This window comes from Burkholderia sp. Leaf177 (genome assembly GCF_001424345.1).
Classification (GTDB): domain Bacteria; phylum Pseudomonadota; class Gammaproteobacteria; order Burkholderiales; family Burkholderiaceae; genus Caballeronia.
Window position 1 is genome coordinate 401,847 of the sequence record NZ_LMPF01000025.1, and the last position, 162,290, is coordinate 564,136.

The window sequence follows — 162,290 nt, forward strand, 5'->3', positions numbered from 1 at the left end:
TAGGCGCGCCGGTTGCCGTGTCTATCGGTGAAACGGCCGCTCCAGACGCGCATGACCATTGCGCCGAGCTGGAGGGCGACCATCGTGGCGGTGATGCCGGGCAAGCCGACGTGCGCGAAGTCGTGCAGGAAAACCGTGGCGAACGTGAGCACGGCGAATTGCGGGATGCAAAGAATGCCGATACCAAGCACCACGCGCCAGATCATCGTGTCGCGCAACGGACTGACGGCAGACGCGGCCGGGACGCGCGATGCAGCCGCTGCATGCAAGAGCGCTTCGGACGCGTCGGACATTTCCGGCGGTTCGCGAAGCCAGCGCCAGGCAAGACAGCCCGCCGCTGCGCACATAAACGCGAGTGCGCCGTAGACGAGCCGGAAGCCGCCCGTGGACGCAAGCCACGGCAGAATCAGCGCGCCAAGGCCGCCGCCGAGCGGCACGGCCGTCTGGCGGATGCTCATTGCAAGGCCGCGTTCGCCTTCCTGGAACCAGCGCATGATCGCGCGTCCGCTCGATCCGTTGACGCTGCCGCCGAGCAGTCCGACACCGCACATCGATACAACCAGCCATGACAACGAAGGCACCGACGCTGCCGATGGCACCACGAACAGCATCATGGCCAGGAACGCGAGAGCGACGGTCGCCAAGCCGGTCAGCAGGATCGGCCGATCGCCCCATCGGTCAGTGGCAACGCCCCACGGCAATTCGGATATCGCAACGCCCAGGCCCATTGCGCCGAGCGCCAGCCCGAGCGCCGCGTTGCCGAGGTGATAATCCGCGCGCAGCCAGACGGCCGTGGTCGGAATGCCCGCGATCGCTGCCGAAAAGCTGACATTCGCTGCAACACCCACGCCGAGGACTTTCCAGCGGTGAGAAGCGCCGAGACGGCGTCCGGTCGATTCAACCAGAGGGATTGCGCATTGAGTTTGCATCGCTTTATGGCGTCCGTTCAGGATTCAATGCCCCAAGTCTGACGCATCCCGACGATCCTGAATATCAAGTAATATCGCATCGATACTTCGATAAAACGGGATCATCGCCTTGTCACACACCAATTTCGATATCGCGTCGCTGCGCACCTTCGTGGTCGGCATGGAGCTCGGAAGTTTTGCGAAGGCGGCGGACCGGGTCGGGCGTTCGACATCGGCCGTAAGCGCACAGATCAAGAAGCTCGAAGAGCAGGCAGGCGTGCCGTTGTTCAAGAAGGCCGGCCGGAGTCTCGCGTTGACCGATGCCGGCGAAACCATGCTGCGTTTCGCGCGCCGTCTCATCGATCTCAACGACGAAACCGCCGTCGCCGTTCGCGGCCCGGATCTCGAGGGCTGGATCAGGCTTGGTTTGCAGGAGGATTTCGGCGAAATCATGTTGCCCGACGTGCTCGGCCGGTTTTCGCGCGCACATCCGAAGGTGCGCATCGAGGCGCGCGTGGCGCGCAACACCGAGCTGTTCGAGCGTATCGATTCGAACGAACTCGATCTCGCGCTGGTGTGGGGCGACCCGGCGCTGGCGGCGCGGGAAGTCCGGGCCGGCGTGCAGCATGAACTCATCGCCGAACCGCGGATGTGCTGGATCGGCTCGTCCACCCTGCCCTGGAATCCTGACGCCAACGAACCCCTGCCGCTCGTTGCGTTCGATCGTGCGTGCCTTTTCTTCAGCGCGGCAACCGCGGAACTGGATCGCGCGAACATCCGCTGGCGCGTCGCGTTCACGAGTCCGAGCTTGTCCGGATTGTGGGCCGCAGCCGCTGCCGGGCTCGGGCTGACAGTGCGCACGCAATACGGCTTGCCGAGGTCGGTGTGCGCGCTCGATGAACGCGCCGCCGGTCTGCCGGAATTGCCATCGTTGCCGTTGTCGCTCGTGCGGGCATCGGCGAAATCCGCGCCGCCTGTGGAGCGGCTCTCATCGATCATTCTCGACTCCGTGCGCGGTGGCTCGGCATCGTTCGAACGCATGGCGGCCTGAAGCGCTCTCGCGCTTTCTGCCGACGGCCCGCTTTTTGCTGAATCCGTCGTGAACACGAGACGGGAGCGCGACATGGCAGGACAGATGCAGCACGCAGCGAAGCTGGACGATATTCCCGCGGACCGCGGCATACGGGTAACGTTGTCCGAAACACCCATTCTCCTCGTGCGGCAAGGCGACAGCGTTCACGCTTTTTCGGCGGATTGCCCGCACGCTGGCGCGCCGCTCGAGGAAGGCGCTGTTTGCAACGGCCGGATCGTGTGTCCGTGGCACAAGGGCACCTTTGCGATAGCAGATGGAAGCGTGGTCGAACCGCCGGCGCTCTTCGGCTTGCAGCGGTATCCGGTATCCGTCGAAAACGGCAACGTGCTGGTCTCGCCCGAGGCCGATGAACCACCGGCGCACATCCCAAGCGCGGACACCCGCACGATGGCGATCATCGGCGCGGGCGCGGCGGGCGCTGCAGCGTGCACCGCGCTGCGTGAAGCGGGTTTCGACGGACGTATCGTAATGATCGGGCCGGAGTCTGGCGAGCCATACGACCGCACGGCGTTGAGCAAATTCGTGCCTGCAGGCGATATGCCGCCCGATGAAGTCCCGCCGCTGCTGCCGGAAGGTTTTGCCACGAAGCAGTGCATCGAGCGCATCGAAGCGCACGTAATCAAGCTCGATTCCGCCGATAAACGCATCGACTTGCCGAACGATCTCACGCTGCATTACGACGCGGCGTTGATCTGCACGGGCGGCATTCCGAAACCGATGGACGTACCCGGCGCAAACTTGCGTCGCGTGCACTTGCTGCGCTCGCGCGACGACGCTGCCATGTTCGTCGCTTCACTCGAAGGCGCAAAAAAAGCGGTGATCGTGGGCGCGAGTTTTATCGGGCTGGAGGTTGCGTCAGCGCTTAAGAAACGCGGTCTGGACGTGACCGTGATCGCGCCGGGAAAGATCGCGCTCGCGGCGCAATTCGGCGATGAACTCGGGCTGATGTTCCAGCGGCTGCACGAGCAGAACGGCGTCGTGTTTCGCATGGAATCGAAGGTGAAAGCGTTCACCGGCAGTGACGCAGTCGACCATGTCGAACTCGACAACGGCGAGAAGATTCCAGCGGACGTCGTGCTGATTGGAACCGGCATCAAACCCGCGACGGATTTCCTGCAAGGCATCACGCTCGCCGAAGACGGCGGCATCCCGGTCGATACCGCCATGCGCGCAGCGCCTTCGCTCTATGCGGCCGGCGACGTCGCGCAGTTCCCGCTTCCGCGCGCCAATATGGACTTGCGCATCGAACATTGGCGCGTCGCGCAACAACACGCGCGCGTTGCGGCGCTGAACATGGCCGGTGGCGACGAACACTACTCGGGCGTGCCCTATTTCTGGACCTATCATTTCAGCAAACGCTTCGAATACTTAGGCCATGCAATCGAGCATGACGACGCGGTGATCGACGGCGATCTCGGCTCGCAAGTTTTCATCGCTTATCTGATGAAGGATGGCACGGTCGCGGCGGTCGTCGCATGCGATCGCGAGGCATCGACGGCGAAGCTTGCCGAAGCAATGCGTTCGACGCTGACGCTCGATGAAGCGCGCCGCGCCGCAGGCAACGCAGGCTGATTCGGCCATGGCAACGAAACCCATCGGCATGTCGCCCGATCAGCAGCCTGAGCATCTCGACCAGTGCCGCCGATGCATATTGTGGGAAGCGGCAACGCAAGCAGTGCCGGGCATCGGTCCGCATCGCGCACCTTTGATGATGGTCGGCGAGCAACCGGGAGATCAGGAGGATTTGCAGGGCAAGCCGTTCGTCGGCCCGGCCGGCGCGCTCCTTGATGACGCGCTCCAGGAAGCCGGTGTAGACCGCTCGCAAGTCTATGTAACGAACGCGGTGAAGCATTTCAAATGGGAACCGCGAGGCAAGCGCCGGCTGCATAAAACGCCTGCTCAACGCGAGATCGATGCATGCCATTACTGGATCGAACGCGAACTTGCGGAGCACGATCCGAAGGTTATCGTTGCCTTGGGCGTCACCGCGTTGAAGTCGGTTCTACAGAGATCGACTGTGAAACTTCAGGCGTCGATGGGCGAAGCAATCGAGCATGACGGACGTCTCGTCATCGCGACATTTCATCCGTCGTATGCACTTCGAGCGCCCGACGCACAGGCGCGCGATGCCGCATTTCGCGCGATCGTGGATGCGTTGAAACTTGCTCGTCGATTGATCAGCGAACGCAGCACATAACGGAGGACACGGCATGGCAACCGCATCGAAAACCACGGGCAAACGCAACACGACGCGGCAAAAACACGCGCGCGCCAAACCAAAGACAGCGAAGACCACAAAAACATCGGATTCAAAACGCTGGTCGCATCACGTGATGGAAACCAGCGATGCAATGGACATTCAGACGGACATTTTCAAGGAAGGCACCGCGCAGGAGATCGCGGACTCCTTGAAGAAGTCGTCGACGCGCAGCAACCGTCGCAAGGGCACGCCGTTCCAGTCGGCCATGTCGATGCTGAACTTCTACATCAATCGCGCAGGGCGCAATTTGCCCAAGTCGCGGCGCACGATCCTTGATAACGCGAAAAAGCGGCTACGCGAAGCGTTTGGCCGCAAGCCCTGAGGAACGCAACTTGCTGCAACGCTTGTCTGCGATCGCGAACCGCCGGTCACGGCCGTGCGACTTGCATAAGGAGAAGTGATGCCTGAGAACACCGATCTCAATCCCGGCGATGAAGCTGCGCCCGGCACCCCGGGCACCGGCGAGAACCTCTGCCCGGACTGCAACGGTTCAGGCAAAAAAGAAGGCCAGAAATGCCCGACTTGCGACGGCTTGGGCAAGGTCATCGAAGGAATCGGCGGTGCGTGATTACATGTTTCGCACGTCGATTTGCAGCGTAGCGATACTCGCAAGCATGCTGAATGGTTGCGCGGGCACCGCGTCCGATGGGTCGATCGGTTTTGGTCCCTCGCCTACATTGCCTCCGCCTCACTCGACTATCGTTCCAACGCTCAACGTAGCGCCCGCCAAACCCTGGCCCGAAGGCACGATGCCGACCGCCGCAAAGGGATTCGCGGTAAACGCATTTGCGAAGGGACTCGATCATCCGCGCTGGCTCACGACTTTGCCCAACGGCGACGTTCTTGTGGCCGAGAGCAACGCGCCCGCCCAGCATGACGCCAAAGCCGGCCTGAAAGGATGGATCACGAAGCAGTTTCAGAAACGCGCGGGCGCGGGCGTCGTGAGCCCCGACCGCATCATTCTTTTGCGCGATACCAAGGGCAATGGCGTAGCTGACATGCGAAGTGTTTTCATCGACAAGCTGCACTCGCCGTTTGGCATGGTGCTCGTCGGCGACGATCTGTATGTGGCGAATACCGACGCCATCCTGCATTTCAAATACCACACAGGCGACACATCCATTACCGGCCCCGGGGAAAAACTGACGGACTTGCCGGCCGGTCCTATCGATCATCATTGGACCAAGAACCTTATTGCAAGCCGCGATGGCAAGCTGCTTTATGCGACCGTCGGTTCCAACAGCAACGCAGGCGAAAACGGCATCGAAGCGGAAGAAGGACGCGCGGCAATCATGGAGATCGACCGGGCGACAGGCAAGTCGCGCATCTTTGCATCGGGCCTGCGAAATCCTAACGGCATGTCGTGGAATCCCGAAAGCGGCGCGCTCTGGACCGTGGTTAACGAGCGCGATGAACTCGGTAACGATCTTGTGCCTGACTACATGACGTCGGTGAAAGACGGTGCTTTCTACGGCTTCCCGTATAGCTATTACGGCCAGCATGTCGACACACGTGTAAAGCCGCAAAACCCGGAGATGGTCGCGAAAGCCATTCCTCCGGATTACGCGGTCGGATCGCATACAGCTTCCTTGGGTCTTACGTTCTACGATGCAACCTTGTTCCCGCAGAAGTATCGGAATGGCGCGTTCATAGGTCAGCATGGATCGTGGAATCGCAAGCCGCGAAGCGGCTACAAAGTCATTTTCGTACCATTCGCACACGGCAAACCGTCGGGACCGCCTGAAGATATCCTGACCGGATTTTTATCGTCCGATGGCGATGCGCGCGGGAGACCAGTCGGCGTCACGCTCGATCACGCGGGCGCATTGCTCGTGGCCGACGACGTTGGCAACGCGGTCTGGCGCGTCACGCCAGCGCAAACCGCGGCCGGGAACTGATGGCGCGGCGCGCTGCATCGGCGAATGGATTGTTTGCCGTGGCCGAAGCCACGTTGATCAATCTTTACGATGGCGGCGTGCTGTCGCCCGCGGTTCTCGAACGCGTGATCGCAGGCTTTGCGAACAGCGCGATCGACTGGCATTCGGCACTTGAACTCAAAAGCGTGGACGGCAGGTCGCTGCACGAAGTCGTCGCCATCACGATGATGCCCGGGCGCGCGATCCGCAATCCATCGAAGGAATTTTTCGCCGTGGTCGAGCATGTTGGCGGCCGCCGCACAGCATCGCAAAAGGAACAGCAAGAGCCGGAAACGCAGGAAGATTCCGTCGACGATGAACCTGACAACGAACTCATGAGTCAGCTTGCGGGCGCCAGCCTTAAAGGCAGCGCGGCCGCCAAAAAAGCCGCTAAACCCGCACAGAAAACCGCGCCTTCTGCGGGTTTCAATCCGCTCTTCCATGCCACGCCGCCAGGCCGCGCACGCAAGTCATAGCACTGTCTTTGACTCATGTCATGGTTGATCTGCAACGCTATCCTCCTATACACGGCACAATACTCAAGTGCCTGATCGATAGCGACCCGCATGAGTGACCCGGCCCGCATGACGGCCGGACCAGAGTGACACCGAACCATCTTTCAACGGATATCAACGGACACGACATGGACACACAGGCAACTTCCACTTCCCCGCGCCTTTCCCCCGACGAATTACGCAAGATCGACGCATATTGGCGCGCCTGCAATTATTTATCGGTGGGCATGATTTATTTGCGTGCCAATCCGCTGCTGCGCGAACCGCTGAAAGCCGAGCACATCAAGCGACGTCTTCTCGGGCATTGGGGCTCGGATCCAGGCCAGTCGTTCACCTGGGTCCATTTGAACCGGCTGATCATCAAGGAAGACCTGAACGTGATGTTCGTCTCAGGCCCCGGTCACGGCGCGCCGGCAACGCTATCGAATTCGTATCTCGAAGGTTATTACTCCGAGGTCTATCCAGATCGTAGCGCCGATGAAACCGGCATGCTGCGCCTCTTCAAGCTGTTTTCATCGCCGGGGGGAATCGGGTCGCATTGCACGCCTGAAACACCGGGATCCATCCACGAAGGCGGCGAACTGGGTTATAGCCTTTCGCATGGCTTCGGCGCGGCTTTCGATAACCCCGACCTGATCGTGGCGGTCATGGTCGGTGATGGCGAAGCCGAAACGGGTCCGCTTGCAACGTCGTGGCATTCGAACAAGTTTCTGAATCCCGTAGAGGACGGCGCGGTCCTGCCCATCCTGCACTTGAACGGCTACAAGATCGCGAACCCGACCATCCTTGCGCGCATTCCGCAGGAAGAGCTCGAAGCGCTCATGACGGGTTACGGCTACAAGCCGCACTTCGTGTCGGGCTCGGACCCGGCGGCAATGCATGAATTGATGGCGCAGACGCTCGAGACGTGCATCGCAGAGATCCGAGCGATTCAGGCGCACGCGCGTTCAACGGGCGACACAACCCGTCCGCGCTGGCCGATGATCGTGCTGCGTTCGCCCAAAGGCTGGACAGGTCCGAAAGAGGTCGATGGCCACAAGGTCGAGGATTTCTGGCGCGCGCATCAAGTGCCCGTGCTCGACCCGGCGACCAACGCGAAGAGCCTGAAGATCGTGGAAACGTGGATGCGCAGCTACAAGCCGGAAGAGCTTTTCGACGAACACGGCACGCTCATAGAAGAGCTGCGCGAGATGGCGCCGAAGGGCGAGCGCCGCATCAGCGCGAATCCGCATGCGAATGGCGGACGTTTGCGTCGCTCGCTGGATCTGCCGGACATTCGCGACTACGCATACAAGGTCAAGGACCCGGGCGGCACGTATCAATCGTCGACTGCAGTGCTTGCAACCTGGTTGCGCGATGTCATCAAGCGCAACATGAACTCGTTCAAGCTCTTCGGCCCCGATGAAACCGCAAGCAACAAACTTGACGGCGTGTATGAAGCCTCCGGCAAGCGCTGGATCGCGGAATTCAAGCCTGAAGACAGCGACGGCGGTGCTTTATCGACCGATGGCCGCGTCATGGAAATGCTCAGCGAACATACGCTCGAAGGCTGGTTCGAAGGGTATGTACTGACGGGACGGCATGGACTTCTCGCGACTTACGAAGCGTTCGTGCACGTGATTGATTCCATGTTCAACCAGCACGCGAAGTGGCTCGAAAAGGCAAAGCTTGAACTCGACTGGCGCGCGCCCGTGCCTTCGGTGAACCTGCTGATCACGTCTCTCGTATGGCGTCAGGATCACAACGGCTTCACGCACCAGGACCCGGGTTTTCTCGATGTCGTCACGAACAAGAGTCCTGAAGTCGTGCGCATCTATTTGCCGCCCGACGCAAACTGCCTGCTGAGCGTGATGGATCATTGCCTTCGTTCGCGTGACTATGTGAATGTGATCGTCGCGGACAAGCAGCCGCATTTGCAGTACCTCGATACGGAAGCGGCGCTTGCGCATTGCGCGAAGGGCATTGGCATCTGGGACTGGGCATCGACGGATCAGAACAGCGAGCCCGACGTGGTGATGGCGTGCGCCGGCGACATCGCGACCATGGAATCGTTGGCCGCGGTCGAAATCCTGAAGGAGCGTTTCCCCGACCTCAAGATCCGCTTTGTGAACGTGGTCGACATTTTCCGCCTGATGCCCGAGACCGACCATCCGCACGGCCTGTCGGATCGCGATTTCGATTCCATTTTCTCGCGCGAAAAGCCGGTGATCTTCAACTTCCACTCGTACCCGACGCTGGTTCACAAGCTCACGTATAACCGGACGAATCACGAAAACATGCATGTGCATGGGTATCGCGAACGCGGCAACATCAACACGCCGTTCGAACTCGCGATCATCAATCAGGTGGACCGTTTCTCGTTGTGTATCGACGTGATCGATCGCGTGCCGCGTCTGCGCGATACCGGCGCACATACCAAGAACTGGTTGAAGGACCAGATCAACGAGAGCATTGGCTACGCGCATGCGGAAGGCATCGATCGCGATGAAATCCGCAACTGGGCGTGGAAAGACTGACGCCATGGCACAGGACATTCTGGTATTGAACAGCGGTTCGTCGTCGCTCAAGTTCGGCGTGTTTGCGCCGGACGGCGGCGACGAAAAAGCGTGGCTGACAGGAAGCGCGAAAGGCATTGGCCGTGAAGACGGATCGCTGAGCATGCGTTCGCTGGATGGCTCAATAGACGTTCAGCAAAGCCATGTAATGGAGTCACAGCACGACGCGCTTCAGCATATGGCCGACGCCTTGCACGAGCATCTTGAAGAGCCGCTGGTAGCGGTCGGTCATCGAATCGTGCATGGCGGTCCGCATTTGCGAACGCATGCGCGGATCACGGACGAAGTCACGCAGACTCTTCGCGACGCGGTGCAGTTCGCGCCGCTGCATTTGCCGCAGTCGCTCGAGTTGCTCGAACAGGCGCAGGACATCTTCAAGGACGTTCCGCATTACGCCTGTCTCGACACCGCGTTCCACCAGACCATGCCCGCCCGCGCCACGCATCTGGCCTTGCCGAAGCATTACGCCGACGAAGGCGTGGTGCGCTACGGGTTCCACGGTTTATCGTATGAATCAATTGTGGCGAGTCTCGGCAACGATCTTCCCGAGCGCCTCGTGGTCGCGCATCTGGGCAGCGGCGCGAGCCTTTGCGCGATCCACAACGGCCGGTCAATCGATACCACCATGGGCCTCACGCCGACCGGCGGCATTCCCATGGCAACACGTACCGGCGATCTCGATCCCGGCGTGTTTGTCTACCTGATGCGAACGGGCGGCATGGATGCCGATGCGGTCGAACATCTGATCAACAAGGACAGTGGTCTCAAAGGTCTTTCCGATTCAAACGACGACATGCAGTCGCTTCTGCAACGCGGCGACGCGGACGCAGAACTCGCAATCGATGTTTTTTGCACCGCGGTGCGCAAGACAATCGGCGCATATGCGGCGCTGATGGGCGGCCTCGATCGCGTTGTGTTCACGGGGGGCATCGGCGAACATGCCGGCGCCATACGCGAACGCATCTGCAAAGGCCTCGATTTTCTCGGCGTCCAGTTCGATGTGATCGAAACGCAGGAAGAACGCCAGATCGCGCGGCATTGCCGCACGCTTCTGACTCTCAATAGTTAGCGTGGTGTGGTGAACGGTCGGCGCCGGATCGAATCCTGCGCCGACCGTTATTGCCGGATCGTTTTATTCGCTCGCATGCGTGCCGCCGCCATGCGCGCCGCGCCAGAAAAGCACTTGCTCGGCCGCGGAGATCAACGTGTCGAGCGACACCGGCTTCGTCAACGAAAGATCGAATAACTTCATGCGCGTGCGGCTCTCATCCGTGCCGGGCGTGTAGCCAGTCAGCGCAATCGCGGGCAAGCCAGCGAGCCGCGGATTCGCACGAATCTGATCGATGAGTTCATCGCCGTCCATGCCGGGCATGCTGATATCGCAGAGCATCAGGTCGACGGGTTCACGATCGAGGAATGTGAGCGCTTCGCGGGCGTTGTGGACAGTCGCAACTGCGGCGCTTTCGAGTTGCAGCAAGGCGGCGAACGCATTGGCTGTTTCCGGATCGTCGTCGACCACCAGCACACGTACGCCGGAAAGTGACCCGCTACGCTCATGCGCTTCGCCGCTGTCCGGCCTGCCATCGACAAGCGGCAGCCAGACGCTCATGGTCGTCCCGTGCCCCACGCCTTCGGAGTGCGCAGACACGCGGCCCGCATGCATCTCCACAAGCTGTTTCACGAGCGCGAGCCCGATACCCATTCCATCTCCCGTGGCGCGCCGCGCTTCAATACCTTGCGAGAACATCTCGAAGACATGCGGCAGCACAGGCGCTTTGATACCAATGCCGGTATCGGTGACATCGATACGGAGTTCGTCCCCTTCCTTCTTCAGACGCACGGACACCGAGCCGCCGTGCGGCGTGAACTTCAGCGCATTGGATAGCAGGTTCCATATGATCTGGTCGAAACGTACAGGATCGACCTTGGTCCACACCGGCTCGGCCAGTCCATCGAATGACAGCTTTATGCCGCGCGATGCCGCGTCGGTCTCGATTGCATCCGCGATGGAGGCGAGCATCTTCGCAACGTCGCTCGTGGCGAGATTGAGCGCGAGCTTGCCGGTGCGCACACGCGACAGATCCAGCAAGTCGTCGATGATCTTCGCCTGGCCCCGTACCGCCCGTTTGATCGCATCCGCAGCGAGCTTGATAGCGGGCACACCGCGCGCCTCAGGGATCCGAGGCAACATTTCCGCTTTCACCTGGATCAGGTTGAGCGGATGTTTCAGCTCGTGCGACAGGACAGCCAGAAAATCGTCCTTCAACCGGTTCGCGGCCTCTGCCCGCGCGCGCACCACGCGTTCTTCTTCGAGTTGAACCTGGCGTGCGTCTTCCTGCGTCTTGCGGTCGGTCAGATCGCGCAGGATCTTTGCGTAGCCGGTGAATTTCGGATCGTTCAGCGGCGTCACTACACCGCTGCAATAAACCTTGCGCCCGCCTTTTGCGATGTGCCAGCGCTCGTCGTCGGCGCGTCCGTCATGCTGCGCAATCTCGCGCTCGCGGCTGGCAACGCCATCCTTGTTATCAGAAGCGCTGTAGATCACATCGATATTCTGGCCCACCGCCTCGCGCTCCGTGTAGCCGAACACGCGCTCGGCCCCGGCGTTCCAGCTCACGATGCGACCGTCCAGGTCCTGCACGATGATCGCAAAGTCGTTGGTCGTTTGCGCAGCGAGCCGCATGCGCTCTTCGCCGGCGCGCAGGTTTGCCTCGGCGTCGCGGCGCGCCGTGGTTTCAACGAGACTCAACACTGCGCCATCGATTCGATCGTCCGCCGTCCGGTACGGAAGCAGGCGCGCAAGGAAGCATCGGCCGTCGTTGGTCGCCACTTCCCGTTCGATCAGCCTCAGCGACTGGAACGTGGCGCTGACGTCGTTGGCGAGTTCGGGATAATTCAGCTTGTGCGTGATGTCGAAAAGCGAACGCCCCACGTCCGCGCTGATCAGGTTGAACACGGTCGTCGCGCTCGGCGTATAACGCTTGATGCACATAGCGCGGTCGACGAAGATGGTCGCAATGTCGGTGGACGTGATCAGGTTCTGCAGGTCGTCGTTAGCCTTGCCTGTTTCCTCGATCTTCGCCTGCAGCTCGGCGTTGACCGTAATGAGTTCCTCATTGACGGACTGCAACTCTTCCTTGCTCGTCTCGAGTTCTTCCGTCGCAGATCTCAACTCTTCATTGATGGCCTGCAGTTCTTCGTTCGATGCCTTCAATTCCTCTGTCGATGTTTCGTATTGCTCGATAGTCGTCTGCAGTTGCTGCTTGCTCAGGTGCAATTCCTGTTCGAGCTGCTGCATCACGGTATCTTGACCGGCGTCACGCTCAGTCACCACCGCGCTTTCCGTCATTGCCTCCTGCACTTCATCGAACAGCACGAGGATGAAGTCGGCATCCGCGGCGGCGTCATGAAACGGGCGCACGGTCATGTTCACGAACGAAGGACGCCCGTCGCGCTGCAACTTCACGCGCCGCGCTTCCACGCTGTTGCCCGTCTGTACCGCCTGAAACAGCGCCGTGCGCAGATCGAGCCGCAGCTCGGGCTGAACTACCGCAATCAAGTTGTTCGAAGGTTCACCGCCGACGTATCTCAGGAAACGTCCGGCGTTGTCGGACATATGCACGATCTTCGAATCACGATTCACGATTACGCTCGGCGGTGCATATTGCTCCAGCACGCGCTGGTGCAGCGCGCTGAAGGAAAAGTTGCGGCGCCCCGGAATCAGCGCGTAACCGTCTTCTTCCGTGCTCGTGGCGCGTCCCTGGTCTGCCAAAGCCGGCGATGTCAGCGCAGGCCGGTTCGGCAGCTTGGCCGCTTTCGCTCTATACACCCGGTTCTTCTTATCCACCACGGCGAAAAGATCTTCCACCGAGTCGGCCGACTCGGAGCTGCCGAGGAAGAGATATCCGTTGGGATAAAGCGCGTAGTGAAACATCTCGAGCACCTGATTCTGCACGCTGCGGTCGAGATAGATCAGCAGGTTGCGGCACGAGACAATATCGAGTCGCGAAAAAGGCGGATCGCGCAGCACGTTGTGCATGGCAAACAGGATCTTTTCGCGAATGCTCTTAACGACCTCGTAGTGCGCGCCGGTCTTGACAAAAAACTGTCGCAATGACGAAGGTGGCACGTCCGTGATGATCGATTCCGGATACACGCCGGCTCGCGCGCGGCTGACCGCGCTTTCATCGATGTCCGTTGCAAACACCTGAATGTTGGCCGTGGACCGCAGCAAATCACGCTGCTCGGTCAGGAGCATGGCGAGCGAATACGCCTCCTCTCCCGAGGAACATCCCGCCACCCACGCCCTCACCTGGTCCCCGTCGTTCTTGCCATTAAAAAGCGCGGGCATGACGTCGCGCTCGACGGTTTCGAAAGCTTCCCGGTCGCGAAAAAAACTCGTCACGCCAATTAACATGTCCTTGAGCAACGCGCTGGTTTCGCGAGGGTTTTCCCGAAGCAACAAACGGTATTCGATCAGATCCGGCACGCTATTGACCTGCAAGCGGCGCTCGATGCGGCGCAACATGGTTGCCCGCTTGTAGAAACGAAAATCGTGGCCTGTACGCGTACGCAGTGTAGAGAGGATGTCCTGAAGCGCAACCTCCGCTTCGCCGCGCCGGTCGGCCCGATCATTCGGATTTACCGCAGGCGGATCGGCTTCGGGCAGCGCGATGCGCTTCGCGTTGTTCCAGATATCGAGCAAGCGCTGCGGCATCTCCACAGCCGGCAAAATCAGATCGACCTGATCCGTATGAATGGCGTTCTGCGGCATCTCCGGGTATTCAGCGTCGTTCGGTTCCTGCGCGAGCGTGACGCCGCCCCGCTCTTTTACCGAAGCAATGCCGACTGCGCCATCGCTGCCCGTTCCCGACATCACGATGCACATGACGTACTGGCCGTGCGCCTCGGCAAGGCTCCGAAACATCCTGTCGATACTGACGGGGCGTCCGAAATTCGGCTCGACGTCGCGCGCGTCCAGATGTCCGTCTGTCATCGTCAGGCTCTTGCCTGGCGCAATGACGTAGACGTGGTTCGCTTCAATGGACGTGGGGCCGCTGACCTGTTTGACGCGCATGCGGGTCACGTTCTGCAGAACTTTGTCGGCGCTGCTGACATGCTTGGCCGACAAATGCAATACGACGACAAACGCCATGCCCATGTCGGCCGGCGCGTTTTCGAAAAACCGCAGGAGTGCCTGAACGCCGCCCGCGGACGCACCTATTCCAACAACCGGAAAGCCGAGCGAACCCGGACTGTACGCGTCTCCAGGGCCATCCGCGGCCGTGCTCTCGCGGCCAGCGCCATCGCTCTCTGGCGGGACCGCTGATGTTGATGTCTCACTCACTCCCTGGGCCTCGGTTATTAACATTCAAGGGTCGACAGGCGCAGATCCGGTGGACGACAAACACGCAGGCCAACGTTGATTCCGACAGCCTGATTCCCACCTATACATCTGCGAAAAAGTCAGCTGGCGCCGTGGCGGAGCCAAAGCGCTTCGCTCGCGGCGGTGACCTCATTTCGCTCCAGACGCTTCTGGTGAAGCGCTCACAGCGGCTGACGGCTGCATGTCATTTTGGATTTGCATCGACTCGCAATTTTAACTCTTATATGGAGCGAGCCGACGCTAACACCACGCGGTGGCGTAGCGAACTGAAAATGCCTCCGTTGCATGGAAGCTAAAATCCGCGAGGAACGCCTTGCAGTTTTGAACACGGAAAGTGGTGAATGACCCTTTTTGCATTCTGAACATTCTGCTATGTCGGGTCAACTGTTCCCGTTGGCGTCCAGGATCATGCCGCGCCGCCGTACGCCGAACATCAGGGCGGTTGATTAGCTCGTTGAAGGCAATATGCTGGAAAACACCTGTTTTGCTGTATCGATGATCACGCTGCCCTGCTCCGGATCGCCTTGCAGCAAAGTCGATGCAAACGCCTTCGCCTGTTTCAACGTCATGTGCGGCGGCAACGGCGGCACGTTAGGGTCGGTCTTTACTTCGATGAGCACCGGCCGGTCCGAAGCAAAAGCTTCATCGAATACGGCGCCCAAGCGCTCCGGGTCATCCACATAAACACCCTTCATGCCGATAAGCTCCGCAAACTTGTGGTACGGCACGTCGGGGATTTGCTGCGATGCTTCAAACTTGGGATCGCCCTCGACCACGCGTTGTTCCCATGTCACCTGGTTCAGATCCTGATTGTTGAAAACGACGCAGACCCAGGCGGCATCGGACGGCTTCCAGTACTTCATCAGCGTGATCAGCTCGGCCATGTTGTTCATCTGCATGGCGCCGTCTCCGACCATCGCGACCACGGGCCTGTCGCGGTATGCAAAGCGGGCAGCAATTGCGTAGGGAACGGCCGCGCCCATGGAAGCAAGACCGCCCGACAACGAGCACATCATGCCGCTCCTGATCTGCACGTCGCGTGCAAACCAGTTCGCGCACGATCCCGAATCGCTGGTCACGATAGCGTTGTCCGGCAAACGCGACGACAACTCCAAAGCCACGCGCTGCGGATTGACTGGCGTGGCGCTTTGCATCGCGCGGTCGTGGAGCGTTTCCTGCCAGCTGCGGTTCCATCGAGAGATGCGGTCACGCCAGCTTCCCGTCGTCTTCTGCTCGAGCAACGGCAGCAGCGCTCGCAAGGTTTCGGCCGCGTCGCCTTGCAGGTTCACATCCATGGGATATCGCAAGCTCAGCATGTCGCCTTTCAAGTCGATCTGGACGCCGCGCGCCTGACCCTCCTTCGGCAAGAATTCGGCATATGGGAAACCCGAACCAACCATCAGCAAGGTGTCGCATTCGGTCATCAATTTGTAGCTAGGCTCGGTGCCGAGCAAGCCAATGGAACCCGTCACCCACGGCAAGTCATCGGGCAACACGGCCTTGCCGAGCAGCGCTTTTGCAACGCCCGCACCAAGTGTGTCGGCAACCGCGATCAGTTCGTCTTTTGCGTTCAACGCGCCCGCGCCCACGAGAATGGCGACACGGCGTCCTTCATTAAGTACGGCCGCCGCGCGCTCCAGATCCGCGGCATAGGGAACCACTTTCGGCGCGGTCCAGCCCACGCCCGAATGCAATGTTCCGTGCGCCCGCTCCGGTTCCTCGTAAGGCAATTCCTGCAAGTCGTTCGGCAGAATGATTGCCGTCACGCGTCGCTCGGATAACGCAATCCGCACCGCGCGGTCAACGAGATGACGCACTTGGGAAGGCACCATCGCTTGCTGCACGAACGATCCGGCGACGTCCTTGAACATCGACGATAAATCCAGCTCCTGCTGGTAATGCCCGCCAAGCGCAGTGCGAGCCTGCTGCCCGACAATGGCGAGCACGGGCATGTGGTCCATGCGTGCATCGTAGAGGCCGGTAATCAAGTGCGATGCACCCGGTCCCGATGTCGCAATGCATACGCCGAGTTCGCCGGTGAACTTGGCGTGCGCGCATGCCATGAAGGCGGCCATTTCCTCGTGCCGCGCCTGAATGAAATCGATCTTGTCCGGCGCGCGGCGCATTGCGCCGAATACGCCGTTGATGCCGTCGCCGGGATAGCCGAACATCTTGCGCACGCCCCACGCATGAAGCCTCGCCACGATAAAGTCGCCCACTGTCTGCGCCATTGCATTCTCCTGCACGTTTGTCTGCGTTCATGTGAAAAAGCGCGACTGCAAGGCCGCGCTTTTTTTCAATCAAACCTCTGAAGGGTCACTGTCCCTTCGTATCGCTGCTTGCGTTCGCGCCCGGCATGTTGGTGGTATCGGTCGCGGATTTGTGGGCCATCTTCTTGTGCGATTTGCCGCTCTTCGACATCGTGCCGGATGCCGGATCGCCGCCGCTCGTCATGCCCGCGGTCGCTGCGCTATGCGCGTTGCCGCCGCCCGATCCGCCATTGCCATTGCCGCCACCCGAACCTCCGCCCGCGCCGCTTTGCGCCAACGCAACCGTCGATACAACCGCAAACAATCCCGCGAACAACACTCGCTTTGCATCTTTCATAAATCAACTCCTGAAGTTCCGATCAACCCGTGCTTTACTGCGCGGACACGCCCTTTTTCGTCGCCAGGTCCTGCGCCATCTTGTAGTGCTCCTGGATGGTCGGCAGCGCCTTTGTAGCAGCCTTCTTCAGGTCGGCATTCTGTCCGTCGGAAATCTCTTTCTGGAATGCATCGACCGCTTGCTTGTGGCCTTCGACGCCAACCTTGGTGATATACGCCGTGTCGAACTCCTTGCCCTTCAACGGCTTCAGCGAATCCAGAATGGACGTGTCGGAATTGTCCTTCGGCACCGTTACGCCCTTGGGCGCAGCCATCTTCAACTGAACGGTGAGCTTGGTGTGATCCATCATCATGTGACGCGCAAATGACTTCACGTCCTTGTCGCTGGAATGAGTCATCGCGATCTTGCCGGCGTCGATTTCCGTGGACGAGGACATCGATGCCGCCTGCACGAATGCTTTATCCGTATCGGACAGCGGGTTCGCCATCGTCGTGGACGCGGCTTCCGTTTGTGCGTGGACCAGCGGGGCGCTCGTAATCAGGCAAGCGGCAAACAAGATGGAAAGAGTCTTAGTCTTCATTCGGTTCTCCGTAAAAACAAAAAGGATCAGCTTCGTACTTAGGCCACAGCAACCCTCGTACCCAAAGGACCCAGGCGTGCTAATATTTACTGTATATCCGTACAGTAAATATGCCCGAGCAACCTGGTTACGTCATTGCGGTCCGCGCGCTTTGCGAATTCACCGCAAAGCAAGGCGATCTGGATCTGCGCTTCACGCCATCGCCCACTGCGCAGCAAGGCATGGACGGGCATAAGGTCGTCACCGGCCGTCGCCACGACGGTTATCAAGCCGAAATCACGCTGTCCGGTACATGCGGCGTATTGCATGTGCGTGGCCGCGCCGACGGTTACGATCCGGTCCTGAACCAGCTCGAGGAAATCAAGACGTATCGCGGGAAGCTGGATGCCATTCCGGAGAATCATCGCCATTTGCATTGGGCGCAGGCCCGCATTTACGGTTGGCTGTGCTGCGAGAAAATGGCCTTGCGTGAGATCAACATCGCGCTTGTGTACTTCGATATCGCGAGCGGCAAAGAAACGGTATTCATCGAAACGCAATCGGCCGAAGCGCTACGTGCGTACTTCGAACTGCAATGTTCGCGGTTTATCGATTGGGCGCGGCACGAACTCGAACACGCCGCGCGGCGCAATACGTCGCTCGGAGAAATGGTTTTCCCGCATGCATCGTTTAGAACAGGACAGCGTGAACTAGCGGCTTCGATCTACCGCGCAGCCATACACGGGCGCTGTGTAATGGCGCAAGCGCCAACGGGCATAGGCAAGACGCTTGGCAGCCTGTTTCCACTTCTGAAAGCGTGGCCCGCGAAGCAACTCGACAAGATATTCTTTCTGACTGCCAAGAGCTCCGGGCGCCAGCTCGCACTCGACGCCCTCACTACATTGGGCCGCGAAATCCCGTTGCGCGTGATCGAACTCGTGGCGCGCGACAAAGCTTGCGAACATCCCGACAAAGCCTGTCACGGCGAGTCCTGCCCGCTTGCGCGCGGCTTCTACGATCGCCTTCCCGCTGCGCGCGAAGCGGCATTGAAAGTGACACAGCTTCGTCGCGATGCACTCCGCGAAGTCGCGCTCGATCATGCGGTATGTCCGTATTACCTGAGCCAGGAACTCGCGCGGTGGAGCGACGTGATTGTCGGCGATTACAACTATTACTTCGATACCAACGCAATGCTCTTCGCGCTCGCGGAGTCAAAGGAATGGCGCGTGAGCGTGCTCGTGGACGAAGCGCACAACCTGGTGGAGCGCGGACGCGCAATGTATTCGGCGACGCTCGACGAAGGGCATTTCCGCAAGGTTCGCCGCTCTGCGCCGGCGCCGCTCAAGCGCGCTTTCGACCAGATCGGCCGCGCATGGAAAACGCTCGCAAGTCAGCAAAGTGTGGAATACGCCGTGCAAGAAACGCTGCCGGCGCGGTTGCTGGAAACGCTCGAAAACATGATCGCGGTCGTCACGGAATTCATCGGTGAACAACCGGCCGCGCTCAATCGCGACATGCTGCGTTTTTACTTCGATGCCATGCATTTCGTGCGCATCGCGGAACGCTTCGGTACGCATACCGTCTTCGACATCACGCTTGCGGGTCCGCGCAATCAAAGCGTGCTGTGTCTGCGCAACCGCGTACCCGCGCCGCATCTCAAGGCGCGTTTTGCGCGTGCGCATTCGGTCGCGCTGTTCTCGGCCACGCTCGCGCCTGCGCATTTTTATCGTGACATGCTCGGCCTGCCTGAGACGTGCGTGGACGTCGATGTCGCTTCGCCGTTCCAGGCCGAACAACTGGAAGTGCGCGTGGTGGCGAACGTGTCCACGCGTTATCGCGATCGCGAACAATCGGTGCCGCAACTGGTCGAGCTGATTGCCTCGCAGTATCGGCGAACGCCCGGCAACTACCTCAGCTTTTTCAGCAGCTTCGACTATATGGATCGAGTGGCAGACGCGTTGCGCTGCGAGCATCCGGACATTCCCGTCTGGCAACAAACGCGATCCATGAGCGAAGCCGATCAGCACGCATTTCTAGCGCGCTTCACTGAATCGAGCCGCGGCGTTGGTTTCGCCGTGCTTGGCGGATCCTTCGGCGAAGGCATCGATCTCGCGGGTAAACGCTTGATCGGCGTATTTATCGCGACCCTCGGGTTGCCGCAACTCAACCCGGTCAACCAGCACATGAAAGCGCATATGGACCGCGAATTCGGCGCAGGATACGACTACACGTATCTGTTTCCGGGCGTGCAGAAAGTGGTGCAAGCGGCAGGCCGGGTCATTCGTGGACAGGACGATCGCGGGGTGTTGTATTTGATCGACGACCGCTTCGCGCGTCCAGAAGTGCGCCGGCTATTCCCCGCGTGGTGGGACGTGAAAATCGTGCGTCATGTGGCTGTAAGTCAGGCACCCGTATTGCTCTAGATGTGTCACCCCCACACAAGGAGCCGTCATGGCCAACACTCAAAAGCAAGACGCGTTATCAATGCTCGAAGAAGAGCATCGGGCAGTGGAAAAGCTGTTTGAAGCATTCGAACGCGCCGAAGAACACGACCTCGAACGCAAGGCCACGCTGGTTCAACGTGCGTGCGAGCTGCTGACCATGCACGCCATAGTAGAAGAAGAAATCCTGTATCCGGCCGCGAAAGACGCGCTAGGCGAAGACGATAAAGACGACGTCAACGAAGCATACGTAGAGCATTTTCTCGTCAAGACGCTGATCGAGAAATTCACGACGATGAAAGCCGGCGACGAAGGCTTCGATGCAACGTTCAAGGTGTTGACCGAGTGCGTGAACCATCACGTTGAAGAAGAGGAATCGGAATTGTTTCCGGAACTTCGCAAGCAAAAGCTCGATCTGGAGGCGATGGGCGAACGCATTGCGAAGCGCCGCGACGCACTTCAGAATAAGATCACGGAAGTTGCCACCGCTCAGTAGGGCGGTAGAAGTTTAAACAGAGCAGCCGCTTTTTATATTCCCGCAGTTTTGCTAACATGCGCAAAAACTGCGGGTCGCGCGCCGACCCGATGCATACGTCCTGCACCGCGCGTGCGGCTGTTTCTGGAGGCGACTTGTGACCCTTTTTGTCTACATCAACACGGGCGGCCACGAACACGTTCGCGAAAGCGATTTGTTCGAGATTGATGCCGCGGGGTTTCTCGTCGACATGGGTTCTGTGCTGGTCGACCATTGCAGCAACGCGGTTGCAGCGACGGCACGTCCGGCGCTGCAGCAGGCCATTCGCCGTATCAAGTCGGGCGACACGCTCGTTGTGTCGCGCCTGGGATATCTTGGCAGTGGCATCAGCGACGTCGTTTCCACGCTCGCCACGCTTGCTGTCAAACGGGCGCACGCCGTTTGTCTCGATGCAGGCAAAAATGATCTTTGCGTTATCGGCGACAACTCGCCAGTGCGAATCCTCCAGCTCGCCGCGGAACTCGAACGCGACGCCAAGCGCGCCCGCGCACTCGACGCCGCTGCCATCGCCAAACAAGTCGGAGCGCCGCAAGGACGGCCGGCTTCGTTATCGGCTTCACAAAGGCAGCAGGCACTTAGCGCATTGGCTTCGGGCAGCACGGTAACCGCCGTTGCCCGGATTCTCAGCACGTCGCGGCAGACCATCATCCGTTTGCGCGATTCGGCGAGACACGCGGCGGTGCAGGATGGCATGACCGCCGCGACGATCGCGACGCATCTGGACAGCTAACAGGGCGCGATGAATGAGAGAGCAATATCCCGCACGTCTGGAAGCTTGAGATCGCGGAAAATCGGCGGATTGATTCTGAAAGGAAATTTCGCCGATGGACCTCGACACTACGGTTATAACCGCACGCATCAACGCAATCGACTGGCACAGAATAGAAGACGATCTGAATCGCTATGGCTGTGCGACCGTCGAGCGCCTCCTGACTGCCGCCGAATGTGACATGCTCGTCGCGCTATACGCTCAGGACGATTTATATAGAAGTCGTGTTGTGATGGCTCGGCACGGATTCGGACGTGGCGAATACAGGTATTACGCTTATCCGTTGCCCGCAATAATCAGCGAGTTACGGCAGACGGCTTATTCCCATCTTGCGCCAGTTGCAAACCGATGGAATGCATCGATGGGTATCGAGACACGGTATCCGGCGAATCATGCGGACTTTATTCGGAAATGCCACGCCGCAGGGCAAACCCGGCCAACGCCGCTGATCCTCCAATACGATGAAGGCGACTACAACTGCCTGCATCAGGACCTGTACGGTGAGCACGTGTTTCCGCTACAGCTGGCAATCCTGCTGTCCGTGCCGGGGCGTGACTTTACAGGCGGCGAATTCGTGATGACGGAGCAGCGGCCGCGCATGCAATCGCGGGCCGAAGTCGTGCCGCTTGCTCAAGGCGATGCCGTGGTCTTCGCCGTGCACCACCGGCCAGTGAACGGAACGCGTGGGGTGTACAGGGTCAATTTGCGGCATGGAGTGAGTCGGCTGCGCTCGGGGCATCGGCATACGGTAGGCGTTATTTTTCACGATGCAACGTGATCAAAGCGCAGGGTAAATTGTTTAACGCCTACTCGTTCTCATCGAAGTAATGCCCGAACTTCACCTGCTTCGTCTTGATATACCGCTCATTTTCCTCGCGCATCGGAATAGCCAGTGCAACACGCTCGCACACCGGAATGTCGTGCTTGAGAAGCGTATCGAATTTCGACGGGTTGTTGCTCATCAAGCGCACCGAACGCACATCCAGCGCACGCAAGATCGCTGCGGCCGAATCGTATTCGCGTGCATCGTCGGGAAGACCGAGATGCAGGTTGGCATCGACGGTGTCGTAACCCTGCTCTTGCAGCGCATACGCGCGGATCTTGTTTGCGAGCCCGATGCCACGGCCTTCATGACCGCGCAAATACAACAGGATCCCGCGGTTTTCCGCCGCTATATATCGCATTGCCAGATCGAGCTGTTCGCCGCAATCGCAGCGGTAGGAGCCAAACACATCGCCGGTAACGCATTCGGAATGCAGGCGGCAAAGTACGGATTCGCCGTTGGCGACGTCGCCCATGATCAGCGTCAGATGTTCCGCGCCGGTGCTTTTCACGCGATACACATGGGACTCGAACACGCCGTAACGCGTGGGAATCGTGGCTTTCGCCACGAGTTCGACGCATTCGTCGTTGACAGCTTCGGCAGTCGATGCCGTTGAATCGGAAACGTTTTTCATGTTCTCTTGTACAGCATTTATGGGCGCGGACCGCGTGCGGGAAGGCTTTTAGCCTGCCCGCTGAACCGGTAACTTTATCAAGATGCGGTGTCGCCCGGTCCGACATGTTAAAACGCCGGGGAAATATTTGCAGCCTGCGCGGTGCAACCGCGGCTTCGCGCATGAAATTTCACGCTTGCGGGGCGAATCCCGCATATCGAAAGAAGAACGTCTCGCTTCGATAAAAATTCCCTCATTGGTAAAGTCACGGCTACCTGGATAACTCACCGACCCCACTCCATGCCCAATAAAAGCCGCTCGTCCCTCGCCCTTCCCCACATGGTCCGCGCTGCGGGCGCCGCGTTGATCGCGCTTGCAGCGTCCAGCACTATTTGCAGTTCGGCGCACGCGGCGGGCAAAACGCTGGTGTTTTGCTCGGAAGGCAGTCCGGCGGGCTTCGATTCGGCGCAATACACGACCAGCACGGACTTCGATGCCGGCGCGCACGCTGTCTATGACACGCTGGTCGAATTCAAGCGCGGTTCGCTAGATCTCGTTCCCGGTCTCGCCGAAAAATGGGACGAATCCGCCGACGCCAAGACTTTCACGTTCCATCTCCGGCACGGCGTCAAGTTCCAGACCACAGACTGGTTCAAACCCACGCGCGACTTCAACGCGGACGACGTCGTCTTTACGTTCAAGCGCATGATCGACCCGGAAAATCCGTTCCAGAAGGCGCACCCGGTCAGCTTCCCTTACTTGAGCGACCTTGGTTACGACAAGAATATTGCATCGGTTGAAAAACTCGATGACTACACCGTGCGCTTCACGTTGCACACGTCCGACGTGGTTTTCGTGCGCAATATCGCGATGGAATTTGCGTCCATTCTTTCGGCGCAATATGCCGACCAGCTGCTCAAGGCGGGCAAAACCGAGGAACTGAATCAGAAGCCCGTTGGCACCGGCCCGTTCGTGTTCCGCGATTATCAGAAGGACGCAACGATCCGTTACGACGCACATCCGGATTTCTGGAACAAGAAGGACGTGCATATTTCGAAGCTGGTTTTTTCGATTACGCCCGATGCCGCCGTGCGCATGCAGAAACTCACGAGTGGCGAATGCCAGATGACGTCGTACGCCCGGCCGGCCGATATCCAGAGCGCGCGCAACAATCCGAAGCTGGCGGTGCTATCGAGCGTCGGGTTCAACGTGGCTTATGTCGGCTACAACACGACGCACAAGCCGCTCGACAACGTGCTGGTCCGGCGCGCGCTGGATATGTCCATCGACAAACAGGCAATCCTGAAGAGCGTGTATGAAGGTGCGGCGACCGTCGCATCGAACCCGATGCCGCCCTCGCAATGGTCCTACAACAAGGCGTTGAAAGACGCGCCGTATGATCCGGCAAAAGCGCGCGACTTGTTGAAGCAAGCAGGTTTTCCGAATGGCTTTGCCATCTCGCTCTGGGCCATGCCCGTGCAGCGCGGTTACAACCCGAACGCGCGGCTGATGGCGCAATTGATCCAGTCGGACTGGGCGAAGATTGGCGTGAAAGCGAATATCGTCTCGTACGAATGGGCCGAGTACAACAAGCGAGCGAAACAGGCCGGCGAGCACGATGCCATTCTCTACGGATGGATGGGCGACAACGGCGACCCGGACAACTGGCTCGGCACCACGCTCGGTTGCGACGCCGTTCACGGCAGCAACATGGCGAAGTGGTGCAACAAGCAGTTCGACGATCTTCTTGGAAAAGCGCGCCTCGTTACCGACCAGAACGCTCGCACGAAGCTTTATGAAGAGGCGCAAGTCGTGTTCAAGGATCAGGTTCCTTACACACCGCTTGCTCACGCCAACGCGTTCCAGCTGATGACGAAAAACGTGAAAGGTTACGAACTGAGCCCGTTGGGCGGGCATCGGTTCGATGGGGTTTCGCTGGATTAAAAGGTCCGAGCGCGGCGGCGGACACGAAGTCCGCCGCCTTACCGTTAAGCCGGTTGCTCGAAACTTCCCGGGCTCTTGTCCGTCGCGCTCCATTGCGGCGTGCGCGTCTTGTCGGCCTTCGCCAATCCCGCCTTCAACCCTTCCAGATCGAAATCCTTGGTGTAGACCGGCGTTCCCGGCTGCTGACGCCAGGAATTGTCGATACCGCCGTTATCGAAGGCATCGAAACCTGTTTCATTCACCAGTTGCAGCACGACCGCCTTGGCGTCGGCGGCATCGCCCGAAACCGGCAGCGCAATGCGTCCCTGCGTGCCTTCGGGCTTGCCGTGATTGCGCAAGTGTTCGGCGTAGATATTGTTGAACGCCTTGATGACCGGACGCCCGATCTGCTGCGCGACCCACTCGCTTTCCAGCATGCCTGACTCGATTCCATGGATCCGCCCATCGCGCTCACGCGGATAATAATTGCCGGTATCGATAATCACCGTGGTTTCCGGCACGTCCGCGAACAAATCCGCCGGCAGATTCAACACCTTCTTTTCTGGAATCGTCACCACGATCACATCGGCGCCACGGACGACATCGGCCAGTTCCGCGGCCTTCGCGCCCGTTTCAGCGGCGACATTGGCGAGCGTATCCGGCCCGCGCGAATTGCCGATCAGCACCTCATGACCGTGCTCGGCCCATCGCAGCGCCAGCACCTGACCAATGTTTCCTGCCCCAATAATGCCGATCTTCATACACCCTCCTTTCGTTTAGATGCCCGTCGCACAAGGGCGCAACGGCTATGCCTGAGATTGCCGGACGCGCTAGAATGCCCGCCGCGGACTGGCCCATAGGTAATTCGCATCGGCCTCATTGAATCATTCGATTTTCCTAATCAAGGGCAAACCCGCATACTTCATCTCATTCCTTAACCGCTTCAACACTTCAACACAAGGACTCACGCAATGCCGATCATCAACAGCCAGGTCAAACCGTTCAAAGCAACCGCTTTCCACAATGGCGATTTCGTGCCGGTTACCGAAGAAAGCCTAAAGGGCAAGTGGTCCGTTCTGGTGTTCTACCCGGCTGACTTCACCTTCGTTTGCCCGACGGAACTCGGCGATCTGGCCGACCGTTACGCAGAATTCAAGAAGCTGGGCGTTGAAATCTACAGCGTATCGACCGACACGCACTTCACGCACAAGGCATGGCACGACACGTCGGACACGATCGGCAAGATCGAATATCCGATGATCGCCGATCCGACGCTGGCAATCTCGCGCAACTTCGACGTGCTGATTGAAGAAGAAGGCATGGCGCTGCGCGGCACGTTCGTGATCAACCCGGAAGGCGAAGTCAAGCTGTGCGAAGTCCACGACAACGGCATTGGCCGTGACGCCGGCGAATTGCTGCGCAAGGTTCAGGCAGCGCAATACATCGCGGCACATCCGGGTGAAGTCTGCCCCGCCAAGTGGACGCCGGGCGCTGAAACGCTGACGCCGTCGCTCGACCTGATCGGCAAGATCTAAGCTGCTTCGTAGCTTGAAAAAAGCTTAAAAATAGTTGTAAAGCGCTGTACCGTCCGGGCCGTTCGCGGCCCGGCTGTCTGTCAGCACGCCTCCCGAACAAAATCATCATTAAACGGACTCGAAACCGCCATGCTGGAAGCCAACCTCAAGACTCAGTTGAAAGCGTATCTGGAAAAGGTCAGCCGGCCGATCGAGATCGTCGCTTCCCTCGATGACTCGCCGAAATCGGTCGAGTTGAAAGACTTGCTGCAGGAAATCGCCACGCTGTCGGACCGCATCGCGGTGATCGAAAAGCGCGACGACGACCAGCGCAAGCCGTCGTTTTCCATCGGCGAACCGGGCAAGCCTACGGGCATCCGCTTCGCAGGCATTCCGATGGGCCATGAATTCACGTCGCTCGTGCTGGCGCTGCTGCAAACCGGCGGCCACCCAGTCAAGCTCGACGACGCCGTGATCGAACAGATCCGCTCGCTCGACGGCGACTACCAGTTTGAAACGTATATCTCGCTGTCGTGCCAGAACTGCCCGGAAGTCGTGCAGGCGCTGAACGTGATGGCGCTCATCAACCCGCGCATCCGCCAGGTCACCATCGACGGCGCGTTGTTCCAGGACGAAGTCGAGAAGCGCCAGATCATGGCCGTGCCGACCGTCTACATGAACGGCGAAGTGTTCGGCCAAGGGCGTACCGGCGTGAAGGAAATCCTGGCCAAGCTCGACAGCAACGCTGGCGCGCGGGCCGCGAAGGAAATTGAAGGCAAAGGCACGTTCGACGTGCTGATCGTCGGCGGCGGACCTGCCGGCGCGGCTGCGGCAATCTACGCGGCACGCAAGGGCATTTCGACGGGCGTGGCGGCAGAACGCTTCGGCGGCCAGGTGCTGGATACGCTTGCCATCGAAAACTTCGTTTCCGTGAAAGAGACGGAAGGCCCGCAATTCGCGACGGCGCTGGAACAGCACGTCAAGAGCTACGAAGTCGACATCATGGACGTGCAACGTGCCGAAGCGCTCGTGCCGGGCAAGATCCACGAAGTGCGGCTCGCCAACGGCGCGGTGCTGAAAGCGAAGACGATCGTGCTGGCGACCGGCGCACGGTGGCGCGAAATCAACGTGCCGGGTGAGAAGGAATATCGCAATCATGGCGTGGCGTACTGCCCGCATTGCGATGGTCCGCTCTTCAAGGGCAAGCGCGTTGCGGTGATCGGCGGCGGCAATTCGGGCGTGGAAGCGGCGATCGATCTGGCGGGTATCGTCAGCGCGGTTACCTTGATTGAATTTGGCGCCGAGTTGCGTGCCGATGCTGTTTTGCAGCGCAAGCTGCGCAGCATGAAGAACGTGACGATCATCACGCAAGCGCAGACCACGGAAGTCACCGGCGACGGCAAGAAAGTCGACGGTCTCTCGTACAAGGACCTGCGTTCGGGTGAAGCGAAGCACATCGAGCTGGAAGGCGTGTTCGTGCAGATCGGTCTCGTGCCGAATACCGAATGGCTCAAGGGCACGATCGAGTTGTCGCGTCACGGCGAAATCGTGGTCGATGCCAAGGGCGCAACGTCAGTGCCGGGCGTGTTTGCCGCTGGCGACGTCACGACCGTTCCGTACAAGCAGATCGTGATTGCGGTCGGCGAAGGCGCGAAGGCTTCGTTGAGCGCGTTCGATTACCTGATCCGCAATTCGGTATCGGAAGACGTGGAAGTTGCAGCTGAAGAAGTAGTTGCCTGAGTCTGGTTTGCGATTTTAATTCTGTTGCCGGCGGGATTTTAATCCGCTAGTCAAAATGCTCTACGGAACGCCCGATAATCGCGATGCAATCGATTATCGGGCGTTTTGTTTTTCTCTCGTAATCATCTGATGAAAAGCTAAAGTTTCTTTTTTGCTTGCCGTTGATATCGGAAGCTGACAAACATCTGCCCGAGGTCGACAGTCATGGGAATCCTGGATAGCACCTTTTCTACTCTCTTTCGCGGCAGCGGACGCTCCAATCCCGCGGTGACGCAAAGACTCGAGCGCACACTCGAACGCGAAAGCGCATTGCGGCGCGAACTGGCGCAATTGAAAACGCGGGTATCGGCAAGCGCGCCCGAGCTTCAGGTCAAGATGGACCTGATGCAATTCGATGTCGCGCAGGAAAAAGCGGCGGTCGCGAGTCTGACTGCGGCGCTGATGCAAGCACAAGAAGATCTGGAACTTGAGAAGGCGAACCGGTCGGCCGCGATCCATTTGCTCAAGAAACATGGCGTGGTGGATGGCCTCGCGTATTCCAGCTTTACGCGCGAGGAACGGGTCGAACTGATTGCATCGGCCATGGACGAAGTGGTTGGCAGTGAGACAACCATTCGATGGAAAGCACGGTCGCCGGCGAGCACCAGGTCGCAGTCGGGGAAAGGTGCTTGACATGGCGTCGGGGTATTGAAAGCGTTCGCTAAACCCCGTCATTCCGATATGTTTAGCTCGGATTGATATTTAAGATTTGCATATGCCGATGTTAGCCTTCAAGGCAATCGGCAGGCGTCATGAAGCGTTTCTTCGCGCACTGCCTCACCGTGCAGTTCAACGAGGAGCAGCGTTCGTGAGCGTCGAATTCATCGGCATGATCCAGCAGCAAAAGGTATCCGAAACACATCTGGCGCGTGGTCCGGCTATCGATATCGACTACACGCGCGAGTTCGCGCAGGCGCACGAGAAAGCCGGCTTCGACCGCATTCTCGTGCCCTATCAATCGACGAGTCCTGACGCCATGCTGACCGTCGCGTACGCGGCCGGCGTCACGGAACGCATTCATTTCATGCTCGCGCACAGGCCCGGTTTTGTAGCGCCGACGCTCGCCGCGCGCCAGCTTGCAACACTCGATCAACTCAGCGGCGGACGCCTCGCGGTGCACTTCATCTCGGGCGGCAGCGATACGGAACAACGCCGCGACGGCGATTTTCTTTCGCACGACGAACGCTACGCCCGCACCGACGAATATCTGCAGATCCTGCGGCGCGTGTGGACCGAATCGAAACCCTTCGATCACGAAGGCCGCTATTACCGGTTCGAACAGGCGTTCTCAGAAGTCAAGCCGAAGCAGGCGCCCTACGTGCCGATCTACTTCGGCGGTGCATCGGCGCCCGCGCTCGAAGTCGCCGGCAAGCACGCGGACGTGTATGCGCTTTGGGGCGAGTCGAAGGACCAGGTTCACGAACAAGTGACACGCGTTCGCGCCGAAGCCGCAAAACATGTGCGTGACGTGCGCTTCTCGGTATCGTTCCGGCCGATCCTCGCGGCCACCGAAAAGGCCGCGTGGGAACGCGCGGAACATATCCTTGCCGAGACACGGCGTCTGCGCGCCGAACAGGGTTTAGGCGAAGCGACGCCGCAACAAAGCGAAGGCGCGCGACGCCTGCTTGCGGCTGCCGGTGATGGCGTGCGCGCCGATGATCGCCTCTGGACCGGCGTGGCCAAGGAGATTGGCGGCCGTTCGAATTCAACGGCGCTGGTGGGCACACCTTCGCAAGTTGCCGAAACGCTGGCCGAATATCACGCGCTCGGCGTCACAACGTTCCTCATTCGCGGCTTCGATCCGCTCGAGGACGCGCTCGACTATGGGCGCGAATTGATCCCGCTTACGCGCGAGCTGACATCGCACGTTGCGCACGCCGCTTGAGGCATCGCCGCGTCTTGCCGCACATCTGTCTCTCGAACTTCTGGAAGGAACACTTCATTCATGAGCGCCGCCCCTCTGCGCAACTTCAACGACGTACGCGATGCCCTTCTCTCCAGGCGCGAAATCGCCTTCATCGACGTACGCGAAGAAGATCCGCATGCGCAGCGTCATCCGCTATTCGCTGCAAATTTGCCTTTGTCGAAGATCGAACTCGATGCATTGACGAAGTTGCCGCGCAAGAGCGTGCCGATCGTTCTTCTCGATGACGGCGAAGGCCTCGCGCCGCGTGCCGCAAAACGCTTTGAAGCGCTGGGTTATACCGATGTCGCCATTTTCGATGGCGGTTTGAAAGGCTGGGAACACGCGGGCGGCGAAGTGTTCCGCGACGTCAACGTCCCGAGCAAATCGTTTGGCGAGTTCGTGGAAGCGAAACGGCATACACCGGCGTTATCGGCGGAAGAGGTCGATGCGTTGCTCAAAAGCGGCGAGGACGTGGTCGTGCTCGACGCACGCCGCTACGACGAGTACCAGACGATGAACATTCCCGGCAGCATCAGCGTGCCGGGCGCCGAACTCGTGTTGCGCGCCCGCGCGCTTGCGCCCGATCCGAAGACGCGCGTGATCGTGAATTGCGCGGGACGCACGCGCAGCATTATCGGCACGCAGTCGCTCGTGAATGCGGGGCTTCCGAATCCGGTATCGGCTTTGCGCAATGGCACGATCGGCTGGCTGCTTGCAGGGCAAACGCTCGCTCACGGCAGCGCAAAACAGTTCGCACATGATGATGGCCGCGCCGACGAGACCACGCGTGCATCCGCCCGTTCAGTGGCGGATCGTGCAGGCGTGAAGCGCACGACGTTTGCCGACACACAACGCTGGGCCGAAGACTCGGCACGCACGACATATCGCTTCGATGTCCGCACGCCGGCCGAATACGAACACGCGCATGCTGCGGGATTTCAGGGCGCGCCCGGGGGTCAGCTTGTGCAGGAAACGGAGATGTTCGCGCCGGTTCGCGGCGCGCGTATCGTGCTCTTCGATGACGACGGCGTACGCGCCAACATGACGGCGTCGTGGCTCGCGCAGATGAACAACGACGTCTACGTAATCGACGATCCAGCCAATGCCGCGCTGGCCGAACACGGTCCGTGGCGCGGCGCAAAAGCGCAACCGTCGCCGCTGCCCGCGATCACCGCGAGCGAGCTTGCCGCCGTGCTCGATAATCCATCGAGCAAGACGATCGTGCTCGATTTCACCGCGAGCGCGAATCATGTGAAGGGACATATTCCGGGTGCGTGGTGGGCCGTGCGTTCGCGATTGCCCGAGGATCTGCCTGCATTGCCCGACGCAAAGCAATACGTGGTCACGTGCGGATCGAGCGCGCTTGCGGCGTTCGCCGGGCCCGACGTCGCCGCGCTGACAGGCAAGCCGGTGTTGCTGCTCGAAGGCGGCACGGCGTCGTGGATCGCGGCCGGCCTGCCGCTCGAAAAAGGCGAGACGCATTTGGCGTCACCGCGTATCGACCGATACCGGCGTCCCTATGAAGGCACCGACGCCCCACGTGAAGCCATGAACGCTTACCTCGAATGGGAATACGGGCTTGTCGCGCAACTGGAACGCGATGGTACGCACGGATTTTTCGTAATCTGATGCAAGGCAATGACGCGCGCGAGCCACGTGCGTCTCATTCCAACTTCGATGATTAGCAAAGCAGAACAATGCGTTTGTCTAATGTCGCGCCGGTCCGTATCGTGAATCTTTTCTCTTGCATGGATGATTCATGAAACGACGCAGTCTCCTGTCGATCGCTGCGCTGACTGCATTCACAGCGCTCTGCCCGCTTGCATCGAACGCTGAAACGGTTTTGAAAGTCGGCGACCAGCAGTTGCAGACACGCGGCATCCTGGAAGCATCGGGCCAGCTTAAAGACGTCCCGTACAAAATCGAATGGTTCAACTTTCCCGCCGCGCAGCCGCTGGGCGAAGCATTGAATGCAGGCGCAATCGATGTGGGCGGTCTCGGCGATGCCCCGTTGATCTTCGCCTATGCAGCGGGCGCGCGCGTTCGTGCCGTGGCCGCTACGCGATCGACTCCCGTCGACCTGGCGATCCTCGTGCCAGAAGGTTCATCGATCAAAAGCGCGGCCGACCTGAAGGGCAAACGCATTGCGACCACGCGCGGTTCCATCGGCCATTATCTTGCTGTCGCCACGCTCGAGCGCGCCGGCATCAAGCTCTCCGAAGTCACGTTCCAATACATGCAACCGGCCGACGCCAAGTCGGCGCTCGAATCAGGCAATGTCGATGCATGGTCCACGTGGGACCCTTACGTGGCGCTCGGCGAATTGCGCGACAAGAATCGCAGCGTCGCGAACGGCGTGGGTTTGTCCTCCGGCCTGAGTTTCCAGGCTGCCACCGACGCCTCGCTTGTTTCCAAGCGCGCGCAAATCGATGACTTCGTTCATCGTGTAGCTGAAGGTCAGCGCTGGGCGCTGTCACATCCGGATGAGGTCGCCGCAATCCAGTCACGCGTGACGCACTTGCCAGTCGATGTCCTGAAGGTCGTGTATCAACGCGCGCAGTTGAAGCCAATCGCCATCGATAAAACGGTGATCGCCGAACAACAGCGCACCGCCGACCTGTACGTTCGCGCGGGCGTGATCAAGACGACGCTCGATGTCACGCCGAGCTTCGATCCTCAATTCACTGCGCACTAACGGATTCTCTCCGATGACCGTACGGCACCCCGACACCGACCTTCAAGATCCGACTGCGCTCGACGCGCTTGCGGATCTCGACAGCGCAGCCGCCGATAAATGGCTCGCCGCGCTCACGCAAGCGTTCGCGGCGACGGCCGGCGCGCTCGATCACGACGCGATCTTTCCGCATGACAATCTGGCGCGCCTTCATAGCGCCGGGCTGCTTGCGTTGACCGTGCCGCGCGCGCTCGGCGGCCGCGAGGCCACCCTGCCGCAGGTGCGCAAAGTCGTTCAGGCGGTTGCGCGCGGTGAACCATCGACAGCGCTGATCCTCGTCATGCAATCGCTTTACCACTTGCGACTGCAGGCCAATCCAAACTGGCCGCAGGCGTTGAAGGAACGGGTCGCGCGCGACGCGGTGGAAAACGGCGCACTCATCAACTCGTTGCGCGTGGAACCGGAACTCGGATCGCCATCGCGCGGTGGTTTGCCCGGCACGATCGGACGCCTGACCGATTCCGGCGATGCGTGGATTCTCAACGGCAGCAAGATTTATTCGACGGGCAGTCCCGGCCTGACGTGGTTTGCTGTCTGGGGCCGAACGGACGAAATCTCGCCGCGCGTGGGCACGTTCCTCGTTCACCGCGATACGCCGGGCATCCGCTTCGGCGAACCCTGGAATCATCTCGGCATGCGGGCAACGGGCAGCCACGAAGTGATCTTCGAGAACGTGCGGATTCCGGCAGCTCATGCGGTCGATCTGAATCTTCCCGAAGCCAACGTCGCGAGCATGGACCCGCTCACCACGCTATGGATGAACGTATTGCTGTCATCCATCTATGACGCCGTTGCTCGTTCCGCGCGCGACTGGTTCGCGCATTGGGCCGCGAACCGGAAACCTGCAAACCTCGGCGCGCCGTTGTCGAGTCTGGGAAGCTTCCAGCAGACCCTCGGTCGTATAGATGCATTGCTGCTCAACAACCGCGTGTTGCTCGATGCCGGCGCCCACGGCCGCGTGCCGCTGGATGAGGCGCCCGCGATCAAATTTCTTGTCACGCAGAACGCCATCAACGCGGTCGAGATTGCCGTGGAAGCGAGCGGCAATCCGGGATTGAGCCGTCATAACGCGCTCGAACGACATCATCGCGATGTACTGTGCTCGCGCATTCACACGCCACAAAACGATGCACTGCTGGGCGCCCTCGGCCGAGCCGCATTCGCCACGCGTCAATAATCTCTTCAAGGGAACACACCATGAGCGTTGAATTCATCGGCTATGTCAGCCATCAGGAATCGAGCGAAATCCACTTGCCGCAAGGTCCCGCCGTTAATCCGCCGTATATCGCGGCCGTGGCTCAAGCGCATGAATACGGCGGTTTTGATCGCGTGCTGATCGCGCATTCCAGCGCGTCGCCGGATGGCTTCCAGATTGCATCGTTCGTCGCGCAGCAGACCAAGCGCCTTGGAATTCTGCTTGCCCATCGGCCGGGTTTTGTCGCACCGACACTTGCCGCCCGGCAGCTTGCGACGCTGGATCATTTCAGCGCGGGACGCACGGCGGTGCACATCATTTCCGGCGGCGACAACACGGAACAACAACGCGACGGCGATTTTCTCGAACACGACGACAGGTACAAACGTACCGATGAATACCTCGATGTCGTCAAGCAATCGTGGACGAGCGAAAAACCGTTCGATCACGACGGCGAGTTCTACAAGGTACGTGGACATCGCTCGTTGATCCGTCCGGTGCAGAAGCCGCATTTGCCGGTGTATTTCGGCGGATCTTCGGATGCCGCGATCCAGGTTGCGGGCAAGCATGCCGATGTCTTCGCGCTTTGGGGCGAGTCGCTTGCGCAAGTCGCGGAGACTATCGAACGCGTGCGTGCGGCGGCGCGGCCTTATGGACGCGAACATGCAATCCGCTTCAGCCTTTCGCTGCGCCCGATCATCGCTGCAACGGAAGATGCTGCGTGGGCGCGCGCCGAATCAATCCTGGAACGAGCAAAGCAAGTGGTGACGAGCAACCCGAACTTCACGCGGCGTCCGAGCGACCCAAAAAATGTGGGCTCGCAACGTCTGCTCGCGGAAGCGGCGAAAGGCACTGTCGTCGATAAACGGTTGTGGACAGGAATCACCGCGCTGACGAAAGCCGCCGGCAACTCGACCTCGCTGGTCGGGACGCCGGAACAGGTCACGGAAGCGTTGATTGAGTATTACCGTCTCGGCATCTCGACGTTCCTGATTCGAGGTTTCGATCCGCTCGAGGACGCGCTCGCTTATGGACGCGACCTGCTGCCGCTCGTGCACGCGGCTGTGGCGAAGGAAGATAGCAAGAGCCAAGCGAAGGAACTTGAAACGGCTCAGGCCTGAACGAACTTTGGCAACGTAAGAGCAGTGATATGGGGCGCTCGTTTGCAGTCAGGTCGAGCGCTTCGTCTCACGGAACATGATCGAACGGTTTCACGCCACGCGGAATTCAAAGTCCCAATGCGATACCACGTACCGCGTCATCAAACCTTCGCCAGATAGTCCGACACGTTGATCTTCTGCGGCAGGACGCTGCGTGCCGCGAGCCAGTCCGCTGCTTTCTGCAGTTCCCCTACGAACGCTTGATCCGCAACACCGTGCATGTTGAACTTGCGCTGCATGCTTGCAAGCGTGTTGCGGACCTCATCGCTGTAATGGCCTTGCTGCTGCGCGATAGTCTCCGCTTCCTGCGAATTCTCCGATGCCCATTTCGCCTCCTGCTGATACGCGGCATTTACTGCTTTGACAATATCCGCGTTGTCTTCGGCGAACTTGCGTGTGGTCACGTACGAATTGAAATCGATCTGGAAATCAAGGTCGCGCCCTTCCAGGAAGATGTTGTGGCCTTTGTAATTCGCCCGCGCGATATCCACGCCGGGGCTCCACATCGACCATGCATCGATCTTGCCTTGCGAGAAAGCCGGCGCCGCATCGGGCGGATTCAGGTACACCATTTTCACGGCATCGCGCGGCACCTTATGTTTTTCGAGCGCCGCAACAAGCAGGAACTCGCCGAGCCCCGACCGGTTCACCGCGACCGTCTTGCCAACCAGATCCTCGATCTTGTCGATACCCGATCCATCCTTCGCGATGATCGCCGTGCTGCGCGGATCGACCACGCAAAACTGCGTGAAGACGAGCGGCGATCCCGCGATCATGGCCGCGAGCGCCGGCGTCGTACTGCCGCCGAAACTGAAGTCGGCGCTGCCGCCCGTGACAGCCGCGAGCGATGGCGCGTGGTTCGGAAACGGGCCGATCCATTGCACCTTGATGTTGTCCTTCGCCAGTGTTTTCTCGAGTTCGCCGCGGATCTTTGCGAGCATCGGCAGGCCGCCGAGTCCCCATCCGAGGCGAACGGTGTCAGTCTTGCGGCTGCCACACGCAGCAAGTCCCGTGGCTAACGCAGATGCTGCAACAGTACTTTGAAGAAAACGGCGGCGAGACCACAGGGACGTGCTTGCAATTGACATGGCGTTTGCTTTGAACGGGTGAACGGGAAAACGCCCGGCGTTCAGACGGGCGTGATGATAAGTAACACGAATTAAACGCGTGACGAATGCGTGACGAATGCGCGGCTAGTGCGCGGCTGTGTCGGCGTCCACACCGAGTTGCGCGAGGAGCGTGTCGCGCAAAGCCGGCTTCGTCTGCTCTGTCACGCGATACTCAGCGGCAATCGCGCCATTGCGCATGATCAACGCACGATCGGCGAGCGCGATGGCTTCATCCACGTCATGCGTGACAAGCAGCACGCCAGGCTGATGGCGTTCGATCAGATGCTTCACCAGCCGCTGCATCTTGATACGCGTAAGTGCATCGAGCGCGGCAAAGGGTTCATCGAGCAACAACAATTGAGGTTCCTGCACGAGCGCACGCGCGAGCGCAACGCGCTGCGCCTGGCCGCCGGACAAGTTGCGCGGCCAGTCTTCGAGACGTTCGCCAAGGCCCACTTCTTCCAGCGCTGCTTGCGCCGCCGTGCGGCTTTGCGGACCTGGTGGAAGACCGAGCGCAACGTTTTGCTCGAGCGTTTCCCACGGCAGAAGCCGCGGTTCCTGGAACACGATGGCCGGCAGACGCGGTCCGTCGATAGAACCGCCATCCACGGGATCGAGGCCCGACAACGCACGCAACAACGTGGTCTTGCCGCAGCCGCTTTAGCCGAGCAGCGCAACGAATTCGCCGCGTTCGATCCTCAGATTCAAAGTATCGATGACAACCCGCTTACCGTACACGCGCCGCAGATTACGCACGACAACAGCGGCGTTCTGCAACTTTGAAAATGAATTCATGAGCGCGGCGCCTTTGCAAAATTCACGTGCCATGACAGCAAGCGGCGTTCGAGAAAGCGCGCGAACGTATCGGCCAGTACACCGATCACCGCATAGATCACGATGGTCAGCACGATCACATCCGTGCGCAGGAATTCGCGGGCGTCCATCGCGAGAAAGCCGATTCCCGTGCTCGTTGCTATCGTTTCGGCGACCACCAGCGCCAGCCATGCAGTGGCAAGCGCATAACGAACGCCGGCGAGCACCGAAGGCAATGCGCCCGGCAATACGATGCGACGGATCAGCGTCCGGTTCGATAACCCGAGCACGCAGCCGAGTTCTATCAGCTTGGGATCGACCTGACGAATGCCCAGCACCGTGTTGATATAGATGGGGAACATCACGCCCAGCGACACGAGGAAAATCTTGCCCGCCTCGCCCACGCCGAACCAGACGATCACGAGCGGCAACACCGCGAGAAACGGAATGGCGCGCAGCATCTGCACGTTGCGATCGAGAAACGCCTCGGCGATTTTTGAAAAGCCGACGGCCGTGCCCAGCGCGAAGCCGATCGACCCGCCGATCACAAAGCCCGTCGCGGCGCGTAAAAGGCTGACGGCCATATCGCCGATAAGACGCCCTTCCTTCACGAGCTGGAATGCGGTGAGTGCGACCTTCGATGGCGCGGGCAAAACGTTTGGCGACAACGCGCCGAGACGCGCGAACAGTTCCCAGACGATCAGCAGCAAAAGCGGCATGCCCCACGAGATGTAGCGAAGCCACGGCGCCAAAGGGGCCGCGTGATTGCCTTTGCGCGCGGTCGCCGCGGGAGTGCTGGCATTGGCGGGATGGAGAACGGATGACCCGCGGGCGAATACATCTGCCATCGGTGAGAGACTCCTTTTGTCCGGGTGGGCGCGAGCTTCTGCAAGCAGCAACAGGCTGCTATCCACACGATGTTAAACAAAAGGGGAAATAGTGGAACCACATAAAACTTCTATGCTTAGAACGGAGAGGATGGCGGCGAAGGGAAGTCTGGCTGGAATCGCTTCGGTGTGGACACCGTTGTTCTAGAGAGCACCATTTTCATCGTGACTGACGAGACAACAAACTGCGCGCGGTTATGGGTTCAGCGTAAGATTTTCCCGCCCCGCTGATACGAAAAGCCCACATGTACGCGCGTCGGCGCTTTAAGCACTCGACGACGCGTCATCAGGTAACGGGCGTACCGTTGTCGAAATAAAAGCCTTTATCTCAGGGTGCGAGATCGCGAGCATTGCAAGCAGCCCCGCACCTAACCGGCGCGCAAATTCGTCGTTCAACGCGTGACCGTGCTCCTCTAAAAAGACCGGTGCAAGTAGCGCATTCTCAGTGGCTGCTGCAATTGCGTTAGTTGATACGCTATGAATGTTGATCGCGTCGGTATCTGGTGAATAAGTCAAAACGAGCGAACGCTGTTTGTCGTTTGGTGCCATTAGTAACCCCTACATTGTTGATATCTGTCGAAAGCGTTTTGTTTGCATAGCGTTGACATGCGTGCGCCGCCCAAATGAAATGCAAGCGCGTCGCACTGCTGCATGTCAATCTTATATTCGCTAAAGCAATCCGCCTCGTGCGCTTCGCTCACTCCGCGCGCTGCAATAGACAACACATCATTGCCCGTCGCGCTTTTCATGTATTCAAAAGGTTCGGCGTTGCCTAGCGGCGAACCTGTCTTGTCTGCAATTTCGTCAAGGCCCGACGCTGGTGTTTGCACGGTTTGGCATCTGAGATTTGCACTACGCGCCACCATTCTCACGACCGAGAGTAGGAACGGCATCTCCGACTCTTTCACAGTTTCGAAAGGTGAAGGACTCAACCGCGCTTCCCGCTCGATACGCGCGTCAATCGCTGCATTGTATTCGCGCAGCGATTGACGATCCGGTTCTAAAACGTGTTGTAATCAAACGGTGGTCTATCTGATCTATCTTGTCGCGCTGGCGGATCAAGCGTAAAGCCTCCGTTCTCGAAAGCATTCGTGGTCGCGCTGCCTTCCTGCAAGATATCAACTGCACCATCACGCACATATGAAAGCAACGTCTGCAGCGTGTCCCGCGTGCTCTTGTCTAATTGCGAGTACCACGGGAAACCGCTTCGCAAAAACGATTCTACGCGCTCCACAAGCGCCAGGTTCGATTCCCATATGTGCATATCCGCGCCCATTAGCATGGCGCGCCCTGCCTTCGTTTTATCGGCATCATCGCAGACGCTGAAGCGTTGCCCCTTACGCATCACGTAGCGGTAACCGTCATAACGCATCAATTCCGTTGTCATCCTGATTATTTCGTTGTTGTAATGCCCGTTACGCTAACGCACTTCCGCGCATGCCCATCTCAAAATAGCACGTCGCAATAACGCCAAAAGCTAGAACTACGTGTCAATACCCGCGAAAGGCGCAATGCGACAAGCTAAACGACGAAAAGGGTGAAGCGCACGAAGCGGAATGTCATACGATGTACGAATTCGAACTAGATCAATGTGAGTTCACACGCGCGATTTATATCCATCCACTCAGCTATGCACTGTGCAAACAACACGCTTTTACGAACTACCAAACTTGTCGAGGTTACTGAATGATGCCGTTCCAATACCTGCGTACGGAGTACGACTCGGATACCAAAACCCTTCGCCAGTTTTGGCTATCGGCGAGCGCGCTTGCTAATGTAAGCAATGTCCAAAAGCGCCCGTTTCTCGAAATTCCGGTGAACGATGAAACAACGCTGGATGACGAATCCGCGCGACGAATCGGTGCTTCCGTATTGATGTCCTTGGTTTCGCAATATCCCGAACTGCGCCCGCTCGTGTTATTAACGGATGGCAACGGACGCAATATAGTAGACGCGGCGGACGGCCGAAAATAAGAGGGTACGCGCGGACGAAGCATTGGTCCGCAAGTTGAACGATCACACAACGCTGCACGGTTTTCGGATCGGGCTGGGTCAGCTAAGGTCGTTACATCGTCGGCCTCGGCTCACTAGTTCCAGCTTGAAGCATTAACGCCGCCATGCAAGTCCCGCCCGTGCGGAATTCGAGCGGGTCGCGCTGCAGCACGTCAACGCAACCCCTCCGCTCACCGCCCCATCCCCATCGCCATCTCCACGAACTGTCGCCCCATCGGCGATAACACTCCAACCCTTCGCGTCACGATCCCGAACGTCTGCGACTTCGACTTGAAATCTATCGGCACCGTGCGCAGCATCCGATGTTCGCAAAAAAGCCGCGCCACGCCCGCCGGCAGCACCGAAACCAGATCCACGCTGGATTGCAACAACGCCACCGTCACGAACGTCGATGCCGTCGAGATCGCGCTCATCGGCACCTGCGCGCCAGCGAGATCCATCTCGCGCGCCAGCATGGCCTGCATGGGCATCGAGCTCGGGTACGTCACCCATCTGTGCCCGGCAAGATCGGCAAAACTCAGGCCGCCCGATGCAAACGGCGGATGGCCGTAACCCACCACCACCGACAACGGCTCGTCGCCCAGCGGCTGATAGTGATATTTCGACGGTTCGTCGCTGACAATCGAACGGCCGACCACGAGGTCCAGGCGCCCTTCGTCGAGCATCGACAACATGCGCGCGCTCGTGTCCTCGACGATTTCTATCGATAAACCCGGGTTGCTTTCCTGCAAACTGTTCAAGATCGGCACGACGAGATCCGGCACCGAACCCATGATCGCGCCCACCGCCAGCCGACCGCCGGTTCCAGAGCGTATGTCGGCGACTTCCTGGCACAACGCGGTCAGGTCGGCGGCCAACAAACGCGCGTAGCGGATCACGCAGTGCCCAAACTGGTTCGGCACGAGCCCCTTCTTCGCGCGCTCGAACAACGGTCCTTCGAGCATGGATTCAAGCTCGGCGAGCGCCTTGCTCGCGGCGGACTGCGTCATCGACATCGCGCTGGATGCTTTGTGCAGCGACTTGTGATCGTCGAGCGCAATCAGCAACTGGAGCTGCTTCATGCGCAAGCGGCTCATCAATACGTCGAGCGTGGATTTCATGATGTTCTGTGGGAGCTTTCGGGCGAGTCGCAAAAGCGATCACGAGATGGAAAGGTTTCACTATACAACGCCCGCGCGCTCGCCCTATAGTGGCCCCAAATCAAAATTGGAGACTGTCATGACCCAACCGATCTACCGCGGCGTGTTTCCGGTCGCGCCAACCGTCTTCGACGCCGCCGGGCGGCTCGACCTGAATGGCCAGCGGCGCGCGATCGATTTCATGATCGATGCCGGATCGCACGGCCTGTGCATCCTCGCCAACTTCTCCGAACAATTCGCGCTCACCGACGACGAACGCTCGGCCGTCCAGAAGACCGTGCTGGAACACGTGGCGGGCCGCGTGCCGGTGATCGTGACGACCACCCACTTCAGCAGCGACGTCTGCGCCGCCCGCAGCCGCGCCGCGCAGGACGCGGGCGCCGCGATGGTCATGGTCATGCCGCCGTATCACGGCGCGACCATCCGCGTGGGCGAACGCGGCATCTACGAATTCTTCGCGCGGGTGTCCGACGCCATCGATATCCCGGTCATGATCCAGGACGCGCCCGTCGCCGGCACGCCGCTCTCGGCGCCCTTCCTCGCCAAGCTCGCGAAGGAAGTGGCGAACGTGTCGTACTTCAAGATCGAGACTGCGCAGGCGGCATCGAAGCTGCGCGAGTTGATCGAACTCGGCGGCGATGCGGTCGTCGGTCCGTGGGACGGCGAAGAAGCCATCACGCTGATCCCGGATTTCGATGCCGGCGCAACCGGCGCCATGACCGGCGGCGGTTATCCGGATGGCATCCGCAAGATCGTCGATGCCTACACCGCCGGCGACGCTGAACGCGCTGCCGTGCTTTACGAACAATGGCTGCCGCTCATCAACTATGAAAACCGCCAGTGCGGCCTCGCGGCTTGCAAGGCGCTGATGATGGAAGGCGGCGTGATCCGTTCGGACACGACCCGTCACCCGTTCGCGCCGATGCACCCCGCCACGCGCGCAGGTCTTTTGAGGGTCGCGCGCCGCCTCGATCCGCTCGTGCTGAGCTGGGGCAAGTAACGGTTTCCAGACACGCTTCTCTACACCCGACACCATCCGAGGAATCGAATCATCATGGAAATTTCCAGCAATCTGCTGATCGGCAAAAAAAGTGTTGCCGGCACGAACGGCTCCATCAAGGGCGTCGATGCCGCCACCGGCGAACAACTCGCCCCGGCCTTCGGCGGCGCCACGTTGGGCCAACTCGAAGAAGCGTGCGCGCTTGCCTGGGCGGCATCGGATGTGTATCGCGAACTGCCGCTCGAAACGCGCGCGAAGTTCCTCGAAACGATCGCGCAAAATATCCTCGATATCGGCGATGTGCTGATCGAGCGGTGTATCGCGGAAAGCGGGCTGCCGCGTGGACGTATAGAGGGCGAACGCGGCCGGACCGTCGGCCAGTTGCGCATGTTCGCGGCGGTCGTGCGTGAAGGCGATTTCCTCGGCGTTCGTATTGATCCCGCTCAACCGCAACGCCAGCCGCTGCCGCGCGTGGATCTGCGTCTGCGTTACGTGCCGCTCGGCCCGGTCGCCGTGTTCGGCGCGAGCAATTTCCCGCTGGCATTTTCGGTAGCCGGTGGCGACACCGCATCCGCATTTGCCGCGGGCTGCCCGGTGATCGCGAAGGCGCACTCGGCGCACCCGGGCACGTCGGCGCTGGTCGGCGCGGCCGTGCAAAAAGCGGTCGCGGATTGCGGTCTGCCAGAAGGCACGTTCTCCCTTCTCTTCGATAGTGGCCGCGATATTGGCCAGGGACTCGTATCGGATCGACGCATCAAGGCAGTGGGCTTTACTGGCTCGCGCGGCGGCGGCACGGCGTTGATGAAACTCGCGGCAGCGCGTCGCGAGCCGATTCCCGTCTACGCGGAAATGAGCAGCATCAACCCGGTCCTGCTGTTCCCGAATGCGCTGAAGAATCGCGGCGCGGCGATTGGCAAGGCGTTCGCGAGTTCGCTTGCATTGGGCGCAGGACAGTTCTGCACGAATCCGGGACTGGTGCTCGCCGTCGATGGACCGGATCTCGATGCCTTCATTGAAGCGACCTCGGCTGCGTTGAGCGACATTCCGGCCGCGACCATGCTGACGCCGGGCATTCACAAGGCATATGTATCGGCGCTCGCCAAGACGGCCGAACACGGCGATGTCAAGACGCTCGCGCGCGGCGCCGAAGCCAAGGGCGCAACGCAAGGTCAGGCAGCATTGTTCTCGACGACGGCGCAAGCGTTCCGCGCCAATGTCGAGTTGCAGGAAGAGATCTTCGGCGCGGCCTCCCTGATCGTGAGATGCCCGGATCTTTCCACGATGCTCGATCTGATCGAAGAGCTTGAAGGTCAGTTGACGGCGGCGCTGCATATCGATGAAGCCGATTACGCCGATGCCCGCAAGGTCCTCCCGGCGCTCGAACGCCGCACGGGACGCATTCTGGTGAACGGGTTCGGCACAGGCGTTGAAGTAGGCCATGCAATGGTCCATGGCGGCCCGTTCCCGTCCACCGCGGACGGACGTTCGACGTCGGTTGGAAGTCTCGCCATCGATCGTTTCCTGCGTCCGGTGAGCTATCAGGATCTGCCCGAAGGCCTGCTGCCCGATGCACTCAAGACGGACAATCCGCTCGGGCTGAATCGTCGTATCGATGGCAAGCTGCAGTTGGGCAAGTAAAGTCTCCGGCGAGTTTCAGCGCAGCGGTTCGACCGCTGCCCTGAATGCTCGCCACTCGTATGTTGAAACACCGGTCTTATACAACGCACGCGGGCCGCAGGCCGACCCGCTTTCGCGTAAATACTCAAAAAAATAAAAAGATTTTCGCGTGACTTGCTGCCGTTTCAATGGTTCTTCCAGCTCTCTCAGAGCGTCGTAATCCGACAGAACCTAGCTCGTTGCCGACGAAACTACAGGTCGCTTTTACATGTTGCAGCGCACCTTGTCCGAAACAGCCAGCACAGGCATTTCCCACCTTCATGTTGGCGTGGATTACGCGCCCCGCTTGGCGTAGACCATGTGTTGACGCCGTCGCGCAGATGTCACATATTGGGTCCGCTCACTCAGCGCATGTCCAGCTTAGGGAGTCCGAAGCAATATCATCATACGATCATCGTTTCGTCTGAATTAACCGGACGCGCAAGCGGTATGGACAACCCTTGTGTCCCGGGAGGTTTTTCGCATGGCCCGTCTTTTGTTTCCATCGTCTGCCGAATCCGTGACGTGCTTGCGTTGCGGCAACTCCATCCTGAGCGACGCCGAGACCTGTCCGCATTGCGGCGCGGATCACGGCGGCGTCCGCACGTCCGGACAGGCTGAAGGCATCCCGAACGGACTGCGTTTGTTCGCCGCGCGCCGTGCTTCGATGGCGACGCCGTCACCTTATCCAAGTGTGCCCGAAGAAGCCGAATTCGCCGGAACCGGCGAGCAGCGCTGGGACAACTCGAAGAGCGTCACACTCGGCGCCGTCATGCTGGCGCTGATTGCCGGCGGCGTCATCTATTCGCAATCCGGCGATCGCGACGGTACCAAAGCGGAGACGCCGGCGGGGCACAGCGCATATGGCGCCATCGATATGAAAGCGGCGCGTGCCGTAACCGCGCCCGCGCCTGTGGTTCAACCGGCCGCAATTGCGGCGGCGCAGCCAGCACCTGCGCCCGTGTCCGCAGCGCCTGCTGTCGATACCAGCGCTCGCGTGCCGGCAACATCGGCTGCGGCAATCGACAATCTGCAAGCTGCGCGCGATGCCATCGAGCGCGCCGATCTGACAACCGCACGGCGTCGGTTTTCGAAGATTCCGGCGGCGCAATTGAGCGCGGGCAACATGCAGCGAACCCAGTCCGAACTCGCAAATCTCGAACGCACGCGCGACAACCTCCTGCAAATGGCGCGCAGTTGCGAAGCGACTGGTTCGTGGATATGCGTGCGTCAGAATGCGCGTGACGTACTGGCTATCGATGCAAGCAACGTGGAAGCGCAAACGCTCGTCGAACATGCGATCACGCGCTCGGGATGGCTGAACAAGACCGCGCCTCCGACCGCCCGCGCAACGCCGAAATCCAGCGTACCGACGCCGCTCGCGGCAACGCCTGCATCCCCGTCTCCGTCCCCGTCGTCTTCCGCGCGCAAGGTTGTATCGGTGCCGTCTGCGCCGTTGCGCCCGATCCCGGTCATGCCTGCAACGGTGGCGACATCCACGCAGGCAGCGCCGGTAGCCTCCGATTCCACGCGCGTGAGCACGGGGTCGCATGCGCCGCTGACATCGGCTGGAGACATTGCTGCGCCGCAAGCAGCGGTATCCGCATCGACGTCTACATCGTCTTTCATTCCGATGCCCGATGGACCGGAAACGCCGGTCGCACGTGCGGCATCGCCGGCAACGCCTGCCGTGCGTACACCGTCACTGGACACGCAGCCGGTCACCGAAGCCGTACCCGTCCGCGCAAACGTGTCGCCGCCGTCCGCAACGATGATTCCTGCAAGCCAAGTCGCAACCAATCCGGCGCCGGTTATCGTCACTCGCACGCTTGCCGCAGGAGACAACTCACCGAACACGGTCCAACCGAAAACACCCGTCCGCAGCACGACAGACGCCGACGCCGAAGAGCGCGCGATTCTGGAATCGGGATGGTCCAAAGGGCAATCGTCGAAACAGCGACAGACGCCGCAATAGACAGGCATAAAACGCGCAGCACCAGATTCACCAAGGAGACCGGAGGAGACACCAAGGCCGCGCCCGGAGACGCGGGCCACATTGATCAATGCGTGCAATAAACGTAGCCAAACACATTAAAACGACTCAAACGACATCATGCGCAAGACCGTACTCATGCTGTTCGCCCTGCTCGGGCTCGCCGGCTTGTCTGGCCACGCCCAGGCGCAGGCCGACTACAAGATTGTCACCGGACCGGAACGCGGCACTTATATTCAGATAGGCCAGGATCTCGCGAAATGGGTTGCCGATCCGATCAACATGAGCCTGGACGTGCTGGCATCGAAGGGCTCCGCCGAAAACGTCCAGCGCATGCGATACGAGCCGGGCGTGAAGTTCGCGCTCGTGCAATCGGACGTCTATCAGGCTTACCTCGATATGGCGAAAACCGGCAACTCCGAAGCGGGCAAGATCATTCAGCCACTGCGCCTGATCATGCCGCTTTATAACGAGGAGATTTATTTCGTGGTGCGCTCGGATTCGCCGATCAACTACATTCACGAGATCAAGGACAAGAGCATCAGCGTGGGGTTGATCGGCAGCGGCACCGCGCAATCGGCGACCACGCTCTACAAGCTGATGTTCAACCAGGCGATACCCGAAGCGCAGACGCAGCATTACAGCAACGAGGACGCGCTTGCAAAGCTGATCGTTCGCAAGCTCGATGTGGCGATCATCGTCGCGGGGCAACCGGCGAAACTCTTCCAGGACCTGAATCCGGACCTGCTGAGCCAGATCAAGCTGCTGAAGCTCGATCCATCGGTGCCTGAAACCGCGCGCGCGGAGCAGACATATTTCCCGGCGACGATCCGCACGACGAGCTATCCGAACTGGATCAAGGAAGACTCGCCCACGCTGACCGTGAAGGCGTTTCTCGTGACCTACGACTACAACCTTCGCGGCACGGTCGGGATGATGACGCAGTTCGCCGATTCGTTATGTACTCACTTCGATGAACTGCAGGCCAACGGCCATCCGAAATGGAAGCAGGTGAAACTAGAGTTGCCGCCGCTGAGCCGCGGCTGGAAATATTATCCGCCGATAGAAAAGCGCTTGCGCGCGTGCATCAAGCGGACTGCATCGGCGGGATCGGCCGCGCCGGCGACGCCGAGCGCACCCAAGCGCGCCTGCACCGATGCCGAGAAAGTGCTGATGCTGTGCAACGAATAGCAGGCGCGGATTATTTGGCCGCAAGCTCCGCTTCCTGAGGAACCGCCGCGCCGCCGACCGGCACATTGCCCGCCACGTCGGTCACGCGCGGCTGCAACAGCAACGCAACCAGCCCGCTCCAGCCGGTCTGGTGCGACGCGCCCACGCCTCGGCCGGTGTCGCCATGGAAATATTCGTGGAACAGCACGAGATCATCCGAACGCGGATCGGCTTGCAATTGTGGATACGCGGCCATCACCGGGCGTCGGCCGTCCTGGCCCTTCAGGAACAGGCGTGTCAGGCGTTTCGCGAGTTCGTCGGCAATGGCATTGAGCGATAACTTCACGCCCGATCCCGTTGGATATTCGACGCGAAAATCATCGCCGTAATAACGATGAAACTCGTAAAGCGATTCGATCAGCAGATAGTTGACCGGCATCCAGATCGGTCCGCGCCAGTTCGAGTTGCCGCCGAACACGCGCGAATCCGATTCCGCCGGCAAATACTTCACGCAAAAGCGGTCGCCGTTATGCTGCAGTACGAACGGTTCGTCCTGATGCACGCGCGACAACGCGCGCACGCCGTAGTCGGAGAGGAACTCGGTTTCATCGAGCATGCGTTTGAGCAGCGCTTTCATGCGATGTCCGCGCAGCACCGAGAGCAGCAGACTGTTGCCCTTGCCTGGCTCGTTCCATCGTGAAACCAGCTTCGCCAGATCCGGCCGATGTTCGAGGAACCACGTCAGGCGATCTCGCAATCCGGGCAAGTGACCATGCAGATGTTCTTCGAGCACATGAACCGCGAACAACGGAATCAGCCCGACGATGGAACGGATTCGCATGGGCACGCTCGTGCCGTCGGGGAGTTGCAGCACGTCGTAGAAAAACTCGTCGCGCTCGTCCCAAAGCCCGGTGTCGCACGTATCGCTGCAACTGACCGCTTCCGCGATATACAAAAAATGCTCGAAGAATTTCACGCCGATATCCACGAACACGTGGTTCGCGACCGCGAGTTCCAGCGCAATGCGCATCAGGTCGAGCGCGTAAGCGGCCATCCACGCGGTGCCATCCGACTGATCGATACGACCGCCCGTTGGCAACGGCGCCGAGCGATCGAAAATCCCCACGTTATCCAGCCCGAGGAAACCGCCCTGGAAAATGTTGCGGCCATCGGCGTCCTTGCGGTTCACCCACCACGAAAAATTCAGCAGCAGCTTGTGGAACACGAGCTCGAGAAAATCGCGATCGGTCTTGCCCGTGATCGCCCGATCGATTTCATAAACACGCCACGTGGCCCACGCGTGCACCGGTGGATTGGCGTCGCCGAAAGCCCATTCGTAGGCAGGCAGTTGCCCGTTAGGATGCTGATAACGGTCCTTCACGAGCAGCAGTAACTGACGCTTTGCAAACGCGGGATCGATCAGCGCGAAGGCCGCGGCATGGAACGCGAGGTCCCACGATGCGTACCATGGGTATTCCCATTTATCGGGCATGGAAACAATGTCGGCGTTGCACAGGTGCCGCCAGTCGGCGTCGCGGCCGCGCTTGCGCCCTTTGGGAGGCTCGGGTTGCAACGGATCGCCGTCCATCCAGCGCGTGACGTCGAACATGTAGAACTGCTTCGACCACAACATGCCCGCGAGCGCCTGACGTTGCACGAGGCGTTGGTCGGCGTCGTCCATTTCATGCTGCAAGCCGGCATAGAACGCGTCGGCTTCCGCGATACGGCGCGCAAACAGCGCATCGATATCGAGCGGCTGGCGATCTGTGTCGGCATCGGCTTCCGGACGCCAGCGCATTGTCACGACGGCACGGCTGTTCGCGGCGACTTCAATGTGCACATGCGCGGCGGCACGCGTGCCGCTAGTGCGTCGAATGGCGCCTTCTTCGCCATGCACGATGTAGTCGTTGAAACCGTCCTTGAACGGACCCGGCCCTTCGGAACCGAACAAACGCCTGACGTTGGTTTCGTTTTCGCAGAACACCCAGTCGATGACCGCGCCATCGCGCGCTTCAGCGGTCACGACCATGGGCGCGTGTCCGTCGCAGTGCGCAACCACGCGTTGGCCCTTGCTGTCGGATAACAACTTGAGCGACGGTTTCTCTGCCGGCTTCCACGACCACGTGTTGCGTGCCCAGATCTGCGGCAACAGGTCGATAGCGGCTGGACGATCCGCGCGATTTTCAACGGTAACGCGCATCACGATATCTTCGGGCGTGTGCTTCGCATATTCGATATGGATATCGAAGTACTTGTTGTCCTCGAATACACCGGTATCGAGCACTTCGTACTCGGGCACGTCAGCGCCCCGCCGCCCGTTCTCCGCGACGAGATCGTCGTACGGAAACGCCGCGTGCGGGTATTTGTAAAGCATGCGCATATAGGAATGCGTGGGCGTGCCGTCGACGTAGAAATAAAGCTCTTTTACGTCCTCGCCATGATTACCTTGCGCATTCGTAAGGCCGAACAGACGCTCCTTCAGGATGGCGTCCTGACCGTTCCACATCGCGAGCGAGACGCACCAGTTGAGCTTGTCGTCGCTGAATCCGGCGATGCCGTCCTCGCCCCAACGGTAAGCCCGGCTGCGCGCATGATCGTGCGGAAAATAGTCCCACGCCGTGCCGTTCTCGCTGTAATCCTCGCGCACCGTGCCCCATTGACGCTCGCTGAGATACGGGCCCCAACGCTGCCAGCGCGAACAATCGGTGGAATGAAGGCGCGACCCTTCTATGGTGTCGAGCGACTTGGTAGCGCGCAGTGGCGGCATGGTGCGTCCTTAAGCTAAAGCGTGACAGTGAAGACCGATAATCTAGCGCGTTTGCGCGACATCGGCATTAATCGTCGGGAATCGTCAGGAATCGCCGGCAAGCAGGCGTTCGAGGCGCATGAGTTCGCCGAGCGACCACGCCTGGAATGACGTGCCGCCGGGTGTGTGCGGCGCGTCGCCGTCAGCGACTTCGGAGACGTGATCGAGCCCTGCCCGATGCAGATGCTCGTATAACGGCTTCAGGAAGCGCTCGCGGGCTTCTGCTTTCGAAGCCGGATTGTCCCGATGCACCCGCAACCACGCTTGCACGAACGCGCCGAGAAGCCACGGCCAGACCGTGCCCTGATGATAGGCGCCATCGCGTTCGAGCGGCGTGCCGGTGTACCGGCCCTTGTAAGCCGGGTCATGCGGCGACAAGGTCCGCATGCCCATTGGCGTGAGCAAAAGCTGCTCGCATTGATCGACAACGGCGCGCGCAGTTTCGTCGTTGGTAATCAGCGAAAACGGCAAGCCACCGACCGCAAAAAGCTGGTTCGGCCGAATTGAATGATCGATGTCGCCGGATTCGTGATCGGCATCCACGACGTCGTAAAGCGCGCCGCTGGCGGGGTTCGTGAAACGTTGTTGAAAGGCGTCGGTTGCACGCGCCGCGGATTCGCTCCAGCGAGGATTCCACGCGGCGGCAATACGCAATGCATTGATCCAGAGCGCCTGGACTTCAACCGGCTTGCCGATGCGCGGCGTCACAACCCAGTCGCCCACCTTGGCGTCCATCCATGTCAGTTGAACACCGGGAACCCCGGCGCGCAGCAGGCCGTCTTTCGGATCGGCGGCGATCTGATAGCGCGTCCCGTTCATGTAGCCTTCGAGGATTGCATCGACCGCGTTCTGCAAGCGATCCCGCGTTTTCTCCGCCGCGTGACCGGTTGCCAGATAATCATGCACGGCCACCACGAACCACAGCGACGCATCCACCGAGTTGTATTCCGGCGCGCCGCTATCCGGGAAACGATTTGGCAACATGCCTTCCGAGATCGTGCTGGACCATTCGAGCAGAATTGATTCGGCATCCGAAAGACGTCCCGATGCGATCATCAAACCACGCATTGCAATGAACGTATCGCGACCCCAGTCGGTGAACCACGGGAAGCCCGCGAGGATCGTGCTGCCCTCGTTGCGAGCGACAATGTAGCTATCGGCGGAACGTTGCAGCGCAGTGGGAAACGCTGCGCGGCGCGCTTGTTCCACGTCTGCCAGTTCGGCTGCGGTCTTTTGCGTGCCCTCGTTTGCGCTGAAAACAAGCACCGCTTCCCCGCGCGATAAATCGAAGGAAAAAACGCCGGGCGTTGCAAGGTCCTCGTTGAAATCCATGCCGCGTTCTCGTTCGACCGTATAGCAGAAATTGCGATACCAGTCGGGCGCGTGAACATACGATCCATTCGATTCCGCTATCACCGCGGGGACATCGCCATACGCTTGCCAGCGGATCTGATTGCCGTTCGCGATGTAATCGAAATTGAACGCGGCGTTCTCGTGATGCAGCGCGTGATAGTCGCGACCGGACATCAAAGGCCGCACTTTCAGCGTCAGCGCGCTGTTGTCCAGCCGCCATCGAAGCACCGTATTCGCGCTTTCCTTCGCGACAAATACTTCAGCGGTAAGGACCTGGGTCTCGTTGATTTGATAACGCCATGTCGGCCATGGCTCGGTACTGAATGAAAGCAGGCTCGCCGATATGTCCGGCCACACCGATCCTTCGCCGTAGCGTTGCATGGTAAGCGGAATACGCGTCGCGCCCGCTGCGTCTTCGAGCCATGCTTCCACGCCGTTCACCAGCACCATGCGTCCTCCAGGCGGTTGCGTGGCCGTGAGCAACAGCGCGTGGTAGCGGCGCGTACGCTCCGTGCCTGCTGTTCCGGAAGCGAAGCCGCCAAATGCATCGGCTTCGAGCCATTCGTCGTTGAGACGTCCTTCGCGAGCCGGGGAATCGATGCGTGTCATGTCTTCGGTTGTTGCCGGTAAGCCCTCAGTCCGTTCGCCGCCTGCGCCCGGATCCTGTTTTGCACAAACGATGTCCAGCCCAGCAGCAAGCCCTTGAAACCAAGCGCCTGACGGCTCCAGCTCCAGAGATCGAACGTATCGTGATGTTCGACGATCAGACCGTCGCGAATCATGAAGCGTGTTTGGATGCGATTCACGACCAACCGTCCCGTTTGTGAAAAGCGATACGTCGCGACGCAGTTTGCAGTCGCCGTTTGTCCGACCGATTTGATGTTGTCGAAGGTCAGCGAAAATTCCGCTGCCCGCGCAAGCAGCATGCGCCACATGTCACCGGCTTCACGGCCGCGCAGCACGCCGAACACGGGATCGCTGAACTCGATGTCGGGCGCATAACACGCGGCCATCGCCTCGGCGTCGGAACGCTGGAAGGCTTCGTAGAAACGCTGGATCAATGCGGCGTTCGGGTCCGTCATGTTCGGCCTTCAAGAGGATGGGTTGACCGCGACTACGAGAAGCTTAAACCATGAAGATCGATACAGCGTGAATGATCAGGCCGACCAGTCCGCCCACCAGCGTGCCGTTTACGCGGATGAACTGCAGGTCCCGGCCCACGCTCAGTTCCACGTCGCGCACGAGCGTGGCGTCGTCCCAGTTGCGCACGGTCGCGGCAATATGCTTCGCAATGCCATCGCGCAGTTCCGGCGCAAGCGATCGAAGCGCGTCGCGCATGTGCTCGTTGATCGATTCGCGCAACGCGGGATCGTCGCCGAGGGCGGCTGCAAACGATGACGCCGCGCCCGTCACCTTCTTGTTCAACGTGGAGTCAGGTTGCGCAAGATCGCGGCGCAGCCACTCCTTGAACTCGTCCCACAAGCCGTTCACGTAGGTCCGCAATTCGGGACGTTCGAGCCATTCGCGTTTGTGCTGGTCGATACGCGCGCGGAACGCCGGATCATTTTTCAATCGTTCTATAAACCCTTCCACCGAGCGGTCAAACGCCTTGCGGCGTTCGTGTTCAGGATCGTCGCTGATCTCGTGCAGCCATTTGTTCGCGCCGCGCACCAGTCCGCCGGCGAACTTGTTGCCGAGGTCTTCAGCGCTCAAGCCCACGAAACCCAGCATGCCGATAAGTTTCGGATATTCCTCGCCGGCCACTTCAATGATCTTGCCCGCGAGAATGCCCTGCACTTCTTCCCGGTCGAGCCATTGCGCAAGCTCGCGAAGGCCTTCGTCGAGGAGCATTTGATGACGACGATCCGCTGTCATGGTCGAGAGCAATCCGCCGACTGCACCCGCCAGATCGAACTGTTCGGCGCGACGTCGCAGCGCTTCGTGGAGCATTGTCTTAACGCGTTCATCGTCGATGAACTCCAGCATCTGGCTCGCCGCCGTAACCGCTTTCCTGCCGAGCAGAGCCGCGTTTGCAGGTTCGGCAAGCCATATGGCAAGACGGCCGGCGGGATCGAAGGCGTTCACGCGGGCGACCAGCGCGTCGGTGCCGAGGAATTTGTCGCGGACGAACTCGGCGAGGTTATCGGCGACGCGCGCTTTGTTGGCCGGGAGAATGGCCGTGTGCGGAATCGGCAAGCCCAGCGGATGGCGGAACAGCGCGACGACCGCGAACCAGTCGGCGAGCGCGCCGACCATCGCGGCTTCGGCGAAGGCGGCGACCCAGGCCCAGGCGCCAGCCTCGTGCTGGGTTTTTGCGAGCACGAACAGCGCGGCAGCCGCCAGCAGCAGGCCTGCGGCGAACCATTTCATTTTTCTGAGTGCGAGGGATTTGTCCTGCGTTGCCATTGCGGTTTTTGCATTTTTGTTGGTTGCACGAGGGCGTCAGCATACCAGCGGAACGATTCAGCTTTCCCGCAAGCCTTCACGTTGAAGTTGCTGCAACGCAGCCATCGCTTTGTCGGCGGATTCGATCGGCACGAACACGTGATCGTGATACGCCGCGGCCACGACATTGCAACTGACATTTGCCTTTCCGAGCGCGGCCGCAAAAGCCGCGGTCAGGCCGACCGCCTGCAAGTCGGAATGCACCGTCAACGTGATCCAGGCGGCGCGAAACATCGGTTTTATCCCGGCTTTCAGCGCCTCGGATTCTTCCGCGATGATGGTCAGGCCCTCGCGTTCGCGAAAGATCGCAATGGGCTCGATACCGGACAGATCGGTGCCGAACGGGACGCTTGCATAGATATAAACGCCCGGCTGCAATTCCGGCGACATGGTGGCGAGCAAGGTGTTGAGGTCGTAGACGGGTTGTGACATGAGTTGAATCTCCAGCGATATTTTTGTCCGCCAGCCAGCCGCGCGATTGGCCGATACACTCGCTTCATACAAACCCCGAGGAGTGACACGAATGATTTCCGATCGCAGCGAAGTGACTCGCATGATTCTCGCCGCCAAGGTAAGCAAAGGGCTCAAATGGGCCGATGTGGCGGAGAAAGTCGGCTTGAGCAAGGAATGGGTGACGGCCGGATGCCTCGGGCAAATGACGTTCTCCAAGGCGCAAGCCGAAGTTGTCGGCGGCCTCTTCGATCTGTCCGACGAAGCCGTCGCGTGGTTGCAGATTGTGCCCTATAAAGGCTCGCTGCCAACCGCCGTGCCAACCGATCCGCTGATCTACCGGTGGTACGAAATAGTGAGCGTTTACGGGACCACGATCAAGGAGCTGATCCACGAGGAATTCGGCGATGGAATCATGAGCGCCATCGACTTTTCGATGGACATCCAGCGCGAACCCGATCCCAAAGGGGATCGGGTCAACGTGGTTTTATCGGGCAAATTCCTGCCCTATAAAAGTTACTGAACTTCCTCGGCCGGAACCGCCGTGCCGCGCGCGAGCACCGGCCGCAACGCCGCGCCGGTATGGCTGCGCGGATTCCGCGAGAGCGTCTCCGGATCGGTCGAGGCCACGATCGATCCACCTTCCGTGCCGCCTTCCGGACCGAGATCGATAACCCAGTCGGCTTCGGCGATCACATCCAGATCGTGCTCGATCACGACCACCGAATGCCCGCCATCCACCAGCCTGTGAAGCACGCGGATCAACTTCGCCACGTCGGCCATATGCAGGCCGACCGTGGGTTCGTCGAGCACATACAGCGTGTGCGGCGCTTTTTGTCCGCGCCGGCCAATGTCGTCACGCACCTTCGACAATTCCGTCACGAGCTTGATCCGCTGCGCTTCGCCGCCTGACAACGTGGGCGACGGCTGGCCCAGCGTCAGGTAACCTAGCCCGACATCCTTCATCAGCTGCAGCGGATGCGCGATGCTTTGCATGGCCGAGAAGAACTCGACGGCTTCATCGATTTCCATCGTCAGGACTTCGCCGATGTTCTTGCCGCGCCACGTCACCGCCAGCGTTTCAGGGTTGAAGCGCTGACCATGACAGACGTCGCACGGAACCTTGACGTCGGGCAGGAAGCTCATTGCAATCGTGCGCACGCCCTGACCTTCGCACGCCGGGCAACGGCCGTCGCCGGTGTTGAACGAAAAGCGCGACGGCGTGTAGCCGCGTGCGCGTGACTCGAGCGTATCGGCGAACAGCTTGCGGATGGTGTCCCACATGCCGATATACGTTGCCGGACACGAACGCGGCGTCTTGCCGATCGGCGTCTGATCGACTTCCAGAACGCGGTCGATGGTCTCGAAGCCGGTCACTTCCGTGCAGCCTTGCCAACGATGCGTGACATCGAACTTCGGACGCGGCGCCTCGCGCGACAACACGCTCGAACGATTGCGCGCGGGCATGTCGGCTTGCGCGGTCTTGCGTGCGCGACGTGTTGCCGGCGACGACAACACAGAGCGGCCGACGGCATCGAGCAAGTTGGTCATCAGCACATCGCGCGCGAGCGTCGACTTGCCGGAGCCGCTTACGCCCGTGATGGCAATCAGACGTCCGAGCGGCATGCTCGCGGTGACGTTGCGTAGATTGTGCAGCGTCGCGCCGTGCACCGTAAGCCAGTTCTCGGGCGTCGCCGCGCGTTTTGCGGTCGCCGTTTTGACATCGCGGCGCGGTTGCAGCGGATGCTGGATCGGGTTCGCGAGGAACTGTCCCGTGAGCGAATCAGGCTGTGCAGCAAGGTCGGCAACACCGCCTTGCGCCACGACCGTACCGCCGCGTTTGCCCGCTCCCGGACCAATGTCGATGATGTGATCCGCGCGGCGAATCGTATCTTCGTCATGCTCCACGACGACCAGCGTGTTGCCTTTATCGCCGAGCTTTTTCAGTGCATCCAGCAGGATCTTGTTATCGCGCGGATGCAGCCCGATAGTCGGTTCATCGAGCACATAACACACGCCCTGCAGGTTGCTGCCGAGTTGCGCTGCAAGGCGGATGCGCTGCGCTTCGCCGCCCGACAACGTAGGCGCGGCGCGATCGAGACTTAAATATCCGAGGCCAACTTCTTCGAGGAATTGCAGACGTCCCTCGATTTCGCTCACCACGTCGCGCGCGATATCCGCGTCACGTCCCTTCAGTTTCAGCTTGTTGATCCAGCCGCGTGTGGCAGTGACCGTCCATCGGCCGACTTCGGTGATCGGCTGGTTGCCGAACGTCACCGCGCGCGCCACTTCATTCAAGCGCGTGCCTTCGCAATCCGGGCATGGCTGATCGCCGACATCGTCAGGTTCCTGTTCCGCCGATGGAATCGTTTGTTCCCGACCGCGAACGTCTTCCGATAGCAAGGTGTCGTCGTAGGCTTCGCGCTGCTCGCGCGTGAGCTTGACGCCCGTTCCCACGCACGTGTGGCACCAGCCGTGCTTGCTGTTGTACGAGAACATGCGCGGATCGAGTTCGGGATAGCTCGTGCCGCAAACAGGGCACGCGCGTTTGGTCGAGAACACGCGGATTTCGCCAACGTGCTTCGTGCCATTCTTGCCGCCGTTGAGCGCGCCGTGCAGGTCATCCAGCGGCGCAAGCAAATGCATCACGCCCTTGCCGAGTTCCAGCGTGTCTTCGAGCATCTTCCTGAGCGATGCTTCGTCGTTCACGCTGACGATCAGATCGCCGACCGGCAACTCGATGGTGTGTTCCTTGAATCGGTCGATCTTCGGCCACGGATCGACGGACAGGAACTCGCCGTCCACGCGAAGATGCGTATGACCGCGTGTTTTTGCCCACTTCGCGAGGTCGGTGTAGATCCCCTTGCGGTTCACGACGAGCGGCGCGAGCAAGCCGATATGCTGGCCCTTGAAGTCACGCAAGATTTGCGCAACGATAGATTCAGCACTTTGCGCGGTCACAGGCGCGCCGTCGTGCACGCAATGCTGGATGCCGAGCTTCACATACAGAAGCCGCAGGAAATGCCAGACTTCCGACGTGGTCGCGACCGTACTCTTGCGTCCGCCGCGCGACAAACGCTGCTCGATCGCAACCGTCGGCGGGATGCCATAAACGGCATCGACTTCAGGACGCCCTGCCGGTTGAACGATGGAACGCGCGTATGCATTCAACGATTCAAGGTAACGACGCTGTCCTTCGTGGAAAAGGATATCGAACGCCAGGGTCGATTTCCCCGAACCCGATACGCCCGTAATCACGTTGAACTTGCCGTGCGGAATATCGACGTCGAGCGACTTCAGGTTGTGCTCGCGTGCATTAACAATACGGACTACATCCTCGCCCTGCAACGCACGCCGCGCAGCCGCGACTTCGGCCGCGAGTTGCAGCGGTACGCCCGACGCGCGCTTCTGCGCAGCGCCCGGCGCCATGGCTTCTTCGTAGTCGAGCAAGGCCTTGCCCGTATGCGATTGTTCGCATGCCGAAACATCTTCGGGCGTACCCACGCAAACCACCAGGCCGCCTGCATCGCCACCTTCCGGACCCAGGTCGATGATCCAGTCGGCAGCTCGGATCACATCGAGATTGTGTTCGATCACGATCAACGAATGACCGCGTTCGAGCAGGCGCCGAAGCGCTTGCATGAGCTTGGCGATATCGTCGAAATGAAGACCCGTGGTGGGTTCGTCGAACATGAACAGGCGGCCCGGCTTGTTGCCGCTGGCTTGCGCTGTTTCCGCAAGGAAACCCGCCAGTTTGAGGCGCTGCGCTTCGCCCCCGGACAAGGTCGGAACGGGTTGCCCGAGCTTCACGTATTCAAGTCCCACGTCCACGATCGGCTGCAACACGCGCAGCACTTCCTTGTCCTTTGCAAAGCATGCAACGGCTTCGCTCACGGTCAGGTCGAGTACATCGGCGACGCTCAGCGACCGGCCATCGCGTTCAATTTGTACGTCGAGAATTTCCGCGCGATAACGCCGGCCGTCGCAATCCGGGCAACGCAAATACACGTCGCTCAGGAACTGCATTTCGACGTGTTCGAAGCCCGAACCGCCGCACGTCGGGCAACGGCCATCGCCCGAGTTGAAGCTGAACATGCCAGCGCTGTAACCGCGTTGCGCAGCCAGCGGCGCCTTCGCGAACAGCTTGCGGATTTCATCGAATGCGCCGACGTAGCTTGCCGGATTCGAACGCGCCGTGCGTCCAATAGGCGACTGGTCCACGAAGATCACTTCGCTCAGTTCGTCCGCGCCTTTGAGCGCGCGGAAAGCGCCGGGCGTTTCCGTGGCCTTGCCGAAATGACGCAGCAAGGCCGGCGCGAGCACGTCCTGAATCAGTGTCGATTTACCCGAGCCGGATACACCCGTCACGCACACCAGGCGCTGCAACGGAATCTCGACTGTAACGTCGCGAAGATTGTGCTGGGTCGCGCCTTCGAGCACGAGCCGTGGCGTTTTTGCATCGACTGCGCGACGCTGCCAGTTCGACGCATGCGCCACGTGCTTGCGACCGCCGAGGTACGCGCCGGTAAGCGTATCGCTGTGTTCGATATCGTTCGGCGATCCGTCGTACACAATCGAGCCGCCGCGTTCGCCCGGACCCGGACCCATGTCGATAAGACGATCCGCCGCGAGCATGACCGAAGGATCGTGCTCGACCACCACCAGCGTATTGCCTGCGTCGCGCAGCCGGTGCATGGCCTCGACAATGCGGTTCAGGTCGCGCGGATGCAAGCCGATGCTCGGTTCATCGAGCACGAACAGCGTGTTGACGAGCGACGTGCCGAGTGCGGTCGTCAAGTTGATCCGCTGCACTTCGCCGCCCGAAAGCGTGCGGCTCTGGCGATCCAGCGTGAGATAACCCAGGCCGACATCGCAGAGATATTTAAGGCGCGTGCGGACCTCGTTATGCAAGAGCTTGAGCGCGTCGTCGAGCAACGTGCTTGGCAACGTCAGCGAATCGAAGAAGCGGCGAATCCGCTCGATAGGCATCAGCATCAGATCATGCAGCGTAAGGCCGGGCAGCGCTTCGAGTTGAGGACGCGACCATTGCACGCCAGCCGGCAGGAAACGATCAGCCGGATCCAGCACGGCGTCCGCCTGTTCCTTCGTGCCGAGACGCCACAGCAGCGCTTCGGTCTTGAGCCGCGCGCCCTCGCACACCGGACATTTCGTATAGCTGCGATATTTCGACAGCAACACGCGGATATGCATCTTGTACGCCTTCGATTCCAGATAATCGAAGAAGCGCTGCACGCCATACCATTGGTTTTGCCACTTGCCGGTCCAGTCGGGCGAACCGTCGATGACCCAATCGCGTTCCTTCTGCGTCAGCTCGCTCCATGGCACGCCGAGCCGAATGCCGGCCTTCGCGCCGTAGCGCAGCAGATCATCCTGGTTCTCTTGCCACGCGGGCGTCTGCATGGTCTTGATCGCACCGCCGCGCAGGGTCTTGCGTTCATCGGGGATCACGAGGCCGAGATCCACGCCGATCACGCGGCCAAATCCACGGCATGTTTCGCATGCGCCGTACGCCGAGTTGAACGAGAACAATGCGGGTTGCGGATCGGCGTAGCGGATATCGCTTTCGGGGCTATGAAGTCCCGTGGAGAAACGCCACGTGGGCACATCGTTTGGCTTGTCGGCATCTTCGGCGCCGGGCTCCGGCAACACGTACACGTTCACGCGCCCCGTGCCGCGCAACAACGCGCCTTCGATAGCCTCGAGCGCCCGCGACCGCTCCGTGTTCTGCAAGCGGAACCGGTCCGCGACGACATCGAGCATCTGCCGGCCGTCCTGATGCCGCTTGGCCTGAACACGCGTATAACCGCTCGCGGAAAGCCATTGCGCGACTTCTTCATCGCTCGCGGATTCGGGCAACTCGACCGGAAACGTGATCGCAATCCGCGGATCATTCGCCTTCGTGCGTTCGAGCAACTCGACGTAGATGGTCTCCGGCGTGTCGTGCCGGACCTGATGCGAGGTCTTTTTATCGAAGAGCTCGGCGGCGCGCGCGTAGAACAGTTTCAGGTGATCGTTCAGCTCGGTCATCGTGCCGACGGTCGAGCGCGAACTGCGCACGGGATTCGTCTGGTCGATGGCAATGGCCGGCGGCACGCCATCCACGCGATCCACTTGCGGACGATCCATGCGGTCGAGAAATTGCCGTGCATAGGCGCTGAACGTCTCGACATAGCGACGCTGGCCTTCGGCGTAGAGCGTATCGAAAACGAGGCTCGATTTTCCCGAGCCGGAGGGACCGGTCACCACGGTCATCTGGCCCGTGTACAGGTCCAGGTCGATGTTCTTGAGATTGTGCTGGCGAGCGCCGCGAATGCGGATTGCGTTGTTGGATGCCAATTTTTCCTAACCGGTTCAATGAGTTAGATCGTCCACCAAAGCGTCCGTGCGGTGCTGGACTCCTGCAGGAGCCGCCGCGATCCGGTGCGCTGTGGTGCGATAGCTGCGGATGTATCCGATACTGTACACCCGTACAGTGTTTTCGGCAGACTGGAACCGGCGCTCGAATGGACCTACGACACGAATGGCAGCTTTACATCGCGGGCCGCATCGAGCATCGAGACGGTGATCTTCCGAACTTCCAGCTTGCTCTGGGTGATATGCGCTCGCAGCAAGATGGATGCCTCGGTCAGGCGTTTGCGTTCGATCAGATGCAGCATGGTCGAATGTTCGTCGTAGGTCGCGCTGGTCCGGTGCGGCTTGAGAAAATCGAGGCGCCGCACAATGCGAATGCGTTCGGTCACGTCGTTATGCACGCGGACCATTTCAGCGTTGCCGGTAGCGGCCACCACTTGCCGATGAAAATCTTCGTCCATGCCGAACATCTTCACGGCATCGGATTCGCGCGTTTGCGGTTCGACGCACCAGATTGCTTTCAGTGCGTCGATGGCTGCGCGCGCCGCGTCGCCGCCCGCGGTCATTCGTTCGAGCGCGGCGAGTTCCAGCACGATGCGCAGATCGTAAAGTTGATCCATCTGATTGAAGTCGATCGTCGCCACTTTCCAGCCGCGCCGAAAACCGACTTCGAGGTAACCTTCGCGTTGCAGACGAAACAGCCCGTCGCGCATGGGCGTGCGCGAGACGCCGTAATACTGGGCGATTCCATTCTCCGAAAAACGGTCGCCCGGAAACAGCCGGAAGTTGAAGATGTCGTTCTTCAATCGCTGATAGACCTGTTCGGCAAGCGGATTCGCCGCGTTCGGCTCGACGGTTTCAATAGCCGCTTCAATCGTGTCTTCCTGCATTCGCGCTCCCATTTTTTCTTATTATCGGCGTTTCAGGGTTCGGGAATCAGGCTGACGTGCGCGGCGACGATTTTCCAGTTGGCGTCATCGCCAATGCGCGCCCAGCTTTGCATCTGCCGCCCGATCATGACGGTGGCGTCGCTCGTGAACTCGGTACTGACGGTTGCAAAGTCATGACCGAACGTCGTGACGATGGTCCGATGCAACTTGCGCGAAACAGGAACCGGCGCGCAAGTCTCGCGCCATTCACGAATGGCGTCGCCGCCGTGCTGGATTTCAGCAATGCCGTAACGCACCGTCTCTGGAGCATTCCAGAACAGCGCGTTCATGGTTTTAATATCGTTCGCAACCAGCGCACGTTCGTATTCGACAAACGCCGCACATACTTCGGCAATGACTTCGGGCAAATTGATCTCGACGCTCATGGCTTGCCTTTATAGGTCCGTTCGGGCGGCGCAAAACCGCAAGACGTGCCGTCTGTGACCTTGACCCCGTCTTCCCAGGGCAGGCGATATTCACCATGCACCATGTCATGCATGAACGTGTATGGGCAATCCTGCGCACCGCCTTTAACGGCCACGTAGCCGCGATGCCCGAACTGATAGATGTTATTTTCGACGCCCCAATTAACGCGCGCTTCACGAACGAGGTCGGGCCGCATTTCACACGTGATGATTTCATCCGGCCGATGACTGCCGTCCACCATCACCGTGCCATCGAAATCACAGAACATGCCTTCGCCCATCGAATCGAAACTGCCATCTGTTCCGCAAAGACACACGCTCGCCGTTTGCGCGAGGTTCTGGAACGCGTTGGACTGGTTCGTGATTCGCCACGCGTGACGTATAGGCGCGGTGTAGCCCGCTGTACGCAAGATGATTTCCGCGCCCTTGTAGGCGGCTTCGCGCGCCATCTCGGGAAACATGCCGTCGTGACAAATGATCAGCGAAAGAACCGCGCCCTTCGGTCCAATGCACACCGGAACCCCTATATTTCCAGGCTCCCACGGCTCGACCGGCACCCACGGATGCAGCTTCCGGTAATAGAGTTTGATCTCGCCCGTATCGTCGATGATCAATCCGCTGTTGTACGGATTGCCGTCCGGATTGTGCTCCATGATCGAAAAACAGCCCCAGATCTTGTGCTCGATACACGCCGCCTTGAACGCCGCCACTTCGGGACCGTCGAGCGTGCACATGATGGCGTCATCGGTGCGCATGGAGAGACCATGCAGCGCATATTCCGGAAACACGACCAGGTCCATGGAAGGATTATTACGTCGCGCCTTGCCGACCATCGCCACGATTTTCTGCGTCTGCGCGGCAAGTTCCTGCGGTGTCGATACGTCCGGATTTTGCAATTGCACGAGACCAATCACAATGCCGTTCGGCGACTTGTTCAATCCGCCCAATCCACTCGAGCTCATTCAATGACCTCCTTCAAAGGTTCGGTAGCGGGCGCATTGTGCGTGACGGTATCGCCATGTCCCGCCATGTAGTGACCGAGCGTCGCGCGATCGGCGTTTGCCGCGTACGTCTCGTACACGAGTTCGCCCTCCGCGATTACGGTAATGCGGTCAGCCAGTTCCAGCAGTTCATCGAGGTCCTCGCTCACCAGCAAGACGGCGGCTCCCGCATCGCGCGCGGCCATGATCCGCGCGTGAATATCCGCCACCGATGCAAAGTCGAGACCGAACACCGGGTTCGCGACGATCAGCACATCCACCGGTTGACCCAGCTCGCGTGCAAGCACTGCACGCTGCACGTTGCCGCCAGAAAGCGTGCCGATGGCGCGTTCGGGAAGCGGCGGCCGTACATTGAATTCGCCGATGAGCTGTGCAGCGCGATCTCGCATGGCGTGGCGGTCGAGACGCCATCCGCCGCGGCGCAGCGGCGCACGATCGAAGTCTCGGAGTGCCAGGTTTTGCGCGACACTCATGCCCGCCACGCACGCGTTCTTGAGCGGCTCTTCGGGGATCGCGAAGACACGTCGTTGCGTCATCTCTTCACGCGTTGCGCGATACGCGCTGCCCGCGACTTCCATCTCGCCGGCCTTTACGCGGCGTTGCCCGACAAGCGCCTCGACCAGTTCCTTCTGCCCATTCCCCGACACACCCGCGATGCCGAGGATCTCGCCCGCGCGTACTTGAAGCGATGCGCGTTTGACTGCGGCGTGGCCGCGATCGTCGTCGACGGAAAGCATACTGATCGCAAGGCGAATCTGCCCCGCAGCGTTCACCGGTTTGCGCGCGACGCGTTCGGCATTGACCGCTTCCATAACGGCGGTGTCGCGCGTTTCGCCGGCGCCCATCATCAGTGCCGCCAGCGCGTCGCGGCTGGTTTCCGACACCGCGCTCGTACCCACCTGGCGGCCTTTGCGAAGCACGGTGACATCGTCCGCGTAGGCCATCACTTCGCGAAACTTATGCGTGATCATCAGCACGGTCAGTTCGCCACGCGTCGTCAGATCGCGCATCAGGCCCAGCACTTCATCGGCTTCCTGTGGCGTGAGAACGGACGTGGGTTCATCGAGAATAAGGAAACGCTGCTTCAAATATAGCTGCTTGAGAATTTCAAGTTTCTGTTTTTCGCCAGCCGCGAGACCCGAGACCGGCGCGTCGAGCGGCAAGCGAAACGGCATACCCTGCATGAACGCGCCGAGCGCCGCACGTTCTGCTTTCCAGTCTATCTTCCAGGGAAGGCGGCCACGCGCGAGCAACAGATTTTCTTCCACCGACAAACCCGATGCCAGCGTGAAATGCTGATACACCATGCCAATCCCGAGGCTTTGAGCATCGCGCGGCGAGTTGATGTGAACCTCACGATTGCCCGCTGAAATCTGCCCTTCATCGAGCACGCCATACCCTACGAGGCCCTTCACCAGCGTGCTTTTGCCCGCACCGTTCTCGCCGAGCAACGCGTGCACCGTGCCCGCGCGGACCTTGATCGAGACGTTGTCCAGCGCGCGAAATGCGCCGAACGATTTGCTGGCGTTGTGTATCTCCACACCCAGCGCATGCGATGAAGTGGACATGGTCAGCCGCCGAGCGTGGTCAGGAGCGCGTCTGAACTGGAGACCGTGCCGAACACGCCGCCTTGCATCGTGATCATGTGCAGCGCGGCTTCGTGATTGCCGCGATCGGTCGCACCGCAACAGTCGGCGAGCACCGTGCATTCGAAGCCGCGGTCGTTCGCTTCGCGCATGGTCGTGTGGACGCAAACGTCGGTGGTGATGCCGGTCAGCACCAGGTTCACGATACCGCGCGTGCGCAAGATCAGTTCGAGATCGGTCGCGCAGAACGAGCCCTTGCCGGGTTTGTCGATGACGATTTCGCCAGGCAAAGGTGCAAGTTCATCGATGATTTCCCAGCCGGGTTCACCACGTACCAGGATGCGCCCGCAAGGACCATCGTCGCCGATGCCAACGCCTTCCGTTCCCGCGCGACGGCTGCGCCAGCGCTTGTTCGCAGGCAAGTCCGACAGATCCGGCCGATGCCCTTCACGCGTATGAATGATCGTGAAGCCTTGTTCGCGCATTACGTTCATCACACGTTTTATCGGTTCGATAGGCGCGCGCGTAAGCGACAAGTCGTAGCCCATCTTGTCGACATAACCACCGTGGCCACAGAAGTCCGTCTGCATGTCGATCACGATCAGCGCAGTGTTGTCCGGGCGCAGGTTGCCATCGAAGGGCCAAGGGTAGGGTCTGGCATCAATGAATCGGGTCATGGTCGGATGCGCCTTTAAAAATGGGTCAGCGTGTGAGACTCAGTTCGCCCGGCGCGCCGGCAAGCGTGCGATCGGGACGGCAATTGATGATCATGATTGCGAGCGTGAGCACGTAGGGTGCCGCGTTATAGAGGTAATAACCGCTTGTCACGCCAATGGCTTGCAACGCAGGCCCGAGCGCACCGGCCGCGCCAAAAAGCAATGCGGCCCACAGGCATCGCAAAGGTTGCCAGCGCGCGAAGATAACGAGCGCTACCGCCATCAAACCCTGTCCGCTCGACAACCCTTCGTTCCAGCTTCCCGGATAAACGAGCGACAGATACGCTCCGCCAACGCCCGCAAAAAAGCCGCCCACGGAAGTGGCGATGATCCGAATCCGGGTCAGCGGATAACCCATCGCGCGCGCGGTCTCGGCATGATCGCCAACCAGACGCAAGGTCATGCCCCAGCGCGTGCTGCGCAGTCCCCACTGCAATACGAACGCCAGCATCACGCCGATCACAAAAAGCGGATTCACATGCAGCGCGTTGTGCAACTGAGGCGAGCTGGCCCACGCGCCAAAATCGAATGACTGAAGGCCAGGTGCTTGCGGTTCGATAAACGGCTTGCCCAGATAAAACGCGAGTCCAGTGCCGAGCAGCATCAACGCGATGCCGAACGCGATATCGGAGACGCGAGGCAGCGAACATACGAGTCCGTGCAGGCATCCAAGCAACAATCCCACGCAACCCGCCGCAAGCACGCCCACCCATGGCGAGCCGGTCAGGTAAGACGCGGCGTAACCGCTCATCGCGCCTGAAACCAGGATGCCTTCGAGGCCGAGATTGACGCGGCCGCCCTTCTCGGTCAGGCATTCGCCCAGGCTCACGAAAAGATACGGCGTGCTCACGCGGATCGCGCCGGCCACAAGCGACAGCAACAAGATGACGATGGGCGAATGTGCATCAGGCATGGGTTTGCTCCATCGGCATGTTGACTTTGGCAATGGCTGCGGCCTGCAACTGCACGCGCCACGCCGCGATCCGCCCGCCGAGCGCCTCCCATGCCAGCAAGTTTGCGAACAGAAGACCTTGGAGAACAAGCGTGGTGGCATCGGGGAGATCGAGGCGGCGCTGCAACAGGCTCCCGCTCGCTTCGATGCCGCCAATCATCACCGCGCACACGATGATCGCCAGCGGATTCTGGCGTGCGGCGAAGGCCACGAGTATTCCGGCATAGCCGTATCCCGCGAGCAGCGATGCATTCGCGCTGCCCTGCACCGCCGCGACTTCGAACATGCCGGCGAGCCCCGCCGCTGCGCCGCCAAGCGCACACGCAACGAACGCAAGCGCATTCACCGGCAAGCCGACCAGACGCGCAGCACGATTGCTGCCACCGACAATGCGCATCGCAAAGCCCTTGGTGCTGTACTTGACGAAGACCCACGCCGCTATGCACGCAAGAACGCCCCACATGAGGCCCCAGTGCACTTCAAGACCCGGCAACGACCCTATCGACATCGACGAAGGAACCGGAAGCGTGGAAGGCTTGTTCAGGCTTGCAGGATCGCGCAGCGGGCCTTCGACAAAAAACTTGAACAGCGCAATCGCGATGTACGCCATCAGCAAGCTGCTGATGGTCTCGTTCACGCCGCGCCATTGCCGCAATGCACCGACTGCACCGATCCACGCCGCGCCCGCAAGCATGCCGGCAAGCGCCATCAACGGCGTTGCAATCAGCCATGGCGTATTTGCAGGAAGCATTTGCGGGACTACGGCCGCGCACATTCCACCCAACGCCAGCGCACCTTCGCCACCGATCACGATCAACCCCACTTGCGCGGGCAACGCCACGCAAAGCGCGGTCAGCATCAGCGGCGACGCACGCAGCAAAGTGCTCTGCCAGGCGAACGACGAACCGAATGCGCCCTGCACGATCAAGCCGACTGCATCGAGGACCGGCTGACCCTGCACGAGCAGAAACAACGAGAACAGCACCAGTGTCCCGGCGAGCGCGAGCACCGTCGGAATAGCGGGCAACGCGGCGAGCAAGACGCGGGCGGTCGAGGCATTGGGACGCATCACGGCTCCTTCAGAATGACAACGCCATCAGATCTGGCCAGTGACGCCGGACACGAGATAGTTCATGCTTTCCAGCGTGTAGTCGGTCTGCGGATGGCTCGTGCCGGCAGCGATTGCAACGCCGCCCTTGTTGTCTTTTATCGGACCCTTGAAGATCACGAAGGTGCCGGCCATCATGCTGGCCTTGATGGTGTCGGCGGCCTTCTTCGCATCCGGCGTGACCTTCGCGCCGTACGGCGACATCTTCACGAAACCATCCTTCAGGCCGCCGCGCAGCACATTCGGCTGCGGCTTGCCGGCCTGTGCATCGGCGACCAGTTGCTTGTACGGCGTCGCCCAGTCCCACTCCGCGCCCGTGAGATAACCCTTTGGTGCGAGTGCGGCCTGGCTCGCGTGATAACCGCAACTCATCGCGCCACGCTTCTCGGCAGTTTCGACAACGACCTTCGGGCCATCGACGTGACACGTGATCACGTCGCAACCCTGATCGACAAGGCTGTTCGTTGCTTCGGCTTCCTTTACGGGCATGGACCAGTCGCCGGTGAAAATCACTTGCGTCGCGATGGATGGATCGACGGACTGCGCGCCGAGCGTGAACGCGTTGATGTTGCGCAGCACTTGCGGGATAGGCTTGGCCGCGACGAAGCCGAGCTTCTTGCTCTTGCTCATGTGACCGGCGACAACACCATTCAAGTACTGACATTCATCGATATAACCAAAGTAACTCGCAATATTCGGCGGGTTGCCCTGCTTCCACAAACCGCCGCAATGCGCGAAGCGCACGTTGGGATATTTGGCCGCCATCTTGAGCACATGCGGGTCGAAGTAACCAAACGACGTTGCGAAGATGAGCGTTGCGCCGTCCTGTTCGATCATCGCTTCCATGGTCTTCTGGACCGCGATGGTCTCCGGCACATTCTCTTCTTCCACGACCTTTACGTTGGGCAGCTTCTTGATGATCGCGGCCGCTGCGGCTTGCGCCTGGTTGTAGCCATAGTCGCCACGCGCGCCGACATAGATCACGCCAACGGTTGTTTTTCCCGCAGCAAAAACCGACTGGAACGGCGCCATGGTTGCAAGCGCCAGGAGGCTCGCGTCTTTGATGAATGTGCGACGGCTGGTCATGTCGTTCGATTCCTGTTCAAGGTGGTTCGTGATTTAGGTGGGTCGTGATTTATCAGGTTCTGGTTTGAAGACTGTCGAGATAGGCAATCCAGCCGCCGAAAGCGGTGATGTCCCGCGCTCCGCTCATCTCCGATACCGCCCATGGTTCGCAGATGAAACCTTTGACGAAGCGTCCATCGCTCAGCTCGATCGTGCCGATACCCATGGGCGATGGGACGTCCATCACGAACTTGCCGAACGAGCGCACCGGCACGTCCCAGACTTCGACGGCGATCGCTGCGCCAATGCGATCCGCGTTTCGTACGAGACCAGGCTTCGGCGGTGAAGTATTTGGGAGAGCGAACAACTGGTACGCTGACGATGTACTGGTCGCTTCCATGAACTGTGCGCCCGCTTCGAGCAACTGCTTGTTGAGCGGCTGCCCGCGCAGATGCGCGCCGACTACTGCGAGCGCGACGGTCGGTTCCTGGAATGGCAACGGTTGAAGTTCGGGACTGGCCGTGTCGTTGAAAAGCGCCTGGATGCGCGCGCCCAGAACCGCCAGCCGATGGTCGGACCCGCTCGGCGCGATCAGCGTCACGCCCGCTGGCAATCCATCGCTTCTTCGCGCGCACGGCACCGACAACGCGCACAGGTCCAGCAGATTCACGAAGTTGGTGTAGTAACCGAGTTCGCTATTGCGCTCGATCGGACTTGCCTGAACATCTGCAATAAGCGGATGCGTTGGTGTGGTGGGAACGATCAGGACATCGATGCCATCGAAACATCGTTCGGATTCGCGTTTGAGTTCTGCGAGCGCGTACTGTCCATTGAATGCATCGACTGCGCTGAAGCGATCCGCCTTTCCAATCACGGCGGCAACGGTTGTATCGATGTCGGCGAAATTGGTGTCGAAGAATGCGCCCAGCGCAGCACGCCGTTCCGCGACCCACGGGCCGTCGTAGAGCAACGCCGAAACCCGCTTGAACGGCGTGAAATCGATAGCGTCCGGGGTCGTTGCGAGATCCGCCGATATCACATCGAGTGTCGCGCCGAAGGCTTGCTGGGCGGTCGTATCGTTGAAGAATTCCAGTTCTGCCGGCACGCCGAGACGCAACGCCGACGACGTTGCGCCCAACGGCGGCACCTTGCGCGAGTACGCGTCGCGCGCATCGAATTTCGCCATTTGCGCGAGGACGTGCCACGCATCGGCGACATCGTGCGCGAAGATCGACAACGTATCGAGGCTGCGGCAAGCAGGCACCACGCCGCGCTTGCTGACAAGACCCAGCGACGGCTTGAGCCCGACTATTCCGTTGAATCCGGCGGGCACGCGGCCTGACCCGGCGGTATCGGTCCCGAGCGAAAACGCCACGCAACCTGCCGCCACTGATACCGCCGAACCCGAGCTCGATCCACCCGATACACGCTCCGGAAACTCAACCTGACGCACGGCGCCAAACGGCGATCGCGTGCCGACCAAGCCGGTGGCGAACTGATCGAGATTGGTCTTGCCGACAAGAATCGCGCCTGCATCCAGCAAGCGCTGAATGGCGAACGCGCTGAACTCCGGCGTGTAGCTGAAGGGCTCGCATGCGGCAGTGGTCGGCAAGCCCGCGACATCGATATTGTCCTTTACCGCGAACGGCACGCCGAATAGCGGCAAGCGCTCGAACACCGTATCGCCCTCTTCTGCAAGCGCCTTTTCAAGCGCGCGAGCCTGAGCGCGAACTGCATCGACCGGCAATAACAGCGTCCATATTTCCGGACGATCGATTTCGCCGATACGGTCGAATACCATATCGATGACGCTGACCGGCGTAAAGTCGCGCAACCTATAAGCATCGAGAAGCTTGGTTACACGCAAACAGTCGAAGGTTCGAGGATCGTTGTCCATGAATTCCGTCTTGCATACAAGATGGGATTCATAATGCAGGAGATGTGCCAGCGTGAGTTTTCGCCCTGTGCTTTCGCTGTAAGTCCTTGTCTATAAAGATTATCAACGTGTTTTGGCGGTTTTGGACAGCAACCCCGGCAGACTTCAAATGTTTAGAATCCTGGTGCGCCACGCACCGCCGAAGAACGCCGCCGCACAAAAACAGCGCGCCGCGCACTTAACACTTTCTGCGAGCTAACCATAGCTTACAAACATCCCCTATAACCCGTGTTTCCTGCATAATAAGTACGGATGCCTTACTAATTTTCCTGACGAATAAAACGATTGAAAGCATCCAAAACCATCTAATGGTTAGCTAAGGAGATACATCATGGGAGAGGAACCAATCTACAACGGAAGCTGTTTTTGCGGCGCAGTGGAGATCACCGTAACGGGCGCGCCAGTCGGGATGGGTTATTGCCATTGTGCTTCGTGCCGAAGCTGGTCGGCTGGACCTGTCAACGCGTTCACGCTATGGCAACCCGAAGCCGTGCGCATCACCAAAGGCGCCGACAACATAGGCACTTACAACAAGACGCCGCACAGCTATCGTAAATGGTGCAAGACGTGCGGCGGCCATCTGTTCACCGAACATCCGGGCATGGGTGTGACCGACGTTTATGCCGCGACCATTCCAGACTTCCCGTACGAGGCGGGCCTGCATGTGCACTATCAGGAAACAAGGCTGCCAATGCACGACGGCTTGCCGAAAATGAAGGACCTTCCGGAGGAGATGGGCGGATCAGGCGTGACCATGGCCGAGTGAGCGCCGCCAGACTGCAAGCAAATCCATTCAACGATCTTGCTTCAAGCGGGTCGCGCCAGATAAAGCGCGATCCGCTGCTGCAGGAAGTCACGTAACGCGTTGATCGTGGGAGAAAGCATTAGCCGATGCGCGCAAACAAGACTAAGCGGCGCGCGCTCTCCTTCCAGTTCCGTCAATAAAGCCTGGAGCGCGCCGCTTCGCAAATCCGCGAGCACATCGATTCTGGATTTATACGCGAGACCGTGTCCTGCAACGGCCCATCGTCGGACAAGTTCTCCGTCGTCACTGCTGCGATTGCCGCGAACATTGACCGACACCAGCTCGCCATTGCTATAAAAAGTCCAATGATCGTGAACGGTATCGCTTAACGAAAAGCGAAGGCAATTATGTTTGAGCAGATCCCCGGGAACGAGCGGGTAATCGTGCTTCATTAAATACTCCGGCGACGCGCACAACACACGCCGGTTTTCAGGCGCCAACGGGAACGCGATCAGCGTCGAATCTTCGGGCGTTCCATAACGGATAGCAAGGTCGACCGGGTTGCTGAACATGTTGGTCACACGATCGCCAATACGAACTTGCAGCGTCACGTCAGGATGACTGACCTGAAATTCATCGAGCCAGGGTCCGAGGACGTGACGCCCGAGGTCTGATGGAATCGACATCGATACCGTCCCGCCAATAGCCTTGCGACCGCGCGCCACGGCGTGCCGTCCTGCTTCCACCTCGCCCATGACGTTGCGCGCGTATTGAAGATATCGCTCGCCGTCCGGTGTCAGCCGCAGGCTTCGTGTGGAGCGTGCGAGCAGGCGCACACCCAGTTCCGTTTCCAGCCGCTTGAGGCCGACGCTTGCCACCGATGGCGTCAAATTCAGCTGGCGCGCGGCGGCCGACAAGCTGCCGCTGTCCGCTGCGGTCACGAAGATAAGCAGGTCTTCGAGTTTGATCATGGACGCTATGGAAAATTGAAAGTCGCAGGTTTATCGCTTAAGGCCGCCAAAGCGATTTTCGTGATTATGACGAAAATGTTTTCGGCTCGCGTGCCTGTCTTCGCAAGCAATAAACGATGGATGTTTTCAGCCGTAGCGCAAGTTGCCAAGCGCCGGCCGTCTACTTACACTTGTTTGCGCCTGAGAATCCGAAGTGCTATTACCGACCGGTGGGTCGATTTATCGCTAACGCGTAGTCTTGCCATATTCATGCTGCAAGATCCGCTGATACGCACCAGCGTGCAGGCGCGGGCGCCGAGCGACATGCAGTCAATGCCAATCAACAGGCTGTGCAGCGCCTTCGGAGTTCCCGTACCAGCCCGATCCGGGCGTAACTGGTATAACGACATACTTAGCGTCGTAAAAGGCCGCTCTTACGGAGCGCAAATTTGATTGCATCAACTCGCGATTCCCTACGCACCATGACCACTCAAACTCCTTCTGCTACGCCCGATCTTCCGGTTGACATGATCATCTTTGGCGGCGCCGGCGATCTCTCCGCACGCAAGCTCCTGCCCGCGCTTTATATGGCGCACCTGCACGACAACCTGCCGCCGCAAACGCGCATCATCGCTATCGGCCGCCGTGACTGGTCGCGCGAGCAGTACGTCCAGTTCGTGCAGGAACAATCGAAACCTTTCGTCGATGCAAAAGCGCTCGACCCGCAATCGTGGGACACATTCCTAGGTCTCTTCGAATATGTGCGCATCAACATCGATCAGCCGGGCGACTATTTGAATCTTGCCGAAGTGGCGCGCAAGGACGTATGCCGCGTGTTTTATCTGGCGACGTCGCCGGAGCTCTTCACGACCATCTGCGATAACCTCGCGGCGTCCGATCTCGTCGATACAAATTCGCGCGTCGTGCTCGAAAAACCCCTGGGGCATGATCTCGCGTCGGCACAGGCGATCAATTCATCAGTGGGACGCCATTTCGCCGAGGCGCAGATTTATCGCATCGACCATTATCTCGGCAAGGAAACGGTGCAGAACCTGATGGTGCTGCGCTTCGGCAATGCCATCTTCGGACCCTTGTGGCAAGCACCGTACATCAAGAGCGTGCAGATTACCGTTGCGGAAACGGTGGGCGTGGGCAGCCGGGCCGGCTTCTACGACCAGACCGGCGCGCTGCGCGACATGGTGCAGAACCATTTGCTGCAGCTGTTGTGCATTGTGGCAATGGAGCCGCCTGTATCGCTCGATCCCGACGCCGTACGCGACGAAAAACTCAAGGTGCTGCGCTCGCTGCGCAAGATGACGGTCGCCGATATTGCCCGCGATACCGTGCGCGGTCAGTACAGCCCGGGCGCGATTGGCGGTGAGCCGGTCAAGGGTTACATGGAAGAAGACAACGTGCCGGCGGACAGTCGTGCGGAAACGTTCGTGGCCATTCGCGCGCATATCAACAACTGGCGCTGGGCGAACGTGCCCTTCTTCTTGCGCACGGGCAAGCGGCTGCAGAAGAAGCAATCGGAAATCGTGATCGAATTTGCGGACCTGCCGTTCTCGATCATTCCGAGCGGCCCGCGTAACTACGGCAACCGCCTGATCATCCAGTTGCAGCCCGAGGAATCAATCCAGCTGCAAATGCTCGCGAAGGAGCCGGGCAGCGGCATGCATATGCTGCCCGTGAACCTGAACCTCGACTTGCAGCAGGCGTTCACGGAGCGTCGCGCGGAAGCGTACGAACGTTTGCTGATCGATGTGATGCGCGGGCGCCTTACACACTTCATGCGCCGTGATGAACTCGAAGCTGCGTGGGCGTGGGTCGAACCGATTCTCGATGGCTGGAAAGAACTGAACGATCGTCCGCGTACTTACACGGCAGGCACATTTGGTCCGGCGGCATCGTCGGCACTGATGGCGCGGGAAAACATGGCGTGGGCGGAAGAAAGCTGAGGCGCTGTTTATTGGCTACAGAACGAACGCGCGGGCCTTGAGGTCCGCGCGTTTTTTTGTGCACTTCTAGCATGGAAACTCGATAAACACTCCTAGCCCCTTGCCATCGTGACCATCGTCCAGGCGAATATGCGCCCGATGCGCCCGGGCGATTTCACGCACGATGGCAAGGCCCAGTCCACTGCCTTCTTCAGCCGACGCCCGGAAGAACGGCTCGAATACTCGGTCGCGAACATCGGACGAAATACCCGGTCCGTCATCCGTCACAATCAGCAGAATCGTTTTGCCGCGCCGCTCGATAACAAGCGATACATGCCCCGATTCCGGCGTGTAGCGGATGGCGTTATCGACGAGATTGAAAATCAAGACGGAAAGCAAACGTGCATTGCCAAGCACGACTGCATCGTTCGCCAGTTGCGCCGCGAGCTCGATCTCGCGACGCGCGGCGAGCAGCGCGAGTTCTTCGATGACCGTCGTCGCGATCTCGCGCAGATCGACGCGCTCGCCTTCGAAATGGCTGTAATCGGCGGTCTCGGCTTGCGCGAGCAGAAGCAACTGGTTCGTCAACGAAACCAGTGCGCCATTGCTTTTATGCATGGCCGACAAGGTCTCCTTCACTGTCGCCAGATCGTCATGTCGGCGCGCGTATTGCAACTGCGCGCCCAGTAGCGTTAGCGGCGTTCGCAACTGATGCGCGGCGTGGGAAATGAAGCGACGCTGCATGGCCGTTTGCCGCTCGATGCGCGCAATGCATTGATTGATTGCATCGACGATTGGCCGCAACTCGCTTTGCAGATGCGTTGAACTCAAGGGCACGAGTTCGCTCGGCGCACGATCACGCACGTCCTTGGTCAGCGCCATCAAATGCCTGAGCTCGAAAGTGAGGCCCACGCAAACCAGCACGACAGCAATGGCGATGATCTCGGCGAAATGCAGCAATTGCGGGCGCCATAAATCGGCCGCGAGCGCGTCGCGTTCGAGCTCTGTCCTGCCGACCGAAACTAGAATGCGTTTGCTTTCGCCCGAGTCGTACATGGGGCGGATGATCGATACCGCGCGCACCGCTTGCCCGTCGACTTGCGTGTCATACCATCCCGGCGACGTAGCTGGCTCGACTTGCTCGAGATCGGATGTCCCCGCAATCGGAGGACCGTCGATCACCTTGATGCGGAAGAACACGCGGTCGCCATAAGGCGAGCTCAGGATTTCGATTGCGCTTGGAGAGATATCGGCATGCAAGTCGCTCTCGTCCCATTTGACGTCTCCAGCCATGACGCGGGCGGAGGCGAGAAGCGCGTTGTCCTGGATGAGGCTTGCGGTTTTCTGCGCGCTGTCACGCGCCATGAACCCGGCCGCAAGCACATAGATCGTGAGCGGCAACAGCAGCCACAGCAGCAAGCGCAGGCGCAAGCTATTCGTCATCGTCGCCGGCTTGCAGAAGGTAACCAAGACCTCTTAGCGTGATGATCGTCGCCGTACTTTTCTCTAGCTTCTTGCGCAGCCTCGATACATAGATTTCAATCGCATCTTCGCTCGTATGCGTGCTCGAACTGCCGAGGGAGTCGGCAAGCATCGGTTTCGATACGGTCTTTTTTGCCTTGAGGATCAACATCTCGAGAACGGCGTGTTCGCGCGGCGTGAGGTTCAACGTTTCGCCGGAAACTGCGAATTGGCGCCGGTCGATATCGTAGGAAAGGTCGCCGCAACGGGTGCTGTTCGAACGCGAGGGCAACTGGCGCCGGACCAGTACCTTGACGCGTGCGACGAGTTCACGTGCGTCGAATGGTTTGACGACGTAATCGTCAGCGCCGGCGCTCAGGCAGATTACTTTTTCATCGACGGAACCGCTGGCCGTCAGGATCAGAACGGGCGTGTGGTCGCCCCGTTCCCGTAAGCGTCGCAACACGCCTTTGCCGGACAGGTTGGGAAGGTTTAGGTCGAGCAGTACCACGTCGTAGCGGGCGGCGCGCAGGAACCGGTCGGCGGAGTCGCCGTCACTGACGCGGTCTAGCACGAAACCATCGTCTTCCAGGATTTTAGTGAGCCAGTGAGCGAGTTGCTCATTGTCCTCGACCAGCAGTAGCTTCATTGCGTTCGTCGCGGTTGGTTTGGGGGGGGTTATGCGGGTTAGTGTAGCTTGGGGGGGTTTGTGCCGGGTTGCTGCTGCTTAGGCCTTCGCGGGTTCTGTCTTTGCTGTCCTTTTAATCACTTTTAGCCACTGTGCGTGGCGGCACTTCATTTCTTTTTCCAACGGCGAAAAAGAAACGAAGCAAAGAAAACGCCTCTCCACAATCAGCTCATAAGTGTCCACAGCGTGCAGTCACAACTGCGTGGTACGCAAGAAGCACCCTTAGCGCATAACCGCGTCCCGCTGAAACCCTTCCCCTCCGGCATTACATACCCACACGCTTCGCCACCAGTGTCGGAGTCCGTTAATACGGAAACCTGCGCCTCGTCTCTTGGTACGAGAACGTACGGTTTGGCCGTATCGGTCCGGTTGTGCCGTGTGCTTGCCCGGAACTCTGATTGCGAAAAATCAGAGGAACGCCACTCGCGTTATCTGACAGCCGCCATCGCACCGACTCCAGTTCCTCCGCTTTACGCTCCTCAAGCAAGTTTATATTGCCCCCGCGCTTGCGCCGTCCTGTATAGCACCAACGTCGCAATCAGCCCGCACGCCGCTGCAAGCCCCATCCAGATTCCAGGCGCCGCCTTGTTGCCTGTCACATGGATCAGGTAAGTCGAAATGGCCGGCGTGAATCCGCCAATCGTCGAAGCAAGGCTGTATGCAATCGAGAAGCCCGTGGTTCGCACTTCAGCCGGCATGATCTCGGTAAGCGCGACGATCATCGCGCCGTTGTACCATGCGTAAAGGAACGACAGCCACAGTTCGACTCCGAGCAAACGTCCAAATGAAGGCGCGGCAACCAGCCATTGCACCGCAGGATAAGCCGTCAAGATCGCAAGTACCGTGAACGTCAGCAACACAGGACGCCGCCCGATACGATCCGACACTGCACCCGATATCGGTAGCCACAAGAAGTTCGACACGCCCACGCATACGGTCACGAGCAATGCGTCTCTCGACGAAAGCTTGAGCACCTCCTTGCCAAAGGTCGGCGTGTAGGCCGCGATCATGTAGAACGAGACCGTGGTCATGATCACGAGACCCATGCCGGCAAGCACGAGGCCGCGATGTTGAATCATCGACTTCATGATTTCACCGATCGCCGGATGATGCTTGCGAGCGATGAATTCATCGGTTTCCCGCAGCGAGCGGCGAATGTACACAACAAACGGCACGATCAGGCAGCCGATCAGGAACGGCACCCGCCACCCCCATGCGCTCATGTGCTCGGGCGAAACCACCTGGTTCAGTATCACGCCGAGCAGAGCGGCAACCACCACAGCCACTTGCTGGCTGCCCGACTGCCACGCGCAGAAAAATCCCTTGTTACCCTTGGTCGCGATCTCTGAGAGATATACGGATACTCCGCCGAGTTCAACACCGGCCGAGAATCCTTGCAGCAAACGTCCAATGAGCACGAGGACGGGCGCAAGCATGCCGATGGTCGCGTAGCCGGGCACGAATGCAACGCAAGCCGTGCCTATTGCCATGAGGGTCAGCGTGAGGATCAACCCCTTGCGCCGTCCATGATGATCGATATACGCGCCGAGCACGATTGCGCCTATGGGACGCATCAGGAAACCGGCGCCAAATACCGAAAGTGCCAGCATCAGCGACGCAAATTCGCTGCCGCCCGGGAAGTACGTCTTTGCGATCGCCGAGGCGTAATAACCGTAGACCGTGAAGTCGTACATTTCAAGGAAGTTACCGCTGACAACACGGAACACGGCCCTGGCTTTTGACTCGCCAGCAGGCGTCGCGTTTGAGGACAGATTTGAGGACATGACACAAGCCTTCTTTAAAGAGGTATCGCGCGGGGACATATCCCGCCGTGAAAATTCACGCGGCTATCCGATGACTATTACCGACTTGCCGAGCTGACGTCGTTCCTCCAATGCGGCATGCGCCTCTTCAACGTTATCGAGCGTATAGCGGCCGCTGATGTCAATGGTCAGAGCGCCTTCGGCCAGTGCCGCGAACACGTCGTTGGCGCGCCGCTGGACTGTTTCGGCATCGGCGAGATGGTCGGCAAGTCTCGGGCGCGTCAGGAACAGCGACCCGGCTTCCCCTAGCTCGATGGGATCGAGATCAGTCAGCGATCCCGCCACGGAGCCGTAGTTGACGACGAGTCCGCGAACACGCGTCGCCCGAAAGCTGTCGCGCAACGTGGTACGCCCAACTGCGTCGTACACCACGTCCACGCCCTTGCCGCCAGTTGCTTCGCGCACGCGGTCGGCGAAGCGTCCGTTGTCGTAGAGCATCACGTGATCGGCGCCGTGCCTGCGAGCGACTTCCGCCTTGGAATCGCTACTTGTTGTCGCGAACACGGTGGCGCCGCGACGCTTTGCCAACTGCACCAGCAACTGGCCGATACCACCTGATGCCGCGTGAATCAGGCATGTGCTGCCCGCTTTGATCTGCCCGACATCGTCGATCAAATAGTGCGCGGTCGAGCCCTGGAAGATCGCTGCCGCAGCCAGGTCATAACCGATGGAATCCGGAACGTGCGCAAGCCGGGCGGCAGGCACGACGGCGTACTCGGCATATGCACCCCATGAAATGCACCACGCCACGCGATCTCCCAGTTCAAACGATGTGACCCCGGCGCCCAGTTTCATCACGTCGCCGGCACCTTCCATGCCAAGCGTGCAAGGAAGCCGGACCGGATAAGTCCGCGACGTCTTGTATTTGCCCTGCCGCGTGTGGACATCCATGAAGTTGATGCCGGCGCACCTGAGCTTGACGAGCACCTCGCCTTCTTTGGGCGCCGGTACTTCGATATCCTTACGAATCAGGACTTCAGGACCGCCGTACTGTTCTATACCTATCGCTTTCATTCGGGTCTCCGGAATTATTTCGAACCAGGCTTTACACGATCCACGAACTCGTTGGTATAAGTCCTCGACAAGTCGATATGGCGCGGATCGAGTGTTGAATTGACGTGCGTGAGAACGTTGAGCACAGCGGCGGGCGCGCCATCGGGCATGCGTCCGTCGACCGTGAATGTCGGAATCGCGGCCTTGAGCGCGCTGATGTAGAGCGCTTTATCGCGGCCGTAAAAGTCGGGCGGCAACTTTGCGGTAACGTCTTCCGCGCTGTGCGACGCCATGTACGCAAGCGCGCGCACCAACGCCCGCGCAAGCTTCTGTGCCTGATCGCGATGCGTATTGACCCATGTGCGCTCCGCGTAGAAACACGAACCCGCGTAGGCGCCGCCGAGCGCGGACGTCGTGCCTTCCACGCTGCGCATGTCCACCAGCACCTTCGCACGACCGGTTGCCAGCAAATGGCTGGCGCTGGGTTCCTCGACCATGCCGGCGTCGATCCGTCCCTGCTCCATCGCGGCAATGAAACTATCGTCCGAGCCCACCGGCAAAACGGCGTAATCCTTCGGCGATAAACCCGCGCGCGCAGCGAGATATCGTGTCAGGAAATAGGTGGACGATCCGAGTCCGGTCACGCCCAGCGTCGCGCCTTTTGCGTCGGCCATGGTGCGCAATCCCGATGCGGATTTCTTCGATACCAGCTCGACCAGTCCCGCGCTTTTGTTGAACACGACGAGCGCTTCGACTTCCTTGCCACGGCTTTGAAGGTCGATGGTGTGATCGTAGAAACCGACCGCGCCCTGAATGGCGCCTGCCAACAGTTCGGTCGCCGTATCGACACCCGCAGGTTGCGAAAGGATTTCGAATTCGAGGCCTTCGTCCTTGAAATAGCCGAGTTGCGATGCAAGCACCAAAGGCAAGTAGACGATCTTCGAAGTGCCGCCGGCCATCAGCGTCAGCTTTTCCGCGTGCGCGGCGGTCGCGGCGCACAGCAGCGCGGCGAACATGCAAGCTGGCGTAAACAGGCGGCGTAACAACCTCATCTTCAAGCGTCTCCTTCTCGGTGCTGAACCGAACTCTTCTTTTAGTGTGCGGCCAGTATATGAAACCGAAGCCTTCTGCCTGCTTTCTGATGGTCCGGAAAATCCTCGGCGTTTACCCTCGAACCACAAAATCGACTGGTAGGGAACCTAATAAAAACGCGCCCTGTCCCTTTCTGGATAGAGCGCGCTTATTTGCTGCTATGAGATTCAAATTACCAGGCGGCGATCACCGCGCCGGCATATTTCCCTTCAATAAACTGCTTCACCTCCGCCGAGTGATACGCGGCGACAAGCTTCGCCACCCAAGGTTTGTCCTTATCGGCGGCGCGAATGGCGATGATGTTCGAATACGGCCCGTTCGGATCTTCAATCGCGATCGCGTCCTGCTTCGGCTTCAGCCCCGCTTCCATTGCGAAGTTCGTGTTGATCGCGGCGGCGTCCACGTCGGCGAGCGAACGCGGGATCTGCGCGGCATCGAGTTCGACGATCTTCAGCTTCTTCGGATTCTCGACAATATCGAGCGGCGTCGCTTTCAGGCCCGCGTCCGCGCGCAGTTTCAGCAAGCCGTTCTTTTGCAGCAGCAACAACGCGCGGCCGCCGTTGGTCGGATCGTTCGGCACCGCGATGCGCGCGCCCGCGGGCAGCGTCGCGAGCGACTTGTATTTCTTCGAATAGATGCCCATCGGGAACGTGACCGTGTCCGCGATCTTGATGATCTTGTAGCCGCGGTCCTTGACCTGTGCATCGAGATACGGCGCGTGCTGATAGCTGTTGGCATCGAGATCGCCGGACGCCAGCGCCGCGTTCGGCTGGACGTAGTCCGCGAACTCCACGACCTTGATGTTCAGGCCATTCTTTGCGGCCACTTGCTTGACCACTTCCATGACCTGCGCATGCGGGCCGCCGGTCACACCGACCTTGATGGTTTCGTCGGCCAGAGCGGCGTTGGTGAACAGTGCCGCTGCGCCAATCACGGCGGCCAGCTTGAAGACAAATCGACGTTGCATGACTACCCCTGAGCTTTATATGGAAATTTATTTATGACTGAGACGACGTACCAGCCAGTCGCCGAACGACTGGACCATCTGCACGAACACGATCAGGATCACGACCACGGTCAGCATCACTTCCGGCAGGAAGCGCTGATAACCATAGCGAATCCCCAGGTCGCCAAGACCGCCACCGCCGATGGCGCCGGCCATCGCCGAATAACCGACCAGTGACACGAACGTGATGGTCAAACCGGCGACCACGCCCGGCAACGATTCCGGCAGCAGCACCTTGAACACGATCTGGCTCGTGGTCGCACCCATCGCTTGCGCGGCTTCGATCAGGCCGCGATCGACTTCGCGCAGCGCGGTTTCAACCAGGCGCGCAACGAACGGCGCAGCGGCGATGGTCAGCGGAACGACGGCCGCCATGGTGCCGATGGACGATCCAACCACGAGCCGCGTGAACGGAATCACGGCGACCAGCAGAATGATAAACGGTGTCGAGCGCACGGCATTCACAACGCCGCCCATCACGCGATTCACGCCGAGGTTACGCAGCACGCCGTCGCGGTCGGTGAGATAAAGCAGCACGCCGAGCGGCATGCCCAACGCTGCGCCGACCAGTCCGGAAATGCCCACCATCACGAGCGTTTCCCAGAACGACTGCACGAACATATCGAACATTTCACTCAACATGGGACATCTCCTCTACCACCACGCCTTGTTCACGCAAGTACGCAATCGCCTCGGCGACATTCGCCGGCTGACCGCCAGCGAGCACCGCCAGCGAGCCGAACGCCTGGCCCTGGATCTCATCGATTTGTCCGTGCAGGATATTGAAATCGAGCTCGAAACGGCGGATGGTTTCGGAGAGGATCGGCTGATCGACGCCTGAACCGGTGAACGCAAGCCGTAGCAAATGACCGCCGGTCTTCAGGCGCTCGGCGACGCGCGCTTTCAACGCGGGCGGCAACTCGTGCGCGATGACGTCGCCAATCAACGCGCGCGTGACCTCGTGATGCGGCTGCATGAAGACATCGACCACATTGCCTTCTTCGACCACGCGGCCGGCATCGAGTACGGCAACGCGATCGCAAACCTGCTTGATCACGTCCATCTGATGCGTGATCAGGACAATGGTCAGCCCGAGTTCCTTGTTGATCCTGCGCAGCAGGTCGAGAATGGAGCGCGTTGTTTCCGGGTCGAGCGCGGAGGTCGCTTCATCCGAAAGCAGCACTTTCGGTTTGCTGGCGAGCGCCCGCGCAATGCCCACGCGCTGCTTCTGCCCGCCGCTGATCTGCGACGGATACCGGTCCTTCTGCGTGGTCAGGCCGACAAGATCCAGCAACGGCAACACGGTCGCCTCGATCTCCCCGCGCTTCATGCCGGCAAGTTCGAGCGGCAGCGCGACGTTGTCGAACACGGTGCGCGACGACAGCAGATTGAAGTGCTGGAAGATCATGCCGATGTCACGCCGCGCGGTGCGCAACTGCGCGGCGGATAGCGTGGTGAGATCGTGGCCGTCCACGATCACACTGCCCTCGCTTGGCCGCGTCAGCAGGTTGATGGTGCGCACCAGCGTGCTCTTGCCGGCACCGCTGCGCCCGATGATGCCGAACACTTCGCCCGGCGGTATCGTCAAGTTGACGTTGTGCAAGGCTTCGATCCAGCCTCGTGGGCCGGCGAAACGCTGCGACAGATTGCGAATTTCGATCATGTAAACGAAAAAAGCGACGAACTCCCCGTTGAGCAACATCGCTCGGGCAAGCCGGCCGCCGTTCATCCCTGGTTCTGGAGAGGCGAAAGTTTAACGTAACCGGCGTCACCGCCTTAATAATCTATTGCGAAGCCCTAATTACTTAAGCATCTGAACGCCTCGCGGCGGGGCTTTTCAGGGTGCGAATGTGCGCCGAAATACGTAAAACGCATATCGATTCAAGCAAAGCTCGGTTCCATCGGGGAAAATCGGTCGTTAAGATGTTTTAATAATCCGCTGCGTTCGCTTTTCATGGACGCGGACCCACCGCACTACCGGGAGTATTTCGTTGAAGAGCTTCGAATTTCGCCGCCCGCTCGTGGTCGGCATTGGCGGCACGACCCGCGCGGCTTCATCGACTGAACGCGCCCTTCGTATTGCATTGCTCGGCGCCGAAGCCGAGGGCGCACGCACCCGTCTTTTTGGCGGCACGTTCCTGCATGGCCTTCCGCATTACGCGCCCGAGCACAAGGAACGCAGCGAGTCGCAGATCGAATTGATCGAAGCGGTTCGCGAAGCGGACGCGGTGATCATCGGGACGCCTGGGTATCATGGCGGCGTATCGGGGCTCGTCAAGAACGCGCTGGACACGCTGGAAGAACTGCGCGACGACCAGCGCCCATACCTCGATGGCCGGGCAGTTGGCTGCGTGGTGACGGCATATGGATGGCAAGGCGGCGGCGCGGTGCTGACGTCGTTGCGTTCAATCGTGCACGCGCTGCGCGGCTGGCCGACGCCGTATGGCGCTGCTGTGAACTCGCAGGAAACGCGGTTCGAAACCATCGATACCTGCTCCGATCCAAAAGTCGCCGAGCAACTCGCGACCGTCGGCCGCCAAGCTGCTCAATTCGCCTTGGCGTTCAATGCACGCGAAGCGGTTGTAGAGCTCGATATCGCGCGCTGACCAGCAGGGTATTCAGGTCGATGCAAAACGCCTGGTCAGTTCATCTGCCAGGCGTTTTGCATTAAGAGATCAGGGCGAACCGAAGCCATGCTGGTGACTTGACGCGCGTGCATTCAGTTTCATCTAGACCCGTTCCCGCCAGGACACGTTAAATGTCTGAACATAATCCAATGAACTGCGTCACTCCTTGAACGGCAGCTCCGGGGTAAATACGAACGAGTCCACCACATAGCCCGAGTGGAAATAACCGCTGCATGCACATGAGGCGATCCGCTCGAGATGGTACGGCTCGCGCGCTGTTTCCCTCGCCTGGTTTGCGGCAGCAATCCGCCGCGCGCGCCATTGGCGCAGCACCTCGTTGCCCCAGTTCCTGAAAATGGCATTCTGTTCGGACATCGCTGTTCTCCTTGAACGCTTGCCGGCGCGGCGTTTTATCCCTCCGCCGTTATAAGGTAGGCGAAAGTTATTCGTGCGGATACCAACTTTTATTTATTTCTATATCTGCCGATCAATCGGTAGCTAAAGACGAAATCCCGCGCAAGACCTTCACGACATTTGCTTCTTTCCTATCCCCTTCGCCCGCGGCTTTGCTTCTGCGAATTGCTTGTTTCCCTCGGCAAGCAGCGCACGCTAATCTGGCTTCATGCGTTCCGTTGCATTGAATACCGGAGGTCACACAAACATGCATTACAAGGGCTATGAAGTCGCTCCCGCCGCACAGCCGCTGGCAAGCGGCTTGTTCGCCGCCAACCTCGTCATTCAGGACGAAGTGTCGCTGCAAAAACGCGCGTATGTATTCAACGCGCTCGACTACTTTTTCGAATCCGATCTGGCCGTAGCCTACGCGGCGCGCTGGGCGCGTATGTGGATCGATAACCGTCGCCTGCCGCATGCGTGACGCAAGCTTGCGGCGAGTCTATGGCGAAGCTTTACGCTACCGCTCGAATTTGCATAACCACATGAAAACAGATTCGTTCCAACGGCCCGTCAAGTCGTGAGACGATGCGGCCCTGCTAACCAGAAAGAGTTTCAATATGCATCGTAGAACTATCATTGCAAGCGTGGCCTTCGTCGCGCTCGGCGCCGTATTCGGAACCGTACATGCTGAAGACGCGCCCTTGCGTATCGGCACCATGAGCGGTCCTGATGCGCAGATCTGGACGGAAGTATCGAAGGTTGCGGCACGCGAAGGCCTCAAGATCAAGGTGATCGAATTCAACGATTACATCCAGCCCAATGCTGCGCTCGACGCAGGCGACCTGGACGCAAACGGCTTCCAGCACCAGCCATTCCTCGACAGCCAGATCAAGCAGCGCGGCTACAAGATCGTCAACGTGGGCCTTACGTACGTCGCGCCCATGGGCTTTTATTCGAAGAAGATCAAGTCGCTGAAGGATCTGCCGCAAGGCGCCAAGGTCGGCATTCAGAACGACCCTTCCAACGGTAATCGCGCGCTGCTGTTGCTGCAGAAGAACGGCGTGATCAAGTTGAAGGCGGGCGTGGGCAAGGATGGCGTGAACGCAACGCCGCTGGACGTGGTTGAAAATCCGAAGGGCATCAAGCTGGTTGAGCTCGATTCGGCTCAGTTGCCGCGGTCGCTGGACGACCTCACCGCTGCGTCCATCAACACGGACTACGCAGTGAAAGCCGGCTTGTCGCCGACTAAGGATGCAATTGCGATTGAAGACCTCAAGGGCCCGTATGCGAACCTGATCGCCGTACGCGAGAAAGATCGCAATGCACCCTGGGTCAAGAAGCTGGTCTCGGCTTATGAGTCGCAGGATGTGAAGAACTATATCGATGCGCAGTTCAAAGGCTCGATCATTCCGGCGTTCTGATCGAGGGCTGCTGCTGAACGAAAAGGGGCGAACCACGGTTCGCCCCTTTTGCATCGAGCCGCCCGGTTTCACAGCCGCGCGATGGACACTTCAGTCGACTTCACGAACGCGATGACTTCGCTGCCGACCTTCAATTCGAGTTCATCGACCGAACGCGTCGTGATCACCGAGGTCACAATGCCATGCGGCGTTTCCACATCGACTTCGGATACCACCGAGCCACGAATGATCTCCTTGATGTGGCCTTTGAACTGATTCCGTACGTTGATTGCTGTGATGCCCATGTGATGCTCCCTGTTTGAATGAGTCGTGCCGGGGCCGGTCGACATCGGCAAATTTCGATGAGCTGGAACTAGCTGACCTGTACGCCATGCTTCAGCACACGCGAGAGAACCTGCTCTTCCAGCTCGGCGAAACCTTCCGCCGTGCGCGAACGCGGACGTGCGAGCGAGATGGCGGCATCGAAGGAAATCTTGCCGTCTTCAATCAGCACGATGCGCTCGCCTAACGCCACCGCTTCCTGAACATCGTGCGTGACCAGCAGAGCCGTGAAGCCATGCTCGCGCCACAGGCGCTCGATCAACGCATGCATCTCAATGCGCGTGAGCGCGTCGAGCGCACCCAGCGGTTCATCCAGTAACAGCAAATCCGGCCGATGCACCAACGCGCGCGCCAGCGCCACACGCTGACGCTGGCCGCCCGATAACTGCGCGGGCCAGTCGCCTTCACGTGCGCTCAAGCCCACTTCGGCAAGCGTCGCGCGTGCGTCGTCACGCGAGGATTTAGGCAAGCCGAGCATGACGTTTTGCAGCACGCTTTTCCACGGCAACAGACGCGCGTCCTGGAACATGATGCGTGTCTGCAATTCGCTCGACCCTTCGGCCGCATTACGGCGCACGACACCGCCCGTCGCTTTTTCAAGTCCGGCAATCAGGCGAAGCAACGTGGATTTACCGCAGCCGCTACGTCCGACTATCGATACAAAACTGCCGCGCTCGATAGCGAAATCAAAATTGGAGAGGACCTTGCGCGTGCCGAAATGTTTGTCGACGTTCTGAAGCGCGACGGCCATGTCCACGGGATTCGAACGTGGCGAGGGAGACGCCGGCGTGCGTTCACGCGTGATGACGCGTGGTTCGTCGCTTGCAAAAGCAATGCTATCCGATGACAGCGATGAAAGAACTGATGTCACGTTTTCGCTCCCTTCTGATACGCAGGATGCCAGCGCAGCGTGGCGCGTTCGATGGACTTGGCGAGCATGTCGGCAAGCTTGCCGAGCAGCGCATAAAGCAGGATGCCGACCACGACTACATCGGTCTGCAGGAATTCGCGAGCGTTCATTGTCATGTAGCCAATACCCGATTGCGCGGAGATTGTTTCCGCCACGATCAGCATCACCCACATGAGGCCGAATGCAAAACGCACGCCCACGAGAATGGATGGCAGTGCACCCGGTAATATCACGTCGCGATATAACGCAAAACCGGAAAGACCATAACTGCGGGCCATTTCGATCAGGTCGGCATCGACAGAACGAATACCGTGATACGTATTCGTGTACACCGGGAAAAACACGCCTAGCGCAACGAGGAACAATTTCGCTTCCTCGCCAATTCCGAACCACAGGATCACCAGCGGAATCATGGCGAGCGCCGGGATGTTGCGGATCATCTGCACGGTCGAGTCGAGCGCGACTTCGGCCGGTTTGAAGAGACCTGTACCCAGCCCGAGCACGAAACCAATCCCGCCGCCAATTGCAAAGCCAGTCAGCGCACGCCATGCACTGACCTTCACGTTCGCCCACATGTCGCCCGACTGGATCAGCTCCCACGCGGCCTTCACGACAGCGAGCGGTTCAGGCAATACACGCGATGACAGGCCGCCGGTTCGCGCCGCGAGCTCCCATGCAACAAGGATCAGGATGGGCACGAGCCAAGGCGCGGCCTGCACGCCCACGCGTCGAAAAAGTGAACCGTTCATTGTGCTTCCCCGTTTCAGCTTTGCGATGCACGCGGCAGATAAGACGTGCCCACGATCTCGCCAAACGGTCCCGACAACGGACCCGTCGCGCCCTTTTTCTGATCGCGCGGCAACAGCGGGAACACGAGTTCCGCGAACCGGTACGACTCTTCAAGATGCGGATAACCGGACAAGATGAACGTGTCGATACCGAGCGCCGCGTACTCTTTCATCAACCCCGCGACCTGCTCCGGGTTGCCGACGAGCGCCGTACCCGCGCCACCGCGCACCAGGCCAACGCCGGCCCACAGATGCGGATAGACTTCGAGCTTGTCGCGCTGGCCGCCATGCAATGCAGCCATGCGCCGCTGGCCTTCTGAATCCATCTTTGCAAACGACGCTTGTGCGCGCTGGATGGTTTCATCGTCGAGCTTGCTGATGAGCTTGTCCGCGTCCGCCCACGCTTCTTCTTCCGTCTCGCGCACGATCACATGCAGGCGAATCCCGAACTTGATCTTGCGGCCTTTGTCGGCGGCGCGGCGACGGATGTCGCTGATCTTCTTTTCGACTTCGGCGGGCGGTTCGCCCCAGGTCAGATAAGTATCGATATGGTCCGCTGCAATCTCGTGCGCCGCGGCCGATGACCCCCCGAACCACAGCGGCGGATGCGCCTTTTGCACCGGCGGATAAAGCACCTTGCCGCCTTTCGACGCGAGATGCTTGCCTTCGTAATCGATAGAACCACCTTCGTGCGAGGACTCCAGCAGACCGCGCCAGATGCTCAGGAATTCATCGGTGACTTCATACCGCGTGTCGTGATCGTTGAACACACCGTCGCCAGCCAGCTCGACGGGGTCGCCACCTGTCACGACATTGATCAGCAGACGTCCATTCGACAATCGGTCGAACGTGGAAGCCATGCGCGCCGACAAGCCCGGTGAGCTCAAGCCCGGGCGGATCGCCACCAGGAACTTGAGGCGCTTGGTCGCGGGAATCAGGCTGGACGCGACGACCCATGCGTCTTCGCAGGAGCGGCCCGTCGGCAGCAGGACACCTTCGTAGCCGAGCGTGTCGGCCGCGACCGCGATCTGGCGGAAGTAGTCGTAATCCGCGGCGCGCGCGCCTTGCGTGGTGCCGAGGTAACGGCTGTCGCCGTGTGTCGGAATGAACCAGAAAACATTCATTGTCGTGCTCCTGCCTTGCGTTTGAGTCGAGCTTCAGCGCTCGTTCCGATAAATCATCTTATCGACGCGCACTTTTCCCATGAACGATTTATTTGAGCTAAGGTTCTCGCCAATTCTGCTTATGCGTCTCAGCCGACGTTCCAGCGCGCATTGCTGACCGTCAGCTTCTTGGGGATCAGCTTGAGATCCGTAAAGATATCCGCGATTTGCTGCTGATACGCGATGGTCTCCGGTGTGATCGGCTGCACGCCGTAGGCGGTGCGTTTGAGCGCGCGTTCGAGCGTGGCTGTGTCGAGCCCCACGAGCGGCGACAGAAGCTTGGCGACATCGGGGATGTTGTCGCGTCCCCATTTATCGACATGGTCCAGCTCTTCCAGCAGCGCACGTATCAGAAGCGGCTGCGCTGTGGCGAACTTGCGCGTCGCGAGGTAATACTGCGTGTTGCGCACGAGGTTCGTACCATCGGCGATTACGCGCGCATTTGCCTGACGTTCCACTGCGGCAAGATACGGATCCCAGATCACCCAGGCATCCACGCTGCCCTGCACGAATGCAGCGCGGGCGTCGGCGGGCGCGAGATAAACCGGCTGAATATCCGTATAGGGAAGCTTGGCGTTCTTCAACGCTTCAACAAGAAGGTAATGGACGTTCGAACCCTTGTTCAAAGCCACTTTCTTGCCGCGCAGGTCCGCAACCGAGCGAATCGGCGATGCTTGCTGCACGACGATCGCCTCGCCTTGCGGCGCAGGCGGTTCGTTGCCTACGTAGACGAAATCGACGCCCGCGGCCTGCGCGAAGATAGGCGGTGTTTCGCCAACGGTTCCTGCATCGACGGCGCCTGCATTAAGGCCTTCCAGCAATTGCGGGCCAGCGGGGAATTCGAGCCATTGCACCGTCACGCCTTGCGCGGCAAGACGTTTATCCAGCGTGCCGCGAGCTTTCAGAACGACAAAATTGCCGTACTTCTGATAGCCGATACGGAACACCTTCTCCGAACCTTCGGCGCGCGCCGGCGTGCTGCTTAGCAAAGCCGCGCCACCGCTCAGGGCGCTAGTGGCGCCCGCACCAATCGCCGCGATTTTGAACAGTGCGCTACGGCGCGATGGAATGGCAAGCGATTCGTAGTCAGGCATGTGGATGCGTCCCATACTGGATTTAATGAAAAAATAAGGCGCGTTCATGTGCAGCAAAACCGCCGGCGATAGCGGGCGGTTTGCGAAATTACTTTGCCGATCTGCAGGCGTTTAATTTTGTTTGGCCGCACTATCGGCGGCGACCGTATTTGCAGAGATCGCGGTATTGGCCGCAACGGCTTTACGCGATGCAAAGTCCCAGACGAGTGCGCTGGCAGTATCGACGGGCTTGGGCAAAAGCTTCGCTTGATAGAAGCTGTCGGAGATGGCTTGCTGTTCACCGAAATTCTTCGCCACGACCGCGCGGACCGCATACGTCCGGCGCGTATTTGCCCGCTCGACCGTCGCCTGATCGAGTCCCCAAACCGGCGCGAGAATCTTTGCCGCATCGTGCGGATGCGCCTTGGTCCAAACGCCCGCTTCCACCAGTTGCTTGAGGACGATATCGACGATCTGCGGATACTTCTGCGCGAACGGCGCCGATGCCAGGTAATAACGCTGGTAGGACGCAAGGCCATCGCCACGAATCAGAATGCGTGCGCCTGGGTCCAGTTCCACCGAAGCCACGTAAGGGTCCCACGCGAACCATGCGTCAACGTCGTTTCGCTCGAAAGCTGCGCGTGCATCGGCGGGTGCGAGATAGCTGATCTTGACATCGGCGGGCGTCAATTTCGCGCGGGCAAGCGCGGCCAACAACAGATAGTGAACGCCGGCCGCTTTAGTTACGGCAATGCGCTTGCCTTTGAGATCCGCAAGCGAATGAATAGGTGCGTCGCGATGAACAATCACCGCTTGCGCCGAGGGCGAAGGCGTTTCCTGCGCGATATAAACAAAGTTCGCATTCGCGGCTTGAGCGAAAACCGGAACCGTATCTGCCACGTCGGCGCTAAGATCCACGGCATCCGCGTTAAGCGCTTCCGTAAGCGGCAAACCGCTTGCAAATTCGCTCCACTCTAAGCGCACGTTAAGCGGCTCGACCGCCTTTTCCAGGGTTCCGCGTGCCTTGAGAATAGCAATCAGCGTGGAGGATTTCTGAAAGCCAATGCGCAATTTGACCGGAGCTCCCGACGGCGTTTGTGCAACCGCGTTGATGGCCGTGGAAGCCAATAACGCTATCGCTAAGCAGGCGACAAGGCGGTTAAGGATTTTCATTGAAATTCAAACCGGATTAGAGCAGGAATAGAAACCAGCCGATCATGTTAGCAACGCCCGGGCGCGCGACTAAACGATCATTCCTGATATCGATTGCATTGGAAGTGCTGACGGATTGCTTAAGCAAACCTGCTTGGCGCCGCTTGAAATCAGCGGCGTTATCCCGCATCTCAAGTTCCATTTATCCGGAGCACGATCATGGGAAGCCGTCCCCAATTCATCGATGATCTTTCGCGCGGCGCTGCCGAGGCCGCCACCCTCTCGACTCCTCTTGGCGACGAAGCGCTGCTCGACGCCTATTCGCGCACGGTCATCGGCGCGCTCGAGCGCGTGCAGCAAGCAGTTGCATTCATTTCGGTCGAACGCCGCGTGGCGGACGGCGCCAACGGTCGCAATCCGCGCGGCGGGAATCCGCGTGGCGGAAATCCGCGTGGCGGGCAAGGCGGAACGGGATCTGGCTTCATCTTCACGCCCGATGGTTATCTGCTGACGAATAGCCACGTCGTGCACGGCGCCACGCATATTCGCGTCACGCTGGCCGACGGCGGCACGTTCGACGCCGATCTCGTTGGCGACGATCCCGACAGCGACCTCGCCGTGCTGCGCATCGGCTCTGCAGAAGCGTTGCCGCACGTCGAACTCGGCGAATCAGGAAAGCTTCGCGTGGGCCAGATTGCGATTGCAGTAGGCAATCCGCTTGGCCTCGCGCAAACGGTTACGACCGGCGTGGTGTCGGCGCTCGGACGTTCCTTGCGATCCAACTCGGGACGCATGATCTACGACGTGATCCAGACCGATGCAGCGCTGAACCCCGGCAACTCGGGCGGTCCGCTGATCAACTCGGCCGGCCAGGTGATCGGCGTGAACACGGCGATCATTGCGGGTGCGCAGGCGATCTCGTTCGCCACGGCTATCGATACCGCCAAGTGGGTCATCATGCAATTGTTCGCGCATGGGCGCGTGCGGCGCGCGTACATAGGCGTGGCGGGCACGACGTCGCCCATCTCCCGGCGCGTGCAGCGCTACTTCGGGTTGCCGGCGGCGAGCGGCGTGCATGTAATGGAAGTGGTGAAGGCAAGTCCTGCTGCAATCGGCGGATTGCGCACCGGCGACCGGATCGTTGCTATCGACGCGCTGCCTGTGGATAGCGTCGATAGCTTGCAGCGAACTCTCAATGCAACACGGATCGACCGCGTCGTGACCGTTACCGTGCTGCGCGGTGCGCAAAAACTCGAGCTCGAAATCACGCCGGTTGAACAGACGGCGTGATGTTTTCTACGATGCCGCGCTCAGCGGAATTCTCTCGCGCGGCCTCTTGCCATGCTCGAAAACACGCCGTCGCGTTTGATCAGCCCATGGAACATGGCCGCACCGAGATGCGCAAGAAAAGTCGCGAACAACAATAGCGCGAGGAGCGTGTGCGCCGAACGCAAGAATGCGTAGAGGCGCACACCTTGCGGCGCGATCGGTGGCAAATAGACCGACCCGAACAAGTGGATTGGAAACCCGCCAGCCGATAGCATCGACCAGCCGACCAGCGGCATTGCGAACAGCAATGCATAGAAGACCCAGTGCGAAAGATGAGCGATATGTTGCTGCCAGCGCGGCATGTCCTCGGGCAGAGGTGGCGTGCGATGCGTCAATCGAACGATCAACCGCACAATCACCAATAAAAGAATGGCGATGCCCAGCGGCTTGTGGATCGCAAGCAAGGTCTGGTGCCACGACGACAATGTGGCCACCATTCCCACGCCTATGAACAACATTGCGATGACGAGCGGCGCCATTAGCCAGTGAAAAAAACGTGCGGCGGGGCTGAAATGTTTATGTGCGGCGCTCATTGAATATTCCGTGTCGATGTTTGAGCGGATGCCTGAGCGGTTGCAGAACCACGCGCTTCCTCACGCGTGCGGCGATTATAGGAGACGGCATAAGCTGAAGATCGCGCGGCCAGCAGCGGATCATCGGACGGCTTGAGCCCGGCAGGAAGAATGGTCGGATCGTAATTGATATCGCGGCAATCGCCATCCGACTGCGCCGTTTCGCGCTCGATAACAAGCGTACCTGCATCAATATGCGGCCGGTCTTCGGGCCATGCCTGGGTTGCGTCGTTGGTCACGTCACCTGGCTTCGCGACCGTCAGTACAAGATGCCAGCGCAATGGACCGTTTGCCAGGCGTTCGCGCAATTCGGCATCGAGGAAATCATGGCCGCCTTTTTGCTCCGCGGTCACGGGCGTGTACGGCGTTTCGGGAACGACAGACCAGCGGATGAAATGCGTCTTGCCGGTAGCGTCGATGGCGCGAAACGCATTGATGCCGTAGTACGCGGCGTTTCCGAAGCTCGATGACGGCGGATGATCTTTTACCCACGCCTGAAACGGTCGAGTCTCCGGATGCGCGGCAAAGAACGCCTTGAGCTTCGCGGGATCGGGCTTGCCGGTCGCAGGATCGGGTTGCGACGCGACCAGTTGCGCAAAGAAAGCCTGCGGCGTATTGACGACGAACACCGGCGTATTGTTCATTCCGGTGCGCCATTGCTGACCGTCCGGCAGCCTGAAATCCAGCGCGAGACTGCGCACCGGCACGCTTGCATCCGGCGCTGACGGGATGCCGCCGGGAATCGCAAAGCGGCCGACAACCGGGGTACGGACTGTCTTGAAGACGCTCGCGCTCGAAATATCCGCGGCCTGCCCGTTACCCTCGAAATAGCCTTGCACGCAGACGCCCTTCGCATGGTTGCGGCGAAATCCGGGATGAACGCCCGCGTTCGCTTCGAACGTATTGACGATGCGTTGCGGCGTCAGGCGTTCAGGCGCAACAACGCCGGACGCATAGACAAACGCGCCGCCCATTGCAGCCACGACCGCGCCGATCACCGCAAGCCGGAATAGCGGAACGGACTGCCGCGAGCGACGCCGGCCTGAAGTTGGAGGATGCTTGTTCATGATTGATTATTTAGTTCGATATCCTGATTGATCAAGATTGCTTCATGCCGATAATTTATAGGCACCGGCGGTTCACGCCGGCGCCATACGGAAGGTTTTATTGTGTGGAAGTCTGCGGTTTTACATCGCCCATCTGCGTCAGTTGCGAGTACACGTCGTGGGAAAGTTCGAGCAATACCTTGCGATCGATTGCGCCAGAAACCGCGTAACCGAAATCACCGTCGATCCAGTAAAACACGTTCACCGAACCATCCTGGTACAGCTTGAACGCGGTCGTGTCCGAGCTGATTTTTCTATGCGAGATGCACAGCGTGATGCGCTCGCCCTTCGCGTCGTGATACATGAACTGCGCGACCGGACCGTCGTCGCCGGGCAGCAGACGGCCGCCCATCAGCTCGAAGCCGACGCGCGTAAGAATCGGCGGACGAACGTCCGTACCAAGCCGCTTCGATACCCACGTCACCAATTCCTGCTCGCGATCCACGCCGACTTCAACCGGCCGCATCACTTCGGGCGCGTACATGACGTGCGCCACAGCGGACTGGCGAGCGAACGACTCGCCGGGCGTGAAGCTCGCGCGTTGCACATGTCCGTCGTCGCCGCTGCCGGGCATCAGCGCACGGCCGCCGACGTTGCTCATCATCCCGCCTACGCCAATGCCCACGCCTATGACGAGCGCCGCGGCCATGCCGGCGAACTGCGGCCAGTTGGCGGCATCGCGCCAGCGACGGCGCTCAGGCGGCAACAGACGCTGCGGCACGGGCTCGCTCAACACGCGGTCGTAGCGGTCGTGGAACATGCTGTTCAGCGAGAAATAATCGCTGATCTTGGTGGCAAGACCTTCGTCGTGTTCCAGCAGCCGATCGATTTCCTCGCGACGATGTTCCGCCAGCGACCCGTCCACATACGCATGGATTTCGTCTTCGGTAATGGGTGTTTGTTGTTCGCTCATCGCACCACCTGTAATTTAGCGCCGGGTTGAGCGCCTGCCATCAGCGCGCGCAATCTCTCACGTCCACGCGATAACCGCGACATGACGGTCCCGATCGGAATTTCCAGCGCTTGCGCAACATCCGAGTAGCTCATCTCTTCAAGTCCGACGAGCAGAACGACCTGACGTTGATCGAGCGGCAAGCGCTGCAACGCAAAGTCGAGATCGCGCACTTCGAGCGACTGCGTTTGCGTACCGGCAACCGCGAATTCACGCTCGGCGATGTTGTCGTCGTCTACTGAAATGTGCACCGCTTTCACGCCCGCCCGACGCGCCTGATTCGCGAAGACGTTGTGCATGATCGTGAAAAGCCATGCGCGCATATCGGTTCCGGTCTGGAATTTTTCCGTATGCCGAAGCGCGCGCTCAAGCGTGTCCTGGACAAGATCGTCGGCAAGATCGCGATTGTTGATCAGCGCTCGCGCATAACGGCGTAATCGCGGCACATGTTCCATTAACTCGTCACGGACGCCCATCGGCATTCCCTCATTTTGTAAGCTTGTGCGGACGCTCAACCTGAAAACGCCGCTGCGAATGATGGGCTAACACTGTGGATTGCGAGTTATTCCCGCCATCTGGCAGTTTTTATTTCAAACGCAAGGTTCAGTTGCCCGTCATCAGGTCCGCGGCGCGCATCAGGCCGCGAGTGTTCGCGCGACCGGCCAGCACGTAACGCTTGCCACCGGAAGTCCAGGCCAGCAAACGCGTTTCTCCTACACGATTCGCTTTCCACTGCGGCTGCGGTTTCGCCATGATCCCTGGCGCGACGAGTAACACCGCTGCCTCGCCCATCGCATTCCGGTACACATATTCCGTCGCCGATGCAAACAGACCAAGCGACATTTCGCGGCGCGCCACCGGATGAAATCCCACGACGTACAGGTTCGGCGCATCCGCCAAAGCCTTCGCCGAGCTTACATATGCGCTCGCGCCGGTCGCCATGTCCTGCGCCGCGATCGCCTGTTCGAGCGCCATCATCGACGCATTATCGAGCGCGGAATCGGAGATGTCGAACGCGAACAGTCCACCCGCGACGAGCGCCAGCGCGGCTGCGATAGCGATCAGAACGTGCGTGATGCGCCGTTTCGACTTGCGCGGAGCCGATCTGGACGAGAGCGTTTCGTCGGCTGGATCAGGGAAAGCGTTTTGCATTTGCTGGTTGATTCGTCCATAGAACGCGACGCGTTGGGCTTCATCCGGCCGGTCTTTCAAATAGCTTTGAACGCTGGCAGCGCGCTTCGGATCGAGCATGCCGTCGGCGTAAGCCTGGACATCGGACTCGGAGAGCCGGAATTCCGAGGGTGGTTTTGCTATGGACATGATCGATTGGAAAATTGCTGTCGGTATAGGGGCGAACACGGTCTTGCGCAGTTTATTCCGTCTGCACATTGTTTCAGGCTTTGCGCCGCCTCATTCATCGTGCGATACACGCCGTGCGATACACGCCGAGGGAAAACGAAAGCGTCCCTGAGCGCGTAAACACAATCTATATCGGCTTATTCCATTCAAATACAAATTTTTATCGTCGAAAAAATAATCGACGTTTCAGGGAATATCCCTGCCCTTTCCCGGGTTCTCTCCATTGCACACAGCAACAAAATACAACCCCTTTGGAGAAGCAAAATGAAAGTTCTAGCCATTGCCGTCGTCGCCATTGCAACGATCGCTTCAGCGAATGCATTTGCGCAAACCAAGACGCGTGCCGAGGTTTATCAGGAACTGATTCAAGCGCAGAAAGACGGCCGCGATTTCGTGACTGATACCTCCTACCCCGATGTCAACCCTATCTTCGCGCATCAACTCGAAGAACAGCAAACGCGTCTTGCGGAAGAGCAGGCGAAAAACGCAGTAGCGAACACCACGACGCCGGCAAGCGCCAGCGAAGCAAACTAACGAAGCGCATTGCCATTTTGAATTGTTGAACGCAGTACCGGAAACATCCGCAGCAATCGGTTAAATACATCGGATCACTAACTTTATTGAGGTCATCATGAAAAAATTCCTTATCTCCGCGTTGGTTCTTTCCTCGGCATTGGCAGCCCCGGCTTTCGCGTTCGCGCAGAGCAACGGTCCCGTGACGCGTGCTCAGGTCAAAGCGGAACTGGTGCAGCTCGAAAAGGCCGGCTACAGCCCTGGCGGCGAAGACGTCAATTACCCGCAGGACATCCAGGCCGCCGAACAAAAGGTCTGGGCGGAACAAGGCATTGCGGCGACATCGTACGGATCGAATACCGGCAGCATGTCGGCGTCGGGATCGCGCGCTGACTACGCACCGAACCAGGCAACGCAATCGATCTACTCAGGTCATTGAGCATGAGCGGGCTTGCCTGTGTCACTTTGCAGGAGCCGGTAAACTCCGGAGGCAGGCGCGACGACTTTCTCGCATCGCGCACTTCCCTCTGGAGACATCGGCATGAAACAGGCGCTCCACCATCTAGGCGTGACAACGCGCACGCGCGGTCTGCATGAAATTACCCGCGACATCCGTAAGTGGATCGACCAGCAAGGCATTCAAACCGGCCTGCTTACCGTGTTTCTCCGGCATACATCGGCCTCTTTGCTGATACAGGAAAATGCCGATCCCGACGTACGCACGGATCTCGAGCAATTCTTCGAGACGATTGCGCCCGAAGCGCCGGGGCGCTATGTCCACGACTCGGAAGGTCCCGACGACATGCCGGCGCATCTGCGCACGGCGTTGACGCAAGTCCAGCTTTCGATTCCCGTCAGCGCAGGCCGCATGGTTCTAGGCACCTGGCAGGGCATCTACCTGTTCGAACACCGCAGCGTTTCGCATAGACGCGAGGTCGTATTGCACCTTTTCAGTGAGTGATTTAATATACGCAGCGCGTACATCACCTCCGGAGCGACCCACATGCATCTTCAACAGCAAACCCTTCTTCGCGATGCCATGCGGCGCCTCAACATGACACGCGACGCGTTCGCAAACCGCATTGGCGTTGCGCGACGCGCGCTCGATACATGGTTGCTTCCCGATGAATCCGCGGAATCCCGTGCGATGCCAGAGATCGCAAGCCGCTACGTAATGGAGATTCTCGAACGGACACCTTCCGGCGATGAATATACGCAACGCGTACAGTCGGCGTCCATTTTGCACGAAGGCCGTCCGCACCTGCTTTCAGTCGATCAGTTTTCGCGCGACTCGGTCGAAGCATTGTTCCAGGTGGCGGACACCATGCAACCCATCGCGCGCCGTCAAAAAATCACGCGCGTCCTGGAAGGCGCCGTGCTCGCCAATCTATTCTTCGAAGCCAGCACTCGAACGCGCGTGAGTTTCGGCGCGGCGTTCTGCCGGCTGGGCGGATCGGTCTGCGACACGACCGGCTTCACGTTTTCATCGATGGCGAAAGGCGAGTCCATCTACGACACCAGCCGCGTGATCAGCGGTTACGCGGACGCACTCGTCGTGCGCCATCCCGAGAAAGGATCGGTTGCCGAGTTCGCACGCGCGACCAACGTTCCGGTGATCAACGCGGGCGACGGCCCCGGCGAGCATCCGAGCCAGGCGTTGCTCGACCTCTATACGGTTCAGCGCGAATTCTCGCGCGTGGGAAAGATTGTCGACGGCTCGCATATCGCGATGGTCGGCGACCTCAAATATGGTCGCACGGTCCATTCGCTGGCCAAGCTGCTGGCGTTGTATCGCGGGCTGAAGTTCACGTTAATCTCGCCGGGATCGCTTGAAATGCCTGCGTCCATCCTCGATCAGATCACGCGCGGCGATCATGTCGTCGAGCAAACCAGCGACCTGCACGCCGGCTTGAAAGGCGCGGACGTGGTGTACGCAACCCGCATTCAAAAAGAGCGTTTCGCCGATGAATCCATCGAAGGTTATACACCGGACTTCCAGATCAATCAGGCGCTGGTCGACAGCGTATGCGGTCCCGACACATTGATCATGCATCCGCTGCCGCGCGACGGACGCCCTGGCGCCAACGATCTGAGCACCGACCTCAACCACGATCCGAGGCTTGCGATCTTCCGGCAAACAGATAACGGCATTCCCGTGCGCATGGCGATTTTCGCGGTGCTGCTGGGCGTGGACCAACAAGTCCAGCATTCCATGCGCGACGCCACGTGGAAGGCGCCGGCTTACATCGGTCCTGACGACGCCGTTTTTAACGGCATCGACTGAAGAAGCAAGCCAGGCAATTTATACGGCGGCATCGAAAATTTTAACGCGCCGTTTACGTGCAAAAAGATACGCTGCAAGTCATCCTGAACAGAGGAGCTTGCAGCGTCATGAACCTTGTACTCGAAAGAATCGTCAGCTCGGCAACCAGCGGAAAATCGGCAGAGCGTGAAAGCATTCCGACGCCCTGTGTTTCACGCGTTCATCTTTCGGCCGTGCTTCGCAGCAAGCAGGATGAAGCCGCGCGCGAACGCATCCGCCGCCTGTTTCATTCGCCGCTGGGCGTGTATGTCAGCCAGGCATCGCGCGATCACGACGACCTTCGGCTCGTGTTCGACATAGCCATGGAAGACCTCGACTTTACCGTGCGCACATTGCATCAGGTCCTGCCCGAAGCCGTGATCGAGGCCGTACGTCCGCGCGTGTTCACCCACAGGCGCGAGCACTGAAATTCAGGCTTGCGCCAGCGAGAAATCCACGGCGGCGCGAGCGTGAAGCGTGGTGGTATCGAGCAGAGGAACAGGGCTGTCTTCTGCTTTCACCAGCAGCATGATTTCCGTGCATCCCAACACGATAGCTTCGGCGCCGCGCGCGGCCAATCCGTGAATGACTTCGCGATACAACTTGCGCGATTCCTCTTTCACCACGCCCAGGCATAACTCCCGATAGATGATGTCGTGGATGACCGCCTGGCTCGCGGCGTCAGGAACGATGGTGGAGATTCCATGCCGTTCTTCGAGCCGGTCGCGGAAGAAACTCTCCCGCATGGAAAACGCCGTGCCGATAAACCCGACTTTCCCGATACCGGATCTCTTCGCCTCGATGCCCGTCGGGTCCACGATATGCAAAAACGGCACTGACACCGAAGCGGCGATTTGCGGCGCGACGAGATGCATGGTGTTCGTGCAGAGCACGATGCAATGTGCGCCGCCCGCTTCCAGATGGCGCGCGGCTTCGCTCAGCCGGATACCGGCAATGTTCCATTGTCCGTCGCGTTGCAAGCGCTCGATGGGCGCAAAATTCACGCTATGCAACAACACTTGCGCCGAGTTCAATCCGCCCAACCGCGTGCGGACATCCTGATTGATCAATCGATAATACTCGGCCGTCGATTCCCAACTCATGCCGCCAATCAAGCCGATGGTTTTCATCGTGGTCATGCTGCTGCCCTGCCGTTCTGGTTTGTCGAACCGACATAGTGCAACGAAGCGCGGCGCGCGGCTAGCGCAAAATTCCGCGACAGAAACGCGCTCAGGCTAGTGCTTGCGTGCAATCGCGCAACTGTAATCCTGCAACTCCTCGGACGATGCAAAGTCGCCCTGCGCGAGACGCACATGATCGTTGAGCAGGAAAAACGCGGGCTTGCCATCGGGCGTGGTCGTGCCGGTCAGCAGCAGCGTCTGGTCGGCCATGCTTCCGCCTTCCCTGGCTATGTTCGCCGCGAGCAACTTGAACGGATCGACGGAAGCGAGCGTCGGGTCATCGATACGGATGATCTTGTATGCATGTCCGCGCAGCCGCGTTGGAAACGTAGTCCATTGCGTGCCGATCTTCGGCCCCTGCTCGCGCAACGCGGCCACGACATCCGGCGCGAGGCAATCGATATGGATATGCAACTGATTCTGCGAACGCCCGCTGGTGGAATTGATCGCGAGCGAGACTTCGTCGCGAGGTAATTCCTCGCCGAGTTTTGCGTTTACGAATCGCCGGGCATCCCACGCGGCGCGCCAGTAGTTTGGCGAATCCGCCGCGAGCAAATCGGGACTTTCAATGCCGCCTATGCGTTTGGTCGGGATCAGCAAATACTGCGCAATGCCGTTCAAATCCTTGAGCACCGCATAGCCCTGAACTGCATCGACATCGATACATTTTTGCGGCACGTCCGCTCCGCGCGCGGCCGGCTCACACGAGTTGTGGACGATCTGCCATAACGCATTGGGATTGCCGGCGCATGCCGTGATCAGGAACATCGCCGTGAGCGCGGCGAGGGTCAAGCGAAAAAGCGAGAAATTCCGCATGGGGCGAACGGTCGGGACGAAAGGCTGCATCGTAACAAGCAGGCGTTACGTCTGCTTGACACGCGTCTGGCGGCATCACATCACAGGCAAATGCAGATGATGCGGATGCTCGACCGTATCGGCGATCAACCTCAGCGCGTCTTCGCATTCGTCCAGGTTTTTCGGCCCGCCAAGACAGACGCGGATGGCTTCGGGCGGGTTGCCATCGGTCGCAAATGCCGTCGCCGATACCGCGCCTATACCCTGCGAACGCAATTGCAACGCAAGCTCCGAGGCTTGCCATCCGCACGCCGAATCGATCGGCATCCAGAAATGAAAACCGGCGGGATCAGCATCGAATTTCCACTTCGATAACACTCGCGATGCGATTCCCTGCCGCGCGGCCGACTCCGTCCGGATGGCATCGAGCATCAGATCGGCGGTGCCGTCCACGACCCATTGCGTTGCGAGCAGCATGGTGAATGGACTCGCCATGACTGTCGTGGCGCGCAATGCACCCGCAAGATGTTGCGCCCGCCGTGCGGAAGGCGCGCGAATGTATGCCACGCGAAGTCCCGCACCGAAGCTCTTCGAAAAACCCGTTACGTAGTAGGTCAGGTCGGGCGCAAACGAAACCATCGCGTCAGGTGCGTTAGCGGGCAGCATGCCGTATGCATCGTCTTCGATGATCGGCACGCTGTATCTCAACGCGACATCGGCCAGCGCCTCGCGACGCTTCGACGAAAGCGTGACCGTGCTCGGGTTCTGGATGGTCGGGTTGCAATAGAACGCGCTGGGTTTGTCGCTTTTGCAAAGCGCCTCGAATGCATGCGCGAGCGGACCGTCGTCGTCGCGTGCAAGCGCTTGTAATCGCACGCCGAGTTGCGCGGCGATCGCCTTGATGCCGGGATACGCCAACGTATCGAGGCAGATGGTTCCGCCCGGTCGCGCAAGCTGCGAGACCAGTGCCACGAGCGCGCTATGTATGCCCGGGCATACGAGCACCCTGTCTTCATCGCAGTCATCGAAACGACGCTTGAGCCATTTCGTGCCCGCCGCGCGATCGTCAGGAGTCCCGCCGAAATCCTGGTATCGCAACAAGCGATAAGGATCGGTCCCCGCGAACAACCGGGCCGCCGACTCGCGCAACCGCGCGGCCAGCTCTGCGGGTTCGGGCGGCATGTTCATGGTCATCTCCACGCTGCTTCCGCCCGACAGCGGCAACGTCGCCGTGCGGCCGCGCACGAACGTCCCGCTGCCCGCGCGGGAGTCGAGCAGACCGCGTTTGCGCGCCTCAGCATAGGCGCGTGCAACGGTCGTGTAATTGAGCTGGAGTTCATCGGCGAGATCGCGCAAACCGGGCAGCCGGTCACGTGGACGCAAGCGTCCGCTAGCCAGATCTTCTTCGATTAATTCCGGAATCAGCAGATAAGCCGGCTTGCGGCTTTCCGTAAGTTTTCTGATCCAGTGGTGAGTAAGACTGGTCATGAAACGGTCTCGGTTTTAAAGCGTTAAAAAAACGATAGCACGATATACCCGGATAAAACAAATTGATCGCATCGAATGATCGTATGCAGAATTTTTTAGTGTTCATTCTATGCACATATTGAGTGTGTACTGCACCAGCAATGCGCAGTTGCACCAGCAAATCAACGCCCTCTTGGTGCGCGGCTGATCTTGTCCAACCGGCGAATCCCTTAGGCACAAGGCTCTGACGGCTCATCCGTAAAAAATTAACGAGCGTCCAACGCGCTGATCGTTTGAATGATCGGGTATTGATCGCATTAACGCTGCGTTTTAATGGCACGACGGTTGCATTAACTTGTTTGCAAACAGCGCACCGGCATCCGAATTAAAAACGGACGCCCAGGATTATCGATGTATTAAATCGTCTATTTAATGGAGATTAGAATGCCTGCCGTCAATATCCCGATGCACAAGAAAGGCGATTATCTTGTCGACTATGAAGAGAAAGTCTTTGAGGACGTCAAGGCCGCCCCGGGCGAGAAGGCGCTGGTGACGTTTCATACGGTCGCCTTTGAAGGTTCCATCGGCTTCGTGAATCTCCTGCAGGCCACGCGGTTGCTGCGCAAAGGTTTCGAAACGTCGGTGCTGCTCTACGGTCCCGGCGTGACGCTAGGACTGCAACGCGGATTCCCAACGCTCGGCGACGAAGCATTCCCCGGCCACCTGAACTTCAACAAACAGATTCAGAAATTCATGGAGGAAGGCGGCAAGGTCTACGCATGCCGCTTCGCACTGCAAGCGCTTTATGGACAGGGCGAAGCGTCGCTGATCGAGGGCATCAAGCCGATCAGCCCGCTCGACGTGCTCGACATCCAGTTGCTGCACCGGAAAGACGGCGCGTTGATCATCAACACGTGGACTGTCTGACATCGCCGACACCACCGACCACGGAATGACCATGCCCGACAAGAGAATCGTCCGTGCCGCCGCGGTCCAGATTTCACCGGATCTGGAGCGGCCCGGCGGCACGCTCGAAAAGGTCCTCGCGACAATCGACGACGCCGCGCGCCAGGGCGTGCAGCTGAGCGTGTTCCCCGAGACCTTCCTGCCCTACTACCCGTACTTTTCGTTCGTGCGGGCGCCGGTCGCATCGGGTGCGGAACATATGCGTCTCTACGATGAAGCCGTCGTCGTGCCCGGTCCGGTGACGCACGCGGTTTCGGAGCGGGCGCGCCGTCACGGCATGGTCGTCGTGCTCGGTGTGAACGAGCGTGACCACGGCAGCTTGTACAACGCTCAACTCATCTTCGATACCACCGGCGAATTGATTCTCAAGCGCCGCAAGATCACGCCCACGTTTCATGAGCGAATGATCTGGGGCATGGGCGACGCCTCGGGATTGAAAGTGGCGCAGACGAGCATTGCGAAAGTGGGCGCGCTTGCATGCTGGGAGCACTACAACCCGCTCGCACGATACGCCTTGATGACGCAACACGAAGAGATCCATTGCAGCCAGTTTCCGGGCTCGCTCGTGGGTCCTATCTTCGGCGAACAGATCGAGGTGACGATCCGGCATCACGCGCTGGAATCCGGCTGTTTCGTGGTGAATTCCACAGGATGGCTAACTGAATCGCAGATTGAATCCATCACGAAGGAGCCAGGCTTGCAGAAGGCGCTTCGTGGCGGCTGCAATACGGCGATCATTTCGCCGGAAGGCCAGCACCTCGCGCCGCCGTTGCGTGAAGGCGACGGCCTGGTGATCGCGGACCTGGACATGTCCCTGATCACCAAACGCAAACGCATGATGGATTCGGTTGGCCATTACGCGCGGCCCGAACTGCTGAGCCTTGCAATCAACGACCGCCCCGCAGTCACGTCGGCGCCCATGAACACCTTCTCACCTTCAACCGGGGAAAAGCATCTTGAACGCGAGCGAGACGATGTCGGCTACGAGCCGGCAATTGATGACTGAATTGCAATCGACCGGCTTGCGTCTCGCCGATCCCGGCGCGGGCGTGAGCGTCGCGAGCCGCCGTGGCGGCGCAGGACCCTCGGACCACAAGGCGGTGACCATCGACGGCGTGACCATCATGGTTCCGGTGCACACGAACACCGCGTGGCATTCGCCGTTCGTCGCCTCCGCGCCTGATGCGGGCGGCAGCAGCGCGTTGCTGCGTGGCTCCATTCCCATTGCAAATATCAGCTTCCCGAAGGCGCCACGCTTCTACGCGATGCAAACCTTCGACGGCGTGCCGTACTCGCACATCGCAACGTTACACGGGTCTGATGTCCTCGCGACGACCGTGTTGCAAACCTGCATCCGATACGAAAGCCGCAAGAAAACCTGCAAGTTCTGCGCGATCGGTCAGTCGCTTGCGGCAGGCCGGACGATCGCGCGCAAGACGCCTGAGCAGCTTGCGGAAGTCGCGCGCGCGGCGGTTTTGCTCGATGGCGTCAAGCATATGGTCCTCACCACAGGCACGCCCCCGACCAAAGACCGTGGCGCGCAGATCCTGTGCGAGAGCGCGTTCGCAATCAAGGCGGCCGTCGACTTGCCGATACAAGCGCAGTGCGAACCGCCGGACGACGACAAGTGGTTCGAGCGCATGCGTGCAAGCGGTATCGATACGCTCGGGATGCATCTCGAAGTGGTGACGCCCGCGCTGCGCGAGCAGATCATGCCGGGAAAAGCGAGCGTGCCGATCTTGCGATACATGGAATCGTTCAAGGCGGCTGTTGCCGTGTTCGGACGCGGCCAGGTCAGCACTTACATTCTCGCCGGATTGGGCGATACGGCCGAAGCGATCCTTTCGATCTCGCGAGAACTCGTGGACATAGGCGTCTATCCATTTGTGGTTCCATTCGTGCCGATCAGCGGCACGCCGCTCGAAGATCATCCGGCGCCCTCGCCCGAGTTCATGAAGTCCGTGCTGCAGCCGCTTGGCGCCATGGTCTCGGCTGGCGGCATGCGTTCCGGTGATATCAAGGCGGGCTGCGGAAAATGCGGCGCGTGTTCTTCGTTGTCATCCTACGAGGTCTGAACCATGCTCGCCGATACCGAAGACCTCACCCGGCTCTACACGCCTGCCAGCTACACGATCAAGTGGACCACGCTGCCGTGGGAAGCAGATGAAGCGTACAAGCTGCGGCGCGCGGTGTTCTGCATCGAACAAGGGATCTTTGTAGGCGACGACCGCGATGAAACCGATGACCGCGCGCAACTGCTTGTGGCCGTGAGTTGTATTGGCGGAATGCACGAGCAGGTGGTCGGCACCGTGCGCATTCACGAGGACGAACCGGGTGTATGGACGGGATCGCGGCTCGCGGTGCACGCGGCATTTCGGCGGCACGGAAAGATTGGCGCAACGCTGATCAGGCTCGCGGTCAGCAGTGCACACGCGCTGGGCTGCAAGGAGTTTCTCGCGCATGTGCAAAGTCAGAATGCGCCCCTGTTTCATGCGCTGCACTGGACCACGTTAGCGGAAGAACTCATGCATGGAAGGCCACATCACCTGATGCAGGCCGACCTCGATTTTTATCCGCCGTGCGCCACGCCGCATAGTGGTTTCGTGACGCAATATTCGGCGGCGCGGAGTGCGGCATGAGCGTGGCCGACCTCATCGCCGCGTTGAGGGAAACGCGCGGCTTCCGCCATAAGACGGACATTGCCGGCGTCATGTCATCGCTCGCGCGGCATGCTCCGGCGTCGGCTGAACACGTCGCTAACGGCGATGACTGCGCAGCCATCGCCGATGGCGACGGTTACCTGTTATTCGCCATCGAAGGCATGGTCAGCGACTTCGTGCGCAACATGCCGTGGTTTGCCGGCTACAGCAGCGTGATGGTCAACGTCAGCGATATCTACGCAATGGGCGGCCGCCCCGTCGCCGTGGTCGATGCACTCTGGAGCGACGGTTTGCAGCGCGCCGAAGAGGTGCTGGCAGGCATGGCTGCTGCATCGACGGCGTATGGCGTACCGATTGTCGGCGGTCACAGCAATACGCGCAGCGACCAGGCACAACTGGCGGTATCGATTGTTGGCCGCGCGAAGAAATTGCTGTCAAGTTTCGACGCACGGCCCGGCGATCATTTGATGATGGCAGTCGATCTGCGCGGTCGCTTCGAAGATCCTTATCCGTTCTGGAATGCGTCGGTGGGCGCGCCTGCTGAACGCTTGCGCGCTGATCTCGAGCTACTGCCAACGCTCGCTGAAAGCGGTCTTTGCAATGCCGCCAAAGACATCAGCATGGCCGGCGCGCTGGGCACTGCCTTGATGCTGCTCGAATGCTCGCAAGTGGGCGCAAATATCGACCTTTCACGTTTGCCGTCGCCTCCTGACGTCGACCGTTTGCGTTGGCTCACCGCGTTTCCGAGCTTCGGCTTCGTCATGTCCGTACGTGCGGGAAACGTGGAAGCGGTCAGGCGGATGTTCCTTGAACGCGAGCTTGCTTGTGCTGAAATCGGCATCGTCGAGGAGTCGCGCAAGGTCAAGCTTCAGGATGGTGACGATCACGGCGAACTATGGAACTTCATGACGCACCCGTTCATCACACCGAGGAGCGCAGCGTAATGCGTATCGCCCTGACCACGCATTCGGTCAACCCGCGCGGTGGCGTGGTGCATGCGCTCGAACTCGCCGCGGCATTGGTGGACGAAGGTCACGACGTCACGATCTTCGCGCCCGCTGCGGCCGGCGAATCGCTTTTTCGCGAGCCGCCGTGCCGTGTGATCCTTGCGACTATTGAAGGATCGCAGCAGAACACGGTCGCAATGGTGGAAGCGCGGATTCGTGCCCTGAAAGCAAGTTTGAAAGCCTGCGATCCAGCCGGTTTCGACGTGCTCCACGCACAGGACAGCATCAGCGGCAACGCGCTTGCGGAGCTGAAGGAAGAAGGCGAAATAGCCACCTTCGTGCGCACGGTTCATCATCTCGATCACTTCGATAACCCTCGCCTCGCCGCCTGGCAAACTCGCGCGTGGCGTGACGCGGATCGAGTGCTGTGTGTCAGCGAAATGTGGACTCGCGTGATGCGCGAGACGTATGAAGTCGATGCGATCACGGTAACGAACGGTGTCGATCTGACGCGGTATTCTCCGCAGCGCACACTGAGAGATTCGGCATTGAGTATCGAAGGATCGCCGATCGTTCTTGCCGTTGGTGGCATTGAAGCGCGCAAGAACACGGTCGCCTTGCTCGAAGCGTTCGCCGCGCTGATTTCACGCTACCCGCAAGCGCGGCTCGTGATCGCGGGCGGTGCAAGTCTGCTCGATCACAACGCATACGCGCACGCCTTCATGCAGCGCGTCGCTGCTCTCGACCTGACGCACGCGGTGACTGTCACCGGACCCGTCGGTGACGCAGACATGCCTGCGCTCTTTCGCCGTGCCGATGTCCTCGCGATGGTGTCGCTGCGTGAAGGCTTCGGCCTCGTCGTGCTGGAAGCGCTTGCGAGCGGCACGCCGGTAGTGGCGTCGAACATTGCGCCGTTCACTGAATATCTCGATGACGCTACCTGTTGCTGGGCGACGCCGACAGTCAGTGAATCGATAGCCGATGCACTCGAACAAGTCATCAGCGGTCGTCACCAAACCGATTTCAATAACGCCGTGCCCGCCTTGCTCGCACGAATGAGCTGGCAGGTATCGGCGAGAAAACATCTCGACATCTACAGCGGTTTGCTAGCGAACCGCGCACTCAAAACTTCCAGGAACCCGCCATGCCGGTCATGCATTTCAGAATCCAGTGGCCCGATAACCGCGAAGACAATTGCTATTCGCCGTCGCAGGTCGTCAGCGATTTTTTCACCCCGGGCGAGACCTATCCCGTCGATGACTTCGTTTCGCGTGCCCGCGAAGCATTGAACATTGCATCCGAACGTGTGCGCGAGAAGTACGGCTTCGCGTGCTCGGCGGCAATGGATCAGCTTGCAAAAATCGAAGTCGACGCCGAACGTTTCATGGACGAACCCGACGCACGGGTCAAGGTCATCGCGCTCGTCTGAGCGCGCCATCTTTCAGTGAGGACGCATCATGTCGCACGTATCGGCGGACACGACGCATTACAGCGTGATCGTAGTGGGCGGCGGACAAGCGGGTCTGTCCGCGAGCTACTATCTCAGGCAGGCGGGTATCGACCATCTCGTGCTGGAGAAAAATACGGTCACGCATACATGGCGATCACAACGTTGGGATGCGTTCTGCCTTGTGACGCCGAACTGGCAGTGTGCGCTGCCGGGTTATCCATACGCGGGTGACGATCCGCATGGTTTCATGAAGAAGGATGAGATCATTGCGTATCTCGACGGCTTCATCAAGACCGTCGATGCACCTGTGATCGAACATGCCGAGGTCCAGCGCGTTACGCGCAATAGCGAAGGCGGCTTTAGCGTATCGACCAGTCAGGGAGCGTTCTCGGCGGACCAGATCGTGATTGCATCGGGCGGATATCACACGCCGATCGTACCGCGCATGGCGGAGCGCCTGCCGGGTTCGATCGCGCAAATACAGTCGTCGGAATATCGGAATCCGCAGTCGTTGCCCGAAGGCGCGGTGCTCGTGGTGGGCTCGGGGCAATCGGGTGCGCAGATCGCGGAAGACCTTCATCTCGCGGGGCGAAAAGTGATCCTTGCAGTGGGCGAAGCGCCGCGTTGCGCGCGTTTCTACCGAGGTCGCGACGTAGTCGACTGGCTTGCCGACATGAAGTATTACGACATGCCCGTCGAGCAGCATCCATTGCGTGAAGGCGTGCGCGACAACACCAACCACTACGTGACCGGGCGCGACGGCGGACGCGATATCGACCTGCGAAAGTTCGCCGCCGAAGGCATGCAATTGTACGGCCGGCTTCAGGACCTGCGCGATGGCGCGCTGCATTTCGCGCCAAACCTCATCGAGAATCTGGACAGCGCCGACAAGACGTTCAATGGCATCAACGCGGGCATCGATGCGTTTATAGCAAACAACGGCATCAGCGCGCCGCCCGGATCGCGCTACGAGCCTGTATGGTCTCCTGCCGGCGAACGCACTTCGCTGAATCTGGAGGCAAGTGGCATAGGGTCCATTGTGTGGTGTATCGGTTTTACGCCCGATTTCAGCTGGCTCGATGCACCCATCTTCAACGGCCGAGGTTATCCCGCGCACACGCGCGGCGTAACGCCCGTGGATGGCATCTATTTCGTCGGCTTGCCCTGGCTGCATACCTGGGGATCGGGGCGTTTTTCCGGCGTTGCGCGCGACGCCGAACACATTGTGAATAAAGTCAGCGCCTATAAAGAAGCCAAGGCACGCGACGAAATCGCGGTTTGATAAAAACAAAGGCCCCACGTTAGGGGGGCCTTCGTTTCATTCAGCTTTCCGAATCAAATCAGTCGGCTCAAGGCAATGCCGTTTCCGAAACGGGCGCCGACTTTCCAAGTGCGTGACGAACGCCCGATCCGTAAGCAGGATCGACCTTGTCGAACAACGCCAGCTGACGATCGACGATCTGTTGCGGAACCCCGGCAATAGCCTCGCCGATGTTATTGAACAAGCGCTGCTTCTCCTCGGCATTAAACAGGTTGAACAACGCGCGCGCATGGCTGTAGTAATCATCGTCTTCACGATGGTTATAGCGCTCGATATCGCCCTCCACGGCCAGCGGCGGCTCGTTCGCCGACGGATCCTGCGGGAACACGCCAAAACGGTTCGGCTCGTAATTCGCAGTGCCACCCAGGTTGCCGTCCGTGCGCGTTGCGCCATCGCGGTGATACGGCGCGTGCTTTGGATTAAGCGGAGCGTTCACCGGAATCTGATGGTGATTGATGCCGAGCCGGTAGCGATGTGTATCGCCGTAAGAGAACAAACGGCCCTGCAGCAAGCGGTCGGGAGAGAAGCCGATACCCGGAACCACATTCGCCGGCGTGAATGCGGACTGCTCCACATCTGCGAAATAATTTTCCGGATTCTTGTTCAACTCGAGCACGCCGACATCGATCAACGGGAATTCCTTTTGCGACCACGTCTTTGTGATGTCGAAGGGATTCTCGTGATGATTGCGCGCCTGGTCTTCCGTCATGACCTGAATGCAGAAACGCCACTTAGGAAAGTTGCCCTTTTCAATTTCATCGTAGAGATCGCGCTGCGCGCTCTCACGATCTTCACCAATGACCTTCTTCGCTTCGGCATTCGTGATGTTCTCGATGCCCTGCATAGACTTGAAATGGAACTTCACATAGTGCCGCTGGTTCTGCGCGTTAATGAACGAGAATGTGTGCGAACCAAATCCGTGCATCTGCCGATAATTCTTCGGAATGCCGCGGTCGCTCATGAGAATGGTGACCTGATGCAACGACTCGGGCGTCTGCGACCAGAAGTCCCAGATGTTCGCGGCGCTCCGCATATTGGTGCGCGGATCGCGTTTCTGCGTATGAATGAAGTCGGGAAATTTCAGCGGATCGCGGATAAAAAACACCGGCGTATTGTTGCCGACGATATCCCAGTTGCCTTCTTCCGTGTAGAACTTGAGCGAGAAACCACGTACGTCTCGCTCGGCATCGGCCGCGCCGCGCTCGCCGGCAACCGTCGAGAAACGCAGGAACGCTTTGGTTTCCTTGCCGATGGTATCGAATACTTTCGCTTTGCTGTATTGCTTGATGTCGTGCGTGATTTTCAGCGTGCCGAACGCGCCCGATCCCTTGGCGTGAACGCGCCGCTCAGGAATCACTTCGCGGTCGAAGTGGGCCAGCTTCTCGATCAGCCAGAAGTCCTGCAGCGTAATGGGTCCACGCGGCCCCACGGTTTGCGAGTTCTGGTTGTCGCCAACGGGTGCGCCGGACGCCGTCGTCAAGGTATTGTTCGCCATCAGTGCTCCTTCTGGTTTTGTGGGGACTCACAGGACGTTGCGCTTGAAGTCGTGACCGGCAACATCCTTGCAACTCGGTAAATTACCGCCTACGAGTTTAGCAACAGCGGCCGTTGCTCGCAAAGTGGCGTTCTGCCTCGGGCTTATTCAAATCAATGCTAACGCGTAAGCCAAAAAAAACCGGCGCACGAGGCGCCGGCTGTCATTAAGTTTTCGTGAACCTCAAGCCGCTTTCACGACCTTGTCACCCGCACGATGAATCGGATGCGGCTCCTTCAAATGATTGGCAATGCGCGTGGCATCGAAGTACGCACCGTTCGGCGGACGCTTCAAATATTGCCCAGCGCCTTTGACCGCGCGCAGATCGCCGTCGGCCCACGCATGCGCGCCACGCGTGAGCGTATGCATCGCCAGGCCCTGAACGGTCAGGCCTTCGAACACGTTGAAATCCACCTTCTGATGATGCGTCGCAACCGATATTGTTTTGCTCGCCGCCGGATCCCAGACAACCAGATCGGCATCCGCGCCAACCTGCACCGCGCCCTTGCGCGGGAACAGATTGAAGATCTGCGCCGCATTCGTCGAAGTCACGCGCACGAACTCGTTCGGCGTAAGACGTCCCTGATTCACGCCGTAATGCCAGAGAATTGCCATGCGATCTTCCACGCCGCCGCAGCCGTTGGGAATGCGCGTGAAGTCCTCGCGGCCCATTGCTTTCTGTGACGCGCAAAACACGCAATGATCGGTTGCCGTGGTGTGGAGTTGCCCTGATTGCAAACCGCGCCACAACGCCTCGCGATGTTCACTCGTGCGAAACGGCGGACTCATCACATGCGCCGCAGCGCGATTCCAGTCGGGATCGCTGTACACGGATTCATCGATAACCAGATGCCCCGGCAACACTTCCGCGAACACGCGCTGACCTTCGCTGCGGGCACGCGTGATGACATCGACGGCATCTTTCGACGATACATGCACGATGTAGATCGGCACGCCCAGCACTTGCGCAATCCGTATTGCGCGGTTGGCCGCTTCGCCTTCGACTTCGGGTGGTCTCGACAACGGATGCGCTTCCGGTCCGGTGAAACCTTTCGCGAGCAACTGTTTCTGCAACTGAAAAACGAGCTCGCCATTTTCCGCATGCACGGTCGGCAACGCGCCGAGTTCGAGCGATCGCGCGAAGCTGTTCACGAGCACTTCGTCGTCGGCCATGATGGCGTTCTTGTAAGCCATGAAGTGCTTGAAACTGGACACGCCGTGTTCGTGCACGAGCGTTCCCATGTCCCTGTACACCGACTCGTCCCACCACGTCACGGCCACATGAAAACCATAATCCGCCGATGCCTTCTCCGCCCAGCCGCGCCACTCGTTGAACGCTGCCATGAGCGATTGTTTAGGACTCGGAATCACGAAGTCGATAATGCTCGTCGTGCCGCCGGACAACCCCGCCGCGGTGCCCGTGTAGAAGTCGTCGCTGGCGGTCGTTCCCATGAACGGCAGCTCCATGTGCGTGTGCGGATCGATACCACCGGGCATTACATACTGCCCGGAAGCATCGATAATCTCCGCACCCGCAGGCGCATCAAGATCGAGGCCGATCTGCAGAATGGTGCCGCCGTCCTTCGGATCTGCGCACAGCACATCTGCACGATACGTGCGCTCTGCATCGATAATCGTGCCACCGCGAATCAGGATCGTCATCTAACTATCTCCTGTTGAATCTCGTGAAATGTCAGGCGCGAACAACTCGCGCTGTCGGGCTCTTGCCCATCTTCATCCATGCGCCATACACAATCGATGCGAGCGCAAGGCCTACGAACCACGCATACGTATAAAGCGTATTGAAAAACGCGGGCACATTCGGAAACGAAGCGGGAAATGCCGTGTGCAGGAAGCCCGGCAAGTTCGGCAACACGCCGATAACCAACGCCACCACAGCGGCCATATTCCATCCGCCCGTGTAGCTGTACTCGCCGTTTTCGTTGAAGAGTTCGCGCGTATCGAGGCGCGTGCCGCGTATCAGGAAATAGTCGACCATCAGGATTCCGGCCACGGGTCCGAGCAACGCGGAGTAGCCCACGAGCCACGTAAAAATATAACCCTGCGTGGTCGCGAGAATCTTCCACGGCATCATCACAATGGCGATCAACGCCGTGATCATCCCGCCCACGCGATACGAAATGCGCTTGGGCCAAAGGCTCGAAAAGTCGTACGCGGGGCCGACCAGATTCGCGGCGAGGTTGCAGCTCATGGTATCGAGTGTCAGGATGATCAGCGCCACGCCCACGCCAATGCCGGTCATGCGACTGGTCAGGTCGATCGGATCCCAAATTGCCTTGCCGTAGATCACGACCGTGGCCGACGTCACCACCACCGAGATCACCGAAAGCAACGCCATGGGCGCCGGCAGACCAATCGATTGCCCGATGATCTGATCCTTCTGCGAACGCGCGAAACGTGTGAAGTCGGGAATGTTCAACGCAAGCGTGGCCCAGAAGCCGACCATGGCGGTGAGTCCCGGCCAGAACGTCGCCCAGAACAAACCTTCCTTCTTGCCGCCCGCCACGAACTGCGAAGGTTGCGCGAGCATTGCGCCAACGCCGCCCGCTTTCGATGTCGCCCACCACACGAGCGCCAGGCACATGATGATCTTGATCGGTGCGGACCAGCTTTCAAGGAAGCGGATGGAATCGGTGCCGCGCAAGATGAAGTACAACTGGATCAGCCAGAAGAACAGGAAACACGCGAGTTGCCCGAGCGAGATATCGAGGAAAGGCAGCGGCGCGCCATGTGTCGTGTTGCCGGCGAGGATGTTGAGCAACGTATAAATCGCGCTGCCACCGAGCCACGTCTGGATGCCATACCATCCGCACGCGACGATCGCTCGCAATAACGCGGGAAGTCTGGCGCCCTTCGTTCCAAACGATGAGCGCACGAGCACCGCATACGGAATGCCGTGCTTCGCGCCCGCGTGCCCGACCAGCAACATGGGCACGAGCACGATCATGTTGCCGAGCAACACGGTTATCACTGCCTGCCATGGCGACATGCCCTCTTCGGTCAGGCCGGCAGCAAGCATGTACGACGCAATGTTCATTACCATGCCGACCCAGAGCGCTGCGAAGTGATACCACTTCCAGGTGCGCTGTGCGGGAGTGGTCGGCGCCAGATCGTCGTTATATAAACTGCTGCTGGCGCCGGCCGCGAACTGCGGGTCGACGGAATGCGCTGTCTGCTTCATCGGGTTGATCTCCTCAAGATCGTTGCGGTCCGCGCCTGGGATCGGTCTATGGATCGATCCGTGAATCCGTTCAGGCGTCGGCCGTCTGGGGACGTTTTGGTGACAAGCGCTATGTGTTGGAAACCTTTGAACTCTATGCGGCCTTGACGCTTTCTTCAACGTCGGCAACTACGCGCGCCGGGTTGTTCGGATGCGTCGTCCAGTTCGCATAGTCGCCGGCATCCACGCGTTCCATGGTGATGCATTGCTCGACCGGGCACACGTGCATGCACAAGTTGCAGCCGACGCATTCGGAATCCATCACCTCGAAATGGCGCTTGCCGTCTTTCTCGCGCATGATCGCCTGATGCGCGGTGTCTTCGCAAGCAATGTGACAAAGTCCGCACTGAATGCACTTGTCCTGATCGATACGCGCCTTGATGTCGTACTTCAAGTTCAGGTATTTCCAGTCCGTTACGTTCTGGACCGCGCGGCCGCGAATATCCTCGAGCGTGGCGTAGCCTTTTTCGTCCATCCAGTTGGACAGGCCATCGGCGAGATCGGAGACGATCCTGAACCCGTAGTGCATCGCGGCCGTGCAGACTTGCACGTTGCCCGCGCCCAGCACCATGAATTCCGCGGCGTCGCGCCAGGTCGAAATGCCGCCGATTCCCGAGATGGGCAAGTCCGGCGTTTCCGGGTCGCGCGCAATCTCGGCGACCATGTTCAATGCGATCGGTTTTACAGCCGGGCCGCAGTATCCACCATGTGTGCCCTTGCCGTCGACTGTCGGCATGGGCGCCATGACGTCGAGATCGACGGCGACAATCGAATTGATGGTATTGATCAACGATACAGCGTCCGCCCCGCCCTTGTAAGCCGCACGCGCGCTCGTGCGGATATCGCTGATATTCGGTGTCAGCTTTACGATGCACGGCATCCGCGTGCCTTCCTTCACCCAGCGCGTGACCATCTCCACGTATTCGGGAACCTGCCCGACCGCCGCGCCCATGCCGCGCTCGCTCATGCCGTGCGGACAACCGAAATTCAGCTCGACGCCATCCGCGCCCGTGTCCTCGACCAGCGGCAAAATCCATTTCCAGTCGCGTTCGTTGCACGGCACCATCAATGAAACAATCAACGCACGGTCCGGCCAGTCGCGTTTCACTTCCTTGATTTCTTTCAGATTGATATCGAGCGGACGATCGGTAATCAATTCGATATTGTTCAGCCCTGCAATCCGCTGGCCGTTCCATTGCACTGCGCCATAGCGCGAACTCACGTTGACCACATGCGGATCGAGGCCGAGCGTTTTCCAGACCACGCCGCCCCAACCCGCTTCGAACGCGCGATTGACGTTGTAGGCTTTATCGGTGGGCGGTGCAGATGCAAGCCAGAAGGGATTCGGCGACGTGATGCCAACAAACGTGCTGCGAAGATCGGCCATGAGATGGCTCCGTTATCCTGGGAAGTGTTGTTATGCAGCCTTGATGGCCGTTGCCGCGAAGGAAGCACTGATGGCTTCGGCCGCAAGCTTGCCGTCCTGCACGGCCTGCACCGTCAGGTCGATACCGCCATGCGCCGCGCAATCGCCGCCTGCCCAGACATTTGCAAGCGATGTCCTGCCGGTCGAATCCACCGCGATACGGCTGCCGTCGAGCGTAAGAAGCTCGGCTTCGATAGCATCCGCAACAAGGGTTTGCCCAATGGCTTTCAGCACCATGTCGGCATCGATCACGAAGCGCTCGCCTTGCGGGTTTTCGAATTCGACACCCGTCACCTGATCGCCGGCGTTCAGCAAACGCACGGGCCTTGCATGCGTGACGATCGACACGCCGTTGTGCTGCGCGAACTCGCGCTCCGCCCAGGTCGCGCCCATGGTTTCCAGACCACGCCGATAGACCATGGTCACGGTTTGCGCGCCGAGCTTGCGGCTTTGCACGGCGGCATCTATTGCGGTATTGCCTCCGCCGATCACCACCACACGGCGTCCTACCGGCACGCTCGCGAGGTCATCGGCCTGACGCACTTGCTCGATGAAATCCACGGCGTTGTAGACGCCCTGCAACGTCTCGCCGTCCAGTTCGAGCGCACGCACGCCGGCCAGTCCGATTGCGAGAAACACGGCGTCGTGCTGTTTGCGAAGCGTGTCCAGCGTCACGTCACGACCCAGCATGACGCCGTTCTTCACCTCAATGCCGCCGATCGAATAAAGCCATTCCACTTCGCGTTGCGCGAAGTCCTCGACCACTTTGTAAGCGGCGATTCCATATTCATTCAGACCGCCGGGCTTCGGCAACGCATCGAAAACGGTAACACGATGCCCCGAGAGCGCCAGCTTGTGGGCACACGCCAAGCCGGCCGGACCCGCGCCCACGACAGCGATATGCCGTCCAGTATCAGCTTCACGCTTGAAGAGCGGCTCGCCCCGGTTCATCGCCCAATCGGTTGCGTGCCGTTGCAACGCGCCGATCGCAACTGGTTTGTCATCCTGATGATTGCGGACGCACGCACCTTCGCAAAGTATTTCTGTTGGACACACGCGCGCGCACATGCCTCCAAGCGGATTCGCCGACAGGATATCGACCGCCGCGCCTTTCAGATTGCCGTTGCCGATCTTGCGGATAAAGCTGGGGATATCGATTTTCGTGGGACACGCGTTGATGCACGGCGCGTCGTAGCAATAGTGGCAACGGCTCGATGCTGCCGCTGCCGCGGTTGCATCGAGGAGCGGCGCCACGTCCGAGAACTCACACGCCAGTTGCTCTTGCGACAGCCTGTTCGAAGCTATGTCGCCAAATGGCTTCATGGTCATACGCGTCCTTCTTCGATGTGGGAATTTTTTTTAAAGCGCGGCTCTTACGCGGCTCTCACGTGGCTCTCAATGACCGGCACGTTCCAGCATGGCGTGAAGCAGCACGTTGGCGCCCGCCTCGATCCATTCCTCCGATGCATCCTCGATCTCGTTGTGGCTGATGCCGTCGACGCAAGGCACGAAGACCATCGATGTCGGCGCGACCTTCGACAAGTAACACGCGTCGTGTCCCGCACCCGACACCATGTTGCGATGCGCGTAGCCAAAGCGTTCGGCGGCGGCACGTACAGAGGCGACGCAAGCGGTATCGAACGCGATGGGCGCGTAGTAGAAGATCTGCTCGAGCTGCGTTTCCAGACCAATGCCGCTCGCAATCTTCTCCACGCCCTCGCGCAACGCGGCGTCCATCTTAGCGAGCACGGCGTCGTCCGGATGACGGAAATCGACGGTGAAAAACACGCGCCCGGGAATCACGTTGCGCGAGTTCGGATGCACTTGCATCATGCCGACCGTCGCGCATGCGAGCGGCGCGTTGTCGAGTCCAATCCGGTTCACGAGCTCGACCACGCGTGACGCGCCGAGCAACGCATCGCGACGCCGCGGCATTGGCGTAGGACCCGCATGCGCTTCCTGTCCTGTCAGCGTGATCTCGTACCAGCGCTGGCCCTGTGCGTCGGTGACCACGCCGATCGTCATGTCTTCCGCTTCGAGAATCGGCCCCTGTTCAATATGCAGTTCAAACGCCGCATGCAGCTTGCGCCCGCCACACGGCTCGTCACCGGCATAACCGATGCGCTTCAGTTCCTCGCCAATCGTCTTGCCATCCACGTCCTTGCGCGACAGCCCGTATTCCAGCGTGAACTCGCCTGCGAACACGCCGGACGCCACCATCGCCGGTGCAAAACGTGAGCCTTCCTCATTCGTCCAGATCACGACTTCGACCGGATGCTCGGTTTCGATCCCGCGATCGTTCAAGGTCCGAATCACTTCGATACCACCCAGCACGCCATAGATGCCATCGAAGCGACCGCCGGTCGGCTGCGAGTCCGCGTGCGAACCGGTCACGACCGGTGCCGCGTCGGGATTGCGTCCCGCGCGCCGCATGAAGACGTTGCCCATTTGATCGATGCTCACCGTGCAGCCGGCTTCTTTCGCCCAGCTCACGATCAGGTCGCGACCTTGCCGGTCGAGATCCGTGAGGGCGAGACGGCACACGCCGCCCTTCGGCGTTGCGCCGATCTTCGCCATTGTCATCAGGCTTTCCCAAAGGCGTTTGCCGTTGATCCGGATCGATGTGTCCAGCGCTGAATCCGTTACCGCGTTCATGTCGCGTTCTCCTTGGGTGTTGCTCGAATGTGGGGTTATCACCAATGTGAATCTGGTGCATCGGAGTCGGCTCTGGGGCGCTCCTGCACGCATCAAGTGCAGCTTGCGCGTCTCTTGAAGCCGAGTCCAATATCCTGTTTGCCGGCGCTTCGCAAATCCTGTCCAACTGGACAGGTTGTAGCCGATTAATATTTGCAAATCAACGTCTTTCGGGGTTTCCGATAGTTCGAATGATAGAGCGAGAAGCGTGCCATTGCGATGCAGCAGAGCGAGTTGTAGCGGCGGTATGCACTCAGCAATACGAGCATCAAACCGAATAGAATGAGGCGCGCAGCGCCATTCGAGGATAACGATGAGAGACGACGAAGCGACAGCCGAGGCAGTGAAGGACGACGCGGCGCCCGCTCCATTGCGGCGGCGCAAGGCGCGCATTCGCGAGACCAACGAAGCGCATCTTCTTGCGTGCGCGGAGGCGGTATTCGCCGAACGCGGACTTGAAGGCGCGAGCACGGCAATGATCGCGGAGCGCGCCGGCTTGCCGAAAGCCAACTTGCATTATTACTTCCCGACCAAGCTCGCGCTCTACAGAAGAGTGCTCGAAGATCTGTTCGACGACTGGCATCGCGCGGCCGATACGTTCGAAACCAGTGACGATCCCGTCGAAGCCATCAGCGGTTATGTCCGCACGAAAATGGAGTTGTCGCGGCGCCGGCCGCTCGGTTCGAAAGTCTGGGCGAGCGAGATCATTCACGGCGCGGTGCATATGCAGGACATCCTGACCGAGCGCGTCAAACCATGGCTCGATACGCGTGTCGTGGTCATCGACCGATGGGTCGAACGCGGTTTGCTCGCACCCATCGACGCACAAACCTTGCTGTTCATGATCTGGGCAACGACGCAACATTACGCGGATTTCGATGCACAGATTCGCGCGCTGAAGGGAAAGCGGGCGTTATCGCAAAAGGCTTTCGATACCGCTACCGAGGAAGTCGTCAAGCTCGTAATCCGCGCATGCGGCGCGAAATCGACGAACTGATTAGCGCGGCCAAATGCAAAAAACTCGCCGGCCGCATTTGTGCGGATGGCGAGCTTTTTGTGTGCCGCGCAATGCTCGTTATAGAGCTTCGCGCCGCATTTCCTGCTGTCGAAACTAAGCGACTGGCTTAGTAGCCGATTTAGTGGCCGAAGAACACCGAACCCGGGGTGTTTTGCGTCGGACCCGTGCCGCGAACGCCACCTGCCGAAGTGCCGCTCGTCGACGGACCATACGAGGTCGCTGCCTGATTCTGTGCATCCACGCGCGCTTCAGCGGCTTGAATGTTGGCCGGGTAGTTGGTCTGGTCGCCCGTCGGGTTGTAGCCAGCCTTTTCAACTTGTGCCAGTTGCGCCTTCACTTCAGCGCGCGTTACCGGGCCATTGTTGTCGCTGCTTTGAGCGAACGCGAACGTCGGCGCTGCAAGTGCCGACACGATGACAACTGCGGGGATAAGTGACTTGAACATGGTGAAACCTCCAGTATTTTGTTTGTCGTCTCGAAACAGTTTCAGAAGTCAATAAGCGTTTTCTGAATCTGTTTCGGATGTAAGAAGTTTATGCTTCCGACCTTGGAGGGAAAACCCTTATTTACGCGAAACATCATTGTTCGTTTCGCAATAATAAGCTGTGGAATTTAGGATGTAGCGGATGAGACAGCCGAATTTAGGTAAATATTGCTCAAAACGCCACTTATGGCATGCTTTAACCGGTACGCATCGCTTCGAAAATGGCAGTAATGTCATATTCAACAACAATGGCGTGACGTTCCCCGCATCGCCGCCAAAATTCTAAAAGTGTCCGGTGAACTGATAACGGTCGCCGGGATGCCAGAGATTAGCCACCGATGCCACCGCATCCCGCGACCAGGTTCGCCGATGCAACATGAGACACGGCGCGCCGCCTTTCATCGATAACGCCAGGCCCGTTTCCTCGTCCGGCAGCGCGGCCTCGATGCGGTACTCCACGCGCTGCAACGGCGCTGCGACCATCAGGTATTGATTCGGCGTGATCTGCGTGAAATCCTGCCGCGCATATTCCGGCGCAAGCGCGGGATTGACCCAACGCTCTTCCAGTTGAATTGGTAAGTCGTTCTCGAAGTGCAGCACGCGCGAATGGAATACGGGACTGCCTTCGGTAAGCTTCATTTCGAGCGCAAGGCGTTCGTCCAGCAGCGATGCCCCGAGGTGCATAACTTCTGCCCGATGCGCATGGCCGCGACCGATGATTTCGTCGGAGATACTGCGGATTTCCACGAGCGTCGAAGCGTATTTGGGTTGCGCGACAAAAGTGCCCGCGCCTTGCACGCGCGTCAGGATTTGCTCGGCGGTCAGCTCTCGCAGCGCACGATTGACAGTCATTCGCGCCACCTTGAAGTCACGCGCAAGCTCGTTTTCGGACGGCACCTGATCGCCCTCTTTCCATTCGCCCGCGTGAATGCGCTTGAGGATGTGATCCTTGATTTCCTGATACGCGGGCGTACTCATGGTGTAGTTGCAGCGTCCATTTGGCTAAATCCTGTCTATACAAGTAGCGGCTCAGTCTAACAAACCAAAGCGTTGAAACAAGGGCGGGAATCACCCTAACTACAAGCCTTTCCGCATCATGTGGATGGGTTGTCTATACCGGAAACAGGCGCTTTTTCATTTTGAAGTTGACCAGTTGGGCGCCTCGAACTTTCACCGTCTGACGCCGGACGAGTTCAAAACCACACGCTTCGAAGAATGGCCTGGCGGTAATGCTGGCGTCGGTATCGATGAGAGCGAGATTTTGCACCAGCGCTTCATGTTCGACCTGATCGAGCAGCGCGTTGGCCACGCCCATCCGCCGATACCGCGGGTGAACGAACAACATGTCGATATGTCCATCGCGTTCGAGATCGCTGAATCCCGCAATTTCGCGATCCACGACGGCGATCCACGTCGGCCGGTCGAGGCGGCGTCGCGCCCACAGATCGCGGTCTACTTGCGCCCACGCATCGATCTGGGCTGCATCGTAATCACGCGATGCAAGCTCGCGGACCGCACGCAGGAAGACGTCGATCACCGCGTCCAGGTCGGACGCTTCATAAGGCCGAATGACGATCGCCATGTGTTTCAGCGCGAGAACGACACCACCGTCGCAATGCCCAAAATGGTCATCACGACCGATGCCGCCACGTGGATCGCGATCTCGCCCGCCGCCCATCCATAACGCCCCTGCTGCAAATGCCCGACGACTTCAGCGGAGAACGTGGAGAAGGTGGACAGGCCGCCCATCAGCCCGGTAATGACAAACAGGCGCCATTCCATCGATATCCCCGGAAAGCGCGCGAACCACGCGACCGCGACGCCGATCACATACCCGGCGATCACATTCGCCGCGAGCGTCCCGAGCGGCAGGTTCGGATACACCGTGTTCAGGCGCAGGCCGAGGAACCATCGAAACAGGGAACCCAGCGCGCCGCCAATGCCTACAGCCAGAATCGACAGATACATGAGGGAATGATTTAAAGGACGCGAGGTTACACAAGGGCGTAATAATAGATGAAGCCGTTCATCACGCGCACCTTAATGCACAATACGGGTCGCCAACCTACCGTTTTTGCCGCATGAATCTCGACACGCTCCTCGACACCCTGCAACAGCACTACCCCACGCATCACTGGGCGCAGTTCGCGCTCGGCATGGTGTCGCTCGTGCTGGCCGCGCTTTTTGCACAATGGGTGGTTGCGCGGATCGTGCTGTATTTCGCGCACCGGTTGCTCGTGCTGACCGAGCACGATGCCTGGGACAAAGCGCTCGCCCGTCATCGCGCGTATCACCAGCTTTGGTACGCGGTGCCGTTTGCGGCGGTCGCGATTGGCATTGGTGAAGTGCCGTACATCGGACATATTGCAGAGCTGATCGAGCGGCTCGCGCACGCGGGCGCCTGGATCTGCGTGTTCTTCGCGATGGGCGGCGCGCTCAGCGCGTGGCAGGACGTGTACGCGGCGAGCATGCAGGCGCAAACGCGCTCGATCAAAGGCTATATCCAGATCGGCAAGCTCGCGCTTGCATTGATATGCGGCGTGCTGGTTTTATCGATTGTGATCGATCGATCGCCGCTCTGGATGTTGTCCGGGCTCGGCGCGCTTTCCGCGGTTTTGCTGCTCGTGTTCAAGGACACGTTGTTGTCGCTGGTGGCGAGCACGCAGCTGACATCCAACGACATGCTGCGCATTGGCGACTGGATCGAGATGCCGCAATCGAACGCCGATGGTTTCGTGAAGGACATCGCGCTGCATACGGTGAAAGTGCAGAACTGGAACAACACGGTCACGACCGTGCCTACGTACAAGCTCTTTTCGGAGAGCTATCGCAATTACCGGCAGATGTTCGAATCGGGCGGGCGGCGCATCAAGCGGACGCTGCGGATCGACGCTACATGCGTGCGTTTTCTGACCGACGAAGAAACCGCGCACCTCAAGCAATTTCGCCTGCTGCACGATTATCTGGAAGAAAAGCAGATTGAAGTCGAGCTGGCAAACAAGAACCTCGGCGAGCTCGCGAGTGAGCCCGCAAACCGCCGGCGGCTGACGAACATCGGCACGTTCCGCGCATACGGGCTGGCGTATTTGCAACGTCATCCGGAGATCCGGCAGGACATGTCCATGATGGTTCGCATGATGGAGCCGATGTCGGAGGGCATTCCAGTCGAGGTGTATTGCTTCACCGCGGTCACCGCATGGACACAATACGAACGCATTCAGGGCGACGTCTTCGATCACCTGCTCGCAATCCTTCCGGAGATGGGCTTGCGCTTGTATCAGGCGCCGTCCGGTGCGGACATGAGCGGACTGGTGGGTGCGCGCATCGGCGCTCAGACGGGCAACGCCATCGCGAGTCATGGCGCGGGTCATGGCGCAGGACATAGCGCGGGTCAAAGCCTGATGGGCAACGCGGATAACGGCCGTCTGCGCGGCGAACTGCCGACGGTATAAAGAAAAAGCGGCTGGAGAAGCAGGCAAGAATCCGCGATTATTATGTATTCACGCGAACCGTCCTGATCCTTAAAGTGTGAACCTTGCCGGCATTCCTTTTCGTTGTTCGATGTATTGAAGGAGTCACGCCGGTCAACGCATTCATCGCTTCTACAGGAAAACTCCCGTGACCGATCGCGTTCATGCCATGCGTGTTTTCATCCGTGTCGTCGATACCAACAGTTTCTCCCGCGCCGCCGAATCCCTCGGCATGCCGCGCGCAACTGTCTCCACGACCATTCAGCAACTCGAGGCGCTGCTCGGCGTGCAATTGCTTGCACGCACCACGCGACGTCTCAATCTCACCGCCGAGGGCGCCGCGTGCTACGAGCGCTGCGTGCGCATTCTTGCGGATATCGATGATCTCGAATCGGGCTTTCATGGCCGCGAGGACAGATTGCGCGGCCGTTTGCGCATCGAGATGCCCGATACCGTCGCAACGTCGCTCGTCGTACCCGCGCTGCCGGATTTCCATGCGCGTTATCCGCATATCGAGTTATCGATCGGCGTGAGCAACCGCGCCGTCGATCTCGTCGGCGAAGGCGTGGATTGCAGCGTGCAGCTCGGCGAATTGCCGGACTCGGGTTTGATCGCGCGCCGGCTCGGCAGCTTCGAGCACGTGACGTGCGCCACGCCCGCTTATCTGGAAGCGCACGGCACGCCGCAGACGCTCGATGACCTCGCGCAGCATGTGGCGGTCAATTGTGTATCGATACGAACGGGGCGTCCGTGCGATTTCGACTTCGACGTGAATGGCGAAGCCGTGGCCGTGAAGATGGCCGGCTTCGTGCAAGTCACCGACGAACACGCGTATCTTGCGTGCGGTTTGCAAGGGCTCGGGCTGATCCAGCCACCGCGAATTGCCGCGCTGCCTTATCTTCGTTCGGGCGAGTTGCGCGAAGTGCTGCCGCAATGGAAATCGATGCCCATGAATGTATCGGTGGCATTCGTCAAGACGCGGCAAGCTGCGCCGCGGGTGAGCGCGTTCGTGGACTGGCTCGCGGAATTGTTCGAGCGCACGCAGGAAATGGACGATACGCTGACGCGGCTGTTCAGCACGGCCCGGCGTCCGGTGGCGGCATCGCGGACCGTTCAGCAAGTTCAGCCTGTCCCTGCCGCGAGCTATTCAAACGATTCTCGCGATTCACGCGATTCCCGCGATGAAGACACGCTCGAGGACGAGGAAACCACCAGCGAATCGTGATCCTCCGCAGGCGCTCACGCCGGCCGAACCGGCTGAGCGGCCTGCTCCCCCACCACCGTATTCCACTTGCGCACTTCCCAGCGCACAACGAGTCCTTCGGTCACGTAAGGATCGGCTCGGGCAAATGCTTCGGGCACGGCCGATGAATCTGCATTGAACAGCAGCATCGCCCGGTCCACAGGCGCTTCCAGCGCGCCGCCCAGCAACAACTCCCCACGCTCGACCGCCTTCCATGCGTGCGCCAGATGCCGCTCACGGAATGCCGCCCGGCGCTCCAGATAATCGCCGCTCAGTTCGTAAATCAAAAGCAAATGCATTCGCTCTTCTCCCTTAGAGTGCCGCGCCGTTGCGCTCGTACGAAACTGCGTCCCGTATGCCGGGTGTGCGATCATGGCAGCGTTTTGAACAACCTGTTTCCGCATGGCCGTTCACTAATGGCCTGGGAACGGACATCCAGAGTGCCATAAGCACTCCGGACAGGTGTCTTGCTTATCTTGTCCCTCACGCTTGCCATTTTCTCGCGGATTCTTGCCGCACGTGTTTCGCCGTCACTCCTCTTCGACATCCGGCCATATGCCGATCGTCGGAGTCTAAATTCACTCGGCGCTCGTTACACCTGGTTCGCCGCCCGCTTCAAGGGCCCACTTGAACAACTTCGGTTTTGCGCTCGTCGTAGCGCTGCTGCGCGCACTCGCGCGGTTACCTTATGGCTTGGTCGCGCGCTTCGGCAGTGCTCTCGGCGCCCTTCTTTATTTCATTCCCAGTCGCCGGAAACATATTGTGCAGGTCAATCTGCAATTATGTTTTCCGAATAAGACCGCGGCTGAATACGAACTTCTCGGACGTTCACATTTTCGTCATGTCGTGCGCAGTTATGTAGAGCGCGGCGTGCAATGGTTCGGCTCGGCGAATGCAATCAAAAAGCTCGTCCAACTCGAAAGCCATATCGATCTGGACGACGAAAATGCCCCGCCCACCATCTTCATGGGTTTTCATTTTGTGGCAATTGAAGTGGGCTGCATGCTTTATTCGATGAAGCTGCCGATCACTGCTCTCTACACGCCCATGTCCAGCATCAAACTGAACACACTCGCCGTGGAACAGCGCGGCCGTTTCGGCGCCGACATGGTCAAGCGTGCAGACAGCGCACGGCGCATCCTGAAGCTGCTGCGCGGCGGCGGATCGGTCATGCTGGCGGCGGACATGGATCACGGCATCGAAAATTCAGTGTTCGTGCCGTTTTTCGGCGTGCCGGCGTGCACGTTGACTTCGGTATCGCGGCTTGCACGACTCGGGCACGCGCGCGTAGTGCCGTTCGTGACGGAAGTGTTGCCGAACTACAAGGGCTACAAGATGACGATCTTCGAGCCACTTGCCGATTACCCGTCAGAAAGCGATGAAACCGATGCTCGCCGCATGAACGAGTTCCTCGAATCGCAAGTGGTGCGTTTTCCGGAACAATATTACTGGGTGCATCGGCGATTCAAGCATCGGCCTGAGGGCGCGCCAGCGGTTTATTAGAACCCCGGCTGTCAGTCGGGCTTGCGGAAATCGTTGTCCACCCAGGCCTGCGCGCTGGTTTTGCTGAACTTGAATCCCGCCGAAACCCGTACTTGCGCCAGCACGGCGCCGAACATGTCGAGGGCCTTCAAGTCTGCGTAGGGATCGTCCTCGTCGGGCACGATATCCAGCGTCACCGTCACGTCTTCGCCGTTCGCGCGAACCATCACATCTTTGTGAAGCATGGCGTGGCGCTGTTGCTCGTGCCGGCGCAATACTTCGGACGCCGTCTTGATGAGCGTGCGAAATGCGTTCGGATCAAGCGGCTTGGGATTCTTTTTGTCCCGGCCCATGGTCCACGGGCCAGTCAGCGCCGGTTCGGCTTCTCCATCCTTGATCATCTCGACGGCCCAGCCGTCGTCGTCTTCGTTCTTGATCACGCGGGCCATCCAGCCGTCGTCGCGCCACAGGCGCGGCTCGTGGATGACGTTGTCTTCGTCGGGGTGAAGGTCCTGGTCTTGGTCTGAATCGGAAAGTGTCATGGAGCAGTGTTCGGTTTGAATGGCTATAAGCACGGGCGTCGCTGCAATGCGTCGCTGCGCGGCGTCGATATACCGAATTTTAACTGCAAGAAGCGGCGGCATCGTCGAAAATGGCCGAACGCTGGCCGATCGGTCTACGGGAACTGTGTGCCGGCGTGCCCGGATTTTCCGGGGACAATCGCCAACACTACGGAGGAATCTCTATGCTTTCACTCATCGGCACCATTATCGTCGGCGGCATCATCGGACTGATTGCCCGCGCGATCAAACCCGGCAACGACAGCATGGGCTGGATCATGACAATCGTGCTCGGTATTGCCGGATCGCTGATAGCGGGCTATGCGGGCCGCGCGATGGGGTGGTATCAGGAAGGACAGGCGGCGGGCTGGATCGCGTCGATAATCGGCGCAATCATTCTGCTGGTGATTTGGGGATTGGTGACGAAACGGCGCGCCTGATTCGCTTTTTCAGGCGGCAAAAGGGCTGTTCCGGTGAAAGCTGGAACAGCCCTTTGTTTCGATCAAGCGCTCATTCCGGACTTCAGGAACAGGACATGACGCGGGGCGAAATGCGTGTATAGCGGCAAAATCGCGCCGCCCATGGCGCGTGCGTCGGCGCCAATTTCACCTTCCACAAGCCGCGGACGCAACATGCCTTGCCAGTCGAAGGCATCGAGCGCGGTGTTTGTACGGCTCAAAACCTCGCGCAACAACTCGCGATCCAGTTCGCCATCGATCACGATTGCATCGAGATCGACCAGCGCCGCCGCCGATGCAATGGCCGCAGCCAGCGCAGGACACGCATCGTGAAGCCACGCCTCGCATAGCGGCCATAAATCGGCGGAAAGCGCGCGCTGGTCGTGGGCGGCATCGGCGGGAAATCCGGCTTCCGTGAAGCGCTTCTCGAGCACGTAGATCGACGCAACATTCAGCAACTGCGGCGCGTCTTCGGACCTGACCGGAAACGATCCCACCGCACCAGCGTTGCCCTTTGGACCGGCGTGCAGTCGGCCGTCGATCACGAGACCGCCACCAATGAACGTGCCGATAAAAACATACAAAAAGTCTCGCAAACCGCGTCCTTGCCCCATCAGCAATTCGGCGGCGCACGCCGCCGTCGTGTCCTTTGCAAACTCGACGGGCAGTGGCGTGAGCGCCTGGACGCGCGCCCGGATATCGATCTCGTTCCAGGCAGCGAAGACGTCCGGCGGGGTATCGAAGAAATTGCGCCAGCCGCCCAGCCACAACGGCGCCGCCACGCCAATGCCGACCACTTTGCCGGCGTTGGCGGCGAGGGCGGTCATCATCGAGTCGAGTTTTTCGTCGAGCAGCGCGAACACCGTGCGCGGATCGGGATACGCATAACCAACGGTTTCGCGTGCATGCACCTGACCCGCGAAATCCATGGTCAGCACATCGAGGCTGCGCCGCCCCACTTTCACGCCGATGGAAAACGCCCCGTCCGCTCGCAGCGATATAGGCACGGACGGCTGCCCCATGCGCCCTTGCACGCGGGTTCTGGGCTCGCGGGCGAGCAGGCCGTCGTCGATCAGACGATCCACGATCAGCGACGCCGTTTGCGAACTCAAGCGCGTAAGCCGCGCGATATCCGACTTCGGCAGCGGCCCGTGCACGCGCACCGCCTGCAGCACGATGCGCTCGTTCATCTGCCGCATGCCGGCGGGCTTTGGCGCGCTTGCGGACATGGCCGAACTCATCGCTCAGGCTATTGCCTGGACATTGGCTTGTTTTGCGCCCGTCATGATTGCCACGGCTTCAGACATGTGGATGTCGCGCGTATTGACCAGCGCAGCGCGACGCCCGAGCCGTTGAATATGGATGCGGTCTGCGATCTCGAACACATGCGGCATGTTGTGGCTGATCAGGATCACCGGCAGGCCGCGATCGCGCACTCGCCGGATCAGTTCCAGCACCATGTTCGATTCCTTCACGCCGAGCGCAGCCGTGGGTTCATCGAGGATCACGACGTGCCTTGCAAACGCCGCGCTGCGCGCCACGGCAACGCCCTGCCGCTGACCGCCGGAAAGCGTTTCGACCGCTTGTTTCATGGAGCGGATGCCGATCTGCAGCCCTTCCATGTGCGCGATCGCTTCCTGCAACATGCGGCGTTTGTCGATCATCTTGAACACCGAGCCGAGCACGCCCGGACGTCGCAATTCGCGTCCGAGAAAAAGATTTTCCGCGATGCTCATTGCTGGCGCGACGGCCAGGTCCTGGTACACGGTCTCGATGCCTTGCGCGCGGGCATCGAGCGGGCTGCGAAAATGGACCGGTTTGCCATCGAGCAAAATCTGGCCTTCGTCCGGCACGAGCGCGCCGGAAAGCGCCTTGATCAGCGATGATTTACCCGCGCCGTTGTCACCGATGACCGCCATGATCTCGCCGGGCAGCAGTTCGAAATCGACGCCGTCGAGCGCGGTGACGGAACCATAGCGCTTGATGACGCCGCGCGCTTCCAGCACGAGCTTGCGTGTGTCGTTCATGGCATTCTCCTTAAGCGCGGGGACGCGCGAGCTTGTCCGCGGCAACCGCGAGAATCACTAGAATGCCGGTGATCAGGATCTGATAAACCGACGACACGCCAATCAACGTCAGGCCGTTGCGAAACACGCCGACAATCAGCGCGCCCAGCAACGTGCCGATGATCGTCCCGCGTCCGCCGAACAGGCTCGTGCCGCCGAGCACGACCGCGGTGATGGAATCGAGGTTCTCGGTCTGCCCGGCTTGCGGATCGCCCACGCCGGTTCGCGCCACTGACAACAGCGCCGCAATGCCATAGAAAAATCCCGCGAGCGTATAAACGGTGATCAGGATTTTCTGCGACGAAAGTCCCATCAGCCGAGCCGCTTCCGCGTTGTTCCCGAGTGCATAAAGATGTCGCCCAGGCACGGTATCGCGCAAGACGAACCACACGACGAGATACATCAGCAAGGTCAGCACCGTGCCATACGTGACTTCCGCGCCGCCGAGATGGAACGTCGTGCCGAAGAACATCATGGCGTCGGGCAGATTCGTGACGCTCTCTGCGTTCGAATAGACCTGCGTCAACGCGAACGCAATGTTGAGCGTGCCGAGCGTGACAATAAACGCCGGCAACTTGATCTTCGTGATCAATGCACCGTTCAGTAATCCGAACAATGCGCTCGCGCCAACGCCGCAAATGATCGCAAGCACGGGCGGTATGCCCAGCGTCACGGCGAATTTCGTCATGATGATGGAGCCGAACGCCATCACCATGCCGCAAGACAAATCGATCCCGCCGGTCAGCACGATCAGCGTCTGGCCGATGGCGATAACGGCCACGACCATCGTTTGCTGAAGGATCAGCGAGAGGTTTTGTATCGATAAGAACCGGTTGCTCTGCCAGATGAAAAACGCGCACGCGATCACGAGCGCGGCAAGCGGACCAATGTCGGTAAGAGACGGCAGACGGTCGGAGAACGCTGCGCGCCCGGCCGTGGGAGAGGTGGATTGCGTCATGATTCGGGACCTCGGCAGCGACATCGAAAGGCGCCTTCATGCAGCGCGCCGGCATCGGGCGCTGCATGAAGGCGTGGCAGCTTACTTGTTGCCCCAGCAGTTATCCAGCCCGAACTTCGTGTCTTTCGCAGGAGAACCTGACACGGGTTTGTCGGTGATAAGCGTCACGCCGGTATCGTGATAACCGGTCGCCTTCTTGCCGGTCTTCGCGTAGTCGATGCCGGCCTGCACGCCTTGCGCCGCCATCACCAGCGGATATTGCTGCGAGGTCGCGGCGAAGTTGCCGGACTTCACGTTACGCACGCCTTCACAACCGCCGTCGATGGACACGATCATCACGCCTTTGTCCTTGCCCGCCGCCTTGAGCGCACGATACGCGCCGGCTGCGGCCGGTTCGTTGATCGTATAAACGAGGTTGATGTCGGGTACTTTCTGAAGGCAGTTTTCCATCGCCGTCTGGCCCTTCGACTGATCTCCGCGCGTGTCCTGGCTGCAGACGATCGACGGGTCGCCTTCCTTCACGCCGAAGCCCTGCAGGAAACCGTTATGGCGCAGCACGCCAACCGATACGCCCGGCGCGAGATCGAGCGTCGCGATCTTCGCGGGCTTGCCGCCAAGCGACGCTTTCGCGTATTCGCCGATCAACACGCCCGCCTTGAAGTTGTCCGTGGCGAAGAGCGCATCGGTTGCGTCTTGCGGTTCCGTGGGGGTATCGAGCGCGATCACGAGGATGCCGGCCGCCCGCGCTTTCTTGAGCGTCGGGACAATGGCTTTTGTATCGCTCGGCGTGATCAGGATGGCCTTGACGCCCGCCGTGATCATGTTTTCGACGGCGGTGACCTGGCTGGCGTTGTCGCCATCGAACTTGCCGCTTGCGGTGATGAGTTTCACGCCGCCTTTGGTCGCGGCTTCGTCGGCGCCCTGCTTCATCTTGACGAAAAACGGGTTGGTCTCGGTTTTGGTAATTAACCCGATGGAAATCTGATCCGCGGCAAACGTCGCGTTCGCGGTAAAGATGGATGCAACGGCCAAGCCAATCAAAGACGCACGTGCGGCGGCACGCCGAAGGTTTTTCATGTCTCGCTCCAATGTTTTTATGGACTCGGCGCTTCGGGAAAGAAGCGCATCGAGCCCCGTTCGTCGACTAAATCAATTGACTTTATTTAGTACAGCAGCGCCGACGGAACAAGTCAAGAAATGGTCACGTTACAAGCGGAGCGCAATGCAGCATCGAGTTGGACCGCTCGAACGCGATTCATTAATGGGCTTGCATAGAGACGAATGGTGCAACGCGTCTACGTACAAACACTAAGCGCTTTAAAAAGACCGAAAATTATTTGTTTTCGGCTTTTTCTTCGGGGTATGGTTTACCAGCATTTTTGCCAACCATATGGGTGTCCGCATCATGAGCGCACTAGAAGCCCTTCACGCTGTTGTCACAAGCGAAGACTCGCCCCAGATCATCCGCGATCACATCGTGGATGCACTGCAATTTGCGCTGCGAAACAAGCCGGGTTTTTTTACGACGAAGGAAGTGCAATGGCTTGCGCAATGGGATGACACGCGCATCCCGATTGCAGCATCGAAGATATTGAAAGAGATGAAGGCAGGTTGAATAAACAAATGCCAGACGCTTAATGCAGCCTGCTTGGTGACTTTTAGTGCAGTCCGGCTTTATCAACGAGAGCGAATGAGAACGCCAGCGACTTGTCGCTGCCGCTGATCTGATCGATAAACTCCGTCACGTCCGGATCCTTGACGAAGCTGGCCGCAGAAGCAGCGCTTAAAATAGCCGCGCTTTCCTGCGGTTTGGCAATCAGAAAACCCTGCACATAATCCACGCCAATTTCTTTTAGCGCACGAAGCGTATCGATATCCTCGACCCACTCCGCCACGCTGCGCATTCCCAGATTCCGGGCCAGCGCCACGATAGCCTCGACAATCGCAATGTCCGCCGGATGCGCACACATCGTGCGGATAAACTCGCCGTCTATTTTCAGGGCATCGGCGGAAAGATCCTTTAGATATTTAAAGGACGTATATCCCGCGCCGAAATCATCGAGCGCAATCTTGCCGCCCATCTCATGAACGCGCGCAATGAAACGCTGCGTGTTGCCGAGATCATGCAAGGCAACGCTCTCGGTAATCTCGAGACAAAGATAAGGCACGACATGCCGGTAACGCGCGAATAGCGTAAAGGCGTCGTCCATGAACTGCTCGTCGTTGAGCGACCCGCCACTCAAATTCACGCAGATAAAACGCGTGCTTTGAAGCGACGCCTGATGTTTCTCGATCCATTCGAGTAACGTGGTGAGCACCCATTTATCGATGGCCGCGATATTTCCCGACTCTTCCGCCGCGATGATCACCTTGCCCGCGGGCAAGGTCGCGCCATCGGGCGCACGCATGCGCAACAGCACTTCGAAGTTCAGCGACTCGGTCGGCGCGGCGAGCGACATGATGGGCTGCATGACGAGGAACAACCCAGGCGGCAAGCGGTTGCGTCCCAGCGTCTCGACGAGCTTCAATTCTTCGGCGCGCTCTTCGAAAGCGGTTGCACCTTTACGATAGGTCACCATACGCACGTTCGAGCTTTTCTTGGCTTCGCGGCACGCACGGTCCGCGTGGGAAAGCGCATCCTGCACACGCACTCCATGCGCACATTCAACGAGCCCAACGGACGCCTTGACCTGGAACGCGCGATTGCCGACCTGATACGGCGTGTCGCTCAATGCGCTCATCAGCTTCTGGCAACAGTCGATGGCTTCGTCAATCGACATGCCGCCCATCACGCAGACGAACTCGTCGCCGCCAATCCGTCCGAACGGAAAGCGCGTCGCGAACAGCGCGCGGGTACGCGTGGCCACCTGTTTCAGGACTTCATCGCCGGCGCGATGCCCGAAGAGATCGTTCACGAGCTTGAAGCGGTCGAGATCGACGTAAGCAAGCGCCCACGACGACGCGTCCTCACTTTGCGCCGCAATGGCTTTCTCCACGCCGCGCCGGTTGAGCGAACCCGTGAGCGGATCGTGCTCTGCAAGGAATCGCAGCCGTTCGATGGCCTTCGATCGTTCCGTCACGTCCTGAAGCGATCCTTCGATCCAGCCATTGGAACGCGTGGCCTTCAGCAAGAAGCGCCGCTCGCTGCTGCCGCGCGCTTCCGCGCCGCCCATTTCAAGTTCGCCTTCGCTACCCTTCGATGCCAGCGCCTGCAACGCCCCCCACGCGCCCGACTCGAAGTAGTCGTTCCAGTGGCGCACCTTGTACTCCGCTTTTTGCAATCCGAGCATGGAACGCAGCGCGGGATTGGCGCGCACGAAGTGGCCGGCGGTATCGAGTGTGAAAAGACCGATGGGCGTCACGTCATACGTGTTGCGCAATTCCGTCTGCGCTTGCCGGCGATGCTCGCGCTCGGCGCGCATCTGCTCGGCGATCGCGAACGCCGCCATCATGCTGGACGACAACGCCGCCATCACGGTGTTCACGCCACCCACCAGCAGCTTGATACCGAACGCCGCGCCCATCACTTCCGAGAAGGTCGCGAACAGCACGATCGCAAGCGATCCGACATACCACAGCACGGTGCGCGAACGCGTCAGCCAGACCAGCCGGGCCAGCAGGAAAATCAGCACGAACACGCCGAAGCCGGTGATTACCCACAGCGTAGGAATGAACTTCGAATAAGGCAGCACGATGGCCGCGCCCAGCAGAACCAGGCCGACATACTGGATGATCCTCAAGAGCCATTTGTAGCCGATCACCTTGAGTTCGCGGCGGAACAGCGAGACGAACAAGGCGGCGGTCAGGAGGTAATACGCGGCAAAGGTGAGTTGCCGCAGGCTCTGCATATAGTCCGGCGGGATCACGCGCCCGAGCCATTGCATGTCCCAACCCATTGCGTTGGCGCAAAGCCGCAAGTTGCCGACGAGCCAGACCGCGAAGATCACGTAGGTCCATTCGCGGTTGATCATGGCCGTGACGAAAACAAACACGGCGAGTGTCAGCAGGCCGCCTGCAATCAGCGCCGAACTTTCCTGGAAATCAAGCGCCGCGCTGCGCAACTCGGGACCGCTCCAGCCAAGCGCCGTAATCTGCGCAGGTCCGGAAAATGTTCCGCGGCACAAGACGCTCAACGGTTGTGCCATGTGGCCCAGATGCAGCGCGAACCCGGCCTTGACGGAGGAAAACTCGTTCGTTGTGTTCAGGCGGTCCGCGGACCCTAGCGGCTGCAAACTCGATGCAACCCAGCACGACAGCGTTTGCGCGTGCCGGGACGGAAGTTCGGCATAGGTGGATTGCTCCGAGCCCATGTTGGGAACGGTGAATTCAAACCAGAACGGTTTTTCCGAGAGTTGTGTATTGAAGCGGTTTGTCGTGATGGCGCCGGACAGGCGCTGTAATGCGGTCGCCGGATCGAGCGTGCCGGCGGGATCTTTCAGGACATGTAAAGGCAGCGTGACGCCGCCTTTCGAATCGAATTGCTGCGTGCCCCAGACCAGGGTCGCAATGGTGCCGAGTGCAATCAGCGTAGGGACGATATAAACAGCGAACGCGTACAGAAACCGGTCGATATTCGACCCGCCATATCCGGACTTGGCCCTCGAAAATAAGGTGACCAGCGCCATACCTGAATTTCCCCCGTGATGCATGACGCACGCCGCGTCAGTAGTAGCGAAACAACGAGAAACGTCGCGCGACGCCAAAGTTGAATCGCCACCACCCTCTCTTGTGGCCGCGGCCATCAAACAGCCGGGCTATCTTCTTTTACCTGCCAAAAGCAAGTTGCGACGCCTCCGGGCATCGTACCGGTTCCGGCCGGAAAGATAAATCCGGCAACTCCAAATCGAGGTCCGGATGATCCGTGTGCACCATGAACTGGAATAACGGATGCTTCGCTTCTTCCCAACGGCGCCGCGCCGCCATCACGTCCTTGGCAAGTACCCGGTGTGGTAATCCGCCGACATGTGCCATCGGCAGGAATTGCCTTTCACCGAATACGTCTTCAAACAACATGGCCTCGTATTCGCGGTCGAGCGGCGAGCGTGCGGTAATAACCATGTAGTCGACAAGCTGCTGCTCGCAATAAAGCCAAAGCGCCTTGCAAAGCATTACCTTTACGACACGGCCAATACCACCGCCCGCCACGCCCAATCGCGTTGCTTCAGCTAGCCGGCTGTTTCCCAGCCAATCTGGCAGACGCACCGACTGTTCCAGCGCCAGCGGCGCATATTCATTTGTTTGAATACGCATTGTGCCAATAGGCGCGCCGTCGAGTTTCGACTCCGCCAAAAGCACCGCTACGCCGGCTTCACGATCACACTCTTCAATGCCGAGTTTCTCCGCGAAGGAAGGCAAATGCCGCGCATACGCGAGACGCCGGATATCGACGACTTTATCGAGATCGGCCGTTTCGCGGACTATACGTATGGTGAACGGCATGGATTCGCGTTTCCTGAGCGTATGCACTGCTCGCTCCAGCGTTTCCACGCTATCGCCCTCTTCACGACGAGCATCGTTTAAAACATTAGTTTGGCCTGCATCGAGCTGTTCCATTTTATTACCCCATTTTTTGGCGAGAAGGAGATGCCGCGGTGCGTTCGACTTGACGCAAACAACACGCGCGGCAATTTAAGTCTCGCCTAAAGCCAATTGATGAGGTGTTGAATGGAGAATAAAACTTGAAAGATATTAAAAAAAACGACGATTCCGATGCTTTTCGAAATTTGCCCGGAGAATCAACTCCATTGATTTCGTATCATGAAAAGCATTATGGATATCATGCGTTGCGTCGTGATTATTGTTGTTTCGACAGAAACGCGACGCGGTGTTTATGCACCGGCGGCGTGCGCGATTTTTGACTATGGGGAAGAACCGGGGTTTATAAATTGACACAAAACTCGGCGCATTCGAGGTTACCAAATTACCGATTTGGCAATCTTCTCAATGTCCGTCGCATGTAGTTATTGCGATTAAAGCGGATTTTTATCAGGCTTTACATTTAGCCTGGCGGACGGCGATGCGTCCGCCAGCTACAAAACTTATTACGTGCTTCAGTCTTCGTCGTCGAGCCAGGGAATATCCACATCGGTAATGAAAGCCACCATCGCGAGCGGACGCCCTTCCTGACGGCCGATCTTGCCGTCCGCGCGTTGCCATTCGCATCGGAACACCGTTGCGGGCGTGTCGGCCATCAACGTGACCGTACGCAGTTCGTCGGGATCGGCATCTTCCACTGGGCCATCGAGTGAGACGAGAAGCTGCTGCGGCCACATGCCGTCGACCGGGTCATAGATCTTGTCGCCATCGTGGATCACGACAAACGCTTCCACGCCAATGGTCGCCGATGCTTCCACGATCATCTTGCCGAGCGCGCGCAATACCGCGGTCGCGCGGCCGGAGTTGGCCTGGCGAATCGCGAGATCGCCGCGGGTCAGCGCCTGCTCCAGTTTCGGATTGGTTTTCTGTTGGGCCATTGGGTTGCCTCCGTAACTTGATTACCGTTCGACGGGTACGGCCCGCCGAGAGTTGCAAGGCGCGATCGTACCATTCCCGTCCCAAATTTACCGCCTGGCGGGCCCCGCAGGAAATTTTTTGCCTGCCGCAAACCCTTGCCTGTCAACCTGCAGCGAGAGCACGCGCAAGAAACTCGCCGCCTGCCTTGAGCGCGGTCACGTTGCCAGGTTCGAAGGTCCAGTGACCGGCTGCATCGACGATGGAAAGCTCTGCGCCAGGCCAGGCATCTGCGAGTGCAAGCGCCTGATCGGCCGGGCAAACCATGTCGAAGCGGCCATGCACGAGCACGCACGGCAAATGCGCGATCCTCCCGATACGAGGCAAAATCGGCTCGGGCGGCAGCTCGTGCGCCATATAGTGATGCTCGAGCAGCGACATGGAAATGGCCGCGGCATTGGACTCGCGCGTCTCCTCGGGCGTGGGAGCAGGTTTCGCGGAATCGGCTTCCTTGGCGTCGGCTTTTGCTTCGCCCTTGTTCTGCGCGGGCTTGTTCACGACCGACAACGTCGCTTCAAACCCCGCCCAGGCGCGCGCGAGCTTGATGCCGGCGTCATCGAAACGGGCAAGCGGCGCGCCGGTGAGCGAAAGGATTTCCGCCGCGTTCAGCGGACGCTTGCCGCTCGCGGTTTCGATTGCATCGAGGAACTTGCGATGCGCGTCCGGGAACACGCGCTGCACGTCCCACAGGAACCAGTCGATGTCCTGCTTGCGCGCCAGGAAAATCCCGCGCAGCAAAAAGCCCAGGCAGCGTTCGGGATGCGTCACGCCGTAACTCAGCGCGAGTGTCGTGCCCCACGAGCCGCCAAACAGCGCCCATTTTTCGATGCCGAGCAGCTCGCGCAGCTTTTCCATATCTCCGACGAGTTCCTTCGTGCCGTTATGTTCCAGCTTGCCGAACGGCGTGGATTTGCCGCAGCCGCGTTGATCGAAGAAAACCATCCGCCACTTCGATGCATCCAGCACGTCGCCCCATTTCAGGTTCATCGCGCCGCCCGGACCGCCATGCACGATCAGCATCACGGGCGCGTCTTTCGGGCCTTGCGCGCGCCAGTAGATCGAGTGGCCATCGCCAACGTCGAGCATGCCTTCATCGAAAGCCGGAACCTTCCCGGCCGATGAATCTTCCGGAGCCCGGGTGGTTACTTCGTTGCCTGCATCATCCGTCATTGGAACTCCGTTGGAGAGAGATCACGCGTCTCTCTGTATCTGATTGCGCACGTGGCGGGATTTTGGAATCGGGACACGAACCGCCGCACAAGCTATCCTTCGGGTTTCGTGCGCGGGTTGATTCGCCTTCGCCGATACAACCAAGGTCGCGGACCTCGCGACCTCCATTCGCCTTATCGCCATTTGCGGCGCTTGAGCCACGTTTTTACCATCGCCTGATACTTAATGCATCGAACCTACGTCAAGTGGCTATTCGCAACCTACCTGCTTGGCAGCGGCACGGTGTGGTCCATACTGATTTTGCCTTTGTTTCCGTTCGTCGGACGCAAAGGCCGTTACTGGCTAGCCAAACAATGGTGCCGCGCGATGGTCAAGATGATGCGCGTGATCACCGGCGTGTCGTGCTCGGTCGAAGGGCTCGAAAACCTGCCGGACGAGCCGTTCATCATGTTGTGCCGGCACGAATCGACTTGGGAAACACTCGCGTTCATGGCGCTGTTTCCGCGTCGCATCAGCTTTGTGTTCAAGAGCGACCTCAAGCGTATTCCGTTCTTTGGCTGGGTGTTGAAAGGGCTCGACATGGTGAGTCTCGACCGTGGTTCGCCGCGTCAGGCGCATCAGGCGGTCACGCGCGAATGCGCGGAAAAACTTGCGCTGGGCGACGTGGTGGTGATCTTTCCGGAAGGCACGCGGGTCGCACATGATGCGCCGTTGAAGCTGGCATCGGGCGGGGTAAGGCTTGCTTGCTCCACGCAAGTGCCCGCCGTTCCGGTCGTGCATAACGCAGGGAAATACTGGCCCGCCAAAGGCTGGCCGGATCAGCCCGGCCATATTCGCGTGATCGTGATGCCGGCGCTTCCTGCTGATTGTGTGGTGCCGCAAGAGTTGAACCGGCTTGCGCAGGAGCGCATGGAGAAAGAGATGACGCGGCTTGCGTAAGCCGCGCTTTCTTTAAAACGGCTGGCGGCGCTTTGCCGCGCAAAGCCGGTCCACCGCGGACAGCAGCGCTTCCATATCGACGGGCTTTTGCAAGTACCCATCGTAATGAACGAAAGCCGGCGGATGCGGATGGCCCGAGATCATCAGAAACGGAATGTGCGCCGTCGCCGAGTTCGTCTTCATGGTCTGGCAGAGCAACGCGCCGCCGAGACCAGGCATCTTCCAGTCCGATACCACAATGTCAACGCTGTTCTCGCCGAGCAACGCTAGCGCGCCGTTGCCGTCGAACGCGGACAGGACTTTGCACTCCTGCGACTGCATGCACAGGGTCCACGCTTCGATGGTCTCGGGATCGTCGTCGACGAGTAATACGGTTTTCATCGTGCTGGCGGCTTTGGTGGGCGTCTTGGTTAATAAGGCTAAATGCATGAAGGCTTGAAGCATGAAGGCTTGATGCAGTCTTGCGGGATGAGACAGCGCGAGGGCGATTTTGGTTGCACGCGGATATCTTGCCCACGATTACAACGCTGTTGTCCATGGACCGCGTTAATCCGCGTCACTCCGCGTTACACCCTCGACCGGCGTTCGCCACTCATTCATTGAGCCACTTATATAGCTTTTATCGCACGTATGCTAATGGGGTTTTGCCGATGCCGCTCACGCGGTAACAAGTGCCTGCAGCAACGCTTGGCACACGCTATTTCATACCGATACGCACTGCCTCGCGAACGCGTCCGGCTGCTCGGATTGCATCGATAAGACCATCGGTTGCCGGCGATCTCGTGCGGTCGTGGCGCAGGATCAAACCGATGGGTTCATCCGCGCTGGCGAACGGCATAGGCAAACGCGCGAGCAACTTCAACGCGATGTCATGCTCGACCACGCTCGCCGGCACGAACCAGACCGCGTCGTTGTGCAATGCAAGAGCGCGCCCGAGCGACACCGACAACGTCTCGATCAAGGAACTCAACGCCTGCGCGCCGAAGGCCGTCAGCACGCTCTCGGCCGACTGCCGGATCAGCGTGCCGAACGGCGGAACGACAACGGGAAAACGTGCAAGCAAGGTTGCGGTGACATTGCTCTCGTGCACCAGCGGATGATCGTGGCGAACCACGACCGTCAGCGGCTCGCGATACAACTGCTCGAAGGTCATCCCGAGCATGACTTCGGGTTCCGAGAGCCGGCCGACGACAAGATCGGCATCGGCGGACTTAAGGCGTTCGAGCAACTGGGAGTTCGACCCAGTCCACACTTTCACCGATACCCCCGGCCACTGCGCCCGGAACGCCTCCAATACGGGCGGCAACAAAGCGGGCGCGACCGTTGGCAGAACGCTCAGTGAAACCGTCCCCGGATGCTCGACGCCATGGCGCGACAACTCATCCACGCCCTCGCGCAGCGCGCCCACGCAAGCCGCGGCATGGGGCGCAAAAAGGCGTCCTTCCCGCGTAGGTTCGGCGCCGCGCCGGCCTCGCTCGAACAAGCGCACGCCGAGAATGGATTCAAGCTCCGCAATCGTCTTCGATACTGCCGGCTGCGTGATCGAAAGGCTGTCCGCCGCGCGTTGCACGCTACCGAACTGCGTCACGGCGAGAAAGCACTGCAGGTGCCGGAACTTGATCCGTCCGCTGGTCAGCCCGCTTGTAAGGTCGCTCGTCGCACCGCTTGCTTGCGTAGCTGGCGCTCCGCCAGAAGAGGATGGTTTATCCATGACGATAGGTTATGTCTGAATGCATAAAACGTCATTTTCCATAACTTCATCGCTTCGATAAAGTGTTGATTCACATTTTAAAAGTCGGAGACAAAAAAATGGATTCCCCCTCCTCGATCCTGACGCCGCGCGACTGGGATTCGCACCCGCCTTACTCTTATCCGGGCTACAAGTCGTCGGTATTACGCAGCCCTTCATTGCCGCTGATTCCCCTCAAAGAGAAGCTAAAGGACCGTCGTGTGCCCGTCTATGGCACGGAAGATCTCGGCAAGCTCGATAACGACCTAACCCGCAACGCCGCCAAAAACGGCGCGCCGCTGGGTGAACGGATCATCGTCACGGGACGGGTTACGGACGAAAGCGGACGGCCGGTGCGCAACACACTGGTCGAAATCTGGCAGGCAAATGCGGCCGGGCGTTACGTGCACAAGGCGGATCAGCACGACGCGCCGCTCGATCCGAATTTCCTCGGCGCCGGACGCTGCATCACGGACAAAGACGGGCGGTATCGATTCCTGACAATCAAACCCGGCGCGTACCCGTGGGGCAACCATTCGAACGCATGGCGCCCGAACCATATCCATTTTTCGCTGTTCGGCGAGTTTTTCGGCTCGCGCCTCGTCACGCAAATGTACTTCCCCGGCGACCCGCTGCTTGAACTCGATCCCATCTTCCAGGGCACGCCCGAACAGGCGCGCAACCGGCTGATCTCGCGGTTTTCCATCGATACGACCGAGGAAGCCTACGCGCTCGGTTATGAATTCGACATCGTGCTGCGCGGCCCGAACCAGACCCCAACGGAGGCTTGAACATGACGATCTATAAGCAAACGCCTTCGCAAACGGTCGGACCGTACTTCGCGTATGGCCTGTGTCCCGAGCAGTACAACTTCGACCTGAAAAGCTTGTTCACGCCGTCGATCGCGGACCGGGAATCGGCGGGACAGCACATCAGCATCGTCGGGCAGGTTTTCGACGGCGACGAAAAGGTCATCGGCGACGCAGTGATCGAGATGGTTCAGGCCGATTCGACCGGCCGTTACGTGAGCTCGGTGGCCGAAGCGCGCGAGTCGGGGTTTCGCGGCTTTGCGCGGGTCGGCACGGGCACGGACCCGGAGCTTCGCTACGTGGTCGATACGATCAAGCCAGGAAGTACAGGAGCCGATTCAGCGCCGCATATCGATGTGATCGTGTTGATGCGCGGCATGCTCCTGCACGCGTACACGCGCCTTTATTTCGACGATGAACCCGAAGCCAACGCACGCGATGACGTGCTTGCGCTGGTTCCCGCAGAACGGCGATCCACGCTGGTGGCTAAGCGCGAGCCGGGCACGGCGAATTCGATTTATCGGTTCGATATTCATCTGCAAGGTCCGAAGGAAACGGTCTTCTTCGACCTCTAGGCGACGCGTCCCGGGGAAAAACGGCGCCCGGCATCGATGGTTTATGATGTCGGACGCTCGAACCCGCCTGCATTCCGCCATGAAAGACGATCAATCTCCCAGCCCGCTTTACCTCAAGCTTTTCTCCGAAACCGCTCAGATCGAATGGTCCGAGTTGCAGCGTTTTTTCGCGCGTGGCGTGTTGCTGAAAGTGGCGCGCGATATCGACCTGGTCAGCGTGGCTGAAGCTGTCGCCAGCGACGATACAAAGCAGGTCACCGAGTGGTTGTCGTCGGGATTACTGGAACGTACGACGGCCGAAACCGCCGCCGATCTCGCCGAGCGCAATCCCGAATTGTGGGCCGTCGTCGTGTCGCCGTGGGTCTGCGTGCAGGAACGCGGATAAGCAACACCGTTCAGCGCGGCGTCAGTTTTCGCCATAAAGTGGTCTTGCTGATTCCCAAGGCATGCGCGGTTTTATCGCGATCACCGTTGAACGAATCCAGCATCGCGCGAATCTCGTCCGCCTCCACCTTGCGGCTGCGCGCCTTGAGCGACGTCTGATTCAAAGCCGTTGTTTCGTCTTCGAGTTCCGGCGCAATCGAGCGCATCAATGCGGCGGTCAACTTCGGCGGTTTTGCAACCGCGTCGTCCAGCTCCACTGAAATTCGTTCGACCACGTTCTGCAACTCGCGCACGTTTCCGGGCCACGAGTAACTCGCGAGCATGGACGTGACCGGCTCGAGAATCTTGAACGCGGCATCGAACGAAACCACACGTCCCGTGCGCCACAACAATTGCGCTGCAAGCGTTGCGATATCCGCCGGCCGCTCGCGCAGCGGCGGCAGCATCAGGTTCAAGATGTTCAGCCGATAAAAAAGATCCGCGCGAAACTCGCCCGCCTTCACGCGTTCGCTCAACGCGCGATGCGTTGCCGCGACAATGCGGACATCGACTTGCAAGGGTTCAGTGGAGCCGAGCCGCACGACTTCGCGCTCCTGAAGCACGCGCAGCAAACGGCTTTGCAATGGCAAGGGCATCTCGCCAATTTCATCGAGGAAAAGCGTGCCGCGATGCGCGGATTCGATCAACCCCGCCTTGCCGCCACGCCGCGCACCCGTGAACGCACCTTCCTCGTAGCCGAACAATTCGCTCTCCAGCAGCGTCTCCGGAAACGCGCCGCAATTCAACGCGACGAACGCAAACTCGCGCCGCGTGCTTTCGCCGTGGATGCCTTGCGCCACGAGCTCCTTGCCCGTGCCGCTTTCGCCGCGAATCAGCACGGTCGCGTCCGAGCGCGCATAACGCCGCGCGTGTTGACGGACTTGCTCGATTGACTGGCTGCTGCCGGTGAGGTCATCGATCTTGTATCGCGCCACGAGCATCGACGAGCGTTGCCGCGCCCGCACCGATCGGTCCATGCGCTGCAACGCCACCGATTCCTGAAACGTGACGATAGAACCCGAAGCCGCCGACGCATCGCCCCACGCACTTCTGTGCACCAGATAACTCGCGCCGCGCACCGTCTCGAGCGACTCGCCGGGCTCGTCCGGCACGGCGCTCGCAACCTCGGGCGCAAGATCGCGCAAGCGCTTTCCGACCACTTGCGATGGCGCGAGGCGCAGCATCTCGGCCATTTTGCCGCTGAGCGCTTCAATACGGCCATCGGCGGTAAGCGCGATCACGCCATCGCGCAGATGTTGCAGGACCTGATCGAGCCGGCGGCGGCGCTGCGTTTCTCCAAGTGTTGCACGCGCCACTTGGAGCGCCGTTTCGAATGCGCCTTGAACGGATGCGCGCGAGTACAGGAACACCGATTTCATGCCGGCCTTCTCCGCGAGTTCCGTCACGAGTCCCGGCCCGACGACGGCGCGCACACCGCGATCGCGGAGATCCAGTACGCACGATTCCGCATCTTCCGCCGACAGATACGAAGCGGTTTCGATAGCCGCGCCGAACGCCCGGAAAAAGCGCGTGACTTCCGCCGGCGTCTCGCCGTGCATCACGAGCCCGACCCGTTCGCCCTCACGACGCGCGCGAGCCAGGGCGTGCATGACATCGAAGCCGGTCGGGTTTATCAGCACGACCGGCACGCCGATCCGCGCCTTCAGATACGTTCCGTTCGATCCGGCCGCGACTATCACGTCCGGCCGGGCATCGCCCGCGTTTTCGATCTCATGCACCGCGTCCTCGTAGCCGAGCGCCACGATGCGCAGATCGGCGATCCCGTCGTACTCCGCCGCCATGTCGCGATACAGATCCCGCAACTTGCTTATGCCGACGGCCCAGATGCGTGGAGGCGGATTCATGATGTTCGGTCCGATGGAAATTCCTCCAGTTTAATTCACTTTTGAAACCTGTCGTTTCATTTATGAAATTAAAAGTCGACGGCAAAAAAGACTAATCTGTTCCCAATCAACAACTTGAATCACTGGCAAACAACTTGCCCTATAAGCATCAACTAACGGAGACCCGAATGAGCTCAACAGCAACTCTCAGCGCCGGCGCGAAGTTCCGCGCGGCGGTCGCGGCCGAAAAGCCCCTGCAACTCGTCGGCGCAATCAACGCCAATCACGCACTGCTTGCCCAGCACGCCGGATTCAAGGCGATCTACTTGTCGGGCGGTGGTGTATCGGCGGGATCGTTGGGCTTGCCGGATCTCGGCATCTCGACACTCGACGACGTCCTCACCGATGTCCGCCGCATCACTGATGTCTGCGATTTGCCGCTGATGGTCGATGTCGATACCGGCTTCGGCCCGAGCGCATTCAACATTGCGCGCACGGTCAAGTCGCTGATCAAGGCCGGCGCGGGCGCGATGCATATCGAGGATCAGGTGGGCGCGAAACGCTGCGGTCATCGGCCCGGCAAGGCGATCGTCTCGCAGCAGGAAATGGCCGATCGCGTGCGGGCTGCAGTCGATGCTCGCACCGACGCGAACTTCGTCATCATGGCGCGCACTGACGCGTTGGCAGTGGAAGGTCTGGACGCGGCGATCGACCGGGCGCGCGCGTGCGTGGAAGCCGGCGCGGACATGATTTTTCCGGAAGCGATGACCGACCTGAAGATGTACAAACAATTCGTCGATGCCGTGAAGGTTCCGGTCCTGGCGAACATCACCGAGTTCGGATCGACACCGCTTTTCACGGTCGAGGAACTGCGCAGCGTGGATGTTTCCATCGTGCTCTATCCGCTGTCCGCTTTCCGCGCGATGAACAAGGCCGCGGAGAATGTGTATCGCGCGATTCGCACCGACGGCACGCAAGCCAACGTGCTGGACACCATGCAGACGCGCGAGGAACTGTACACGAGCATCGGATATCACGATTTCGAGCAGAAGCTCGATGCCTTGTTCAATCAGACAAAGTAAGGTCTTGTTCCTGCGTAAGTTTAATAAGGAGACTGAAACAAATGAGCGATACCTTGACGAAAGAAGCACCTGCTACAGGCGGGTTCAAGCCGAAGAAATCCGTCGCGCTATCTGGCGTGACCGCGGGAAATACCGCGCTGTGCACCGTCGGCAAAACGGGCAACGATCTGCATTATCGAGGCTATGACATTCTGGATATTGCAGGAACCTCGGAGTTCGAGGAAATCGCGTATCTGCTCGTGCACGGCAAGTTGCCGAATGCGGCCGAATTGAAATCGTATAAAACGAAGCTTAAGGCCTTGCGTGGTTTGCCCGCAAATTTAAAAGCCGCGCTCGAATGGATTCCCGCTTCCGCGCATCCGATGGACGTCATGCGCACCGGCGTCTCCGTGCTCGGCACGTTGTTGCCCGAGAAAGACGATCACAACATCCCGGGCGCGAAGGATATTGCCGACCGTCTGATGGCATCGCTTGGATCGATTCTGCTGTACTGGTACCACTATTCGCATAACGGCCGGCGCATCGAAACCGAGACCGACGACGATTCCATCGGCGGCCATTTCCTGCATTTGCTGCATGGCGTCGCGCCATCGAAGTCTTGGGTCGATGCCATGCATGCATCGCTCATCTTGTATGCCGAGCACGAGTTCAACGCATCCACGTTCACGTGCCGCGTGATCGCCGGCACGGGATCGGACATGTATTCGGCGATCACCGGCGGTATCGGCGCGTTGCGCGGCCCGAAGCACGGCGGCGCGAATGAAGTCGCGTTCGAAGTCCAAAGCCGCTATCAAACGCCCGACGAAGCCGAAGCCGATATCCGTCGCCGCGTGGAAGCAAAGGAAGTGGTTATTGGCTTCGGTCATCCGGTGTACACGATCTCCGATCCGCGCAACAAGGTGATCAAGGACATCGCGAAGAAGCTGTCGAAGGAAGCTGGCGATACGAAGATGTTCGACATCGCCGAGCGACTTGAAACGACGATGTGGGACGCGAAGAAGATGTTCCCGAACCTGGACTGGTTCAGCGCGGTTTCGTATCACGCGATGGGCGTGCCCACCGCCATGTTCACGCCGCTTTTCGTGATCTCGCGCACGTCGGGGTGGAGTGCGCACATCATCGAGCAACGCATCGATAACAAGATCATTCGGCCAAGCGCGAATTACACCGGGCCCGAAAATCTGAAGTTCGAGTCATTGAACAAACGCAAGTAATTACAGAGACATCCTAACTATATGAGCCATATTTCAAACGTCCGGCCCGAGCCGGATCGCGTACTGGTCGACATAGTCGACTACGTTCTCAACTATCAGATCGACAGCGAACTGGCGCTCGATACCGCGTTGGGACCCATCGTGCCCGGCACGATCGTCCCCAACGGCGCCAAGGTTCCAGGTACATCGTTCCAGCTCGATCCGGTTCAGGCCGCGTTCAACATCGGCGCAATGATCCGCTGGCTCGACTTCAACGACACGTGGCTTGCCGCCGAATGGGGTCATCCGTCCGACAATCTCGGCGGGATTCTGGCGACTGCCGACTGGTTGTCGCGCAACGCCATTGCCACCGGCAAAAAGCCGCTGACGATGAAAGACGTTTTGATCGGCATGATCAAGGCGCACGAAATTCAAGGTTGCATCGCGCTGGAAAACTCGTTCAACAAGGTCGGGCTCGATCACGTGTTGCTGGTGAAGCTGGCATCGACGGCGGTTGTCGGGCAACTGATCGGCCTCACGCGCGATGAACTGATCAACGCGGTTTCGCTGGCTTTCGTCGATGGTCATTCGCTGCGCACGTATCGTCATGCGCCGAATACGGGTTCGCGTAAATCGTGGGCCGCAGGCGATGCCACGTCGCGCGCCGTGCGTCTTGCGTTGATTGCGAAGACGGGCGAGATGGGATATCCGTCGGTTCTGACCGCTAAAACGTGGGGCTTTTACGATGTCCTCTTCAAGGGCAACGAGTTCAAGTTCCAGCGTCCGTACAGTTCGTACGTGATGGAAAACGTGCTGTTCAAGATTTCGTTTCCGGCTGAATTTCACTCGCAAACGGCGGTGGAAGCGGCGATGACGTTGAACGCCAAGCTTGCTGAAAGCGGCAAGAAAATTGAAGACATCAAGAAGATCACGATCCGAACGCACGAGGCGGCGATCCGGATCATCGATAAAAAAGGTCCGCTCGATAACCCCGCCGATCGCGATCACTGCATTCAGTACATGGTCGCCGTGCCGCTGATTTACGGTCGTCTCACGGCTTCCGATTACGAAGATTCGATCGCGANAACCCCGCCGATCGCGATCACTGCATTCAGTACATGGTCGCCGTGCCGCTGATTTACGGTCGTCTCACGGCTTCCGATTACGAAGATTCGATCGCGAAGGATCCGCGCATCGATACCTTGCGCGCGAAGATCGAGTGCGTGGAGGACCTGCAATTCACGAAGGATTATTTCGATCCCGAGAAGCGTTCGATCGCCAATGCGCTGACGGTGGAATTCAACGACGGCAGCACGTTCGACGAGTTGGTTGTCGAATACCCGATCGGACACAAGCGCCGCCGCGAAGACGGCATTCCGCTGCTGGTCGAGAAGTTCAGGACCAACCTCGCACGGCGCTTCCCGGCGAAACAGCAAGAGGCGATTATCGCGGCATCGCTGGATCAGGCAACGCTAGAAGCAATGCCGGTCAATGAATATGTTGATTTGTACGTGATTTGAATCTCGCGTAGTTTGACCAACACAGCCGTTCTCGCTTTAACCGGGAACGGCTGTTTTCTATTGACGGCTCACCAACTCCTGCTCCACCAGATCGAACTTCAACGGCTCCGTTGCCGACAACACTTTCCTGGGTATGACCCGGCGCCAGTCGTTATCGTTTTTTGGATTGCGGAAAAACGCCGCGATCGCGATGTAACCGGTATCCGGCAGCATGGGTTGCGACAGGCTCACCGCACTGCCGGGGTTGACGACGGCGCTTGCAGTATCTTGCAAGTCGCTGCTCAAAACAGCGCGCTCGTTCTTCAGCAGGTCGTCGTAAGAAGCGCTATCGAACGATCTGCGATCTTTCAGCTGATATATGCGGACAGCAACCGACACGGGGCGGTTGGCTTCGTCGGGATTCAACGATGCACGCGCGTTCAGATCGACGTTCAACACCTTCGCTTGCTTGTGAAACACCGCCTTGTACGCGCCGACGGACGTGTCCGAAACACCTTGCCAGGCTCCGCACGCGGACAACATCGTGCTAGTTAAGACCGCTGTGACCAGGGCAACTACATTCATGCGAGCTCCAATTCTCGTGCTGCGTCACCAAGCCCTGCAACGCGCGTGGCATGCGTCGCCGGGATCGCCTGGTATCGGCCGATGGGGATGGTAATGAGGCGGTCAGTTGCAGGCTTCAGCAACGCGGTCCATGCAAGGCGCCCTTGGTGAATCTTGCTGCGCGCTTCGGCAGTTACAGGACCCAGTTTGAGCTCCGGCACTACGGATGCAGAGACCACCATCCGCACCACGACGTCAGTCTTGTTGCCCAGATACACGCGCAACACGCTCATCAACTCGTGATGAAGTGACGCGTCGGGAAGAAGTTCGTGCGCCTGCTCGGCCGTAGCCGGTTGCAATGTGAGACGCACCGCCTCGCCGCGATTCATGACGCGCCGTCCCAGAACATGACCCCGACCTAGACCTTGCGCGGCATTACCGCCTGCGCCTGAACGCAGCCCCGGTTGGTCGTCCAATTTCACCCACACGGGAAAACGCTCTTCAATCTTCACGCCTGCGCCGGGTAAAGCGAGCGCCACCACGCCGGCCAATCCTTCGACAGTTCGTGTCCGTTGACTCATCAGGCCCAGCATTCCAAGCACACGCGTGTCAGGCAAACCCGCGGCGGCGGCTTTATCGCCTAGACCGAAACCTGCGAGGCACAACAACGCGCGCGACGTGCTGTCATCAGTTCGTTCGAATCCTGAGGGATAGCGATATTTCCTCCACGCTCGATAAAAAAGCGTCGTCAGCCGATGATTGAAAATGTCCAGAAACGCCATGACTTCCTCGTGCCCTTCCCGCCTGAGCACGATGTCGTCGATCAAATGTGGAGGCATGACCGCGTCCACACCGTACAGGCCAAGGAAGGTCGTACGGATCGCGGGTGGCCGGTCTGGCCGCTCATCGTCGAATTCAACAGCGGCCATCTCGGTGCCGGGGAAACCCACTTTGGGGTACGGCCGGAACCGGACCGGTTCCTCCACCGGCGTGTCGCTTGCGCCAAGGCCCGCGCCTTCTGGCATCAGGCGTTCCATCAACTGGCAAAGCTGAAAGAAGTTCATCCGTGAGGATCTTGCGAGGATCGCCCGTGCGAGCGGCGTCATTGCATAGCCGGTAGTCATAGCGAAGAACGCTCCGCATGGCTCGCCGCCCACTCCAGGCGTTTGCCCGAAGGCAGGCTGATGATTGCCAGTTGCGTGAACAGATTGATCTCGGCATACAACGCGAAAAACCGGTGCAGCAGCTCGCCGAAAAGATACAGGTCGCCGGTTCCAGCAAACGCGTGACTGTCGATTGTCACTTCGATCAGCACGCCTCGCTCAATACCTCCGCCGATCACTTTCCGCAGCAATTTTTGCGAAACATGCTGAATGCCCGCAAGCCGGCGCCGATTGAGTTCGTCACTCGTCCAGTCGTACAGCGCCAGCGCGCCGCGCAGGACTTCAGCGTCCATCAACGAGAGGAAATTGGGCGCCAGATGGGACAACACGCGCCATTGGAAACGATCGTTCACCGGCGGATAAACCGGCACCGTAGGCGATGTCAGATTGCGAACCCGCCCGACGTTCGGCGCGCTCGCGACCAGCTCGTTGATACTTGCTTCGCGTAGTCCCTTGCGTGGCAGCATGCCGTTCGTGCCGGTCACGCGCAGAGACAACGTCTCCTCGGGCAAGTCCGGCATCGACTCCCACGCGTGGCCGCCCAGGATGATCCATGTATCGAACAAACCTTTCACGCCTTGTCGCACACGGGTATGAAAGTAACGCTCGGGCGCCTCATGCCGAAGCATGCCGCCGCGATGCCGGAATGTAGAGAACGGAACGTACTCGAAGCGCTCGGCGGTATCGTGATCGAACGCCTCTACGGCTTCCACCGAATATGTTTCAACGAAGCCGCCATGATGATGCATAGGCTTCACACGATACTCAGTTTCATGATGATCGATGCGCACGGGTTCAGCATCGAGTTCGAAAAGATTGATGATTGGCGTGCAAAACAAACGGACGTTGGCTGCAGTGAAACGCAGATCAACAGGATAGCTTTCCTTGAGCAGAGCCTCGACTTCAAAACTCCACGCGTCGGCCGGCAAGGCGCTCACGCTCAGTCCGCACAAGTCGACGAAAAGAAACTTCTCGCGGAACGTGAAATATTCCAGTAGCAATTGATAGCCTGAAAACGCGATGTCCGCTTTCGGCCACAACCGCTCCTCGGCAGAAAACCCTGCGGTTTCAATACGTGCACTGCGCAGAGGCATTGCAGCGCCGTCCTGCACTTCAGGGACACGCAATGCGATTGATTGCGTCTGTCGTGTCAATGCAAGATGCAGCGCGAAGGCAACGGGAAGGTCCGCATTCAGATAAAGCCGGATTCGCGACAGATCAAGCGCGTCGCGACGCGCCGAGCGGTCGATGTCGAACTTGAACCGGATCACGGAGCGCGCGTCGTGCCTCACGAATGGCGCGGCTTCAGTTAGCCGAATCGGCATCAGCGTCACGGCTTGCGTCGTGCGATACAAACAATGCACGCCACTTGCGCCGACCTTGCCGGAACGCACTACGAGACCAGCGGGCACACCTTCCGTTTTTTGCAATGTTTCAGGCGCGGGTGTCATCTCGAGGATCGATAACGACGGGATCATCCGAAGATAGTGCGGCCATAAAAGGCTGACGAGTCCTTCAGTGAGCTCAGGCAGTTCATCGTCGAGTTTCTGGCGCAAACGCCCGGTAAGGAACGCGAAACCTTCGAACAGCCGCTCGACATACGGATCGCGGTCACCAACGCGATCAAGATTGAGCATCCGGGCGCGATCCGGATGCGCATCGGCAAATTCCTTCGCGGCCTCACCAAGGTAGCGCATTTCCGCTTCGTAATAGCGCAGGACGGCGTCATCCATTTGGGATCCTTAATTAATTGCCGACGATTAGTCAATGATCGGCAAGGCGCCGCGAGGAAGCGGGGTTGTGGCGTGCTTCGCGGCATTCAGTGCAGCCGCTGGCAAAGGCAGAGGATTAGGTCCGGGATGGCTCGTGCGACTCGTAACCTCGCTGCGAAGAAATATCCGCGACGGCAACGCGAAGTTCCGAAGCTTCAGGACGTCGAGCGGACCTGCACCTACTTCGCTGCGCAATTGCACCTGCAGGAAGCGAGGTTTCGCGGGTCCGAGCGGCTGAGGAGATGGCTTTGCTACGTTGCTCCGGTCGAGCTTCCAGTCTGCCTGTGTCGGAGCTGGACTAGCTGCAGTTCGAGCGGTCCAGTCGTCAATCTCATGGATTTGCGGCGGCTTTGGTGCGGCGAGCGAGCGCCGCTGCGGCACGGCTGTTTCGACTGTTTCAGTCGGCGTTGCTTCAGGCGCGACACCCATTGCCTCTTTGCCCAAAGGCCAGCGTAACAAGTAACGGGCGCCGTCTTGCTGTGACACCGTTGCGCGTTCCAGCAAGCGAATCAATCCAAAGCGGCCCGCGTAGTCGAACGCTACACGCGGCCCGGCTTGCTCGGTCTTCCATTCGATACGCGTACCGTTTTCCAGGGCATCGCCGGGCCACACGAATGGCATCCATTCCTCACGCTGGTTAAAGTAATGCAAGTCGCGGCCCGACAGCGTGATCTTTACGTCGGTTATTCCCGGCGTCGGGATAGCACGAAGTTCGTAGCGTAGATTGGCATCGCCGGTTGGAAACAATACGTTCGATACACGCGTGAGCCGGTTCAGCGCACTCATGAACTCGGGGTCGACTCTGAGCGAATTACGTCCAGTGGCTTGCAACACGACCCACTGATCACCCTGACGCTCGATGATGCCGCCGAGTTGCGTCGATACGAATTGCGAGATCACGCCTCCATCTGCGCGCAGGAACCGCGCCATTTCAGGCAACGATGCGTCGCTGTCCGAGTCCGCGAAAGGATAGCGACCACCGAACGACTTGTCCCACGCCGCGACGACCGCCGTGCGCCATGTTTCGTTCAGACTTGCCGCGGCTGGTTGAAGGACCACTTCCCAGGTTTGATCGAGTGGCCGCTGGAATACCGCATTGCCGAATCCCGACCATTGTTCGCCGAGGCTCGCGGCGACGCGGCTTGCGTATTCACGGCTATCACCAATATCCGATGTCTTTCCTTGCAGAATTGCTTGTGCCGCAGTGCGCGACATCGCGTCGGGATCCGGGCTCATCATGATCTGCTGGAGCTTGAGGCGAACGCCCGTGACACGTTCGAGATAGCGGGAAAGGCTGATATCGGATGTGCCCGTGGTTTGAGGTGCGCCGGGCTTTGTTGGACCGTGCGTTGCGAGATCGCTGCCCGCAACCCGCAGCAACGGGCCGAATGCCGACGCGAGTGGCGCTTCCGGTTGTACAACGGCGTTGTCCGGATCGTTGTCTTTATCGTCACCGCCTACCAGATGCCGGGCCTTGCTGACGAGCGAATCCGATAACGATTGCCCCACTGCGCCCGCGCCGGCCTGATACACGATAACCTTGAACAACGCCGAGAGCGGCGAGCGTTGTGGATCGGCATAGAGGTTCAGTTGGTCGACAGTTCCTGATAACGATGTATCCGCTTGCCAATGGACGCTGTTCAGCAACTGCTGCCACGCGCGGCCATAGTCAGCGAAATAGCGCTGGCGCAATTGGTCCTTGAGCGATGTCTTTGATGTCGCGGCGTTCGCAGCAGGTGTATCGGATAGGACCCAGTCGCCAGTGGTCGTGCGCTGTTCGTCGGCGTCATCGAAAGCCTTGCCAATGCGCTCATCCCACGCCTGACGCGTGTAGACGCCGGGCATGGTTTCGCCGGTTGCGAAGAGGCCGCGGCTGCTTGTATCGCCTAGTAGAGTCTGCAAGCTTACCGGCGGATATTTGACGCGGGTTTCATCGAGGATCTGCTGGTAGACGGTGTCCGTCGAATTTTGCAGGCCCATCACGCTTACCAGCGTTTGACGAGCCGTGGCGGTCAACGAGACATCAGGCGTGATTGCAAGCGATGGACGCTGGCGAAGGTGATTCGCGTGGAATGTGATGAGACGCTTGGTCAGATCGCGCCAATTGGTTGCGGTGATCGATGACGATTCGGGACGCGCAGGTTGCTCCGTTGCCAGAAGCTGCGGAATCAGGAAGCTTGCGTCTGCGTGCTGCGGTTGAGACAGCATCAGGTATGACTTAAGGGTGGCATAGGCGGCCTTGACTTGTGCATCGCCACCGTTTGCCAGCTCCTGATCGGTAAGAGAGCCGAGTTGTTGCAGGTTGGCTTCGAGCTGCGTACTCACGGACTGTATTAATACGCGACGGCTTGCGGCTTCGTAGGAGGGCCATACGGCGTTCAATAGCGCAGCGTCATGATTCAGGCCGAAACGGCTGTACCACGGAGCGCCATCGCGTTGACGTGCTTCCAAAATCCCGATCTGCCGTTGTAGCGAGTCGAGGTTGAGGGCGGCCTGGGTTGCGTCGTTTGGGGCTGATAGCTTTGCGATGCTTGTTTCGGCGGTCTTGATAGCGCCGCGGTTCGTGGCGACCGATGTCAGCGTGCCGGCAATCCATATGGCCGCGAGTGCAATGACACTCCAGGCGGCAATGCGGGAGATGGAAAAGCCCACGTGACGGCCGGGCACGGTGCGGCTGTGGGCGGCGATCGCCCGCCATGTTGGTTGGGATGTGTCGGCCGCTGCTACTGGCGAACCAATGAATGAGGGTGCAAAGAACACGCCTGATATCGCAGCCTGCTGCGAGCCATTCAGCTTGGCAACCACACTCGAAATTGCGCCGGCGTAAGCCTCGATATGCTGCGACAGCCGCGCGTAATAGCGATTGCCACCGTCCTTAACCAGACCGTCAACCTGCGCTTGCAAGGTTTCGCGACAACACACTTAATGCGACGGCGAAGTTATTGACCGCGCCTTTCCTGTTCGACCATGTACTGGCGACGATCTTCACGCCCTGCAATGCCGCGCCGTCAATATCAACAACGCTTAGCAAATACGCCGGCGGAGCCCAGCCCAAAATGCGAGCTTGAGAAAAAAGACTAAGTGCAAGCTCGTTTTCTATGGATGGCAGCACCGACGCATCGCTCATGTGCATAATTTGAACGGAGGCATTCACTGGACTTCGCCTGCGAAGACTGCGGATGCGTTTCAGCCAGTTCTCGTCGGTCTTTCCGGTAGCACCCGCATATAACAGTATCGCCTCGGGTGTGATCGCCCACCCTGAGGTACTCAAACCGGGAGAAAGCCGATCCACTGACTCCTGATCACCGGTGACAAGCAACCACGGTTGCTGATTACGCCAGCGCCATCCGTATGTCTGTTGCAGTGTGAGTTTGAGGCGCCGTACGCGCTGTGCATAAATATCGATTTCGAGCGGCTTCGCGGCTCCTATCTTTGCGGCTGGGTCACGTTCATGCTTGCCGACGTTGCGGCCAGGCGCACGACTGGCTACATATAGCCATGCCGCTTTGAGCCATCCTTGCAGAAGAAGCAGTACCGCGCCAATCAGGAGGACGCCGACAACGCGAGTAAAGGGCGACGGATCTATCGATGAACCTTTGAAATACGCGAGCGTCGCCATTCCAACGGTGACGGATCCAACGAAGATCCAGTAACCCGACAACTTCGGCGCCTTCATTGAATACGTTCCATTTGATGCTCATTCGCAAGCGGTTGCACGACGGCCAGTCGAAGTGAATTTTCTCGTGCGAACACGAGTTGCGTTTCGGTAGTGCGCCACGCGTGCTCGCACGCAAGCGCGACGGAAAGCCACCCGGCTGCAGTGCCGGGATTTCCGATTGCCCGGTCTATATCATGAACTCCCGAAAAGTCTTTAGTCTGTGATGCCTGCAATCCAATATCGCCGGACTTCTTCAAGAACGCGAACTTGTCTTCGCTGGCTAAACCTGCCTGCCACACGTGATTGACCTGCGTTGCAGTCGCTCGGCCCCACTTAAGCGACTTGGGTAAAGACGTCATGAGGTCGGCCATCTGCGCCTCCACAGGCCGATGTAATAACGTTATTGGCTTCAGGCCCCGTCGCTCCGCAAGCGGCGCCCATCCAAGCAACACCGCCGCCGCCGCCTCCGCGCTGTTCTCCGGCGATTCGTGATGTAGTTGCACCGCGACAAACAGCGTGAACTTTTCGAGCGTGGGGCCGCCGCCGATATCCAGCCATGAATCAAGCGCCATCAGTCCCGACTCTGAATCGAGCAACTGAACCGGAGCATCCGTGTACCCGCATTTCAGCCAGCAGGCTTTCCAGATCCCCGCCATCCGCGTCTGATCGGCGTCTTTCGGCAATTGCAGGCGTACGGAAAACGGAACGTCGATCGGGAAATCATCAAGAGGGTCCTTGAGACTCGCAAGCAACTGGACAAAGACTGCCTGGTAACGGTCCGGCATTCCCAGGTCTTCACTAAACGAGAGCGATGTATGCCGCAATGCTTTTGCCCCTGATCGCGGAGACATTACCTTCAGCACCCGTATCTTCTGCGCAATCGCCGATGCAACACCTTCGCCACTCGCCTCCATCGCCGTTACATAGGACAAACCCATTACCGCGAGTGGCTCCTGAGCAAATTCGATCGCCTTTGCTCGGTCGCTCTCGTTCGTGTTTGCCTCGGCCGCGAGCCTGGTCATTTCCTCGTCGTGATAGAAAAGTCGCAAGCCGAATACGGCGCACCATCCGACGATTGGAAACACAAGCAGTCGGGACCAGAACCACATCGACATGGTCGAGTCTTGCTTTGGCCACGTCAGTAGCGTCCAGGCGGCACTTGCCAGCACTGCAACAACGAGCGCGCCAAGCCAAAAGATAATGTTAGGAGGCGATGGTGCTCGCACTTTTGGTGCGCTAGCGGGTAGCTCGACAGGCATGCTGATCTTCAAACGAGCCGGGATATCAGCCGGCAGCCGCACATCGCGCGATAACCGTGACGGGCAATTGGCACACCGTCATCCGTCATTGATTCATCGCCATCGATAATCAAGTTCGGATTGATGTCGTGCTTTGGGCAGGAAACCTCATCGCCTTTTCGGGCGACGGCGCGCCCTTCGTAAAACATTGTGGATGACGCACTGATTACTTTACCGCCGTGATCCGTGTCGTCACCTAAGCAAATTAGATCTATCAATTTTATCTCTCTGTAGTTTCGAGGTTTGATGGTGATTGTGGATTACTGAATAGCGGTTGCAAGCAATAGCCAACGTAAGGATTCAACAGTCTAATGTGTTGCCACTGCATCAATGTAAAAAATCATCAATTGATGGTACGTGATTTTCATACGTCACTTTGGGTCACCAATCCGACCAAGCGAGCGTAGGGATTCCGGTTTTCACGCAAGTATGTTAGATCCCTTGGGCATGCACCAACATTAGATCCTCGATGAACGAAATTCTTGACGTCTCATCAAGAAACCGACTCCCGCGCACCGATGGACATCGAATTAACTACTGGGGAAATGGATTACTAGTGCTATCGATGGGCACCCAGCCCTGAGTCACCACAGACGTTAGTGTATTTAAATACCTGACAAAATAGAAATCGCCGCTTTTCTTAAATGCAATGACGGTATTCCCTGGCACCAAAAAGGCTTTTTGTTTAAAAAAACGGTTTTCTTTATTATCAAAGAAATAGGTTTCTTTATTAACCACAAAAATTCCAATAAATGCAACCCTATTTTTGACATCGTTTGAAATTGCAGAGCCTTTCAAAAAACCTCCCCTGCTGGACTTAAACAACCGTACGGTACCTGATCCATCTGTAAAGTCCAACGTTCGCCCGAAACAAGAAGTTCGGCGGTCAACACGTCATCCCGAGCTCGCTTATTGAACGTACTGTCCGTGTAGTAAGTTTTAATAGAATTTCGATTCGGGTTAGCAGGATTTACAAAGTCAGACGTGAAGAAAAACTCACATGATGTGGAAGGTCGTCCGTCGACTTCTGGCAAGCTCGATCCGTAGTATCCGTTGACTTTTCCTGCAACCAACTCCGCAAATAAGTAGGGTGTGTCGAATTCAACTAAAGTTGAGGCTTTTACCCAGGATGCAAATATCGAAAAAAATGCCAAAAGTACGGTCGCCAACTTCGCCTTGCTAATCATTTAGAATCCTTGACCAGTGAAACAATCTTCATACTTAACGCCGTCGCTGTAAAAAATTCGCACTGCAGCCATATACTGCTGAAAGTACTATACGGTTCGAACGACAAAAATTTGCATGAGGCGAACGGATGCTCGCCGGTACAACGAACAAAATCGAAAGTAATCGTTCACTCTTTTTCCACTGATATAGATCAACAAATTTTCATCGCGATGTATTTCATTACTTTGACCATGATCTGTACGAAACAGGATCAATTGTAGTTTTCAACATCTTAAGAGGATCGATATGTTGTAATCAATTATTCCGCAGACCGAATGATTCTTTGATACAAGTCGAGCTGTGGTTTATATGCTTTTTTTAACCGAGAAATGCCGACGTTGGGTCCAACAACACCATTTAATGAAATCGTTTTTTTGCCGTTGGAAACTACCGCTACGTAGCACTGACCGCCATACTGAGACGAAACGCCGCGATTATCAATCCATGCACATATAGGGAAGGCCTCATAACCAGAACCGAATCTCGTCACAAAGGAAAACAGCTTTTCCGTCGGATTAAATAGCACAAGACGGCCTGACGCTTCCTCTATCCAATAGGGCTTGTCAAATTCCTCATGTGATGCGCAATTCGTTATTCCGTCGTTACAAACCGTTATATAATCAACGAAATCGGCATATTTTTTCTTAACGTCGACGACACCGAACATGTTTATGCCATCAACCGACCTTCGACCTTCAATTCGAGGAACCTCGTAAATAGAAGCCGGATAGAAAAAGGATATATTATCGGAGTGAAACAAAGCCCAATTGGTCAACCCGCGACCGGCAGAGCAAATTGGAAAGGCCAAAATAATGATAACGATGCATAATTTAGCTAAATTTGGCATTTTTGAACCCAACGTATTATAAACATTGGGTGCTCCTACTATGAATCTATTATCTTTACTAGACAATGACGAAAGCATGCTCCCTCCAAGACCTTCATTTTGTAATACTAGAGGTCGTTTCAAAACTTTATATCCGGAAACGGTCATTATATGCGGAATGTCCAGTTGACCTTTTGGTACCCCGCATAAATCATACTGATCTAACTTAGTCTACTGCCTCCCCGTTCAGTTCATAGCCAAAGTTAATCTTTGACACGTTTAAACCATCTCTCAATACAACCTTATATTCCTCGACATCAGTATTAACCGATCGAAAATCACTTGAAGATATCGATTCGAGCGACCGCGAAACGCAAGAGCAACGGCTGCGATCATTAGCATCAGATCGTTTTTAGTATGCCGGCAATAATGCCAGCGTTTGGCAGTATCCTCAAACATAACCGTATAAGTGATTGCTTTCCGAAATATCGAACAAGCAATTTTTAGCTGAATTTTACTCAACGGCAACGCGCGTCGATGCGGGGGTCCGAACTTCGGAGTCTCGATAAAATTAGATATCAATAATCGATTTTCATAAATTATCCATCATCTCCTTTTGCCGTTTTAAACTATTTTACAGCTATCGTTTCATCCAATTCTAGCTCGCATGATGGCAATCATCAGCGTATATCCGAACACTGATAACTCTCAGGCACGGCAGATTTTGCTAAATGGCTCTTGTAAGTTTTCAAATCAATCAACAGTGTTCCATACTTATAATTAACCACTCCGAACTTTCCATCTCGACTGAATGACGCGTCGTAGATACCTCCACCCACCGTTATGCGCGATCTTAATTTAGGTTGTTTGATGTTCTCGAAAATAGAAATAATATTTGTTTGCGGGTATTGTGCATCGATTACCTTGGGTGTTCCATAAATTATTGTTAACGACTTTGCTTCGTTTATTGCACCGCCGTCAACGGAATGTCCGACCTCAAACGATCGTTTTTCTTTTTTCGAAACTATAATCGCCTGCTCAAACCCGCTGGTAAAAACAGAAATTTCACCATCGCAGGAAGAAAATAAAGATTCATTAGCAGATGCGAAACAAATCTTGCAGGCTATCGCCGGAATAAACAATATACTTTTCTTGGTCATTTAATCACCCACGGATACACTAGCCTTTTTAGTCTCGACCCACTTACCTTCGAAGCTTTTAACGTCGTATTAATTGAGAATCGCACTCACTTTGTTTGATGCGATTCCAAAATGCCACCACTCGCGGTTTTTAATATTCCGAAGCGGGAAAAAGGATCACACCTCCATAACGCATATGTATAGATCACCATTGAAGATCTCTGGATTACGAATTTATCAGCCATTTTTTGTATTGAACCATCTGTGATCGAATAAGTTGGACGTAAAGAAAAAAGCATATGACACGAAGGTCGGCGGTTAATTTTGGGTAGCTCGACCGAAAGTAGCCGTCCATTGTTACCCGAAATCATTTTTTGCGGCATGTAGGGGATATTGATTTAAGTAAAGTTGAGGTGCAAGTGCAAGGCGCAAAATATCAAAAAATACCAGCAACACCATCAGCGACTGTGCTCCAGATATCGCTCAAAACTCTTGCCTCATAAAGTACTTTATACATATGATTGTGTGATTTTTTCATTTTTATTTCCTACTTAAAGCGTACCCTGTATGAAGTTTATCCGTTATACGTGTAACTTTTTGAAGCTGTCAAAAGCAGACACCTCGAAAAGAAATTTACAGTTTGCAATTGCCCCCAAGACAAGTTGTAAGCAAAATTGCGCACTATTTCTCCCAATCTATCATCGATCAAATTAAATGCTAGTTTTATTATGGATGCGAGGTATTAAATGCTATTCCGCAGCTTCAGACTGAAAGCTCGACGAACGAAGTAACTTCAACAAAGAATTGATTTTCTCGGCATCGGATTTTCGATTTTTATCGAACGTTGCTTGCACATCAATAGAATGTGTGCCGTTTCCAATCAGGAAAACGTATGAAACTGATTGCCGTCGCTGCATTTTCGGCCCATCGACCTCAATAAAATCTTGTATCCCGACATACATTTCGCCATTTTTGACCGGGAAATGCTCGATCGGTCTAGTACGCATAAGTTTATAACCCATCGATCTCGCGTCGGCAGATAATTCCGGCCCTTTATATATAACCCGGTCCGGCAACGAAGAAAAATGCAGACCGTCGAAACGATCTTTCAATGGCACATTTTTGACGTCCAGTACTATGTCGGATAAAAGCCTAACATCATCGAACGACTTTTCCGGTACCGGCGACTTAGTGACGTTTTTCCAGATCAAAGAGATTCTGCACGCTGTATGTTGAGCCGGTTCAGTCCATCCATCAACGTCATGTAAACTCATACTGTTTGGCACAGTGAAAATAACCGGGCAGCCTTTACTTCTATACATCTTTTCTTTTGCCGCCAGTAATTCTGGAAACATCAACAGACATATAGCAAATAATATTGAAAATTGAAAAATCTGGCTTAGCTTAGTGCGTTTCATTCAGTTATTCTCCTCAATCGTATCGAAGTCGGCAAGGATATCGGCGGCGTCGCCCAAGACGTACATCGCGTGATTGAAGCACTGCCAGCGAACATAAAAGTGATTCAATGCAGGGTTTATCCTTTTTGTCACTTCCGCAGCGTTTTGCATAGATGACCCAATGTCCGCCCAGTAATTAATTCCCAACTCTCCACTAGGCAATAGCTTTTTGTTTTTATCAAATGTATATTTTTGTTTGCTCGGCCAGTAATAACCGGAAGCATCACATGTGGCGTAACCATCGACTTGCAAAAGCGCAGCGTTGTCATCGCCTATAAAATTACAACCTCGAAAATTGCCGTATTTGGTATAGGAGTCTCGTCCAGTCAATTGGATTAACCCTCTACCCTTATAACGTTTTCCATCTCCCCGTTCGAAATTCCCCAGCTTCACTCCCTGATCTGTCAGCGGTTCATATTTTCTAAAATATTCATCGTTCCCGCCTTCTACCATCGTTCGCCATCTGCCTGTCTCGGCGGCGATCTGTCCGAAGAGATGGGCCTGACGTAGGGAAGTGACTATTCCGTACTTTTGCATCATGCGGTTCAAGTTCACCGCGATATCCCTCGGTCGCGTCGAACTCTCTTCGCTAATCCGGTGTATGACTTCTTGCCATGTAAGACTATCTTCCATCCGACCTTTCTGGTTTCGAATGCTTCGTTTCGTCGCTCGCGCGAGCTCACGCTTACTGAGCCATCTGCACGACTTGAACTGTTCTAGAAATCTCAACGGATGAAAATGCCAGACCTTCGTTGGCAGTCCCGGTGTATCCCAGAACTGAAACTTCTCGACGAACGAAGAAACTCGTCCAGCCCTTCCGGGTTGCCCTCGTAGTGCTCGCCTGCCTGCGTCAGTCGATCAAAGCGCTTGTGGTTAGTGCTTCTATCCCATTCAGTCGGCGCCTCACAAATCAGGCCGCGCAACTTCTGCCGTACTTCTTCGCGATCGCGTAGGTACAAAGCCAGGCGATCCAGACTCGCGCCTGCTTTAGGCACATCACCGCCATTCGCTTCCTGAAGCAGATCAAGGATGACTTTCGAATCGCACAACCCGTCGTCGGACAATGCACCAGCACCTTCACTGACCTTTGTCCAACCTGTGAACCAAGGAAAATCAGCATCGGACAATTTATAAACGCGAGCATCGCTCAGGTTGATGTAACCCGAGTGCTGCGCCGCGAAGGAGACAGACTGCCAGT

The 162,290-nt window shown here is 58.9% G+C and carries 148 protein-coding genes and 4 pseudogenes (1 of these 152 only partly in view); 61 read left to right on the top strand and 91 right to left on the bottom strand.

The window, feature by feature from the left end:
- Positions 1–929, bottom strand: the 5' portion of a protein-coding gene (locus ASG35_RS28415; RefSeq protein WP_056365625.1) for an MFS transporter. 346 nt of this gene lie to the left of the window's left edge; the window shows 929 of its 1,275 coding nt (coding positions 1–929); the start codon lies at positions 927–929; its stop codon lies beyond the left edge, outside the window.
- 109 nt (positions 930–1,038) lie between these two features.
- Here ASG35_RS28415 and ASG35_RS28420 point away from each other — a divergent pair, with 109 nt between their 5' ends.
- From ASG35_RS28420 to ASG35_RS28455, 9 genes are all read left to right on the top strand, one after another.
- A complete protein-coding gene (locus ASG35_RS28420) occupies positions 1,039–1,959 on the top strand; it encodes a LysR substrate-binding domain-containing protein (protein WP_056365629.1) in 921 nt (306 codons plus the stop codon).
- Between the two features lie 72 nt (positions 1,960–2,031).
- Positions 2,032–3,573: an FAD-dependent oxidoreductase gene (locus ASG35_RS28425; protein WP_056365633.1), complete on the top strand. Its 1,542-nt coding sequence runs from the start codon at positions 2,032–2,034 to the stop codon at positions 3,571–3,573.
- A gap of 7 nt (positions 3,574–3,580) precedes the next feature.
- A complete protein-coding gene (locus tag ASG35_RS28430; protein ID WP_235527753.1) occupies positions 3,581–4,198 on the top strand; it encodes a UdgX family uracil-DNA binding protein in 618 nt (205 codons plus the stop codon).
- Positions 4,199–4,211: 13 nt separating this feature from the next.
- Positions 4,212–4,583, top strand: a complete 372-nt coding sequence (locus ASG35_RS28435) for a DUF3175 domain-containing protein (RefSeq protein ID WP_056365644.1) — start codon at positions 4,212–4,214, stop codon at positions 4,581–4,583.
- 78 nt (positions 4,584–4,661) lie between these two features.
- A complete protein-coding gene (locus ASG35_RS32015) occupies positions 4,662–4,829 on the top strand; it encodes a hypothetical protein (RefSeq protein ID WP_200945798.1) in 168 nt (55 codons plus the stop codon).
- A 46-nt stretch (positions 4,830–4,875) separates the two neighbouring features.
- Complete coding sequence (locus ASG35_RS28440; protein ID WP_056366127.1) at positions 4,876–6,159, top strand: PQQ-dependent sugar dehydrogenase; 1,284 nt, start codon at positions 4,876–4,878, stop codon at positions 6,157–6,159.
- Entirely contained in the window at positions 6,159–6,653 is a 495-nt protein-coding gene (locus ASG35_RS28445) for a hypothetical protein (protein WP_056365647.1), read from the top strand. Before ASG35_RS28440 ends, ASG35_RS28445 begins: the two co-directional genes overlap by 1 nt.
- Positions 6,654–6,820: 167 nt before the next feature.
- The gene (locus ASG35_RS28450) at positions 6,821–9,208 is read left to right on the top strand and encodes a phosphoketolase family protein (protein ID WP_056365650.1); all 2,388 of its coding nucleotides are present in this window, start codon (positions 6,821–6,823) and stop codon (positions 9,206–9,208) included.
- Between the two features lie 4 nt (positions 9,209–9,212).
- Positions 9,213–10,316 (top strand): acetate/propionate family kinase, encoded by a 1,104-nt coding sequence (locus ASG35_RS28455; protein WP_056365652.1) that lies wholly within the window; start codon positions 9,213–9,215, stop codon positions 10,314–10,316.
- A gap of 63 nt (positions 10,317–10,379) precedes the next feature.
- Here ASG35_RS28455 and ASG35_RS28460 read toward each other — a convergent pair whose 3' ends face one another.
- From ASG35_RS28460 to ASG35_RS28475, 4 genes are all read right to left on the bottom strand, one after another.
- Positions 10,380–14,594: a CheR family methyltransferase gene (locus ASG35_RS28460; protein ID WP_235527755.1), complete on the bottom strand. Its 4,215-nt coding sequence runs from the start codon at positions 14,592–14,594 to the stop codon at positions 10,380–10,382.
- Between the two features lie 485 nt (positions 14,595–15,079).
- The gene (locus ASG35_RS28465; protein WP_056365655.1) at positions 15,080–16,864 is read right to left on the bottom strand and encodes a thiamine pyrophosphate-requiring protein; all 1,785 of its coding nucleotides are present in this window, start codon (positions 16,862–16,864) and stop codon (positions 15,080–15,082) included.
- Positions 16,865–16,949: 85 nt separating this feature from the next.
- Complete coding sequence (locus ASG35_RS28470; RefSeq protein ID WP_056365658.1) at positions 16,950–17,240, bottom strand: hypothetical protein; 291 nt, start codon at positions 17,238–17,240, stop codon at positions 16,950–16,952.
- Positions 17,241–17,274: 34 nt separating this feature from the next.
- A complete protein-coding gene (locus ASG35_RS28475; protein WP_082508655.1) occupies positions 17,275–17,820 on the bottom strand; it encodes a DUF4142 domain-containing protein in 546 nt (181 codons plus the stop codon).
- Positions 17,821–17,930: 110 nt separating this feature from the next.
- Between ASG35_RS28475 and ASG35_RS28480 the strand changes: the two genes are divergently transcribed.
- The 4 genes from ASG35_RS28480 to ASG35_RS28495 all read left to right on the top strand — a co-directional run bounded on the left by ASG35_RS28480 (position 17,931) and on the right by ASG35_RS28495 (position 22,322).
- Positions 17,931–20,222 carry an ATP-dependent DNA helicase gene (locus ASG35_RS28480; RefSeq protein ID WP_056365661.1) on the top strand — a complete coding sequence of 764 codons (2,292 nt, stop codon included), beginning with the start codon at positions 17,931–17,933 and terminating at the stop codon, positions 20,220–20,222.
- Between the two features lie 28 nt (positions 20,223–20,250).
- Entirely contained in the window at positions 20,251–20,736 is a 486-nt protein-coding gene (locus ASG35_RS28485) for a hemerythrin domain-containing protein (protein ID WP_056365664.1), read from the top strand.
- A 136-nt stretch (positions 20,737–20,872) separates the two neighbouring features.
- The gene (locus ASG35_RS28490) at positions 20,873–21,505 is read left to right on the top strand and encodes a recombinase family protein (RefSeq protein WP_056365667.1); all 633 of its coding nucleotides are present in this window, start codon (positions 20,873–20,875) and stop codon (positions 21,503–21,505) included.
- 94 nt (positions 21,506–21,599) lie between these two features.
- Positions 21,600–22,322: a 2OG-Fe(II) oxygenase gene (locus ASG35_RS28495; RefSeq protein WP_056365670.1), complete on the top strand. Its 723-nt coding sequence runs from the start codon at positions 21,600–21,602 to the stop codon at positions 22,320–22,322.
- 28 nt (positions 22,323–22,350) lie between these two features.
- Here ASG35_RS28495 and ribA read toward each other — a convergent pair whose 3' ends face one another.
- Positions 22,351–23,001, bottom strand: a complete 651-nt coding sequence (gene ribA / locus ASG35_RS28500; protein WP_056365674.1) for a GTP cyclohydrolase II — start codon at positions 22,999–23,001, stop codon at positions 22,351–22,353.
- A 279-nt stretch (positions 23,002–23,280) separates the two neighbouring features.
- Between ribA and ASG35_RS28505 the strand changes: the two genes are divergently transcribed.
- A complete protein-coding gene (locus ASG35_RS28505) occupies positions 23,281–24,924 on the top strand; it encodes an ABC transporter substrate-binding protein (RefSeq protein WP_056365678.1) in 1,644 nt (547 codons plus the stop codon).
- Between the two features lie 44 nt (positions 24,925–24,968).
- On the opposite strand, the gene ASG35_RS28510 is transcribed toward ASG35_RS28505, so the two are convergent.
- Entirely contained in the window at positions 24,969–25,664 is a 696-nt protein-coding gene (locus tag ASG35_RS28510) for an NADPH-dependent F420 reductase (RefSeq protein WP_056365680.1), read from the bottom strand.
- A 210-nt stretch (positions 25,665–25,874) separates the two neighbouring features.
- On the opposite strand from ASG35_RS28510, the gene ahpC reads away from it, so the two are divergent.
- The 8 genes from ahpC to ASG35_RS28550 all read left to right on the top strand — a co-directional run bounded on the left by ahpC (position 25,875) and on the right by ASG35_RS28550 (position 35,152).
- Complete coding sequence (gene ahpC, locus ASG35_RS28515; protein ID WP_056365683.1) at positions 25,875–26,438, top strand: alkyl hydroperoxide reductase subunit C; 564 nt, start codon at positions 25,875–25,877, stop codon at positions 26,436–26,438.
- 129 nt (positions 26,439–26,567) lie between these two features.
- Positions 26,568–28,157: an alkyl hydroperoxide reductase subunit F gene (gene ahpF, locus ASG35_RS28520; RefSeq protein ID WP_056365686.1), complete on the top strand. Its 1,590-nt coding sequence runs from the start codon at positions 26,568–26,570 to the stop codon at positions 28,155–28,157.
- A gap of 204 nt (positions 28,158–28,361) precedes the next feature.
- A complete protein-coding gene (locus ASG35_RS28525) occupies positions 28,362–28,829 on the top strand; it encodes a hypothetical protein (protein WP_056365689.1) in 468 nt (155 codons plus the stop codon).
- Positions 28,830–29,004: 175 nt separating this feature from the next.
- A complete protein-coding gene (locus tag ASG35_RS28530) occupies positions 29,005–30,081 on the top strand; it encodes an LLM class flavin-dependent oxidoreductase (protein ID WP_056366136.1) in 1,077 nt (358 codons plus the stop codon).
- Positions 30,082–30,141: 60 nt separating this feature from the next.
- Positions 30,142–31,731, top strand: coding sequence for a rhodanese homology domain-containing protein (locus ASG35_RS28535; RefSeq protein WP_056365692.1), 1,590 nt, complete (start codon positions 30,142–30,144; stop codon positions 31,729–31,731).
- Between the two features lie 130 nt (positions 31,732–31,861).
- Positions 31,862–32,797, top strand: coding sequence for an ABC transporter substrate-binding protein (locus tag ASG35_RS28540; RefSeq protein WP_056365697.1), 936 nt, complete (start codon positions 31,862–31,864; stop codon positions 32,795–32,797).
- Between the two features lie 13 nt (positions 32,798–32,810).
- Positions 32,811–34,013, top strand: coding sequence for an acyl-CoA dehydrogenase family protein (locus ASG35_RS28545; RefSeq protein WP_056365701.1), 1,203 nt, complete (start codon positions 32,811–32,813; stop codon positions 34,011–34,013).
- A gap of 20 nt (positions 34,014–34,033) precedes the next feature.
- Entirely contained in the window at positions 34,034–35,152 is a 1,119-nt protein-coding gene (locus ASG35_RS28550) for an LLM class flavin-dependent oxidoreductase (RefSeq protein WP_056365704.1), read from the top strand.
- A 140-nt stretch (positions 35,153–35,292) separates the two neighbouring features.
- On the opposite strand, the gene ASG35_RS28555 is transcribed toward ASG35_RS28550, so the two are convergent.
- From ASG35_RS28555 to ASG35_RS28580, 6 genes and pseudogenes are all read right to left on the bottom strand, one after another.
- Positions 35,293–36,279, bottom strand: coding sequence for an NrtA/SsuA/CpmA family ABC transporter substrate-binding protein (locus tag ASG35_RS28555; RefSeq protein ID WP_056365708.1), 987 nt, complete (start codon positions 36,277–36,279; stop codon positions 35,293–35,295).
- A 105-nt stretch (positions 36,280–36,384) separates the two neighbouring features.
- Positions 36,385–37,095, bottom strand: a pseudogene (locus tag ASG35_RS28560) (ABC transporter ATP-binding protein).
- Positions 37,092–37,961: an ABC transporter permease subunit gene (locus ASG35_RS28565; protein WP_056365711.1), complete on the bottom strand. Its 870-nt coding sequence runs from the start codon at positions 37,959–37,961 to the stop codon at positions 37,092–37,094. The pseudogene ASG35_RS28560 and the gene ASG35_RS28565 overlap by 4 nt, the downstream one beginning before the upstream one ends.
- A gap of 303 nt (positions 37,962–38,264) precedes the next feature.
- Positions 38,265–38,549 (bottom strand): hypothetical protein, encoded by a 285-nt coding sequence (locus ASG35_RS28570; RefSeq protein ID WP_056365714.1) that lies wholly within the window; start codon positions 38,547–38,549, stop codon positions 38,265–38,267.
- Positions 38,549–38,893 carry a hypothetical protein gene (locus ASG35_RS28575; protein ID WP_056365717.1) on the bottom strand — a complete coding sequence of 115 codons (345 nt, stop codon included), beginning with the start codon at positions 38,891–38,893 and terminating at the stop codon, positions 38,549–38,551. The genes ASG35_RS28570 and ASG35_RS28575 overlap by 1 nt, the downstream gene beginning before the upstream one ends.
- A gap of 107 nt (positions 38,894–39,000) precedes the next feature.
- Positions 39,001–39,387 carry a hypothetical protein gene (locus tag ASG35_RS28580; RefSeq protein ID WP_056365720.1) on the bottom strand — a complete coding sequence of 129 codons (387 nt, stop codon included), beginning with the start codon at positions 39,385–39,387 and terminating at the stop codon, positions 39,001–39,003.
- Positions 39,388–39,686: 299 nt separating this feature from the next.
- Here ASG35_RS28580 and ASG35_RS28585 point away from each other — a divergent pair, with 299 nt between their 5' ends.
- A complete protein-coding gene (locus ASG35_RS28585; RefSeq protein WP_056365722.1) occupies positions 39,687–39,974 on the top strand; it encodes a hypothetical protein in 288 nt (95 codons plus the stop codon).
- 209 nt (positions 39,975–40,183) lie between these two features.
- On the opposite strand, the gene ASG35_RS28590 is transcribed toward ASG35_RS28585, so the two are convergent.
- Entirely contained in the window at positions 40,184–41,113 is a 930-nt protein-coding gene (locus ASG35_RS28590; protein ID WP_056365725.1) for a LysR family transcriptional regulator, read from the bottom strand.
- A 118-nt stretch (positions 41,114–41,231) separates the two neighbouring features.
- Here ASG35_RS28590 and ASG35_RS28595 point away from each other — a divergent pair, with 118 nt between their 5' ends.
- From ASG35_RS28595 to ASG35_RS28610, 4 genes are all read left to right on the top strand, one after another.
- The gene (locus ASG35_RS28595) at positions 41,232–42,152 is read left to right on the top strand and encodes a dihydrodipicolinate synthase family protein (protein ID WP_056365729.1); all 921 of its coding nucleotides are present in this window, start codon (positions 41,232–41,234) and stop codon (positions 42,150–42,152) included.
- A gap of 54 nt (positions 42,153–42,206) precedes the next feature.
- On the top strand, positions 42,207–43,790 hold the full coding sequence (locus tag ASG35_RS28600) for an aldehyde dehydrogenase (NADP(+)) (protein ID WP_056365732.1): 1,584 nt from the start codon (positions 42,207–42,209) through the stop codon (positions 43,788–43,790).
- A 502-nt stretch (positions 43,791–44,292) separates the two neighbouring features.
- Positions 44,293–45,783: a zinc ribbon domain-containing protein gene (locus ASG35_RS28605; RefSeq protein WP_056365734.1), complete on the top strand. Its 1,491-nt coding sequence runs from the start codon at positions 44,293–44,295 to the stop codon at positions 45,781–45,783.
- Between the two features lie 138 nt (positions 45,784–45,921).
- Positions 45,922–46,992, top strand: coding sequence for a TAXI family TRAP transporter solute-binding subunit (locus ASG35_RS28610; protein WP_056365737.1), 1,071 nt, complete (start codon positions 45,922–45,924; stop codon positions 46,990–46,992).
- A gap of 10 nt (positions 46,993–47,002) precedes the next feature.
- On the opposite strand, the gene ASG35_RS28615 is transcribed toward ASG35_RS28610, so the two are convergent.
- From ASG35_RS28615 to ASG35_RS28635, 5 genes are all read right to left on the bottom strand, one after another.
- A complete protein-coding gene (locus tag ASG35_RS28615; protein WP_056365740.1) occupies positions 47,003–49,738 on the bottom strand; it encodes an MGH1-like glycoside hydrolase domain-containing protein in 2,736 nt (911 codons plus the stop codon).
- Between the two features lie 84 nt (positions 49,739–49,822).
- A complete protein-coding gene (locus ASG35_RS28620; protein ID WP_056365743.1) occupies positions 49,823–51,739 on the bottom strand; it encodes an amylo-alpha-1,6-glucosidase in 1,917 nt (638 codons plus the stop codon).
- Positions 51,736–52,212: a nuclear transport factor 2 family protein gene (locus ASG35_RS28625; RefSeq protein WP_056365746.1), complete on the bottom strand. Its 477-nt coding sequence runs from the start codon at positions 52,210–52,212 to the stop codon at positions 51,736–51,738. Before ASG35_RS28625 ends, ASG35_RS28620 begins: the two co-directional genes overlap by 4 nt.
- A 43-nt stretch (positions 52,213–52,255) precedes the next feature.
- Positions 52,256–53,500 carry a DUF445 domain-containing protein gene (locus ASG35_RS28630; RefSeq protein ID WP_235527758.1) on the bottom strand — a complete coding sequence of 415 codons (1,245 nt, stop codon included), beginning with the start codon at positions 53,498–53,500 and terminating at the stop codon, positions 52,256–52,258.
- A 93-nt stretch (positions 53,501–53,593) separates the two neighbouring features.
- Positions 53,594–54,007 carry an ACT domain-containing protein gene (locus ASG35_RS28635; RefSeq protein ID WP_056366140.1) on the bottom strand — a complete coding sequence of 138 codons (414 nt, stop codon included), beginning with the start codon at positions 54,005–54,007 and terminating at the stop codon, positions 53,594–53,596.
- Positions 54,008–54,098: 91 nt separating this feature from the next.
- On the opposite strand from ASG35_RS28635, the gene cynS reads away from it, so the two are divergent.
- Entirely contained in the window at positions 54,099–54,548 is a 450-nt protein-coding gene (gene cynS / locus ASG35_RS28640) for a cyanase (protein WP_047846007.1), read from the top strand.
- Here cynS and uvrA read toward each other — a convergent pair.
- From uvrA to atzF, 10 genes are all read right to left on the bottom strand, one after another.
- Entirely contained in the window at positions 54,542–60,382 is a 5,841-nt protein-coding gene (gene uvrA / locus ASG35_RS28645; protein WP_056365752.1) for an excinuclease ABC subunit UvrA, read from the bottom strand. The two genes, cynS and uvrA, sit on opposite strands and share 7 nt — an antisense overlap.
- A gap of 173 nt (positions 60,383–60,555) precedes the next feature.
- On the bottom strand, positions 60,556–61,287 hold the full coding sequence (locus ASG35_RS28650; RefSeq protein WP_056366143.1) for a GntR family transcriptional regulator: 732 nt from the start codon (positions 61,285–61,287) through the stop codon (positions 60,556–60,558).
- A gap of 32 nt (positions 61,288–61,319) precedes the next feature.
- Entirely contained in the window at positions 61,320–61,712 is a 393-nt protein-coding gene (gene hpxZ, locus ASG35_RS28655) for an oxalurate catabolism protein HpxZ (RefSeq protein ID WP_056365755.1), read from the bottom strand.
- Positions 61,709–62,713, bottom strand: coding sequence for a formamidase (locus ASG35_RS28660; protein WP_056365758.1), 1,005 nt, complete (start codon positions 62,711–62,713; stop codon positions 61,709–61,711). The genes hpxZ and ASG35_RS28660 overlap by 4 nt, the downstream gene beginning before the upstream one ends.
- Positions 62,710–64,320: an ABC transporter ATP-binding protein gene (locus ASG35_RS28665; RefSeq protein ID WP_056365761.1), complete on the bottom strand. Its 1,611-nt coding sequence runs from the start codon at positions 64,318–64,320 to the stop codon at positions 62,710–62,712. The genes ASG35_RS28660 and ASG35_RS28665 overlap by 4 nt, the downstream gene beginning before the upstream one ends.
- Before the next feature lie 2 nt (positions 64,321–64,322).
- On the bottom strand, positions 64,323–65,015 hold the full coding sequence (gene biuH / locus ASG35_RS28670; RefSeq protein WP_056365764.1) for a biuret amidohydrolase: 693 nt from the start codon (positions 65,013–65,015) through the stop codon (positions 64,323–64,325).
- Positions 65,016–65,040: 25 nt separating this feature from the next.
- Entirely contained in the window at positions 65,041–65,967 is a 927-nt protein-coding gene (locus ASG35_RS28675; RefSeq protein ID WP_056365768.1) for an ABC transporter permease, read from the bottom strand.
- Complete coding sequence (locus tag ASG35_RS28680; protein ID WP_056365771.1) at positions 65,960–67,075, bottom strand: ABC transporter permease; 1,116 nt, start codon at positions 67,073–67,075, stop codon at positions 65,960–65,962. Before ASG35_RS28680 ends, ASG35_RS28675 begins: the two co-directional genes overlap by 8 nt.
- Before the next feature lie 27 nt (positions 67,076–67,102).
- A complete protein-coding gene (locus ASG35_RS28685; RefSeq protein ID WP_056365774.1) occupies positions 67,103–68,200 on the bottom strand; it encodes a BMP family ABC transporter substrate-binding protein in 1,098 nt (365 codons plus the stop codon).
- 52 nt (positions 68,201–68,252) lie between these two features.
- Complete coding sequence (gene atzF / locus ASG35_RS28690; protein ID WP_056365777.1) at positions 68,253–70,076, bottom strand: allophanate hydrolase; 1,824 nt, start codon at positions 70,074–70,076, stop codon at positions 68,253–68,255.
- Positions 70,077–70,446: 370 nt separating this feature from the next.
- Between atzF and ASG35_RS28695 the strand changes: the two genes are divergently transcribed.
- Entirely contained in the window at positions 70,447–70,881 is a 435-nt protein-coding gene (locus ASG35_RS28695; protein WP_056365781.1) for a GFA family protein, read from the top strand.
- Between the two features lie 41 nt (positions 70,882–70,922).
- Here the strand turns inward: ASG35_RS28695 and ASG35_RS28700 are convergent, their stop codons facing one another.
- Positions 70,923–71,831, bottom strand: coding sequence for a LysR family transcriptional regulator (locus ASG35_RS28700; RefSeq protein WP_056365784.1), 909 nt, complete (start codon positions 71,829–71,831; stop codon positions 70,923–70,925).
- Positions 71,832–72,292: 461 nt separating this feature from the next.
- Between ASG35_RS28700 and zwf the strand changes: the two genes are divergently transcribed.
- Positions 72,293–73,768, top strand: coding sequence for a glucose-6-phosphate dehydrogenase (gene zwf, locus ASG35_RS28705; protein WP_056365787.1), 1,476 nt, complete (start codon positions 72,293–72,295; stop codon positions 73,766–73,768).
- A gap of 66 nt (positions 73,769–73,834) precedes the next feature.
- Here zwf and ASG35_RS28710 read toward each other — a convergent pair whose 3' ends face one another.
- From ASG35_RS28710 to ASG35_RS28745, 8 genes are all read right to left on the bottom strand, one after another.
- On the bottom strand, positions 73,835–75,190 hold the full coding sequence (locus ASG35_RS28710; RefSeq protein ID WP_056365788.1) for a sensor histidine kinase: 1,356 nt from the start codon (positions 75,188–75,190) through the stop codon (positions 73,835–73,837).
- A complete protein-coding gene (locus ASG35_RS28715) occupies positions 75,180–75,857 on the bottom strand; it encodes a response regulator transcription factor (RefSeq protein WP_056365791.1) in 678 nt (225 codons plus the stop codon). The genes ASG35_RS28710 and ASG35_RS28715 overlap by 11 nt, the downstream gene beginning before the upstream one ends.
- 518 nt (positions 75,858–76,375) lie before the next feature.
- The gene (locus ASG35_RS28720) at positions 76,376–77,680 is read right to left on the bottom strand and encodes an MFS transporter (RefSeq protein ID WP_056365794.1); all 1,305 of its coding nucleotides are present in this window, start codon (positions 77,678–77,680) and stop codon (positions 76,376–76,378) included.
- A 63-nt stretch (positions 77,681–77,743) separates the two neighbouring features.
- Positions 77,744–78,733 carry a quinone oxidoreductase family protein gene (locus ASG35_RS28725; protein ID WP_056365797.1) on the bottom strand — a complete coding sequence of 330 codons (990 nt, stop codon included), beginning with the start codon at positions 78,731–78,733 and terminating at the stop codon, positions 77,744–77,746.
- A 14-nt stretch (positions 78,734–78,747) separates the two neighbouring features.
- Positions 78,748–79,764: an ABC transporter substrate-binding protein gene (locus tag ASG35_RS28730; RefSeq protein WP_056365800.1), complete on the bottom strand. Its 1,017-nt coding sequence runs from the start codon at positions 79,762–79,764 to the stop codon at positions 78,748–78,750.
- A 212-nt stretch (positions 79,765–79,976) separates the two neighbouring features.
- Positions 79,977–80,771 (bottom strand): MetQ/NlpA family ABC transporter substrate-binding protein, encoded by a 795-nt coding sequence (locus ASG35_RS28735; RefSeq protein WP_056365803.1) that lies wholly within the window; start codon positions 80,769–80,771, stop codon positions 79,977–79,979.
- Between the two features lie 27 nt (positions 80,772–80,798).
- Positions 80,799–81,452, bottom strand: coding sequence for a methionine ABC transporter permease (locus ASG35_RS28740; protein WP_056365807.1), 654 nt, complete (start codon positions 81,450–81,452; stop codon positions 80,799–80,801).
- Positions 81,442–82,473 carry a methionine ABC transporter ATP-binding protein gene (locus ASG35_RS28745; protein ID WP_056366145.1) on the bottom strand — a complete coding sequence of 344 codons (1,032 nt, stop codon included), beginning with the start codon at positions 82,471–82,473 and terminating at the stop codon, positions 81,442–81,444. Before ASG35_RS28745 ends, ASG35_RS28740 begins: the two co-directional genes overlap by 11 nt.
- A 328-nt stretch (positions 82,474–82,801) precedes the next feature.
- On the opposite strand from ASG35_RS28745, the gene ASG35_RS28750 reads away from it, so the two are divergent.
- Positions 82,802–83,416: an NADPH-dependent FMN reductase gene (locus ASG35_RS28750; protein WP_056365809.1), complete on the top strand. Its 615-nt coding sequence runs from the start codon at positions 82,802–82,804 to the stop codon at positions 83,414–83,416.
- Positions 83,417–83,596: 180 nt separating this feature from the next.
- Here the strand turns inward: ASG35_RS28750 and ASG35_RS28755 are convergent, their stop codons facing one another.
- The gene (locus tag ASG35_RS28755) at positions 83,597–83,812 is read right to left on the bottom strand and encodes a hypothetical protein (RefSeq protein ID WP_056365812.1); all 216 of its coding nucleotides are present in this window, start codon (positions 83,810–83,812) and stop codon (positions 83,597–83,599) included.
- A gap of 286 nt (positions 83,813–84,098) precedes the next feature.
- Here ASG35_RS28755 and ASG35_RS28760 point away from each other — a divergent pair, with 286 nt between their 5' ends.
- Positions 84,099–84,314, top strand: a complete 216-nt coding sequence (locus ASG35_RS28760) for a hypothetical protein (RefSeq protein WP_082508673.1) — start codon at positions 84,099–84,101, stop codon at positions 84,312–84,314.
- 136 nt (positions 84,315–84,450) lie between these two features.
- Entirely contained in the window at positions 84,451–85,254 is an 804-nt protein-coding gene (locus tag ASG35_RS28765; RefSeq protein ID WP_056365817.1) for a MetQ/NlpA family ABC transporter substrate-binding protein, read from the top strand.
- A 68-nt stretch (positions 85,255–85,322) separates the two neighbouring features.
- Here the strand turns inward: ASG35_RS28765 and ASG35_RS28770 are convergent, their stop codons facing one another.
- From ASG35_RS28770 to ASG35_RS31690, 7 genes are all read right to left on the bottom strand, one after another.
- A complete protein-coding gene (locus tag ASG35_RS28770; RefSeq protein ID WP_056365821.1) occupies positions 85,323–85,538 on the bottom strand; it encodes a TOBE domain-containing protein in 216 nt (71 codons plus the stop codon).
- 68 nt (positions 85,539–85,606) lie between these two features.
- Entirely contained in the window at positions 85,607–86,446 is an 840-nt protein-coding gene (locus tag ASG35_RS28775) for an ATP-binding cassette domain-containing protein (RefSeq protein WP_235527759.1), read from the bottom strand.
- Positions 86,443–87,234, bottom strand: a complete 792-nt coding sequence (gene ssuC, locus ASG35_RS28780) for an aliphatic sulfonate ABC transporter permease SsuC (RefSeq protein WP_056365824.1) — start codon at positions 87,232–87,234, stop codon at positions 86,443–86,445. Before ssuC ends, ASG35_RS28775 begins: the two co-directional genes overlap by 4 nt.
- Before the next feature lie 14 nt (positions 87,235–87,248).
- Entirely contained in the window at positions 87,249–88,397 is a 1,149-nt protein-coding gene (gene ssuD, locus ASG35_RS28785) for an FMNH2-dependent alkanesulfonate monooxygenase (RefSeq protein ID WP_056365827.1), read from the bottom strand.
- A 128-nt stretch (positions 88,398–88,525) separates the two neighbouring features.
- Entirely contained in the window at positions 88,526–89,530 is a 1,005-nt protein-coding gene (locus tag ASG35_RS28790) for a sulfonate ABC transporter substrate-binding protein (RefSeq protein WP_082508675.1), read from the bottom strand.
- 111 nt (positions 89,531–89,641) lie between these two features.
- Positions 89,642–90,682: an aliphatic sulfonate ABC transporter substrate-binding protein gene (locus ASG35_RS28795; protein ID WP_056365830.1), complete on the bottom strand. Its 1,041-nt coding sequence runs from the start codon at positions 90,680–90,682 to the stop codon at positions 89,642–89,644.
- Between the two features lie 16 nt (positions 90,683–90,698).
- A complete protein-coding gene (locus ASG35_RS31690; protein WP_156393413.1) occupies positions 90,699–90,863 on the bottom strand; it encodes a hypothetical protein in 165 nt (54 codons plus the stop codon).
- A 17-nt stretch (positions 90,864–90,880) separates the two neighbouring features.
- Between ASG35_RS31690 and ASG35_RS28800 the strand changes: the two genes are divergently transcribed.
- Positions 90,881–91,951: a S1C family serine protease gene (locus ASG35_RS28800; protein WP_056365834.1), complete on the top strand. Its 1,071-nt coding sequence runs from the start codon at positions 90,881–90,883 to the stop codon at positions 91,949–91,951.
- Positions 91,952–91,971: 20 nt separating this feature from the next.
- Here the strand turns inward: ASG35_RS28800 and ASG35_RS28805 are convergent, their stop codons facing one another.
- The 5 genes from ASG35_RS28805 to ASG35_RS28825 form a co-directional block, all read right to left on the bottom strand.
- The gene (locus tag ASG35_RS28805; protein ID WP_056365836.1) at positions 91,972–92,523 is read right to left on the bottom strand and encodes a cytochrome b; all 552 of its coding nucleotides are present in this window, start codon (positions 92,521–92,523) and stop codon (positions 91,972–91,974) included.
- The gene (locus ASG35_RS28810; protein ID WP_056365837.1) at positions 92,520–93,629 is read right to left on the bottom strand and encodes a catalase family peroxidase; all 1,110 of its coding nucleotides are present in this window, start codon (positions 93,627–93,629) and stop codon (positions 92,520–92,522) included. Before ASG35_RS28810 ends, ASG35_RS28805 begins: the two co-directional genes overlap by 4 nt.
- Before the next feature lie 97 nt (positions 93,630–93,726).
- Positions 93,727–94,581: an anti-sigma factor family protein gene (locus ASG35_RS28815; protein WP_056365840.1), complete on the bottom strand. Its 855-nt coding sequence runs from the start codon at positions 94,579–94,581 to the stop codon at positions 93,727–93,729.
- Positions 94,578–95,096, bottom strand: coding sequence for an RNA polymerase sigma factor (locus ASG35_RS28820; RefSeq protein WP_056366154.1), 519 nt, complete (start codon positions 95,094–95,096; stop codon positions 94,578–94,580). Before ASG35_RS28820 ends, ASG35_RS28815 begins: the two co-directional genes overlap by 4 nt.
- A 127-nt stretch (positions 95,097–95,223) precedes the next feature.
- Positions 95,224–95,940: an anti-sigma factor family protein gene (locus tag ASG35_RS28825; RefSeq protein ID WP_056365843.1), complete on the bottom strand. Its 717-nt coding sequence runs from the start codon at positions 95,938–95,940 to the stop codon at positions 95,224–95,226.
- A gap of 303 nt (positions 95,941–96,243) precedes the next feature.
- On the opposite strand from ASG35_RS28825, the gene ASG35_RS28830 reads away from it, so the two are divergent.
- The 5 genes from ASG35_RS28830 to ASG35_RS28850 all read left to right on the top strand — a co-directional run bounded on the left by ASG35_RS28830 (position 96,244) and on the right by ASG35_RS28850 (position 99,222).
- The gene (locus ASG35_RS28830) at positions 96,244–96,513 is read left to right on the top strand and encodes a DUF4148 domain-containing protein (RefSeq protein WP_056365847.1); all 270 of its coding nucleotides are present in this window, start codon (positions 96,244–96,246) and stop codon (positions 96,511–96,513) included.
- Between the two features lie 97 nt (positions 96,514–96,610).
- Positions 96,611–96,931 carry a DUF4148 domain-containing protein gene (locus ASG35_RS28835; RefSeq protein WP_056365851.1) on the top strand — a complete coding sequence of 107 codons (321 nt, stop codon included), beginning with the start codon at positions 96,611–96,613 and terminating at the stop codon, positions 96,929–96,931.
- A 102-nt stretch (positions 96,932–97,033) separates the two neighbouring features.
- Positions 97,034–97,453: a secondary thiamine-phosphate synthase enzyme YjbQ gene (locus ASG35_RS28840; RefSeq protein WP_056365854.1), complete on the top strand. Its 420-nt coding sequence runs from the start codon at positions 97,034–97,036 to the stop codon at positions 97,451–97,453.
- Positions 97,454–97,495: 42 nt separating this feature from the next.
- On the top strand, positions 97,496–98,776 hold the full coding sequence (locus ASG35_RS28845) for an aspartate carbamoyltransferase (protein ID WP_056365857.1): 1,281 nt from the start codon (positions 97,496–97,498) through the stop codon (positions 98,774–98,776).
- 107 nt (positions 98,777–98,883) lie between these two features.
- Entirely contained in the window at positions 98,884–99,222 is a 339-nt protein-coding gene (locus ASG35_RS28850) for a hypothetical protein (protein ID WP_056365861.1), read from the top strand.
- Between the two features lie 3 nt (positions 99,223–99,225).
- Here ASG35_RS28850 and ASG35_RS28855 read toward each other — a convergent pair whose 3' ends face one another.
- The 3 genes from ASG35_RS28855 to ASG35_RS28865 form a co-directional block, all read right to left on the bottom strand.
- A complete protein-coding gene (locus ASG35_RS28855; RefSeq protein WP_327019671.1) occupies positions 99,226–99,933 on the bottom strand; it encodes an aspartate/glutamate racemase family protein in 708 nt (235 codons plus the stop codon).
- Positions 99,934–100,029: 96 nt separating this feature from the next.
- Positions 100,030–100,821 (bottom strand): CDP-diacylglycerol diphosphatase, encoded by a 792-nt coding sequence (locus ASG35_RS28860; RefSeq protein ID WP_235527760.1) that lies wholly within the window; start codon positions 100,819–100,821, stop codon positions 100,030–100,032.
- 45 nt (positions 100,822–100,866) lie between these two features.
- The gene (locus ASG35_RS28865) at positions 100,867–102,258 is read right to left on the bottom strand and encodes an aminotransferase-like domain-containing protein (protein WP_056365865.1); all 1,392 of its coding nucleotides are present in this window, start codon (positions 102,256–102,258) and stop codon (positions 100,867–100,869) included.
- A 423-nt stretch (positions 102,259–102,681) separates the two neighbouring features.
- On the opposite strand from ASG35_RS28865, the gene ASG35_RS28870 reads away from it, so the two are divergent.
- From ASG35_RS28870 to ASG35_RS28905, 8 genes and pseudogenes are all read left to right on the top strand, one after another.
- Positions 102,682–103,164, top strand: coding sequence for an MSMEG_0572/Sll0783 family nitrogen starvation response protein (locus tag ASG35_RS28870; RefSeq protein ID WP_056365868.1), 483 nt, complete (start codon positions 102,682–102,684; stop codon positions 103,162–103,164).
- Positions 103,165–103,195: 31 nt separating this feature from the next.
- The gene (locus ASG35_RS28875) at positions 103,196–104,209 is read left to right on the top strand and encodes a Nit6803 family nitrilase (protein WP_056366161.1); all 1,014 of its coding nucleotides are present in this window, start codon (positions 103,196–103,198) and stop codon (positions 104,207–104,209) included.
- The gene (locus tag ASG35_RS28880) at positions 104,202–105,278 is read left to right on the top strand and encodes an MSMEG_0568 family radical SAM protein (RefSeq protein ID WP_156393415.1); all 1,077 of its coding nucleotides are present in this window, start codon (positions 104,202–104,204) and stop codon (positions 105,276–105,278) included. Before ASG35_RS28875 ends, ASG35_RS28880 begins: the two co-directional genes overlap by 8 nt.
- Positions 105,279–105,281: 3 nt before the next feature.
- Entirely contained in the window at positions 105,282–105,842 is a 561-nt protein-coding gene (locus tag ASG35_RS28885) for an MSMEG_0567/Sll0786 family nitrogen starvation N-acetyltransferase (RefSeq protein ID WP_056365872.1), read from the top strand.
- On the top strand, positions 105,839–106,807 hold the full coding sequence (locus ASG35_RS28890; protein WP_056365875.1) for a sll0787 family AIR synthase-like protein: 969 nt from the start codon (positions 105,839–105,841) through the stop codon (positions 106,805–106,807). Before ASG35_RS28885 ends, ASG35_RS28890 begins: the two co-directional genes overlap by 4 nt.
- A pseudogene (locus ASG35_RS28895) lies at positions 106,807–107,931 on the top strand (MSMEG_0565 family glycosyltransferase); the annotation flags it as partial. The gene ASG35_RS28890 and the pseudogene ASG35_RS28895, both read left to right, overlap by 1 nt.
- Positions 107,932–107,954: 23 nt before the next feature.
- The gene (locus tag ASG35_RS28900; RefSeq protein ID WP_056365878.1) at positions 107,955–108,239 is read left to right on the top strand and encodes an MSMEG_0570 family nitrogen starvation response protein; all 285 of its coding nucleotides are present in this window, start codon (positions 107,955–107,957) and stop codon (positions 108,237–108,239) included.
- A 28-nt stretch (positions 108,240–108,267) separates the two neighbouring features.
- Positions 108,268–109,542 carry an MSMEG_0569 family flavin-dependent oxidoreductase gene (locus ASG35_RS28905; RefSeq protein WP_056365881.1) on the top strand — a complete coding sequence of 425 codons (1,275 nt, stop codon included), beginning with the start codon at positions 108,268–108,270 and terminating at the stop codon, positions 109,540–109,542.
- Between the two features lie 67 nt (positions 109,543–109,609).
- Here ASG35_RS28905 and ASG35_RS28910 read toward each other — a convergent pair whose 3' ends face one another.
- The 6 genes from ASG35_RS28910 to ASG35_RS28935 all read right to left on the bottom strand — a co-directional run bounded on the left by ASG35_RS28910 (position 109,610) and on the right by ASG35_RS28935 (position 118,437).
- Entirely contained in the window at positions 109,610–111,076 is a 1,467-nt protein-coding gene (locus tag ASG35_RS28910; protein WP_056365884.1) for a catalase, read from the bottom strand.
- Positions 111,077–111,298: 222 nt separating this feature from the next.
- On the bottom strand, positions 111,299–112,777 hold the full coding sequence (hydA, locus tag ASG35_RS28915) for a dihydropyrimidinase (protein ID WP_056365887.1): 1,479 nt from the start codon (positions 112,775–112,777) through the stop codon (positions 111,299–111,301).
- A 31-nt stretch (positions 112,778–112,808) separates the two neighbouring features.
- Complete coding sequence (locus tag ASG35_RS28920; RefSeq protein WP_056365890.1) at positions 112,809–114,317, bottom strand: NCS1 family nucleobase:cation symporter-1; 1,509 nt, start codon at positions 114,315–114,317, stop codon at positions 112,809–112,811.
- 133 nt (positions 114,318–114,450) lie between these two features.
- The gene (gene preA, locus ASG35_RS28925; protein WP_056365893.1) at positions 114,451–115,743 is read right to left on the bottom strand and encodes an NAD-dependent dihydropyrimidine dehydrogenase subunit PreA; all 1,293 of its coding nucleotides are present in this window, start codon (positions 115,741–115,743) and stop codon (positions 114,451–114,453) included.
- A gap of 30 nt (positions 115,744–115,773) precedes the next feature.
- The gene (locus ASG35_RS28930; protein ID WP_056365896.1) at positions 115,774–117,111 is read right to left on the bottom strand and encodes an NAD(P)-dependent oxidoreductase; all 1,338 of its coding nucleotides are present in this window, start codon (positions 117,109–117,111) and stop codon (positions 115,774–115,776) included.
- Between the two features lie 66 nt (positions 117,112–117,177).
- On the bottom strand, positions 117,178–118,437 hold the full coding sequence (locus ASG35_RS28935; protein ID WP_056365899.1) for a Zn-dependent hydrolase: 1,260 nt from the start codon (positions 118,435–118,437) through the stop codon (positions 117,178–117,180).
- A gap of 352 nt (positions 118,438–118,789) precedes the next feature.
- On the opposite strand from ASG35_RS28935, the gene ASG35_RS28940 reads away from it, so the two are divergent.
- Positions 118,790–119,473, top strand: a complete 684-nt coding sequence (locus ASG35_RS28940; RefSeq protein ID WP_056365902.1) for a TetR/AcrR family transcriptional regulator — start codon at positions 118,790–118,792, stop codon at positions 119,471–119,473.
- 139 nt (positions 119,474–119,612) lie between these two features.
- Here the strand turns inward: ASG35_RS28940 and ASG35_RS28945 are convergent, their stop codons facing one another.
- From ASG35_RS28945 to crcB, 4 genes are all read right to left on the bottom strand, one after another.
- Positions 119,613–119,939 (bottom strand): DUF4148 domain-containing protein, encoded by a 327-nt coding sequence (locus tag ASG35_RS28945; RefSeq protein ID WP_056365905.1) that lies wholly within the window; start codon positions 119,937–119,939, stop codon positions 119,613–119,615.
- Between the two features lie 321 nt (positions 119,940–120,260).
- Positions 120,261–120,956, bottom strand: a complete 696-nt coding sequence (gene hutC, locus ASG35_RS28950) for a histidine utilization repressor (protein ID WP_056365908.1) — start codon at positions 120,954–120,956, stop codon at positions 120,261–120,263.
- A gap of 133 nt (positions 120,957–121,089) precedes the next feature.
- Positions 121,090–121,560 carry a GNAT family N-acetyltransferase gene (locus tag ASG35_RS28955; protein WP_056365911.1) on the bottom strand — a complete coding sequence of 157 codons (471 nt, stop codon included), beginning with the start codon at positions 121,558–121,560 and terminating at the stop codon, positions 121,090–121,092.
- 5 nt (positions 121,561–121,565) lie between these two features.
- Positions 121,566–121,946, bottom strand: a complete 381-nt coding sequence (crcB, locus tag ASG35_RS28960) for a fluoride efflux transporter CrcB (protein ID WP_056365913.1) — start codon at positions 121,944–121,946, stop codon at positions 121,566–121,568.
- 113 nt (positions 121,947–122,059) lie between these two features.
- Here crcB and ASG35_RS28965 point away from each other — a divergent pair, with 113 nt between their 5' ends.
- Both ASG35_RS28965 and ASG35_RS28970 read left to right on the top strand, forming a co-directional pair.
- The gene (locus tag ASG35_RS28965) at positions 122,060–123,430 is read left to right on the top strand and encodes a mechanosensitive ion channel family protein (protein ID WP_082508657.1); all 1,371 of its coding nucleotides are present in this window, start codon (positions 122,060–122,062) and stop codon (positions 123,428–123,430) included.
- A 166-nt stretch (positions 123,431–123,596) separates the two neighbouring features.
- Positions 123,597–124,673 (top strand): LysR family transcriptional regulator, encoded by a 1,077-nt coding sequence (locus ASG35_RS28970; protein ID WP_082508658.1) that lies wholly within the window; start codon positions 123,597–123,599, stop codon positions 124,671–124,673.
- Positions 124,674–124,687: 14 nt separating this feature from the next.
- Here the strand turns inward: ASG35_RS28970 and ASG35_RS28975 are convergent, their stop codons facing one another.
- A complete protein-coding gene (locus ASG35_RS28975) occupies positions 124,688–124,990 on the bottom strand; it encodes a YciI-like protein (RefSeq protein WP_056366164.1) in 303 nt (100 codons plus the stop codon).
- Positions 124,991–125,318: 328 nt separating this feature from the next.
- Here ASG35_RS28975 and ASG35_RS28980 point away from each other — a divergent pair, with 328 nt between their 5' ends.
- Positions 125,319–126,194 (top strand): lipid A biosynthesis lauroyl acyltransferase, encoded by an 876-nt coding sequence (locus ASG35_RS28980; protein WP_056365916.1) that lies wholly within the window; start codon positions 125,319–125,321, stop codon positions 126,192–126,194.
- 11 nt (positions 126,195–126,205) lie between these two features.
- On the opposite strand, the gene ASG35_RS28985 is transcribed toward ASG35_RS28980, so the two are convergent.
- Complete coding sequence (locus ASG35_RS28985) at positions 126,206–126,715, bottom strand: hypothetical protein (protein WP_056366167.1); 510 nt, start codon at positions 126,713–126,715, stop codon at positions 126,206–126,208.
- Between the two features lie 203 nt (positions 126,716–126,918).
- Between ASG35_RS28985 and ASG35_RS28990 the strand changes: the two genes are divergently transcribed.
- Positions 126,919–127,173: a GlsB/YeaQ/YmgE family stress response membrane protein gene (locus tag ASG35_RS28990; protein WP_056365920.1), complete on the top strand. Its 255-nt coding sequence runs from the start codon at positions 126,919–126,921 to the stop codon at positions 127,171–127,173.
- 62 nt (positions 127,174–127,235) lie between these two features.
- Here ASG35_RS28990 and ASG35_RS28995 read toward each other — a convergent pair whose 3' ends face one another.
- The 4 genes from ASG35_RS28995 to ASG35_RS29010 form a co-directional block, all read right to left on the bottom strand.
- Positions 127,236–128,420: an ROK family transcriptional regulator gene (locus ASG35_RS28995; protein WP_235527762.1), complete on the bottom strand. Its 1,185-nt coding sequence runs from the start codon at positions 128,418–128,420 to the stop codon at positions 127,236–127,238.
- A gap of 15 nt (positions 128,421–128,435) precedes the next feature.
- Positions 128,436–129,218 carry an ATP-binding cassette domain-containing protein gene (locus ASG35_RS29000; protein ID WP_056366170.1) on the bottom strand — a complete coding sequence of 261 codons (783 nt, stop codon included), beginning with the start codon at positions 129,216–129,218 and terminating at the stop codon, positions 128,436–128,438.
- Between the two features lie 10 nt (positions 129,219–129,228).
- A complete protein-coding gene (locus ASG35_RS29005; RefSeq protein WP_056365928.1) occupies positions 129,229–130,215 on the bottom strand; it encodes an ABC transporter permease in 987 nt (328 codons plus the stop codon).
- A gap of 81 nt (positions 130,216–130,296) precedes the next feature.
- Positions 130,297–131,292 (bottom strand): sugar ABC transporter substrate-binding protein, encoded by a 996-nt coding sequence (locus ASG35_RS29010; RefSeq protein WP_056365931.1) that lies wholly within the window; start codon positions 131,290–131,292, stop codon positions 130,297–130,299.
- A 328-nt stretch (positions 131,293–131,620) separates the two neighbouring features.
- On the opposite strand from ASG35_RS29010, the gene ASG35_RS29015 reads away from it, so the two are divergent.
- Positions 131,621–131,830, top strand: coding sequence for a hypothetical protein (locus ASG35_RS29015; protein ID WP_056366173.1), 210 nt, complete (start codon positions 131,621–131,623; stop codon positions 131,828–131,830).
- Between the two features lie 43 nt (positions 131,831–131,873).
- Here the strand turns inward: ASG35_RS29015 and ASG35_RS29020 are convergent, their stop codons facing one another.
- From ASG35_RS29020 to pip, 4 genes are all read right to left on the bottom strand, one after another.
- Positions 131,874–134,840, bottom strand: coding sequence for an EAL domain-containing protein (locus ASG35_RS29020; protein WP_056365934.1), 2,967 nt, complete (start codon positions 134,838–134,840; stop codon positions 131,874–131,876).
- A gap of 139 nt (positions 134,841–134,979) precedes the next feature.
- Positions 134,980–135,681 carry a hypothetical protein gene (locus ASG35_RS29025; RefSeq protein WP_442854871.1) on the bottom strand — a complete coding sequence of 234 codons (702 nt, stop codon included), beginning with the start codon at positions 135,679–135,681 and terminating at the stop codon, positions 134,980–134,982.
- Positions 135,682–136,265: 584 nt separating this feature from the next.
- Positions 136,266–136,688 (bottom strand): hypothetical protein, encoded by a 423-nt coding sequence (locus tag ASG35_RS29030; protein ID WP_056365941.1) that lies wholly within the window; start codon positions 136,686–136,688, stop codon positions 136,266–136,268.
- 142 nt (positions 136,689–136,830) lie between these two features.
- A complete protein-coding gene (gene pip, locus ASG35_RS29035; RefSeq protein WP_056365945.1) occupies positions 136,831–137,895 on the bottom strand; it encodes a prolyl aminopeptidase in 1,065 nt (354 codons plus the stop codon).
- A 225-nt stretch (positions 137,896–138,120) separates the two neighbouring features.
- Here pip and ASG35_RS29040 point away from each other — a divergent pair, with 225 nt between their 5' ends.
- Positions 138,121–138,834: a lysophospholipid acyltransferase family protein gene (locus ASG35_RS29040; protein ID WP_056365948.1), complete on the top strand. Its 714-nt coding sequence runs from the start codon at positions 138,121–138,123 to the stop codon at positions 138,832–138,834.
- Positions 138,835–138,846: 12 nt separating this feature from the next.
- Here ASG35_RS29040 and ASG35_RS29045 read toward each other — a convergent pair whose 3' ends face one another.
- Positions 138,847–139,215 carry a response regulator gene (locus ASG35_RS29045; protein WP_156393417.1) on the bottom strand — a complete coding sequence of 123 codons (369 nt, stop codon included), beginning with the start codon at positions 139,213–139,215 and terminating at the stop codon, positions 138,847–138,849.
- Positions 139,216–139,531: 316 nt separating this feature from the next.
- The gene (gene pcaQ, locus ASG35_RS29050; protein ID WP_082508660.1) at positions 139,532–140,545 is read right to left on the bottom strand and encodes a pca operon transcription factor PcaQ; all 1,014 of its coding nucleotides are present in this window, start codon (positions 140,543–140,545) and stop codon (positions 139,532–139,534) included.
- Between the two features lie 98 nt (positions 140,546–140,643).
- Here pcaQ and pcaH point away from each other — a divergent pair, with 98 nt between their 5' ends.
- The 3 genes from pcaH to ASG35_RS29065 all read left to right on the top strand — a co-directional run bounded on the left by pcaH (position 140,644) and on the right by ASG35_RS29065 (position 142,332).
- The gene (gene pcaH, locus ASG35_RS29055) at positions 140,644–141,354 is read left to right on the top strand and encodes a protocatechuate 3,4-dioxygenase subunit beta (RefSeq protein WP_056365951.1); all 711 of its coding nucleotides are present in this window, start codon (positions 140,644–140,646) and stop codon (positions 141,352–141,354) included.
- A gap of 2 nt (positions 141,355–141,356) precedes the next feature.
- The gene (gene pcaG, locus ASG35_RS29060; protein WP_056366182.1) at positions 141,357–141,947 is read left to right on the top strand and encodes a protocatechuate 3,4-dioxygenase subunit alpha; all 591 of its coding nucleotides are present in this window, start codon (positions 141,357–141,359) and stop codon (positions 141,945–141,947) included.
- 79 nt (positions 141,948–142,026) lie between these two features.
- Positions 142,027–142,332, top strand: coding sequence for a DUF2288 domain-containing protein (locus tag ASG35_RS29065; protein ID WP_056366185.1), 306 nt, complete (start codon positions 142,027–142,029; stop codon positions 142,330–142,332).
- A gap of 10 nt (positions 142,333–142,342) precedes the next feature.
- On the opposite strand, the gene prpR is transcribed toward ASG35_RS29065, so the two are convergent.
- Positions 142,343–144,235, bottom strand: a complete 1,893-nt coding sequence (gene prpR, locus ASG35_RS29070; protein ID WP_056365954.1) for a propionate catabolism operon regulatory protein PrpR — start codon at positions 144,233–144,235, stop codon at positions 142,343–142,345.
- 167 nt (positions 144,236–144,402) lie between these two features.
- On the opposite strand from prpR, the gene prpB reads away from it, so the two are divergent.
- From prpB to prpD, 4 genes and pseudogenes are all read left to right on the top strand, one after another.
- Positions 144,403–145,296, top strand: coding sequence for a methylisocitrate lyase (gene prpB, locus ASG35_RS29075; protein WP_056365957.1), 894 nt, complete (start codon positions 144,403–144,405; stop codon positions 145,294–145,296).
- A 41-nt stretch (positions 145,297–145,337) separates the two neighbouring features.
- Positions 145,338–146,510, top strand: coding sequence for a bifunctional 2-methylcitrate synthase/citrate synthase (gene prpC, locus ASG35_RS29080; protein ID WP_056365959.1), 1,173 nt, complete (start codon positions 145,338–145,340; stop codon positions 146,508–146,510).
- 21 nt (positions 146,511–146,531) lie between these two features.
- Positions 146,532–147,573, top strand: a 1,042-nt coding sequence (locus ASG35_RS29085; protein WP_156393431.1) for a bifunctional 2-methylcitrate dehydratase/aconitate hydratase, incomplete at its 3' end; no start/stop codon positions are given.
- Between the two features lies 1 nt (position 147,574).
- A pseudogene (gene prpD / locus ASG35_RS29090) lies at positions 147,575–148,009 on the top strand (2-methylcitrate dehydratase); the annotation flags it as partial.
- 57 nt (positions 148,010–148,066) lie between these two features.
- Here prpD and tssJ read toward each other — a convergent pair.
- The 14 genes and pseudogenes from tssJ to ASG35_RS31855 form a co-directional block, all read right to left on the bottom strand.
- Positions 148,067–148,573: a type VI secretion system lipoprotein TssJ gene (gene tssJ / locus ASG35_RS29095; protein WP_056365963.1), complete on the bottom strand. Its 507-nt coding sequence runs from the start codon at positions 148,571–148,573 to the stop codon at positions 148,067–148,069.
- A complete protein-coding gene (gene tssG / locus ASG35_RS29100; RefSeq protein WP_056365965.1) occupies positions 148,570–149,676 on the bottom strand; it encodes a type VI secretion system baseplate subunit TssG in 1,107 nt (368 codons plus the stop codon). The genes tssJ and tssG overlap by 4 nt, the downstream gene beginning before the upstream one ends.
- Entirely contained in the window at positions 149,673–151,448 is a 1,776-nt protein-coding gene (gene tssF / locus ASG35_RS29105; protein ID WP_056365968.1) for a type VI secretion system baseplate subunit TssF, read from the bottom strand. Before tssF ends, tssG begins: the two co-directional genes overlap by 4 nt.
- Positions 151,449–151,475: 27 nt before the next feature.
- Positions 151,476–154,391, bottom strand: a complete 2,916-nt coding sequence (locus tag ASG35_RS29110) for an ImcF-related family protein (RefSeq protein WP_162244448.1) — start codon at positions 154,389–154,391, stop codon at positions 151,476–151,478.
- Positions 154,375–155,163 carry a hypothetical protein gene (locus tag ASG35_RS31125; protein WP_082508663.1) on the bottom strand — a complete coding sequence of 263 codons (789 nt, stop codon included), beginning with the start codon at positions 155,161–155,163 and terminating at the stop codon, positions 154,375–154,377. The genes ASG35_RS29110 and ASG35_RS31125 overlap by 17 nt, the downstream gene beginning before the upstream one ends.
- The gene (locus ASG35_RS29115) at positions 155,160–156,260 is read right to left on the bottom strand and encodes a hypothetical protein (protein ID WP_056365971.1); all 1,101 of its coding nucleotides are present in this window, start codon (positions 156,258–156,260) and stop codon (positions 155,160–155,162) included. Before ASG35_RS29115 ends, ASG35_RS31125 begins: the two co-directional genes overlap by 4 nt.
- Before the next feature lie 152 nt (positions 156,261–156,412).
- Positions 156,413–156,661, bottom strand: a complete 249-nt coding sequence (locus ASG35_RS29120) for a PAAR domain-containing protein (RefSeq protein WP_056365974.1) — start codon at positions 156,659–156,661, stop codon at positions 156,413–156,415.
- Positions 156,662–156,977: 316 nt separating this feature from the next.
- Positions 156,978–157,241 (bottom strand): hypothetical protein, encoded by a 264-nt coding sequence (locus ASG35_RS31695; RefSeq protein WP_156393419.1) that lies wholly within the window; start codon positions 157,239–157,241, stop codon positions 156,978–156,980.
- Entirely contained in the window at positions 157,238–157,630 is a 393-nt protein-coding gene (locus ASG35_RS31700) for a hypothetical protein (protein ID WP_156393420.1), read from the bottom strand. Before ASG35_RS31700 ends, ASG35_RS31695 begins: the two co-directional genes overlap by 4 nt.
- Positions 157,631–157,929: 299 nt before the next feature.
- Complete coding sequence (locus tag ASG35_RS31705; protein ID WP_156393422.1) at positions 157,930–158,664, bottom strand: hypothetical protein; 735 nt, start codon at positions 158,662–158,664, stop codon at positions 157,930–157,932.
- Between the two features lie 512 nt (positions 158,665–159,176).
- On the bottom strand, positions 159,177–159,656 hold the full coding sequence (locus tag ASG35_RS31710; protein ID WP_156393423.1) for a hypothetical protein: 480 nt from the start codon (positions 159,654–159,656) through the stop codon (positions 159,177–159,179).
- A 728-nt stretch (positions 159,657–160,384) separates the two neighbouring features.
- A complete protein-coding gene (locus ASG35_RS29130) occupies positions 160,385–161,053 on the bottom strand; it encodes a hypothetical protein (protein WP_056365981.1) in 669 nt (222 codons plus the stop codon).
- A complete protein-coding gene (locus tag ASG35_RS29135) occupies positions 161,054–161,725 on the bottom strand; it encodes a glycoside hydrolase family 19 protein (RefSeq protein WP_056365983.1) in 672 nt (223 codons plus the stop codon). It abuts the gene before it with no gap.
- Positions 161,726–161,817: 92 nt separating this feature from the next.
- Positions 161,818–162,290, bottom strand: a pseudogene (locus ASG35_RS31855) (hypothetical protein); the annotation flags it as partial.

Coding starts and splice junctions, on each gene's coding strand:
- ASG35_RS28535 (WP_056365692.1), top strand. CDS start 30,142: ATGAGCGCCGCCCCTCTGCGCAACTTCAACGACGTACGCGATGCCCTT.
- ASG35_RS29040 (WP_056365948.1), top strand. CDS start 138,121: ATGCATCGAACCTACGTCAAGTGGCTATTCGCAACCTACCTGCTTGGC.
- ASG35_RS28700 (WP_056365784.1), bottom strand. CDS start 71,831: ATGATCAAACTCGAAGACCTGCTTATCTTCGTGACCGCAGCGGACAGC.
- ahpC (WP_056365683.1), top strand. CDS start 25,875: ATGCCGATCATCAACAGCCAGGTCAAACCGTTCAAAGCAACCGCTTTC.
- ASG35_RS28710 (WP_056365788.1), bottom strand. CDS start 75,190: ATGACGAATAGCTTGCGCCTGCGCTTGCTGCTGTGGCTGCTGTTGCCG.
- ASG35_RS28955 (WP_056365911.1), bottom strand. CDS start 121,560: ATGGCGATCGTCATTCGGCCTTATGAAGCGTCCGACCTGGACGCGGTG.
- ASG35_RS28745 (WP_056366145.1), bottom strand. CDS start 82,473: ATGATCGAAATTCGCAATCTGTCGCAGCGTTTCGCCGGCCCACGAGGC.
- ASG35_RS28510 (WP_056365680.1), bottom strand. CDS start 25,664: ATGAAGATCGGCATTATTGGGGCAGGAAACATTGGTCAGGTGCTGGCG.
- ASG35_RS28600 (WP_056365732.1), top strand. CDS start 42,207: ATGGAAATTTCCAGCAATCTGCTGATCGGCAAAAAAAGTGTTGCCGGC.
- ASG35_RS28885 (WP_056365872.1), top strand. CDS start 105,282: ATGCTCGCCGATACCGAAGACCTCACCCGGCTCTACACGCCTGCCAGC.
- ASG35_RS28795 (WP_056365830.1), bottom strand. CDS start 90,682: ATGAAAATCCTTAACCGCCTTGTCGCCTGCTTAGCGATAGCGTTATTG.
- ASG35_RS28845 (WP_056365857.1), top strand. CDS start 97,496: ATGCATCTTCAACAGCAAACCCTTCTTCGCGATGCCATGCGGCGCCTC.
- ASG35_RS28975 (WP_056366164.1), bottom strand. CDS start 124,990: ATGCATTTGCTTTTGATTTACGAACTGAGCGGCGATTATCTGGAGCGC.
- ASG35_RS28465 (WP_056365655.1), bottom strand. CDS start 16,864: ATGGCGCAGACAGTGGGCGACTTTATCGTGGCGAGGCTTCATGCGTGG.
- ASG35_RS28610 (WP_056365737.1), top strand. CDS start 45,922: ATGCGCAAGACCGTACTCATGCTGTTCGCCCTGCTCGGGCTCGCCGGC.
- ASG35_RS28620 (WP_056365743.1), bottom strand. CDS start 51,739: ATGACACGCATCGATTCCCCGGCTCGCGAAGGACGTCTCAACGACGAA.
- ASG35_RS28565 (WP_056365711.1), bottom strand. CDS start 37,961: ATGGCAGATGTATTCGCCCGCGGGTCATCCGTTCTCCATCCCGCCAAT.
- ASG35_RS28545 (WP_056365701.1), top strand. CDS start 32,811: ATGACCGTACGGCACCCCGACACCGACCTTCAAGATCCGACTGCGCTC.
- ASG35_RS28935 (WP_056365899.1), bottom strand. CDS start 118,437: ATGAACGCGGTAACGGATTCAGCGCTGGACACATCGATCCGGATCAAC.
- hydA (WP_056365887.1), bottom strand. CDS start 112,777: ATGACGATCCTGATTCGCGGTGGCACGATTATCGATGCAGAGCGCACG.
- ASG35_RS28480 (WP_056365661.1), top strand. CDS start 17,931: ATGCCCGAGCAACCTGGTTACGTCATTGCGGTCCGCGCGCTTTGCGAA.
- preA (WP_056365893.1), bottom strand. CDS start 115,743: ATGGCCGATCTTCGCAGCACGTTTGTTGGCATCACGTCGCCGAATCCC.
- ASG35_RS28550 (WP_056365704.1), top strand. CDS start 34,034: ATGAGCGTTGAATTCATCGGCTATGTCAGCCATCAGGAATCGAGCGAA.
- ASG35_RS29015 (WP_056366173.1), top strand. CDS start 131,621: ATGAGCGCACTAGAAGCCCTTCACGCTGTTGTCACAAGCGAAGACTCG.
- ASG35_RS28475 (WP_082508655.1), bottom strand. CDS start 17,820: ATGAAGACTAAGACTCTTTCCATCTTGTTTGCCGCTTGCCTGATTACG.
- tssG (WP_056365965.1), bottom strand. CDS start 149,676: ATGACTACCGGCTATGCAATGACGCCGCTCGCACGGGCGATCCTCGCA.
- ASG35_RS28685 (WP_056365774.1), bottom strand. CDS start 68,200: ATGACCAGCCGTCGCACATTCATCAAAGACGCGAGCCTCCTGGCGCTT.
- ASG35_RS28540 (WP_056365697.1), top strand. CDS start 31,862: ATGAAACGACGCAGTCTCCTGTCGATCGCTGCGCTGACTGCATTCACA.
- ASG35_RS28900 (WP_056365878.1), top strand. CDS start 107,955: ATGCCGGTCATGCATTTCAGAATCCAGTGGCCCGATAACCGCGAAGAC.
- ASG35_RS28840 (WP_056365854.1), top strand. CDS start 97,034: ATGAAACAGGCGCTCCACCATCTAGGCGTGACAACGCGCACGCGCGGT.
- ASG35_RS28790 (WP_082508675.1), bottom strand. CDS start 89,530: ATGCCTGACTACGAATCGCTTGCCATTCCATCGCGCCGTAGCGCACTG.
- ASG35_RS28675 (WP_056365768.1), bottom strand. CDS start 65,967: ATGCCTGATGCACATTCGCCCATCGTCATCTTGTTGCTGTCGCTTGTG.
- ASG35_RS28815 (WP_056365840.1), bottom strand. CDS start 94,581: ATGAGCGAACAACAAACACCCATTACCGAAGACGAAATCCATGCGTAT.
- ASG35_RS28930 (WP_056365896.1), bottom strand. CDS start 117,111: ATGACCATGAAGCCATTTGGCGACATAGCTTCGAACAGGCTGTCGCAA.
- ASG35_RS28430 (WP_235527753.1), top strand. CDS start 3,581: ATGGCAACGAAACCCATCGGCATGTCGCCCGATCAGCAGCCTGAGCAT.
- ASG35_RS28910 (WP_056365884.1), bottom strand. CDS start 111,076: ATGGCGAACAATACCTTGACGACGGCGTCCGGCGCACCCGTTGGCGAC.
- ASG35_RS28835 (WP_056365851.1), top strand. CDS start 96,611: ATGAAAAAATTCCTTATCTCCGCGTTGGTTCTTTCCTCGGCATTGGCA.
- ASG35_RS28495 (WP_056365670.1), top strand. CDS start 21,600: ATGGACCTCGACACTACGGTTATAACCGCACGCATCAACGCAATCGAC.
- ASG35_RS28595 (WP_056365729.1), top strand. CDS start 41,232: ATGACCCAACCGATCTACCGCGGCGTGTTTCCGGTCGCGCCAACCGTC.
- ASG35_RS28800 (WP_056365834.1), top strand. CDS start 90,881: ATGGGAAGCCGTCCCCAATTCATCGATGATCTTTCGCGCGGCGCTGCC.
- ASG35_RS29065 (WP_056366185.1), top strand. CDS start 142,027: ATGAAAGACGATCAATCTCCCAGCCCGCTTTACCTCAAGCTTTTCTCC.
- ASG35_RS28505 (WP_056365678.1), top strand. CDS start 23,281: ATGCCCAATAAAAGCCGCTCGTCCCTCGCCCTTCCCCACATGGTCCGC.
- ASG35_RS28445 (WP_056365647.1), top strand. CDS start 6,159: ATGGCGCGGCGCGCTGCATCGGCGAATGGATTGTTTGCCGTGGCCGAA.
- ASG35_RS28450 (WP_056365650.1), top strand. CDS start 6,821: ATGGACACACAGGCAACTTCCACTTCCCCGCGCCTTTCCCCCGACGAA.
- ASG35_RS28555 (WP_056365708.1), bottom strand. CDS start 36,279: ATGTCAATTGCAAGCACGTCCCTGTGGTCTCGCCGCCGTTTTCTTCAA.
- prpC (WP_056365959.1), top strand. CDS start 145,338: ATGAGCGATACCTTGACGAAAGAAGCACCTGCTACAGGCGGGTTCAAG.
- ASG35_RS28805 (WP_056365836.1), bottom strand. CDS start 92,523: ATGAGCGCCGCACATAAACATTTCAGCCCCGCCGCACGTTTTTTTCAC.
- ASG35_RS28920 (WP_056365890.1), bottom strand. CDS start 114,317: ATGAAGCAGACAGCGCATTCCGTCGACCCGCAGTTCGCGGCCGGCGCC.
- ASG35_RS28890 (WP_056365875.1), top strand. CDS start 105,839: ATGAGCGTGGCCGACCTCATCGCCGCGTTGAGGGAAACGCGCGGCTTC.
- pcaQ (WP_082508660.1), bottom strand. CDS start 140,545: ATGGATAAACCATCCTCTTCTGGCGGAGCGCCAGCTACGCAAGCAAGC.
- prpR (WP_056365954.1), bottom strand. CDS start 144,235: ATGAATCCGCCTCCACGCATCTGGGCCGTCGGCATAAGCAAGTTGCGG.
- ASG35_RS28875 (WP_056366161.1), top strand. CDS start 103,196: ATGCCCGACAAGAGAATCGTCCGTGCCGCCGCGGTCCAGATTTCACCG.
- ASG35_RS28695 (WP_056365781.1), top strand. CDS start 70,447: ATGGGAGAGGAACCAATCTACAACGGAAGCTGTTTTTGCGGCGCAGTG.
- ASG35_RS29030 (WP_056365941.1), bottom strand. CDS start 136,688: ATGGCCCAACAGAAAACCAATCCGAAACTGGAGCAGGCGCTGACCCGC.
- ssuD (WP_056365827.1), bottom strand. CDS start 88,397: ATGAATGTTTTCTGGTTCATTCCGACACACGGCGACAGCCGTTACCTC.
- ASG35_RS28570 (WP_056365714.1), bottom strand. CDS start 38,549: ATGGCACCAAACGACAAACAGCGTTCGCTCGTTTTGACTTATTCACCA.
- ASG35_RS29005 (WP_056365928.1), bottom strand. CDS start 130,215: ATGACGCAATCCACCTCTCCCACGGCCGGGCGCGCAGCGTTCTCCGAC.
- ASG35_RS28870 (WP_056365868.1), top strand. CDS start 102,682: ATGCCTGCCGTCAATATCCCGATGCACAAGAAAGGCGATTATCTTGTC.
- ASG35_RS28855 (WP_327019671.1), bottom strand. CDS start 99,933: ATGACCACGATGAAAACCATCGGCTTGATTGGCGGCATGAGTTGGGAA.
- ASG35_RS28940 (WP_056365902.1), top strand. CDS start 118,790: ATGAGAGACGACGAAGCGACAGCCGAGGCAGTGAAGGACGACGCGGCG.
- ASG35_RS28730 (WP_056365800.1), bottom strand. CDS start 79,764: ATGAGGTTGTTACGCCGCCTGTTTACGCCAGCTTGCATGTTCGCCGCG.
- ASG35_RS28715 (WP_056365791.1), bottom strand. CDS start 75,857: ATGAAGCTACTGCTGGTCGAGGACAATGAGCAACTCGCTCACTGGCTC.
- ASG35_RS28905 (WP_056365881.1), top strand. CDS start 108,268: ATGTCGCACGTATCGGCGGACACGACGCATTACAGCGTGATCGTAGTG.
- ASG35_RS28615 (WP_056365740.1), bottom strand. CDS start 49,738: ATGCCGCCACTGCGCGCTACCAAGTCGCTCGACACCATAGAAGGGTCG.
- atzF (WP_056365777.1), bottom strand. CDS start 70,076: ATGGACAACGATCCTCGAACCTTCGACTGTTTGCGTGTAACCAAGCTT.
- ASG35_RS29135 (WP_056365983.1), bottom strand. CDS start 161,725: ATGGAAGATAGTCTTACATGGCAAGAAGTCATACACCGGATTAGCGAA.
- ASG35_RS28860 (WP_235527760.1), bottom strand. CDS start 100,821: ATGCAGCCTTTCGTCCCGACCGTTCGCCCCATGCGGAATTTCTCGCTT.
- zwf (WP_056365787.1), top strand. CDS start 72,293: ATGACCACTCAAACTCCTTCTGCTACGCCCGATCTTCCGGTTGACATG.
- ASG35_RS28765 (WP_056365817.1), top strand. CDS start 84,451: ATGCATCGTAGAACTATCATTGCAAGCGTGGCCTTCGTCGCGCTCGGC.
- ASG35_RS31700 (WP_156393420.1), bottom strand. CDS start 157,630: ATGATTAGCAAGGCGAAGTTGGCGACCGTACTTTTGGCATTTTTTTCG.
- ASG35_RS28650 (WP_056366143.1), bottom strand. CDS start 61,287: ATGCAGGAAGACACGATTGAAGCGGCTATTGAAACCGTCGAGCCGAAC.
- ASG35_RS28755 (WP_056365812.1), bottom strand. CDS start 83,812: ATGTCCGAACAGAATGCCATTTTCAGGAACTGGGGCAACGAGGTGCTG.
- ASG35_RS28850 (WP_056365861.1), top strand. CDS start 98,884: ATGAACCTTGTACTCGAAAGAATCGTCAGCTCGGCAACCAGCGGAAAA.
- ASG35_RS31125 (WP_082508663.1), bottom strand. CDS start 155,163: ATGAAGGCGCCGAAGTTGTCGGGTTACTGGATCTTCGTTGGATCCGTC.
- pip (WP_056365945.1), bottom strand. CDS start 137,895: ATGACGGATGATGCAGGCAACGAAGTAACCACCCGGGCTCCGGAAGAT.
- ASG35_RS28990 (WP_056365920.1), top strand. CDS start 126,919: ATGCTTTCACTCATCGGCACCATTATCGTCGGCGGCATCATCGGACTG.
- ASG35_RS28725 (WP_056365797.1), bottom strand. CDS start 78,733: ATGAAAGCGATAGGTATAGAACAGTACGGCGGTCCTGAAGTCCTGATT.
- hutC (WP_056365908.1), bottom strand. CDS start 120,956: ATGAGTACGCCCGCGTATCAGGAAATCAAGGATCACATCCTCAAGCGC.
- ASG35_RS28440 (WP_056366127.1), top strand. CDS start 4,876: ATGCTGAATGGTTGCGCGGGCACCGCGTCCGATGGGTCGATCGGTTTT.
- ASG35_RS28760 (WP_082508673.1), top strand. CDS start 84,099: ATGCATTACAAGGGCTATGAAGTCGCTCCCGCCGCACAGCCGCTGGCA.
- ahpF (WP_056365686.1), top strand. CDS start 26,568: ATGCTGGAAGCCAACCTCAAGACTCAGTTGAAAGCGTATCTGGAAAAG.
- ASG35_RS28825 (WP_056365843.1), bottom strand. CDS start 95,940: ATGTCCATAGCAAAACCACCCTCGGAATTCCGGCTCTCCGAGTCCGAT.
- ASG35_RS29000 (WP_056366170.1), bottom strand. CDS start 129,218: ATGAACGACACACGCAAGCTCGTGCTGGAAGCGCGCGGCGTCATCAAG.
- ASG35_RS28820 (WP_056366154.1), bottom strand. CDS start 95,096: ATGGGCGTCCGTGACGAGTTAATGGAACATGTGCCGCGATTACGCCGT.
- ASG35_RS31690 (WP_156393413.1), bottom strand. CDS start 90,863: ATGGAACTTGAGATGCGGGATAACGCCGCTGATTTCAAGCGGCGCCAA.
- ASG35_RS28525 (WP_056365689.1), top strand. CDS start 28,362: ATGGGAATCCTGGATAGCACCTTTTCTACTCTCTTTCGCGGCAGCGGA.
- ASG35_RS28605 (WP_056365734.1), top strand. CDS start 44,293: ATGGCCCGTCTTTTGTTTCCATCGTCTGCCGAATCCGTGACGTGCTTG.
- ASG35_RS28635 (WP_056366140.1), bottom strand. CDS start 54,007: ATGTCACAACCCGTCTACGACCTCAACACCTTGCTCGCCACCATGTCG.
- ASG35_RS29115 (WP_056365971.1), bottom strand. CDS start 156,260: ATGTCGATGTGGTTCTGGTCCCGACTGCTTGTGTTTCCAATCGTCGGA.
- ASG35_RS29130 (WP_056365981.1), bottom strand. CDS start 161,053: ATGAAACGCACTAAGCTAAGCCAGATTTTTCAATTTTCAATATTATTT.
- pcaH (WP_056365951.1), top strand. CDS start 140,644: ATGGATTCCCCCTCCTCGATCCTGACGCCGCGCGACTGGGATTCGCAC.
- ASG35_RS32015 (WP_200945798.1), top strand. CDS start 4,662: ATGCCTGAGAACACCGATCTCAATCCCGGCGATGAAGCTGCGCCCGGC.
- ASG35_RS28995 (WP_235527762.1), bottom strand. CDS start 128,420: ATGTCCGCAAGCGCGCCAAAGCCCGCCGGCATGCGGCAGATGAACGAG.
- ASG35_RS28470 (WP_056365658.1), bottom strand. CDS start 17,240: ATGAAAGATGCAAAGCGAGTGTTGTTCGCGGGATTGTTTGCGGTTGTA.
- hpxZ (WP_056365755.1), bottom strand. CDS start 61,712: ATGAGCGTCGAGATCAATTTGCCCGAAGTCATTGCCGAAGTATGTGCG.
- cynS (WP_047846007.1), top strand. CDS start 54,099: ATGATTTCCGATCGCAGCGAAGTGACTCGCATGATTCTCGCCGCCAAG.
- ASG35_RS28660 (WP_056365758.1), bottom strand. CDS start 62,713: ATGAGCTCGAGTGGATTGGGCGGATTGAACAAGTCGCCGAACGGCATT.
- ASG35_RS28740 (WP_056365807.1), bottom strand. CDS start 81,452: ATGTTGAGTGAAATGTTCGATATGTTCGTGCAGTCGTTCTGGGAAACG.
- ASG35_RS28435 (WP_056365644.1), top strand. CDS start 4,212: ATGGCAACCGCATCGAAAACCACGGGCAAACGCAACACGACGCGGCAA.
- crcB (WP_056365913.1), bottom strand. CDS start 121,946: ATGTATCTGTCGATTCTGGCTGTAGGCATTGGCGGCGCGCTGGGTTCC.
- pcaG (WP_056366182.1), top strand. CDS start 141,357: ATGACGATCTATAAGCAAACGCCTTCGCAAACGGTCGGACCGTACTTC.
- ASG35_RS29020 (WP_056365934.1), bottom strand. CDS start 134,840: ATGGCGCTGGTCACCTTATTTTCGAGGGCCAAGTCCGGATATGGCGGG.
- ASG35_RS28880 (WP_156393415.1), top strand. CDS start 104,202: ATGACTGAATTGCAATCGACCGGCTTGCGTCTCGCCGATCCCGGCGCG.
- tssJ (WP_056365963.1), bottom strand. CDS start 148,573: ATGAATGTAGTTGCCCTGGTCACAGCGGTCTTAACTAGCACGATGTTG.
- ASG35_RS29045 (WP_156393417.1), bottom strand. CDS start 139,215: ATGAAAACCGTATTACTCGTCGACGACGATCCCGAGACCATCGAAGCG.
- ASG35_RS31705 (WP_156393422.1), bottom strand. CDS start 158,664: ATGACCGTTTCCGGATATAAAGTTTTGAAACGACCTCTAGTATTACAA.
- ASG35_RS28665 (WP_056365761.1), bottom strand. CDS start 64,320: ATGTCCACTTCATCGCATGCGCTGGGTGTGGAGATACACAACGCCAGC.
- ASG35_RS31710 (WP_156393423.1), bottom strand. CDS start 159,656: ATGACCAAGAAAAGTATATTGTTTATTCCGGCGATAGCCTGCAAGATT.
- ASG35_RS28865 (WP_056365865.1), bottom strand. CDS start 102,258: ATGACCAGTCTTACTCACCACTGGATCAGAAAACTTACGGAAAGCCGC.
- ASG35_RS28455 (WP_056365652.1), top strand. CDS start 9,213: ATGGCACAGGACATTCTGGTATTGAACAGCGGTTCGTCGTCGCTCAAG.
- ASG35_RS29010 (WP_056365931.1), bottom strand. CDS start 131,292: ATGAAAAACCTTCGGCGTGCCGCCGCACGTGCGTCTTTGATTGGCTTG.
- ASG35_RS28485 (WP_056365664.1), top strand. CDS start 20,251: ATGGCCAACACTCAAAAGCAAGACGCGTTATCAATGCTCGAAGAAGAG.
- ASG35_RS28770 (WP_056365821.1), bottom strand. CDS start 85,538: ATGGGCATCACAGCAATCAACGTACGGAATCAGTTCAAAGGCCACATC.
- ASG35_RS28625 (WP_056365746.1), bottom strand. CDS start 52,212: ATGACGGACCCGAACGCCGCATTGATCCAGCGTTTCTACGAAGCCTTC.
- ASG35_RS28575 (WP_056365717.1), bottom strand. CDS start 38,893: ATGCCGTTCCTACTCTCGGTCGTGAGAATGGTGGCGCGTAGTGCAAAT.
- ASG35_RS28965 (WP_082508657.1), top strand. CDS start 122,060: ATGAATCTCGACACGCTCCTCGACACCCTGCAACAGCACTACCCCACG.
- ASG35_RS28680 (WP_056365771.1), bottom strand. CDS start 67,075: ATGCGTCCCAATGCCTCGACCGCCCGCGTCTTGCTCGCCGCGTTGCCC.
- ASG35_RS28590 (WP_056365725.1), bottom strand. CDS start 41,113: ATGAAATCCACGCTCGACGTATTGATGAGCCGCTTGCGCATGAAGCAG.
- ASG35_RS28735 (WP_056365803.1), bottom strand. CDS start 80,771: ATGCAACGTCGATTTGTCTTCAAGCTGGCCGCCGTGATTGGCGCAGCG.
- ASG35_RS28720 (WP_056365794.1), bottom strand. CDS start 77,680: ATGTCCTCAAATCTGTCCTCAAACGCGACGCCTGCTGGCGAGTCAAAA.
- ASG35_RS28985 (WP_056366167.1), bottom strand. CDS start 126,715: ATGACACTTTCCGATTCAGACCAAGACCAGGACCTTCACCCCGACGAA.
- ASG35_RS28585 (WP_056365722.1), top strand. CDS start 39,687: ATGATGCCGTTCCAATACCTGCGTACGGAGTACGACTCGGATACCAAA.
- ASG35_RS28425 (WP_056365633.1), top strand. CDS start 2,032: ATGGCAGGACAGATGCAGCACGCAGCGAAGCTGGACGATATTCCCGCG.
- prpB (WP_056365957.1), top strand. CDS start 144,403: ATGAGCTCAACAGCAACTCTCAGCGCCGGCGCGAAGTTCCGCGCGGCG.
- ASG35_RS28810 (WP_056365837.1), bottom strand. CDS start 93,629: ATGAACAAGCATCCTCCAACTTCAGGCCGGCGTCGCTCGCGGCAGTCC.
- ASG35_RS28630 (WP_235527758.1), bottom strand. CDS start 53,500: ATGAAATGGTTCGCCGCAGGCCTGCTGCTGGCGGCTGCCGCGCTGTTC.
- ASG35_RS28580 (WP_056365720.1), bottom strand. CDS start 39,387: ATGACAACGGAATTGATGCGTTATGACGGTTACCGCTACGTGATGCGT.
- ASG35_RS28830 (WP_056365847.1), top strand. CDS start 96,244: ATGAAAGTTCTAGCCATTGCCGTCGTCGCCATTGCAACGATCGCTTCA.
- biuH (WP_056365764.1), bottom strand. CDS start 65,015: ATGACCCGATTCATTGATGCCAGACCCTACCCTTGGCCCTTCGATGGC.
- ribA (WP_056365674.1), bottom strand. CDS start 23,001: ATGAAAAACGTTTCCGATTCAACGGCATCGACTGCCGAAGCTGTCAAC.
- tssF (WP_056365968.1), bottom strand. CDS start 151,448: ATGGATGACGCCGTCCTGCGCTATTACGAAGCGGAAATGCGCTACCTT.
- ASG35_RS28945 (WP_056365905.1), bottom strand. CDS start 119,939: ATGTTCAAGTCACTTATCCCCGCAGTTGTCATCGTGTCGGCACTTGCA.
- ssuC (WP_056365824.1), bottom strand. CDS start 87,234: ATGAACGGTTCACTTTTTCGACGCGTGGGCGTGCAGGCCGCGCCTTGG.